The organism is Balneola sp. EhC07, from assembly GCF_001650905.1.
Taxonomy (GTDB): domain Bacteria; phylum Bacteroidota; class Rhodothermia; order Balneolales; family Balneolaceae; genus Balneola.
This window is the reverse complement of sequence record NZ_LXYG01000017.1, coordinates 1-230,686: the sequence shown is the minus strand read 5'-3', so window position 1 is coordinate 230,686 and position 230,686 is coordinate 1. Positions and strand designations below refer to the sequence as shown.

Below are 230,686 nucleotides of genomic sequence, written 5' to 3'. Positions count from 1 at the left end.
TAGCTCAGTATTCCATCAGACGGGAAATCCGTCAGATGGAATACTGAGCTACGATGAAGGTTTGATCTTATCTGTTATATTTAGCAATAGTTGTAGTAGCTGAAACTGACGGCGTAAAATATTTCTCCTTTATTTGAATGTATTTATCGTTCAGAAAAAATTCATTCTTTGCTTCTTCGCTCTCAAAATAAATAGCAAAAACCCTGTTTATTTTAGATTCAGAATCTGTTTTTAATACTTTTTCTATCAAGAAATCATATCTAAAACCTCCTCCATATTCTTTTAGAATCGGCGTCATTTCATCCCTGTACTTCTGATATAGTTCATCATCAGTTACATTCAATCCTACTAATATTTCGCAAGGCATATTTATTTCTTTTATACTGGTTAAATGAAGTTATTCAAAGTCTGAATTATTTACTTCATCAGTTCTTCATATTCTATTTATAAATTTCTCTCAAACAAATCCTACCTATCATGTTTGAGAAATATTTCGATAAAGCAGATATCCTAATTACTGAATGGATGGCTAAGTACGGATTGAGCTCGCTTAGAATTGGGCTGGGAATTATCTTCTTCTGGTTTGGTGCTCTGAAGTTCTTCCCGGGATTAAGTCCTGCCGAAGAGCTGGTTCGAAATACCGTTTATTTTGTTGATCCTGACTTGTTCATTCCGATATTGGCAACATGGGAAGTCTTGATCGGAATTGGACTGATTGCCGGAAAATTTATGAGAACAACCTTACTACTTCTGTTTCTGCAAATGCCCGGAACTGTGCTTCCTGTTTTTCTTTTACCTGATGTTGTGTGGACAAGTTTTCCTTTTGGCTTAACTCTGGAAGGCCAGTACATCTTTAAAAATCTGGTTTTGGTAAGTGCCGGTTTGGTATTAGGAGCAACAGTTCGTGGTGGTAGGTTGATCACTGAATACTCTGAACTTACAGAGTCTCGTTGATTACCATTCTCCCTTTGAAGGGAGATGATTCAATCGACAGTTCTCGATTGAATCCGAGGGATGTTGTGAAGTTTATGAGCTTTTAAACTACACACCATCCTCCGTCACGCTTTGCTCGAAATTGTAGATGTCAGGTAATTCGATGACAGTTTTTGAACAGTAAAATATAAAGGGTCATCCCGAACTTGTTTCGGGATCTTTGTAAGGAATGGCTCTTGAAACAGTCTTACTTACTATGAACAAAGGCTATGTGTACTTTCTTACTAACTATCGAAGAACTACGATTTATATCGGAGTTACCAATAACATTCATTCAAGAGTGTGGAAACATAAATTGGGAGAAGGCTCTTTATTTACTTCAAAGTATAAACTAACCGTTCTTATATATGCCGAAGAATACGATAATATAAGTGATGCTATAGCAAGGGAGAAGCAACTAAAGAATTGGCATAAACAGTGGAAATGGAATCTGGTAAAGCAAAACAATCCAAAGTTAGAAGATTGGTATGATACCTTAAGAGGATGGTAAACAAGAACATACTAAAAGTCTTTACGTAAGATCCCGATCCGCCAGCTGGCGGACGGGATGACCTGCTTGCAATATTGAGGTTGGTATAAAGAAATTTTGTCAAAGAATTATCTAACATCTACAGAAATGTCAAAACCTTGATTTTATTCTTTAGTCCACTTACTCACCAAAACTGTTACCAATCCACTTGCAATAAAGGCCGGAACCAGTTCATACATACTGCTTTTCAGAACAGGGATAAAGTACCAGACAATGGTTACCAGTGTTCCGGTAATAATTCCTGAAATTACTCCTTCTTTGGTGGTTCCCTTCCAGTAAAGTGCCAGAATTGAAGTTGGTCCGAGAGCAGCTCCCAATCCTGCCCAGGCAAAAAGTACCAGCCAGTACACCAATTCCTGAGCAACTAACCCAAAAAGAAGTGCTACTACCACAAGTGCAACGACAACTAACCTACTGTACAGCACCAATTTCTTTTGGGAAATTTCTTCGTCTCTCTTTAAGATCTTTTGATACCAATCCCGAACCACACTGGACGCGGCAACTAACAACTGCGAATCTGCTGTTGACATGATCGCTGCAAAAATGGACGCAATCACAATCCCAAATAGAACAGGATGTAAATGAAGTTGTGCTAAATACGGATATAAGTTTTCAGAATCAGCGCCGGGAAGCATTTCAATGCTTGAGAAATATGCTCTTCCTACCAAGCCTATTAATACCGCTCCTGCTGCCATCACAATATTCCAGAAGGTTCCAATCCCCGCAGCAAATCGTAAATTCTTAGCATCATCAATGGCCATGTATCTGGATAGAATGTGAGGATTACCCGGCGAACCTAAACCAATCCCCATAAAACCGATAAAAGCTCCAGCACTCAGTGCCAACGGATCGATCAGCGCAGCGTCCTGAAATTCGAGTTGCTCGATCATAACAGACCATCCGCCTAAATCCTGAATGGCTATAAAAGGAAGAAATACCAATGCAAAGATCATAAAAAACGCCTGAAAAGCATCCGTTAAACTAACCGCCAGAAATCCTCCCAGAACTGTGTAAGCCAGTATGATAATTGCAGAAAGTAAAACTCCGGTATTTTGTTCGATCCCAAAACTGGATGAAAAAGCTTTTCCTCCGGCTACAAACTGCGCGGAAACATAGCTCACCATAAAGATCAGAAAAGTAATTATAAGAATAGATCTTAATGTTCCGGTCTTATCACCAAAGCGTTCTGCAAAGAAATCAGGAACTGTGATACAATCATGTTCTTCCGAAAACTCCCTTAATTTTTTGGCATAAGTAAGAAATAGAATGAGCTCCACAACGATATAACCAACTACTGCCCAAATTGCTGAAGCGCCCTGAACATAAACCAGACCGGTTACTCCCAACAACAGCCAGGCACTTCTTCCGGAAACAACTGCGGAAAGAGCGATCACCACTTTATTCATTTTTCTTCCACCAATAAAAAACTCGCTGATCCCCGAAGAGGAAAAGCGAGCTGAATAAAGTCCGATGCCGATTAATAGAGCAAGATATCCGATAAAAGCATAAACAGCGTACCTGTCAACAGCTAATTCAAAAACCTGAGACTCTGTCATAAGGTTAATGGTTATTTGTTATTTGTTGAAAGAGGCGCATAACAGTTAACCATTAACTAATAACCAATCACGGGAAGATTCCCATTTGTTCGTACATGATTCCGATCTTATTGATCGCGCTTATAAACGAAGCTGTTCTCAGATCAGTAAGATCGTGCTCTTCTCTAAGTGCGGTAAGCTCTGCGTAGGCAGTAATCATAGTTTCTTCCAATCCGGAATCCACAAGATCATACTCGGATGCACCGTGAGCCAGTTTCTCCATTTCATTGGCAGAGAATTTCTTGCCTGAAATTTTCTCGATCTCCTGAACAATTCTGGTCAGACTTTCTTCGTCAAAACGTTTGTTCATTCTACCGTAACGAACGTGCTGAATATTTTTCAACCACTCGAAATATGAAACAACTACACCACCTGCATTCAAATAAGCATCCGGCAGAATTAAAGCTCCTCGATCTTTCAGCATTTCATGTGCATCAGCAGTAGTAGGTCCGTTGGCTGCCTCAGCAATGATCTTAGCTTTTACATTCGCAGCATTATCACCGGTTATCTGACTTTCAAGAGCTGCGGGGATCAACACATCACAATCCAACTCAAGAGCATCTTTATTTGATTTCAATTCTTTACTGCCCGGAAACCCGATAATACTTCCCGTCTCTTTTCGGAATTCCATCAATTTTTTCAGATCCATTCCATTAGGATCATAAATGGCTCCCTCCATTTCAGCGACTCCGATCATTTTTGCGCCGGCTCCGGTCATATACAAAGAAGCGTGGTAACCTACATTACCTAATCCCTGAACCACAAACGTCTTTCCATCTACACCAACGCTTAATCCAAGTTTGTCCATGTCTTTTTTCACTTTGCACGCTTCACGGATTCCAAAGAAAACTCCACGTCCTGTAGCTTCCGTTCTTCCTCTGATACCACCTTGCTGAATTGGCTTTCCGGTTACACAACCTTCAGCATTCAGATCTTCATTCATTTGGCGGTAGGTATCGAGAATCCAGCCCATTTCACGAGCGCCTGTTCCGTAATCCGGTGCAGGAACATCAACACCTGCGCCAATAAATCCTTTTTTGATCAACTCGTATGTATAACGACGAGTGATTCTTTCGAGCTCACTAACAGAGTATTCTCTGGTACTGATCTTAACACCACCTTTTGCACCACCAAAAGGCACATCAACGATCGCACACTTGTAGCTCATTAGTGCTGCAAGTGCCATTGTTTCGTCTTCATCCACTTTATGGCTGTATCTGATACCACCTTTAGTAGGTGTTTTATGATGGCTGTGCTCCACTCGCCATCCTTCTATTACTTCAATATCTCCGTTATCTCTCCGAACCGGAAAAGTAACGTGGTAAACTGTATTACAAACTTTAATCTGGTTTAGAAGGCCTTTATCGAAGCGGGTATATCTCGCCGCTTTATCAAAATTTTTATTTACCTGCTCGTAGAACTTATAGTGCGACATATCAAAAATTTGGTTTTGCTTTAAGTGCAGGATAATGGTCGCAATATTCTAGCTCATAAACAAGGAAAAGCCCTTTTTTAATGCTCAGAATATGGCAATGAAATATGGAGATGGTCCGCCGTTCCCACATGTCTCAAAGTTTTGAATCCCATCAGGCGTAATGAGTTGCTTAACATGAAGTTTCTAAACTCTGAATGTCCTTTGGTTCTCAGGTCAATGGCATGAACATATCCATCCGGCTGGGGAAAATGAAGAGAACTTTGATTTATCGGCAATCCCATTTTTGTATAGTCTTCGGTCGATCTTTTTATATCTGTGATCACCAGATCTCCTTCTGCCAGAGTAGTTGTAGCCACTGCTACTCTTAGAATTGGGTGTAAAGAACGATAAACTTCTTTTACAGAATCTGATTTAGCATTTACACTTGATACGTACAATAATCCGTACAGACAGAAACCGCCTACCAATGCTCCAACCCCTCCCAGACCATATCGAAAGATAAGTTTCTTATTTTTTACTTTGCGAAACAGCATCACAACATACACCAATAAAATAGCTACAGTTGCCCCAATTCCGCCAAAAAGAGAAACCCATCCGTTTAAACCCTGATCAATATTTAAATAAATGGATGTTTTTATCAGCAGAAAAAAGGGAAGTATGGTGAGAGTAAGAATTAATAAAGCCCACAGACCGAATCGTATCACTTTTCTCTTAAATGAAAGCTTTTGAACCTTTTCGAGACGTTCTTCTGTCTTGTAGTTGAAATCCTGATTCGGCTTTAGAAGCCATTCTATGTCTTTATCTGAAATCCGTTCCATAAAGCGGTACACGAATTTACTCCTTTCATGTTTCGTAAATCAGATTCTCTGATTCTGTCTGATAAGAAAAGGAAGACTCTGCAATACGATCACTAAGATAGCTGCCATAATTATGGCTTCGGTTGGGTTTTCGTAAATCGCTCTTCCCATATTGTTCAAATTAAAAGCAATGAGTAAACCTGAACTGAACAGGGAAAAACTAAAGGCCCAGTGTACTCTCATCCACATTACAAATCCTGAAAATAAGCATATAAGGCCGGTAAGCAGTTGAGTAATATTAGTAAAGATTGGAATGTCTTGATTCTGAAAATCAAACAGATTTTCCTGCTCGGTAGTAATAAGGCTCCAGCTTCCCGAAACGGACATATAAAGTCCTACGCCGATAAAAAAGAGAAATAGAAAAAGATTGATGTTACGGTCTTTACGATTCATTCATATAAAACATTCAGTTCATGGTACAGTGGTGTGAATGCTTATACCGGGATCAGTGATTTTGTTCCCTATTTTCTTCATCAGCAAAGATCGGCTTCTTTTTTCTGAAGGCATTTACTGTGAATAACGTCCCTGTTGATGTGATAGCAGCATAAAACCCGGAACCTTGTAAGCCAAAAAAAAGTACTATAGCTCCTCCTATTAAAGCAGCGATTGCTCCGGTTAAAATACTTGGGACCATTTTAATTCCATGCGCTCCTGAAAATGTATGGCTAAGCCAACCGATAAATGTTCCTAGTGTTAAAAATCCAAAAAATTCCATGTCATCAATGTTTTGTTGAATAAATTCCTATACACTTAAAGGAATTATAACTCATTGTAGTTCCGAATTGTATAATTTCTATCTCAATAAATTAAACTAACTTCATTAAAATGAATATTTTAAAAACTCTTCCTCTATTTTTATTTATGCTGATTTGGGCGTGCGCTCCCGATTCTTCCGTAGATCCTGAACTTGTAGCCAAAGCTGAAAAAATTCACAACAGTGTAATTACGCTAGACACTCATGTGGATATTAACACCAATAACTTCACTCAGGAAAAGAACTATACCATGAACCTGGACACTCAGGTTGATCTTCCTAAAATGGAAGCCGGTGGACTGGATGTAGCTTTCCTTATCGTTTATACCGGACAGGGAGAATTAGATCAGGAAGGGTTTGATGCTGCCTATGAAAATGCAGTTTCAAAATTTGATGCCATTCACCGATTATCCGAAGAATTAGCTCCGGATCAAATTGAATTGGCGTTGACTTCCGATGATGTTCGCAGAATTCATGCTGCAGGAAAAAAAGTTGCTATGATCGGTGTTGAAAATGCTTACCCATTAGGAATGGAACTGGACAGAGTTAAAGAATTTTATGATCGTGGTGCGCGATATATGTCGCTTTCGCATAATGGTCACAGTCAATTAAGTGATTCCAATACAGGTGAACGAGATGACGTTTGGTTACATAATGGTTTGAGTGATTTCGGAAAGGAAGTGGTCGCTGAAATGAATAAATGGGGAATTATGATTGATCTTTCTCATCCTTCAAAGAAAGCTAATATGCAAACAATGGAATTATCAAAAGCGCCGGTTATTGCTTCGCATTCCTCTGCAAGAGCGTTGGATCCTTCTGTTAGCAGAAACTTAGATGATGAAGAGCTTATGATGCTGAAAGAAAATGGTGGAGTAGTTCAAACCGTTGCTTTCCGTAGCTATGTTAATTCTGAAAAGCATGAAGCATATCGTGAAGCCGCTGCTAAAATCGAAGAAGAAGTAGCCGAAGAAATGGGCTTCGAAATGGTTTCAAGAGATTCCATCCGACAGATGAGTACAGAAACCAGAGGTGAATACTTTGCACTTTATCAGGAGATGCAGAAAAAAGCCCAACCAAGAATTGAACAGGAAACAGCTGACAACGCTCCTTCAGTTGATGTATCGGATTTTGTAGACCACATTGATTATATGGTTGATCTGATCGGAATTGAACATGTTGGAATCAGTTCTGACTTCGATGGTGGCGGTGGCGTTAACGGCTGGATGGATGCATCTGAAACATTGAACGTAACTATTGAGCTTGTGAAAAGAGGCTACACACAAGAACAAATCGAGATGGTATGGAGCGGAAACCTTTTAAGAGTTCTGGATGAAGTTCAGGAAATTGCAGCTGAAATTCAGGCGGAAGGTTAGATTTTAGATTTAGGATATAAGATTTAGGACGTAAGACTTAAGATTAAAGACTTTGATTCCGTTGCTCTGCATCGGAACCTTTTTTATTTCACCAACCCGTAGGGACAATTCATGAATTGTCCCTACGGGTTGGTTTTTTTATAAAACGGCATCATTGTAGAGTTCCTTCTGAATCAATTTATATGTATAATACATGTAATGATACATCGGGAACATATTCGCAAGATTATCCATATAGACATGGATGCTTTTTTTGCTGCTGTGGAGCAAAGGGATAATCCAGCTCTTCGTGGCAAGGCGGTTATTGTTGGAGGTTCTCCTAATGGTCGCGGTGTAGTTTCAACAGCCAGTTATGAAGCCCGAAAGTTTGGGGTACATTCAGCTATGCCTTGTTCACAGGCTGCACGACTTTGTCCCCATGGGATTTTTGTTAAAGGAAGATTCGATGCTTACAAATTAGCCTCTCAACAAATTCGTGAGATCTTTTTTGAATACACAGATCTGGTTGAACCACTTTCTCTGGATGAGGCTTTCCTGGATGTTACTGAAAATCATAAGGGAATGAGGTCAGCCACGCTTATTGCCAAAGAAATTCTGGAAAAGATCCAAGAGAAAACTCAGCTTACTGCATCGGCAGGTGTTTCATATTGCAAGTTCATTGCTAAAGTTGCTTCTGATTACAACAAGCCAAACGGACTTACTCTTATCCCTCCCGAAGAAGCAGAGGAATTTCTGGAAGGTTTAGACATCAAGAAGTTCTTTGGAGTTGGAAAAGCCACTCAAAAGAAAATGCATTCGCTTGGCATCAAAACCGGAGCTGATCTCAAAGAATGGAGCGAGATCGATCTGGTTAAAGCATTCGGAAAATCAGGTAGGTACTATTATCGAATTTGCCGAGGCATCGATAACAGAGAAGTAAAACCACATCGAATTCGAAAGTCTTATGGGAAGGAGCGCACTTTCTCCGACGACAAAGGAGACCTGAACTGGATCACCACTTTTCTGGATGAGTTATCGGAGTCTATTTCTGAAGGAATGCAGAAGATCAACGCAAAGGGGAAAACCATCACACTAAAAGTTCGTTACAAAAATTTCGATACCATCACCCGAAGCCAATCTGTACCTAATTACACTAACGACCATTATCAAATATCTACCGTTGCACGTCAACTTCTGGAAGATACGGATGTCGGAAATCGCCAGGTTCGCCTACTCGGAATTTCTCTATCAAACCTGAATCTTTCTGAAGATCATTATTATGAACAATTGGAGTTAGAGTTTAGGAGGGGCTTGGTGATAGGAGATAACTGAAAGGAGAAAGGAAATCATTTTGCTACTTTTCTTCGATCTACTATCATTACGTTCAGTAATTTTATAATTGATGTCAAAATTCTGATGCGATTCTGATAAACTTCTTCACCTAAAATGTGCCTACTTTTGAAATACCAATCCTTAGCTTCTCGTGCTGAACCAAGAGCAATTTCATAAAACCTGGCTTTTTCTTTGTTAGAAAATCTGGAATAGCCTTCAATTATATTTGCACTAATAGACCCAACAGATCTATATAATTGATCTGCTAGTGAGAAAATCCTCTTTTCAAGAATTAATGATGTGTCAACCCAGCATAGATCAGATAAATAAAGGCTTATTCTATAAACCTCCATTTTCCAGCTTGGGTCTTTAGTAAAGTTTTCGTCAATCTGACGAATCCAACTCTTGTAATCCATAATTTTTAATAGGTAAGACCATTTCGACCTCTATTCCTTACAAAATTTCTTTTTCACCTTTCACCTTTCACCTTTCACAAAAAATAAAAATCTATCCCTCCATAAAACTATATTGAAACCTCAATCGTCTTATACCCGAAAACAACTTCGGGAAAAAGGAAATTACAACACGATAAAATGGAAGATGCACGATTAGTTCAGGATTTTCTGGGAGGAAATCATCAGGCGTTCAATACGCTGGTTAGTCGGTGGCAAGGTAAGATTCATCACTTTGCTTATCGCTACTTCGCCAGCAGTGACGACGCCGCTGAGATCACTCAGAAAACGTTCATCAAAGCGTACCAAAAGCTGGACACTTTAGATGACGTAAATAAATTCAGTTCCTGGTTATATCGAATAGCAAACAACCTTTGCCTAGATGAATTAAAGAGAGTTGGCAGAAAAAGAGCTACTTCTTATGAAACACTAAAAGTGGCTCCTCAAACGGAAACTGCTTCATCAGCAGATTCAAAAGTATTGCGAAATGAAGGGCTGGTTCTCCTTCATAAAGCACTCCTTCAGTTACCTAACGACCAGCGCGTAGTGGTAATAATGAAAGAATATGAAGGATTAACTTTCCCGGAGATTGCAGAAATTTTAGATGAACCGATCAACACAGTAAAGTCAAGAATGTATTATGGATTACGGGCGCTGAAAAAAACGTTCGATTCCTGGAATATCAATAAAGAGGTGTTCAATTATGAATAAAGAACAAGCACGATTACTCTTAATGGATTACATGTATGGCGAATTGGATGAGGCAAAGAAGTCTGAGCTTCTGGATTTCATCAACCAACATGACGATCTGAAACAAGAATTTGAAGAACTCACTGAAACTCAGTCTTTTCTCCACCATCTTCCGGTGCAGGACCCCGCTGAACAGCTGGTTATTATGGAGCCGACAAAGGCTTCTTCTGAAGGATTTTGGCAAAGTATACTTTCCGCTTTAACCCCTAGAAATGCTTTTGCTCAGGCTGGTTTTGGTGTAGCCGTTTTAGCTTTTGTTTTCATCGTAACTGGGGCTTTAACAGGTTTGAATATGAGTTACTCTGATTCCGGAATTCAGTTGGGTTTTGGAGAAACTCCCTCTGCTGAAAAAACTTTCTCCGCTGCTCAGGTTGAACAAATTGTTCAGCAAATTCAGCGTGATAATGTGACTTTGGTTCAGCAAGTAGTAGCAGATGCTCAGGAACAACAGAACATTCAATTGGAAGAAACTTTTGCAAGTTTTGCTTCCTATCTGGAAAGCCAAAGAACAAACGATTTACAACTTATCAGCTCCGGCTTAGAAGATCTTAAAGAAAACACTTTTACACGTTTTCGAGAAAACGAACAGGTATTAGGCGAAATAATACAAACTGTTAGTTATGGAAATTAAACAAGGAAAAACCATGAAACGAATACAACAAATATTACCCGCACTATTAATTATACTTTTGACTTCATCGTTAGGATGGGCACAAAATTTTGATGCCAACCGAATGAACCGTGATATAAAGATCATGGAGAATATTCTTGGAGAGATGTTTAAAACCTACTCCGGAAATACCTCATCAGAACGCGTCTTTATTAGCGGCCTTTCAGACGGTTCTCGCAATGTCCGGGGAACACATCTTCCCGGCTATGGAATCATTTTTAATGTACAAACGAGCTCCTCTTTTGTCTATACCAGCTCTTCTTCAGACAATGAGAGTAGTTCAAACTCTTTCTATTACAGTTACAGTACAGGGAGCTCATCTGATGACGATGTTAAAGTAGACGAAGAAAGCGTTAAGGATCGAATAACTGAGTTTCTGAAGGACTATGCTTCAACTATAGGTCAGTTAAAACCAACAGAAAATGTGATGGTGATATATGGTTCAAACTCACGTCACTCTTTTCCGGCATTGGTTTATACTTCTTCAAATGGAAAAATAGATCGTAGAGAAAGAGAAAAACTACCTGTGATCTCCGGTTCTGTGACCAAGAAAGATCTGGACGATTATCGATCAGGAAAGATCAATGAATCAGCTTTTGCAAATAAAGTGCAAACTGCCTCAACTACTGATAAAGAGTATCTTGATCTTAAAGTAATGAGCAATATTTTTGAAACAGCATTGAAAGAACAAGGGGATGAATCATTCCGCTTAAGTGGTAACGTGAATTATCTGATGCTTGATAATTTCGGAGCTATCTTTAATCTGGATGCCAGTTACAGAACTAATAATCGTTTATTTGGAAACGTCACCGGAATTACTGTAACAGGTGCCTATATCCGATCTTCTTCAAGAGACGCGCCTGATGCCAAGGAAGATCTTGAAAAAGAAGAGATTGAGTATCTCAGAAAAGTAGCCAGTGCTTACAATAATCTGAAAACCAACATTAAAGAATATCTCGTTGACTACGGAAGAACTGTAAGCTCAGTAAAGCCTGATCAGTATATTCTTACTACTGTCAACATAAGAGGTCGGTACAAAGATACTCCTGAACGTATCGACTTCCAGCTTAAGAAGTCCGTGCTGGATCAGTTAGATCGGGGGCAGATCTCTCGTGAGAAAGCACTTGAACAAGTTGTAGTTACCGAATACTAAACATAGACCGAAATCATATCAGAGCCGTATTTGATTGAATTCAAATGCGGTTTTTTTTTGATCACTGATTTTGCTGATTGATTTACAGAGTGAATTCTGCTTCAATCTTAAGTGCTTCTTCGAGCAACTTCTCGTATTCTTTTGCTTCGATTTCTTTACAGCCAAATCTGCCTAAGTGCTCTGTATAGAATTGTGTGTCCCAAAGTGTAAATCCATTCTCTTTTAAGATCTGATGGCAATAATACAGAGCTACTTTGTCTGCTTCTTTTTCTTCTCTGAACATGCTTTCACCAAAGAAGGCACCGCCCAAAGTCACCCCGTATAATCCTCCGGCCAAGTTTCCTTCTTTGTAAACTTCTACTGAATGGGCATTCCCTGATTGGTTTAAGATGTCATAGGAGTTTAAGATCAGGTCATTGATCCATGTAGTTTCCCGATCAGCACATGCTTTTACCACTTCTCTGAAGTTTTCATCAACTCTCACTTCGAATCTACCTTGGCGAATGATCCGCATAACATTCTTTGTCATGTGAAATTCATTTAAAGGAATGACGCCTCGTTTTCGAGCAGAATACCAATCTACTTCTTCATCTTCTCCGGAGTCCGCCATCGGAAAAATGCCCTGAGCATAAGCTTCGAGTAATATTTCAGGAGGGATAATTTTCATTTTTTAGTACACAGATTTTAGTAGTTAGTATTGAGCTTCCGCGTACAATACTAACTACTAAATACTCACATCTATCAAAACTCACAATAAAACATCGGGCCGGAACCAATTGGGGAGCCTGGAGGCGCCGAAAGCGTTCTTGGTGCTTCAAATTCGCTCGGATCATCCAAATAACTATCTACCATCATAGAAGCATGTAAAGCCATTGGATCGTTTGATCGCTCAGAAAGCATTTGGGAAAGCTTTATCAACTCTGAAGCTACTATCGCCTTGGTTAGCGGGTTCGACTGTCTGGAAGCATGGAGTTCTATCAGATTTTTCGTTACTACTGAATTTACCACATCCTGAATAGAGCCTAAATATCCTCTTTCTTTTTTCTTATTCCAGCTACTTTCCATTAATTCGTCAATGGTTTCTTTAAGAGTAAGATTGTTGTCTCTTGCGCCGTATTCTACCAAGCGGTTTGCTCTTTGAGGATTTAAGATCAAACTGACAGATAATTCTGCGGCTGTTTCAGCTATTCCCAGAGCGTCTAAGCTTGGCCCTGTATTCCCACTGAATAATTCTCTGGATGACGAAATTCCCGCGGGTCTCGTAGGAATCAGATCTAACAAATTCTCAGGAACAGCCAGTACTTTTGGATCAATAGCTTTCAACATTTCTTTCAAAGCCTTTCGTTGAGTTGCTGCATCCACGATTTCCGGATTTGGTTGATTATCTCCACGAAGCTTGTAGTAATAGTCCAGACCTCCGATCAACTTAACTGTTCCTTCCAGTTGATATCTGTGGAATAAATAGATCGGAACCAATACATCTTCCAATTCAGACATCGAAGTTCCTTTTCGGATGTTAGCTTCACCGAAATTATCCAAAGCAATTTTTCTTACTTCTAAAATGTGGGAGAGCTGTGTTGCAGGGTCGTTTCCATATTCCCATAAATGCGCGTAAGGATGAGCGCCGCCTTGTGGACGGGCATCACTGTCAGAAATATATTTTAGACCGTCCAAATGAGCTGCTTCCAGGATCTTGTTCAGCGCTTCTTTTTCATTGATTCCATTTGCAAAATCCTGATAGCCAAACTTGATCGTTACAATGTCCCAGTCTCCGATACCAACATCATACGCATCACTCAGATCCAATTCTCCGTTTTTGATGTCTACCTTTGGATGCGGGTAATCCATTACAGATTCACGACCATTTACACTGGCCGCAAAATTGTGATAAATTCCCAGCGTATGACCAATTTCATGTGCTGAAAGTTGACGAATTCTTGCCAATGCCATTTCTAACATTCTCGGGTCGTCTTCATTTCCTTCTTCAAATGGAGCTAATAATCCCTGGGCGATCATATAATCCTGACGAACACGAAGCGAACCCAGCAATACATTTCCTTTAATGATCTCGCCCGTTCTTGGATCAGTAACAGAACCACCATACGACCAACCACGAGTTGAGCGATGAACCCAGTTTATCACATTGTATCGAATGTCTAATGGATGCGCATCATCTGGTAACACTTTAACCTGAAAAGCATCTTTGTATCCTGCCGCTTCAAAAGCTTGGTTCCACCATCTGGCGCCATCTAGCAGCGCCCCGCGAACCGGTTCCGGTGTTCCGTTATCTAAATAATAAACGATCGGCTCAACGGCTTCACTTACTGCTGCACCCGGATTTTTCTTTTGTAATCGGTGTCGATTGATAAATCTTTTCACCATTGGTTCGCCGATCGGTGTTGCATAATCCTGATAAGAAGTTGCATAGAATCCTCCACGAGGATCAAATTCTCTTGGTTCGTAATTATCATCCGGAAGCTGAACAAAGGAATGGTGTGTTCTTACGGTAATGGAGTTCGCATCAGGAGCTACTGACCGTAAATATCTTCCTGTCGGATTTCCTGCAAAAGTGAGCATTACTTCGAATTCGGTATTCATCGGAAAGTTGAACGTTCCTTCAGCATACAGAGCCGATCTGTTTTTATCCAGATTGTAAGAGCCTTCTCCCATGCTTCTCAGTCTTCCTGAAACGTTATGTGAATCGTCCATTAAAAAAGGAGTCAGGTCGATCAGGTAGGAACCATTTTCTTCAGCTTCAATTTTAAAGCCATGAATTACCGATGATGCAAACGCTTCTTTTACTGATTTCTTTTCCAATTCATTATCTGACTTTGCCACATAATCCAGATTTGGTTGGATCAACATTAGCTTTGGTCCGCGCTTTTCGAAGTAAACCACTCGCTGTCCGCCTTGTTGACTTCTGTCCAGCCCAATATCATTTGACCCAACACCGGCAGACAGATAATTAGCATGCAAAAACTCTTCGTTCAGCTTATCAACTTTGAGCCACATCTTGTCGTTGTCCTCATCGAAGTAATAATCGAAATAACCTTCTGTGACTTTAAGGTCTTTGGTTTTTTCTTTGATGGATGGTGTTTGAGCAGTTGCTTCGCTAAATAGTGAAATTACGAATACGGGAATTAGGAATAAGAGAAAAAGTCGCTTCATTACTTTGTAGTTAGGTTAACATCTAAACTTAAAGTAACCGCTTTTTGATGGGATTTAAAATTCGGGTTAAAGCTTTTTACAGTTTAAATAGCTGAAGCCATTGTTGTTTATGGTTGGGGCAACTCTGACAGGAATGTTAGAGCATAGGTTTAAAAAATTTTCTAAAGCTAAATCCTGTCAGAGTTTAAAAGTAAACGGGAGAGCCTTCAGGCTCGGAAAATAATCCGGATTTTAGAAATCTAGTTTCCTCAAAAGCGCCTTCCTTCTGCAAAGTAAATGATATCATCATGATGATAATAGAGGCACCATTTTAGTTTCGGGTCCAGAATGATCAAATTATCATAACTGAAAAATGTCTCCGCATATTTTACTGCCATTTTCCAGGTTGTTTGCAACATTGGCTGATCTTCAGGCGCAAATACCGGAAGTAGTAAAACTTCAGATTTGAACGGTACCCCGCAATTATACATCCATTTCTTTAACTCTTCTTCCGTTGCCCAGCTTTCTGTTTTAATGACATTTTCATAGCAACCACCGCTGAATGGCTTGTTCCCCCAACCGTCATCCCCACAAAGTATATCAAGTTCATTAGCTACATTATAGACGTGTTCCTTTGATCCTTTATCCAGATAGAATAGCTGGTCTTTATGCTCTCGCGGAAGAGCTTCGTATTTTTTGGGAGGAAAATAAAGCCAGTTGTCCCCTTCATAGGTTTTACTAACTGTTAGTTTTTCAAGATCTATCACTTTGTTGGATCGTTTGCCTTTTAGAATTCAAGCAGAATATAAATCTTTGGTACACTCTAGAAAAGAACAACTCTGACAGGATTATTAGGATATAGACTTCTATACATAAACGAATTTATAAATCCTGTCAGAGTTGGAAGCAATTTTTAATTCTTTGAAAAGTTTAAAATGTGTATAATATTCGAAATCTATACACATCGAGGTTTTACTATGAGAACAAATATTGATATTGACGATGACTTGATGGAAAAAGCACTTAAGATGAGTGACCTGAAAACGAAAAAAGATGTGGTTAATGAAGCTTTGAAGCTTTTTGTAAGAATCGAGTCTCAAAAAGACATTATTAAATTTCGCGGAAAATTAAAATGGGAAGGTGATTTAGATGACATGAGAACCAGCAAACACGTCTCATGATTCTTGCAGACAGCTCGATCTGGATTGACTTTTTTAAGGACACTAACAATGAAAAAGTTGATGCTCTGGTCGAATACTTATCTCGAGAAAGAGTAATAAGTGCAGATTTAGTAGTTACTGAGGTTCTACAAGGTTTTCGAAAAGATAGTGACTTTTTGACCGCTGTAGATATCTTTAACTCAATACCTTGTCACTCAGTTTTAGGAAAAGAAATTGCATTAAAGTCAGCGGAAAATTTCAGATCCCTAAGAAAAAAAGGAATTACTATTCGTAAAACCGCTGATATGATTTTACCAACCTATTGCATCGAAAATAACATCCCGTTATTGCAAAATGATCGTGATTTTGAAATGATTGCCTCTGAGCTGGACTTGATCTTGCTTTAGTTTCTTTAAATTGATTCTAGCTTCACTGAAGTCGTTGCTTATTTATGGCTGTGGCAACTCTTACAGGATTATTTGAGCATAGGCCTAAAACCTTTCTGAAGTTAAATCCTGTCAGAGTTTAGTTATTTTCTTTTATATACAAGGATTTTAAGCTAGGAGAGCCTTCAGGCTCGGGTAAAAGCCAAAGAACTATTTTCTTCCTTTCCAAGAGCCTATTGTAAGATGATCTTCTTCCATTGGCTTTTTATAAGAAAACCAATTTGATGTGTAATGAAGTATTTGATTGATTTTCCAAGGGTCTCCCTCCTCTAAATTAGACAAGAAAAAACCATCTTTAGGGTTATAATGTGAGCCTAAAAAACCTTCGATTAAAAAACTTACTTCCCAGATAGTTATAGCTATTTTGTATCTCTCTTCACAAGTCAAATCTAACAGACTTAACTCATAAACAGCTCTAGTATACTTATGAAATTCTTCTTTATTAAAGGTAGAACAATCATAAATACCTTCGAAAAAAATTTCATGTTTGTTAAGAAAATCAATTACATATTTGAAATTTTTATCTTTCACAATTAGCTATTTTTACCCTCTGTAAACCTACAAAATCTCTTTCTTCTCCATTCTTCCGAAGTAATCTTTTGCGGCTGCCATTACTTTTGGTGAAAGCAACAATGCTACTGTCATCGTAGGAATAGCCATTAATGCAAACATTCCATCCGTAAAGTTCAATACAGCCTGTATGGTTGCAACAGAGCCGAAGATGATCGCCGCTGCATAAAAGAAATTGAAGTATTTCTGCTTGTCTGCACCGATCAGGAAACCAAGACATTTTGTACTGTAGTACGAATAGGTAAACAGAGAACTGAATCCGAATATCAATACACAGAAGATCAACAGATAAACGCCATATGGTCCAAGCGCAGCCTCAAAAGCAGAAGCGGTAAGTGTAATTCCGTTGTCATCGCCGGAAGTCCACACTCCGGTAACCAGGATCGCTAAAGCCGTCATTGTACAAACAACCAGCGTGTCAATGAATGGTCCCATCATGGCAACCAATCCTTCACGAATAGGCTCTTTGGTTTTTGCAGCTCCGTGAGCAAGTGTTGCCGTACCAATTCCGGCTTCGTTTGAGAAAGCCGCTCTTCTAACTCCGGTTACGATCAGCGCTCCAAGCGCGCCGCCCATTGCCGAATTAGCAGTAAAAGCATCTGTAAAAATTAAAGCGAACGTACTTCCAAGCATATCGATGTTAATTCCAATGATCACCAACACACACGCTACATATATAACCACCATCGCCGGAACCATTTTGGAAGCCACTTTTCCGATTCGTTTGATTCCACCAAAAATCACCAAAGAAACAATTGCTAAAATCACTAATCCACTTGCTAAATTACTTGCAAAAATTATTGAAGACTCTTGTGCAGTCATCCCATCTATATTTTGTATCATCCAACTTGGAGTAATACTTGCTATCCAAGCAACAAAACCTGGCGTCGATTCTAACAACCCCTTTGGAATTAGCACAAAGTCTCTCACAATTTGTGTTACCTGATTTGCCTGAAAAATCGGAAGAGGACCAAACAATCCTGCCACTGCAAAAAGAACCGCAAGCGGTTTCCATTTTTTGCCAAGCCCCTCCATGATCATATACATTGTTCCGCCCTGAATATTTCCTTCGGTATCTTTTCCTCGATACATAATGGAAAGTGTGCAAGTAAAGAATTTCGTTGCCATGCCCACAATGGCACTGATCCACATCCAGAAAACAGCTCCCGGCCCACCAATCGCTATTGCTACTGCAACTCCGGATATATTCCCAAGTCCAACGGTTGCTGCAAGTGCGCTCGCAAGTGCTTCAAAGTGACTGATATCGCCCGGATCGTTCGGATCGTCGTATTTTCCACGAAGAATATTTATGGAATGGAAAAAATACCGGTATGGGATAAAACGTGAATAAATAAGGAAGAAAAGTCCGCCGCCCACTAAAAGAATTACAAGCGGAGTTCCCCACATAAAGTCAGAAAATGTTTTTAAAATATAATCTAAAGTTTCCAGAGTGCTGTGTGTTTGTTTAAATATTGAGGATGTGAAGTTAACTTAGAAATCGCAATAATGTTATTAAAGATTATATTCACCAAATCAGTATTCAAAAGATCAGCATTTGTCAGTGACATACACACTACTTGTTAATTGTAAATCAAATTCCTCCAGAGCTGAGAATTTTATTCGGCTTTCCGAGGATATTATTCGCAAAAAGCTACCCGGTTGCGAGATCAAATACATTTCTTCGCCCGACCAACTTTTAAAAGAGGCTTCACTATCAGCTCAAAACTCTTCTGCTGTAATTGCCTGTGGTGGTGATGGAACTGCTCAAAGTATTGCCAGAGGAGTTCATGGATCGAATGCATTAATGGGATTGATTCCTGTAGGAAGTGGAAATGATTTTGCAAAATCAATCGGACTAAAGACAAAAAAATCAATAGAATATTATCTGGATGTAATTCTTAAACAGCAAGTGATTTCGGTTGATGTGCCTGTGATTAATGATCAGATCTTTATTAATACGGCGGGTATAGGTTTTGATGGATTGACCAATTATTATGCTTCCGGTTTCAAATCGCTGAAAGGAACCATGAAATATACTTTTGCAGGATTAAAGGCTTTTCTGAACGCCAAACCTTTTGTTGTTTCAGGAACAATCGATGGATCGAGTTTTAATCGCAAAGTTTGGTTGATCGCAGTTGCGAACGGAGCAGTTGAGGGAGGCAAATATCTGATCTCTCCTAATTCGATAAATTCTGACAGACTTTTAGAACTGGTGATTGTACCTGCTTATAATCGACTAAAACTCGGTCTGGCTTTTATACTTCTGAGTTTAGGTAGAGCGATACCAGATACTTTTAGTGAGGTAATTACTTTTAAAGAAGCTTCTTTAAAGATTGCAGATTCACATTTCATTCATTTAGACGGAGAGATAGGGGAATCAAGTTCTGACTATGGGATAAAATTAAAAAGTGAGTACCTAAATGTACTCGGAATTAAGTCTGACGAGTGAAATATATAAAATCTGTTCCCGGAGGGGTTACTCCTTTTTGTCTTAACAATAATGCAATTTGTGCACGATGATGCTGACCATGAATGATCACATGTTGTAGAATTTCTGATACTTTAGTTTTGTGCTCGACTCCTTTTGAATTCTTATATGAACAAATTTCATCCAATATTGAAAGAAACTCCGAGAGATCAACAGCTGAGCCTTTTGACATTAAATCTACACATTCCTCATAACTGAGAGTCGGCCAAATTTCTGTGTCTTCATTCACTTTCATTACCCGGTTGTACCATTCCTTTTCAACATGAAGAAGGTGCCCGAATTGCCTCAACAAACTAGCATCCGTTCTGGTTTCAGTCGATCCACCAATGGCTTCTACAATCAACTGATTTGCCCATGAGTTATATGCTATTTGTTGTTCGAAATTCACTATCCGATCCCAAAGAATTTTGCAATTCCGTTAATAATGAACTGAACTCCAATTGAAAGAGCTATAAAACCCATCAAGCGTGTTATTACAGTCATTCCTGTTTTACCGATCAACTTGTTTAACCAAGGTGCTACTCTTAAAATAGCCCACGCAAGAAATGCTGTTAACAAAACCGCCACTCCTGTTACTATATAATCAAAAACACCCGTGGCTTGCGAACCAAAACCGATTACAACTGCAATACTACCCGGCCCTGAAAGCAAGGGCATAGCCAATGGACTAAAACTCACATCGTCTTTATCCATCGCGGCCTCTTGATCTTCTTTGGAAAGTTTGCGTCCTGTTTTTTCAGGGTTCATCATTGAAAAACCTGCTCTCATAATGATTATACCACCCGCAATTCTAATTCCGGGCAACGATATTCCAAAAAAGCTAAGGATATATGTCCCGATCAAAAGGAAGGTAATCAGTACAAAGAACATGTAAATGCTTGCCTTGCGCGCCGTTCGGGCCGTTTCCTTTTCGGTGTTTCCTTCTGTTAAAGAAAGAAATATTGGCATCGCAGTAAGCGGGTTAACTACTGAAAATAATGAGGTAAAGCTTGCTACCAGCAACGCTCCGGCTCCCATCATTTGGGTTGAAAAAGGGATAATATCCTTAAAAAATTCTTCCATAAGGCTCCAAAGATACGCACCTTTTTATCAAATTTTTAGTATTTCGGGAATGCTTTTATCAAAGCTTAACTTTATTATCACACACAATCTTATATCTTCATTGCAACAGAAATTAAATGACAACAACAGAATCAATATCACTCGAAGAAATGGTACTTCCCTTAGTTGAGAATGTGCTCTCAAAAGAAATTTCACTGGATGAAAAGCTTTTCAGCATTTGTGAACTTCTTCAGGATAATGTTGAACATTTTGACTGGGTTGGTTTTTACAAAGCAGATCCTGATGTTGAAGATCAGCTAAAGCTGGGGCCTTTTGTGGGCGAGCCAACAGATCATACCACCATCCCTTATGGAAAAGGAATTTGTGGACAAGTAGCCGTCAGTCACCAAACTTTTGTGTCTCAGGATGTTAGTGAAGAAGAAAACTATATCTCTTGCAGCAATCATGTTCAGTCTGAAATTGTTGTTCCAATCATGAAGGACGACCGTTTTGTTGCACAAATAGATATTGATTCCAACACAAAGAATTCCATTTCAAAAGAGAAAAAGGAACTTCTTGAAAAAATTTGTACGTTACTGTCAAACGAATTCTAAATAATACTATGAGTACTTACGCCCTTACTGACGAAACATCAATTGATACCCTTATTTTCTGGATCGAAAGTTCCGACGGAAGCATTTCTTATGAAGAACAAGAAGCCGTGAAAAGAATTCTTTCCAATATGAAATATGATATGGAGACATTCCAAAAAACCATGTCTCAGATTTCTGCAATGGGAACAGATGAGGTTAAACAAATGGCTAATGAAGCTGTTGACCATATTAACAGAAGTTTTTCTGATGATGGAAAGAAGCTTACTTATAGTTTATTGGAAGCAATAGCTGCTTGCGATGGCACTATTTCTAAAGCCGAACAAGAAAAATTGGATGCTATCAAAAGCGAGTTGGGCGTTTAGTGGGCAATAATCCTGTATGGGATAAAATTAGAAACTGTATAGAGCACCTCATCGTCTGAAGTGTTTTTATCATAATCTATCTCGATTCTGGTGGGGAATCCATTTTCCTCATTATACTCCACCTTCAATTTATCAGCACCTCTGGCGTCTTTTATGACTTCAAAAAGTTCATCAATGGTTTTAAAAAAGTCTTTGTAAACCTCTCCTGCATATTCATATGTGTTTTCGCCTGTTTGAACCATCACAGAATCTCTTTCGAAAGGATCCAGAATCTGATAAACCGTATCTGCATTTATTACTAATACCGCGGGCGTGAGTTGCGGACAAAAGCATCCCAGATCATATCTGTATTCGTAGTCGACTAACTTTGATTCTTCCCACTTAGCCAGAGCCACTTCATATCCATCATTTTCATTAGTAAATAATGAACACGAGATCAGAGGAAGCAGGAAGACTAAAAGGATACTTTTTTTCATTGATATTTTTTTGATTAGATCTTTATGATCTACGTATCCCACTCTAAAAAATTGTTGCTACTCCGACAGTATTAAACTGGAAATATGCAGATTTATACTGTGATTTACCCTGAACCCATAATGTCCATCCGTATTCAGTTCTCCTTTTTCCATACTGCTTAAAACTTCTCCGTTTAATGAAAAGATAATCTCATTCCCGGCCACTTTTACCTGAAAATTATTCTCGGCTGTGGATTCCGTTTCTTCTGTAAACATGGTCATTGCATCGGTTTTTGTCCAACCTTTTATGGTTGAAGTCTCAGAACCTGTTCTTTTCTTGATCAGAAATTCTCCTGTGTTCCTCAAAAGAAAATAGATGTAGCTTTGATCATCTGATTTGAGATCCTGACCACCAATAAATAATCCGAAAGCTTCTCTGTTTCTGCCTTTTGTGTCAAAAAGATAGATCTTGGAATCCAGCGTGAAGTCTCCCTCTGCCTTGTTTTCAGCGTGATAATAGATTCCTGCGGGTCCGGTGGTTATATGCCAACCCGGAGTCATATTTACAAAAAACACATCTGCGGATTCTGAATCGGAACCAACATTCACATCGGCGCCAGCTTTATCGAATCTCCATTCCCAACCATTCGGTACTTTCAGGTTTTCTCCCTGAGGTTTGCTCCCGTCTGCTGCATTTTGAGCAAGAGTAAATGATGTTGTTAAAAATACCGCTAAAATAAATCCTGTTACTTTTTTCATAGTGGTCTCCATGATTTGGTTTCCTTCAATAAAAGATTTTTTTGAATAAGATTCTTTGTTCAGTTAGTAGTGATGGTTTTAGAAAATTCGCCCTTAATATTTAGTTGCTCGGCTCTATGTACTTTTGTACCGACAAAAGTACCAAAAACTCCCGACAAGAATTATTGGCGGGGGTTATTGTAATGGCGCCTGTGGTGATGAAAATCAGTAGCGATACAAAAGTACATTAACAAAGAAACGGAATTCTGTTCACAGGTTTAACTTAACACAAGGGCACCTACTTTTGTCTTGATACAAAAGTAGCAAAAGATCAAGCCGAAGTATTTAAGACGGGTTCACTGATCCTGCGCTGAATAATCCTAAAGGTCTTCGTTCATTCTGAGGTAATTAGTACACTCTTCACCAGAAAGGATTATTCCTGCTTCGCAGACGCATCCGTATCATGTTCTCTTTTCCGTCTTAAATACTAAGGGCATGGTTTATTTCAGCAAGTAATAGTAAAAACTGTCAACAAATTAAATGGCATCTACAATGATGAACCATCCTTTGGAAATGTATTGCTATGCTAATTTAGCTTTCCTTGTTCAACATTTCTATGGCTGTGCTAACCTCAGAACTGAATGTAAAACCGTTTTTTCTGAGTGTGGCATGACTGGCGTTCATTACTTTGGTTTTAATCTGCTGCAGATCACTGTTCTTTAAAAAGGTATTGATCCAGAACTGAACTTGTATTTGAATGTAATTATCAGAGAAATTAGATAAGATTACAGCCGGAGCCGGATCTTCAAGCACACCTTCGGTTGATTTAACTGCTTCCAACAAATATTCGAGTGCCTTTTTAGGTTCATTTCCATAATCAATTCCAATGTTGAAGCTGGATCGGCGAAGCCCATCTCTCGTATAATTATTCAATGGGTTTTTAAAAATGATCGCGCTAGGAATAAAAATATCAATTCCATCGCCGGTACGCACATGCACATCTCTGATATTGATCTGTTTTACAATTCCTTGAATCCCATTGCTTTCTATCAGGTCTCCAACATCAAAAGAACGGCTGAAAGACATGAATAGCCCGGCAAGCAGGTTTTCTCCGATCTCCCGGAAAGCAAAACCAAGCACAACTGTCAGAACCCCACCGGCTGCTAACACTCCTGATGCCGCCTTGGTTAATCCCATAATGTGCAATGCAATAACTGCTCCGATCAGGTAAAATCCCCACCGGGTAAGCCTCATAACAAGACGAAGTTTTTTGGTGGATGTAGCCCTGGCACCTAAAAGTCTTTTTAATCCGCGACTGGCGAGCAAACCAAATCCTATAAAAATTATCAGCACAATTATTCCACTGATAATGGTCGGAGCTGAGTTTAGCGCCCGCTCAAAAAATTGAGAAAAACTGTCCTGAAATGTCTGCATAGTTGTTTAAATCTGTTGTGGTCTTAGTTCCGACGCAGAGCGTGCGGAACCAGGCCAATTCCTACGTCTTATGATTTAAGTATTAAGAAAACCAATCTCTTTCCTTTGAATCAATTTAAGATATATTACACCAGTTCCCGCTCCCATTAAAAACCCTGGACTCATTAATGTTACCGATATCATAAATGCACCCAGCATATATCGAAAGATGTCCGCAATCGTTTCAATTGTGAATATTTCGTGAGGCCCGAAAAAGTGATCATATATTGCAAATCCGATACCAAATAAAACTGATCCTAATAAAAAGCTTAGTAAAGTTATAATGAAACCCCAAAACGCTGCGTAAAGTACCTTCTTCTCAATAATCTTTGTCGCGAACCAAAATGAATTTATACATGCTGCTGCGACTGCTGCACCAAAACCTCCAATAGTGTATAAGTTAAATCTGAGTGTTCCTTCTGCTATAATTAAAAATACAATCCACACTATAGAAGCAGAAATAGAAAACAACATCATCGCTAAAATTCGGTCTCGATTCATATTCTTAAATCTTATGTCTCAAATCATACATCTTAGGTCTTATGTCTTACTACTACTCTACAACCAATCCACAATATCGTCTTTGCCTTCCACTTTCACATACTCCGAAAAGATCTCCTGAAGTGTTGAGTGTTCTTTCAGGCTTTTTCTACTGATGGAATCCAGATAGGCTATAATTCTTCCCTGATGTAGTATTGCAATATCATCACAAAGGTTTTCAACAACTTCCAGAATGTGGCTCGTTATGATAACGGTCACGCCTTTGTCTTTCAGCTTGCGCAGGACCGTTTTCATTCTTTCAATAGAAATTACATCCACAGCCTCAAAAGGCTCATCCAGCAACAAAACTACAGGCTCTGTTAAAACGGCCGTGACAAAAGCGAGTTTTTTACGACTACCGGAGGAAAGTTTATGGATCTTTGTCTTTGCAAAATCTTTGATCTCAAAAAAATCCATTAAAGAATAAGCTTTTTCGATCAAGCCCTTTTTCTCGATTTCATAAATTTCACATACATACTCAATGAATTCGATGCTTGTAAACTGTTCGAACAATAATGGTGGCTGAAGAACGGACGCTATTTCCTTCTTTATTGCTTCTTCGTTCTCATCTATAAAACGCATTTCATCTATGGTGATGTAGCCTTCATCAAAAGACAACAATCCTGTAAGAACTCCTATCAGCGTGCTTTTTCCTGCGCCGTTGGGTCCGATCAATCCAAAAATAGAACCTTTTGGAATACTAAGATCCAGTTCCTTCAGAACAATGTTATCATCATAGCTTTTTATCAGGCCTCTTATTGAAATGGCTTCACTCATCTATGTCCCTTTTTTAGGTCTTTTATTGAGAAAATATTTTGTGGCGTAACCGATAGTAAATAAGCCGTAAAGTAATAATGCCATTTGCAGATTACTCATTCCGAACATAGTAACTCCTTCTTTGTCCGCACGGATATATTCCAGCCCAAATCTCAGTAAAGAATATCCACCTGTATGAATAAAGAAAATAAGCGGAGATTTTTTATCCGTATCCCAGATCTTTTTAAAAACCCAAAGAACGATCAATATCAATACTACATCACCAAACATTTCATACAGCTGTGTGGGGTGTACAGGCGCGCTTAACGTTTCTGTCTGCCCGGGTAAACCTGTAGTTGATTCCCACGATGGGCTTGAAAGCCTGTATTCCGTTTCAAAGCTAGGAATGGTGGTTGCATAGCGGGGGAATTGAACTCCAAGAAACGAATTTGTCGCTGTTCCGTAAGCATCTCCGTTTAGAAAACATCCTATTCTACCAACAGCCTGTCCTAATAATACCCCCGGCGAAAGCAGAGAAAAGTATTCCCAATAATTCATGTTGTTGCGTTTCACATAGAAATAACCGCCGAGCATTCCACCTACTAATCCACCCGTAATACTGTTTCCTGCTCCGGTCGGACTAAAAATTATTCCCGGATTTTCGAAGAACACATCTGACTGCCAAAACACATAATGAGAAAGTCTGGCTCCTATTAACGCCCCAACAATAGACCAGACTACCAGACCTTCAAATTTTTCTACTTTCCCGCCGTATTTTTCAACGCGTACTTTTGCCCACCATATACCAAGTACAATGGAGATCAGGAAGTAAATTCCTTCGTAGAAATAGATCTGAGTAAAGCCAAGATCAAGATGTATAGGAAGCATAAGTAAAGTAGTGTGCTTTTAGATATATGTTATTCAGTCCAAAGTCTTTTCAATATCTGCTTTTTGAACAGATTTACAAGAAAACTCATATGTCTCCAAAGGTAAACTCCTATTACAACAATAACCACGCTCATAATTGTAATTCTGTACCATTCCAGATTTTCTAATGGCACAAAAATGAGATAGCCCATCGAAAAAATTACAAATGTGATTACAAAAGTTACTTTTTGAGGTATAATGGGATGTTTATAACTCATTGAGGAGTATGTCGCTTTTTGATATTGGTAGTAAGAACTCCAAATAAAAAGCACCATAAAACAGAGAAAAAAGAAGGTGTTTGCAACAAATATCTTATACACACCCACTATTTGAGGAATTAATAATAATTCAAAAATTGTGATTATATAAAAGACCATCAACGGAAATATGATCACGCCTAAAAATCTTTCTTTCAATTGTTTTTCCAGTTTAATAGGAAACTGTAAGTGCATAAGTAATTCCCTGTTTTCATACCCATACATGTTTGCCATCCCCATTGCGAGCAGCGCTACGGGAATTCCTGCAAGTATAGTCGGAATTAATATAGTTTGAGCGGCACTGTATTTTACCTGAAGCAGGATTGGAACATAAACAACCGGGACAACTGCCAGCGTAAGCAATTGTAATTTATTATAGGGGTGAATCATCACGTAATAATAATACTTTCCCGCATTTACCCCCATCACACGTCTCAGGAAAGTCCACAACTTGCTTGTCTGTTGCTCTGCTTTTCTGATCGTTGGATTTATTAAGCCTTCACATGTTTTCCGAAAGTGATCAACTAGAATCAGTCCTATCAATAGAATCAGAAATCCGAAAATTATTCCCGCTGTTATCCATCCATATTCAACATTTACAGTTTGTAAAAGTAATCCACCGGGACTCCAGGATAAAAAGGTATTTAGTGTTTCTACTCTTGGAACAATTTGAATGAATATCTCTTGTGAGTTTTCTGCAAAAAGTGACACAGCCTGAAACAGACCGAATATCAGAAACAAAAAGCCTACTACAACTCCGATAAACCTTCTCTCTACGATCTTAATGAATCGGTGTTTGATAGAATAAATCAGTACATAATTAAAGATAATTGCAGCCACTCCGATCAACACTTGATAAAAGTGAGAAACCTGAATCATCAAAAATACAAGCCAGGTAAAATTGTAAATGATATTCACGGGATGACAAAATCCAATAATCATCAAATATCGCGAAAGTCTTTTCAGAGGAAATCCAAAACCAAGCAGTTTTCTGTTTTCTGAAATATTTAATAGTCTCAGATTTGTGAAGGAGAAGTGCATAACCCAATAGGAGTTTGCAAAAACTAAGAGCAGAAAAGTATAGATCTCGGGGGTGAGCCAGGGAATCTGCGTTTTCATCCATGGGTCGGTGTCCAGAAGAATTACAACGATCGCTGTCCCCACCAGATTAACCGTCATGATCCCCAAAAACATGATATAACCTATCAACAGCAACAACTGGAACCTGTTGAGGTTTGAAACAAAAATTTTCCAATTTAAAGCAAGTAGCCGGCCAAACATGACGTCTTTTGATGAATTAGATAGAGTTTACGTCTTCAGTAATAACTAATCAAAATAAAAGTTGAAGCCAATTAGAAAACTAAAATAATTGTGTCTGCTGTCTTCCATTATTTTTAGAATAGATGTTTGTTGATTTAGCGGCATTTGTTCTACACTTTCATTAAAAGCCGGTGTAAATAAAGAAGTGTATCTGCTTTCAAGAGTTATGATCACAGGATTTGTTGCAAATTCTATTCCTCCTGCCATAACAAAGCCGTATAGAAAATCTTCGGTGTGTTCATTTATATCTCCACCAAAAAAGAAATTGTCCAGCGATCTGTCCGGGTCGGGTACATTTGATGTAAATATAACCTCTGAATTCGTTTTAACTTCCATGATGCCGCCGATCATGAAATTGGGATTAATTTTATTATCCGGGAAAAGATCGATTCGTGGTGATATAGAAAACCCAATATGCTCGAATTCGTAATTCGCTTTTGCAGAAGGGGCCACTCTTGGGTCAACATCATTTATTCTGAATACAGTGCCGAGATTTTTATAATCAACCTCTATCTGAAAGGATAGCAATGAATTTTTAAGCCTCCTGTTGTAAAACACTCCCGTTTGATATGAAGACCTGCCTCCCCACTCGATATTTGCTGCTCCAATTTCTGTTTGCTGATGTGACATGCTTGAAAGCGCAACTCCGGACTTCATCCCAAAGCGGTTTTGTTGGGCGTATGAAAACTCAGATGATATACCTATTAATAAGAAAACGATTAGAAATTTCTGCATAAAATAAATCACATAAAAAAAGCAGTTCCATAATTTGAAACTGCTTTATAATAGGGAATTTATCTTTTAGAATGCGAGACCTATCGTAAGAGCTAATGCTCCATTTTTAGCTGAGTCATTAAAATCATCATCAGCTACATTACTTAAACCTGCTGTATATCTCAAACCAAGTCTTATTTTACTTACATCCACTCCTGCTCCAACAACTACACCGAATTCAGTGTCTTTAGCATTATCTTCTAAGTTTAGAGATCCGTCATCATTTTCTATTTCTGCCTTTGTATTAAAACTCATGTATGGACCAAAATATACATTTGGTTTAGCTGCAGGTGTTTCAAATCCAAATTTTAATAATACCGGTACTTGCACATAATTAACTACAAAGCTTGCATCTGAGTCTTCAACATCCGCTCCATATTGGGCATATAAAACCTCCGGCTGTACTGAGACAGGACTCATTGGAATTTTAAAATTTGCATACCCACCGATCAGGAATCCGGTTTTATATTCTACGTTTTCTGTATCATTAAAGGTCGAATAGTTTAATCCTCCTTTTACACCAAACTCAGGTAAAGATTGCGCTTTAGATTGTGATGACAATCCCACCGTTAGAATTAAGATCATAAATAGAGAACAAAATCTTTGAATAGTTTTCATATCAGGTTTTTTGATTATTTGTTACCATCATTTCAACTCCATACAGCTAAGATGGTTCCATATTCTATTTTAAGGCCTGATGGAGAGTATTTTCTCTTTTTGAAACATCATGATCTTTTAAACGAAAGGGACGATAACTTTCACAGATTCTATAATGACATATTCTCTACTCTTTCTTTCTATTCTGATCTTATTCAGCAGTTGCTCTCAAGACAATATCGAGCATATTGACGGAAACACTATTACAGAAAAAGATCTTACCCAACGTATTCAAACTCTGATAGATGAGGCAGAGATCACAGGCTTAGCAGTTACTATTTTCAACGATAATGAAATAGCTTATCAAAAAGGGTTTGGTTATGCTAACTATGAAACTAAAGATACGCTAACCACAGACCAGGTCTTTTACGGAGCATCTTTCAGCAAAGCTGTTTTTGGTTATTTAGTAGCTGATCTCGTTCTTGACGGCACCATTGATCTTGACACTCCGCTTCAGGAATACTTTGATGTTCCTATTCCTGAGCTGGAATTTGAAAAGGAATGGCGCGGATTTGCTAACCTTTCCGGAGATGACCGTTATAAAGATATCACAGCGAGAATGTGTCTGAACCATTCCACGGGATTTCCGAATTGGCGCTGGTTAGATAAGTCTTTCGATTTTGACAGAGATGGGAAAATTCACTTTTTCTTTGATCCGGGTGCTCGATTCAGCTACTCGGGAGAAGGCATGATGCTTTTACAATACGCTATAGAAAAGGTAACGGGAAAAGGCTTGGAGGAACTTGCCCAAGAAAGAATCTTTGGTCCTCTCGGGATGACAATGACCAGTTATGTTTGGCAAGAGCGTTTTGAAGGAGTTTTTGTTAATGGACATAGCTCTGAACACGAAGTTATTCCCAAAGATACCGAAGATGAAGCCGGAGCAGCAGGCTCTATGGAAACCACTCCTGATGACTACGCAAAATTCTTTGGACATATATTGCGAGAAGCTTCAAGTGACTCCGAACTCGCTCAATTGATGTTCGATCCATCAGTAAGAATTAACTCAAAAGCACAATTTGGAGTAGAGGTCTGGCAGGATACGGACGAAAATGATGATATCGAATTAAGTTACGGAATGGGCTGGGGACTTCTCAAATCTCCTTATGGTTACGGCGCCTTTAAAGAAGGAAGTGATCGCGGATGGGAGCACTATTCAATTATGTTTCCCGAACAAAAAACCGGCATTATTATTATGAGCAACAGCGATAACGCAGAAGGAATCTTTAAAGAGCTTTTAGAGATAACTATTGGCGATGTGTACACTCCCTGGAAGTGGGAAAGGTATATCCCATATGATCAATAAAAGTACAGCTATATCGGAAAACCAACTTTCTACAAATATTCCTTCAAATATTGCCCTGTATAGCTCTCTTTCACTTTTGTAATGTCTTCAGGTGTACCTTCTGCTACAATTTGACCGCCTGCAAAACCGCCTTCCGGGCCAACGTCAATGATCCAGTCAGCACATTTTATTATATCCAGATTGTGCTCAATGATTATTACAGAATGACCTGAATTAACCAATTCGTTAAATGCTTCCAAAAGTTTTGCTACATCTTCAAAGTGCAATCCTGTCGTAGGTTCATCAAAAAAGTAAATGGTGTGTTCGGAACTTTGTTTGGTTAGGAATCTGGCCAATTTCACACGCTGAGCTTCTCCACCCGAAAGAGTTGTCGCGCTTTGTCCCAGGTTTAAATACCCTAATCCAACATCTTCTAACGGCTGTAATTTATTTATGATCGTGGTTTCATCCACAAAAAATTCGATAGCTTCAGAGATCGGCATTTCAAGTACGTCATGAATACTCTTACCCCGGTATTTTACAGCTAATACATCCTTTCGGAAACGAGCGCCGTTACAAACTTCGCAAACTAGTTCGATATCAGCCATAAACTGCATCTCTATTTTCTGAATCCCTTCGCCCTGACAGTTTTCGCATCTCCCGCCCGGCACGTTAAATGAGAAATGCCCCGGAGTGTAGCCCATTATTTTTGCCTGACGAGTATTCGAAAACACATCCCGAATTCCATCAAACGCTTTGGTATAGGTTGCCGGATTTGATCTGGAAGAACGACCGATCGGACTTTGGTCCACCATTTCTAAATTGTGAACGCTTGCCATTCCCGAAAGATCTTTAAACCGACCCACTTTCTGGTTATAAGAACCAATATGTTTTTGGATGCCGGCATAAACCGTATCGTGCACTAATGTAGACTTCCCTGATCCTGAAACGCCGGTTACTACTACCATCTTTCCTAAAGGAAATTCTACGTCTACATTTTTGAGATTATGCTCGCTGGCTCCTTCAACCTTTATAGATCTCCCATTTCCTTTTCTGCGCTTTTTCGGAACTTCGATCTGCTTTCTACCGCTCAGAAATTTTCCGGTAAGCGTATCCGATTTAAGAAGATTTTCAAAGTTGCCTTCAAATACTACTTCTCCACCATGAACTCCTGCAAAAGGTCCGATATCGATTACATTATCAGCTGCCTTCATCATTTCCGGATCATGTTCCACAACCAGAACTGTGTTTCCAATATCTCTCAGGGATTCCAGAATTTTGATCAACCGGTCGTTATCTCTGGGGTGCAAACCTATTGTTGGTTCATCCAAGACGTACATACTGCCGATCAACGAACTGCCCAAAGCATTCGCCAAACTTATTCTTTGCGACTCACCGCCACTCAAAGTATTTGCAAGTCGATCCAGTGTGAGATAATCCAACCCAACTTCATCCAGGTATTTCAATCTTTTTCTGATCTCGTATAGGATCTGTCCTGCTACTCCTTGCTCAAATTCTGTTAGTTCAAGTCCTTCAAAATAGTCTTTGGCATAACCAATGGTTAACTCAGACACTTCTCCGGAATGCATCCCACCAACTTTCACGTACTGTGCATCTTTTCTTACCCGATACCCCTCACATTCCGGACATCGACTATATCCACGATAACGGGAATACAACACACGCATATGGACTTTATACGCCTGATCTTTCACTGTATCGAAAAAGTTCCAGATTCCGATATAGTTTCCTTTTCCTTTCCAAATTATACTCTTCACCTCTTTCGGCAACTCTGAATAAGGAGTATCAATTGAAAACTTTTCTTCCGACGCTACCTTTATCAGATCTCTGAGATGGGTACTAAACTTCTGAGTTGTAAACGGTGCGATGGCTCCGTTTCGGATCGTCTTTTCATGATCCGGGATCACAAGATCTTCATCTATGCCTGATACTTTTCCGAAACCTTCACATTTAGGGCAAGCTCCAAACGGGTTGTTGAACGAGAACATTTGCGGAGTTGGCTCTGTAAACTCAATTCCATCCAACTCAAATCGTTCGCTGAATGGAAATTCATCTCCATTTCTTTTTTTGATGGATAACCTTCCGCTTCCGTTTTGAAAAGCTGTTTCCAGCGATCCGGCTATCCTTGTGATGGTTGCTTCATCATCTTTAAGGATCAAGCGATCCACAAGAACCCTGAACTCTTTTCTTTTGATCTTTTTTGTGTCTATGTCGCCATCGGTCAGGTCTATTATGCTTTCGTCATTGATATTCAGAAGCCTGCTAAAACCTTTTTCCTTTAAAACCTTCAGCTCTTCGTCCAGTTTCTTTTTTTCGTGCTGAGGAATCGGATAAAGAACGTAAAACCGGTCTCCTTCTTCCATCAGCTTAAGGACCTCTTCAATAACGGTTTTCGGAGTGTCTTTTTTGACCTGATTACCGGATACCGGAGAAATTGTTTTTCCAATTCGGGCAAACAGCAGTCTTAAATAATCATAGATCTCGGTTGTTGTTCCAACAGTTGAACGCGGATTGCTCGAAGTGGTTTTTTGCTGAATGGCCATTGCCGGAGAAATACCCTGCATAAAATCGACATCCGGCTTATCCATTCTTTCCAGAAACTGTCTGGCGTAGCTGGAAAGACTTTCCACGTAACGTCGCTGACCTTCCGCATAAATTGTATCAAAGGCCAGGCTCGATTTCCCTGAACCCGATACCCCTGTTATCACCGTGAGCTTATTCCTCGGAATTTCTACATCTATATTCTTGAGATTATGAGTCCTCGCGCCTTTTATTATAATTGGTCGTTCCAGCGCTTCCTCTTTTGCTTCAACAGTAGCCGTTTCTTTTGTGGACATATTCTCCGTTATTAAAATCGAACCTTCAATATAATGTTTTGATTCATTTATTTGGGCATCGTTCTCAACAAAAATTTTTGACATTAGATTTCAATCTCCGGCTTTTTATTTCTTGATCTCCCTCACTTTCAATACATTCTTTAATTCAGAAAATCTAACCCCCAATTATGTCATATATAAAATCTCTTTTCCTCTTTCTTTTGGTGCTAACCTTCTCAGCTTCAATTTCAGCTCAAGACAACATCAAGATCATTCATGCCGGCTCTCTTCTGGCTATTCCCGGTGAAAAACCTTTATCAAATCAAACGGTCGTTATTAAAAACGGAGTGATCGAAAGCGTTCATTCAGGTTTTAAGTCTTCATCAGAATTAGGTTTTGATGATGCTGAAGTAACCGATTTGAAAGACAAATTTGTGATGCCCGGCTTTATTGATATGCACACACATCTTACCGGGGAGCGCGATCCGGATGCGAATCCGCACGAATGGACAACAATGAATGAGCAGGATCTGGCTTTCAAATCTTTGCCCTATTTAGAGAGAACATTAAACGCCGGATTCACTACTGTCCGAAATCTTGGCGCTGATGCTGAACTGATCGGTGCTTTACAAAGAGCTACAGCCAAGGGCCTTATTGCCGGTCCAAGAATTATATATTCGGGAGGCGCAATTTCTGCAACCGGAGGCCATGGAGATTCACATGGTTACAGAACAGAAATACTTGAACTGGATGAAAATGTCGGCATTTGTGATGGCGCAGATGATTGCAGAAGAGCTGTTCGTGCCAGAGTAAAACAAGGCGCCGGAGTCATTAAAATTACGGCAACCGGTGGTGTTTTAAGTAATACCGCTGCAGGTCTGAATCAGCAACTTACCGATGAAGAAATGAAATCCATAGTGGAAGCTGCAAATAGCTTAGGCAGAAAAGTAGCCGCTCATGCACACGCTGCAGATGGAATAAATGCAGCTCTGCGCGCAGGCGTGAGCTCAATCGATCACGGTTCTTATTTAGATGACGAATCTGTAAAATTATTTTTAGAAAACGATGCCTGGTTAGTTCCAACGCTGTTAGCAGGAATTTCTGTTCGGGATGAATTGGTTGTAAACGATCAAATCCCTCCGGCAATAGTCGATAAAATAAATACAGTGGTTCCTGTTGTAGAAGCTTCTTTCAAGCGCGCGTTAAAAGGTGGTGTTAATATTGCTTTCGGCACAGATTCCGGCGTAAGCAAACATGGCGAAAATGCCCGCGAATTTGAGATCATGGTTGATTACGGAATGAGCGAAAGTCAAGCTATCAAAACAGCAACTTTAAATGCTGCTGAACTTTTAGGGATGCGAGATCAGATAGGATCCATTGAAGAGGGAAAATCAGCTGATATTATTGCTGTGGATAAAAGCCCACTGGAAGACATCAGCGAACTAAAGAATATTACTTTTGTAATGAAAAGTGGCGTTATCTATAAATTGAAGTAAATAAAAAAAGGTGAGGACTATCCACCCTCACCTTTTATAACTAACAATAGTATGATATAAAAAAGCTCTACTTGTAATTAAGACGAATAGAACCGCCGGAAGTTTTAGCCTTAATTCTAATTCCTCCTCCGTTTACAGATCCTTTTACTTCGTCTCTTTCATATTCTCCTGTAAAATTCTTCAACTCAGCGCGCACTCTGTTCCCATCCAAGTCCAGATCATAACCTTTTTCTTCAGGAACGGTTACGGTAATACTTCCGCCACTGGTTCTCAGATTAATAAAATCATTCGGATTTGTTACTTCCGCATTTATTGATCCACCGCTTGTGCTTGCATCAACACTTCCTGAGATTCCTTCTAATGAAATACTTCCACCTGATGTTTTTACGTCAAGGTTACCATCAACATTTTCAGCTCGTATTCTTCCGCCGCTGGTTCTGGCTTCTGTTGTTCCTACGATCTCACTAAGAGTTATAGAGCCTCCGGATGTTCTGATGTTCACTTCTCCGCGAATATCCTCTGCAACAATGGAGCCGCCGCTGGTCCTTCCTGTTTGACTTCCTTCTAAATTTATTAACTCAATGCTTCCGCCCGAGGTTCTTACATCACTCGTAGATCTAACCGGTGCATAAACCACAAATGAAATTGAAGGAGTGTTTCTGTTCCAGTTCCAGTTTCTTGAATTCTCTCTTTTGGCATGTGCTGTTACTGTATTATTTCGTTCTGAAATCTCAATCTCCCATCCTTTCAGATCTTCGTCATTAGCCTGCACATATTTGTTTCTTTTTCGAACATACATTTCAACGGTTACTTCGTCTGTGTCTTTTCCGATCACATCAATACTCCCGCCGGAAGTTTCTACATTGATCTTAACGCCATCATTTACAGCAAAGCGTTCAATTTTGTATGCATCATCTGATGATTGTGCCCAACCCATCTTAACAGCAGTAAGCATGATCACAAATGTGAACACCATCGATACTGCAACTTGTAATTTAAATCTTTTTGCTCTGTCCATTTTCAAACTCCGATTTTTGTTCTGAACTCCGTACGGTTATCATTCATTGATGTTTCAATACCGCAGATGTTAGACTCGTGATTTTGAAAAAAGTTACAGCGATGATGCTTTTGAATGAGTATCATCCATAATATTAACAAACCCGGATATTATTTCTCCATCTACCCACAACATAATAATTGGAATTCTATTTATAGCTATTGGTATTTACCATTTTGTGAATCCGGGATTCTTTTTAAGAATTATGCCTGATTACATACCAAACCACAAAGCAATGGTTTTTTGGAGTGGGGTTGCAGAAGTAATGGGAGGAATTGGAATTTTGATTCCTTATACAAGAACATATGCGGCTTGGGGATTGATCCTTTTGCTTATTGCCGTTTTTCCGGCAAATATTGATATGTTCTTAAAAGCTTATCAAAAGCAGGGCTGGACTTTATATACTTGTCTCACTTTGCTTCGTCTCCCACTTCAATTCGTACTCATTTATTGGGTGTATTGGTCAGCTGAACTCAAAATTGGTTAGGTTGTGAAACGGCGTTATCTCAAAATACTTCTTCCACTTGCTCTCGGTGCGCTTTTACTTTTATTTCCACTGTTAAGAGATCTCCATTTTGAATCTGCTTTTCTTTCCTCCATTATTGGTTGTTTCCTTTCAGCAATAGCTTTGGCAAAAACTAAAGATGAAGGACGTTCATTTCGTTTAGCGATCGGCATAATGGGCTATATTTACATCATTGCCGTTCCTTTATTTATTTCTTCGCTCATCACCGGTTGTTTAACTTTTGACGGTTTTGCATTTTGGATTCTACTTCCGGCACCTAGCGTATTCTTTGGAGCTTCCATAGGTCGGTTATGCAGAATGTTGAACGCTCCGATACCGGCGGTTCTTTCTTTTCTGATACTTTTAGTTTGCAGTCTGGGTGTTTGGATGATCGAGTTTTTCACTCTTCCTCAAGTCTATTTTTTCAATCATGTGTGGGGTGCCTGGCCGGGTCCAATTTATGATGAAGCTCTTCAGGTTAGTGAAAGTCTGCTTTTCTTTCGATGGATCACAATTCTCTGGATCATCCTGCTTTGGATCCTTCCTAACTGGTCAGAAACCACTCAAAATAAGATCGTCACTTTTTTAGCTCTGGGGTGTCTGTTATTCAGCTATCTGAATCTGGACGAGATGGGAATTATTACTCCGCGCGAAACCCTCAAAGAAGAACTTTCCGCTCATTATCAAACGACAAACTTTGATCTTTACTTTGAGGAAAACAACTTCACTGATCAGGAAATGGAATATTGGGCTCTTCGTCATGAATTTCATTTTCAACAGATCATAGACATTCTGGAAATAGATTGGCCAGAAGGTAGAAAAATAGAGAGTTATATTTATGCAAATTCCTGGCAGAAGAAAAAACTGGTTGGAGCAAAGTTCACCAGTTATGTACCAATTTGGTTAGCTCAGGATCAGCTTCACATTGCCAAACAACATCTTGATGGAGTTCTGAAACACGAACTGGTTCATGTTATATCTAAACAGTTTGGGAATTCCCTTTTTAATGGAAGCTGGAGCATCGGCATGATAGAAGGAATTGCTGAAGCCATAGCAAAAGACGCATCACCTGAGTCAACTTTAGACCAGATCATTTCTGCTGAATCTTCCTATCCTTCTCCGCAACAAATGAAAAACGCTCTTTCCAATTCAGGTTTCTATAGTTCTGCTTCTTCCATCAGCTATACCACCGCGGGTTCTTTTGTGCAATTTCTACTGAACAATTATCCTGTTGAGTATTTTAAAAAGGCGTATCCCGCCAATAATTTTGAAAGCTCTTATCCTGTATCCTTTGAAGAACTGGTTGATGGCTGGCATCAGCATTTAAATACCGTAGAAATTGACTCAGTTGATAAACAGATTTCAGAATTCATTTTCAGTAGAAGATCTTTATTTCAAAAACATTGTCCTCACGCATTTACTGAAGAACAGCAGTTATGGGATGAATATAATTTTCATGTTTCAAATCAGGATACCGCCAAAGCTTTAGAAACTATTGAACAACTTTACGAACTCAATCCCGGTAATAAGCTTATAAAAAGAGACTGGCTCAGAGAACAACTTTTGCACAGAAATTATGCCACCGCTTTGTATGCATTTGATGCTTCTGACACTCTTCTGAGTTTGCGGATCTTAAATGCAGATGCGCTATTTCTTCATGGTGATATTTCCTCGGCTCAGAAATTACTTCTAGAATTAAAACCACAAATAGACTCTTCCGATGCCCGCAATTTTAAATACTCTTACGAACTCAGATCTGACTCCCTGAATTGGGATGCTTTTTTAACAGCTCGGTATAAAAATAAGATACCTTTGGCTAACGATATGGTCAGGTTAAACACCCCCGTCAAAATGATGACAACGGCTAAAGCAATAGAGCTTGGAATTACAAATTACTATCTGCCGACTGCTACCTCTTTTATATCTAAAGAGCCGTTAAATGCCGACTGGTTTGATATTTACGAAGAAATGATTCTGCGGCTTGTACTAAATGAATCTATTGGTGATGCTGATCTAATGATAAGCTCAATCGACAAGCTCCCTCTCAGAGCAAGATATTCCGAACGACTAACCGAATTGAAAGAATGGAGAAATTTCGTTTATTCAAGAATTACCGCTAATTAAACTTCAGATCATGAAAAATTTACTTCTCTTTAGCCTCATTGCTTTCTGCTCACCGTCTTTATTTGCACAAGACTCTACAAAAACGGCCGTCCCGGAAACGTTCGAATATAATTGGGAAGGTCAGGATTTTACGATGCAAAAATACTTCATCGTGTTTCTGAAAGAAGGTCCGAACAGAAGCCAATCGGAAGAGGAAGCTTCCAAAATTCAACAGGAACATCTTGCATATTTGGCCGGTCTCTATAAAAAAGAGATCATCGTTTTGAACGGGCCGAGTCAGGGAGACGAAACCATCAAAGGATTTTCACTTTATGCCGTTGCCACGAAAGAAGAAGCTGTTGCTCTTGCAAGCAAAGACCCCGCTGTAAAAGCCGGCCGTTTGATTATTGAGGCTTTACCTTGGTGGCTGGCCAAAGGAAGTGTCGTGAAGTGAATAACTTCTGTTATTAAAACTTTACTTTCTCTGTCACCTATATTTCGTACCATCAATAAATCTTAAAATTCCGATAAGACACAATGAATAAGTACCAGTTTTTGCCTCATAAAGATTATAAAGAGTATTCAGTTGAAGAAATGAAGGAGAGGGCTATAAGTTTTTATGAAGATCTAAAGAGAAGAAGAACGGTTCGGGATTTTTCTTCACGAAGTGTTCCAAGAGAAATTATCGAAAATTGCATTTTAGCCGCCGGAACAGCTCCCAACGGCGCAAACAAACAACCTTGGCATTTTGCCGTTGTTGAATCGGCAGATATAAAGAAGCAACTCCGTGATGCCGCTGAAGATGAAGAGCATGAGTTTTACCACCGGCGTGCTCCTCAAGACTGGCTGGATGATCTTGAGCAATTTGACACTGATGAACACAAGCCCTTTTTGGAAGAAGCTCCCTATTTGATAGGAATTTTCTCAGAAAGTTATGCTTTAGATGAAGAAGGAAACAAAGAGAAAAATTATTATGTGAAAGAGTCTGTTGGTATCGCAACCGGGATGTTGATCACTGCACTGCATAATGCCGGTCTCGCCACATTAACTCATACTCCAAGTCCTATGGGCTTTCTGAATGAAGTAATGAACAGGCCTGAAAATGAAAAACCATTTTTGTTATTAGTAGTTGGCTATCCCGCTGACGATGTTAAAGTTCCTGATATCAAGAAAAAAGCTCTGAATGAAATATCCTCATTTATATAACTTTAGAAGTCTTTAATTAAAATATTTAAACGGTAAATTCGGAACTTTAACACCTACCTTTAGTGTAATCCAAAAAATTAACAAGCGGATTACAATATGAAACGAACGATACTTTTATTCCTCTTAATGATTGGAATCACTTCATTTGGGGTATATGGTCAAAACAGCGACAGCAAAACCTGGATTTCCTTAAATATTGGAACTCATCAATATGACGGAGATTTTACCAATGAAATTTTTAAACCCGAAGTCTACACAGATGTATCTGTAGGATTAGGAGTACATCGCTATTTGAATAACACCTTTGATCTAAATTACGAGTTCAATTACGGCTCTTTGGATACAGACAATATGGACCCGGGATTTCGAAAATTATTTTTGAGCAATAATCTCATGATAGATTTCAATCTTGCCAACGATATAATTTTCAAAAAGGATGCCTTTGTTCGGCCATTTATAGGTGCCGGTTATGGTGTTTCGTATTTTTTTGGAAAGAATAATTCCATAAGCGATGAACTATATCAGGAAATACCTATTCAAGCAGGTTTTGAGTTCCCGGTTTCAGAAGGAGCCGTTTTAGAAATTAAATCAACTTATAACCGAACTTTAACGGATGGCCTTGATGGTGAATCCAATGTAGATCGCAAAGATCATGACGATTTTGTTATCCATTCTATTGGTTTAAAATTTCGTCTTTCCGGTCCTAAAGACAGCGACAAAGATGGTGTAAAAGATAAAGTTGATGCTTGCCCCGAAATTCCGGGAAGCGCTGCGAGCAACGGCTGCCCTGACAATGATGGTGACGGCATTATTAATTCTCAAGATCTTTGTCCTGATGTAGCTGGTACAGCTGAAAACCGTGGTTGTGCAGATTCAGATGGAGATTCGATTGTAGACTTCGAAGATGCTTGCCCAAATATTGCAGGTTCTCTCGAGTTTCAAGGATGTGCAGATAAAGATGGCGATAAGATCCCTGATGGAGAAGACCTTTGTCCAGAAGTAAGAGGGACATCAGCTACTGATGGCTGCCCAGACGATGACGGCGATGGCATTAAAAACTCAGTAGACCTTTGCCCTGCTTTTGCCGGAACTGCTGAATTTGGCGGATGCCCTGACAGCGATGGCGACGGCATTATTGATAAGCAAGATGACTGCCCTGCTTTAAAAGGAATTAAGCCAAATAAAGGCTGCCCGGAAGTAAACGCTGAGGTAAAACGAAAGCTTGATGTTATCTTCCAAAACCTATTGTTTGCTACAAATTCCGCAAATATTGACCCTACTTCTTTGGATGATCTTGATGAACTTGTTAAAATAATGAGTGAAGATGACGATCTGAGATTGAGTATTGAAGGTCATACCGACAACCGTGGAAATAATGACTATAATTTAGAGCTTTCCAGATTACGTGCAGAAGCCGTAAAACAACATCTTGTTAACGGAGGCATAAGCGCTTCCAGAATCAAAGCTGTTGGTTATGGCGAAACAAGACCACTCACTACAAATGATACCGCCAATGGTCGTTTAAAAAATCGAAGAGTGGAACTAAACATTTCTTATAAGTAGAATTTAATTTCTACCTTTAAGCCCTGATCAATCTTTTGTTCAGGGCTTTTTTATTTTATACACCATGCAAAACAAAACTTCATCAAAAAAGCGCCGATCTTTTAAGCGAGAGCTTATTGAATGGGGCTGCATACTGGGCGTTATCGGTATATTGTACTTTTCCGGATTACACGTTCCTGTTATTGGAAATCTGCAACGCGTATTGCTATGGACCGGCTTGATGACTCCGGATACAGAGCTTCCTGAAAACCAGTATCGGGCTGCAAATTATAACCTTCCTCTCCTTTCTTTGGATGGAGACGATTCAACATTAGAAGAGTTTGAAGGCAAAACGATCTTTCTGAATTTTTGGGCCACCTGGTGCCCGCCTTGCATAGCTGAAATGCCCAATATTCAGGCCCTTTATGAATCCATAGAAAGTGATAGTATTCAGTTTGTGATGGTATCACTGGATGAAGATCATCAAAAAGCCCGAAACTACCTTGAAAGAAAAGAATATACTTTTCCGGTTTACTTCCTGAATGGCAGAAAACCAGGCACCTATAATTCCACCGTGGTCCCAACTACATACGTTATTTCACCGGATGGTAAAATTGTTACTGAAAGAAGAGGCATGGCCGACTATAACACTTCGAGGTTCAAAGAATTTCTTCGTAGTTTCTAATCAAATAAAAGCTCCTTTAAAAACATTATGAAAAAAGTAATTGCCGGAATTCAGCAAATAGGAATTGGAAACTCTGATGTAAATGAAGCCACCGAGTGGTATAAGAATTATTTTGGTATGGACATCAAAGTATTTGAAGATTCTGGAACCGCGGACCTTATGTTACCTTACACCGGCGGAGAGCCTCATGACAGAACCGCGATCCTTACCTTAAATATGCGTGGTGGTGGTGGATTTGAGATCTGGCAATACACAAGTCGCGAACCTGTTGCCGCTGATTCTGAATTACAAATTGGGGATCTTGGTATAAACTGCTGCAAGATCAAGTCATACGATGTTGCTAAATCGTACGAACAATTTACTGCTGCCGGACTGAAAGTTCTTACACCTTTAAAAGAAAACCCTTCCGGAGATCTTAATTTTTTTGTTGAAGATCTAAACGGAAACATCTTTAACGTTGTGAAAGGATTGGGATGGTTTAAAACGAAGGAGCGTCGACTTACCGGTGGTGTTTCCGGAGCGATCATTGGTTCTTCTGATATAGATAAAGCAAGAACATTATATTCTGATATTCTTGGCTATGATGAAGTTGTTTATGACGAAACGGATATTTTCGAAGATATGAATGGACTCCCTTCAGGTCAGACTAAATTTCGAAGGGTATTGCTCAGACACTCCCAACCCAGAAAAGGTGGCTTCAGCCAAATGCTTGGTCCAACTGAGATCGAGCTTGTCCAAAGTGAAGATGGGCGCCGAAATCCTAAAAAAATATTTGAAGACAGATATTGGGGAGATATTGGATTTATCCATCTTTGTTTTGATGTGCAAGGCATGGATGCTTTAAAAAGAGAATGTGTAGCCAAGGGATTCCCGTTTACTGTAGACAGCGCCGAAAGTTTTGATATGGGAGAGGCTGCCGGTCGTTTTACTTACATTGAAGATCCGGACGGAACCCTTATTGAGTTTGTGGAAACGCATAAAGTCCCCATCATGAAAAAATTAGGCTGGTTCATAGATATGACTAAACGCGATCCTGAAAAAAACCTTCCAAACTGGGTTATTTCAGGCTTAACGTTCAATCGTATGAAATAAAAAAGGATCAGATATTTCTACCCGATCCTTTTTAGCCATTGATCCCTCAATTATAAACTGTTATTTGATCAGCATCATTTTTTTAGTTTGGCTGAAAGTGCCCGATTGTAATCTGTAGATGTACATTCCACTAGAAAGATCACTTGCATCGAAGTTCACCGTTTGCGTTCCTGCTCCAAGCCTTTCGCTTACCAAAGTTGCTACTTCCTGCCCAAGCATATTATACACTTTCAAACTCACATCAGAAGCTTGAGGTAAATTGAAACTGATATTAGTACTTGGATTGAATGGGTTAGGGTAATTTTGCTTCAGCGTGAATTCTTTCGGGTTGAAATTATCTTCTTCGTTTGAAACCGGGTTGCTGTCATCATTTGCAGCTTCAACATTTGCGAAGTAAACCACGACCTCCGAGCTTCCGTTTTTATTGGTTGCAGTATATGTCATCGGTCCGGGGTTTTCCTCATCTACTACCCACCAGAATTTTCTGGTTTCAGGATCAAAAGTCGCAGTTGCCGGCATATTTGTAATTTCTACATCCGGTTTTGAAAAATCCATATTCAGCGCACTTACAAAAAAGGACAATGTATCACCTGCCATAATTGGTATGGGTCCATCGTTAAATACACCCGGATAATTTCCCCCTACGTTTATGCTCCTGGTTCCGCTGTTTGTGATCAGATCAAAATAAGTGCTTTGATTCAGGTACCCGCCTTCCCCAAAAACTGATCTTGGATACGCTCTGTAATACAGAGGAACTAGTTCATTTAAATTAAAATCCCATTGCAGAGTTAAGTAAACTCTGGTTCCATCTTCAAGAGTGAGCGATTGATTTCCTCTGCCATAAGTCGTGTCACCGGCAGCATTCAGGTTAAAAGTTCGATCGCCGGTATTTGAACCTCCTTCATCATAAAAACGCTCAAAAAATCCAGATTTATAAAGCTCACCGGTAGTAAAGTCTCTGGAATATGTATCCTGTCGGACAACTACGTAATATTCACCTATTAACTCCCAGGTTCTAACCGTTCTGCTCGTCAAGGTTAACACTCCTTCAATAAGACTATATGTTCTAACTTCTGTTTGATTCCCATTGATATCATATACAAATTCAGTACGAATGATTGCTTCATCAATTACCGGTCCATTGTTTTCATCTAAACTGTCAGGATAAACACTGTAATTTATAATGCTGTCCACAACGGTTTCATCATTTGGGTTTTGAAAAGTCTTGTATAAACCTTGGGCCACCCATAGAGAGTCTCCCCAGTAATATTGCTCTCCTTCAATCACATTATTCTCATATTTAAAATGAAGACTGTCTCTTCCAACTAACCTTTCTTCGGTACTATTCCACTGTTTTGAAACCTGATAAATATATCTGCCATCCTCTCCAAACTTAGTATAATCATAGCTCCAATACCCGATAGCGCCATCAAAATTATACGATTTATATGAGCTTAGGCTGTAGTTTTCATTAGAAATATATCTTTGCTCTGATTCAGGATAATATTCCATCGTTTCAGAATTATATCTTTCTGAGATTCTCAGTGTATCCGAACCGTTTTCGTCCTGATATCTGAGATCATGTGCATATTTTTCCCACCCAAAAAGCGGATTAAAACTATCCGAGAAGGTCTCGTAATCTGCTTCACCTGACGGCTCTTCTATAAACGCCGTTCTTATTCCGTAGTAAGGTATTCGGTTCCAGTTATTAAAATATACCGTTTCACTGGTGTCATTTCCTGCTTCATAAACCCTGCTGTAATTATGACGATCCGGAAATAAATCTAAACTATCCGGATGCCACCTAAACGATTCATTACTATATAAATAATTTCCTGATGCAACATCTCCTTCATACCAAAGCTGACCATAAGATGAAGGCCTATACATAGAATCCCCCGGTGCTTTGTGTTCTTCAAATCTCCACGTAGTATCCGGATTATTTACAAAAGCTCCTTTTCTTTTAAGCTGATTGTATTTAGCCAAAAAAGCCTTCTTTTCTTGTATTCCGGCATTTATGATCTGTTCATCTGCAAGCTTCATTTGGGGCGAAACCTGATAAACAAACGCCTGATGTGAAGTATTCAAATATTGTGATGCGATCCAGTCTTGAATCGTTTTTGTTTGTGCAAAAAGAGGCGAGGAAAAGTAAAGTACCCCTAGAAATAGTAACGTTAATTTCTTCATCTTGATCCTGATTTATTAGTAGTGAACAGCATCTAAAGACCGCTGCCCGTCAAACTTCACTATAAATCAGTTGTTAATAAATCACCCAAACGGAGTATTTTTCCGTGAAATCAGCTTATACAATATCCCTTTTCAGAGCTAGTCTTACTGCGGCAGCCCTTGAATTAACATGCATTTTTTTATAGATGTTCTTGATGTGCGTTTTCACAGTCCAGGGGCTCAGAAATACCTCTTCCGCTATTTCTTTGTTTGATTTACCATCGATAACCTGTTCCAAAATTCGAATTTCTGCCGGACTCAGATCAAATGGAACTACTTCAGGTTCAGATTTGGAAGAATTCTCTTTTTTTGGTTTAGAAACCATTCCGATCAGCTTTCTTGCTATCGAAGGTGTTATAGGCGACCCTCCCTCCCTTACTTCCTTCAAAGACGATACCACTTCGTCTATAGCAGTATCTTTCAGCAAATATCCTGTTGCTCCAACCTGAATGGATTCAAAAAGTCGCTCATCATCTTCGAAAACTGTGAACATAATGATGTCAATCTCTTCAAATTTCTCTTTAAGCTGAAAAGTAGTTTCTATACCTGATATTCCCGGAAGTTCAATATCCATTAAAATTACATCCGGCATTTTCTCCGGCTCAGATTCAAACACTTGTTTTATACACGTCTCTCCCGAATCTGCTGTAAAAACCAACTCCAGCTCATCATAGAAGCCCAACAACTCCGTCAGCCTCTTTCTGAAGATGTCATGATCTTCAACAATAGCTACCCTAATTTTTTTACCCAGCTCTTTGCTTTCCATAATCAATCTTTTTAAGAAATATCATTCATCCCGAAGTTATTAGCTATACCCCGAATTTGGTATTTATCTATATCGGTATGTTTACCTTGATCTCAGTTCCATTCTCTGTATTCACTGAGATATTACCTCCCAATTCTTTCGTTCTTTTTTCCATATTCCCGAAACCATACCCTCCGTTAAAGGTCTTTTGATCTCCTTTAAAAGAGCCGTCATCTTTTATAAATACGAATAAAGATCCGTTTTTTTGATGCAATTTTATATTAATGGTTTCAGCATTTGCATACTTTAGTGTATTCTGTGAAGCTTCCTGAATTATTCTGAATAGATTCAATGCCTGCGTGGAAGACAGCTTTGTTTCCTTGTTTCCCAAAATCTCATAGTTAAACATAAGAGACTCTTTAAAAGCCGTCTGATTATTAAAATAGCTTTGCAGATGATCTTTGAAATTCAACAGGTTAAGCTCATTTTGGTTAAGCGCCCAAATGGTGTCTCTCAGTTGTTTGATGGTTACTTCTGCATCACCCCGCAGCGAGTTCATCAGAGAGGAAGACTTCTCTTTATTGTCGATCTGATTGTACTTATCAGCCAGTGACAGCCCGGACATTATGTTTGCCAATTGCGCCCCGACGTGATCATGAAGGTCTCTGGAAATTCGTTCTCTCTCATTTCTGAGCTTGTTCTCTATCTCCATTTTTCTGATCTGCTCTCGGAGTCTTTTTTGAGAAAAATATCTTACTCCGAAAACAATCCCTGCTAACAACAGAAGTCCTGAAACCGATCTAAACCAAACTGTTTGCCACCAGGGTGGGGTGATTTCGATGTTAATGCTTGTACCGGCTTCGTTCCATAAACCATCATTATTGGCAGCCTTTACTTTGAATTTATATTTACTCGGGGCCAGATTTGGATAGCCTGCAAAATTCCGGTTCTTTGAAAATACCCAATCTTCATCCACGCCTTCCATTTTATAAGCAAACTGATTTTGTTTTGGGTTTTCAAAATCGAGCGCTGCAAATTCAAAAGAAAGAAAGTTCTCGTTATAAGCTAATTTAATATTATTGATCACTGTGGCTGAAGTATCCGTCTGAAAAGATTCGTCAAACAAATTGATCCGAGTGATATAAACCGGTGGAACCCTGTCATTCTTTTTTAATTCCGCCGGATCGATGATGTTGAATCCGTTAATTCCCCCAAAAACGAGTCTGCCATCTGTTAGCTTTAAATAGGCGCCGGTGTTAAACTCGTTATTCTGCAATCCGTCTTCTTCTGTCAGCACATCAAATTTACCCGTTCTAGTATCCAATCTGGCTAAGCCTGAATTTGTACTCGTCCATATATATTGCGTTTCATTTTCCCCGATCACGCTATACGTACTGTTGTTAGGAAGCCCGTCGTCTGTGGTGTATCTGGTGATAATATCAGTTGAAGAATTCCATTTTGCGATACCTCCGCCATAAGTTGCAAACCAATAGGTAGAATCTGTTTGCTGAAAAATGCTTCTTCCATCATTATGAGGTACAGATCTTACATTCCCGGGTTCATTTTGAAATGATCTTACCGATAAAATTTCCTGTTCCTGAATCGATATCCGGTCAAAGCCACGATCATTTGTGGCCACCCATATATTCCCAAAACTATCTTCGTAAAATTCACGGATATTTTCCGATGAAATATCAGGCTGTTCGCTTTCTGAGTTTGTTGTCAGCTCTGTGATATCTAAAACTGATCCCGTGATAAGCGCTTTCGGATTTTTAACTATTTGGATACCCTCACCTTCATATCCCAGCCATAGCCAACCCCGGGAGTCTTTAAAAACCGTATGCAGATTCTTGCTTTTAATTATGCTGTTTTGGCTTGTAAAACGATGGGCTTTTAACCCTTTTCTCTTTTTTAATTCTTCATTTCCGATAAACACCAATCCCTTTTCCACGGTAACGATCCACAGACCCGACTCCTCTCTTACAATATCCCATATCCCGTGAATCTGAGTGTTTGATAATCGTTCGTTAAGTGCCGTAAATTCTTTTTTATTGAGGTCATAGAACTGAACCTCTGCTCCTGTTCCTATCCAAAACCCATTCTCATCTTCTTCGAAACCAAGCATAAAATTTGATTCAAATGTGCCTGGAAGTGTCGTGTTATTAACGAGAGTTATACCTGTCTTTTGTTCAAGTTTATAAAACCCACTTCCCCATGTATATACCCAAAGCTCTTGATTCGGATCTTCATAAATGTACGTAGCCCCTTGTAAATTAATTCCCTGATCGAACTTTGAAATACTTTTCACTCCGTTTTCAAGATCGACAAAAAGAAGTTGGTTGCTCAGATAACCCGATATTAAAAAGCCGTCTCTTTCCACTACCAAGTTTCCGGATGAGTTACTCACTACACCTGTTTCCATGCTTTTTTTCAGAAAATCCGGAATATAAGCTGAGGACATTTTTTCCAATCCCGATGTAACCAGATTTACCCAGAGATTTCCCCGGGAATCAACCTTCATATTTACCGTATTTGGAGATGGGTTCGAATCAGAATAACGGATCGGAACTGCATAGATACTCTGATCAGATTCAGGGTTACTTAGAAATTTTTCTGTTTCTTCTGCTGGCAAATAAAACAATCCATTCAGCGAAGTAAAAAGCATACTTCCATCCCCGAATTCCAGAAAAGCATTAACAGAGGTTCTTCTTTCTCCCGTTTCTCCATCAACAATATTGGCTGGATAGTAGATCTTTGTTTCCGGATCCATCAAGCCTGTACTATGCCCAAAAAAGGCGATCCAGTAATTCTCCCTGCTATCCTTGTAAAAAAGACTAATTTCGTGTTCCGGAAAATTAGTCTGGCCCAACTCCTGTTTTGAATCACTTAAACTACTAAATGTCTCTGTAACCGGATCGAAAATATTCAGGCCGCCATCGCGGGTACTCACCCAAAGCTTTCCATCTTCATGCTGATGGATGCCGTGTATAAACCCATCATTCAGGGATAACGAATCTTCTTCATTAGGTCTGTACACTTTCATTTCCAGTCCGTCAAACCTGTTCAGACCATCCAGAGTAGCTATCCAAAGAAATCCTCTTTCATCCATGGTGATGCCCAAAACAGTATTATGCGAAAGCCCCTGTTCACCGGCATAGCGAGTCTTTTTGAACGTGGGTTGCGCCCATAATTCAATAGAAAAACACGTAATTATGATCCCTGTTATAAAAAGCCTGACAAACATTTTGTACGATTTTTCCAATAATAGTATTTAAAAGCCCTACCGAAAAATTATTACTTGTTAATTTTTTGGCTCAAATCATATAAAAAAGAGTTTTCTGCTTCATAACATCATTCCATATAAACCCATATCTTTATGAAAACTTAAAAAATCAACACCATGGATCTGCAATTAAAAGGACGAGTCGTACAAATTTTAGAAGAACAATCAGGAGAGGGCAAAAACGGTCCGTGGAGAAAACGAGATTTTATTCTGGAAATTCCCGGTAAATATCCCCGTAAAGTATGTATCACTCAATGGGGAGAGAATATAGATGCGCAGGCTGTTCAACAAAATGCTGAAGTTACGGTATCAATCGATATCCAGAGCCGTGAATACAAAGGCAATTGGTATACTGATGTAAAAGCTTGGAAAGTTGAACAAGGATCAGGAAATCAACAGGAACAAGCGCCGCCACCGCCAAGCGCTGAGGGATTTACAATAGATAAAGACTTCGACGATATGGATGATGATCTTCCGTTTTAAATGATCCCCTCATTTTTTTCAAGGTTCTTAGTCGTTATAATTCTTCTGCTGATTGGTTGTTCGGGAAAAAGAACCAAATCTCCTTCCGAACATTTTTCATGTAATGAATACACTTGGTCTGATGTTCAAACTCTTGTGGAGCCTCATATTTCGGGTGAGCTTTATACTTCCTTGGTAATGCAAGGTCAGAGCTCCGGTTATAAAGTGTCAGCGGCGGCAGATCACGCGATCGCACTAAGCGAAAGTTACCCCGACTCTGTGCTGATCCTTTTAAGAAAAATTCAGAAAGCAGATTGTTGATCGGTGTTCTGCTTTTCTGAGCAATTCTAACACCACTGCGGGATAAATCCCCGGCTGGTATACCTGATTAGATCTGATACTGCATCAACATTCAGTATCAAGTTCATCAGAGAGGACTTTAGTCCGACCGGTTACCTATTAATGAGCTTAAATATCCCGATCCACACAAACGCAGGACTGAAGCCCTTCCCTACCTGTGCTGAAGCTTCGCGCAAGCAGGCTAGCTTATGTACGAGGTTTTTTAAATCCTCCTTTGAAGGAGGATGTTGTGCTGTTTAATAACTTAGAAACCGCACAACATCCCTCTGATATCACACTAGTGTTCGATCGGTCTCCCTTCGAAGGGAGATGTAGAATATCCGCATCAATTCTCTGACCCACCCTTGTTCCCTAAAAACCCTTTGTGCCCTCAGTGGTTTAAAATGAACTTTCCCCTCACCAACCTCCCCGACTCCTACTCACATTCTTCTTCCTGATCAGCTCACCCCTCCTTCATAAGGAGGAGAATTTCGAATCATATTTAAAACAATATCAACGAGTCCTTCTCCTGATGTAGGAGAAGACAGATGAGGTCAAAACAAATAACCACAGAGAAAATTAAGCTTCTTCATCTCAAAACCTTCGTGCCCTCTGTGGTTAAAACAATTCCCAGCCTTTCCTGACCCACCCTTATTCCCTCACTAACTTTAGGGAGGGAGACTCTTAAAATAGATTAGATACCAATATCAAAGTTCCCTTCCCTCAACGAAGGGAAGGGACAGGGATGGGTTTCTTTTCAACACCGAGAACTACCAAAACCTCTGTGCCCTCTGTGGTTTACCCTTTCCGTGCTTTTGTGATTCCTTGGTGACTACCAAGTTTCATTCACCTCTCTATCAAATACGACTTTCTTTACTCGATCTCATAACGCATTACTACATCTGAAAGGCTAACTGTAGCGCGTTGGGTGATTTCTGAATTGGTAATATTATCGAATGTCATTGCTGGCCCAGATGCCGGTTGTGCTATAATTACCACTTCAGAACTGGTTGCTGATTCAATGCTATAAATTCCGTTATCATTTTGAGCCATTGATCCGGAAGCATTTATAGTGTCTGCCTGGAATACTATTGTATTAAATGTAACTCCCTCAAAAGATTTACTCCCTCCACCAAGGGCACTTGGTTTCTGATAGTATGCCTGCATTTGAGCTGCTATTACGGACAGTTCGACTCGAACCACGTCTATGTTGTTTTGTTGTAATGTATTGGACATAGTATTAATAGCCAGTATTGTTGCAATACCCACTATCACTGTCACGAGCAGAATCAACAAAACTTGTTGTTGTCCCATTTAAACTTTTGCTTTAATTGTTATTTAAAAATACAGTTTAGCCCTTTATACACACATATAGTAGTGAGATTTATTTAATTTTAATAAACGCTCATACTTAAAGCCTTTCAAATACTTCTAATTTGCTTCATTAATACTCATCATTTTATATCAAGAGGGCGACTCCCTCAACTTATTACATATTAGTATAAAACGACCATTTTTACCCTTTTAAAGACCTCATCCAATTCCTAACCCGCTGCGGATCAAGATACTGGCTGATATACCAGAGCAAATCTAAAACCTATTCAACATTCAGTATTAAGTTCACCAGTGAGGACTTTAGACCGAACAATCTTACACTTAAAATTATTCTTAATAGATACCCGTAACGCTGCGGGATGAATCCCTGGCTGGTGTACCTGATTAGATCTGATATTCTATCAACATTCAGTATCAAGTTCATCAGAGAGTACTTTAGTCCGACCGGTTACCTATTAATGCGATTAAATGTCCCGCCCACAAAAACGCAGGGCTGAAGCCCTTGCTAGCTTATGCAGAAGTTTCGCGCAAGCAAGCTAGCTTATGTTCGGGGTTTTAAAATCCTCCTTTGAAGGAGGTGTCCGCCGAATGGCGGACGGAGGATGTTGTGGGGTTTACTCGCTCAGAAACCGCACAACATCCCTCTGATCTCACACTAGTGCTCGATCGGTCTCCCTTCAAAGGGAGATTTAGAATCTTCGCATCTATTTTCTGCCCCACCCCTGTTCACCAAAGAATCCTCTGTGGTTTTAAATGAACTTTCCCCCTCACCAACCTCCCCGAAACCTACTTACACTCTTCTTCCTGAGCAGCTCACCCCTCCTGCAACAGGAGGGGAAATTCCGAATCATATTCAAAACAATATCAACGAGTCCTTCTCCTGATGTAGGAGAAGACAGATGAGGTCCAAAACTAACCACAAAGAACACAGAGACTAAATACATTCACCCCAAAAAACCTCTGTGCGCTCTGTGGTTCACTTTCCGTGGTTTACCCCTTTAATTTACTTTCGTGTTTCTGTGCTTTTGTGGCGACAAACCTTACACGTTCCTCTGTAAAATTATCAGAATGACAACTACTAAGCCAAACCCTAAGATTCCTTGTTTGACGAACCATCGGGATAGATCTCAATCAGAGCTTTTTGAATGATTCCGATGGGAGGAGTTTTGGAATCTTATTTACCTTTTGGTCACTGGCGCCTGTCCTGATGAATATCAGGATCTGACAAAAGTGACACCACTAAACCCCATTAAAAATAACCCTTGATTGTACTTTCCCCTCTCCCTAAAACTACCTACACTCCATTAAACCAATTTAAAAAACCATGCGCCAACTCGTTTATACCAAAACCGGAAGTTATGATGTCCTTCAGGTTCAGGAAGTGCCTGACCTGACTCCAAAAAAAGACGAACTCCTCATTCAGGTAAAAGCATCCGGATTGAACTTCGCAGATATACTCGCCCGAAAAGGGCAATATCCCGACGGACCAAAAACACCGTGTGTGATGGGCTATGAAGTCGCAGGAATTGTTACAGAAGTTGGCTTAGAAATTGATAAAAGCTGGGTCGGCAAAGAAGTGATCGGGTTATGCCGATTTAAAGGACAGGCGGAACAAGTAGTGCTGAAAGAAAAACAGGTGTATGAAAAACCGGATAAGTTGTCTTTTGAAGAAGCGGCTTCCATTCCGGTTACCTATTTGACCGCTTGGGCGTTGTTGGTAGCCATGGGCGGACTCCAAAAAGAAGAATCCGTTCTCATTCACAATGCCGGCGGTGGAGTTGGCTTAGCTCAATTGGATATTGCCAAACATATTGGCGCCAGAACCTACGGAACGGCCAGCGAGCGTAAACACGACTTCCTGAAAGAACGCGGATTGGATCATCCCATCGATTACAGAAACAAGGATTGGTACGATGAACTCATGAAACTCACCGATAAACGCGGGGTGGAACTGATCACCGACCCGTTAGGTGGCGACGAATGGAAAAAAAGCTACCGAGCACTACGCGCTACCGGTAGATTGGGAATGTTTGGAATATCTGTAGCCAGTATAAATTCCTCCGGTGGATTAAGAGCCAAGTTCGAACTCATAAAAACGGTGCTGAAAATGCCCACTTTTAAACCGCTTTCTCTGCTCGATAAAAATCGTGGCGTTTATGGCGTAAATCTCGGTCATTTGTGGCATGAATCCGATAAAGCCGCTTTATGGATGAACGCCATTCTGGATGGCGTAGAAACCGGCTGGGTCCGTCCGCATGTAGACAAAACCTTTACCCTCGAAGAAGCCGGCGAAGCCCACCGCTACATCGAGGAGCGGAGGAATATCGGGAAGGTTGTTTTGTTGGTTAAATAAATTATGAATTCATCACAGATCATAGATTCTTTAATAAGCCTAAATCGGGATACCAATCCTAATATTTGGGATGAAAGAACTAAGACTGGCGCTCCTCATAAACCTCTTCTGTTGCTATCTATTATGGATGGAATTGAAAATGGTTGGATTATTTCAAGCCATTTTCAATTCAGTGATTCTATAGGAGAAACTTTTTTCGATTACTGGGAAAACCTTTTTGATGAAAAAAGAGAAACCTCAATCGCTCTTCCTCTTTATCACATGAAAAGTGAGCCTTTCTGGAAACTTATATATAAGCAGGGCGAAAATGAATTCTCTTATTCACCGTCTCTTGGAGCGCTTTTAAAAAGAGTTGAATCATTTGAAATAGATCAGAATATGTTTCAAATAATGTCTGACCCTTCAGAAAATAAAAAGCTACGGTTTCTCCTTTTTGAGAACTATTTTTCAGATGAAATTGCTATACGACTTACTAAAACTCAAGAACTCATTACTAAGAGTTATTCATACTCCAACTCTCTCTTAGGTATGGTCGCCGATCCCTTTTATTTAGATCATAATGATAATCCATTAAAATTCAGCACCGTACATAAACCCGTACGAAGCAAAGGTTTCTCAAGAGTTATACGTAATAATTTTAATGATAAATGTGCGATTTGTGGTGATAGAATAATAACTCCTAATGGTAATTCACTTGTTGATGCAGCACATATTATTCCATGGAGTGATTATAAAAACGATGATCCCAGAAACGGACTTTCGCTTTGTAAATCACATCATTGGATGTTTGACAATTTCATGTTAACCATTGATGAATATTATAAGATAAAGATTTCAAAATACCTGGATATTCCGGATAATATTATTTCAGGATTGGAAGAAAGAAAAGGTAAAAAGATTTTACTACCTGATAACCCGAATTATTATCCTGCGATTGAGGCTGTTTTACTTCACAATAAAAGATTTAAAGAAGTACATGAAAAATGGTATTAATTGACTTGCGATTATACCTCCGCTAAAACTTTTACAAACTCCCCTACAACCCTCATACCAGCTGAATTTTCTTCATTTATTTTGATTTCTTTATAAGAATCATCAAATGAATTAGGTCTTAAGACAATTGAAGAGTGTTTCCAGCCTTCCTCCGAAACTACTTTTTCACTTGAATAGGTCTTGATGGTAAAAGAGGAATTAAAATCTTCGTCTTGAATATCCATATTTTCTACCAAAACAATTTTCCCGTTACGGCTTCCTCCAGTATATGCCTTAAATAAGCAGATTGAGCCATTTGGAATAACTCTATTCATTGATTCACCGACTATTTTACACGCAAAATAATCGATATTAGAATTCATATTTTCTGGGCCTTCTATTAAGGAAAAATCTTTTTCTAATTGCATTTCACTAAACGACCCTGCTGCTGCATAAAAATCATATAACGGAATTGGGTTACTCAATTCTTCTTTTAACATTGGGTCAACAGTAGCTTTTCTTTCCTTGTTTTCGGAGGGAGGCTCTTCGTCAAATGTTTTTATTTTGTCGGTCGTTATATATTGATATAGACTATCAACAACAGGTTGTTCAAGGTTAAATTTAAAATGAACAACCGGTAGATTAGAGTCCTTCATAGTACTTTGTTGAATTGAATTAGGAACTATTGAAGCATCTCCCATAAAATAAAAATCTGTTCCTTCCCCATCTTCCTTTTTTACAAATAGTAAAATGCGGCTGGAGTTCCTCACTTCCCTAATTTCTTTACTCCCAATTTTCCTATTTGATCTTGACTCCCACGCAAATGTAGATTGGTCAATAAAATGATCGTTATAATTAATAGTGTTATCTATTGAGTCTGATTTATGATAAGTAACAAAACACGGAGTGACACCATCCTTTGTTCTGTAACCATATATCGTGCTACTAATATCTTTTTCCCAATTAAGCAATCTACATACATCCTTACGGCTGTATTTATTATAGAGAATTAGACCTTTTTTATAGTTTTCTTCCCTATAAGATTTATTAAAAGCATAGATAGAATAACTAATTGAATCTAATAGAAACTCCCTAAATTTTCTGTTTTTCAAAACGCCTAAGAATTCCTCATAAAAATGAAATTTCCCTCCCTCCTCATAAAGGATTTTTTCTTCTTTTCTAATAAACTTAAAATTCAAATTAGAGATGCAAGATTCTATGGTTTCTTCAGTTATCGAATAGCCGTACTGCTGAAGGATCATATCTCTTAAATCATCTACCGATAATTCATTTAATTCAATTAATGATTTAAGGATAAGACTTTCTTCAACTCGTTTTGAATTGTTTATCTCTTTAGAAAAAAGCTCTAATAGCTTTTCGTGTTGCTTAGATAATTCTAAGCTCTCTAATCTCTCAACTTTTAAATAGAAATTGTAATAAGATTTACTGTAGTCCACGAACGAAAAAGGATCGCGTGAACCATGCTCAATAAAGTCCATCATCATTGGAGATCTACCCAACCTAAATTTCAAAAGATTGTAATCCTTTTTTAAATCGGCGAACAACTGCAAATTGGAAGAATCAATAGATTGAAAGATTCTCTCTTTGGTAATTTTATCGAAATTGATGGTAGAAGCGCCAGGAATCATCCTGCTGCCTTCAGTGATTAATTTCCGCAAAGAATCTTTGTTATATGAAGTATCGCCATACAAAGCGATGGGGATGAGGTAGTTGTTTTCATAATTACCAATAAAATCAATAACAGTTAAATAGTTCTTGCCATCAACTTTTCTTAACCCTCTTCCTAATTGCTGAATAAAAATAATCGCTGATTCTGTGGGCCTCAGCATAATGATCTGATTGATTTTTGGAATATCAATCCCTTCATTGAAAATATCCACAGTGAAAATGTAATCGAGCTTTTCAGTTAGATTTTCTGACTCTAATCTTTCAATTGAATCGGCTCTTTCATCTTCAGAATTATCACCTGTTAAAGCAATTGTTTTAAATCCATTCAAATTGAATAATGCGGACAATTCTATTGCTTCTTTTTTTCTTGAGCAAAAGATTAACCCCCTCGTAACCCCATTATCACTACCATAGAACTTTGCCTGCTCAATAATCCGTTTAACACGTTCGCTTGAGACTAAATAATTGAAGTCCGTTTTTTTATCAATTTCTATGTTGTCAATAGTTAAATCGGTAACACCATAGTAGTGAAAAGGACTAAGCATTTCCTCCTCCATTGCTCTGCTTAATCTTATTTCATAAGCAATGTTGTAATCAAAAATTTGAAATATATCATTGCCATCTGTCCGCTCTGGAGTAGCAGTCATTCCTAAAAGAAACTTAGGTTCAAAGTGCTCGATTAAGCGCAAATATGAATCCGCGCCCGATCGATGAGTTTCATCAATTATGATGTAATCAAAATGGTCTTTCGAGAAGTTATCTAAATGGTTAGTTTTCGAAATGGTTTGAATAGTCGAGAACACAAAATCACAATCCAAGTCTTTCCTGTTTCCCGAATACAAACCCATAGTTTTATCCTTGCCAAAAACACTTTGAAATGTGTTTAGTGAGTCTTTCGCAATGGTCAATCGATGAACTACAAAAAGTAATTTTTTTGGTTTAAAAGCTTTAGCATCAAATGCTGATAAATAAGTTTTTCCTGTTCCTGTTGCTGATATGATTAGCGCTTTATTTTTCCCCTCATCTCTCAATTTTTGTAGGTTTTCTAATGCTTCTATTTGCATTGAATTAGGGCTGACCAGAGGTTGAGACTCAACTATATCTTCAAGTTTACTTTTTCGATTTAGAAGAAATTGACTATGATAGATTTCCTCGTAAGACATAATATATTGTCTTGTTACGGGAGTTCCCTCTTTAAAATCAGAATGAAACTCACGAAGCACTTTCTCGACAATGCCACTTTCGTCTAGTGCAGAAACTTTAATATTCCATTCTTTATTCGTAGATAAAGCCTGTGCTGTAAGATTACTGCTACCAATAATCAGATTATAATAGTCTTTGCTCTTAAAAATGTATCCTTTGGTATGGGTGTTTCCACTTGTAGCTATTCTAAGGTCTATATTTTTAAACTTCAGAAGTCTTTTAAGAGCTTCAGGTTGTGTAAAATTCAAATATTGAGAAACAAGTATTTGACCCTTTATTCCTCGCTGTTCGAGTTCCTTTAATTTGTTGATTATTGCAGCAACTCCACTTGTTGTTACAAACGCAACTGATATAAAAAACTGATTACAGTTTTCAAGCTCATGAAGAATCGTTGAAAGCACCTTTTTGGGTGGGTTCTTTTGATTCATAAGTAATTCAGGCTGATAATTCGAATCTGATAAAATTGTTTTATCAATAAAACCGGTATGTAAGCTATGTTTGAAGCTTTGGGTCAGATCATCCATTCGAAACTAGTTTATCTACTATAGGAATATCCGCTGCTGCCCAATCAAGTGCTGTAAGATCGTTAATTTTCAACCATTTTTGATCTATGTGTTCTTTAAGAATTAACTCTTGAGACTCGACTTCACATTTAAAGCTGTGCATCGTTAATTCAAAGTCTGGGTATTTATGCTCAACTGTTAGAAAGTGGGATCTAATCCTAGAAGAAATATTCAATTCCTCAAATAATTCGCGCTTTAGTGCTTCTTCTCTTGTCTCACCCTCTTCGATTTTCCCTCCTGGAAATTCAAATTTCTCTGATATGTAATGAAGTTTATTTTTTGGCCTCTGAACACATAGTACTTTGTCTTCACAAAATATCACTCCAGCAGCAACTTCAATTTTTTTCATTTTAGCTTTTGTTTTTTGCAATGTAATAAAGTTGTGCATTAACCTTCTTTGGTTTAGAGATCTTTATATGCATACTCCTTTATTTAATAGTCTATTGGAAGAATATCACCTAAAAATTTGACGTAATCTTTCCTATTCAATGTACCCACTTCTTCTTTTTTTTTAAAGTACTAGCCTTTTTAATGTGTAACTTTGATTAGAATATCGCTTTTAAAAGTTAAAGCAAGCCACCAAAACCAAATCCTCCTGCGGGGCGATCAAATACTCTGCACCATTTTCGGTAATCACCACCATTTCTTCCACGCTGATCGTTTTTGCATTGCTTAAGTTAATCAATCCGGGGTTCTACTGATTTACAATATCAATAAGCTCCCTGAATATATATACTGCCGGTTTACGCCCGCTGGCTTCTTCTAAAATAGAGATGATTCCTTCATCTCTTAAAGTGCTTAAAATCCGTGCACTGCTTGCTTTAGGTATTCCTGTAAATCTCTTGAATTCCGAAGATGAAAAAATAGGTGCAGTAAAAATACCATCTAATGACTGAAGTGCATACTGAGAATGTGTGCTTTCAACAACCTTTTGCTTCATTTGTTCATAAAGGTTAAGAATACTTCGTGCTTTTTCTGTATTTGCCCTGGCTTGTGTATCAATGGCTTTTAAAAAGAACTGTATCCATTCTTCCCAGTTACCATCATCACTAATAGCTTTTAAGTGATCATAGTATTCATCTCTGTGCTTTTCCAGATAAGCACTTATATAAAACATTGGCTGGTGAAGAATATTTTTAGAATGAAGGTATAGTGGCACTAAAATTCTTCCAATTCTTCCGTTTCCATCTAAAAAAGGATGTATGATTTCAAACTGTGCATGTATTATTGCCACTTGTACTAAGGCATCATCATCTTCAGCATGCAGGTATTTTTCATACGCGTCAAGGTTTTCCATTAATTTTAATGGTGACGGTGGCACATATCGCGCTTCTTCTATGGCTGCACCCGGCTTTCCTATCCAGTTTTGTATGTTCCTGAATGCACCTCTGGATTTGTTTTCACCACGCACATTATCCAACAATATTGAATGCATTCTTTTCAATAAGTTCAGGCTCATTGGGCGCTCTTCAAGCTCTGCTACTGCAAACGCCATTGCCTTTCTGTAGTTTATTATTTCCCGAATATCCTGATAATGTTCTGTTTCTCTGTTTGGATCTGCTTCAAACTTTAATACTTCTTCTAAAGTAGCTTGTGTGCCTTCAATTTTGGATGATAGTACCGCTTCTTGTGTAGTTAATGGCGATAATAGAACAGCAGGATTTGGAATGGATTGTAATAAACCATCATATCTGGCAATAGCTCTGTTCGCAGGGCCTAAAATCCGTTGGAATTTTTGCCAATCCATATTTTTAATGGGTAAGTCGTGTGGAATAAATGGTTTCACGCTTTATTTCCTAAAGAAGTTTGTGTATCACTTATAAGACGTTAAACAGTTTGTGTATCAAAAACAAATAAATATGCAACACAAAAGATCTTTCGTTGCATAAGTGAGACACAAATTAACTATCTATGTGATACCTCACTCCACCAAAACCAACTCCTCCTGCGGAGCGATCAAATACTCCGCGCTGTTTTCGGTGATCACCACCATTTCTTCCACGCTGATCGTTTTAGATTAAGTACTTAATCTTTTTTCTTGGTTTTTTCTACCAACCTATCAAAATCGGATTCGAATTTTTTATCCTGAATAGGTCTGAATTTCTCATATTCTCCTTCCGCCAATTTCTTAGCCACTTTAGCCGAAATTTTTCCTGCATTTTTAAGAATCTCATAATCATTAAAGTCTAAGAAAGCATCTAACTTCTTTATCCAGTCTTGCATAGTCATTGGAATTTGTCGTTCCGCCTGATTCTCTGCATAATCTAAATACATAGACACTATTCGATTTAACCCGCTAAGCTCTTCTTCTTTCAAATAGTTTTTGGCGACCGAAACATCACTTTTAAGCACTTTTCCTTTAGGGGCTTTTTTCCATGTTTTTAAACCCATATTTGGTTTTTTAGAATCTGCTCTTTCTGTAATCAACTCTGCTGCAGTATGGCCGGTAATAGCCCAGTGTAATTTGTTTTGAACTGTTTTATAAAAAATTCGCGTTATCTCGGCACTTGGGTCGTAGTCTACACTGGCTTCCGCATAAATATCGGTGATCTTTTGATAAAACCGACGTTCCGACGCCCGAATCTCGCGAACACGCTCCAGTAATTCATCAAAGTAATCCTTGCCAAACAATGTCTTGCCTTGTTTAAGACGTTCATCATCTATCGCAAAACCTTTGATTAAAAACTCTTTTAATGTTTTTGTAGCCCACTTCCGGAATTGTGTAGCTTCAACTGAATTTACCCGGTACCCAACTGAAATAATCGCATCTAAATTATAGTATTCAATATTACGAGTTACTTCTCTATCACCTTCTTGTTGAACTGTCCGGAAATTCCGGACAGTTGTTGTTTTTTCTAACTCTAAGGTGTCGTAAATATTGATCAGGTGTTCACTAATCGTTTTTTTGGAAACCCCAAATAAGCTTGCCATTGCTTTTTGGGAAAGCCATACGGTTTCTTCCTCCAAAGCAACGTTAACTCGTACTTCTCCCTGATTTGATGTATATAGTAAAAAGCTTATTTGCTCATCTTTCCCCATTTCAATTTTCCCTTTAATCTTAGAATAATCTGATAGGATCTTCCAATAGATTTTGCATGTGCTTATTTTTGTACGTGTTGCTTTAGCACAGAAAGTAACGGTTGGCTAACTAAGTTGAAACAAAAAGAAGTACTGCTTTACAAACTCAATTCCACACCAAAACCAACTCTTCCTGCGGTGCGATCAAATACTCCGCACCGTTTTCGGTGATCACTACCATTTCTTCTACGCTGATCGTTTTGGTTCCGCCGGATTCTAAGGTCCATGCATGGAAGCCGTCGAATGCGAAGACCATTCCTTCTTTTAAGAGTTTTTGTGCCGCCGGACGTACACTCGGCGATTGCGATCCTCCCAGATTTGGTCCTACATCATGGGCTACATAACCTACCGGATGCCCTGTGCTCCACGGTACATATTCAGAATTGTTTTCTTTCATCAACACTCGTTGTGCCGCATCCACTTCCACTCCTTTAGCTCCTGGTTTCATCGCGTTAAAAGCCGCTCGGTTTCCGGCTCTGGCCGATTCCCAATAGAACTGAATATCTTCCGGCGCTTCGGTCTCACCCTCTTTCAACACATAAGCAAATCGTTGGATATCACTCACCCAGCGACCATACAATTTGATCCCAAAATCGGTCTGAATTACATCCCCGCCCATAATTACTTTATCAGTTGCATGAGAATGACCACGATCCGGTCCGGAATTCACATTCGGATTTTGGGTTGGGTTCCACGCTTCGCCAACTCCGTATTCTTCCATCTTTGCATCCAGAAAAGCGGCTACATCCGCATCGGTCGTCACGCCCGGCTCTATCATTTCGTAGGCTTCCAATTCCCATGCAGCGGTCAGTTCAGCTGCTTTTCTTAAGATCTCTACTTCCGCCGGTAATTTTACCGACAACCATTCATAGATCAGTTCATCCGAAGAAACCAATCTTTTACTCAATTCGGAACCAAGCTGGTTTTCCAGATTCATTCGTTGGGTGTAGCTCAATCCATCTGCCTGAGCGCTACCGGTGCTCGAGTTTATGGCGATCGTTTTAAAGTCTTTTTCTTTGATAAAGTCTACCGCCATACTTACTGCCGATCTCCCTCTTTCAATCGGAATCACTTCGTCGTGAATATCTAATTCATCCAACGCCGTGGATTCTCCGGATGGCGAAAATACCTTGGAATGAAAACCTTCGCTGTCTCGGTAAAACAGAAATGCCGCCGTTCCTCCTGCATTTTCTCCCCCGATGTGATCGGCGATCGGGTCGTTATTGTTTTCCCTGCAGATCACCAACCAGAGATCAACACCCGCTGCTTCCATGGCTTGTGGCAACAAGGTATTAATGCGTTCCTTTCGAATTTCCGGCCAAGGCGATTCTCCCCATTCTATGGGCGGTTTATTATCAGGAGCACAAGCGGAAACGAAGATCAGTAGGACAAATAAATATCGGATCATATAACAATGAATTTTGGAATGAAAAAGAATATCCGGTTTTGGGAACAGGAAACAAAAAGTGAGTCCGGATTTGTATACACATTTGGTATAGCCATTGCACATTTCCATGTAGGGGCGAATCGCGATTCGCCCCTACATGGAATTGAACCCAATAAATCATCCGCAAAGCATACCTGGAAAATTCTCGTGGATATTTTCTGTAAGGAATCCGTCCTCAATCTGTCTAACTGTGTATGATGAAGCAGAAGAAATTACCAAACCGACAATCCATGCGTTTACAGGGTTATGATTATTCCAGCCCGGGATATTATTTCATCACCATTTGTACCAACCAAAAAGAATGTTTATTCGGAGATGTGATCAATGGTGAAATGCATATGAATAAATGTGGTGTGGTTGCACACAATGAATGGTTTAAAACCGAATTAATTAGGGATAATGTTCGATTGGATGAATTTGTGGTTATGCCGAATCATGTTCATGGGATTATCGAAATTATTGATAAAAACCCAATCGTAGGGGCGAATCGCGATTCGCCCCTACGTAATAAAATTGGAATCAATAATTCATTTTATAAATCCAAATTTGAATCACCATCAAACAATATTGGAGCGATCATTCGGGGATACAAATCATCCGTCACCAAACAAATCAACCTAATCCGTAAAACACCGGGGACCAAAATCTGGCAGCGGGGTTATTATGATCACATCATCCGAAATGAAGAATCGTTGTTTTACATCCGGGAATACATCAAATATAATCCGATGAATTGGAATACAGATCGGTTTTACCAAAACAGGTAATTTGTGAATCCGGTTCGCCGTCGGAAATGAATATGTATTCGGGAACGTGATCAACGGGGAAATACGCATGAATGAATGCGGGTTGGTTGCGCATGATGAATGATTCAACACAAAAACCATTCGTGACAATGTAAATTTGGATGAATTTGTGGTTATACCAAATCATATCCATGGAATTATCGAAATTATTGATAAAACCCCATCGTAGGGGCGAATCGCGATTCGCCCCTACGGATCCGCATATTGATAAATGACAGCGTTTATCGCACAAAATTTGAATCACCATCAACCAATATCAGGGTTGGGATTTATTTCGTATTAATCGCTGATGAGCTCTAAATACCCCTCCAGATCAAACACATCCATCGGCGACTCTTTTCTGAGATACAGTGGGTGGTGTGGATGACCGGCTTTGGAAATGTTTCCTCTGGTAAAATATCTGCATTTATTTTGTTTGAGGACTTCTGCGATGTCTTTCATGCATCTGGATAGATATGGTCGCTTTTCGATCAGCGTTCCCCACGCGCACCAGACGTCTAACCCGCTTGGAAGCTCTGCCAAAAGATCGGCAATTGCAGCGATGTTCTTCTCGTGAATAGGCTTCTGGAAGTTCTTATGCATTTTATCCGGGTTGGTGGCTCTTTGCGGATAAAGATTGAACATCAACCAACCGTCGTAGCCTTTTTCTTTTGCATACCTGGCAACGGAGGCCACTGTCGGATCTAAATTTCCCGGAACAGCTGTACTTGGATTCACCCCGAAGCAGATCAATGGATTGTTACCTTCTTGTCCTAAAGAATAACGGCTTAGCGGTTCATCATGATCGTAGACCCAGGGTTTATTTTCGAACAAAACTTCTTATTCCTTTAATTTAAATCTATAACGTTTCTGATATTTTACATCCGCAGAATCTGCCCTTAAACCTAATAAGTCTTTTACATAGAATTCCTTATCACAAACTCTTTTACTGATATAATCTTCGAGCTTGTTCAAAGATTCTTTACTAAGGCCTCTACCAATTGTGATATGTGGTGTTGAAATAAGGCTGTAGAACTGTTTGCTGATTCTGAGTTCTTTGTTTTTGATATAAAGTTCTTTTCTTATCTCCTTAAGTTCTTCCGGGTAATCCGTTTCAAGATAAAGAGTGCCTGAGGTTTCGAATACTTTTAACCCTTTCACCCGCATTCGGAACGCCGGAATGGCAATAAAAAGACTTTGCCACTGTTCAGTAATTCTTCCCTCATTTCCAGTAGTCAGAACACTTTTGCATATTGTTATATGTGGCGTTGAGGTTCTGGATTTATAAACCCCTATTATTTTTTCAACCTCTCGCTTTATCTCCCATGCTATGCTCATTATCTCATCAGGAGGAGAGATTACGATCAGATGATCTACCTTTTGTGTGGTCGGTATTTCAAGTTGAAACTGCATTATCTTTACGCAAACCTATCCGCTAATCTGTTTATCAAATAACCACTTTCGTTTAGTGCCTGAGTTGCGAACTTTCCAAAGAAATCAGTTACTCCTTCAAATTCTCTGATGAATCCTTCCCTATCATTCTGTTTTACCAATTCCGCCAGTTTTTGGTGGTGCTCAAAGAATTTCATAAGAAGATCGCGCCGTTCTTCATTGGCAAAAACAATATCCGCATAAAGTTCTGCACTTTGTGCAAAAATACGTCCTGTCATCATCATTTCCGCCCGGTAAATGGGGCTGGAATATTCGAGCATATCGCTTGGACGAAGATCATATTCTTCCATGAAGGAACCGTGAAGCAACGCCACAAAGTGTCGAAGTCCCTGCACCATATGCATTACATGATCGTGCTTGTTTTGGTCCGCTTTAATTACGCGCATTCCCCAAAGTTCACATTGCTCCACAAACCAATCTGCTTCCTCTGCATTTCTACCGGGACAAACTACCATCAACTGTTTGCTGAGATTTTGAACGTCCGGTCCGTGCATCGGATGCAATCCGACTACTGGTCCTTCGTGACACTCCAGCATCTTTTCAATTGGCGAAGATTTGTTACTTGTGAAATCTGCCAGAATAGTTTTTTCTGATAGCCTACCTTTCAATCGCTCTATCACTTGCTCCGTAATTTTGATAGGAACAGTTACGATCACCATATCAAGTTTTGGAGCTATTTCTTCCAGCTCGTACCAATTGGATTTATCGATAGAATAAGCTTTGTGTCCTGTTTGATTCGTGATCTTTTTGTAGAGTTTTCCCATCCCTCCTTCACCACCGATGTACAAGATATGCTTTGGTTCAGCGGTAGCGATCGGAAACTTATCCTGAGATTGTTTGTCCCGGGATGAAGTCATGATCATCCTTAAAAAATCTTCCGCCCATTCAGGATCGATTCCTTTTTGTTGAGCCATTTCTTTGAACGACGCTGATTTCTCATCTTCACGTTTCGGCACAAAAACCGGCAACTGGTTTTCAACTTTAGTTTTGATGACTGCATTTACAACCTCTGCCCGTTCTGACAGAAGATCAAGGATCTGTTCATCGATTTCGTCAATCCTTTTCCGGGATCCTTCCAGTGCTTTTTGTTTGTCTGACATTCTGAATTTTTCTTGTTTTCCGCTGCTAATATAGCAGTTTGATCGTTCTACTTCTTCACTCTATTTTGGTAGCCTTAGGATTAATAATTCTATCTTTACTGCACAAATCGTAAAACCTAAGATTCTTTGTTTGACGAACCATCAGTATGGATATCTGTCAACGCTGATATGTCACTTCTGATGGGAGGAGTTTAGAATCTTATTGACCTTTTGGTTACTTTTGGGTCAAGCCAAAAGTAACATCCTCCAAAATGACGAAGTAGATTGAGTTCAAAAGTCTCTTGAATTATAAAATCTATTCCCAATCCCGGAACGAATCCTCCTTAATTTTGCGTACCTTGTGTGTTGCTTAAAGATTTAAATAACCATTGATGTCAGAGTTTAATTTACAGTCTCCTTTTAATCCGGCCGGTGATCAGCCAAATGCAATTAAAGAGCTTACGGAAGGGTTAAATGCCGGAGATAAATTTCAAACTTTATTGGGAATAACCGGTTCCGGTAAAACCAGAACCGTTGCAAGTGTTATTGAAAATGTGCAGCGCCCAACCTTGGTGATGAGTCATAACAAAACTTTGGCCGCTCAATTATACAGAGAGTTAAGTGATTTCTTCCCCGACAATCGTGTTGAGTTTTTTATCTCTTACTACGATTACTATCAGCCGGAAGCGTATATGTCGGCTCAGGACAAATACATCGAAAAAGATCTTTCCATCAACGAAGAAATTCAGCGACTGCGTTTGCGCGCTACAAGTTCTTTGCTTTCAGGTCGGCGCGATGTTGTGATCGTTTCTTCCATAAGTTGTATTTACGGTATTGGTTCTCCATCTGAATATGCTAAGCTGATCGTTTCTCTGGAAACGGGAATGAACATTCCGAGAAATACTCTTTTGTACGATTTGGTTGATCTTCATTACAATCGAAATGATAATGAATTCAAGCGTGGGACTTTCAGAGTTCGCGGTGATGTTATCGACGTTTATCCGGCTTATTCTGATGAAGGACTACGGATATCTCAGTGGGGAGATGAGATCGAATCACTTCAGTTGTTCGATGTTGATACCGGTGATATCAAAGAAACGGTAAATGAATTTAAGATCTATCCTGCTTCACATTATGTGACTACAAAATCTCGATTGGAAGAATCCATCAAACAAATTCGGGAAGAGCTTCAGTGGCGAACCAAAGTTCTTATTGATGAAGAAAAATTCCTCGAAGCAAAACGCATTGAACAGCGAACTCTTTTTGATATTGAGATGATACAGGAGATTGGTTATTGCTCCGGAATTGAAAATTATTCCCGTTACTTAAGTGCCAGAAAGCCGGGAGAACGACCTTTTTGTTTACTCGATTATTTCCCTGATGATTTTTTAACGGTTGTAGATGAAAGTCACCAAACCATCCCGCAGATCTCTGCAATGTATGGTGGCGACCGCTCCAGAAAAGTGCAGTTGGTTGATCACGGATTCCGACTTCCTTCTGCTTTAGATAACCGCCCCCTTACTTTTGACGAATGGGAAAACCTCGTTAAACAAGTGATCTTTGTAAGTGCGACTCCAAGTAAATATGAACTGGAAAAAAGTGAAGGAGCATTTACTGAGCAACTGATTCGCCCAACCGGGTTGATGGAACCCGAACTGGAAGTTCGTCCTCTTGATAATCAGGTCGATGATCTGATGGAAGAGATCCGGCAGCGCATTGAGAAGAAAGAGCGTGTTTTGGTTATTACTTTAACTAAGCGACTAAGCGAAGAGCTCAGCGAATATCTCAAAAATGTGGGTGTTTCGGCAGCATACATGCACAGTGAATTAGATGCTCTGGAAAGAATTGAAGTGCTTTATAAGTTCCGGCGCGGTGATTTTGACGTGCTTGTTGGAATCAATCTTCTTCGTGAAGGAATCGATATTCCTGAATTGAGTTTGGTTGCCATCATGGACGCTGACAAAGAAGGCTTTTTGAGGTCAGAAACTTCTCTTTTTCAAATCGTTGGTCGTGCCGCCAGAAATGTGGGCGGTAAAGCCATTATGTATGCTAACAGAATTACTGACAGCATGCAAAAGGTTCTTGACGAAACTGAGCGTCGTCGTAAAATTCAGATGGAGTACAATGAGAAGCATGGCATAACTCCACAAACGATTATCAAAGAGCTGAAACCACTTGTTGATCCTTCTTTGATCTCAAACAAAAGCATGGATTTCGGGCAAGAAGCTGAAAAAGCTGCTCAGCAAGATTATCTGGAATCCATTAAAGTTGCTGATGATGGGATTCAATACAAAGCCAGTCCTGCTATGAACGAAGTTACTTTTGAAAGCAAAGAAAAACTGATAGAGCATTTACGTAAAACAATGCTTCATGCCGCTAAAAATATGGAGTTTGAAGAAGCTGCAAGGATCAGAGATCAGATCGGACAACTGGAAGATCAGCTTTGATGAACCTTTAGAAAAAACAGATTGATAAAAAAAGGGAGCAAGCTTTTCATGACTTACTCCCTGAGGGATTTATGGAGTTTTAAAATTCTTTTGTTATAACGAAACTTATTCTTCCTTCATTCCAATTTTCTTACAAAGCCTCGCCAGTTCTTCTTTCTCTTTATCGTCAAGAACGCTGAATTCTTCAGAAATCTTATCCAGATGCTTAGGGAAAAAATCTTCAATAAAACTTTTCCCTTGTGCTGTTAACTCTACTATCAACGCTCTTCTGTCATTTTGATCTTTTTTTCTGCTTACAAAACCACTCTTTTCCAGATTGTCTATAACCAATGTTATATTCCCCCCGCTTTTCAAAAGTTTTTGCCCTAGTTCTTTCTGATTTTGAGGACCTAAATGAAGTAACGCTTCCAAAACACCGAATTGACTTATCGTAAGATTTGCTTCTGACAAATGTCTGCACAATCTTTGATTAAGACTTTCTGTTGCCCTCATCAATTTGATGAAAGTATTTAATGTATTTTTTTGCTCTTTGGTGCCTTCAAAATGAGTTGGCATAGATACACGTTAAATTGTTTAGCGTTAAGCTAATATATTCAATGTATGAACTAATAGCATCCTTATTTAGTTAAAACTTACCCACATTATAATCATCCTGACAAATTTCGATCACAAAAAGATCTTTTAAATGATACAACAATTAGTTGCTTTAAGAAGAGAATTACACAGATTTCCTGAACTAAGCGGTCTGGAATTTGAAACTGCTCAGCGTATTGTAAACTTTCTCTTACCGTTTGAGCCTGATCAGGTCATTACAGATCTTGGATGCACGGGAGTGGCTGCTGTTTATGATTTCGGAGTCCCTGAAACAACGATCATGATACGCTGCGAATTAGACGCCCTGCCTATTCAGGAGGTTAATAGTTTTGAATATCGCTCTGTTACCGATTCTGTATCTCACAAATGTGGCCATGACGGTCATATGGTAATTGTTGCAGGCCTTGCCGATTGGTTGCAAAATGCCTCACTTGAAGACGCCAGAATTGTTCTGCTTTTTCAGCCGGCTGAGGAAACAGGAGAGGGCGCTCCGGGTATTTTGGCGGACGAGAGTTTTGAACAGATCATTCCTGATTACATCTTTGCGCTTCATAACCTTCCGGGATTCCCAATGCATCAGATCGTATCGACCGGTTCAGAATTTACAGCTACTGTGCAAAGTGTTTCTATCTCTCTTCATGGCAAAGAATCTCATGCGGCCGAACCGGAAAATGGATTGAATCCTGCCTTAGCTATCGCAGAGCTTATCAATAGATATAATGATATTGTAGTCAATGATATCAATAGTGAAGATTTTGCCTTAATTACACCCGTGTATAGTTCAATGGGAACGAAAGATTATGGCGTATCTCCGGCTGATGGAGAACTTCATTTGACGATCCGAACATGGACACCTGAAGAAATGAATGCTTTAATGAAGAAAATTGAAAGCATTGCTCAGGACGTGGCGCTTAAACATTCTTTGCAACACAAACTGCTTTGGTTCGATTACTTTTCAGCAACCAAGAATGACTCTTTTTGCAACGCAATAATAAAAACAGCCGCAGAAAAGTCTGGCTTTGATCTGAATCAGAGAAAGCATCCCTTTAAATTCGGGGAGGATTTTGGTGTATTTACTCAGCGTTATCCCGGAGCCATGTTTGGATTAGGATCAGGAGAAGAAACTCCTGCATTACACAATCCAGATTACGACTTCCCCGACGAAATTATCGAAACCGGGATTGCCATGTTCAAAGAAATTATCCTAAAGACTTTAGCAAACAGATAACCGCTAACTAAATATCATACACAACAGAAACCGGTGCATGATCTGAGATATCCCATTTCATTTCAATCTCTGCTTCAACAGCTTTGGACGCCAGGCCTTTTGTCGCTAAATGATAATCGATCCTCCAGCCTTTGTTTCTCTCTTTCGAGGCCGCCCGATAACTCCACCAGCTATAGAGATCGCCTTCATTTTGATGTAGGTTTCTGAACACGTCTTCATAACCAAGTTCCAGAAAACTTGTGACCCACTTTCTTTCTTCCGGCAAAAATCCTGATGTGTTATTCTGCTTTTCAGGATTATGGATATCTATTGCTTCATGACAAATATTGAAGTCCCCGCAAAAGACAATTTCGTTACCCTTTTTTAGATAAGACTCTCCGAACTTATAAAAATCGTCCAGAAACTTATATTTCATGTCCTGTCTTATATCTCCCGTTGTTCCGCTGGGTGCATAAACTGAGCAAACATAGAAAGCGTCGAATTCGAGAACCAATACTCTCCCTTCTTTATCTATCCATTCGGTTCCAACTCCTTCAAAAATATTGAGCGGTTTTTCTTTGGATAAAATAGAAACCCCGGAGTATCCTTTTTTCTCGGCTATATGATGGTATTGATGATACCCAAGCTCTTTTACTTCTTCGGGAATCTGAGTTTCATCTGCTCTCAACTCCTGTATGCAAATAATATCAGGAGCGGATTCTTCAACCCAGTCAATAAAACCTTTTCGGTGAGCGGCTCTTATTCCGTTTACGTTGTAGGAGCTTATCTTTATCAATTATTTCCCTTTGATGATTCCGAAATTCCTTTTTCCAACTTTTAGAGCTACTTCCTGACCCGATTCCAGCGTAATAGTATGATTGATGTCTTTGATCTTTTCGTCATCCAGGCTGATTCCACCCTGTTTCATCATACGCTTTGTTTCACCGTTACTTGGAGAGAAACCGGTATCACTAATAACATCCAGAAGTCTTAATTCTTCACCGGAATTATATTCGAATTCGGGAGCGTCGTCCGGAACCTGCTTGTTGATCACCGTTTGCTCAAAGTGATCTTTAGCAGCTTTTGCACTTTCTTCACCATGATACATTCTAACAACAGTGTATGCCAGATCATGTTTAGCATTCCGCGGATCTTTTTCAGCTTTCTCTTTGATCGCAGGAAGATCTTCCGTTGCAATATCAGTAACCAGTTCGAAATAGGTGTAGATCAACTCATCAGGAACTGATAAAGTTTTACCGTACATGTCGTTTGGAGCTTCATCTATTCCGATATAGTTATCGTAAGATTTAGACATTTTAGCAGAACCATCGGTCCCAACCAACAACGGCATCATCAAGCAAACCTGCTGATCTTGCCCGTCATCTTTTTGGAGCTGTCTTCCTACCAATAAATTAAACTTCTGATCGGTTCCACCTAATTCAATATCTGACTTCAAGTAAACAGAATCCTGCCCTTGTGCTAGAGGGTATAAAAATTCGTGTAGTGAAATCGCCTCATTATTCTCAAATCGTTTTGAAAAATCATCTCTTTCGATCATTCTTGCAACAGTCAATTTCGAAGATAGACGAACCACATCCATAAAGTCCATCGGGCCTAACCAATCATTATTATTGGTCAGCGTAAGCTTGTCTTCATCCAGGATCTTTTTTGCCTGATCTATATATGTCTGCGCATTCTCATTTACTTCTTCAATAGTCAACGGTGGACGCGTTTTATTTTGCCCGGTTGGATCACCGATCATTGCGGTAAATCCACCTATGATCAGAATCACTTCGTGTCCAAGATCCTGGAATTGCCTCATTTTTCTTAAGATCACAGAATGACCTAAGTGCAGATCAGGACGAGTAGGATCAACACCTAACTTAACTCTTAGAGGTTTATTCTCTTTCTTTGATTTCTTGAGTTTTTCAATCAGCTCTTGCTCAGGAACAATTTCAACCGCTCCTCTTTTAATGATTGCTAATTGTTCTTCAACACTTGGAAATGACATTGTTAATTATCTTTTAAAATGGGCAGGTTTTCTGCCGGATTGTATTTGTTGATGTTTTCCTGAATGGTTTCTGTAAACCCTTCCGCTCCGGGATAAATGAATGCAATGGTTTCATAAGCAGCGGGCCCAACCTGAATTATATAATCGTAAAGCAGTGAATCTTCTCTTGTTTCTTCAGCAGGAACATTAAATCCTGAGATTAGCAATAGACCGGCACTTACGATCATACTGGCTTTAAGCGCTCCGAAAAGAGCACCGACAACCCTGTTTACCGCTCCGAGTTTAACAGCTTCCAGAAATTTCTTAGTGAGATACGCAATAACGGCGATTATAATAAGCGTGCCAAGAAACAAGATCACTCCCGAAGCAAATGGTATATATTCCGGGGTATCTTCAAAAAACGGTGCGATGATATTTCCGAAGGCATCCATGTAATTGAACGTCAAAAAGATCGCTAGTGTTATCCCCACAATATTGAGAATCTCCTTCACAAAACCATTAACGGCACCTTTGTATCCAAAATACAGAACGGGGATGGCAATTATTATGTCCACCGTATTCATTAGTTGCTGAGCTCCTCTTTAACAACTTTGCTTACCATACCGCCGTCAGCTTTTCCCTTCAGCATTCCCATAATTGGCCCCATAACTTTTCCCATATCCTGAGGGCCTTCTGCTCCGAGATCTGCAATCTTTTTTGAGACAACTTCACGAACTTCATCTTCAGTAAGCATTTTCGGGAGATATTCTTCAATGATCTCTAGCTCAGCCTTTTCTTTTTCAGCAAGATCTTCACGATTACCCTCTTCAAACTGGGTGATGGATTCTTTTCTTTGCTTAGCCGCTTTCATCAAAACAGCAATTGCCTGCTCTTCAGTTAAAGTAGCCTCTCCATCTTTTCGTTCAGCTATTTCTTTTTCCTGAAGTTTAGCTTTCAATGAACGCAGAACCTGTAAACGGTCTTTGTCCTTAGCTTTCATTGCTGTTTTCAGGTCTTCGAGAATTTGTTCTTTTAAAGCCATAGTATTTTTAATAATCCTTTAAAATTAAGCAAAAAAAAAGGTTACACAATTTTCTTGCGTAACCTTTTAAATCTTTTTTAACGGAATTACGCCTTATTGCTTTGGATAAAGTCTTTTACGTTATCCTGATCTACCATTGCTTCACGATAAGAGTACTTACCGTTTTCATTTTTAGTAGAAATGATAACCTTTGCCATACGGCGTTGAGCCGCTTTTGCTGCTAGTGCGTCTGAACCGAATACTTGTTTCTTAGCCATGTCTCAGATTATTTAATTTCTTTATGAACTGTATGCTTACGCAAAACAGGATTATATTTTTTTAGTTCCATGCGGTCAGTTTGCGTACGTCTGTTTTTCGTGGTCACATATCTAGATGAACCAGGTTTTTCAGTACACTCCAAAATCACTTGAACTCTGTTTCCTTTTGCCATTTTCTTATACCTCTTTTAACAGGGTTCCTTTACGACGAGCATCTTTTAAAACTTCAGTAATACCTTTCTTATTGATAGTACGTAATGTTTTAGCAGACACCTTAAGTGTTACCCACTTATCTTCTTCTGGTATGTAGAAGCGTCTTTTCTGTAAATTCAAATTAAAGCGATGCTTAGTCTTATTGTTAGACTTAGATGAACGGTAACCGTTCAGTGCTTTTTTTCCGGTAATATCGTCTCTTCGCGACATCTTATAATAATTGATTTTTCATTGAGAAATAGACGCCAAAGATAGAGCTATTCTCTCCAAACATCAACGTTTTTAGTAGTATTTTTATCAAAAAACTGAATTATTCACATTTTTCTGCAATTATCCACATTAATGGGGTTGCAAAATTTGGTTGAATTTGGCTTCAGAATTTTAATCTCTATTTTTTTTGATATAACTCTTCACTTTTTTTGATTTTGCCCGTGTAAGCACTATTTTCGACTATCAAATTACACATCTAACCAAGCTATCACCCCTTATTTATGGCGAAAAATAAACCTACCGATTACAAGGCTTCAAATATTCAAGTTTTGGAGGGTCTTGAAGCGGTAAGAAAGAGACCTGCTATGTACATTGGCGATACGGGTCAACGAGGTTTGCATCATCTTATTAACGAAGTAGTTGATAACTCCATTGATGAAGCTCTTGCAGGTCATTGCGATCACATCATAGTTCAAATTAATGAAGACGGTTCCATGACCATAGAAGATAACGGTCGTGGTATTCCTGTTGATATGCACCCTAAGCTTGGAATCCCTGCAGTTGAGGTTGTTCTGACCAAATTACATGCCGGTGGTAAATTCGACAAAGATTCTTATAAAGTTTCCGGTGGACTTCACGGAGTAGGTGTAAGTTGTGTGAATGCTCTTGCGACTGTTTTCAAGGCAGAAATTCACAGAGACGGCACGATCTACAAAATGGAATTCGAAAAAGGAATTACCACTAAGCAACTTTCGGAAGAAGGAAAGAGTGATAAAACCGGTACGATCATCAATTTCATGCCGGATCCTTCTATTTTTACCCAAACTACAGAATTTAAGTTCAATATTATTGCCGACAGGATGCGCGAACTGGCCTTCCTGAATCCTGAAGTTACCATTGAACTCATCGACGAAAGAGAAGAGGACGAAGAGCTCGGGAAAGAAGTTTATCACTTTGAAGGTGGAGTTAGTGACTTTGTTCAGTATTTGGATGAAAACCGTGAATCTCACATGGAAAAACCCATATTTATACAAGGAGAAGTTGAAGGGGTTCCGGTTGAGCTTGCCATGCAATACAACAACACTTATGCTGAAAATGTCCACTCTTATGTAAACAACATTAATACACGAGAAGGTGGTTCTCATGTTTCCGGATTCAGAAGAGCATTAACAAGATCTTTAAAAAGCTACGCTGAAAAGAATAAGATCATAAAGTCTAACAGTAAAATTTCTATTTCAGGTGAAGATTTCAGAGAAGGAATTACAGCTGTTTTAAGTGTTAAGGTTGCAGAACCTCAATTCGAAGGTCAGACTAAAACCAAGCTTGGTAATTCTGAAGTTCAAAGCGCTGTAGAAGTTACTGTTTACGATCAACTTAATGAATATTTAGAGCAGAATCCTAAAACTGCAAAAAGGATCATTGAAAAGGTTGTTCTTGCTGCAGAGGCAAGGGAAGCAGCCCGAAAGGCTCGTCAGTTAGTTCAACGAAAAAGCGTAATGAGTGGCGGTGGTCTTCCCGGTAAGTTGGCAGATTGCTCCATCAAAGATCCCGAACATTGCGAAGTTTACCTGGTGGAGGGTGACTCTGCGGGTGGTTCAGCTAAAATGGGTCGTAATCGTAGTTTTCAAGCTATTCTTCCTCTTCGTGGAAAGATCCTGAATGTGGAAAAAGCAAAGATCAACAAGATCCTGGAGAACAAGGAAATTCAAGCAATGATTACAGCGCTTGGAACAGGAGTTGGTCACGGCGATGAGGCATTCGAAGTAGAAAAACTCCGGTATCATAAGATCATTATTATGACGGATGCTGATGTTGATGGTTCCCACATTCGAACTTTATTACTGACATTTTTCTATCGATATATGCGTCCACTTATTGACAACGGGCACATGTATATAGCAACACCCCCTCTTTATAGAATTACCGTTGGTAAAACTATTGACTATGCATGGGATGAAGCCACGCGAGACAAAATGGTTAAAGAACTCAAGAAAGGTCGTCGCAAATTTGATATTTCTCGCTATAAAGGATTGGGAGAAATGAACCCAAGTCAGTTGTGGGAAACCACAATGGACCCGGAAACCAGAACTCTTCAATTGGTAACTGTTGAAAGTGCGGCAACTGCAGATAAAATGTTCTCCACATTAATGGGAGATGAAGTCGCTCCACGTAGAGAGTTCATCGAAAGAAATGCCAAGTACGCAAAAATCGATATTTAAGCCGAAACAATACAAAAAGAATTTATTATTTAAGATATGGCTAGAGAAAAAATTATACCTATTACTATAGAAGACGAAATGGAATCATCCTACATCGATTATTCGATGTCGGTGATTGTATCTCGTGCACTTCCGGATGTTCGTGACGGATTAAAGCCGGTACACAGAAGGGCTTTATTTGGAATGAGTGATCTTGGAATGCTTCACAATCGTGGCTACAAGAAAAGTGCTCGTATTGTTGGTGAGGTTTTGGGTAAGTATCACCCGCATGGTGATACTGCTGTTTATGACACTATCGTAAGAATGGTTCAGGATTTCTCTTTGAGATATCCGCTTGTTGACGGCCAAGGTAACTTTGGTTCTGTTGATGGTGATTCCGCAGCTGCAATGCGTTATACAGAAGTTCGTATGGACAGAATTGCAGAAGAACTTTTGACTGATTTAAATAAAGACACAGTAGATTTTCAATCGAACTTTGATGATACGCTCGAAGAACCTACTGTTATGCCTGCGGCTCTTCCGAACCTTCTTATAAATGGTTCATCAGGTATTGCGGTTGGGATGGCCACAAACATGGCTCCGCATAACTTGACGGAAGTTATAAATGGAATAACCGCTTACATCCAGAATCAGGATATTGAAACCAAAGAATTAATGGAGCATATTACAGCTCCGGATTTTCCAACGGCAGGCATTATCTATGGATATGAAGGAGTAAAAGAAGCTTACGAAACTGGTCGTGGAAAGATTACTCTGCGAGCAAGAGCTAGTACTGAAGAGCTTAGGGGCGGTAGAGAGCAAATTGTCATTACCGAAATTCCTTATCAGGTTAATAAGAGTACGCTGATTCAAAAAGTTGCTGAACTTGTTAATAACGAGAAAATAACTGAGATCTCAGAAATTCGTGACGAGTCCGATCGTGACGGTATGCGTGTTGTTATCATTCTTAAGAGATCTGCTAATGCAGGAGTGGTTTTAAACCAGCTTTATAAGTACACCCAAATGCAAACCACTTTTGGTGTAATTAGTTTAGCCCTCGTTAAAGGTCGACCTAAAGTAATGGGTCTTAAAGAATTAATTTTCCACTATGTAGAACACCGCGTTGACGTTGTTATTCGGAGAACGATTTATGATCTCGATCAAGCAGAAGCGCGCGCTCATATTTTAGAGGGACTTAAAATTGCGCTTGATAATCTTGATGAAGTAATTAAGACTATTCGTGCTTCAAAAAATCCACAGGAAGCAAACGTTGGGCTTCGTAAGCAATTCGCATTAACAGATATCCAGGCAAAAGCTATTCTGGAAATGCGCCTTCAAAAACTTACCGGGTTAGAGCGCGATAAGATCGATACTGAGTATCAAGAAATTGTAGACAAAATTGAACGTTTCCGTGAAATTTTAGCCAATAGAGATATCCAGTTTGATATCATCAAAGCAGAGCTACAGGATATCAAAGAGCGATATGGTGATGAACGAAGAACACAAGTTGTGTACTCCGCTGATGATTTCAATATCGAAGATATGATTGCTGATGAAGATGTAGTTGTTACTATTTCTAATAAAGGCTTTATCAAAAGAATGCCTGTTAGCGGATACAGAAGACAACGTCGCGGCGGAAAAGGAATGAAAGGAACTACCACCAGAGATGAGGAGTGGGTAGAACATTTATTCGTAGCCACCAATCATAATTACATTCTCTTCTTTACGGAAAAAGGACAATGTTACTGGTTGAAGGTTTATGAAATACCTGAAGGAGGTCGCCTTGCTCGAGGTCGTGCAATTGTGAATCTCATTGAAATTGATAAAGAAGATCACATTAAAGCCTTTGTCCCTGTTAAAACCCTGGATGATGAAGAGTATGTGAAAAAGCACTCTATCATTATGGCAACTAAAGAAGGACAGATCAAAAAGACTTCACTGGAAGCTTATTCACGTCCAAGACGTGATGGCATTATCGCGATTAACATCAAGGATGGTGATTCTCTTCTTGGAGCAGAACTTACAGATGGTGACAGCAACATTATTCTGGCCAATAAAAACGGTCGCGCCATCAGGTTCCACGAATCTGAAGCTAGAGAAATGGGTAGAAACACTTCCGGTGTTCGTGGCATGAATCTCGGCAAAGATGATGAAGTTGTGGATATGGTTGTGATTCGCAATACTCATGAAGCTACTGTTCTGGCTATCTCAGAGAATGGATTCGGAAAACGGTCCCTCGTTGATGATTACAGAGAACAATCTCGTGGCGGTAAAGGCGTGATAACACTAAAGGTTACTAAGAAAACCGGAAGTCTTATTGCCCTTAAAGAAGTCACTGATGAGGACGACCTTATGATCATTACCGAAAGAGGTAAAGTGATCAGAATGGGTTGTTCAGGAATACGAACTATGGGAAGAAATACTCAGGGTGTTCGTATTATGAGACTAGATGACGAAGGAAACATCGCTGCCGTAACTCGTGTGGCAAATGAGGAAGAAGAAGAGGTTTAGAACCTCTTTTACTTTCGAGGTTTTCAAAAGAGGTTTCATTTTATGAAACCTCTTTTTTTATGCTGAATAATTTACTGCTCCAACATTTCCTTAAGAAGCTTCTTTCTCTTGGAAATCAACTCCTGAGGAGAAAGAATTTTCACCTGTTTCCCGAACTGGAGTAACCACACATTTATAAATTCCAGATTTTCAATTTCGAAGCTCACTTTAATTTTTTCGGATTTTTCATCCAATACCTTAAAATTTTTAGTGGGGAGATTTGCCTTAAACCGCTTATATCCTTCTTTATCTAGTAACACCTCTACTTTATGCTGCGCGCCGTCAAATCTAAAAATTAAGTCCTCTATGGACATTTCCTTCTTTTCTACAAAATCTTCTTCTAAAATTTCTATATCACGCACCCTATCAAGAATAAAGTTCCTGAAATCTCCTCGAAGGTGAGAAAACCCGATCATATTCCAGTGGTCTTGATAAAAAACCAAAAGGTAAGGGTCCACTTTTCTGATTTTCTTCTCTCCGGATTTTGCCGTGTATAAAAACTGTATTCTCTTTTTCTGAGAAATCGCGCTACTTATTTTATACCAGTTGCCCCCTTCCTTTTTCTCCGAACCGAATTTCAGATAAGGATCTACAACCGTCTTTTTTTGCAAAGAAGTCATAAAATCTTTCAATTCATCCGGAAGCACATTTTTTATTTTTACCTCAACCCCCTTTGCATCCTCTACAAGTCTGGCATCGATCTGTGATTTTACAAAATTAAGCCCCACAATAATGGTTGCCAACTCATGAGACGAAAACATGAGTGGTGGTATTTTAAATCCAGGCATCACCCCATAGCCACTATATTTATCCCAGGTGATGGGTACATTGATCTCCTGTAAAGCATTGAAATCCCTGAATATAGTTCTTTTACTTACGTCGAAGTAATCCGCGAATTCCTGAACAGTCTTACGATCTCTCCCCTGTTGAAGCATCAACATTAATTTCAATCTTCTCTCAGAACTATTCATTCGCACCCCTGCTTAGCTCTACAACTCCCTTCCCCTCATAAAACGGATCCATAAACTTATCATCCAGTTTAATTATGCTTAATTTAAAAGAACCATTTAGGTTTTTCGCTTCTTCGACCGCCTCTTCATACCCCTTAAGAAAAATGATCTTGCTCCATTTTTTTTCCTTTACCATACTATAAAGCTGGTCAATCTTAAAGGCGTGTTTTGTAATAATTATCGCTTCTTTGTCCCAGCGCATCTCACGAACATCTCCCTGTCGACCCTTAACCCGATCAGAAAGATTCAAACCCAATATCATGTCATTAACCGCAAAAACCTTCTTGGAAACAATGTCATTGATCTCAATTTGCTTATTCTTAAAACATAACGAAAGCGGCAAGCCCGGCAAGCCACCCCCGGAACCGGTATCAATAAAAAAACCGCTCTCCCGATAACTTTCGAACAAAGAAGTGTACAGACTATGCTTCACGTGTTTCTTCAGAGTTTCACGTGAAACATCTCTGCTCACAAGATTTATTTTAGAATTCCACCAAAGAAGCCGCTCAACATAAGCGCTCAGCTCTTCTTTGTTTTCATCATACAAAGACTCAATTCGACCCTGCTCTTCTTTTGTTATGTAACGGATCGAATGTTCCACGTGAAACTCACCCCTTAAGGTAAACCATTAGCACAGACACATCACTTGCCGACACTCCGCTTATCCTACTCGCCTGCCCGATGGTTTCCGGTTTTATTTTTGACATTTTTTGCAAGCCCTCAGAGGACAAGCTCTTTATTTTTGAATAATCTAAAGAAGAAGGGATTGGCGTGTTTTCCTTCTGAGCCAACTCTTCTACCATTTCAAACTCTTTTTGAATATAGCCCGAGTACTTGACTTGTATTTCCGCTTGCTCAAGAACATAGTTGTTTGTAGTAACTTCTTCGATGCAACTATTCAGATCTGTGTCCGCGCTCATCATATCAAACAGAGAAACCTGAGGCCTTGCCAATACCGTTTCCGCTTTCACCGGTTGGTTCAAACCAGTAGTTCCAAGCTCTTTAAGTTTTGCGTTCAAAGCTTCCGGTCTAACCGTTTGGTTTGATAATATATCCAGCACACGATTCAGTTCTGATTTCTTTTCGAGGACTTTGTCAAGCCTCTCTTTGCTTGCGAGACCAATCTTGTAGCCAATCTCAGTTAACCTAAGGTCAGCGTTGTCTTGCCTCAATAAAATTCTATGCTCTGCCCTGGAAGTAAACATTCTGTAAGGTTCTTCAGTCCCCTTGTTGATCAGATCGTCGATCAACACTCCAATATATGCTTCAGACCTTTTGAGAATTAACGGTTCTTTGCTCTGTACTTTCAGCGCAGCATTAATCCCGGCCATCAATCCCTGACAGGCCGCTTCTTCATAACCGGTAGTTCCGTTTATTTGGCCTGCAAAATACAAACCGCTTACTCTCTTTGTTTCCAGCGTTCTTTTAATTTGATGCGGCGGGAAGTAATCGTATTCAATTGCATAGCCCGGACGTAGCATTACTACATTTTCAAAACCGGGTATTGTTTTCAACGCCTCCAGCTGAATGTCTTCAGGAAGAGAAGTTGAAAAACCATTCAGATACATTTCATAAGTATTCCATCCCTCCGGCTCCAGAAAAAGCTGATGCCTGTCACGATCTGCAAATCTATTGATCTTATCCTCAATACTAGGACAATATCGCGGTCCTGTGGACTTGATCCTTCCGTTAAACATCGGGCTTCTGTCAAATCCCTTTTTCAGAACCTCATGAACGCTATTGTTTGTATAGCCAATCCAGCAAGTTAATTGATCTTCTTGCGCAGGAAGCTTTTTTGTTAAGAAAGAAAAAGGAGTCGGATTCTCATCGCCGTCTTGAACTTCCAGCACTGAATAATCTATTGAACGACCATCCACCCGGGGCGGAGTACCTGTTTTTAAACGGCCTACAAGGAAGCCCTTGTTTTCTAGAGCGGCAGAAATACCAACAGATGCCCTCTCTCCAGATCGACCTCCCCCATAGTTACTATCGCCAATATGAATCAATCCGTTTAAGAAGGTGCCACTTGTAAGGACTACACTTTTAGAGTAAAACTTCTGCCCTGTTTGGGTGACTACTCCCTCGACCTTATTATCTTCGGTGAAAATGAGATCAACAACGTTGTCCTGACGGAAAAATAGATTCTCTTTTTGTTCGAGCAATTCTCTCATTTTCTGAGCGTAAAGCATTCGGTCGCTTTGGCATCTCGGGCTCCACATTGCCGGACCCTTACTTTTGTTGAGCATTTTAAACTGCACGCCTGAAGCGTCGCTAACTATTCCTGAAAGTCCTCCCAGAGCGTCGATCTCTCTAACAAGCTGTCCTTTTGCAACCCCACCCATTGCCGGGTTGCAAGACATTTTCGCAATGGCTTCCAGATTCATTGTTATTAATAAGGTCTTTGATCCTAATTGTGCAGCGGCGGCAGCGGCTTCGCTACCTGCGTGCCCTGCTCCAACAACAATCACATCGTAAGAAGGGTAAATAGAAGACATGAGACTCTTTCTCTTTTATTGGACTTGAAATATACAAACAAAAAAACCCCTCACATAAACTTTATGTGAGGGGTTTGCGATCCGGAAGGGACTCGAACCCTCGACCTCCTGCGTGACAGGCAGGCGTTCTAACCAACTGAACTACCGGACCTAATTGAGAGCACTAAATATACGGTTGATTATCAAAGTAAGTCAACCATTTATTGAAATCTTTTTAATATTTATTTTGAGAGCTCATTTTCGATGGCTGTCACCAACTCATCACTTTGTGGCTTTGTTTGGCTTCTGAACCTTCGGGTAAGATTTCCTTCTTTTGAGATAAGGAATTTTTCGAAGTTCCATTTTATATCTCCTTTAAAATCCGGGTTATCCAGAGCGGTAAGATAGGTAAATAGTTCAGCCTGATCATCACCCTTAACTGAAACCTTTGAGAACATTGGAAACTCAACACCATACTCGAGAGTACAGAATTGTTTTATCTCCTCATCGGTTCCCGGCTCTTGTCCTTTAAAATTGTTTGCAGGGAATCCCAATATAACAAGGCCTTCATCTTTGTACTCCTCATATAAAGATTGTAATCCTTCGTACTGAGGAGTATATCCACACTTGGATGCAACATTTACGATCAAGATCGCTTTTCCTTCATAGGAATCCAGAGAGATCATTTTACCGTCAATGTTTTCTGCTTTGAAGTCATAAATTGAGTTTGAACTGAAGTGAGCTGACCCAAACACTAATGTCAGAATAAAAATTAATCCTATTTTCATGAAATATTGCCGTTATTTATCGTTTACCTTTAAATGTATATTTAATTAAGTTAGTTCCAATGAAAAATATTCTTGTTTTATTATTTTTAATAACCGCCTATTCCCCGGCTTACGCTCAAATGTTTTCTGTAGGCGGACAAACTCAACAGCGAGAGCCCGCTTCTTCAAGCTATTTTAGAATTGGATACAGCCTGGTAGATTTTAACTACACAGGAAATAGTAGCAACCTGCCGAATCAGCAAAGACTAGACTTTGAATCACCGGCACTAACTTTTTTCTTTGAGAACACATCTCTGAGCGCTTCTTTAAGTTTTGTTAACGGGCTAACAACATCGGGCAATGAACGTTATTTGAACCTAGGTATAGACTACCTTAATCACTTCTCTTTTGTACGAACGCGTACGTTTCAGCTCGGTATTCCCTTCGGCTTAAGCTCAAGCCTTGTGAATGTTCAAAATGAACAAGAGAATAATGATTTTAGCCAAACTGTTTTTGCTTTTGGAGCCGGAGCCTTTGTTTCTGCCCAAATTCCTGAAAGACTTTCTTTCTCAGTTGAAGGGATTCCTTCTTACGGTTTCAGTAATTCGAGAGGAGGACTTTTCGGAGGGTCAAATAAAAGTCTTTTAGTTAGAGCGCGTCTTAATTTTCTGAACCTTATTAAAAGTCGGAGCATTAGTCTTGGTTATGATTATAAATTCTCTTCGTACGACCTTGATTCAGATGATTTTGATTATGACCTTTTATACCATAGAATAACACTAGGAATTTCGCTTTGAAACCCGACAAACTCCTACTGGAACTAGAACAACTTTTAGAACAGTGTAATTACACATTAAGAAAAGAGCGCGGCTCATTTAGAGGGAATAACTGCGTAATTGAAGGCGACCGCTTGGTCATCATCAATAAAAACAAACCGATTGAGTCACAAGTCGGGACTATTGCCAGAATACTTAGCGATATTGACTTGAGCGCCATCTATATAAAGCCTGCTGTCAAAAAGGAATTGAATATTTTATGGGAAAGATTAGTTCTTTCTCCCCGAAGCTCTATTGACGAACTGGATTTTTTATAATGAAATTAACTTTTCTTGGTACTGGAACTTCTATGGGCGTACCGGTTGCGGGAGGCTTCGGGGCGAACCGGTTTTCTAAGGATCCGAGAAATACTCGCACAAGGTGTTCTGCCTGGATACAAACTAAAGATACTTCCATTTTAATAGATGCGGGACCGGAGTTTCGCATTCAAAGCATCCGTTCAAGAATAAGGAAGATCGACGGCGTTCTTATAACCCATGAACATATGGATCATGTGACTGGACTAGATGACCTGAGAGCATATAATTATGTTCAGGAAAGCTCCATTCCTTTATACACTTCGGCTTCTTGCATAGAATCGATAAGATCTCGTTTTGATTACTTGTTTGGAGAGAATAAATATCTGGGTTCTACTTCATTAGACCTGATTGAAGCATCAAAAACTTTTTATTTAAATGATATCGAGATAACCCCTCTTCCTTGTTTTCACGGAGACCTGAAAATTCTGGGGTTTAGGATCAACGACTTGTGCTACCTAACTGATGTGAAAGAAATCCCCGAGTCTACTAAAGAACTGATTCGTGGATCTAAAGTAATTGTTATCAGCGGGCTAAGATGGGAGCCCGAACACCCAACTCATCTTACTATCCCTCAAGCCGCTGACCTCATCAATGAACTCGAAGTTCCACGCGGTTACCTTATTCATATGAATAGCTATGTTGATCATGAGCCATCAAACAAAAAGTTGCCTGACAATATAAATTTAGCCTATGACCAACAAGTAATTGAAGTCGATTAAAGAAACTTCTTTAGTTCTTCGTTCGTTTTGAGCTGCTCCACTATCTCCTTAACTCCTTGCGCCTGATTAAGGTCACATATAAGAATGGCGTCATCTGTTTCAACAACGGCTGTATTTTCCATTCCCACAAGTGATATCATCTTACCGGAATTAGAAACAACCAGATTTTTTTGAGAACCCGTAAATGTAACGTTAACTGCCTGGATAGAATTACCATCTTTATTCTTTTCTCCAAGATCGTAAACCGCTGTCCAGCTTCCTACATCATTCCAACCAAACTCTCCGGGAACCACAAAAACACTTTTTGCTCCCTCCATCACCCCATAATCAATTGAGATAGATTCGCAGTCCTGATAAAACTCGTTTACCGCAGCTTTGTGTAAATCTGTATATAAATCCTGTGAATTTAATTTAAGCAACTCAAACATCTCAGGAAGTTGATTCTTAACTTCATTCAGAACGGTATCCGCTCTCCAAATAAACATTCCACTGTTCCAGTAGTAATCTCCTGAGTCCAAAAACTCCTGAGCTTTAACCAGGTCAGGCTTTTCCTTAAATGCTCTTACTTTTTCGACATTATTATCAGCAATTTCTTCTGCAACAGAGCTGTCAGCGTGGATATAGCCAAACCCTGTTTCCGGTCTGTCGGGTTTTATACCTATTGTTACCAGGTCGTCTCCTGACTCCGCCTTTTCAATTGCAGTTTTTAAAACTCTTCTGAATTCCTCCGGGTTAGTAATGTGATGGTCTGCAGGAAGGACTACCATTACAGCATCCGGATCTTGTTTTATTAAAAGCTCTGCGGCTATAGCAACACAAGGAGCCGTGTTTTTTGCAACAGGCTCCCCCACTATATTTGTGTCAGGAACTTTCGGAAGTTGCTCTTTTACTATATCAACATAGTCATCGTTTGTTACTACGAGTATCCGCTCCTGCGGAATCAACTCTTTTACTCGTTCAGCGGTGTTTTGAATCATTGTTCCTTGACCAAACAAATTCAAAAACTGCTTTGGATATTTTTTGGTGCTTTTTGGCCAGAATCGTGTTCCCGAACCGCCCGCCATTATAACTGCATATACCATTTAAAGATCTCTTCTGATGTTAGTAAAACCTTAAGGTATGAATTCTTGTATTCTTAATGAACTTTACGAAGAGTAAATTTGAAAGTGGTGCCTTCATTGACCTTGCTATCAAAATATAACTGCTCTCTGTGGGCTTCTATTATATGTTTAACTATCGCCAGGCCCAGCCCTGTTCCGCCTCTTTCTCTGGACCTTGATTTATCTACTCTGAAGAATCTCTCCGTTACTCTTGGAAGATCTGCTTCGTCAATCCCAATACCTGTGTCCTTAACGATCAGCAAAACCCTGTTCTTATCTTTTTTAAAGTTTACCACATCTATTTCTACTTTACCGCCCTTTATATTGTACTTAACACCATTCTCAATTAGGTTTATGAGCACCTGTTTAATTTGGTTCTTGTCAGCCTTTACCTGAATATTCTTATCAAAGTCATTTAATATTAAGGCCACCTCATCTCTTTCCGCTTTATGGTGCAAGCTGTCTATCACATCGTGTATTACTTCGTACAGATAAAATGGCTCCATGTCAGACTTCAGCTCTCCTGTTTCAAGCTTGGATATTTCCATTAAGTCTTTTGTCAGATAGATCAACCTATTAACATTCCTCATTGTTTTTTTAAGGAATTCCCGGTTTACGTCTTCATCTTCTAGCGCACCGTTTAAAAGTGTTTCTACAAATCCCTGGATTGCAAAAATTGGCGTCTTTAATTCATGAGATATATCGCCAATAAATTCTTTCCTGTAGTTTTCAATTCTGTTCAACCGCTGGATTTCTCTTTCTATAGTTCGGCTTGATTTCACAAAATGTTTAACCAGATAATCAATCTCATCACTATAATTGGTTGTTATATCCTGATATTCCGCAAACCTTTTTTTGGAAATATTACGCGAAATTTCCTCGAGCTTGTTGAGTCTGTTATACTGTAACTTATAATTGAAGAAGTAGGAAATCAGCAATACAAGAATAGCTATACCGAAAGCTGCTAAAAAAGAGTTTAATAAGGAAAGTCCGGAAAAGATGATAAGAACTAAAAAAGAAGACGCCCCTGACGCCAGAGAAGAATACAGGGCTATCCTTAATCCCAGCTTAAAAAGCCAAACTTTTTTCTTTTTTGATGCAGTCATTCTTTAAATCTATATCCGACACCCTTTACCGTTTCAATATAATGATCCCCGAGTTTCTCTCTTATTTTTCTAACATGAACATCAACTGTACGATCAACAACATAAATATTGTCGCCCCAAACCTTGTTTAAAAGAGTTTGTCTGTCCAAAACTTTTCCCTTTCTGCTGGCCAGGAAAAAAAGCAATTCAAATTCTTTTCTTGGTAAATGAAACTCTTCTCCGTCTTTATATACGATATAACGATCTCTGTCTATTGTTATATTATGAACTTCAAGAATGTTGGTGGCCTCTTCCTTTTCATCAAATCTTCTCAACACCGCTTTGATTCTTGAAATAAGCTTCGTTGTGCTAATCGGCTTCGTTATATAGTCGTCGCTACCTTTGTTTAAGCCTTCGACCTCGGTTTTCTCGTCGCTTCTTGCTGTTAGAAGTATTATCGGAATTCTTTTAAGCTCAGCATCCTTTCTCATTACTTCGACCGCTTGCAATCCGTCCATTTTCGGCATCATAATATCGAGCAAGACCAAATCCGGACTATGCTCTTTCGCCATCGCAATACCCTCTTCTCCATTTTCGGCTTTAAGCACATTAAACCCTTCCTTTCGGAGATTATACTCAATTAAATCTAAGAGATCTTTTTCGTCGTCAACTACAAGAATGGTTTGCTTTGCCACTTCTTTAAGGTTTAGTTAAGAGGTATGGTAAGTTCTGCTACAATGGTACTAATGTCTGCCATTAATATAAAATGAAGAAATTGTTACGTGAATTAAATTAAGCGTTCAAAATGAAGAATTATACGCTCAAATCTTTTTTGTTTTCCTTTGTTTATTACGCCTGTAATCTAATCAATGAAACAAATCCGAATAATCACGCTCGTTCTACCCGCCCTGCAGTAGAATGAATTATTTGTTTAAGTAGCTAAGCGCCTTCTTAATTGCCGCTGGAACCGTTTTAACATCTTCTTCTTGTAATGCCTTTGAAGCCGCTTCTTCTGCCTGTCGTTTTTTGAAGCCTAAAGATTCCAGCGCTGACACTACTTCGTCTGTTATGTTTCCGGCCGCCGGTTTTGAAACTCCTCCTGAAGTCTTAACATCTCCAAGCTTGTCTTTTAATTCTAAAATTATTCGCTCTGCAGTTTTTTTGCCTATTCCGGGAACTCTGGACAATGAAGCAGCATCCTTTCCCGTAATAGCACCAATTAAATGATCTGCCGGCAAACCGGAAACAATTGTAATCCCCAGCTTTGGTCCCACGCCTTTTACTGTTATCAGTTTTTCAAACAGTTGCATTTCGTCTTTAGCATAAAACCCGAACAACCTCTGATCGCTGTCTGTTATATGATGATGAATAAGAAGCTTTACTTCTGTTCCTTGTTTCAGGTGAGCCAATGTTTGTGCTGAAATTTCCACTCCGTAACCTACGCCCCCGACATCAAGGTGTGCTTTATTTTCTTCCAACTCTTCTACATAACCTTTTAGAAATGTGATCATGCTCCCTTAACCCTATCCGGATTGTCCGCAACAAAACTTGCCCAATCCGACTTTTTATTATTTTGATGTGTTTTCTTTTTTGTAACTCCCGGCAAGCCTTTTCCTTTCATATAATGACACCAGGCAACTGCCAGTGCATCCGTTGCGTCGTTCTTAAGCTTTTCATCCGGCAGTGTTACCATTTTATCCAACATAAAAGCCACCTGATCCTTACTCGCATTTCCATTCCCTGTGATTGCCTTTTTTACTTCTTTGGGATAATACTCAAAAGCAGGGAGATTGTTGTTTTTGATAGCTAATATCGCGGCGGCCTGAGCTCTTCCTAATTTCAACATTGCCTGAGGATCAACTCCATAGATCGGTGTTTCAACAGCGCAAGCGGTAGGGGAGTTTGATTTAATGATTCCGGAGATCTGATCGAATATATATTTTAACCGATCGGAGTGATCTTCCATATGCGCCATTTTTAGAACATCGCAACGGAGCGCAACCAATTTTCCCTTTTCCTCGGTGAGCACAGCATACCCCGTAAAGCGGGAGCCGGGGTCAATTCCAAGGATTATTTCAGGCATGGTTTGTTGTTTAATTCTTTCAATAAGGGTCATCCTGAACTTGTTTCAGGATCTTAAGCAACGGCTAATAATCTATTATAAACTTCTTTTCTATAATTTTATACAGAAGTAGCCTTTATAAATAATCAATTAGTTTCAGCAATATACTTATCACCTTTGCTATCGTATGTAGACGTTCTTAATTCAGCTTCTCTACAAAGATCCTGAAACAAGTTCAGGATGACCTAATAATGTTTTTGTAGTATTTAAAATTATTCTTCGTCTTCTGAGTAAAGCTTCGCTAGGTCTTCCATCATTTCTTCAGAAATACCATTCGTTACAAAGCCTCCGTCGTGGAACAAATTCTGCATAGTTACCTTTCTTGTCAGGTCAGAAAACATCGCTACACAATAATCGGCGCATTCATCAGCAGAAGGATTTCCCATTGGGGCCAACTTCTCTGCAAAAGTATACATCCCGTCAAAACCTTTGATTCCTGAACCTGCTGAAGTTTTAGTCGGCGCCTGAGAAATCGTATTCACTCTGATTCCTCTGTGAGCCAATCTACTTCCGTAATTTCTGGCGATAGACTCGAGCAACGCTTTTGCATCATTCATATCAGAATACTTACTGAAAATTCGCTGAGCACCAATATAAGAAAGAGCGATCACGCTTCCTCCATCATTCAAGATTCCCGCTTCATCTGCATGATGCAGAACTCTGTGAAGAGACACCGCCGAAATATCGAGCGACTGTTGATACCATTTATAATTTATGTCCGTGTATTCCTTTTTCTTTCTGATGTTTGGAGACATCCCAATGGCATGAAGAATGAAGTCCACACTTCCGAGCTCTTCTTTCACCTTCTCCATCATCTCCTTAACCGCATCGTCGTCCGAAACATCACAAGGAATTATTGGCGCGTCTATTTCTTCAGAAAGAGCATTCAGCGCTCCCAACCTTAATGCAATCGGTGCATTTGAAAGAACCATGTTTGCTCCTTCTCTGTCACAAGCCAATGCAACGCGCCATGCAATACTTCGATCATCCAGCGCTCCAAAAATAATTCCCTTTTTTCCTTTAAGTAATCCGTTTCCTTCGCTCATTATCTAAAATTTCTTTTCTGTTTATATGATGAGTGAAAATCATCATTCTTAAGCTAAAATGATAGTGGGAATGAAAATCGAATATTGAACTCTCTATGGTTTTTACTATCATCCACATATGTCGTTAAAGTTTAAAAGAAATTATTACTTAGATAAACTCGATAAATTGATGAGCACTGAGGCTTCTTCAAAAACGCCCACGATTGCTTATCTGAATCCTGACGGTGTTGCCCGCGGATGGATTCTTATTGCCGCTGTTTCAACGCCTTATTTGCTTTGGCTTTTATTCAAGTTGAAAAAAATCGGTTGGCTGGTTTCTTTTACGCTCTTTGTTCTTGGCCCTTTCTTGATCAACTATTTTATAATAGCAGACACAAACGCAGGACTTCTGGTCTGGGCGATTACTTTAATTGATTGGGCGGTGTTTCTGTTCCTTCTTAAGAACAGCTATAATACCTGGCGAGAGCCTGATTTTAAAAATACACCGGGTTCGGATTTTGAATAATCATTCTTTAAGAACTCGTTGGCACAATTTCAATAATCTGAATTCCTAAATTTTCTTCGTCTTTAAGCATTATCAAATTACCTCTCTTCGTTGTCCCAAGGATAGCTCCCGAAACTTTAACTTCTCCAATAAAATCAAATGTGTTTTTATCATAAACCCCCACAAAGTGGCTGCTTTCATTTAGAACTCGATTTCTCTTGTAAATTCCGCTGTCGTTTCTAAATACTAAATATAAATATGAATCATTGTGAGCCAGATGTAAACTAATACTTTGTTCTTCAGATAAGTATCTAGACATTTCCTGAGGGTTAGACGCCATTGTTATAAATTTTTCAGAAACCTTAAAAGAAGGTGGGTGTATTTCTGTTGACCCAAGAAGATCTCCAGTCGCTGTTGAAAAAGCTTGTATCTTCGGGGTTTTACCCTGAACCGTGTATACAATTTCGTTCTCACAATCGAGAGAATAAGATGTCTCCTGAAGTATATCTTTCCTTCCATTAAAGAAAGGGTCGTAGCCGCCAAGCGTATCGATTAAACTTAAGTTTTTATCAAACTTTGCAATGGTCGGAGTTGATGGTCGTGGTGCGACATCAAGCATCTGACCACCCGCATACCACATATCATTACAAAAAGATATGTTTCTCGAAGTTATAGAGATTCCCGTTTTAACTTCATAGGGGTATAAGCTTACCTCCCCGGACTCTCTATTATATAATTTAAATAATGCTAAGGCTTTGTCTAAAATTAAAACCTTATTTGAATCCCGTGCTCCAAAAAATCTTGATGTTAATAGTTCTTTAGGACCCCGCCCTTTTTCGCCTATTTTTTCGATAAAGTTGCCTTGATAGTCCGTTATTACAACACCCACTACGGAACCGTAATTTGTAAAGAGTAATTCATCCTTGTCGGGATTATCTACTACTTGTGTATAAAGTCTTAGTAAATATTCTTGGGTTGTTTCGCTCAACTCAAAATCATGGATAGGAACAGCTTTAAGTTTTTCTTGTTCTTTTTTATTAACACAACCTGAAAAAAACACGCCCAAAATTATAATAGATATAAAAATGAACGTGCTTTTTTTGAAACAGTATTTCATTCTTTTAGACATACAGTATTAAGTATATTCGCAATAAACACGAGTTCTGGACTCTGGAGACGTCCAACATCCCTCAACACACATATCCCATGAAGAAGAATTTCTGCTACTTAGATAGAAAATCATAGGATTCCCAACCTTAGATTTACGCTAAAGCTCCTAAAAGATGAGAAGCTGTTTTCTTTCTTAATAGGCTCATATATAACTATGATCGAACTTTTTTCAATATTAAGGCTAACCCCAATGGCTAAGTTTAACATTTGTTTTTTATTAAATAGACTCTCCTCGCCTTCCGTTGTTGTTATATCATCTAATACCCTTGTTGTTGAAATACCATATAAAAAAATTGGGGCTGCCCCTGAGGGTGAAAGTCGTCTTCCATACAAAAACCTGAACTTTAACGCATCTACTTCAAGCCTTTTATTTCTTTGATTCTGAGAGTCTTCAATAGAATTTAACTTAGAATACATCGCTTCAATAGTAATGCTCCTTGTATTCCTATTCCTGGGTAAGACAATATGCATGGAATATCCAAAGATGGCTCCTTGTTCACCGTTAAACTCTCGAGGTCCGAAAACAGCGTCGCTTTTATTTAAGCCAATTACTACCCCATGACTTATTTTTGGCTTTTCTCTTTCAAAATAATACAGATTTTCAACACCTAAATATGAATTACAGTCCAAAATAAATTCCATTAGCGATGCAGTAGAGTAACTCTGCTTATCGATGTCCCCGATATTACTACAATTGCTAATAGTATTTGTTATTTGGTCTCTAAACTTATATTTGTTTTCCTTATTAACGTAAAGCTTGTCTTCGTATCCTCTAACCACATATTCATTTGAAATTAGCCTGATCAAACCTTTTTGATAGTGCTTTATATAGAAGTTTTGCCGTTCCTCTTCATGAAGAAATAAACTTAAAACCTCGCTATCGATTAATCTTTGTATAAATACTTTTCTTGAAACAACGTTTTCTTGGGACGCCTCTATGTCCGCGTTGATATTAGAAAGTATTATTTTGTGCGGGGTTAAATCTATTTCTAAAACTCTTGATTCAAAAAATTCATTTTGAACCTGAAAAGATTTTATTTCTTCGGGTTTATAACTGGCAATAACCTCATCACTGCCCCCTAAATTTTGAGCAAACTCTATAACTTGAGGTGTTTTTGCCCACCCTAAGTAGTTTATATGTCCATGGGTTGTATCTCCGTCATTACTGATAATGTATCCCGGCTTGTAGTTATCCTGACTTTTAACCTCAAAAGAAAATAACATCGTTAAAAATATAATAATGAAAACCGGAAGACTGATTTTAACACCTTTACGCATCATAAAAACCTATATGTTTGTTTACAACAGATTGAACTATTAAAGCTTCCAAGCTAAGCTTTTATAGATATTTATTCATTAATTATCTTGGTTTTTCCTGCTTCGTATGGGCCCCCTCAATAGCCCTTGCTTCAGATCCTGCCTTTCTGTAAATCTTTCTATTAGTATTGTCATATCTAGCACCTCCCAAAAAAGGTAATTTAAACCAGATATAAGCTCAATACTTCGCCATTCCATGTTCCTCTGTTAATTATTCAAAGTTCTAATAAACTTTATCCACATTACTGTTGATAACCCAAGAATAAACTCGTATTTTTATCGGCTCTGAACTAAGCGAATAATCCTGTTCAAATAAATGTTTGATAGTTTATCCTCAAAATTAGATAAAGCCTTTCAGAATCTGAAAGGCGAAGCTCGTATCACCGATGTAAATATCGCTGAAACTATACGAGAAATTCGTCGTGCTTTATTGGATGCGGATGTTAACTATGAGGTTGCTCGCGAGTTCACGAAAGAAATTCAGGAAAAAGCACTCGGTTCAGATGTGCTCACCAGCGTTAACCCGGGACAGCAATTCACGAAGATCGTGTTTGATGAACTGGTTGAAACTTTTGGTGGCGAAAAATCTGATATCGCAGCTGCCCACACCCCACCTACTGTAATTCTTATTGCAGGTTTACAAGGTTCCGGTAAAACGACCTTTACAGGAAAGTTAGCCCGTTACCTAAAGCAGGAGCATAAAAGGAATCCTCTTCTTGCTGCCGCCGATGTTTATCGCCCTGCCGCCGTAAATCAGCTTAAGTCTCTGGCATCCCAAATTGATGTGCCGGTTTATTCCATTGAACAACAAGATGCCGTTCGCGTAGCTAAAGAAGCTGTCGCCATGGCAAAAAGTTTGGCAATGGATACCGTTATCATTGATACTGCCGGACGTTTACATGTAGATGAGGAGATGATGAATGAGGTCGCGGAAATTAAGAAAGCCGTAAATCCTCATGAAATTTTGTTTGTTGTTGATTCGATGACCGGTCAGGACGCGGTTAACACAGCAAAAGAGTTTAATGAGCGGATCGATTATAATGGGGTAGTTCTTACCAAGTTAGATGGTGACACCAGAGGTGGTGCTGCACTTTCTATAAAAACTGTTGTAAATAAACCGATCAAATTTGTGAGTACCGGCGAAAAGCTGGATGCTCTTTCCCCATTTTACCCAGACCGTATGGCACAGCGCATACTTGGTATGGGAGATGTGGTATCGCTCGTTGAAAAAGCTCAAAAAGAATTTGATGAAGACGAAGCCAAGCGACTACAGAGCCGTATTAGTTCTGATAAGTTCGATCTTGAAGACTTCCTCGAGCAAATTCAAAAGATCAAGAAGATGGGAGATTTCTCCGATCTTGTTTCTATGATCCCCGGCGCCAGCAAAGCATTGGATAACAACGAAATCGATGAAGACGCCTTCAAACCGATTGAAGCTATTATCTATTCAATGACGCCGGAGGAGCGTCAGAATCCGGAAATTCTTAATGGAACTCGTCGTAGACGAATTGCAGCCGGTTCTGGCACTACTGTCCGTGAGATCAATGATCTCATTAAACAGTTCGAACAGATGAAAAAAATGATGAAGACCATGTCCAAAATGGGAAAGATGGGCCGGGCTCTTCAAGGATTAAAAAATTTACCGATTGGTAAGTAACATTATATATACACAACTCACTGGAGAACAACATTGATTAGAATTAGACTTCAAAAGAAAGGACGTAAAAAACGACCAATCTTTCATATTGTAGTTGCAGACAGCAAAGTTGCTCGTGATGGAAGAATCATTGAGCAAGTTGGCCGTTATGACAACGTAACTGAGAAAAAAGAAGTGGTACTCAACGAAGACCGCATTCTTTACTGGTTAGATACCGGCGCTCAACCATCCGACACTGTACGCAAGATCCTTAGAAATGAGGGAGTTCTTTACAAACGTCATTTGATGATGTGGGGAAAAAGCGAAGAAGAGATTGAAACAGCACTTGCTGAGTGGAAATCTTACCGCGACTCTAAAGGAGACGACAGCGATTCCCGTAAAGACAAGCACAAGGACGTTCTTGCTGCAGAAGAAAAAGAATTTAAAGATCAGATTCAGAAAAAGGCGGCTAAAGCAGCTGTTGAATTAGAAACTGAGTCTTCTGACGAAGAAACCGCTACAGCTGAAACTGAAGAGGCTGAAGAAGCTACAACAGAAGAAACTACTGACGAAACTCCCGCTGAAGAGGAAGTTGTTGAAGAAACAGCTCCTGAAGCAGAGGAAGAACCGGAAGTTGAGGCAAAAGAAGCCGCTGAAGAAGTAGAAGAAAATGTAGCTGAAGCTACTGAAGAGCCTGCTACCGAAGAAGCAACTGTTGAAGAAACAGAAGACGCTCCGGCTGAAGAAGAAAAAGAAGAAGTTGCTGAAGAGCCAAAAGCTGAAGCAAGTTCATCTCAAACTTCTGATGACATGACTGCTAAAGAAGCTATCGATCATATCAGAGATACTGATCTTGATGCATTAAAAGGGTTTATTTCTGACGACGAGTCAAGAAAGACCGTTATTGCAGCATGGGAAAGCAAACAATCTGAAGGATAATTTAATCCGGCTCCTATGAATCAGGAAGCCAATATACAACCATTTACTTTAGTCGGGCGCGTAGATCGCTCGCACGGACTTGACGGCGAAGTTAAAATCATTTTTGAGTTTGACGATTCCGAAATCCTGAATGAAATAACTGTTGTGTATTTGCGGAACGAAAGGGGCGACTACTTCCCTGCCCGAATTAAAGATGTTCGGACTGAGGAAAAAAGAAATGAAATTTCGTTCTTTGTACATTTTGAACATATCGCTGATCGCACAGCGGCAGAAGAATTAAAAAATTCAGGCGTATATCTGGAAACAGACCTGGCCAACACTTTAATTCCTGACGTTGAAGAAACAAACAGCTTGCTTCACTTTGATGTTTACAACACAAATGGTAAGCACATCGGAACAGTAATGGACATCATCGAGAATTCCATGCAATCTATTCTGAATGTTTCTTCAAACAATGGATCTCTTCTTATTCCTAATGTTAGCCACTATGTGGTTAAGGAAAATTTTGAAGAAGAATCTGTCATCTGCCAAAACCTGGAAGAACTCGGAGAACTTTAGAAATGAGAATTGATATCATATCTGCAGTTCCGGGATTACTTACAGGTCCGCTGGAAAACAGCATTGTGCAACGCGCCAAAGAAAAAGGACTGGTTGAGATCTTTGTTCATGATCTTCGGGATTACACCGAAGACAAACACAACAAGATTGATGACTACCCTTATGGAGGCGAACCGGGCATGGTGCTGACACCTCAACCGATCTTCAGCTGTATAGACCATCTGACTTCTGAAAGGAAATACGATGAAATCATCTTTACAGCTCCAGATGGAGAAGTGTTTAACCAGGAAGAAGCAAACAAGCTGTCACTATTAGAAAATGTGATCATTTTGTGCGGCCACTATAAAGGAATCGATCAGCGAGTTAGAGATGCATTAATTACCAAAGAATATACCATTGGTGATTACGTGCTTTCAGGAGGGGAACTTCCCGCTATGGTTATTACTGATGCTTTGGTTAGATTGATACCGAATGCCATTGGAGATGCCGGAAGCGCATTAAGCGATTCGTTTCAGGACGGATTACTTGAAGCTCCCGTTTATACCCGTCCGGCCGAGTTCAAAGGAATGAATGTTCCTGAGATCTTAAGATCCGGCGATCATAAAAAGATCGAAGCGTGGAAAAACGAGCAGTCTCTGGCAAAAACCAAAGAACGAAGAAAAGATTTGTACGAAAAATTTAAGAAAGATTATTAACGGCTGATTAGTCAGCAAAGAAACAGAATCATGGATAAGCTAAAACTTGTAGAACAAACGATAGTTAATGACGACATCGCTCAATTCACCGCCGGTGATACAGTGAATGTTCACTACCGTGTACGTGAAGGAGAAAAGGAACGTATTCAGCAGTACGAAGGTGTTGTATTGAATGAGCGTGGAAGCGGAGCTAACAAAACGTTTACTGTTCGTAAAATAAGCAGCAACGTTGGTGTTGAGCGTATTTTCCCTCTTTACTCTCCTTTTATTGCAAAGATCGAAGTTAAAAAACGCGGAAGTGTAAGACGTTCTAAACTATTTTATTTGCGTGAACTAAGAGGTAAAGCTGCTCGTATTAAAGAGCGCGGACAGGAAAGCAAGAAGAAGTAACATTCTCTTTTTAAGAACCGGATTCGGGCGGTCTATTTGAAGCCCGTTTCTTCTTTTTTAAAACTAAATTTATTTAGATGAATATTATTCTTTTTGGACCTCCCGGTGCCGGAAAAGGCACGCAAGCGAAATTACTTCAGGACAAATACTCAATACCTCACCTTTCAACCGGTGATATATTTAGAACTGCGATAAAAAACCAGACTCCTCTTGGCGTTAAGGTTAAGTCTATTCTTGACGCAGGTCAGCTGGTTCCGGATGAAACCGTGGTTGATCTTGTGGCAGATGAGCTTAAAGATCCTAAATATGATAGCGGGTTTATACTGGATGGGTTTCCGAGAACGGTTCCTCAGGCAGAAGCCTTTGATGAAATCGCGGAAAATCAAAACAAAGCTATAGACGCGTTTGTTGTTCTTACTGTACCCGAGAAGGAGTTGATCTCCAGAATTCTTTCAAGAGGACAGGGAAGAACTGACGATACCGAAGAAAAGATAAAAACTCGTTTAGAGGTTTATCACGAAGAAACAGAGCCGGTGCAAAATCACTACTCTTCAAAAGGTGTTGTTAAAGAAATCGATGGCATAGGAACCATTGATGAGATCTTTGAACGTATTGCTTCTTCGTTAAAGTAATTAATTAAAAGCCATCACTTATTGATGGCTTTTTTTATTCATCCTTAAGTTGTTTTATCATAATTCTTGTTTCAGGGACCGCTCCTTTTAATATTGTGAGCTGAAGGCCCCCTAAATAATCAGAAAGCACCTCGAGTTCTTCGGCGTACCATTTTTTAAACTCCCTTTCATTTCCCTCTCCGTAGATCAAAAACTTTCTTGTTTCCGCTTCCAGAATATCGGCTCTTTTTTCAATAACAGAGATCAGGTTCGATCCCCGGTCAAGACTTGCAAGGTAATCTTTTCCGATCGTTGTGAAGTTTTCCGACTCAAACCCCGATCTTACTATCAGCATATTATTAGTGAAGTCGATAGATCGGTTTAGCGATATCTCGTGATCCGGATTGTTGGCTAATTCACTTCTTAAACTGTCAACCTCTTCCTTTGCAGATACAGCTTTCGCATAAAGATCATTCAGATTTAGAAGAAACGTTTCGTAATAATTGACCCTGTTCCTTCTTTCCACAACCTCTTCTCTTAAAGTTGTTAAATAAAAGGCGCCGTAAACCCCTATAAATACGACAAATAGTTCCAGTAAGAGAAATTTCCAACTTCGGTTTTGAATGATTTTTTTCATAGCAATAGATTAAAATATAGACAATCCTGTTTTTGTTGTAAGCCTTTCCAGAACCTCCATTCCCAGAACAGAATTTCCCGCTTTATTTAGCTTTGGACTCCAAACCGCAACGCTGTAATGTTCAGGAAAAACGGCCACTATTCCTCCACCAACACCACTTTTTCCGGGCAGACCAACTTTGAAAGTAAACTCCCCAGCCTGATCATAAAACCCACAAGTGAGTAAAATTGCACTTAGTCTTTTTGACTGAGAAGCATTCAAAATTCGTTCACCGGTTACAAAATGTTTCCCATGATTTGCGTACAACAAAAAGGTTTGCGAGAGTTCTTTGCAGCTCATCTCAATTGAACACATATAGAAATAAAAATCCAGAACATCTTCCACAAGATTTTCAATGTTGCCGAACGATTTCATAAGACTGGCGAGTGCTACATTTCTGTATCCGGTTTCTTTCTCAGACTCAGCTACTTTTTTATTAAAACCAATGCCGGGGTTACCCGACAGCTTTTGTACAAACTCTAAAAATTCCTGTTTTGGATTCTGAAGCTTAGAGATCAGTATATCACAAATAACAAGTGCTCCTGCATTTATAAGTGGGTTTCTTGGAATTCCTGATTCATATTCTAATTGAACCAAAGAATTAAATGGGTTTCCCGAAGGCTCAACGCCTACTCTTTTCCACAATTTCTCGCCCAACATTGGGTACGCCATTGTGAGCGCAAAAACTTTGCTGATACTCTGAATAGAAAATCGCTGCTCATTTTGTCCGATCGCAAAATTTCCTTTTTCCAGACTACAAAGATGTATACCAAAACAATCTTCCTTAACATCAGCAAGTTCCGGAATATAGTCTGCAACTTTTCCCCCAAACTTCCCTTTGTCGAGCTCTGAATCTATTTCATTAAGTATCTTTTGATAATCCATTAGTTTATAACATAGTTTTTAGCCAATTCAAGAAACTCTTTCACTTCCTGTTTTTGCCATTTTTTATCTTCACCGAATTCTTCGGCCAAAATCTCTGCAACCTTTGGAGCAACTTCAATTGCAGCCTCTGCATCTAACAACAAGGCCCGGGTTCTTCGGGATAAAAGGTCCTCTATAGTTTGAGCCCATTCATTCCTAATTGCCCAAACGATCTCTGCTTTAATATACGGAAGGCCCGGATGCAGCTCTTCTTTCATAGAGTCATTTTCTTCCATTATTTTTTCAATAGCTACCCGATCTGAGCCATACACACTCAAAGGATCCTTCTTATCCACATTTTTTAACCAGCCGTGAATACGTTGATTCTTTGTTTTTGTCTTTTTGAATTCCACTCCTGCAACCATTGCCGCCCGATCGATCGTGTCTTCTGCCATCTTTCGATAGGTTGTCCACTTTCCTCCGGCAATAGTAACCAATCCGGATTCAGAAATCTGAATGTGATGGCTCCTGGATATTTCAGAAGTAGACTTTGACTCCGGCGGTTTCACAAGGGGTCTTAACCCTGCAAAAACACTCTTTACATCTTTTCTGGTCGGATCTTTGGTTAAGTACTCTTTCGCATGTTTAAGAATAAAATCTATTTCTTCATCTAATGCTATTGGCTCTAAAGCGGGCTTGTCGATTGGAGTATCTGTTGTTCCCACAAGAGCTTTCCCGTGCCACGGAACAGCAAAAAGAACTCGTCCGTCATCTGTATGAGGAACCATTATAGCCGCGTCTCCGGGCAGAAATTCTTTATCCAGCACCAGATGAATGCCTTGTGCGCACTGAATTATATTTTCGTGTTTTTGATCATCCATTTTGAGTATGGAATCAGAAAAAATTCCCGTTGCATTAACAACTGCTCTGGCTTTGATAGTAAATTCTTCTCCATGTATATGATCCCTTGCAACTACACCGTCAATAAAACCTGAATCGCCTTTTATCAACTCATTTACTTTCATGTAATTTACCGGAGTCGCCCCAAGATCCGCTGCTGTTTGAGCTAAATTGATTGCCAAACGCGAATCATCAAACTGGCCATCATAATAAATTACTCCTCCTCTCAGTCCTTCAGGCTCCAGAGTTGGGATCTTTTCCAGAACTTCTTCCTTTGAAAGTGTTTTAGACTTTTTGATGCCCAGTTTCCCGGCTAAAGCATCATACACTTTCATTCCTATTCCATAAAACGGACCATTCCACCATTCATAGCTTGGAACTATAAACGATTGGTGACTTACCAAATGAGGAGCATTCTGTATAAGCAAGCCTCGTTCATGTAAAGCTTCTATCACCAATGAAACATCTCCTTGTTGTAAATATCGAACCCCACCATGAACCAATTTTGTACTTCTGCTGGATGTACCTTTGGCAAAATCAGCCATATCCAACAACAGAGTTTTGTAGCCTCTGTTTGCTGAGTCCACAGCACAACCCAAGCCCGTTGCTCCTCCTCCAATTATCAGAATATCCCAATAATCGTTGTATTCTCTAAGATGATTAAGTGATTCGGTACGATTCATTTTGGTTATTCAAATTTTAGATATAAAATTAAATTTAGCCCTTACATAAGATCCCGATCCGCCAGCTGGCGGACGGGATGACCATCTTTCTTGAAACAATACTAATTCAAAATTCATCATTTAGAATTATTAATTATTTAAACCCAATTCTTACTCTTCTCTACCGCCTGGTTCCATTTATTTAAAAGCCTTTCTTTTTCTGACGTTTTCATTTCCGGCTCAAACCTTGCATCAATTTCCCATTTCTTTTGTAGCTCATCCGTGTTTTTCCAAAAACCAACAGCTAGTCCTGCTAAATATGCCGCCCCTAATGCGGTTGTTTCCGTTACTTTTGGTCTCACGATCGGAATTCCCAGAATATCGGACTGAAACTGCATCAGTGTTTTGTTTACCGAAGCCCCGCCATCAACCCGGAGCTCTTTAATTGAAATTCCGGAATCTGCTTCCATTGCAGTCAGTACATCTTTCACCTGAAATGCGATTCCTTCAAGCGCGGCTCTTGCTATGTGACCGGCAGTTGCTCCGCGCGTTAACCCATACATGGCTCCGCGCGCTTTCTGATCCCAATGCGGAGCGCCAAGACCTGCAAAAGCGGGAACCAGATACACTCCTCCATTATCTTTTTCTGTCAAAGCCAGTTTTTCTACATCTGCTGATGATTCAATAATTCCCAATCCGTCTCTTAGCCACTGAACCAATGCTCCTGCAATAAAGATTGAACCTTCCAAAGCATAGGTCGTCTCACCGTTCATTTGCCAACCGATCGTAGTTAACAGGTTGTTCTCAGAAGTGATCGCTTTATCACCAGTGTTGAACATGATAAAAGAACCTGTTCCATACGTATTCTTCAGCATCCCGGGCTCAAGACACATTTGTCCGAACAGTGCCGCTTGCTGATCTCCGGCTATTCCTGTAATTGGAATTCCACTTTCAAAACAGTCCAATTCTGCTGCTGCAATTTCTCCACTTGATGAACACACTTTCGGTAATATATTTTCCGGGATGTCCATTAGCTCCAAAAGTTCTGTATCCCATTCTTTATCATGGATATTGAAAAGAAGTGTACGTGAAGCATTTGTAATATCCGTAACGTGCTTTTTTCCTTTAGTAAGATTCCATATCAACCAGCAGTCAATCGTTCCGAAAGCTAGTTTCCCTTCTTCTGCTTTTTGTCGAGCTCCATCAACATTATCGAGAACCCACTTAAGTTTCGTACCTGAGAAATAGCTGTCTAAAACGAGTCCCGTTTTTCGCTGAATTTTATCTGACCATCCATCATTCCTAAGCTCATCACAGTAATCTGATGTTCTTCGGTCTTGCCAGACAATAGCGTTATAAATCGGTTCTCCGGTTTCCTTATCCCAAACTACGGTAGTTTCTCTTTGGTTGGTGATACCTATCGCTGCAATTGTTTTCCCGCCTTCTGCATATTTTGAAACAACTTCTTGAATCACTTCTTTTTGAGTGTTCCAAATCTCCTCAGGATCGTGTTCTACCCAGCCATCTTTAGGAAAATGTTGTTTGAATTCTTTTTGGGCAACATGTTCAACTTCTCCATTTTTATTGAAAAGAATTGCTCTGGAACTGGTTGTTCCCTGATCTACAGATAGGATGTATTCTTTAGCCATGAAGAAAACATAATGCTATTTTTGTTTTTCTTCTGCTTTATTTTGCAGCCACTTAAAAGCCTTCTCTTTATCCATAAAAATCTTAGAAACCAATCCATTATTACTGGCAACCGTTTCCCAGAATTTCCAATAGTCTATTTTAGAGCCTTCCACAAAAAGTGCTGTTATCACGTATTTGTGTTTAATATTTAGCTTTTCATTTTTTTGGGGGTCAAAAAACTCCATCACCTGTAGTATACCTGCGTTCAACTCTAGTTTGCTTAAATCCTTTAATAATTGATAGCCAAGGTTATGTGCTTTTTCCCTGCTTTTTGAACTGATTTCTATTGCGGATTCCAAATTCAGTTTTCCTGTTGCAACAACTTCCAGTATCTCTATTTCATCATGACTTTTGAATTCAAGTTCATACATTTCAACCCCAATTATTCATGCTTACATCAATAAACTAAATAATATCTCTACCGCAAAGCTTTTTTTCGGGTATAGCGCCTAAAAAGATTTAGCCAATGCATTTCTGAATGCTCTGGATCCAACTTCCACCAACTGCTTTGATTTATAGAACTCAAAAGTATCGCAAGTGTCTCTGGGCACTTCTACTAATATATCCGGCTTGTAATGTTCTATCATTAATTCTGTAAGTCGGTCTTGTGTAAAACTGAAAGTGCTTTCCATGAGCTCAAACAGTGAAAATGATTCCTTTTTCTTTTCTTCGTGGTTTTGTGCAAACTCTTTTATGGAATCCGGCAGGATATTTTCGAACCAGTACTTTTTACGCTGTTTCTTCTCTTCCTTGATCAATAAATCCTCTACAATGGTTCTGGAATTTATATCCACCGCTACAATGATCGCGTCGTCTCTTTTTTGAACCAGGTTTATAGGCAAAGGGTTTAAAACGCCACCATCCACCAAAACAAGATCTTCATCAACAATGGGCGTAAAAATTCCCGGAATGGAAACCGATGCTCTCAAGGCTTTAAAGAGATCTCCTTCTTTAAAATGAACCTCTTTGTGATGTTTCATATCGGTTGCAACTGCTGTAAAAGGAATTTTAAAGTCTTCTATTTTCTGTTGCCCGGTAACCTCGATATGTTTTCCGAACAGTTTTTCTCCTTTTACAAAACCCTGAGAAGTAAATGTGAAATCCAACAGATCAAACACTCCTTTTTTGGTGAGACTCAGCATCCATTTTTTGTATTCAGATAACTGGCCTGCACAGTAAATTCCCCCTACAACCGCTCCCATTGAGCAGCCAATAACTTCTATGATCTCGTATCCTTCTTTTTCGAGTTCTTCAATAACGCCTATATGCGCAACTCCTCTGGCTCCTCCGGAACCTAATACAAGATGTACTTTTTTCTTCTCTGACATTATTTCTAGTCAATAATTATACTTCTAGTTCTTACAACCCGATTCTTTCTCAGCTAATTTAACCAATTCCCAATACGGTGGTTTATATCCGTTTTCTTCGATAAATGAATCAACCGCTGTTGAGGTTTTCTCTTTCAACTCTTTATGTCTTTGTATAAAGGCATCGCTTTTCAATGCCTGGGTTGCACTCATTCCTTCAGGAATCGGTCCTTCCGATTCAAACTGATTTTTGACCCAACTGTTTCCTTTCATAATCCTTGCAAATGGAAGCATCAACGGATTGAATTCTATCTCCTCTCCTTGTTCGGCGCACACAAGCATAGCGTCTATTACCGCGTTATATAAATGATCATCGAACAAACTTTCAGCACTTCTCCACTCAGCCACTACGGAAAGTTGTGGATCGTATTCTAAGTCTGACGGCATTTGTGTTACAAAATTCTCAACCCCAAAAGTGTTCAGTAATTTCACAACTCCATTAGATGATATGGTTGATTCCGATTCCCATAGCTGAATACCATTATTTTTGTAAGCGTATGATCCCACTTCAGAACAAAACATAGCTTCCGGATCATAAAAATTCATTTTGAAATCGTAGGGAATGTGTCGTTGCTGAACTTCTTCAAACATTTCTTTAGCTGCTATATGAGGAAGCATCGGATTTTCCTTTATTTCAGGAAGATCAGCTCTGGGGCGCAAAACCATAAACCGAAGCTTTCGGTCTTTGATGTATTCCTCCAGCGTAGCGATAGCAACACCGCGTTCTATATGTGCTTCTATCAAATAAGGTATATTTGTTCCTTCTTCTACATAGATCAAAGCAACGTGCGAAAAATTACCGGGATAATCATTTCCCCTTGAAATAAGTGCTGAGACTTCCGCTCCTCCTCGTGATACCAAAAGATCTCCACTGTGAACTTTTATTCCCAGAATATTTGTAGATGGCGTTTGTGATTCCTCTTCCTTCACATACAAAACCGGATCTATAGGCTCTTCTGATTGCAATAAAACTTCTTCAACTGTTGCGCGCATTCCGTACAGCGTTTTGTAAAGAATATCTCTGTTTTCTTTTTCTGATATATCCCATTCCGCAGACAGATCTTTGATCACTCTTCGTGCTCTGTTATATACCTCAAAAAACTCAGGATTTTGTACCTCTTGTGCAGCAATAACCGGAGCCAACTCAAAGAAACTCAGGAGCAGTTCATCGAAAATAACATCATCCGGTTTGGGCTTTCTTTTTTCAATTTCATCAACAATTGAGAACAGATCAGATATAAGTGCTTCAATAACTCCGGGCGTAATTATATCTTTATCTGCTTTTGCTTCAGTAAATTTACTTTCCAGAAAATCCCAACGTTCATCCTGATCCCAAATAAAAGGTGTGGAATTACCTTCGCTTTCAATATTGATGGTGGAATTGTCGGGAATCAGTAATAATCCGTAGAGAATGATTATTCCTAAAAGACTGTAGATGAGTTTCTTTTTCATGGATAGAATTTAATGAAAGAATTTATAATTCATGAAGAAGTTTTGGTCATCTCGCGGCGAATGCCCGAGATCTGGATTTTATATAAGTTTTGTTTTCTAATCCTATCTGTGTTATTCGAATAGCGAACAAAATTTGTCTTATTTCTAACAATTGAGATTCCGGCCTTCGCTGCGGAATGACCACCATTTATTTATTTGATCACAACAAAGATTGCGGTTTACAAACTCTTCATTATCTCATCTTCCATCACCCCACTTTCAGCGAAATGATGGGTAGCTATTTGTCCGTCTGTCGGGCTTTGCACGGCTGACGGATTTTGGTTACTGAGATAAGAACAAGACCTCGGGGTTAGCTCTAATAATTCTTGTCGGCACAAAAGTACTCAGAACAAAGGAACTGAAATCCGATATGAGCTAATTCATAAATCCGGACATCCCTCGGATTCAATCGAGAACTGTCGATTGAATCATCTCCCTTCGAAGGGAGAATTACTTTATTACCTTTAGAATCCCATCCTTAACCCCAACCAAGCTCTCCACATCATTAAAGTGATCAATTCCTTCTCCCATTACAAATAGCGGGACTTCATTTCTGGTATGAGTTTTTACTGACAGATCTTCCAGATTTCCGTGATCGCTGGTTATTACCAACACATCTTCGCTTCTTTTATGTTTGATGATATGCAGCAAAAACTCATCGAGTGGTTGTAAAACTCTTCGGGCATCATCAATGCTTTTGTTATGACCGGCTTTGTCAGTGAGATAATATTCGTACAAAACCAGATCGTGATTCGGAACAACATTCATTAATCTTTTGGCCGCATCTGTTGCTGTTATCTTTGGAATATTTATATCCAATTTTTCTCTCCAGGCATTTTGGACGATCTCTGCAGTCAGTGCTTTTTCTGCCAGAATATCATCTGTTGAATTGAGCCTCATTTCTGCACTTTTCGTCATGAGCGTTGTACAGCTCCATCGATTTCTTTTGTTTGCGTGTTCAAAGAAAATAGGAGGATATGCATTCATGAAATATGGTTTCTTTCCTGCTTCTTTAACCGCATGAAAAACACTCTGCTCTTTTAGTAAATGCTTTATTCCGGAATGAGGAAACGGACCAAAATGTTTCCCAATTACTTTGGATGCATTTTCGCCGGAAAATAGAGTTGTTTGCCCCGTACCGCTTTGAGGAAGTCCTTCTACATCAAGATTTGCATCGATTGCTTTATATAATTGATTCGATGATTGAACTCCTTTTCCGTTCTTAAAAAAATTCTCTCCGGAAAGGATCTGAAAACTTTCATAAGAATCTATGAGGAAAGGATTTTCTTTTCCTTCGTTCCCTATTCCAACTCCATCAATAAAAATGAAAATTACAGCCAAATCACTTCTCCAATATCAGTGTAACAGGACCATCGTTTATTAATTCAACATCCATCATAGCACCAAATTTTCCGGTTTGAATATTTAGATCTGAATGTTCTTTAAAATAAGAGATCATTTCCTCATACATCGGCTCCGCTTTATCCGGTTTGGCTGCTTCTATAAAACTGGGTCGAGTTCCCTTTTTTGTATTTCCATATAAAGTGAATTGCGACACTACTAAAAGTCCTCCGCCCACATCACTTACCGAAAGATTCATTTTTTCGTCTTCATCTTCAAATATCCGCAGCTTCAGGATCTTCTCACACATCCATTCCAGTTGTTCTTTAGTGTCATCCTGATGGATTCCCACCAGTAATAATAAACCCTCTTCAATAGCTCCGGTAATTTCATTTCCGACGGTCACTGATGCTGATTTTACGCGCTGAATTACAACTTTCATATACTTGAATTATGTGGATTACTATGTGGAATACTTACTAACAAAAACTGGATAACTAAAATCGTTCAAAGTTCTCAACAAGTTTCCACAATTTGTTCACCTAATCAACATTCAAAAAGAATAACTTTTGGTGTTGAACAGCTTCTGCTGATTTATATGTACAAAACAGATACACTTGTTGATAACAAAAAATATCACTCTATAAATTACTGTTTTTTATAAGAAATATATCAACATTGATATCCACAAAGTTTTGTCAAGCGATGTAGAGAAAAAGAATAACTTTGTTATCCACAAATCCACACTCTCTACTACTATATATTAAATTTATAAATCTCATTTTATTTGTCTTTTAGGATGTGGATAAGAAGTGAGAAAAAGGATTCTCAAAGAGTTTTATAAGAACGTATATTTAAGCAATAAAAAATTCCTGATCTCATGGATAAAAGATACCCTATTGGAAATTTTGATTACGAGAAAGATCATGATCTAAATGATACAGAAATGTACATCAAACAGATCAAAGAACTTCCTTCAAAAGTAAGAGTTCTTGTTTCAGAATTATCAGAAGAACAATTGAATACTCCGTACAGAGAAAATGGTTGGTCTCCCGTTCAGGTTATCCATCACTTGGGAGACAGTCACCTGAATTCATTGTGCAGATTCAAACTTGCAATGACAGAAGAAAATCCTACAATTCGTCCTTACAATGAAGCTGCCTGGGCTGTTTTAGGTGATTATGAGTTGATGAGTGTTGAAGAAGGATTGAATTTTCTGGAAGCAGTTCACTTGAAATGGATCGCTATCTTTAAAACAATTAAAAAAGATGATTGGAAACGAACATTTCAACATCCGGAATCGGGAATTAATTATAAACTTATAAATGCCTTAGCGATGTATGCCTGGCATGGAAATCATCACTTAGCTCATATTGAACTTGTAAGGTAAAGATCTGTAACAACGAGCTTCCCCTCCGAAGGAGGGGATTGAGGGGTGGGTCCGAACTGATAAAATTTATTTTAAAAACTCTATCAAATGACAAAAAAGACATTTACATACAAAGATTCAGGCGTAGATATCAAAGCCGGAGAAGAGCTTGTTAATTCCATAAAAGGAGTAGTTAAAGAGACTCATGGACCTGCGGTACTTTCCAACATTGGTGGTTTTGGTGGATTTTTTAAACCGGATATGGGAGCTTTTAAAAATCCTGTATTTGTTAGTTCTGTGGATGGAGTTGGAACCAAATTAATAGTGGCGTTCAAAGCCGGAAAATATGATACTGTTGGACAGGATCTGGTAAATCATTGTGTGAATGATATTGCGGTTTGTGGGGCAACTCCTTTGTTCTTTCTGGATTATTTTTCTACCGGAAAGCTTGAGCAAAATGTTGGTTATGATGTGATCAAAGGATTTGCAACGGCCTGCAAAGAAAATAATGTAGCTTTGATTGGTGGAGAAACTGCCGAGATGCCGGACATTTACGGAGAAGGTGAATTCGATCTGGCCGGAACCATTGTCGGTATTGTGGATGAAGACAAAGTGATCAACGGTGCAGGAATTGAAAAAGGAGATGTTCTTCTTGGATTCAAAAGTTCGGGTTTACACACCAATGGATATTCACTTGCCAGAAAAGTGTTGTTCAGTGAATACGATGTAAATGATCATGTGGAAGAACTTGGATGTACTGTTGCTGAAGAATTGCTGCAAGTTCATCGATCTTATTTAGGTTTGATATCTGAATTAAAAGAAATGGATGGGGTAAACGGTTTTTCTCACATTACCGGTGGCGGAATGGTAGGAAATACCAAACGAATTTTGACGAAAGGATTGGCTTTAAATATTAATTGGGAAGGATGGGAACGTCCTGCGGTGTATAAACTAATTCAGGAAATAGGAAATGTACCGGAAGAAGATATGCAGGCAACGTTTAATCTTGGAATTGGATTAGTTTGTGTGGTTTCTGCAGATAAAGCAGCGGAAGTAAAAGCAAAAGCTGAGGAATTAGGAGAAGAGGTTTTTGAGGTAGGGAGTGTAATTAAGAATTAAGGATTAAAAATTAAGAATGAAATATCTATCTCTGTCAATATTTATTCTTTTTTGTTCTTGTTTTTTCATTCCCAAAGAAGGTCAGTTTGAAATTTATAATCCATATGAAGAAGCTTATTACTTAAAAGTTCATCAAGGCAATGAAGCTGTATTTGAACAAAGCTTGAGTGATAGTTCTTTGAATGAAGCAATATTGTTAGCTCCCGGGGAATCATATTTATTTAAATTAAAAAAGCCTTATAAGGATTCAGATGGAATAACATTCAAATGTTTTTCTACCAAAAAGAACGAATATAATGAGTATGAACTAATCGAAATCTCAAGTACTACGGTAAAATTTATGAGAAAGAGTTTTTGGACGGATTGGGAACTCTAAATCAAAAAAATTAACAGACTAACTTATCACAGATCTTGTTCTAAAGATTTCTTTTAAGATTAAAATTCAAAATCACTTCATTGGTCATCCTGTCCGCCAGCTGGCGGATCAGGATCTTTGTGAGGAATAGATTTTGAATATGTCTTACGAATAAATAGCAAAGGCTATGTCTATTTTCTTACTAACTCCGAATATTTAGAATTAGTAGATTAGTATGAGACATTAAGACATTGATTTTGGAGTCGAAAATATAGCCATTCCGTAAGATCCCGAAATAAATTCGGGATGACCTATTCTTTAAGTCATGAGAAATTTTCAACGAAATATAAATCCTACAAAAGGATGATAAATCTAAAATCAACCATACTTACAATTCTTATACTATTATTTGCTTTATCAGGGTGTGTTTCTACTAATCAAATGGCAAGTTTTAAAGGGACAGAATTCTATACAGAATCCGGATCAAAAGTTGTAGTTGGAGAGTTGTTAACCGAACAAGGATTTCCTGTTGATCATATTGAGATTAAGGTGAATAAAGAATTCATTAATTATCCACAAGTAGCACAAAGAGCCAGAATAGAAGGTGTTGTAAGGCTTTATATTGACATTTCTGAACAAAGTAAAATAGAAAAGACCAGAGTTACCAGAGGAATTGGTGGGGGTTGTGATGAAGCAGCATTGAACCTGATAAGAAACTCAGAATTCATTGTTACTTCAAATAACAATAACAAAACTACAGTTAGCGAGCGGTACTATATTTCTGTTTTGTATGTGTTGTGATAAAACCACATAAACTTGTTCAAAACGCTAATTTGAAAAGGAAAAAACTTCCTATCCCAATGGATATATCTTCTTTGAACTAGAAAAGCCAAATTAAATAAAGCAACTCCCTACAGATCCTGAAACAAGTTCAGGATGACGATTATTAAAAAGCTACACATTTTTAAGGTTAACAAGCGAGGGATTTATCCCGATGTAGCGAAAATAAGCTTTTACTTTATTCCGGTGCTATACAATCCAATCATTTGCAATGATTTGCCTTGGATATGAAAGTCTGGCTCGGAGATTTCTTTTGAGGAGATATTTTTGAACCCAACTTCAGCAAGCAAACTTTCTACTTCATTTCTTGTGTACTTGTTAAATCCATAATTTGATACTTCTAGGTTGTCCAATACTTTTTTGGGTCGGTACGCAATCAGTATTTTACCATTAGGATTCAATACTCTATATAGTTCACGGGCATTTTTTGATAGATCAGGCCAAAAATAGATGGTGTTCGTAGTTGTTATATAATCAATACTATTATCTTTAAAAGGTAGATTTTCGATCGAACCTTTAATGAAAGATACTTTTCCTGAATCGATTAATTTTTGATTTAATCGTATAGCTTCATCAACCATTGTCTGGGAAAAATCCAATCCTATATATTCTAAATTGTGATCCAAGCCCATTAAATCTTTGGTAAAGAAACCGTTTCCCATTCCAATTTCTAAAATTAAACTATTAGGTTTGGGTTTAAGCAGCTTATATGAGTTTAGACATAGATGCTGATTGCCTTTATTCATTTGTTTGGCGACTTCTTTACCATTCTTTCCTGAAGGTTTCCGTAGATGTTTTGCAATTTCTTGCATGGAAAGGTCACTCATAGCCGTTTTTATTGAAACATTAAAACTAATATGATTATAAGTGGATTAATTACCAAGGTTAGATATCAGCGGTAATCAAAAAAATTAACAAATCAGCCATCCTGATGTTAAAACCCTATAAAGCCCGGCTTCAAATTTAGTATCCCGTTTATTAATGGATAGTTTTCAACTAATTAAACTATTCACAAAGAAATTATTTTTTTAATGAACATTTTAAAGAGAGTTAAAGCACTCATTTTATCACTTATTATTTGCAGTACAGCTGTAATGGCTCAGAATATGCCTATGCAACAAATTGCTCCTGCCGATTCAGTATCAGATTCTGAATTGGAACAATTTGTAATAATAGCACAGGAACTGCAAGGAATACGAATGGAACTGGACAGTATGGTTGTTGCCAAGTTGGAAGAAGAGGGAATGTCTACAGCAAGGTTTCAGGAAATAATGCAGAGCAAGCAAAACCCTGAAGGTGAAGAAATAGAACTTACCACTAAAGAGGAAGAAACCGTAGCGAATATGCAGAGCTTTTTACAACAAGCAAGTATGAGCGCTCAAAAACAACAAATGCAATCAATTCAGGATTCTGAGATGTCTGCACAACGATTTCAAAGCATAGCTCAGGCAATGCAATCCAACAAAGACCTGGCTATGAGAATGCAAACAATGGCTATGGAGATGGAGTCGAAGTAGTAAAAACCGAAGGGTCATCCAAAGAACTTTTTTGGATGATCGCTTTCCTATAAAGGCATATTATATCTGAGTAAATCAAAAAGACCGCTGAATCAGTGATCTTTAATCAGCATACATTTGAATAAACCGCTCTTCTGCTTCTGTCTCCCCAATTAAAACTAGTTCGCTGTTTTCCGGAATAGGATCTGTGGGATCAGGATTGATTATCTGTTTCCCATCTCTGGTATAAGCAATTACATTACATCCTGTGTTGTGACGGATATCAGCTTCTATAATAGTTTTTCCTGAAATTTTAGAAGGAGTTCTTAAACTGAATACATTCAATCCTTCGGCGATCATAATAATATCGTTCTCTTCATAAATATTGAAGATGGCGTTAGCTCCCATAGTAGCGTATGACATCACAAAATCTGCTCCGGCGCGGTGTAACGAACTCACATTTCTTTCCAGAGTAGAACGAGCAACAATGTGAATATTTGGGCGAAGGTGGCGACAGTAAATAGTGAGATAAATATTAATATCATCCTGGTTGGTACTGATTATGACACTGTGAGCCTTGTCAATTCCGGCTTTTTTCAGTGTGTTGATATCGTTGGCGTCTCCAAGAATGAAATTCTTTTCATTTAGAATTCGGTCAGGATTTTTATCAACAATTTTGAATTTGATATTACGACGCTTTAAGTGATAAGCCGCAGCTCTACCCACACGTCCACCACCAATGATGATAACAGGTTCTTCACTTATAGCATAAATGCCAAACAACTCATCATATCTTCGAAGCTGATCCACAGAACCCGCCATCATGATCACACTTTGTTCACTAATTACTGTATCCGGATGAGAACCGAGAAAATGTCCCCGTTCCCAAATTCCAACAATATTGATTCCAAGTTTTTCTCTGAGTTGTGATTCACGAAGTGTTTTTCCTACAAGTGGAGTATCGTAAGCAGTGGCTTCAGCAATTACAATATTTCCAAGTCTGCCGATAGTATGAACACGAGCATCTTGTCCAAGAACTCGCCTCGATAAAGCCCTTCCCAGAAGATTTCCCATATGTAACACATGATCACATCCGGCTAGTTTCAGAATATCAATCGAATCGTGAGAGTTGGCAGTAGCAATAATTTTAATATGCTCGCTGTTTTCTCTCACAGTGTGAGCCACGTTGGTATTGAACATATCAGAGCCGTTCGCAACCACCATTGCCGCCTGATGAATTTGTAGCTTTTGATATGTTTCGGGATTGTCAGGTTCACCAACCATAACTCTGTATCCGTTATCGAACAATTCCAGAGCTTCTGTCAGGTCCTGAACCAAAAGCACATATTCCTTGTGGTACTGCTTTAATTTTTCGACGAGGGCTTTTGTAATGGGATCAAAACTGGCAATAACCACGTGGTTTTTTGTAGTTGGAGGAAGTTCTTTAGGAGCTCTTGCGCGAGATTGTGCTTCCATCCACGGAGCATAAAAGAATTCTATGAACGTAAAAGGCAACATGATCAACAGAACGATAATACCTGAACCCAGAACTACCATGGAAAAGAAACGTCCCAGATCAGAAGTAAAGGTGATATCCCCAAAGCCCAGTGTACTCATGGTTACCAGAGTCCAGTAAAACCCTGTCATCCAGCTGTGTTGCTGACCTTCTCTTTCCATAATTATATGGAAAAGGACTCCATAAATGGTTATGAGAAGAACCAGAATACCAAGAAACTTAAGAAGGCGCGCTATATTTACCTTCGTGTTCTTATTAGAAATAAAGTAAGAGATCTGTGATGAAAAAAACTTCATGTAGAAAGATAGTTTGTCTTAGGCTAATAAAGACAAAAAAATCTACAATTTTAATTCCAGCTGAAAATTAAATGAAGAAAATTAATTAGAGAGCAAAGTAATCCTAGAATCATTTTAAAACTGATCACAAAAGTAAGATTCCGAAGTCCATTCATTCTTAAAAAGATGTGGAAGTGTTTTTATTTCCATCACTACAGAAAACTCATGCGTAGAACGCTCACATAGCTTGTTAAAAAGCTGAAGATAAACTTCCTTTTCTGAGTAGAAAGGAACATTCAATTCAGAGTAACTATAGGTATGAACAGTGATTTTGTTTTCATCATCGAACTTAGAAAGGGTTTTTGAATTAAAGTTCGTTTTAAAATCCTCATCAACATATAGGTATGCTTTTGCCGTTTTTCCTGAAAACAGATTGAAAGATGGATATCCCGGCCAAAGATTAAAAAAATTGGTTGCGGGTAAGATCAGGAATATGAGAATAGCAAAGCTTTTAGAAACAGAAGGATTACTAAAAAGCTGAATAGGTTCTTTATTCCAAAATAAGAAAACCAACAGGATCATCATTGCAAGATTCCAGGATATAATGACTGTATTGAATGTAAAAAAGCCGAATAACACTTCATAAAGAATTAAAAAATGCATGCCCAGAAGCAACAAAACTGAAATTTTTCTTGTTGAAATAAAGATCAATCCAACACCGAAAAAAGCTTCAATTAGAGGAATAGAATAACTCAAAGGACCAAGATCAGGAACAACGAGTTCAGGTAAAGTATTTGTTATAAAACCTGCATTAACTTTATGAATGCCGGACCAAAAATATATCCCAATAAACGCGACACGAAATAATTTTAACAAGGTTTTTTCTGTGATCATCTTACAGCGATATGTGAAAACAAACGCCAAGAGAACATAAAATATATAAACCCAGGGCTGCCATCGATTCTGATCCTGAAGGCGTAAAACCAATATCAGTAACAGAAATAGAAATAAAGAGTGCGTAGACAATTTGAAATCAAAAACAGAAAGTAAACCGGTAACAAAAAGCAGGGCTAGTAAAGAGAAATGAAAAAATCCTCCCGTTTCAAAAAAATCAAATGCAGGGAGAACGGGAAAACTTCTTTCGTTTATCCAAAGAGGGAAACAAACGAGAATACCGGCAAGAAGAGAGACAATTAGTATTATCTGCAGCTTTTGATTCATTCCTTTTCTGTGATCGGTCAATTAAAGAAAGATAAAAGAGTTACTTAATGGCAAAAACAACATCAGTAATATTTGCATCTTCCGCTGTTTCCTTAGGATTTGTAAGGTAATGTTCCCAAGGATGAATGCCTCTTTTTTGTTTAAACTCTTTACCTCTTGCCATGCCAATCATTGTTGACCAGGCGTTACCAAGGTGATCATATTTTCCTGTATGCCGGAGTGTATAAATTCTTGTAGCAGGAATTTCTCCGGATATTAGATCATCAGATAAATCCTCAGGAATTGAAGTTACTCCAACACAGGCGGTATAGGTTGCCTTTCTTTTTACAATATCCCACTTATGGTAAATACTGTAGGCCTGTCCTGTTGCAAGGTCTTCATTTGTTTTCATGAATTGTTCCAGCTTGCCAAAGTCTCCGGGCATAGCCTCATCCATTTTATCAATGTCACAAGTTGTTTTAATGCCTACATATTTAGCTCCCGGAAAATCAGATTCTCCCATCCAGTCCAGGTTAGATTTAACTTCTCCTACTTCAATATAATCCTTAAGCATATTCAAGCCTCTTTCATAATCCATGCCTATAAATCCTTCCATCATTTTTTTCATCCAGAACATAAAAAAAGGAAGTTTACTGTCCATGGTCCAGGTAACAGCGGTACGATCGTTAATATCGGAAAGCATAAATTTTACTTTAGCCTCAGATTTCCATGGCTTTAAGAAAGTAAGATCATACTCGATGGAGTTACTTCCATCTTCCAGAGAGATGCTCATGTTGCCCTCACCAACTCTGTCACCTTTCCACTCATAATATTTAGCGTCTTCAGAAATATTGACCTTTACTCCCTTTTCCATAATTAACCATGGAGACCATTTAATCCAATGATTAAAATCATTCAATTTTGAGTAAACATTATTGATTGAGGAATCTATTGTTGCAGAACGTGTTACATTAATTTTAGGCATAATAAAACAGGTTTATGAAAAAGAAATTATAAATGAAATCAATCACACGTTTAAAAGCAAAAGCGAGATTATTCTTAACAGAAAAAGTGGATGTTGATTTGTACCTTTAATCCATGGAAAAAGTAAGTATCGAATGATAAAAATTTCGCGTTTCCGGGCTTTTATAAGAAAGCATCAAAAAAGTGCACCGGTTGTCTTTTTTATACTGGGATTTACATGGGATTCGTTAACACTGGGAAGCATTGACCGGTTGTATGATCAGATTATTATCTGTGTGTATTTATTATCCCTGAGCCTTAGTCTGTACCTTTTTAATTTAGCAGATGATAATAAATGGAAAGAAACGTTTCTGGAGCGTTATGAGGATTATTTTCCGCTCGCTATTCAGTTCTTTATCGGGGGTTTGTGCAGCGCATATGTAATATTCTTTTCGAGAAGTGTATCATTTACAAAGACCGTTTCTTTTTTCATAATTCTGGTAGTGCTTCTTTTTGCAAATGAGCTTCTGAAGAAAAGGATATCGAATAAGTACCTTCAATTCGGCACATACTTTTTTGTGAACTTTACTTTCTTCACATTTTTTATTCCGGTATTAGTAAATACGATGAATACATTTATTTTTATGATATCAGGAGGAATAAGTTTATCCAGCACACTTATTTTAGTGACCTTTATTTATGGAAAGAGCCCTTCTACAAGAAGAGAACTTAATAAGACCAAGCTTATAAATCTGATCCTTATAATTTATGCTTCTATAAATATCTTCTACTTCTTCAATCTGATACCGCCGGTTCCTTTGGCAATGGAGGAAGGATTGGTTGCTCATAACGTTGAAAAAGAAAACGGAACGTATACTGTTACTTATCAGAAAAGCGGTCTGTTTTCTCCATTTGATGACGAAACAAGCTATACTCCCGGAGATAGTTTGTTCATATTCACATCTATTTTTGCCCCGGCTGATCTGAAGAAAAGAGTAAACCATCATTGGCAATGGAAAAACTCACAAACGGGTGATTGGGAAACCTCAGATAAAATCGAATTTGAGATCACAGGGGGAAGAGACGGAGGTTATCGTGGTTATACATATAAAACCAACATTCTGGAAGGGAAATGGAAAGTAGACGTAACCACAAATGACGACATGATTCTTGGCCGTATAAACTTCACTGTTGTTTTCGACTCAACAAACACCAATAGAAACTTAGAAACAGAAGTTTTTTAAGGCTCCATTTTATATTTAAAAACCTCACCAATTGGTTTTTTAAAAGCATTAGCAATTTTAAAGGCAAGCTCAAGGGATGGTGAGTATTTAGCCGCTTCAATGGCATTGATCGTTTGTCGGGTTACCCCAACCAGATCTGCAAGCTCCTGCTGAGTCATCTCGTTCTGAGCAAAACGAAGCTTCCTGATATTGTTTACAATGATCCCGTCTTCCATACTAATACCCCTTTCTGTATTGATAGATCATAATAGTTCGGCGGGTTGCACTGGCAAAGAACAGAGAAAGTATGAGGAAATGAAAAACAGTTGAAAGTTCCAAAGAAAAAGGAAATTCAGAATTACTCATAAAACTCAGGTTTGATATGAATATTTGAACAAGGGCGATTACTATTGAAATAACTAAAATGTTATATCCGGCCTTAATGCCTTTTGCTTCAATAATAAAATCACGCTCATCTTTTTGAACTTTTTTGTTTCCCTCACTGATCTCAACAATGATCTCAATAACTACAGCAATCCAGAATAAATTGAAAAAGGTTTTTACAAATGTACCGGAGAAGCTCTCGACGGTTCCGGGCAATCCAAAATTAAAGAGTATATAAAAGAATAAAAACGAAGAAGAAGTCGCTAATGAGGTCCATGAAAGAATTTCTTGTTTAGACATAATGAATTAGGTTTAGTTAATGTCGGGTTTTCTTTACGTGATGTAAAAAATATGTTACACTGCTATTAATCTTTTTTTTCAATCCTTAAATAAAAGGGTCTTGTGATGGCGCAAAAATGTGTATTTTAAATTTACCTAACTAAAAGGTTAGCATGGTTTAAAGCCTTTCTTAAACCAGTTACCAATTACTCGATTAAAAATAGAACCCATGGTTTATTCTGAAGACAAGTGGATCTCATGGGTGGATGAGCTCGCGGAAAAAGACATTGTAATTGTAGATGATTTCATATCTGACGAACTATATAAAACGATCATGGATTTTTTCTCTGTTATTGAAGAAAATGAACGGCTCAAAAAAGCAGGAATAGGAACCAGTCTGGATTATCAGATAAAGAATGAAGTAAGGGGAGATCTTATTTACTGGTTGGATCCCAAAAGAGACGCTCTCCTTACGCCTTTTTTTAATTTGATGGAAGAGTTAAGAGAAAAACTAGGAATGTATTGCTTTATTAGCTTATCAGGGTCTGAGTTTCATCTGGCCAAATATCCAATCGGTTCAAAATATGAGAAACATATAGACCAATTTAACAAAAGAAGTAATCGGCAAATTACAGTGCTTATATATCTAAATAAAGGCTGGAAAAAAGGAGACGGAGGAGAGCTTAAAGTTAGTAATGAGGAAGGAGGCTTTACAGTAGAACCAATTGCTAAAAGAATGCTTCTTTTTAAAAGTGATGTGGTTGAACATGAGGTTTTACTTACGAATGTGCCGAGATATAGCTTGTCGGGTTGGCTATTACACCAACCGTCAACTTTGGGTAGTTTGCTTAGTTAAATTTTTTTATTGAAGACGATTCCATCGGTATTTCTTTTTTATGGGATCCAGAATATCTTCTAAACCATTGGTTTTGATCTCGTACATGGTTGAAAGCTGTTGTCCCAATTTACCGGGAGGAAACCCTTCTCGCTGAAACCATTCCAGATAATGAACAGGAAGGTCTGTTACAAAGCGGTCTTTATATTTTCCAAAAGGCATTTTAGCCTGAACCAGTTTGATCAAAAAGGAAGAATCGTACAATTTCGATAAATTATTTAAGTTAAAAACAAAACCAAACTAATAAGATACAATTGAAAATAGCGTATTTATTTATTCTTATAACTCCCTTTTTATCCTGCTCAGCATTCGAAAATGAGAATAATGAGATCGCCTACCGCTGGGAAAGTAATGAACTTGTAATAGAGAATGGAACATCAGAGACATTATACTATGCAGCATTTGAACAAGAGGTTTTAGCATATATAGATTGGTTTCCGATCTCAACAGAAGAAAATGAGCTTTTACCAAACACTGTAAAAAGGCTAAAAGCAGAAGATATTTATGAGTACGAAGCCGGAGACACCATCGTTTTGTATTATTGGTCAGGATCAGAACCACCGTATGAAATTTTTGAAAGTGTAGAAATAGAAACCTGAAAACAGAACAGATAGTCTGTCGATAAAAACGCACTTATTTTGTATTATCAGTAAACTCAAAAAAAGAAGAATGCCTCAGGTAAAATTACTTAAGATAGCTCACGGAAGAAGCGGAGATAAAGGAAACGGATCAAATGTTGGTATTATAGCACGACACCCTGATATCTATCCATTTCTCAAAAAAGAACTCACTTCAGAAAAAGTAAAAGAGCACATGAAGTATGTGTGCAAAGGAAAGGTTGAGCGTTATGAGCTTCCTAATATTGGCGCCCTGAACTTTATTCTTAATGAAAGCCTAGGTGGTGGAGGAACGGTTTCTTTAAAACTTGATGCACAAGGAAAAACTCATGCATCACAAGTTCTGAGAATGGATATAGATGTTCCTGAAGATCTGTTGGCCCTGGTTGACTAGTGTAGTAAAGAATTTCTAGTTCTTGTCTTTCAACCTGACATCGTAAAAATTCCAACAACCTGTTTCACAGCTTCCCTCGATCAAGCTTAAATTTGTTATAGAATCTGAGTTAGTTGCCGGTTCAAAGAACAATAAAAGATGTTGTTCTGTATCGGCGGGAATGACCATATTTCCATAACCATACTTGTCACTTCCCATCCATCCAAATTGTGATATTAGATCGTATCTGTTCCCGGAAGCGTCACGAATATACAGGGCAAAGTCAGAGCCCGGGGAATGTAAGTTTCCACTGTATTGCTGATCAATTTCATTAAAGAGCAAAAGCACTTCCAAAGCCTGATCAGTAAACCGGATTTCTTCAATGGATATATTAGGATTAGTAGCAGAACCGGTGAAAAGAAAATCCTCCACAACGGTTCTGTTAGAACGGCGGCGCAAATAAGAACTATAAGAGTTTAGAATACAACCACCGCCTAAAAAGCAATTTGTATCCAGGTCAGAATTGCTCTTAAGGGCTTTTACCCGAGTAGTTGAACCAAGAAGATAAAACGGGTTTCCAACACTAAATCCGGTTAAGTTAAAAGTATCAACGGTATCAGAGTTGGCACATTCGATAGCCAGAGATAAAGTAAAAGAAGAGTAATTTGAAATAGATTTTTCCGTTGGAGCGCATCCTCTGTATTGTTTTTTAAGGCGGCTTAAATAAAATCCATCAGAATGTATCCACTTGGCTTCACCTAAACCATTAATGCTGATATTTCCATTAACATTATCGGTAGAAACACCCGTATGAAATTCTGTTGAATAGGTATACCATTCGCCGGAAAAAAAATTCTTTTGTGCTTTTAAATCAGAGCTTTGAGCCTGAATTAAAAATAGAGAGAGAAGAAATAAAGTTAGTCGCATATTTATAGAGAATAGAATAATAGAAAATAAAGCTGTTTCAGAAATCTAATAAAAACGAATCGGGATATCTACTTTTACAAGATCCCATGAAAGACTCATAACAGTTGCTGAGCCTTTAAGATCTGAAAAGCTGATAGTGAAAGCCTCAACAGGAGAATCTAAATTTTGAATAGGAACAGTAAATCGATGTGCATCTAATTGTTCGTTATAATCAAATGCGCCCCATTGGCCCAGGCCATTATTTAGAATAATGGTCCAGTTTTCTTCATTTGGTATAGTAAATAAAGAATAAGTACCTGCATCTATTACTTCCATATTCATTAAAACAGGCTCTGTAATAGTTATTTCGGTAGCTTCATTTGCTCCGGTTCTCCAAACTTGACCATATGGCTCCCATTCTCCAAAAATAGTTCTTCCTTTTCTATAAGGCTGTCCATAAACAACTTTCATGTAAGTATTCTCATGCTCTATGGAAGCAATAGCGATAGGGCTTTTACGATTTCCTATTGGTGCGTCCTGAGGAGAATCAGGTTTCGATTCCCCGCAACTAACACTGAAAATAAATCCAATAACCAACAAATAAACAGTAGATCGATTAAGCATCAGAATTCACCAAAAACAAATTTTATGTTATTACGAGTGGGCTCAAAAGAAAACCCAAGACCAAAATCAAAAGTAATGTTAGAAACGTTGAATTGAAAGTGCAATCCTGCACCAAAAACACTTCGGCTTTCAGAAAGTAATCCTTCAAAATTATTTTGCTCTAAATTTGTGATGGTATGCGAAAATGTTGACAGATAGATGGCTCTTAAGTATAAAGGAAGTAACATTCCTCCATCACCCGGATATGATAGGGGAATAGTATAACGCGTGCTGAACCGGCCCAAATTATTAAAGGTTTCATTAGAGTTAGCACTTATCTGAAAGGCGTTATCTGTAAAACTTTCCGGAATAATGAGACTTTTGCTGTACAACGTATTCGGACTTTGGTTCAAAAGCTGAATATCGTATCTGAGTGAATGATTCAATTTTCGTAATGGAGCCACATAACCGATTAATCCATAATAAGCAGCCCAACGATCTCTTATATTGACCCCCCCTTGGTTACCATCGGCAAAAGTCAAAAGCACATCCTGATCGTTTAAGGCTTTGTCCAAAAATCCGAAAATCGAGAATCCAGATGAAGGTTGAATATCTCTTCTTTGTGTGAGGATGTTCCAGCTCAACTGAGCATAACCCCCTGCTTTATACTGAGTTTCAAAATCTGATAAAGGATCGGGATCCAGATTAAAATATCTGAACTGCTCGGCGCTTATTCTTGGAGAAATATAAAATGATTTACTTCTGGTAGTTGCATTAAATGTAAAGTCCACAGGAATACTTAAATCAAATCCACGCTCCTGTATCATTACAGAATAGATGTTATTGTTACCAAAATCTAAGACCCTGAATGAAGGATTACTGTATGACCTAAGCTTAAATCCCGGCCAAAAAGTTTTATTGGTATAAGAAAGATCGTACCAAAGGCGACTTTGTAGACCCGTTATTTCCGCTGTATAACTTTGGCTGCTTAATGCGTCAATACTTTGTACACTTATTCCAAATTGATCGGCCCCGGAGTTTTCTCTGACAACAGGGAGAACAACTCTGGGTTTAAGCCAGGAAATGTCAGGGCCATATTCTTCAACTTCCCATGAATCTGAATCTATGCCGGAGCCCATCAGTGGGCGAGAAAGTCGGTCTCTAAGCTCTGCTCCTGAAAGAAGAGCATCTCTGGGTACTCTTTCGTTATAAAAATCCGCCTCATTGAGGACTGCTATTTTCTGTTCCTGATTTTGCTGAACAACATAAGCAATTGAAGAGGCATCAGGAGAATAAGAAGCTTCAAAAGCATTAAAAAGTGAATTTGTTTTTTGGACTATGTCCCCGGTTGAGACATTCAACTCATAAATATTCATTGCAGGAGATTCATCCGCAGTGAACAGCAACTTTTGCTCAGACGGATGCCAATCTAAATCGAAAATGGAGGCGTTCTTAAAAGCAACACGGGGAGCTTGATTAACATCTTGAGCGATGGTTTGTGGCGTTGTTATCCAAAGACCTTGTACACCACGTTTATTCATGATCAAAGCTAACTGATCCGGACTAGCTGGGTTTGCCTTAATTGAAATGGGTGTACCTTTTTTAACAGATGTAAGCAGACGATGAGTATTGTTACCGTCAATGGATATTATATTAACATTTGCTCCATCGGTTTGCAGGGCGATAATATTTGAACCTGAAATTGTCGGGCTGAAAACACGATCTTTTTTTGTTATTTCAAACTGCTTATTAGTATCAAAATCGATCCTTTTCAGTTCTGTTTTAAAAGCAGAGGAGTATAGAAGGCTGGCATCATATTCAGAAAATAAAATAGAGTTAGCAGCACGGTCGTAATCAATATTATAATCAGACACGGCATTGGCTTCAGCAATTTTATGTGTCTTTTGTGACTCCAGATTATAGCTGTAAAATCCACGCGGTGCATTGTAATGCAAACTAAAGAAAATGATTTCATCAGGAGAAGTCCAGATAGGTTTTCGTTGCGTTACCCCATCATATGGAGAGTTTATTATCAGGTGTTTTTCTGAAGTGGATTCTCCAATCTTTCTTTGGCGAGTAGCTTCCTCATCCTTTTTATCTGACAAATATTCGGCAAACAAATCTTCCGGCCATTTTCCTGTTACATGTTTTAAAGCAAAGCCATAGCCGAGAAAAAAGAATTTGTTATGATATCGAATAGCTTCTTTGGAAACATCTTCACCATAGTTTTGATGCAGCCACTGTGTGAATGTAGACCCGGAGATATAGTGACGATTATATGGAAGACTATATCTTGAAACATTGAAGGTTTGGCCGGCGCTCCAGGGATCAATACTGCTTACTCTGGCATTATACTGGTTATTAAAATATGCATAATTTTTGCGACCTCCATCCTCTGTTACATTTTCTGTTTCATGGTGTACAGCAAGGCCTTCGTGAACCCCAACCGGAGGAAAGAAATTAAAACTACGAGCAAAATCGGGAGAGAAAATACCATATAACCAAGGAACAGAATAAGGAACAACTAAGCTTCCATGAGTGGCATGTAACAATTCATGAGGCAAAACCGCTTCAAACCAATCTCCCGAAAGTGGATTTATACTTTTTCCTTTGAAAGGAGCGGCATCAAATTCGGAACGAAAATTATTAGAAGTAACAAAACCGTTTGAGAGATCATTATAATTAGAAATAATGACCGGAAAGTTTTTGAGCTTCCCTCCTGACAGTTCAACAGCTTTGGGATATTGGTTTTCAAGAATAGCAGCAGTACGAAAAGCTAAAGAGTCTTCTGATTCAGGAAAAATAATGCGAAAGTGCTCGGTCTTTAGTTGTTGCCAGTTTAAGCCTGCGGGACGATGAATTGGGAAGTAAACATTTTGAATATTTGTTTGAGCAATAGAAACATCGGTGCTCAGTGATAAAAGAAAGAAAAACAGAACAAAGTTTTTGAGAGCTTTCATTAACTGGAAATTATATATCCGGGAAGAAATTTATAGATACCCCAAAAATGTGAAAAAGCGCCTCCTAAAACAAACAAATGCCAAATTTCATGAAAACCGAATTTTTCAGGGAAAGGATCAGGTTTTTTCAGTCCATAAATTACGGCACCAACTGTATAGAATAAGCCGCCAATAGCAACCCAATAAGAGAACATATGAGGAAGCTGCTCCCATAACTTTGGAAAAATTATAACCGATATCCATCCCATCAACAGATACAATACTGTTGAGAACCAGCGAGGCGCAGACATCCAAAATACCTTTTTGATGATACCTATCAGTGCAAAAGACCAAATACCGATAAGCATCCACAATCTCCATTCTCCATCCAGAACGATAGAACATATTGGGGTGTAAGTTCCGGCTATGACCAAATAGATCATGATGTGGTCCACCATCCGGAAGCGTTCTTCTGTTTTAAAAGAAACGTTTATTGCATGATAAAGAGCGCTCGAGGCAAACATTAGAAAAACGGTGACCCCATAAACAATAAAAGAGATTCTTGACCAACCGGGATCTCCGGAAGAATTAAGGATCAGATAAACAAGAAGTACAACAGAACCAATGGCTCCGATCAAATGTGAGTAAGCATTAAAAGGCTCGCGTGCTGGAAATAGAAAGTTTGACAAGTAAAATCTCCGGTTTATAGAAATATTTTTGAGTAAGTGTAGAAAAGAGCAAATCCTGATAAAAATACAATACCACACCAACTAAGTATTCGAAGCCAAGTTGGTGGTCGGTGTTCATCCGGAAAATGCTTCGACATAACCAGGCGATAATTTATAAAAGCAAGGACCGGCGCTGTCAGGAATGAAAGTGTTGTAGCTAAATCAACCATAAAAGTAAAACGATCACCTGCGAAGTAAAGTACTATCAAAGAAATAATGGAAATGGTAATTATAAAGTACTTATAGCTTTTAGTAGAATCAGCACTAAATTTGGTGGATATGTTTGATAGAATTTGTCTTGATACTCTGGGATAGGCGTCAGTTACTGTTAGGGTTGTACTGAACATTGTGGTGAAGGCGCAAATGATGATAATGATATATGCCCAGTCGCCAAGCGAAGAGGTATAAATACTTACTAGTTGTCTGGAAAATGCCCCTCCGCTATTCGCAAAAACCTCTCCGCTTCCAAACATGATCAAAGCGCCAAGCGTGAGAAAACAAAGGGCCAAAATTCCGGCGCCTATATAACCAATATTAAAATCAGTAAGGGAATCTTTTAAGCTGGGTTGCCTGCCGGTTTGTTTTATTCGTTCCAATGACCAAATTGAATGCCAGGCAGAACCATCAATGGGGATCGGCATCCACCCCATCAAAGCAATAAGAAAAGCGATTCCTGAACCTGTCCAAATACTGGGAGGCTGCGGTTTGGGTGCGTCGCCTGTATTAAAAACAGCCACAACAATTGCTATGAGAGTAGAGATAGTAAGTACTACCATAATTAATTTAATGGCACTATCCAGCGCAGAATATTGACCTGCGGCAAGAATAAGAATACAAATCCCCAAAATAATAGCGCTCCAGATCAATGGGCTTAAAACAAGACCGGTTAATTCAGCAGCTAAACTTGCAGTTACGATAGTGACCGCCGCCTGAACCGTGAACATGGTTCCGACAGTAAAAACAACAAAAATCCAAAAAGCCCAGGAACCAAGTTTCTTATAACCTTCTATCAGGCTTTCTTTAGCAATAATTGCATAGCGAGGACCATATTCCAAAAAAGGATATTTGAAAATATTGGCAAGTATAACGGCCCATACTAATGCAAAACCATAATCTGCACCGGCTCGGGTAGACTGAACTAAATGCGAGACACCAACCGCTGCTGCTGCCATTATTAGCCCGGGACCAAGCGCGTACTTTAAAGTAGAGAATCTGGACTGACTTTCTGTATCCATAATATTGGTTAGTAAAGTATTAAACTTTTTGAGAGTACAAATTTTTCTTTCCATCTGTAAGTCGTAAAATGAGAAAATGAAAAAAAGTGTACATATTTGTTTCTGGCTCTGCTCCCTCCTTCTCATTGGTTGTGCAAATGAGATGGATGAGAAGGCAATGTCTTTCATGGATGTTAAGCCCTATGAAAGCGTTCCGTATACCGTTTTTGAAACGACAGAAAGCAATTTAAGTATCAGCGATATTCTCTCAAAAGAGTACCAGGAGAAATTTGACAGCTTAGAGAAAACCAAAAGCATTGAGAGAGCGAAGACATATTGGTTTAAAGCAGATCTAAGTAATATTGATTTTGAAGAAGAGAACTGGGTGGTAAGATCGGGGGGGTATGCGCTCAATAACTTGTACCTGAATCAGAATGATAGCATAATAATATCTAAAGCCGGGAACTTAGATCCTGTAACAAGGGAACTGGAACTGATCACATGGCGCTATCATACAATGAATGAATCGAATTTGATTCAGGGAAAATATGTGTATTTGGAACTGAGGGAAAACTACTTTCCGGCTCAGATCTATAAACAGCAAATCCGTGTAATTCAGGAATCTGATTTTAAATCAAACTCTATAATTGGTTTTATAGATGATGCAGAGTATAATTTTAGAGCTGTATTCTTTTTAGGAGGAATTGCCTTCCTGTTGATCTATACGTTAGGAATATATTTTATCTATAAGGACCGGCTTTATTTATTATATGGAGCTTACCTTCTTTTCTTATTGATGTACTTAGGAGTCAAAATGTATCCTGCTCAATCAACAGTACTGTTTGGTGCTTATCCAATACTTAACCAAGCCTGGAATGAAGTAACACAAATACTTCTTAATTACTGGTATGTTAGATTTGTAAGGAAGTTCTTAGATGCAAAAACCCTTTACCCATTTATAGATAAGGCAGGTAAAGTTATAGAATGGATAATACTCGGGTTTGTAACAGTGGTGCTGATAAGCATTTTTTCTAACCCCTTAAGTACATCGCTTTATTATATAGTAACAACAGAAAGGCTGATGATGATTGCGTTTGCCGTAGTCACAAACATATATATACTTCTGAATCTTAAAGACAGAAGAGGGATCTATATAATGGCAGGATCAACAATGTTATTAACAGGAAGTGTTACCGCCTTAATAATGGGTGACATTCAATACTTCATGATCGGGGTGATATTAGAGATATTTATTTTTGGTATGGGTTTGGGAATTTTGATGAAGCGTCGGGAGGACGAAAAAACTATTTTAAATAAGGAAATGGAAAAAGTGAAAATGAGAGCCTTGCAAACTCAAATGAATCCTCACTTCATTTTTAACTCGCTGAATTCCATTCGTTCTTATATGATAAAAAATGAGACTAAACACGCCTCAGGTTATTTAGCAAAATTTTCCAGATTAATAAGACAGATACTGGAATATTCAACAGAAGAATTCATTACGCTGAAAGAAGAGCTGCAGGTTTTAAACTTATACGTTCAAATAGAACAATTGCGATTCCGGGATGAATTTGGTTTTATTATTGAAGTAGATGAAAGCTTAAACGAAGAAGAGTTAATAGTGCCCCCATTAATTGTACAACCATTTTTAGAAAACGCAATTTGGCATGGATTGATGCAAAAGCAGGGAGAAAAGAAAATAGAACTTTCTGTAAAAGACAAAGGAAATACAATTAAGATAATACTGCGGGATAATGGTATAGGAAGAGAAGAGGCAAGTCGAGGTTCTTCCGGAATAAAAAAAGAAAACAGATCGATGGCTATAGACCTGACAACACAAAGAATAGAGTTGCTGGAAGAAAAGGGAGTTGATGGAGATAAAGTTAAGATCATTGATCTTTATGATGATTCCAGGGCGCCAACAGGAACGGAAGTAAGGCTGGAGCTTCCAAAGATAAACAGGAAGCTAAAATGAAATTAAAAGTAGCGATAGTTGATGATGAACGGCATTGTATAGAAACATTAAAGTACGATCTGGAAGAGTCTTTTTCTGAGAAAGTAGAAGTACTTTTTGAATGCAACAATAGTGTTGAATGTGTTGAAAACCTTCGTTCTATAAAACCGGATGTACTTTTCATTGATATAGAAATGCCGGGCTTAAACGGCTTTGAGCTGATAAAAGTGATTAAACCAAAAGAAACGAAAGTAGTGTTTACAACAGCTCATGCTAAACATGCAGTTGAAGCCATAAATTTTAAACCGGAAGCGTATCTTTTAAAACCTATCGAACTTGAGGAGCTGAGCAAAGTAGTTGATGAGCTATATGCATCAAAAAAACCTGCTATTGATATTGGGCTTTCAGACAAATTGGCTATTTCAACAACAGAAGATATTGAACTGGTAAAACATTCAATGATCGTTTATGCCAAGGCAAGTAATAACTACACAGAGATCATCCTTGAAGATGGAGGCACTAAGCTTATCAGTAAAACGCTGAAGTTCGTTTCAGCACAGCTTCCTGAAAGTTCTTTTTTCAGAGTTCATAAAAGTTATTTAGTGAACCTGAATCATATTGAAAGATACAGGAAATCGGACGGTGGAATGTTGATAATGAGTAATGAAGCAGAAATTCCCGTCTCCGGAGATAAGAAAGAAGATTTACTCATACTCATTCAAAGGTGAGTTTAACTAACTCTTGTCACAATCATACTAAGAAGTTATTCATTTAAAGACTGTTATCGTCATATTTGAGTAGGGATTTATGGAAACATTATATATCACAAGATGTCCTAGTCCTCAATTCCCACTGGTTTTGATTAACTTCTACCAAAATTGAGGAACTATAGCGTAATAATTGTATGAAAGCAGTTATTGCGCTTTTTTTGTTTAAGCGCTTTTTTCAGCATTTTTCATATAGTAAAGCTACTATACAGAGATCTTAAAAAAACGAATAACTACAATACTTATGAAAAAGGCATTTCTTTTATGTGCGGCGTTAATCTTTGGGTTTAATGCACAAGCACAAATAACTCTTGATTACTATTTACCTGATGGAATTAAATACGATTCAAAGATCCCGACTCCAAAATCCGTGTTAGGTTCTGAGGTTGGAGAATGGCATGTTCGTCACGACCAATTGGTAAATTATATGTATGCAGTAGCAGAAGCATCAGACAGAGTATCAATAAGTGAATATGCAAGAACTTACGAAAGTCGTCCGCTTTTAATGCTGACCATTACCTCTCCTGAGAATCATAAAAATATTGATAAACTTAAAAGAGAGCACGTTCAGCTTACAGATGCAGCGAACTCCGGAAGTCTGGATATTTCGAATATGCCGGCGGTGATTACCTTAAGCTACAGTGTTCACGGAAATGAGCCGAGCGGTTCTAATTCGTCGTTACTAACCGTATATCATCTGGCGGCTGCCCAAGGAAAAGAAATAGAGGACGTGCTGAAGAATACTATTATTTTGGTAGACCCAAGTATAAACCCGGATGGACTGAGCCGCTTTGCACAATGGGCAAACCAACATAAGAGTTTGAATAATTTAGTAACGGATCCTGCCAGCAGAGAATATAGTGAAGTATGGCCGGGAGGCAGAACCAACCACTACTGGTTCGACCTTAATCGTGACTGGCTGTTAGTACAACACCCGGAAAGCAAAGGAAGAATAGCAAAGTTCCACGAATGGAAACCAAATATCTTAACAGATCACCATGAGATGGGAACAAATTCCACCTTCTTTTTTCAACCGGGAATCCCATCCAGAACACATCCGTTAACCCCGGAAAGAAACCAGAGATTAACAGCAAGCATTGCGGAATACCATGCCGAAGAACTGGATAAAATTCAGTCTTTGTATTACTCAAAAGAAAGCTTTGATGACTTTTACTACGGAAAAGGATCTACATATCCGGATGTGAACGGCGCTATTGGAATTCTTTTTGAACAAGCCAGCTCCCGCGGACATGCGCAGGAAAGCGTTCATGGAATTCTTAAATTTCCATTTACAATTAGGAATCAGTTTACAGCTTCCCTGTCAACAATAAAAGCAACTCAGGCTATGAGAGAAGAGTTGCTGGCGCATATGCGGGACTTTTACAAAGAAAGATCCGAAGCGGCAAAAGCAGCATCTATAAAGGCATATGTTTTTGGAGAAGAGGCGGATCAGGCAAGAACGTACCATTTGGCTGAAATGTTAAACCGCCATCAGGTCAAAATATATGAGTTGAAAAACGACCTTAATACAGACAGTAAGAATTTTAAAGCCGGTAAAGCATTTGTTGTTCCTACAAACCAACAACAATATCAGCTTATAACAGCAGTCTTTGAACGAAGAACGGAATTCACAGATAGCCTTTTCTACGATGTTTCTGCATGGACAATGCCTTACGCATTTAACCTTCCTTTCGCGGAATTAGGAAACAGAGAGTACAAGGACAATGTTTTAGGTTCTCAGTTTGACGGCGAAATGAAATCAAATGGATCCGTGATAGGAGGAAAAAGCAACTACGCGTATGTATTTGAGTGGGATGAATACTATGCGCCAAAAGCTGTTTATAAACTTCTTTCAAACGGAGTTCGGGCAAAAGTAGCCTCTCAGCCATTTACATCTGTGACCACTCAGGGAACGAAAGACTTTGATTACGGCACAATTATGGTTCCAATGGGCGTTCAGGATGATCAGCAACAAACACACAAGCTTATTCAGGAAATTGCAAAAGAAAATGGGATAAGTGTCTATTCAGTAAAAACAGGATTAACTCCAAAAGGCATGGATCTGGGAAGTAATAATTTTGAAAATCTGATAGAACCTAAAGTTGCAATGATCGGCGGTAACGGGACCAATTCTTATGAAATTGGCGAAGCATGGCATTTAATGGATCAAAGATATCATATGCCACTTAGTATTGTAGAGCAAGATGATATTAGAGGTTCCCGACTACACAGGTACAATGTTTTAATTATTTCCGGCTACGGATACAATGACCTGTCTGCAAGTGATGTTGACGAAATAAAACGCTGGGTGAGCAACGGGGGAACACTCATCGCTTACAAGTATGGAATAGGCTGGGCTAAGCAGCACGGTTTGGCAAATGTAGAATTCGTTTCAGGAAACAATAATAATGAAGACGATGAAGTAAAAACCAGACCATATGTGAATCAAAGCAATGATTCAGGAGCTGGTGTTATTGGTGGGGCTATTTTTAATACAAAAATAGATCTTACTCACCCGATGGGATATGGCTTTAATAATGAAGACTTAACTGTTTTTAGAAACAGCACTCAGTTTCTGCAGAAAGGTAAAAACCCATATTCAAATCCGGTTGTATACACTGACTCTCCTTTAGCCAGTGGATATGTTTCAGATGAAAACATTGAAAGAATGAAGAACACAGCTGCTGTTATTATTAGCAGACACGGAAGTGGAAAAGTTATTACAATGACGGACAATCCAAATTTCCGGGCATTTTGGTATGGAACAAATAAACTGTTTGCCAATGCTATATTCTTTGGACATACAATTAGTGGGAGTACAGCAAATTAAGTGAGCATTTCTTTTGATATTGATGAAGCTGTTTCAATTTTAGAAAGAACCCCGAAAGTATTGTCAGCATTGCTTTTGGGACTTTCTAAAGAATGGCTTTACAATAATGAAGAAAGTTCAACATGGAGTCCTCATCAGGTTTTAGGGCACTTGGTATATGGCGAAGAAACGGACTGGTTACCAAGAACAAAGATCATTCTTGAATTCGATGCCACAAAAGAATTTGAGCCCTACGACCGATTTGCACAGGACAGACTTTACGCAGATAAAAACTCCGAAGAGTTATTGAGTTTGTTTGCAAAAAGAAGAGCACAAAATTTGGAAGAGTTAAAAAGAATGAGCCTTTCTTCCGATGACCTTATGAGGAAAGGAAAACATCCGGAATTCGGTGAAATAACCGTAAAAGAAATGCTTTCAGCATGGGTTGTTCATGATTTAGGCCACATTGTGCAAATAAACAGAACTCTGGCCAAGAATTTCAAAGAAGAGATTGGTCCATGGGCAAAGTATCTTACAGTTGTCAGATCAAAACCGGCACCGGAGGAATAAACTAAATCACTACTCTTCTCTTGGAGGCATTCCCAAAAGGTGTCTGAAATCAAATTTATCGCTCATAGTTTTAAGATTATTAATGAGCATTATTGCCCGATCGATCTTTAACTGACTGCTTTTTACTGAGCCAACATAATGGATGATATATCTTTTCTTTCCGTCGCTCAAAGCATTAAATAACTTTGCCCCTTCAGGTTCTTGTTCAAGCAACGCCTCAAGCTCCTCCGGCATTTCCATCCCATATTTAGAATGATCATGCCTTAGTTCCAGTGTAACTTCAGCCCCTAAAGCGGTCCCAAACTTCTTAAGTCTTTTTTTGTTTATAGAGATGTATCCCTGTCCTTCACCAAAGGCAACCAATCCGCAATGAAATTCCTCAAATCCATTTACAGAACAAAGGAGCCTTGTTCCCAGCCCACCCATTTCTTCGACCATAGCTTTCGGAATAACCACAACTGTCATTTTTAGTTTTTCGAGAAGTACTACAGTGGTTTTCAAATGGAAAGTCTTCATGCGCAATGAGTTAGAAAAAGAAACTATTTAGTCTAGGGATAGTTTATAAGGTTGAAAACTAACTAAAAAGAAACAAATGAAGGGTTTAAAAATAACCGGAATTATAATAGCAATATTTTTGGGAGTAGCATTAGCTGTTGGAATGACCATTGATGGCATTGTTGAATCAGGAATAGAAGATTCAGGCAGCGAAATATTAAAAACGGAAGTGGAAGTAGACGACATTGATGTTTCTCTTTTCGGAGCCTCGGCAGATATGGACGGTTTTATAGTGTACAATCCGGAGGGTTTTTCGGATGAAGTTGCGATTTCTTTAAAAGGAATTGAGATCGAAATGGATGTTAAAAGTTTGTTATCTGATCAAATTGTGGTTAACAGGATCAGGGTAACCAATCCGGAAATACTGTTTGAACAAAAAGAGACAAAAGTAAATCTAAGAGAGCTCAGCAGTAACATTGAGATGAGTTCAGATGATAAATCAGAGAAGACAATTATCATCAAGGAATTTATTCTTGAACAGGGCAAAGTAAAGATTTCATCCGAGCTGGATCAAAAAAGATCAGCGGAAGCCACTGTTGATAGAATAGTTCTTACCGATATTGGTGAGTCAGGATCTGATACAGTAGAACAAGCCTTAAGAGAGATATTCAGACCAATTATCCGTAATGCAATATCCGAAGCAGTAAAATCAGGCTTAATGGATCAGCTGGAAGAAGGAGTTAAAGATTTAATTGATTTCTGAGAAAATACTATTTGTCTTTAGCTTTGTAGGAGGCTTCGATGGCGGCAAGCTTTTCATCGATAAAACTTCTGGACAACCATCTTCCGGCAACCATTACTCCGGAGTTCTGTTTAAGATTTGAAATATCATCTAAAGGGTTATTGTCCAGAAGAATAAGGTCGGCTCTTTGACCTGTTTCAATGGTTCCAAAATTATCTTTGTGCGAAAAATATTCTCCAACATTTTTTGTGCCTGTAACCAGTATCTCATAAGGAGACATTCCCGCTTCACTCATTACTTTAAGTTCTCTGTGAATTGAAAAACCCGGAACACTGTAAAGTTGAGGAGCATCCGTCCCCATAAGAATTTTAACTCCTGATTTATTCATTTCTGAAAGAAGTCGCTGACGAAGAGCGGCGTGCTCACGAGCATTCTCAAGATTAAAATTAGAGTTGTTTAGCAACCTTTTTGTCCAGGCATTATAACCGGACACAAGGTTTTTAGGGATATATTTTAACTCATCATATTCTCTCAGGGCATCATAATCCGCAGCGCCTAAAATAGTTTCCCATAAAGCCTGAGTAGGTACAACCCAAACATTGTTTTCTTTTGTGAGAGCTATTAATTCATGAATTTTTTGGTCAAGTTCTTTTCCGGTGTAGCTGTCAAGATATGCAACATATCCATCCATATGATCGATGGTCTCCTGCCCCATTTCAATAGCGTGTATTATTCCCACATCGGAAGGAATATGACCGCCAAAAGTAATACCGATCTCATTAGCAGTTTGCGCCATGGCATCGTACTCTTCCAAAGTCAGACCCGGATGGATCTTTAAGAGATCCCAGCCCTCTTCTTTTTGCTGACGAACTTTACTCGTAGCTTCTTCTACAGAACCGATAGAATTGCCGTTGAAACTTGGGCCGGCCAGATAAAGACTTGGACCGATTATTTCCTGAGAAGATACTTTATCTTTTAGTTCAAGCTGGTTAGCCCAACCCAACATGCCTCTTACAGTAGTAATACCGGCAGCTGTATATAAAAATAGTGTGTTTTCAACATACTCCATATTCATATATCGTGGAGCATTTGAAGGAGGATCAGTCGGCGGAACATGTCCATGCATTTCAGCTAATCCCGGAATAAGAAACTTGCCGGAGCCGTCAATAATTGTGGCTTCGCTATCAAACTCTACATTTTCGGATGGAGCAATAAGAGAAATTTCATCACCCCTGATTACAACCGTTTGATTTTCAATAACACGATTGCTTGTCATAGGAATGACGGACACATTAGTAAAAGCCGTTACATTACCTGTAACTTTCTGCTTGGTTGTTTGATTGTTCTGTGTTTGAAAAACGATATATGTTAGTACCAATATCGCAACTAAAACAGCAGGTAGAGCTACTCGTTTCATGGTCTGTTAGTTATTTGAATACAATGTAAGAACAGGTTTGTGGAAACCTAAAACAACTTTTAGTTATTATTTTGATGAATTTTTACCGGTGTGAAAACTTGTAATTACTTTTGTGAAGTCAAAAGCTCTTTGATGGTTTGGCCAATCGAAATTTCTTGCTTTCGGTAACTTATAAATGAAATATCTCCCATCATCACCGCTCCCCTGTAAAAAAGATAAGTACCGAAAGCCATTATACAATGACTAATATCCAAATGATTGAACCAGGGGCTTATAGAAGCTTTTGAAGTATAAAAGAAGGCCGCCAGTGATGTAAATAAAATGGATTGACAAATGATCTTAGCACCTTTGTTTCCGGTTTTCCAAAAAGCATAAAAACATAATGGAAAAACAACCAAACCTAATCCATAAGCAGAGTGAATCTGTACATAGAAAAAGTTTAAGGTGAGAAAAGAAAGAACAGCAAACCCAAGAAGCTCAACAACATTTGCAATGCCCAAAACTTTGCTGGTAGTTTTAGAGACTATTGGAGAAAGGAAGGAAATAATTCCCCGCTCCAGAGCCGAAACAGCCAACATACTTATCAACCAGCCGGGAAGCTTCCAGCTCAAACCTAAAGCATACTGAAAAGCGTGACCGGTTATACCTCCAAAAGCTGTAGCAATAGCCATTATCAAAAAGTATAAACGAAAGTATTGATGTGAGCTTCCCTGATGGTTAAGCTTTTTTAGCTTGATATAAGCATACAGGCAAACCGCAGTAACCAAAAGATCAGTGAGAGTAACAATGGGTTCCATTATCAGAACCCCGAAAATTTCTATAGAAGGTTGCCCGCTTGGTGAAGTCATAGTTACAGAAGGTAGAAAAATCTGTAACCAAAAAATTTAAGCGTGTTTAAATTTAACAGGAAAATCTTTTCACAATAAAAACTTACGCTTCTAAAGTCCTATCAACAATCCATCAGACGGATAGCCCGTCTGATGGCTGTGCAATTACTCTTAAGATTTAAGATGTGATAAGAACGTTCTCATTTCAAAGATTTGAGTATGTGACATAATATTACTTTGAAAAGAAAAGCTTTATAACTTACTCCGGCGACAACTCTTTCTCATTTTGATCACGCACGGCATTTCTAAAAGAAATAGCGGAAAGAGAAAACAGAACCGTAAAAAACATATTAATTGCTAATATTTGAGTAGCTGAATTATGAGGTGGTTCTTGTAGATATCCCAATAGCGCAATAACCGCGATGATCATAGGTATAGTAGCCATAACGAATAATGTATAGCACAATCCCTGCGATTTAAACCTGGACAAAAAAGCCCCGATCAAGCCCACACCCGGGATAATGAAATAAAGAAGATTAATTTGTTCTCCTTCATGCCCAACAATTCCTACAGCTCCATTTACCCAAACTAAGAATAAGGTTGAGATCAGCGCGATGCCGGCTCCAATTCGATATGAATTGTTTTCCATATTATGCAAAACAACAACAAAAACGGCTCCTGTTCCAAAAAGTAAAACTCCGGCAAAAATAAAGTCGGATAGAGTCCAAACGACTTCAGACGTGAACTGCATTGCAATTAGCGGGACGAGTAATAACACGGCCGTCCCTGTTGCTACAAACGCTAAATGTTTTTTAAGTGAGGTTTCTGATTTCATGATGTAATGATTTGGGATATTATTGTTAGCCCACTTTGAATTGCAAAGTAAGGGGGTAAATTTTTTTAAGAAGGTTTCATTTTATTTCTGAGCCGTGTTTTATAGAACCAGACAATTCCACTCAGGATCATAAATAACGGAATTGCTCCGGGTTCATCTTCAACAGTTATCATAAATATCATAAGCATGAGGCCAACCGTAATAAGCACAATTGAGAGTGTTCTTTGAACAGGGGATTTTTGTTGTGTTTCTTTGTTCATTTTTGAGCCTTAATTATAGCTTCCAATACATTTAGGTGTTTTTCGAAAGCAGTTTTACCTTCCTGAGTCATATGATATTTCGTATTTGGTTTGTTATCGATAAAGGTCTTTTTCACGCCAATAAAATCCTCTTTTTCAAGAGTTTTGATGTGACTGGCCAGATTACCGTCCGTGACATCCAAAAGTTCCTTCAGCGAATTAAAATCCAGAGTATCGTTAACGGCCAATGCGGACATAATTCCCAGCCGGGTTCGATTTTCAAAAGCCTTATGTAAGTCGTTTACTGAAACTTTCACCGTTCGTGCCTGATATGGATATAGATTCCATAAATAACATGGGCAACACCAAAACCAAGCGCCCAAAGAAGTAAACTGTGCTCAGTAAAATAAGCAGCATTCAAGCCCAATGCTATTTGAAGAAGACCCAGAACACTCAGTTCATTGAACGTAAGTCTGCCGGCGCTATACAATGCTATTCCGTAAAAGATCAAAGTTACAGAAGGTATTAAGCCAATAGATCCTTCATAAAAAAGAATTAGAGAAAAAACAGCTCCTGCAGACAAAGGAATTCCCACGATACTTAAAAGTCTTTTTGATGCAGGGTTCCAGACCTTCTCTCCTTTTTTATGAGCTTTTTTGTAAGAAAGTAAAACCGCCGATCCTACGGCCAATACCAAAACCAAAAGAGCTAATAAAATGATTTCAGTTTCTACACCGGAAGAGTTCGCAGAACCCGGATCGAAATCATATATATAATAAGCTATGTACGATCCAGTTAAGGCATAGAGCCCGGCCAGCACCCCGGATAATCCCGAAAGCGACAAAAATTTAGATGACCGCTCCATCATAGAACGGATCTCAGCCAGGTCTTGATTATAATCTTGTTTTGTATTCATTACAAAGTACTTTTTAATACAAAGTACCGTAAAATATTCTTTCCTGCAATAGGCAGCAATTTTTATTCTGTATGATTAAAAGAACCGTTTTTCAGAAAGTGGATTACTTGTTCAATAACATCATCTTTATTCATAATAAAGGTATGGGAATAGGGTACTTCAATATGATCTGCCATGCCGTTTAGCTTCGTGCTTTCTACAGATACTTTTCCGTCATCGGGATTTGGCAGCATTTGAGATAATATCGGATTCACAGTTTTGGTTCCTGCAATAATACCCAACTCAAAATTTGCGGGACCCAGTTGGTTTGGCACACTTAATGAGTCCGTTCCAAGTTGTAATCCTGCCGGTCCATTAACGGTTTTGTAGAGAACATTATCCTTCATTTCGTCGGTAATTTCACTCCCTTTGTTAGGCGGGGCTAACATGACCACTCTTCCAAGGTTGGTTACTGAGTGTTCGCTTAAATATTGACGGACAAGAATTCCCCCCAAAGAATGAGTTACAAAATGAACTTGAGATGAATCCGGGCAAGAAGCGACAGATCTTGGAATAATATCGTTTGCGAGAGTCTCAATATCGTGCTTAGTAGATGGATAGGACTTATTTATAACGAAGTACCCTTCTTCATTCAATTTCTGCTCCATTTTAGAAAAGGAGTTATCTGATCGCGCCAATCCGTGAAGAAGAATAACGCAATCAGAGGCGATGGAGTGCGTCACAAAAAAAGTACAGAGCAAACTTAAAAGTAAAAAAGCTTTCATAATTTTGAATAAAAGAAAAGTTCCCGGTACGGTTATTTCAAAAAGATGTTATCTGAGAGATCTATATGTTAATTATCTCACCTACACCAATCACCAACAAGAGTACATGTTATAGTAAGTGATCACAAATAATTGATAGAGAACAGAGTAATTTGTAAAATAAATCTTTTTAGTAGTTTAGTAATTTCATTGTTAAGATTTTAATGAGCTAGAATCAGGGAATTCATAATAATGTTTAATAATTCATTTAACTCACCTTTGATGAGAAGCTTGCACAGTCAGATTTATTGTAAAGTAAAGATCTTTTTATTTGGACTGTTGTGCGTATCCGGAATAGGGTGCGAAAACGAGTTCGATCCACTTCAGGAAAACGACAGGTATGTTTTTTCAATGTATGGCACATTTGATATACATGCCGACACTAATTGGGTAAGGGTAATGCCAATTGTGGAGACTCTGATTCCAAAAGATCCGGATTCAAACGGTACAACAGTAACTATGATCCATCAAGGAACCGGTGAAGAAACTCAACTTCAACCCAAATTAATCCGCTTTAGTGAAAATGTTTATGTATGGAATTACTGGACAACCAAAGAACTGGAGCCTCAAGAAGAATACATGATTCGCGCAGAGGCACCGGGTGGAAGTCAAAGCTTTGCCACAATCACTATGGCGTCAGAGTTAGCGATACCGGATATAATTTATTCGGGTGGGAATGAAGAAGGAGAAATCAGAGGTAATAGTGAAGACACATTAGTCACCATGGATTTCAGATATTTAATACAAGTGATCAGGGATCGTGTAGTTGAGCCGGAGGTAGAGGTTATTATTTCAAATCTGGATGATATCAACTTAAAAACGAATGGAGATTATTGCGCTGAAATAGATAACGCTGAGAAAATAGAAGAGATCTTATTAGCCAATCGGGGTGATATGATAGTTAACAGAAGAGAGTTGGTTGTAATTTCATCCAGCGAAGATTGGCCCGACATCGTTGACTTAAGTGAAGAAGAGATTGTTTTGCCGGATGCAGTTTCAAATGTAGTTAATGGTACAGGGTTTATAGCCGGAATAGCTAAGCGAAAAATAGTTATAACATCTAAAAGAGTTTCCGCAGAAAGCTACCCAAAAAGAAAATGCGAATAGACCGTTAAATGATCTACACAAAGAATATGAATATAAGCTTTCTTTTAAGACTGATACCTGTCATGTACTTTATGATCTTTGGGGTATTGACGAGCAACATCAAAGCTCAAGGCTCTTTAATTCGCGGGATAGTAACAGATTATCAGACAGGAAAAGTGCTCGATATGGCAAACATTACCCTTCAACCAATGACGGGCAAGGGAATCGTTGGAACAACTACAGACGGTAACGGGCTTTATGAATTCAATAATGTGGCCGCCGGTGATTATGTGTTTGTGGTTCGTTATGTAGGATACGAAATGCACATTGATACATTAACCATAGGGCTAAGAGCACGGAATATTTCAAATCATGTGCAGCTGAGACATTCCCGTGAAGAGCTTGAAGAAATCAATGTGCAAGGTGCAGTTGCTGAAGACATGAACCCCGGTCAGATTAGTATAAGTCCTGAAACGTTCGGAAGAGCTCCAACACCCGGCGGAAGCGCAGATCTGGCTAGTTATATTCAAACTCAACCCGGTGTGGTTGCTGTAGGAGATCGTGGAGGACAGCTTTTTGTAAGAGGCGGAACGCCATCAGAAAATATGATGCTAATGGACGGTATATTGATCTATCAGCCGTTTCATATTATTGGATTCTTTTCGGTATTTCCCGAAGATGTAGTTTCGAATGTAGATTTTTATGCCGGTGGATTTGGTCCACGTTACAGTGGAAGAACTTCTTCGGTAATGGATGTAAGGCTTAAAAACGGAAACCTTTACAATCAAAAATGGTCTGCTTCTGTGAGTCCTTTTGTGTCGGATTTCTTTTTTGAAACCCCGGTTCGTGAAGGAAAAAGCTCAATTATTGGTTCTTTGCGCGGTTCATTGATAGAAGAGACAAGTGATGTATATCTATCGGAAAAACAGCCGATGAAATTTAACAGCCAGCTGCTCAAGTATTACAACTCAAGTGGCGAAGGAGTAAATTGTTCTGCATTAATTATGCGAACATACGATCGTGGTAGTCTCGATTTTGAATCGGATGATTATTTTAAATGGAGTAATGTAGTTACAGGCGGTCGCTGTGCAGGAGCATCTGCAGAGTCGAAGGTTTCGTTTGTCGATTTCAACTTTGGTCTATCTTATTTCACGAATGAGCAAGGTGGATCTGAAGGGGGGGTGAGAAATTCTCAGATATTTAAATCGCACTTAGATATGAACTTGACCTTGTATGTTGGAGAAATACGGTTCGATTATGGTTTCTTTACTGACTACAGAACCATGTCTTATGATATTGCGAATCTCTTTGTTTCTCTTGATGAAAAAGCGGTAGCGTTTTCAAATGCCGGGGGATATTTGAAAATGGGCGTTAATATTGGGGAGAAAATTCTGATCGAGCCGGGCGTGTCTATCACAAGTTATTTAAAACGATTATCACCAAGTGTGGAGCCCAGATTGCAGATGTCATGGCAGCCGCGTGGCCGCGTGGATGAAGAAATTCATGCAGCACTGGGAATATATCGACAGCCATTTGCAGGACTCACTGATTTCAGAGACGCTGGAACATCCTTTACTACTTTTATTCTGTTACCCGAATCAGAACGAAGAATGGAAGCAAGACATGCACTGTTGGGTTGGAGACAGCCCATAGGTGACTTTTTCGACTTTTCCGTAGAAGGATACTACAAAGAAATAAAAGATACTCCGGTTGCAACCTGGGGTCCGGTTGCTCGTTTTGCAACTGCACTTGCTTATGCAGATGGAACAGTGAGAGGTATGGATCTACGGCTTAATTTAAATTACCGCAGGTTTTATATGGGATTAGGTTATGGCTACTCCATCACAGAATACACAACAAGGCAAGATCATTTTGGGACCTGGTTTGGCGAACCTGTGCAGAGCTACAATCCGCCGCATGATCGTCGCCATCAGTTAAATGCTCAGACAGGTTTCAATGTGGGGAATTTTTCAACAAATGTGAGCTGGTCGTATGGATCAGGCCTTCCTTATACACGTCCTCTAGGTTTTGACAGCTTTTTTAGTTTTGATCAGCGTCCTCCCGATGTTACTGAAGATTACGGCGAACCCAGAGTGCTGCTGGACAAGCCTTTTAAAGGACGTATGCCCGATTTTCACCGACTGGATATATCTGTATCGCAGGCTTTTAATGCCGGCACCAAAGATATAAAAGTTCAGGCCGGAGCCATTAACACCTATAACAGAGAAAACCTGTTTTATTATGATGTGTTCAATCAGAGAGGGATTAACCAGCTTCCTTTAACGCCTTATGTGTCGTTGAAAATAGAGTCTAATTAAGAATACTGTTTTAATCGGCTAGTTTGAAAGCATGGTCTTTCTGAAAACGATGAGAACGAACCCATTTCGAAGGGAGAATTATGTTGCGGGAGTTCAGGAGCTTAGTTATTCTTCACTTGTTACATCTGGTTTTAAATCAGTATAAACTTTGCTGTCCGCATATATTTTAACGACCCCACTTTTCCCATCTTTTCCATAATGTTCTGTTGCAATATCACCCTTTTGTACTATGATAGAGTCTATATGTTCAGTTTTTATACGCTTTAAAAATTCACGAGACGTAACTTTACCATTCAAAACAAAAAGAGGTTGATTATCCTTGTTTATTATTGACCCGGTCCCATCAAGCGTAAATGTATAGTCCTCTAATTGTTGTTTGGATACGTTTGTAATGTCAGAATCCGAGCACGAAGAAACATTAAAAAGGACAATAACTATAACCAGTTTAATAGATATTTTAAACAAATTTTCACGGATCATTTTGGTCATATTGAATTATCAAAAAATGTAAGTAGAATAACGACCGGGTTTAAGAATCGAGCCGAGTTAACATTAAAATTACGAACCTGCTCAAGCCCCGCTGGAAATGTTTGTTAGTTTGCTTGGTATAAGTAAGGCTTTGCTCCATCTTTAGGTATTGCTACAGTAATCTTAGAGTTGTAAGGTTCATAACCTTGAAAAACATAATTCTCAATATTGTAGTCCTTTGTTAACACTGAATCAAACTTAAAAGTCTCATTCAACGTAACAACTTGATATGGACAATAACTCGACAATAAAATATTTAATGAATCAACCCATCCCCAATGTTCCGCTGTTTTTCTTAAAACCAAGGTAGGAGTTTGATTTAATTTTGATAAACTAATGAAGTAATTATAATCTCCCTCAAAAACAGTATTTATTGATTTACCACTAACTTTTATTACTAATGAGGTTGATCGACCTGATCCATATGGATAACCAAAAGCAAAAATTAGAACTCCTGTTTGAGTAGGATATATACCGACTAATTTAGAGTCGATTAAAGAAGTAGCAGATGATGAAAAGTCATCTGGAATTACATCAAATATGTCAACTGGATCAAAAGACTTTGTCCCATTATTAGCTAGATAAACAGTTAACCTTGAGAAAGTTCCAGGATCCGCCTGATACTTAGGTGGGTTTTGAAGTATTACTAAATCTTCAAATTGGTCATTATTGAGATCAATTTTGTAATAATCTACTAATGCAAGACTATCAATTTTTAGAACAGAATATATAATTGAGTCTGAATCGATTTCCTGAAAAGAAACAATTTCTTCAGACTCGGTTGCAGTAGGTATAATTTCTTTTTGCTCTTTCGTGCATGAAATAAGTAGTAAACTGAGTAAAAAAAAGAAGTTGTTTCTGTTCATATAAGTTAAAGCAAACTAACATAATAATACACGAACTTCCGTTCGTTTAAAATCAGTTTAAGATAGCAAACCACCTTTATAAAACAAGTACTAAGACGAACCCATCCCTGTCCCTTCCCTTAAACAAGGGAAGGGGACTTTTTAACTAGATCCCAAATTTATTTAAAGAGTCTCTCTCCCTAATGTTAGGGAGAGAACAAGAGTGGGTCAGACCAATCCGGATCTCAGGCATTCGCCGCGTGATGACCATATTCTTCACTAAAATTTCAGGGCGTCGAACAACGTCCAAATACTCCGACCTTTAGAATTATTGGCGAGCATTATTGACGGCTAATACTAAAGTTCAAAAGAGCTTAAAAACCGAGTCTCATTTTCTTTGTCATTATAATAAAACACGGCAAACACATGCTGGAAGTTGGTTTTAGGCTTGTCACTATAAGGAACCATCCATTCAACCTTACTTTTTAAGAAATCTATAAACCCGGCATCAAATTCATTATCGATTCCTTTGAGTGTCTTAACGCTGTGTATCTTTAGATTTCTATCAAATGTTATTAAATATTGGTAATAGCTGTTTTGCGGCAGCTCAATTCCATCATACTTTTTCAAATAGTCAGAGATATTTGTTCCAACAGGTTGGACAGAAAAACTTCTCTTTAAATTTGATAACCGGGAAGACAAAAAATCTAACATTTCAAGTTCACGGTTAATAGATTGTTGTCTGTTCTGTTTTGCCCTTCCCTTAAACCAGGGTTTTACCATTGGCTTGGAGTTGCTACACCATCCAAAAGTTAATTTCCCTTCATTATTTTTAGTAGCATAGACAATCCAATCCTCACCCTTCTCAACATAAAGATCACACGATGTAAGGATGCCATGTCCCCGATTTCCGTATACATAAAGAGTACTAACCTCATTTCCTTTGAATACTTTTTCCGCTTTAACTTCAATTTTGAACGTCTTGGATTCTTTGGTAGGGCTATCGAAGACTTGGTTTATAGTAACTTTACCAACAAAATCAGATGTTATATAGTGGTTATTTGTTTCTTGCCATGAACTTGCACAAGAACACGCATTAGCATTAGAATAGCCAAGCAATAAAATAAATATGAGAAGGTAAAGTTTCATGAAGGTGTACGTTTCTTATAGAAGTAACTCATTTATTTTATTGTACACAAGATTACTCTTGATTAGCGAGCTCAAATGCCATTTCTCTTTTCAAATAAATAACGAAAACATAGAAACACCCGGGTTCTGCGAAGTTTTAAAATCGCTATAAATTCAATATACTAATGAACTCTATCTCGGCTTGATCCTACAAAAACACCGAGTAAAAATGTATTACACTGCAAATAAAATAAATCTCATGAAACGTATATCACTTTTAAGTTTAATAGTAATGTTATGTGTCCCTGTGACCATGATTCAAGCTCAAACCACGCCGGATGGTTCATTAGAAGCCATGCAAGGCTTTGCCCGTGCCGTTGACGTATCTGACGGCCGTGTATTTGTTGGCGAACCTTCAAATTTTCACCAACCCGGTACCGTCTATATTTTTGGTAAGAAAGGTAACAACTGGGATCAAATGGCCCGTGTTATGGCCAAAGACGGTGTAATTGGTGATAATTTTGGTTCTGCACTGTCAGCAGATGGAAACCGCGTTTTGATTGGTGCACCAAGCGCTAATGACAGGATTGGAGCCGCATATATATTTGAACGCGGTCGTGACGGAACCTGGTCACAAAAAGCTAATTTTAAACTCGGCGATGATATTACAGCCGGCGGATTAGGTGCAAGTGTAGCATTGACGGGCGATCATGCATTTGTAGGCGCTCCAAGCTATGCAGACGGAAAAGGCTCTGTAATGGTTTTCCAGCGTTCTTCGGGCGGTGTTTGGGCGTTGAAAAGCAACATCATGAATCCGGATACTTCTACAGCTAATTTTGGATCATCATTAGCTATTGATGGTGATCAACTTGTAGTAAGCGCTCCGAAACGAGAGGGCGGCACCGTGTTTGTAATGAATAATATGGACGGTGAGTGGACAATGGCTACTACCTTAAGCAGTAATCAGGCTCAGGAGCAAAGTCGTTTTGGTTCCTCTCTGGCTATAAAAGGAGATCGAATTTTGGTAGGAGCTCCCCGCAACAACAATGCGATGGGAACTGTTTTTGTATATGAAAATGTAGATGGAGAATGGAGTCCTTCCGGATTGCTGACGGCATTTGATGTTGAAAGACGTTATCAGTTTGGCGCTTCAGTAGCATTTGCTGAAAATGAAGTTTGGGTAGGAGCTCCGGGAGCTAATGGCTCAAGCGGAAATATTTATCAGTTTATGATGGATGAAAATGGTGCGTGGACAGGTTCTTCCAAGTTACCTGTTGGAGAACAAGAAGCAGGCGACGGTTTCTCCGGCTCAATGGCTATGGATGGCAATATTGCAGTAGTAGGATTGATCGGCGCAGATTATGGTGCCGGTTCTGCAGTCATAATGGAGAAGAAAGGCTCAGGTGACTGGATGGCTTCTAAAATGATTATCGGAGAAGAATCTTCTGTGCTGGAACCTGTAAAGGGGCGACGAGTACAGTGTGATGATTTGAAAGCTGAACAATTTGGTTGTAAAAATGTAGATTTGATCTCCTTCCTTCCTGTAAGTGATATTGGTGGCGGACGCGGTGTTCGTGTTAATGACATTTGGGGATGGACCGATCCTGAGACCGGCGTGGAATATGCACTCGTTGGAAGAAATGAAGGAACTTCTTTTGTTAGTCTTGCTGATCCCGGTAATCCGGTATACGTAGGTAACCTGCCTATGACAGAAGGCTCTCGTGCAAATGTTTGGAGAGATATCAAGGTATATAAAAACCATGCTTATATCGTAGCTGATGGCGCCGGAGAACATGGAATGCAGATACTGGATCTAACTAAGCTAAGGGAATTTGATGGCGAACCATTACAGTTAGAAGAAACCGCTCTGTACACAGGTATTCACAGTGCTCATAACGTAGTAATCAATGAAGAAACCGGTTACGCCTTTATCGTTGGTAGCAGCGGAGGTGGAAACACTTGTGGTGGCGGTCTTCATATGTTGAATATTCAAGACCCGGCAAATCCTGAATTTGAAGGTTGTTTTTCTGATCCATCAACAGGAAGAAGTGGTACGGGTTATTCGCATGATGCACAGTGTGTAATATACAATGGCCCGGATGAAGATCACCAGGGAAGCGAGATCTGCTTTGGTGCAAATGAAACCGCAGTAAGTATTGCTGATGTAACCGACAAACAAAATCCGGTTGCTCTTTCTACAGCTACCTATCCTAATTATGGATATGTTCATCAAGGTTGGTTGACAGAAGATCATAAGTACTTCTTTCAGAATGATGAGCTTGATGAGTTAATGGGAGCAGTAGAGCGTACTCGTACAATGGTTTGGGACGTGACCGATCTGGATGATCCTCAACTATTGAGAGAGTTTTATGTAGAGATCCCGTCATCTGATCACAACCTTTACATCAAAGACGATAAAATGTATCAGTCTAATTATGTAAGTGGGCTTCAGGTGATTGATGTTTCTGATCCTGCAAATCCTGTAAAAGTAGGAGACTTCGATACTGATCCTTTCTCTAAAGATGCACCCGGTTTTGCCGGAACCTGGAGTAACTATCCATTCTTCAAAAGTGGTTTAGTTATTATGACCAGTGGTCGTGAAGGTCTTTTCGTACTGGATACAAATGCTAAGGCAATCAGCCAGTAATTAAATCGTTTCAAAAGCAGCCTATCTTATCATACAGATGGGCTGCTTTTTTTATAAGAATAATATCATAAGCAGAGAAAATTCCAATCATGCGTAGATTTTTAGGCTCGTGTTTAGCATTAATATTCCTTTTATCGACCGGTTATGTAAAAGGCCAGATAGCTAACCCTCAATATATTTATACCTGTAATCAAGGTTCGGCCAGTATCAGCGTGATTGATAATAATACGCACGAAATCGTAGCGGTCGTTGATCTTCAAGAACTGGGTTTTAGCGCCAATGCCAAACCACATCATGTAATTGCAGAAGCGGATGGTTCGCACTGGTATGTAACTCTGATTGGGGAAAACAGAGTCCTTAAGTTTAACAGAGATAATAAACTGGTAGCTGAAACCGAAATAGAAGTACCGGGATTGATGACGATGGATCCTGACAGCGATATACTTTATGTAGGGCGATCAATGAGTGCAGTGAATCCTCCTCAAAGTTTTGGAGTAATCAATCGCAGTGATATGAGTCTGGAATCCGAGAAGGATCTGTTTTTTACCCGACCACATGCTATAACCACGTTACCGGGTAGCGATCGGATTTTTGTTGGGAGCTTGTCTTCAAATCAGTTTCTGTCTGTGAGTTCTAAAGAAGTTGATTCAGAGCTGACAAATCTGGAAGGTATGAATCACATGCTGGTAAATTTTGCGATCTCTACGGATAAAAAAACCATGGTGGGAACCGGCCAAATGACAGGCAAATTATTGATATTTGATATTACAAACCCGGTATCTCCGGCGCTGGAAGAGGCTATTGCTGTGAATGCAGCACCATGGCATCCCGTTTTTTCCCCGGATGGTCAGTTTGTATACTTTGCAAATAAAGGCACCAACACGGTAACAGTGATCGATATGAAAAAGCGTGCAATAGATGCAGTGATCAAAGGCAATGGACTAAGTCAACCACACGGCGCTGCACTATCTGCTGATGGTAAATTTTTATATGTAAGCAACAACAATCGAAACGGAGGTTATTTGCCTGAAGGAGTAACGGCAGAAGATGCTCCTGGAACAGTGGTGGTTATCGACACTCAGAGCAAAGAGATCATCAAAGTGATTGAAGTCGGCAAAAATGCCACCGGTATAGGAACCAATGTTCAATAAAGGATCCCATATTTTAAAGATGCTGAAATACTTCTTTTCAGCAGTTTTCATCATTACTCTGATAAACGCGTGTACTGCACAGAAAGAACTGATCGTGTCAGAATCTGCAGAAACCTATCAACAGCAGATCGATCCATTTTTTGTATTCGATAAAGAAGGCAATCAAATTCAGTTTCCATTTATAGGTGGATTGAATACGCCCCGTCCGCAATTTGTGGATATTGATAATGATGGCGATTCGGACCTGTTCTTGCAAGAACACTCTTCCGAATTAATGTTTTTTGAAAACCGTGAACCGGGAACTAAATCAGCTTTGAAATGGATCACCAATACTTATAAGGGTTTGGATATTGGTGAGTGGTTTCGGTTTGTAGATATGGATCAGGACGGAGATATGGATTTGTTGACTGAACAACCATATAGTTACATTCGCTATTACAGAAATGAAGGAACGGCTGAAATGGCCAGCTATACATTGGTTGCAGATTCCTTACGAGACATTAATGGAACTCCGATCTTCTCGGATCGGCAGAATATTCCCAACGTTACGGATATTGATTGTGATGGCATGCCTGACCTTTTCATTGGAAGCCTTGATGGAACACTCGCTCGTTATGAATCTCAAGGACGCGATGAGAAAGGCACACCTCTCTTTAAACTTATCACAAAACGATTTCAGGACATTGAGATCGTGAAACAATTTGGTACGCTCCACGGAGCAAATACGATGGCTTTCATCGATATCGACAACGACGGTGATCAGGATATTTTTTGGGGTGATTTCTTTGAACCCAGTATACTTCTTTTAGAAAACACAGGCAGTTGCAGCAATCCACAATTTGTTGGCGAACCACGTTCATTTCCACCATCCAGTCCGGTCATGACCAGCGGTTATAATGTGCCGGGATTGGTAGACTGGGAAGGTGATGGAGACATGGATCTGTTTCTGGGTGTACTGGGTGGCGCTTATAACACGAATGAAACCACGGCAGATAATTTCTACTTTTTCGAGCAACAGGATAATCGCTTTGAGTTACAAACCGAACAATTTCTTTCCATGATTGATACCGGAGACGAAAGCATTGTAACTACCGGTGATCTGGATGGGGACGGAGACCTGGATATGTTGGTATCCAATAAGATCGATCCCGATAACCGGAACTCTTCGGTTGTTTATCAATTTGAGAATCGTGGAACCAAACAGATTCCCGAGTTTCACTTGAGCGGCAGTCTGGAATTGCCGGCGGCTTATCATTATGCTCCTGAGTTGGGTGATCTGGATGGAGACGGAAAAGCGGATCTTATACTTGGGAACTGGAAAGGAGGAATGGATTTCTATCGAAATACCGGTTCAGGCTTTGAGTTGATTAAGGAAAATGCTGCCGATCTGCCACGAGGAAGTAATGCAGTTCCCTCTTTGGGAGATCTTGATGCGGATGGCGATCTGGATTTGATAGCCGGACAGTCGGGAGGTGGAGTTGAGTTCTTTCGAAATGAAGGGACAAACAAAGCCCCTGAATTCATCTCCGTACCGGATGTTTTTCCTGAAGTTGAAAGTTTGCAACGCAGTGCTCCGGCATTGTATGATATTGACAGTGATGGAGATCTGGATCTCTTTTTAGGCACCAAGATCGATGGCTATCTCTTTTTTAGGAATACAGGAACGTCAACAGATCCGGCATTCACCAAAGAAGCCTTCCCTTTTACCGTGCGTACAACGCAATTGGGAAGCCCACACTTCACCGATCTTGATAGCGATGGTGTTGCGGAGTTCTTATCGGGTACCCGTGGTGGTGGGGTTCTTTTTTATAAACGCTGAAAGTTAAAATTGTGGGGCTGGTATCTGAGTAATCTTAAAACGCTTTGTTATGCTCACGGTTTTAGGTTCGAGATGCCCAGTATCCGGGCTTTCGTCTTAAATTCATAACAGCAAATATGGTAATAAGCTCGTCTTCCACAGAATAGATGATTCCATATGGAAAGCGGGAAACTAAAAACCTTCGTTCTGTTTTAGTGATTTTAGTTCCGGATGTAGGTTGTTGTTCAACGACATCTAAAACTTTTACTACCTCATTAATAAATTCATCCCCAAGCCCAACAACCTGTTCCTCATAATATTCGGAAGTTTCAAAGAATTCTTTTCTGGCTTCTGAATGAAATTTAATAGTCACTTTTGAATACGTTTTCTGGCTTCTTTTAAAACGTCATTAGAAGAATGAAGGGAGGCGTCTCCTGATTTAAGTGATTCCTTTCTCTTTTGAACTTCATCAATCCAAGACTGTTCTATTTCAGGATCAATTTTACCATGGATACTTTGCAATAGTTTATCAACCAGACGGGCTTTATTCTTTTTGTCAAGGTTCAAAGCCGAAGTTTCAATTTCTTTGGGGTTGGTAATCATAATAAATAAGTTAGTTTATCAGAATGTACTTATTACTGAAGAGAACTGGAAGCGAGATGCATTATTGCAGTCGGTATAACGATCCCGCGTTTAAGCGGCGCGGGGATTATGATTTCCTTGAAGTAGCGAAATTAATTCCTCACAAACAAGTTCGATCGAACCCCATCCGCGTCCGATTTAAAACGCCTTGTTATGTTGCGGAAAGGAACTAAAGCTTATATTCGTAGTTTTCAAAATCTACTCCCATGTTTTCTAATTTAGATATTAGCTGTTCCCTTTTTTTATATCCTTCAGATCCTTCCTTATATGACATGAACCGTTTTATATAATCTTGAATATAGTAAGTGACTTCAATGTTCTCTGGTTTTCTCACAACTACTCTCATTGGTTTTAGAACATCGACATTCAATGAATCTATATAATAATTGATAATATCAAATTTGCTTGCACTTACGGAACTAGCAAATGGGATTCTTTGATCCTCAATTAACTTTGAATAAGGATTAGCACCGTGACTAACCAAAAGTTTAACAAGATCAAGATTTAAGCTAGATGCTTTAATGAGTGGAGAAGTTGCCGAAATGTAATGTCCTTTCTCATTGACAAAATCTTTATCAACTGAATAATTTGGATCTGCTCCGTATTCCAATAATGTTTTAGCATAGCGGTTATCCTTTATCCATTCTGAACTACTTCCAAAAGGCATGATTGAATTAATCAATATACTGTAATTGGTATATGGATTCGTAAAATTGGGATCAGCTCCTAGTTGGAGTAACTTTTCAAATGACTCAAACTGTTCGACGTATAAACAGAGTGCAAGAACATTAGATCCACTTATTGGATTGGTAACCTCCAATAAAGAGGGATCCTTCTTAACCAAGCGTTCAGTTTTTTTCAGATTTCCATTTTCAACTGCTTTAGCTAACTCGTAAGCTTTAGTTTCCTTAAAAAACTTAGTATTGCGACCTGTCATGAGTGAACAACTAAGCAAGGATATTCCAAAACAAAGAAATAGTACTAGAATTGGCTTTAGATGCATTGGGAATCTATTCATTTAAAGAGCAACATAACAACCCCGCGTTTAAGCGGTGCGGAGTATTTGTTTTTCTTGAAGTAACGAAATTTTGAAATAAGAACAAACTCATCAAAATTGAATAGTTGAAGTTGGAAGTTTAGATTTTTAAATCGGGGTCAACTTTCGGAAGTATCCGAAGGTCGACTTTTGGTCTCATTCAAAATCGTTCAATTACAATTGTTTGGTTATTTTTTACTGTTTAATTGGATGGCGATGACTTTTATTTGCTCATTTCCAAACAGATCAATGGATCTAATGATTAGTTTTTGAGGTGAACTTCCCTGCATTTTAATCGGACGGAAATAAGGTTTATAGTCTTGCTCGCTCAATTTATATTCTAGTGATTTTACTTCCGATTCTCTGTCAATGGATGTGATTGAAATAAGTGTTTCTGCATCTATTGTTACTTCCTTATCGTTTTGCTGATGAGGTTGCTTGCTGAAACTAATATCTATTTCAGGGGCAGTTTCATCGTATAGTACTGAAAGTACCTGAAGTTCTTCAACATTGCCTACTTGGTCTACAGCTTGAAAGCGCACAATTTTTTGGCCAGACTGTTTAAACTGAATCGACTGTGAATAACGAGTCATGGTTTCGGAGTTTATGCTGTAATTAATATACGCTACACCAGATGCCCGATCCGCAGCTGAAAAGCTTAATGTTGCTCCTGGTCCAAAAATAAATCCGTTTTTGCTTTCAATTCTGTCTCCTGAAATAACATGTTGTGTTTGTGGTGCGGTTCCATCAACTGCAACATTTAAATTATGTACCTCGCTTTGGTTACCCAGTTCATCTTCTGCTGCAAATTGTAGCACTGAAAAGCTCCCAGCCTTAAATGAAACTGGATGACTATAAGGTTGCCTATTGTTTTCACCATTAGTAGAATACCAAACAGTTCGGATTTCCATTTCTTCATCATTTGCCTTTAAGGCCAGCTCTGTAGTTGGATGAATATAAACCTGGTTTTTTGCTTCAAAATGAGGACCTTGCCAAACAGCGTTTACTACGGGGCCGGTTTTATCAATTTTGAAGTTGAATTGTTTTTTCTGCTCCCTATTACCCACCCGGTCTACCGAATAATAATAAATGGTGTTATACGCCCCTTCAAAATCACCCAATTCAGAAAGTTTTATTTCTGAATTATATATAATCGGTTTTTCATTGTTAAGTTGAATATAGGTGGTGTCTATTCCCGCCAAATTATCATCAGCTTCAAGCAATAGGGTAGTATATTCCGAAAGATTAGACCCTGAAAAATTAGACGAGAAACGATGGGAGGTAATCGGTGCTGTAGCATCCACATTAAATTGAAAAAGCTGTTCATTTTCCTCATTACCCACTTCATCAACTGAATAATATCGGATGGCATAGTTTTGCTCGGTATAATAGCCACTTAGCATTTTATCATACGGCTGGTACCGGCCGCCATTTTCAGAGGTGTACATTTCTTTCACTCCTGTAATATTATCTGAAGCCGAAAGCGCCAAATTCACACCTGGTGCAAAAATCAGTGTTTCTCCCTGTTTAAATGAAGCTGCTCCCGAAGCCTCGATTGTTGATGTCGGAGGGGTTCCGTCAATAGTAATAGGATAATGGGTAGTACTTTCATCAACCTCAACTTGTATAATATTCTCTGTATTTTTCTGCAAATTAATAGGAAATACCCTTGAGCTATCAGATGAAAAGCTTAACATAAATTTTTCGCTATCTTCTGCATCTGACGAACTTAACCATAGATACACTTCCTTATCCGGCCCCTGAATGGCTTCTTCAATTTTCATAAATGAAGAATTTTCAGGGCTTATTCGCTCAGGTTGAACATATAAATCTGTATTTTCTGTTTCTTGTATCGTCAGCTTTATGCGTTGTTCTTCTTCTTGGTTATTCACTTGGTCGATAGAGTAGTAAGACAATGAAACAGTCTCTTTTTGGGTGAAAGAAATGGGAGTAGTGTAAACTTCCCACGGCTCATCATTAACTTTATAGCGCACTTCCTTTAAACCAGACTCCAAATCTCCGGCATCGAGCGCAATCTTAGTTTCCGGATTTATAGCATACCCATCGCCCTTTTTAGAATAGTATCCCTGAAAGCGAATATTGGTACTTGGGCGTCCATTATCCAAATACAGCTTCACGCTTTCCTTATCAGAGGTGTTCCCAACCACATCTCCTGAGTAATAGGTTACGGTATATGTTCCGCTAACTGATGGGAGCCGTATAGGGTTGGAGTAGGGGCGTTCGGGGTTTTGATTAATCTGATACTTTGTTGAAGCAGCACCAGATTTATTATCACGAGGAATAAGAGTGATGTTGCTTTCGGAAGAAAGGTAGGTTGTGGCATCTTGCTTAAATACATCTCCCGAAAGCTCTACGGCTATTTCAGGGCTATTTCTGTCAAGGTAAAAACGGTAAGCCAATGTATCTCCAGCATTTTTCACATTATCTGTTGCATAGGCAAAAAGGATGTGATCTCCATCTTCAAGATCGTTTAAAGAAATAGAGGTGCTGTATTGGGAAGCCTCATTTTCATCGAACCAGAAAAATATACTGTTTACGCCAGAGGCATTATCCGTAGCTGCTAAACTTATGGTAGCTTCTGCTGCAATTACAGAAAGATTTTGTGGACCTTCAACATGTTGAAGAACTTGTGGACCTGTTACATCTACTTCAAATTCCAGCGTTTGTACCGGCTCCACATTGCCAACTCTATCAACGGCATAATAATATAACATGTAGTTTTGATTGTTTCTAAAAGCAGGGTTTTCTTCAGTAAATGGATTGAAAGCGCCATTATTTAATGCCCAATAAGTGTTTAACACACCAGCTGATTCATCAACGGCTTCATATTTAACCGACATGCTTTTTCCTACATACAACCTTCCTTCATCGTTTGTAAAAAGAGGTGCATTTACTAGTTCTATGGTTGAAACAGGTGCAGTTCCATCTACCACAAGTGGATAGCTGATAATGCTACCGTCAGCGTTTGAAATCTGTACATTTGTAGCGCCTTCGGGGAGTAATTGTGAACGTTGTTTTTCGGCATCTTCAAGCACTTGGGTTGCTTCACTTTGCATCCCCAAAAACATAAATTGGTACGACTGATGTTGGTTTATAAACACTTTGTTGTCGGGTGCGCGATACGTTTGAATTTCATGTTCAAGTGGCGGTTTAGCTGGAGGAGATTGAGCATAAAGGGCTTCCGTTATCACAAATAAAAAGCAAAGTGTTATCAATCCTATTTTCAGGATCAACCCAAATGTGAGGCGCTTTTTTAGCTCGGTTTTATTCAGATTCCAATACATAGTATTACTCCGAAATTATAAACCTAAGTGTTTTAATTGCTTCATTTCCCACACGGTCGGTTGCATAGATTTCTATCTTTTGCTCACCCGGGTTTTCAAAATTTAACGGCATAGCAAAAGGTTTTTTTGCCTCATCATTCAGGCTGTATCGGATACTTTCTGCACCGGAGGCTTCATCAGTTGCCGCTAAATACAATACCGTTCCGATGGGATATTGATCCAGTACAGAGCCATCTCCTGCATTTCCGGATCCAATTTTTGATGAGCTGTAGTTCACTGTTACCATTGGCGGGCTGTTATCAACCACCACTTCTACACGCTGTTTTTCTTCTACATTATTTACATTATCGATTGCGCCATAGGATATTACAAATTCACCCTCGTTGTTAAATGGAAGAACATCAGTATACACCTGATTGTTCGCGTCCCCTTCCACCGAATACTGTATTTTCTTTACTCCCGCTTCTTTATCGCTGGCTGTTATCTCCATTGCTGTTTGAGAGGTGATCCAGGTTTTACCGCGCTGCGTAAAGGAAGTCCCATTAAACGAATGTGTAGACGTGGGAGCCGTTTGATCTACATATAAGTCTTGTTCGTTCTTTTCTTCCTTATTGTTGACGTTATCAACCGACCAAAATGCCAACCGGTAATTCCCTTCTGTGGAGGGTAAACTAATTGTAGAATGTTCATACGTTCGATCCGGGTTGTCATTAATTTGAAAATGGGTAGAACCAACCCCTGTTTTATTATCAGAAAATGTAAGTCTATACTCCGTTCGGTTAGATACGTAGGTTCTGTCTCCTATATGCTGATCTCCCTCTATTTTTAAAATGGTTTGAGGAGAGGTGCGGTCTACATAGAATTGAAATACATTTTCGGTTTCTTCATTCTTCACATTATCTCTGGAATTGTAGTACAACATATGGGAGCCTTCATCTAGAAGTGATACCGATATAGCCTCTTTGTACTCTGTTTGTTCTTGTTGATTAAAGTGAAAGGCGGTTGTAGCTAATCCTGAATGTGCATCATTAGAAGAAAGAGTGATTTCAGCGCTTGGTGAAAGTATTGATCCTTGATGTACTCCCACAATTTGATGTTGGGTAACTGGGGCTGATAGATCCACAAAAAACAGTTCCTTTTTCACCTTTTCAGCATTACCAACATGATCTACTGCGTAATAGGCTATACTGTATTCTTTCTCCTGATTAAAATCATACACGCCAAAAGTAGGTGCAAAATCAGCTCCATTCACCGAAACGTAGATATTCTCTACACCCGCATGTTCATCATTTGCGTCAAACTCTGCTTTCAATCCCCGCCCTTTATAAGTTACTTCTTCAAATTGATGCGTTTCCGCACCGCTTAGTATAATATTAGAACTTGGGGGAAGTCCATCAGCTTGAAATTCTAACAGAAGTGTGTCCTTAGTTTCGTAGTTAATCCAACGCAAATATTGGTTGCCGGAAAGCTCTAAATTTATCTGCGATTGCTCCAAAGCTTCAACGGACTCTTGTTGTTTTATGCTGGCCGTTTCCAGTTTATGTTTTGGCGCCGTTTGCTGGGGTGAAGTTGACAACCAAACATACACCGGTAAATCTTTGGGCCAGAATAGCCGCTGCGTTTCTAGATCTTTATATACTTTTAGCTTATGCTGCATGGGATCAATGTCTATTGTTTGGGCAGCTGCCGCTAAAATTCCTGTAATCATAAAAACTATAATCAGCAAAAATCTGCGGATAGAATTTGTGTATGGTGATGATTTTTTCATGGCATTAATAATTGAAGTAATTTGACCTAAAATTTTTATTCGCTTTAATTGGTGTACATTCTATATTAAAATCTGAAGGAGACTTCACTCTCCTCCAAATGGACTATTAAAACAGCCCGTTATTTAAGCGGGCTGTTACTTCTGTATTATTTATGAGTACTTTTTTAGAGACAAAGCACTCACGTTTTCGAACGAGATTTTTTGTTTAATATGGACCAAACAGATAATTGCCTGGCGCATCTAAATCTTCACTCATATGAAATTGCTCCACGATGGTCACAAATTCATCTCTTGAAATTTCGCCATCTCCGTTTAAATCCAGATATTGAAATGACCATTCTGGGATTCCTTCAGCCACACCAAAAGAGGTCATTATATCGGTGTATTCTTTTATGGAGATATCACCACTGCCATCTGCATCAAATAAATCGAAAACAGCGCGGGTTACTTTTTTCATATAATCTTCGCGCCATTCCTCGCTCGAAAGCACTACATCTTCGTGAGCCAGCCAGTCGGCCAAGGTTACTTTATTTGGATCTTTAGTGATACCAAGATCACGTGCATTTTGCCAAATCATTCCAATGGTGGTTTCAATAGAGGCGTACTCTTCAGAGCCTTTATCCAGACCTCGTTTTGTGGTGAGGCGTTCTATTATTAAGTCCACATCGTCTTGCTCGAAAAAGCCATTAGCATCAAGATCTAGACAGTTGAAATAACGGGTTAGTTTACGTTGTTGAAAAGGTGTTAACATGATTCTGTATTTTTTTATTAAAAATTTGTGGGTTTGATTAGTAAGGTCCGAACAAATAATTGCCCGGTGCATCTAAGTCTTCACTCATATGGAATTGCTCAACAATGGTCACGAATTCTTCTCTTTCAATGACACCGCTTCCATCCAGATCCAGCTTTTTAAAGGCCCATTCCGGAATTCCTTGTTCTACCCCAAAAGCAGTCATAAGCTGGGTATATTCATCTATCGAGATTTCGCCACTACCATCCGCATCAATCAAGTCGAATACCCCACGGGTTACCGCTTTCATGTACTCTTCGCGCCATTCTTCGGTAGAAAGCACTACATCTTCGTGTTGAAGCCAATCGCCAAGGGTTACTTTATTAGGATTCTGGCTGTATCCATACACTCTGGCGTTATTCCAGATCATATCTATGCCACCCTGAATTTCTTCATAGGCTTCTGTTCCTTCGTCAATGCCGCGAGCGGAAGCAAGGCGTTCCACAATTCGGTTTACATCATCTTTTTCAAAGTACCCGTTTGCGTCTGTATCCAGACAGTTAAAGTAGCGGGTTAGTTTTCTTTTTTGGAAAGGTGTTAACATAATTTGCACCGTTGTTTTAGTTATTATTAGTTGAAATTTTCATTTCGTTATGTTCCTTTATACTGTTGGTTTCTGATTCTAATAAGCCATCTTCCACATCAGGTTCGATGTTTTCAAGCCCAGTGAGTTTTGCTACAATCTTGTGAAAAAGTTCTTCTATAAACTCCAAGCTAAAACCAAACACAATGCTGATTCCTATTTTAAAAACTGCTATTCCATCTGAGTATTCATCCAAATAAGGGTCGATATAGAAATCCACATATTGGAAAATGACAATTACTACTACAGCGATTAGTGCCTCGGAAAGAGAAATAGCTTTACCTGTTTTATTCAAAATCCCCGAAACAACCAGGGCCATTAACAATGCTGTAAATTGAAGCAGGTAGAACCACGTAGACTCATACCATGGCGGACTAATGGAAAATGAAAAAGAAGCCGATCGGCTAAGATTTCCTTCTACATCTTGAGCCCGAACAAGAAACACGTATTCTCCCCAGCTAAGGTTGGTATATTCCCGATAGGTATTATTGCTTAATTTCGACCAACTATGATCTAAGCCATCTAACCGAACCTGATATTGAAGTCCTTCTATATCTTCGTAATTATTAGTGCTGTAGCTAAAACGAAAAGCATTGAAGTCGTAATCAAATTCAAAATTTGTAGAATCAGATTGGTCCAATACTTGAACCCCACCTCTTGTTTCTGAAAAGGCTCCGCCAAAAATCACAGAATCTGTTGGCGTATATTCAACTTTCCGGACGATAGCAGCAAATACATCTGCCGTTTTATCCAGGGATGCATTGCTTTTTTCTTCTTCATTTTGCTTTTCTGAAAACCAACCACCAAGACTTTCGTTATAGGCACTTTTAATCCATGCAAAAAAACCTTTTTCGGTACTTGTGGTGTCTTCCGGTGCAAAATTTTCTGCTACAACTGTAGTTGCAACATTTACCTTTGTTAATTCCTGGGGTATTTTAATAAGGGAGGTGCCTTCATCCAGTCCCGCCCAAAGTGAGCCACTTTGCGTAAAAAAGACGTTGAACACGTAATTATTCAATAAGCCATTTTCAGCGGAATATTTTTGAACAATTTGACCTTCAAGATTTGTTAGAAAGAGACCATCTTGAAATGAACCAAGAGCAACAAGTTTGTCGTTAAATACATCTATGGAAGAAATAGATGCTTGACGGAGATTGGGATCTCTTGGCTCTCCCCATGGTACAAGCGCTAACGCGTTTTCTTCAATTTGGGCGGTAAAAAAACCAGATGAGCGTGTTGAAATAAGTAATTGTTGGGGTGATAGAGCTTTCATTTTTTGAGCTCTTATTACTCTTGCTTCTTTCGTAGAAATCGGAGTCATATTTCCAATCTCATCGATATATAAGAGCCCGTGGTCTTGATCCGAAACAATAAGTGTATTACCTAAAAACCCAGCACTTAAAAAATTTCCCCGACCAACTATTTCTACTGTTTCATCCGAATACTTAATAATGGTTTTAAAACCAATGAAGTAAACGATATCGCCAAACGTTTTTATTTCAATAATGGTATCGTTAAAAGGAGAGGATAGGCTTTCAACCAGCGACTGAAATTTAGTATTTCCAGCATCATCAACATATAGATAACCAAATATGTTTTCGCCACCGCCATAAATTCTTCCATCCGAATTTACGGCAAGCGCATTAACTTCGGCGCTATCTGGAACCGAAATCATACGCCACTCAATACCGTCAAACTCTACAATTCCATGAGCTTGAGCAAAGTAGACTAAGCCTCGGCTGTCTATAGTAATAGAATGAATCTGAATATTTTGGAAATACTCCTCAACAGGAAAGTTTCGTACCCCTTTCTGTTCTCTTAATGAGTCTTCTATAGCCCTAGAAGTTTGTGCATTCCCACTACCAATACCAAAAAAAAGTATAAGTAGTATATAACTTAGTATATTTAGTTTTTTAAAAGCCAACGTGTTTAATAGTCCCGAATTTTATTGGCTATAATCTATTGGGGGCTAGTTAAACAAACGTGTCAAAAAAGTGAAATATCGTGTCAATTCCACCAGATAAGTGTGTTTATGTCTATTTCAGTATGTTGAAACCAGAATAATGGTCTTCGGTTAAGCGGTGAACCTAAGCCTTTGAATGTAGGCAACTAAGCGCATTTGCGTCCGCTTGATTTGCTTTGTTAGGCCTACATTTCGTTTAAACTTAAACCAAATGATGCTCCCAAAGGACATGAGAGACGTTGCCATTTTACTTTCACAAGCTCTGTATTCTTGAAGTTAGTGTCTTCATTTCCTTTTCTTAGTAATTTGCAATTTGGAATATAATAATGATTATGTGAACCTGTAGTTTCTTTTGCTATTACACTTGACAATACTTGACGCAGAGGTTCGATATAAATTGTATCATCAGCAACAATTAAAAACTCATCGAAAAAATGTGAATAGCTTTCAAGATGTTCTCCTAATACAACTGAATATAAATCATCTGGAATAGTGTTTATCCTGATTTCACCCTTTTCATATTCTTTCACATTACCATTAATAGATTTTAGAATTTCATTATGTTGTGGTAAATGAAATATAAAAGACGTTATATATGACTTTTCATGCAACCACTCAACCAAATATGACAATGTATTTTCAATATTTTTGGGCACGAAGTTTCTTTCAGGGTATAAACCGGTATAAAAATCTACAGTTTTTTTAAGCTCATCGATAAAAAATTCATAATCAATATACATGGCTCTATATTTGGCCGGTTCACGTTGCATTCGTTCTGAATAGATAGTTCTGACATCATTAACGCAAGAATCTACATTTCGTACTATCTCTCTACCTGTAAATCTAATGACTGTATAGCCAGCTCTTGTCAAATAACGTTGACGTATTGCATCTTTTTCCAACTGCTCAGGTGTAGAATGATATTTATGCCCATCTAATTCAATAATTAATCGGGCATCTTTTAGAATAAAATCTACTCTATAGCGTCCATGTTTCTTTTTATCACCAAACCAATGTTCACTTTCGATCTTTCCAGCTAATTCATCTACCGCATCTGAAAACTTTTTTTCAATGTGCGATTGACCTCTATCGCTATACCAAGAAGGAGCTTCATCTTTTGGTTGTCCTGGATACTTCATTTAATATTCAAGTATTTCTTGTAGACCTAACGACCCCGCGTTTAAGCGGCGAGTCTGGTTTTAATTATTAAAGTTTCGAATCCGCCAGCTGGCGGGTCCGCATGAAACGGTTGTTAGTCCGCATGATTTATAGTTTAGATATAGAGAAATCTTGCCGAAAATGTCGAACGGTTAAAATTTCGATAGAATTCTGAAAAACTTCATAAATAACACCATAATTTTTGCGAACTACGATTTCTCGAATACTCTGATTATTTGTTTCAGGTAAAACTCTACCAACTAATGGATTCTGTCTTAATTCTTCGACCTTCTCTTCAAACTGGTCTAGAAGAGCTAACGCAGCGTCTGTATTATCTTTAGAAATGTATTCGAGAATTTGTCTGGTTTTAGATCTGGCAGTGGGTGACCAAATAATCTTCATCATGAATATTCAGCTCTCAGTTCACTGAAAAACTTTTCATGACTCACTCCTTCTCCATTATTTAATTCTTTACGCGCAGTAGTTAATTCTTCCAATAACTGAATTTTGTCGAGCATCTTTTGATAATCTTCCACATCTATTAATACCGCAGAACTTTTACCATGCTGTGTAATAACAAGAGGTCGTCTTTCTGATTTAACTTGTTCTATAAAAGACGCCGCATTTGCCCGAAAATCGGAAAGTGATCGTATATCTTGATCAAGTTGAATGTGAGACATGAGATAAAGAATTAATTAATTGTACTGATTAATGTACTAAATACAGAACAAAAAAGTTTTTTAAAATTTCTTTAGCAGGCTAACGACCTCGTGTTTAAACGGGGAGCCGAGTTTTAATTATTAAAGTTTCGAACCAGCCTGCCCCGAGCATTCGGGGAGCCCGACTTGAAACGCTTGTTATGTGCGCTAAAATTTTGCTGAGTGATAAACAAAGTGCATTACATTTTCTTCTTCAAAATCTATTTTTTCAACCTCAGGAAGAACATCATTATAAGTTATGGTTGCAATCTTAACTCCGTTAAATACACAGTCCCATTTATGACCAGATCCACGAACTCTAGGTAAATAATCTCTGGAAACTTGATTAACTAGGATATGTGTTTCGAGAAATGAATAAGTATTTACTATTTCATCATTACTGAGACAGTCGTCTGCCATGGAAACGGGATCTCTAGTTAATTTAATATTGACCTTTGGTCGACTTTTAAGAATTTTGAAAGCCTGTTTCATTCAAAAGCACATAACGACCCCGCGTTTAAGCGGCGAAGGGTTTTCGGTTTTTCTGAAAGTAACAGAAATAATAAGTTACCTGAAAGTTAAAATTGCGGAGCCACTTCCCGAGTCCGCCTTGAAGCGCTTGTTATACAACATTGCAATGTCGTCTAAGATCCAAATTTCAAGAGATTGATGTGTCAAAATAGTACAACCTTTAACTGATATGATACCTTGGGTTCCTCTTTCTTTGTGCCCGTCAACGTACCACCAATATGAATCTGCTCCTTCTGATTCGGAGATAAAATCCTTTGAAACTTGATCAGAAGTTTTAAAACTCTCGATTTCACTTATATCAAGTGGCCCTTGTAGTTTTGAAATCTTAGGAACCCAATCTAAATTTTTATGAGTTAATTGATCACAATCTAAAGCAGTTGTTTGTCTTTCACAGGATTGAAAATATTCCGAGCAACTACTTTTTAAGTGGTTGGCACAACCTCCAAGAAAGAGGAAAAAAGTAAATAAGAAATAGGGAATGATCTTCATGTTGTATAACGACCCGGCTTTTAAGCGGCGAGTCTGGTTTTAATTATTAAAGTTTCGAACCAGCCTGCCCCGAGCATTCGGGGAGCCCGACTTGAAACGCTTGTTATGCTACCGATTAATCGTAGTGCGTCCACATTCTGATCACTTTAACGACTTTCTCTTTTTCATAAACTTGATATACTAGGCGATGCTGGATATTGATTCGGCGGGAATAAGCTCCTTCCAAATTGCCAACCAACTTTTCATATGGAGGATATTCTTCAAAAGGGTTTTCTTGAATGATCTCCAATAAGTCTTTGATCTTGGGTTTTAAACCTGACGAAGCGGCTTTTTTGGCATCCTTCGTAGCTTGTTTGGTATAAACGAGTTTATAGGTACTCACCAGTCAAGTTCTTCTTCCGTTTCTTCAAGAGGGGTATTCATTCCTTCAATAATGGACTCCTGCATTCCTGGAATGGAAGAAAGATAAAGCGTTTCCTGAATAGCCCGCCAATCTTCTTCACTTACCAATACCGCATTGGAGCGTTTCCCGGTAATTTGGATGGGCTTGTGTGTCTCAGACGCTTCATCCAGCAACCTATAAATATCTTTGCGAGCTTGCGTGGCTGTTAGTGTTTTCATGACTTGATGATTTTAAATATATAATGAAACGTACGTTATTGCGTGCGTATTGTCAAATTTTATGAAAAGGTAGCATAACGGTCCTGCGTCCGACTTAAAACGCTTGTTATGTTGCAACATTACCCAATAAAGAGCTTATCTATTAAATTTTCTAACTGTTTTCCAATTTCATTCGCATTGTAATCCAAATCAAAGCCAGAAACTTGAAGCTTTTCTCCACAAAGATCTCTGAGATCATCAGCTTCATCTTCAGTTAGATCATCATTTTTCTCTAGCTTAATTCTCAATTGTTCTGGCAACTCGATTTGATCGAGGATAAACAGCGAATCGACTTTAGATAATTTGATAGACATTTTTGAAAACAACCTAACGACTCTGCGTTTAAGCGGCAAGTCGTGTTAAAATTATTAAAGTTCGGAACCAGCCTGCCTCGAGCATTCGGGGAGTTCACTTGAAACGTTTGTTATGTTGCCAATTACTGTGTGTAAATTGTGTATTCATAAAGAATGGTAAGCCTTTGACTTGGAATAACAATCAACACAAACAATAGTCATTCCATTAAACTCTTTAAAGATGTCTGTCATACCACCTTCTTCTTCGAATACTTTTTCACATCGTTCGCACCAAGCTTGAAGGTCATTGGGATGGCTAACGTTTTCAACAAATCCTACTTTATCTCCTTCATTCTTTAACAAATGACAACACACTACCGAAGAAATGCGCTTGCCATGCCTGCCACATTCTACATACATCGGTTCAATTTCTGATTCCATTTAGCAATATAACATAATATTATCCGAACAAGGGTTTTGTTAGCACGCGGTGGATAATATCCAAAAATCATACTTCAAACTCATCATTAATTGTTTTTGAGATGTTACCCGTCTCGTTAGTCGGAGAACCTCTGAGGTACATATATATGAAAGTAGCACAAATTCATCGAAACAATTATTATCCAAGATACGAACAAACCAACCCAAGGATTTTGGTTGCAGAAGTAATAATTTCTGTTACCTTTTTGAATCTTTCGGGAATATTTATCGGGAATGCAAATCAACTCAAGTAAATGAAAAAACTAACGACGTTACTTTTAGCTCTTCTGTTAACCACAGGCTTTTCTATAGCTCAAACCACAACCCCGCTAAAAGTCGGGGACGAAATTGATGATGCCTTAAAAACAGGTGAAACCGATGTGTTCACACTTACCATTGACGCTGATCAGTTTGTATTTGGCTATGCCGATCAAAAAACGGTGGACGTGGTGATTACCGTAAAAGGGCCGGATGGAACGCCTGTTGCTTCTTTTGACAGTCCTGCACGGGGCCATGAAAATTTTCAGTTTAATACAGAAGACGCGGGGCAGTACACTTTTGAAATAACCCCTTTTGAAGAGGAAGAGGGAGATTACAGTTTGCTGGTTTCACATGTTGAGCCGGTAGCAAAAGAGCCGGCCGGCAGAGTGGATCAGCTGATGATGCAATACTCCGGAAATGACGTGCCCGGCGCAGCAGCCCTGGTGATGAAAGACGGAGAGGTTATTTTCCAAAAATCGTATGGCATGGCTAACCTTACTCATAATGTGCCTATGCAGGAAAATACACTTCATAACATCGGGTCTACTTCCAAGCAGTTTCTAACTTTTGGATTGTTGCTTTTAGAAGAAGAGGGTAAGCTGGACCTGGATGATGACGTTCGTAAATATATACCTGAATTGCCTGAATTTGATCATGTTGTAACACTCAGGAATCTTGTAAACCACACCAGCGGATATCGTGAGTTTCTAAACTTGTTGGCTATGACGGGCCGCAATCCGAGTTCAAGTTTAAGTCAGGAACAGGTGATTGAAATTGTTCAGCGCCAGCCGGAATTACAAAACGTGCCCGGAGCCGAGTGGAATTACAATAATACCGGTTATGTGCTTATGACTGAAGTTATAGAGCGAATTAGCGATATGAGTTTCCCTCAATGGATGAAAGAAAATGTGTTTGAGCCTATCGGTATGAATCACACAGTTTCCCGCAGCGACCCGGGAGAGGTCATTGAAAACCGTTCCCAGGGGTATCAACCTTCCGAAGATGGTAGCGTTGCCGAAGTGAGTGATTTGGGCGGTGGTATGGGGCCCGGCGCCATTTATACTACCCTCGGTGATCTTTCAAAATGGATTAACAATCTTCAGGATCCAAAGGTGGGAACCGAAGCTATGGTTGAGGAAATGACCACCTCTTTTGAGTTAAATGAGGGCAATAAAACCGGCTACGGCCTGGGTTTTTTTGTAGCTAAATACAAAGGGCTGGATTACTTCCATCATGGAGGAGCCGATCTGGCGCACCGCTCCATGCTTATGGTGTTCCCGGGAATTGATGCAGCCGTGGTGACTCAGAGCAATCATGCTTCTTTTAATGGAAGTATTCCCAATCAAATAGCAGAGGCCTTTTTTGATGATTATATGGAAGCAGATTCAGCAGAAGCCGATGAAGAAATGGCTGCTGAAGAGAAAGAGGAATTTGAATACGACCCGACGGACTTTGATCCGCTAACCGGTCGCTATGAACTGGAAGTTATGCCCGGTTTTATCCTCAGTTTTTCCAGAGATGACGATAGGATTTACACACAGGCTACCGGTCAGCCGGAAGTTGATATTACAGCCACATCCGACTCTACCTTTAGTTTGGTTGGAGTGAATGCCTCAGTCACCTTTCACAGAAATGAAGATTATACTGCTGATTCGCTTACCCTGCACCAAAACGGAAATCATATCGCGAAGAAAATAAAATTTGAGCTGACGGTGGATGAAATGGAGGAGTTTACCGGTCGATACTTCAGTGAAGAAATAGAAACGGTGTATGATATTGTCATTGAAGACAGCAGCCTGATGCTTAAAAATTATCAGTTGGCGGATGATATTAAATTGTCGCCGGGAAGCGTCGACACATTTAGTGCAGGATACCCAATTGCCGAGGTAGATTTTGTGCGTAACGAGGCGGGAGAAATCACCGGTTTCAATGCTTCGAACGGAAGAACCAGGAATGTTTATTTTAAAAAATGGAGTGACAAATAATAGCGCTAAATAAAGCCCGGGCATGTATGTCGCTGGTTACACGCTCTTCTCCAATCTGTACGATCACATCGCTCGGCATGATTCCGCATTCGTAAGCAGGTCCACTTTTGTTGATTTCGGTTACAAATAATCCCAATACTCGGGGAATGCTGGGATATTCCATGATCAGCTGGTAGGCAAACGACCCCGCGTTTAAGCGGCGAGCCTGGTTTAATTTATTAAAGTTTCGAACCCTAACCGAGTCCGTTTGAAACGCTTGTTATGTTACTGTTTTTCTGAGTGAGTTTAACAAACTAGCTATAGAAACTGCAACAACGCCACCAATTTGCAAACCATTTTTGGAAATAAATGTAAGATCCAAAACGAACAAGAATGAAATTAGTACAGCCAGAACCGAGAGTAGAAATATAAAATCACTGAGAAAGAGCAATTCAATAGGTCTTTTTTTACTCAGTAGTTTAAAACTGTTTTTAAAAATTTGATCAAACGTCTTTCTGCGAATTAGGATCAATACTAAGGTCATTATACACATTAAGAAAAGACCGTTGTTGGCTTTGAAGTAATCATCATGCTCTTGACCAATTGAGAGAACAATAAGCATCAAACCTAAAACTGCAATCAAGACCCATGAAACAGCAACAAAATTGCTCTTCTCTTTTTCATCATGCGATTTATACCAGTCTATGATCACAGCTGTAATTTCTAAAGTAACATAACGACCCCGCGTTTAAGCGGCGAGGGTTTTCGGTTTTTCTGAAAGTAACAGAATTAATCAGTTACCTGAAAGTTAAAAATGCGGAGCCACTTCCCGAGTCCGCTTGAAACGCTTGTTAGGTGGCGAAGCGATTTTATTTCGATTTACTTTGGATAATTTCATTCATTAAGGGTTTGAGCAAGGCTTCAGTAGTATCGATGACAAATTCTTTATTGTGAAATTGGACAAGAACAACATTATCATTTTTATACATAGTAGTAATTTCTGGCAATGAAGTAGAAGGGAGTTTTTGTTGGACTTCAAATGCTTTTTCGGTTTCGATTTCAATGAAACAAAGTGAAAAATAGACGTCATTACGTTTATTGGTTGGCATATTGCAACGGATGAAATAAATCCGTTCGGTATTCCTTTCAGTAAAAACGGAATCCATCATTATAGATTTGATCTCAAATGTTCTTTTCCAATTAAGTGTACCCATCCATGGACCAGACATATGAAAGATTTCTTTGCACTGTGAAAAAGTAATATCGTTGTTTAAACCTTTCATTTTGTTAAGCCACCTAACATAATATTATCCGTACAGTTTATTTGTGTGTAATTCCTGAATACATCAAAAATACACATCTGAGAGTTCAGATAGCAGGGACTAATACATTCGGCACAAATTCTCCCTTCGAAGGGAGACGATTGTCCAAAGGGTTCTTTGGACAATCCGAGGGATGTCGATGGTAACCCCAGATACGGGCAATGAACAGGAAACAAAAAGTGAGCCCGGATTTCTATACACATTCAGTGTGGCCATTGCATATTCCATGTAGGGGCGATTCATGAATCGCCCCTACATGGAATGCAAACCCAATAAATCATCCGCAAAGCACATCTGGAAAAACCTCGGGGATATTTTTTGTAAGGAATCCGGCCTCAATCTGTCTAACTGTGTATGATGAAGCAGAAGAAATTGGCAAACCGACGATCCATGCGTTTGCAGGGTTATGATTATTCTAGCCCGGGATATTATTTCATCACCATTTGTACTCAAAATATGCAACGTATTTTTGGCGATGTAATTGATGGCAAAATGCACCTGAATGATTTCGGGGTGGTTGTAAGGAATGAATGGTTTAAAACAGAAGCCATTCGTGACAATATAAATTTGGATGCATTTGTGATTATGCCGAATCATGTTCATGAGATTATCGAAATTATTGATAAAAACCCAATCGTAGGGGCGAATCGCGATTCGCCCCTACGTAATAAAATTGGAATCAATAATTCATTTTATAAATCCAAATTTGAATCACCATCAAACAATATTGGGTAAATCATTCGGGGATACAAATCATCCGTCACCAAACGGTTCTTTGAACAATACGAGGGATGTCATTGATAACCCAATCCTGTATGGAAATCACCCCAACTTATCTACAAAATCTAGTTTCTCCCACGGGAATTCTTCTCTTCCGAAATGACCATAAGCCGCGGTTGGTTTATAGATCGGTCGTTTCAGATCAAAACGAGAGATAATTCCTTTCGGAGTACAATCAAAAGTCTGCGCAACCAAGTTAGCCAATTCAGGATCACTCATTTTTCCGGTTCCGTAACTGTTCACATTAATGGAAACAGGTTCTGCAACACCAATGGCATACGCCAATTGAACAAGGCACTCATCAGCCAAACCTGCGGCTACTACATTTTTGGCAATATGTCGGGATGCGTAGGCGGCACTTCTATCCACTTTCGAAGGATCTTTTCCGGAAAAAGCTCCACCACCGTGTGCTCCGAATCCTCCATAAGTGTCTACAATAATTTTGCGACCGGTTAATCCGGTATCTCCATGTGGTCCGCCTATTACAAACTTGCCTGTTGGATTTACATGATAAATGGTTTCATCATCAATGAGTTCGGAAGGAATCACATTCTTGATAAGAATATTCTTTATGTCTTCGTGAATTTGTGACTGCTCAACACCTTCATCATGTTGGGTGGAAAGAACGATGGTATGGATTCTTTTTGGCTTTCCGGCATCATCGTATTCAATGGTAACCTGACTTTTATTATCCGGTCCCAGATACGGCATCAGGTCTGTTTTTTTACGAATACGAGCTAATTCTCTCAAAAGATCATGAGAAAACTGAAGCGGCATCGGCATGTACTCCGGAGTTTCTTTATTGGCGTAACCAAACATCATTCCCTGATCACCGGCTCCTTCTCTGTCTACTCCCTGGGCAATATCAGGACTTTGTGTATGGATGGTGGAGAGTACTCCGCAACTTTCAGAGTCAAAACGATAGGATGCTTTCGTATACCCGATCTCTTTTATGACTTCTCTTACTATTTCCTGAACATCAACATAGGCATCAGTAGTAACTTCTCCAGAAACTACAGCTAAACCGGTGGTTACAAGGGTTTCAACAGCTACTCTTGATTCCGGATCCTGATCTAACATGGCATCCAGAATGGCGTCTGAAATTTGATCGGCAACTTTATCCGGATGCCCTTCTGATACTGACTCTGAGGTAAATAAATTCTTCATTCTTGTATTTTATTGAGTAAGGTTCTTTCGGTTACGAAGCGCAGAAAAGGTAAGAAGATTTATTCTTTAATAAAGCTTAAGAATCGAATAAATCCTTATCACTGGCCTTTCTATCAATTCCTAAATACTGATAAGCTTTTGCGGTAGCGACTCTGCCTTTCGGGGTTCGTTGTAAAAACCCTTCCTGAATTAAAAAAGGTTCGTAAACTTCTTCAATGGTTCCCTTGTCTTCACCAACGGCAACTCCAAGCGTGCCCAAACCTACGGGACCACCGCTGTAATTTTCAATTATGGCGCGTAGCATTCTAATGTCCATATCATCCAGTCCGTTTGCATCCACATCAAGCGCGTTAAGTGCTTTATCTGCGATCTTTTTGTCGATCTCTTTGAGATTTTCAACCTGCGCAAAATCACGGGTACGGCGTAAAAGCTTATTCACGATCCGTGGAGTTCCCCGACTTCTGCGGGCAATTTCGTAAGCGCCTTCATCCGTGATCCCGAAATTCAAAATACCGGCTGTGCGAAGCGCGATGTTATGTAACAGTTCCACTTCGTAATAATCCAATCGCATATCAATTCCGAAACGAGCTCGCAATGGAGCAGTAAGCATACCTTTTCTGGTGGTTGCGCCAACTAAAGTGAACCGGCTCAATTCGATTTGAATGCTTCGCGCATTGGGACCGGAATCAATTACGATATCCAGTTTAAAATCCTCCATAGCGGAATAGAGATATTCTTCAATAACCGGATTTAGTCGATGGATCTCATCTATAAATAGTACATCTCCATCTTCTAAATTTGTAAGCATTCCGGCCAGGTCGCCCGGTTTTTCGAGAACAGGCCCCGTTGTTGGTCGGATATTCACATTCATTTCCTGTGCGATAATATGTGATAATGTAGTTTTTCCTAATCCCGGAGGACCGGAAAGAATTACATGATCTAGAGCGTCGCCGCGTTGTTTGGCAGCTTTTATAAATACCTCAAGGTTGGATATTATTTTCTTCTGGCCGATAAACTCATCCAAACTGGACGGGCGTACAGAGTTTTCGAAAACGTCTTCTTTTTGCTCAGGATTTAGCAGAGGATTATGCACAGAATTTCGGTAAATATGTTTACACTAACTTAATAGAATTATACTTAGTTTATAATCGAAATGCGCATTGAATTTTGGAAGAAGCTATGAAATACAATTCTTTCTCCCCGGATAAGCTCGATTTTGATCCAATTGAGAATCAAAAAAAGAAGCGCGGTAAGAAATTGGCAAATTTAAAGAAGAATGAAATTCTGAAGGAGAAAGGATTGCACAAAGATCTGAGTTCAAGCAGTTTGAAAATTTATGGTTCGGAGTATTTCTTTAATTACGAGTTAAGTTGGTTGAAATTCAATGAAAGGGTTTTGGCAGAAGCTCTTAATCCTAAGAATAAACTGCTCGAGAGAATAAAATTCATTGGTATAGTCTGTTCTAACCTGGATGAGTTTTTTCAGAAAAGAGTTGGTGGGCTAAAGCGTCAACAGTTGGCAGGCGTTAAAACACTTTCTGTGGATGGAATGTCGGCATCTGATCAGTTAAAAGAGATTCGGCAAGAAGTACTGAAAATGATCGAAGCCTACAGAGGGTGCTTTTTCAATGATCTGGTTCCTGCAATGGCAGAAAAAGGAATTAAGATCAAAGCATATTCTGAGCTTACCAATTACCAAAAGAAGGTAAGCGATCGGTTTTTCCAGAAGCAGATATATCCAATTGTGACACCATTGGCGGTGGATGAATCACACCCATTCCCTTTTATATCAAATCAGAGTTTATCATTTGCAGTAGAGCTTGAAAATCCAAGGAATAAAGAAAAACACTTCGCCCGAATTAAAATTCCGGCAAACCGCCCGAGGTTAATACAAGTTCATCGCAGGGGAAATAAAATAATTCTGGTTCCTATTGAAGATCTGATAAGAGTAAAGATAGATCAGTTTTTCCCGGGTATGAAAGTTATTTCAGCTCATATGTTCAGGGTTACAAGAAACGCATCTGTTGAACGAGAGGAAGAAGAAGCTGATGACCTATTGGAAACTATTGAAGATGAGCTCAGAGAAAGGAAATTTTCAGAGATAGTGAGGATGGAGCTGGAAGCAGATATGCCAAAGCATATTAAAAAGTACTTGCTCAAGAATTTGAATATAAACTGGAATGATGTCTATGAAATGAAAGGCACTATTGGATTGGTGGATGCTATGCAGATATCCATGCTTTCCGGATACCCAAGATTAAAAAGTCGTTCATGGACGCCGGTTTTACATCCTGCCTTAAAGCACGAATTGGATGAAGAAGCTCCCAGCTTTTTTAAGATCATTCGGGATGGGGATTTTATGGTTCATCATCCTTACCATAGTTTTGCTCTTACTACTCAAAGGTTTATAGATGAAGCCGCAAAAGACCCAAAGGTTCTGGCAATAAAACAAACACTATACAGAACCTCCAAAGATTCACCGCTTATGCATTCGTTAATGAATGCTGCCGAAGAAGGGAAACAGGTTGCAGTGTTAGTTGAGATCAAAGCGCGGTTTGATGAAGAAAGAAATATTACGTGGGCTCAGAAACTTGAGAATTATGGAGTTCATGTTGCTTATGGAATTCCCGGTTTAAAAATACATACCAAGGTTACTATGGTAGTGCGGGAAGAAGCTGATGGATTAAGAACCTATTGTCATCTTGGAACAGGAAACTATCACCCCGATACGGCTCAGCTTTATGAAGATCTTGGTTTATTTACTTGCGATGAAGTTATAGCGTCTGATGTAACAGATATTTTTAATTTGTTGACGGGATATGCACCGGATCAAACATTCGAAAAATTGATGGTAGCGCCCAAGCATCTGAGAAAGCAGGTAACAGAACTTATTGAGTTTGAAACTAAGGAAGCAAAAGAAGGGCGCCCGGCCAGGATCATCGCAAAGATGAACAGCATGGAGGACCCGATGATCATACAGAAGCTTTATGAAGCATCTGAAGCCGGTGTACAGATCGATCTGTTAGTACGTGGAGTGTGCAGACTGATCCCGGGAAAACCCGGATTGAGTGAGAATATTAAGGTTCATTCCGTAATTGGAAGATTTCTGGAGCATTCCAGAATATTTTACTTCAGTCATGCTGAGGAGCATTTATACTATATTGGCTCAGCAGACTGGATGCACAGAAATCTTGATGCACGGGTAGAAGCTTTAACGCCTATTGAAGCACCAAAACTCAAAAAATACCTTCAATTCATTATCAGTGTATATTTGAGAGACAATATGCAACGCTGGACGTTAAATGAAGATGGAACATACGATAAGGTTCCAAGACCAAAGGGAACGCGGAAAGTATCAACGCATAAAGTGCTAATGAATCATACTCAGGATTCAGAAAGCCCGATACCAATGGTTGGTTAACAGGTTAATTAGAAGATGTTCCCTCTTCATCTTCTAGATCAACTTTGCCCAGATCGTAACTAAGCTTTCGATAGAGAACAAAGGCAGATTTTCTGAATATGCCATCACGGTTATAAGCTTCACCTACAGCTGTTAATGCTTTTTCAAACTCCCCAATGTTTACATACGCATTGCCAAGATACCAAAATGCTTTTTCAGCAATCATTCTGTTATCAGCAGCACGGGAAGCGGCTTCTTCAAAATTTTCTATGGAAGCCTGATAATTTCCATCATTGTAATGTATAATTCCACGATTTAAGAAAGCTTTTGAGGCATATGGCTCTTCATCATAGGAGGAAATCACCTTACTAAAAAGTTCTAACGCCTTTTCATCATCTCCGGAAGAAATTGCAGCAAAACCTAAATTAAGAAGAGAGTCTGCGCTACTTATACCGAACTCCTGAGAGCGAAGACCATCGGCAACTTCAATCTGGTCGGTCGGGATACTATTGACAATAAATTCATTCAGATCGGTAGGTGTTTCAATTCTGAAAAGCTGCACCATTGCTACAATTAGAATAGTTGCTGCCGCTGAAGCGTGCCATATCCAAGTTGGAAGCGGTTTAGGCGTAACGGGCTTCTTTTTGGTTTTGATCTTTTCAGCTAAAATTTTTTTTAACGAGACTTCTAGCTCTAAACGATCTAATAATTCAGGATCTTTAGCAAACTCCACCCATAATGCATCAATCTCATTATTGCTTAATGTGCCTTTCACATAAGCATCTATCTTTTTATAAATATCCTGATCTCTTGAACTTTCCATAATGAACCTAAATTATTAACCAATGTATTTCTAATACATTGGACCTTCTGAACAGTAAGACAGTTTCAGAGGGCATTCCTTACATTATTTGTTAATATTTTTTTTAAAACACTCATTAAGCACCTGAATGATACGATGTTTTTTTGTCCATGCATTATTAATGCTTATTCCAAAATGATCTGCAACAACAGAAGCTTCGCTGTCAGGGTTGTCAAACCAGTATGATATGAAGGACTTTTGTTTAGCTTTCAATTCCGTAAAGCAGCGTTCCAGTATACTCTGACGCTCTTCAGTTAAAAGGTTTTCCAATTGATCGGGCTCCTCTGAATGAGAGTCAGGAACTTGATCGTAGTTAACTTCTTTTTGTTTGTTTTGATGCTTCAAGTAGTCGTGCTTTGCTGTTGCAAAAAGATAATTAATGATCCGATCGGGATGGTTCAGCTCATCTGTTTTTATTTTTTCAACCGCAAACATAATGGCATTTTGAGCAGAATCCTTTGCATCTTCAGGCGCGGCATCCATTCTAACCAATAAGAATTTGCACAGAACTTTTGTGAGAACTTCATAGTGCTCCTTCAATGATTTTTGGTCATCATTTTGGACAGCAGTTACAAAGTTTGAATAATTCATGGGTTAGTATCAAATGGTTACTATAAAATAAGCGAGATTTGGAAAAAGAAAATGGAGAATTTTAATTTATAACCACTTAGTTTCCGACTGTGTATAGAGTACAACTAAATAACTTTGAAGGGCCATTAGATCTGTTGCTCTTTTTTATCAAGAGAGATGAGCTGGATATTTATGATATTCCGATCTCATATATCACTCAACAGTACCTTGAGTATGTTAACCTGATGGAAGAATTAGATCTTGATGTAGCGAGTGAATTCATTCTTATGGCAAGCATGTTAATGTCTATAAAGGCAAAAATGATGCTACCGAGAGAAGAGGATGAAAACGACGAGATAGACGAAACCGATCCCAGATACGAATTAGTTCAGAAACTTCTGGAATATAAGCGCTACAAAGAGATGGCGGTTAAAATGGCTGATATAGATGAAGAAACCAGAAAGCGGTATAAACGAGGATACCCTGAAGTTGATGATGTAGATCAACAAGCGTCTGGTGAAGCGCTCAAAGATGTTACATTATTCGATCTTATTTCAGCATTCAGAAAAGTTTTAACAGATCTAGAGCGCCAAAGGATCGTTCATAAAGTAAATAAGGTTGAAACAACGATTGAAGAGCAGTCAGAATTTGTACTTAATAGTCTTGCCAAGTCAGGAAGACAATCGTTTGCAACTCTTTGCAAAGTGTTAACAAATAGGGTAGTAATAGTTGTTACCTTTCTTGCAATATTAGAAATGATAAAAGAGCAACAAATAAATTTATTTATCGAAGAAGACCCCACCGACTTTTACTTAGACTTGAAGCCGGTTGATGAAATAATTAGTGCATAACAACAAAAAATAAAGATGAAGAAAATAATATACTTAGTATTGGTCGTTGCTGTAGCCGGGTGCAGCGGATCAAAAGAAACAACAACCCTTCCCTCGGCCAGCATACATGATTTTGATAAAACCATAACCGTAGATGGTTTAAAGTCAGATCTAACAATAATTGCCAGCGATGAATTTGAAGGTCGCGAGACAGGAGAAGAAGGCATTAAAAAAGCCACAAACTATATTACTGAAAGATATAAAGAAATCGGCCTTACACCTGTTGGAGATAACGGAACCTTTGAGCAGAATTACGATTTAAGCGCTCCGGTTATTGATAGTTATAATTATACAGTAACAGATAATGAAGGAAGTTTAATTAGCGAGACCGCAGTAACTAAAGAAGCTACCGGCGATTTCGTTACTATTTTTGGTGGTTCTGATGATGTAAGTGGAGAAATAATTTTCGCTGGATTTGGGATCAGTAATGAAGCAACAAACCAGCTTCCTGAAGTTGTAGCAGATAAATGGGTGATGGTATTTTTTGATCGACAACTTACCAATCAAAGAGCTCTGCAAACATTATCTGGCAAAGGGGCAGCCGGTGTGATAATGATCATGGATCAAAACAATCCGGAAGGATTTATTCAGAACGCTGAACAAGCTCAATCCAGAATAGGCTCGGCCGGTCGATTATCATTAGCATACTTGCAAAACAACAGTAGTTCAAGATCTGCTGCCTGGAACAGAGTAAACCCTGAATTAGCAGCTAAAATGTTGGGCAAAGCAAGTGTAAGTGAATTAGTGGACATGAGTGAAGAGATCAAAGCAAACGCTTCTGACTTTAAGCCAATGGAACTGGAATACACGTTATCACATGATGTGTCGATAAGTGAGAATACAGTTGTTGCATCAAATATCGCCGCTTTTTTAGAAGGAAGTGATCCATTATTGAAAGATGAAGTGGTTGTATTGAGTGCACATCATGATCACGTAGGTATCGGAAGACCGGATTCAACCGGAGATACCATTTACAACGGCGCTGATGACGACGGAAGTGGTACTGTTGGACTTTTAAGCACAGCACAAGCAATGGTTGCTGCTAAAAAAGCCGGAGCCGGTCCAAAAAGAAGCGTGCTGTTTTTACATGTTTCCGGAGAAGAAAAAGGATTACTGGGTTCACGATACTATTCAGATCATCCAATCTATCCGATCGAAAATACCGTTGCCAACATAAATGTGGATATGATCGGTCGTGTGGATAAAGAACATGAAGAAAATAAAGATTACATCTATGTAATTGGTGGCGAGATAATTTCATCAGGTTTAGATAGCTTACTCAGAAGTGCAAATGAAGCTACCGTAAATCTTGACCTGAGCAATAGATACAATGATCTTGAAGACCCGAATCAGTTTTACAGAAGAAGCGATCATTGGAATTTTGGAAGATTGGGAATTCCTTTCATTTTCTTCTTTAACGGAGTGCACGCTGATTATCACCGACCATCAGATTCGATTGAAAAAATAGAATGGGAAGCTCTTACAAAAAGAACACAACTAATCTATACTACAACCGCAATGATTGCCAATTCCAGCGAAAGACCTGCAGTTGACAATCAGGCCTTTATTGAGAAAACACAAGCTCAGGCACGCAACTAAACGGTACGTTTTTAAGCAATTTTAAAACCCTCAAACAAAAACTTTGAGGGTTTTTTATTTACCGATCATTATGAAGGGAGCCCAATATACCGGGTGATTATAATAAGGGTGATCTAGCAATTCTTTTTTAGCCATATGAAGAGCATTTTCTTTATAGCCAAACATTGGAGGCTCGTACAGATCAAAGAACAATTTAAATTTGTTCCATAACCCGATTTCTTCTTTCTCAAGGCGACTTAAATTTTTATAAAAAGACCCCATAAAAGACGCCGTGCTATTGTCATAAACACTCCATAGACTAACAACAACAGAAGAGGCACCGGCTTTGAAAAAAGACCGCTGTAATCCATGAAGACCTTCACCGCTGATAATCTTTCCAACAGCGGTATTACAAGCACTTAAAACCACCAGATCTGCATTGAAAGTTAACGAAGAAATTTCCTTACTGTTCAGATAGCCATCCTCTTGAAAAGCCCCTTCAGACTCAACTAATTCAGAAATTATTAATCCGCTTTGCTGGGGATTTAACTCATTAACATTTCCATGAGTTGCGAAATGGAGATAACGGAATTCATTTAAAGGCGAACTCTTAATTTTTGATTCGCTGACTTCCTGATCTTTTAATGTCAGAACATCAATAAATTCTTTTGAAATGGCATCTACTTCCAGAATGGTTGAAGGCAAGGAAGAGTAATTTTTAGTTTGAGATGTTGAGCCATTTAGTCCGGAACCGGCTACAGCAAAGAGCTCTCGAGAAGTTGTTCTGTGAGGAGGTTCGATGTATTTATAGATGGTAGAAGAAGGAAGATACTTGATGCTAAATTTTTCAATTAAAAAAGAATTATTGATATATAACGCATCAAACGGTAAAAGAGAAAGTGATTTTGAAGGGACGATCAGAAGGTTATTAATTCCATCCAGCTTATCTGATAGGGGTTTCAGAAGAAGATCAAAAAGAGATTGCGATCTTTTGCCGATAAGGTCTAAAGCTGACTTTTCCTGAATTGCAGTTCTAAAATCTGAAACCAATCCGGAGAGATGGTTTTTGGGAGATCCGGAATCTATTTCAACTGAAGTGTAATCTGCATCATCTTTCGTAATCCTGAATATTATTAATCGATGATCAGTAAACATATACTCAATCAAAGCGTCTTCGGCAGAGAGTGAATTTTGAATTTCTGGAATTTTGATAGTTTCAAGTTCATTAAAGGCGCGAAGCTTCGGATACTTTAAATGAAGTTCGTTTGTGAAAGACTGATACTGAAATTCCAATTCACTAAGTTCACTTTTCAGCTTTGATACTGATAGTTCATCTTTCGAATTTTCAATTTGCCGATAGAGCTTGTCTATATTTTTTTCTTTTTGTCTTAATGCAATCAGGGTAGTGTCTTCAACTACATTTTGGAGATCTGATTCAGAAAAAGAAAGCCGTTCCAGCAGCACGCGCGCCCTGCCACGTTCAGTTATTTCAAAAGCTTTATATATGTCGTTCTTTTGTTCTAAATACCAATATGCAATCTCGTCATAAAAGTCAGCATAATTACTAAAAACACCTGATTCAAGATTTTCTCCATAAACGGAACTTTGCTCCCTTTCTATTTCGGCAAAAGCTAAATCAGTATAATAAAAAGCGCTGTCACTTTGGGCTTGATAAAACGCTTTTGCTAACGAAGCGGTATAAGAAGCCAATCTGTATCCTTTAAATACAGAGGCGATTTGATAAGCTCTTTTAGAATAATCCAGAGCAAGATCGGTATTATTTAATGCAAGATGAGCTTTGGAAAGTGAAGCGTAAGACTTGGCTTTTAATTGCTTTGACTCTGTTCCTTGCGAAAGATCAGAAGCTTTTTCTGCATAGGAAAGAGCTTCTGTAAAGTTTCCTGTTTCATGCTCAAGCTCAGCAAACCTTAGATAAATTTCTATAGCATCAAAAGTATTGTCATTCTTGATTTGCTCTGATAAAATCTTGTTGTAAAGTGATCTCGCTAAATCAAGCTCCTCAAGCTTTTGATAGCAAAAGGCAATGTTTAATCTGGTTTTGACTGAAGTACCAATATTATTTAGATTGGCTAGCCTTACGCTTTCGTTGTAATACTCCAATGCATTTTCAAATTCACCAAGCGATTGATAAACGGAAGCAACAAATGTATATGCAGGAGTAATAAATGGCACATCGCCAACTTCTTTTACATAGGTAAGATATTTTGAATAATTAGCTAAGGCTTTATCATAACTTCCTGTCCTGTGATAAAATGATCCTAAATAGTAATGAACTGTTGATGTAAGATCAGCATTCTGAGTTCTTAGCGTTGTATTGTAAGATTTGATGAGGCTTTCTTCCGCCTCCTCAGTAAAGCCCAAAGCTTCATAAGCAGAAGCAAGGTTTCTGTAAGAAATAGATAATAAAAAGGGATCGTCAATTTGTTCAAAACTCTGAACGGCTACCCTGCCATATTTAATGGCATCATCATAATAGCCCAGCTGATATTGTAGCAGTGAAAGAGAATTGCTTACTTGTGCAATTCTGTATTGATCACCGGACTCCGCAGCAAAATCAAGAGCGGCTTTATAATTCAAGCTGGATTTATCAAAGTTTCTTAAACGCTTATACGCCCAGCCAACATTGCTTTTAACATAAGCTTTAAGCTCAAACGGGATTTTGTTGTTTAATACGGAGTCTGCTTTAAAAATCCATTCCGACCCTTTTCTATTATCCCCCTGATCAAGTAAGGACGCTCCATAACCAACCGCAGAAATAATCCATTCTTTATTATCCTTATTGTTTTGATATTTGTCTAATGCCTTTCTGTAAATATCTTCTGCCCCGGGGTAATTTCCCTTTCTATATACTTCATTTCCTAAAATCAACAGCGAGTCATTCTCAACATTTGCGTACTGCGAAATGGAAACAGAAGGAAAAAAAAGCACAGATATCAGGGCAATTAAAAAGCACTTCTTTTTTAGGTTATTTACAAGAGGTTGTAGCATACATCGAATATATTTTGTTGTTTCCATACAACCAAAAAATAAACGGAGTACAATGAATTACAGAATATCAACCAAAGAAAAATTCAACATGCCTGATGGTGATGGCAAACCAGAAGGACCATCTAATCCGGAGTCCGGAACCGGCGATGAAAAGTAAGTTAAATACAAATAAAGAGCCTGTTAGTTTGGCGGGCTCTTTATTCTCCAAATAGTGCATTTACGAAATTAGCCCGGTCAAAAACCTGAAGATCTTCAATTTTTTCGCCAAGCCCGATGTACTTAACAGGTACACTCAACTCATTGGAAATACCGATTACAATTCCACCCTTTGCAGTGCCATCAAGTTTTGTTAAAGCCAGTCCCGTTATATCTACTGCTTCTGTAAAAGCTTTAGCTTGTTGCATGGCATTTTGACCAGTGGAAGCATCCAGTACAAGAATTACTTCATGTGGAGCTCCATCAACAACTTTGCCCATCACCCTTTTAATTTTGGTGAGCTCATCCATTAACGCCTTTTTGTTATGCAGCCGGCCTGCGGTGTCAACCAAAACAATATCAGAGCCACGGGATTTGCCGGAGGAAACGGTATCAAAAGCAACGGAAGCAGGGTCCGCATCCTGACCTTGTTGAACTATGGGCACATCCGCTCGTTCGCTCCAAATAATGAGTTGATCTACGGCAGCAGCACGGAAAGTATCAGCTGCGCCAAGAAGAACTTTTTTGCCGGCTTTTTTATACAGATTTGCAAGTTTTCCAATGGTAGTAGTTTTACCAACACCGTTCACACCAACTACTAAAACAACATGTGGTTTAACCGGGAAGTTTGCATCGAACTCAGCAGGCTTGTCCGAATCATTGTCTTTTAGCAGGTTTACAATTTCTTCGCGGAGCATTGTCTGAAGCTCTGCCTGCGTTACAAATTTGTCTTTAGCTACGCGAGCCTCAATTCTTTTAATGATCTCCAAGGTAGTATGCACCCCGACATCAGAAGTGATCAGAATTTCTTCAAGGTCGTCGAGTGTTTCGTCATCAACTTGGTCTTTCCCAACAAAAGCACGCCCAAGTTTATTAAGAATCCCCTCCCTGCTTTTTTCAACACCTTTGTCTAAAGTTTCTTTTTTCTTAAAACCAAGTTTATCAAGTAATCCCATAGATCAGTTAAATTTTGCTCCCCGCATTATTTTGCGATAGCGATTAAAATAGTCAAAAAATGAATATATCATGATAAATGTACAGATATAAAGTAGCCAATTATGAACCTGTTCTGCATCTCTGAAAAAGAAAACAGCAAGCCAATAAAGGGCAAGAACATTAACGGCAATTTTACCGGACAAAATGGACATGGCAACTTTTCCATACTTTATCTTGATAAAAGAAGAGCCGATCATAATAAAAGAATCTCTGAACACATTCAGAATAAGAAACCAAGGCGGAACCCATCCTAACCAAACAGTATAAATAAACAGAGCAGCGGCGCATAATTTATCCGAAATAGGATCGATCATTTTGCCAACTTCAGAAACGGTATTGGTTTTACGTGCTACAAGTCCGTCTAGGTAATCAGAAATACCGGCATATAAAATTAAAACAATGATGGTAGCATCATATTGGTAATCATTTTGGATGTGCAGATAAATAACCGGAATCGCTACCAAAAAGCGGGAAAAAGAAATCAGATTCGAAAGTGTGAAAACCCTTCCGGAAACTTGAACTGTTTTGCCATCTATGTTTTTTTGATCAACCAAGTAGTACGTATTATCTGTTAATATTGAAAGGTACGCTCATTAACCACACAAAGCCAAAACAAATAAAATGAAGTAAAAAAAGGAATTCAAAACACAAGAAAAGTTATAGCTGTGTTTTCAACCACTCTTCAGCTTCTTCAATTGTTTTAAAAATTTTACCATTAACGCCAAGATTAACCGCCAGTGTTTCCCCGAATTTATTTGAACTGTAATGATCCTCAATCAAATCAACAAATGCGATAGCCTTTCCACGAAAGTCAAGCTTGATAACAGCATTAACAATATTATAGACATCCAAAACAGAGCCGGGGTTTATTTTGATGTTCTCAACAACTAGAAGCTTGGAAAGATTGCAGCTCGACATTGTCGATGAAATTTTTCCCCAGAGTTCATTTGATAGCGCAACGCTGTCTTTTTCAGCTTCATAGTAAGCGTATAGATAATCTCCTATCTGTTTTATTTCAAGTTTATATTCTTTCATAAACAGGACTTTAATTCCTCATAACCCATTATATTATAAAGAATATTAAAGACCTAATACTAATGACAGATTCTAAAGAACTAGTTGAAAAGAAAAATTTTTCCAAACAAGTTTTTAACGGCAAGCTTTTGCATGTGTACTACGATGAAGTGACACTTCCGGACAATACAACTTCTTCCAGAGAATGGATCAAACATCCGGGAGCCTCTGCTGTAGTTCCGGTTTTCGATAATGGGGATGTAATGTTGATCAATCAATACCGCTATCCGGCTAAACAAATATTCCTGGAGGTTCCGGCCGGTAAAATTGATAAAGGAGAAAACCCTCATCAAACAGCAGTTAGGGAGTTAAGAGAAGAAACAGGTATTGAAGCAAAAGAGCTTCATTATGTAGGGCATTTTTTTCCCGCCATTGGATATGCGGACGAGGTGATCCATATCTACATTGCTATGGATCTCAAGTTCAATGAAGACGCAACGGATGACGATGAGTTTGTACAGAAAGAACGGGTGCCGTTTAAAGAGGCTGTACAAATGATTCACTCAGGCGAAATCAACGACGGAAAAACGGTCTGCTGCTTATTAAGAGCAGAAGGGTATTTAAAAAAGTTGGACAGAATCTAGAGCAAGCCTTCTTGTTCTGCAAGCTCGTATAAACTCTGATGTAGTTTTTTGGGGTTCAATTCTCCCCTTCTGGCTAACTCCTCGATCTCAATTTCATTAAGCATAATAATACACCCTGCTGAAGTTAGTGCTGCATCGAAGTTTCTTGGGTCTGCGAGTCTGAGCTTATCAAGATCTATACCGTTAGGTGAAACCTGTTTGTTTACTAAAATGTGAAAGATGTCTTCTTTGGAGTCTCCGAAACTTAATTCTTCAATACCGGTTTGTTCAATTGGAATCATGATTGTCTAAAAAATCTCTGGCTTTAATAATTTCTATAATTTCTTCAGTCTCATTATCAATTTTCTGTACTTGAAATAAACTGATGATGGCTTGTTCGTTCAATGTCTGAATCACATCTTGTATAGTTTCACAATACTCTGTTTCACTAACCAGATCATTCACACCCTGAACAATATACCGATAAGAGCGTTTCTTTTTAGGCTGTGCTACGCTCTTATCCGTTTCTTCAAAATATTCCCTGATAGCATTCTCTGTAACAAACCAACTTACACCGAGCTTGCGGCCTTTCAATCGGCCTTCTCTTAGGTAAGCCCGAAGCGTCATTTTTGATATGCCAAGCATTTCATGCAGATCATCAATGGAATAAAGCGTTAAAGAACCAATTTTACGAGGCATGGGTTAGAAAAATATTTATCTATTAATGCATAATTAGTTGTCTAATATATAAGTTTAAATAATTATTAACTAACATTACTTATACATTACAAAAAAGATTTGGTCAGCGGGGTGTTCCCGTCGTATATTGGTGACAGTTGATTGAAAAACAAAGCAACCCAGCTGAAAGGCAGGGTTTTTTTATGCCCATCTGTTACGCTTTTTCCTCTGCATTCATACTCAACTTATTTCTATCTTCAGAGCATGAAAAGAGCATATACTATTTCAATTCTTACCTTAGCGCTGCTATCCTGTACCAGTTCCAAACTATATTATTCTTCTGATGCAGAAGACTGGAAGGCAAACTCGTTGGATCAAGAAGAGCTTATCTATGAAGTTTACTTAATTGGTGATGCGGGTTCTGCAACTCTGGATGTTCAGGAGCCAAATTTAAAGTTGCTTCAAAACAAACTCGAAGAAAGCTCAGAAAGAAGTGCGGTCGTTTTTCTGGGAGACAATATTTATACCAAAGGTCTGCCTGATTCAACCCATCCGGAAAGAGGTTTTTATGAGGCCAGGATCATTGAGCAAATGAAGACGGTAAAGAATTTCAAAGGGCGTGTTTTTATAATTCCGGGAAATCATGATTGGGATGATGGCGGCAAAGACGGACTAAAAGCAGTTAAGAGACAAGAAGAGTTTGTTGAGGCATATTTAAACAGAGGGAACACATTTTTACCGGATGATGGATTTCCCGGACCGGTAGATATAGAACTAATGGATGATGATGCTCATCCATTACTTAGAGACGATATCAGGTTGATCATTCTGGATACCCAATGGTGGTTGCACAAATATGATAAATCTTATGGAGATACTGGAGAATATGAGCTCGTTGACGGAGGAGATTTCCTCAATGAGTTTGAAGATATTCTTATAAAGCGACAAAAAGACTTTCTGTTGGTTGCCGCTCACCATCCATTGATAACCAAAGGTCCGCATGGTGGCTACCTTCCTCCTTCCACACATATAAGACCGCCGGTTATAGGCACATTTTATGCTTTATACAGACGGGTATTTGGTCTTGAGCAAGATGTAAATCACTATAAGTATAACAGAATGGCAACTAATTTAAGAAGCTTATTTGCCGGCAATGATCATCTTATTTACGCGTCAGGACATTCTCATAGTCTGCAGTATTTCAGAGAAAAAGGAAAAAGAGAAACCAGGCATTTTGTAGTAACCGGAGCCGGAACCAAAGACAATTATGCTGCAAGTGGCAGAGGTTCAGAATTTAGTTATCAGGGCAAGGGATTTACCAAAGTAAAGTATATGGGAGATGGCTCGGTATGGCTGGAAGCCTGGGCTCCGGTTGGAGATGGAGCTGAAGGTGAGCTTATGTATAAAACACAAATGAAGGGGCCATATAGTGATCCTGTTGAGAAAGACCCTGAAGAATTACCAAATATTGATTATTCAGATAGCACAATAGTGATGGCCGCTAATCCATCCTACGATAATAAGAACTGGCTTTTTGAGGCTATTGCGGGATCACACAACAGAAAGTATTGGTCAGTGAAATCTGAATTCCCTTATTTCGATGTTTCGGAAATAAGAGGTGGTTTGACTCCGGTTAGAATGGGAGGAAAAGGTCAGACTAACACATTACATCTAGAAGATGCAGAGGGAAATGAGTTTGTTCTCAGGTCGTTGGATAAGCAAGCCGGAAAAATTTGGGACGAAAATCTAAAAAAAACTATCGCTCTTGATGTTGCTCAGGATCAGTTCTCATTCATAAACCCATATAGTGCAGTTATAGCCACAAAATTATCTGATGCCGCAGAAGTATATCATACCAACCCAAAGATTTATTATGTACCAAAAGATCCTTTACTAGGAGATTATGCAGATCAAATCGGTGGTGAATTAGCTCTTTTTGAAGAGAAGTATGATAATGATATGAGTCATTCAGAAAGTGTTGGGCGCTCTGAAGAAGTTGTAGCATATCGCGATATGATTCGGGAAGTAAACGGAGATATTGATCACCGAGTAGATCAGGAAATGATGTTGAGAGCGCGTTTGCTGGATATGTTTCTGGGAGATTGGGACCGACACAGTGATCAGTGGCGATGGGCAACGTTTGAACCGGATGATAATCAAGGAAAAATCTATCGTCCGATTCCCCGGGATAGAGATGTTGCACTCATGGTAATGAATGGGCTGATTCCTACGCTGGCAAAGTTTGGCCCTTATTATCAGTATCAAAATTTTGGAGATAATTACGGAAATCTGATCGGACTTAACGACAATTCTTTAGATCTGACGAGGCGTTTTACCAACCAACTCACAAGAGAGCAATGGATGGAAATCACCAAAAATGTTCAGAACTCATTTACTGATAGTGTAATAGTAGCGGCGGTAAGGGAGTATCCTGACGAAGTGTTTAAGAAGTACGGCAGTGAAACTATTGGTCACCTGAAGGCAAGAAGAGACAAATTGATAGAGGTTTCTGAAACTTATTTTGAGATGTTGAACAGAGTAGTTTCTGTATCCGGAAGTGATAAAAGAGAGCGCTACGAAGTCGATTTTATTGATGATGAAAGAACGAGGGTTAGGGTATACAAACTATCAGGAAAAGGAAAATTGAGAGATAAATACTTTGACCGGGTATTTAGCGATAAAGAAACAGACGAAATTCGCTTATTCGCAATGGGAGATAATGATGAACTGCATTTCCGGGGCAATGGATCGAATTCAATGCTCATCACAGTTTCTGGCGGTTCAGGTAATGACGTATATACTTTTGAAGACCTGACCAAAAAGACAGCCAAAAACATCGAGGTTTATGATACAGAAACCCAAAATGAGTACAACAATATTCCCGCAAAAACACATCGTCATTTAACAGATGATTTTACTTTAAACGATTACAATTACGAAAAAGACTTCAGTTTTAACCGATCATTTCCGGGATATTTTTTCGCATATAATAGCTTCGATGGTGTTTTCATAGGCGGCGGGCCAAGAATTGTGCGTAACGGATTCAGAAGAGAGCCCAAAGTGAGTCATGATCTAAGGATAAACTATGCGCCCAAAACGGGAGCTTCTAACCTCAAATACGAAGGAATTTGGTACAGAAGAGCAGGAGAATGGGACATCCGCTCAAATACCGAGTTCTTATTTCCTAAAAGTTATCAGAACTTTTTTGGACTGGGAAATGAAACAGTGGAACTGGATCTGGGTAATAAATACTACCGTGCCAGATTATCCAGATACACATTCAGAGGTAGTTTATACAGGAAAATAAATCAAATATTTTCACTGGAATTCGGAAACAGCTTAAGTATTACAGAAGTAGAAGGCGACGATGACGATGGCCCTAATGTTATAACACAACCCGGAATTGGTGTAAGTGAAAGTACATTCGAAGATCAATGGTTTAATACTATTTTCACAGAAATCTCACTCAATGACGTGGATGATATGGTAAATCCTAAACAGGGATATAAATTTTCATACTCTTCAGATCTGAACATAGGACTTGTAAACACGTCACAAACGTTTTCGACGCTCAAAACACAACTGAGTATATTCTATCCGCTTCGATTCAGCCCTCAAATTGTTGTAGCAAACCGTGTGGGTGGATCTCATAACATCGGCCCCTTTCCTTTCTATGAATCTAATTCTATTGGCGGAACAACAAACCTGAGAGGGTTTAAAGGAAACAGATTCGCAGGGAGAAGTACTTTTTATAACAATACAGAGGTAAGAATAGAACTTTTAGATTTCTATAAATATCTGCTTGGCGGAAAACTTGGAGTAACAGGTTTCTTTGATATAGGCAGAGTGTGGACGGACGGTGAAACTTCTTCACTTTTACATAAAGGATATGGCGGTGGAGTTTGGTTCAATGCTTTTGATTCCGTCTTACTTAATTCCACAATTGGTATTTCTGATGAGGGAACATTAATAGAAATTAAAGCAGGATTTTTCTTCTAGTTATTCAACTGTGGCTCGATTATTGATATATTGAACATAAATGCATCAAAAAGTAATAATTAGCCAGAATGCCAGAGCCAAGTAATTATAGATCACTAGCAGCAATTATGTTTGCTGATATGGTAGGTTATACCAGGTTGATGCAGGAAGATGAATCAAGGGCAAAGCTTTTAAGAGATCGCCAAAGAAATGTAGTAGATAAGGTTATTACCACGAACAATGGCAAGGTAATGCAATATTACGGCGATGGGACATTAAGCATGTTCTCGAGTGCTATTAATGCCGTTGAGGCGGCTCAGGAAATTCAAGAGCAACTACAACAAGATCCCCCTGTTCCTCTCCGGATTGGAATTCATATTGGAGATGTAGTCCATGATTCTGAAGGAGTTTTTGGTGACGCTGTAAATGTAGCAGCAAGAGTTCAATCGCTGTCAGTTCCCGGAGGTGTAATGATGTCAGGAAAAGTCTTTGATGAGATCAAGAACCATCCGGGAATAAAAGTAGAAGCGTTTGGAGAGCATGAACTCAAAAATGTATTCAACCCGATCAGCATATTTGCCTTGGCTAACAAAGGAATTGTTGTTCCTGAGCAATCTTATATACAGGAAATTACCGGAAGTCATAAGAACAGTGTAGCAGTTTTACCGTTCGCGAATTTCAGTCCCAATCCGGAAAACGAATATTTTAGTGATGGGATTACGGAAGAGATCATCAATGCCCTTGTAAAATTAGACGGGCTTCAGGTTCCATCCAGAACGTCAGTTTTTGCTTATAAAAACACAAAAAAAGATATCCGTGAGATCGGCAAAGAGTTAAACGTTGCCACAGTTTTAGAGGGGAGTGTCAGGCAGGCGGGGAATAAAATTCGAGTAACCGCACAGTTGATAAATACCGATGATGGTTTTCATGTATGGTCAGAAAACTATGATGGTGAGCTGAAAGATATATTTAAAGTACAGGATGAGATTTCTCAAAAGATCGCTGAGAAGTTGCAAGAGAATTTTGAGTTCAGCCCGGCCAGCAATCTTTACGAAGCGTCGACAGACAGTGTTGTGGCATATAATCACTATTTACAAGGTCTGTATTATTGGAATAAACGAACTCCTGAGGCTGTCCAAAAAGCAATTAAATGCTACGAAAAAGCAATAAAGAAATGTGCTACATATACCAAAGCGTATTCCGGACTGGCAAATTGTTATAGTTTTTTAGGGGTAATAGGACACCTGAAAGGAAAGAAAGCTTTTACGAAAGCAGAAAGCTATGCATTAAAGGCGCTGGAGCTAAACGACTTCCGGGGAGGTTCTTTTGTGGCTCTGGGTTATGTACATCTTTTCTCTAGATGGGATTTCGGTAATGCTGAAGCCAATTTCAGAAAAGCAATTACTATGGAGCCAAACAATGAAGAAGCAAGATTGGCTCTCGCGATGTATTACCGGATTATTGGGGATATAGACCGGATGTTTCATCATACTAAAGCAGCAAGTAAAATAGCTCCGGTATCATTGCCGGTATTACTTCAGCATGGCTTCTCATTTTGCCTGTTGGATAACCATGAAAAAGCAATTGAAATCTTTAAAAAGATATTAGAATTAGACCCTTTATTCAGGTCGGCACTAGAAGGAATGGCTCTGGTGTATGTTACTGAAGGAAAATATGATAAAGCAATAAAAACGGTCAGGAAATATTTAGACCTTGTTGATTCGGAGTTCAAAGGAGGAACGCAGTTAGGCTATATTGCAGCTTTAAAAGGGAATAAAAAATTAGCACAAGAGAACTTAGAAATAATCAAGAAAAGAGAGGAAGCTAATCCCAATCTTAATCTTAGTTTAGATTATGCAGTCATTCATGCAGCGTTGGGAGAAAGTGATGAGGCATTCTTTTATCTGAATAAGGCGGTGGACGAAAAATTAGGCGCTATTCTGCTTATCAAAACAATGTTTCCGCTAAACAAATTAAAGACTGATAAACGATATTCTGAGTTACTTGAAAAAATTGGACTAACACCATAATCCATAACGCATCGAGTTTAGCTGTTAATTTTCTATATTCGGGCAACTTAAAAGATTGAAAATGTCATCAGATTCAGACTCAGATTCAAAAAAGAAATTAGGATCCAGAAAACGCGGGGTGTCCGATATGTTTCGGACCTCTTACCGAACACACATCGAACTAAGTGCGATTGCGGACAACAAATCCAACATCATGATCAGTATAAATGGAATTATTATTTCTATAATAATAGCTTCCATTTCTCCAAAGATCGATTCCAATCCATGGCTGTTACTGCCAACTTCGATTCTTTTAGTTACATGTTTGGTTGCGCTGATTTATGCAGTTCTTTCTGCTCGTCCAAGAGTCAGCAAAGAAAAAGTAACGTTAGAAGACGTGCGTGAAAACAAAGCCAATATCTTATTCTTTGGAAACTTCTATACACTGCCGAGAGCAGATTATGTAGAAGGCCTGGAAGAGTTGATGCAGGATAGTGAGCGACTGTATGATACCATGGCAAGAGATCTTCACGGATTAGGGCTGGTACTCGCAAAAAAGTACAAGCTGTTACGAATTGCTTACAACATCTTTATGGCAGGTCTGGCACTATCAGTGATCAGTTTTATATTTGTTTTCTTTCAGATATCAGGATAATCAGTCGCCGTCAGATTCGCCCGAAAATGCTCTTGTAATACGTTGATTCATAAGGCGGCGATAATTTTCATATTCATACTTACTAACCATAAAGTCGGATTTATACTCGCCATCAAAACACTCAACAAGTAACTTGTTTTCTTTTTCTGTTTCCGAGATGGTAACCTGGACTTTTCCAAGTTTGTATGATTCTATTTCTTTCATAAATGCATTTCGTTTTGCTAAAGATAGGCAGATCGAACTTAAATGGAGAACCTATTCTTTGCAGCCCCAGCCGGAATGTTTCTTTTGATTAGCTTTTTTGCCAAACTCAGGAGCTTTATAAAAAACAGTCATTCCATAAAAGTGAAGGGGTTCAGAATAGATATTTAGATCCTTGCAATCAGCATTATCAGTAAAAAGTGGTTTTTTAGAAGTCTTTTGGAGGTGTTCTGAATAGCTGTTTGACAACTCCTCTAAGTTATCATCAAATGCAGTTAACCAGTACACAGAAATAGTTACCATCGTAGAAAGGTTTGAACTGAGTTTATCATATGCATGATGAGCAAAAAAGTCAGCAAAAATTCCATTGGGGATAGAGTCGTTTTTCTCTAAAAGGTCAAACTTTTCCATCGACATATAAGACAGGTGTAAATTTTGAGGAGAAGCTACAGCAACATCTGTTACCGCTTTTAATTTCTCCATCATATATGGATTGCCGTTATTACAGGTTGAGAGAATAGTTACATCGAAATGTGAAGAGAATTTCTTTAAGTCGTTCGTAAATATCTCAGTATCAAAATTCATGTCAGACATTGATCGATGATAGTTTCGATCTTTGAAAGTGGGAATCTCATGACCAAAGTAGATCAAATATTCTTTAGTGTCTTTTTTTGAGGAATAGGATTGATAGATCTGAGCTTCTGTAGTAAGTCCGCCATCTATGGGGGAGTAATTTCCTTTATTTAGCAGTTTTCCGTTTCTGTAATGATAGAAAACCCGATCTTTTTTGGGGAAGAAAAGGAAAGCTTTCCGTTCAGGTTTCTGGTGAAATATAAAAACCTCACCTTTTTTAGCATTCCGGGCAGTTTCAATAGATTCCTTAAGAGCTTCTTCGTTTGCCTTTTTAGCTTCTCCCTGATCATGGTATAGGTAATTGGCATCGGCATGAATCAAAGATACGATACGATAATTAACTTCGCCGGGGTCTTGTTTTTGGGAAATCGTCTTGGAGCCGGAACATCCAATCGCGAGAAAAATCGCAATAAGTAAAAAGACCACATTATGAGAATGCGGTCTTTTTTTAAGTATAGTTTGTACTGGTTTTTTTATCAAAGCAGAAGCAAAATGATAATGATCAGTAACAAGGTGGTTACTCCGATAGTAACTGTATCAGCTTGTTCCAGATCTTGTTGAACAAAATTAGCAAAGTTATTCAGGTTGTTGTTAGGAACTTTATTAAAACCATTAATCCCATTAAGCTCACTCTTTTTATCCTGAATATCATTTTTGAATATCGCCAAGCCTTCTTTTTCAGAAGCAGGAACAGCACTCATAGACTCAACTTTCTCAATAGAAGTGATCAAATCGTCAAACGAGTCATTTAAAAGCTCTCTTTTTTTCTCCGGAGTCTCTGCTTTTTCTACACTTTCAACCATTTTGTTGATGTGTTTTTTGAACATTGTTTCTGCATCAGCGCTTGATTGCGCATTTATGGGAGACACAAGTCCAACAAAAGCTATAGTTAATACTGAGAATATGAATTTTTTCATTTTTTAATCCGTTTGTTAGTATTGATATTACTTTAATGGAATAAAACCGCTTTCAGTTCCGTATTTTAAAAAAACCAAATGAAACAGACTTTTCAAATAAGTGAATAAAAGACTAACAATTTTAATAGCCGTAGGTATTTTTTTAGGGATATTTCTTTATTCATCCTTAAAAAGTGTTGAACCGCAAAAGATCGAAAACGCTCCAAACTGGATCTCGCTGGAAGCAGCTCAAAAAGAAGCCATAGAAAATGATAAGCTTATTATGGTTGATGTTTACGAAGTAGGCTGTAAATATTGCAGAGCGATGGAAAGAGAGGTTTATCCCGACACCACAGTTAGAATTGTAATAGATCAAGGTTATATACCGGTTAAGCTTGACGGGAACTCTGAAGAGCTAATCCGATTTAATGGAGAAGAAATTGCTGCCAGAGATTTTGCACAAAGTAAAGGTGCATATGCTTTTCCTACTGTTTTGGTATTAACAGCTGATGGAAAAGTTGTTAAGAAAAGAACAGGCTTTATGAATGTTGATGAATTAAGACAATTTCTTTATAACCCGGGCTCCTGATCAAAAGAGCTCAAAATGGATATAATTATGAATAAAAAACTACAATCAGCACTAAGCATTTTAACAATAGCCTTGTTGATCATTGCTTGTGCAGAAAAACCAAATACAAACGGAACAGATGAAGGAGAAAATACTGTCGAGGTATTAAAAGTATCTCCCGAACTGTACTTTAGTGGTGTATCTATTCCCTGGGGAATGACCTGGCTTCCTGATGGAGACATGTTAATCACAGACCGTTCAGGAAAACTGCTTAGAGTGAAAAATGGAAATTTAGTAGCAGAAATTTCAGGTGTTCCGGAAGTACTTGCCCGGAGTCAGGGTGGTTTGTTGGATATAGAAATGCATCCTGACTACGAGTCTAACGGGTGGATCTACATAACCTATTCTTCAACTGAAGGCGAAGGAGATGGAGCAAACACAGCCATTATGAGGGCTAAGCTTGAAAATAATGCTCTTGTTGAATCGGAAGTACTATACAAAGCAACGCCGAATACAAGCAGAGGTCAGCATTATGGAAGTCGTATTGCTTTTGATGGTGATGGATATCTTTACTTTTCGATCGGTGATCGGGGTAACAGAGATGTTCTTCCTCAGGATCTATCTAAAGATGGCGGGAAAATTTACAGGCTGAATGATGATGGATCAGTTCCTTCTGATAATCCTTTTGTAACTGAAGATGGCGCCATTGACGCTGTATTTTCATATGGTCACAGAAATCCGCAGGGAATGAGTACTCATCCCGAAACAGGTAGAATCTGGGCTCATGAGCACGGACCACGTGGAGGTGACGAATTGAACTATATTGAAGCCGGAAAAAATTACGGATGGCCGGTAATCAGTTATGGTATAAATTATAACGGAACGTCGTTTACAGACATGACCGAAAAAGAAGGAATGGAGCAACCTAAAACTTATTGGGATCCATCTATTGCACCTTCCGGACTAGATTTTGTAACCAGTGATTTATATCCGGGGTGGCAGGGAAAAGCCATTGTTGGCTCTTTGAAATTCAATTATCTGGTTATAGTTGAATTGGATGGTACAGAAGTGAAAAATAGAACGATCGTTTTAGAAGACATCGGAAGAGTTAGAAACGTAAAACAAGGTCCGGACGGTTATATTTATGTAGCTGTGGATGGAGCAGGAATATATAAGATCGTTCCTGAGAGCTAAACCGAAAAAAGAGAGTTAAGTATTATAAAAAAGTGTCAGCTTTAATTAGTTAGACACTTTTTTTGTGTCTTTTATTTCTATTTCATCAAAACCGTCATACTCATTCTCCGGAATAGAAATAGTTTCTGATGAAGAAGCAGTACTAACTTTTTGGCGACGCTCAAGAATTTGTTGAAGGCGATCCACCAGATCTACCAGACGTTCTTTTTTAAGTCGTTTTCTTTTATTCATAAAGCGGGCATACAGAAAAGATACAAGTCCGAAAATACCGAACATGATTATTCCAACTCCTTCGTCGTTACCCATCGCGCCAAAAACGGCACCGGCAAACATCATGATCGAAGCAAATAATCCTGCCACTACAGGCAGATAAAGTTTGTTGAAGGTTTTCATACTCTGCTTTACAGAGATCTTTAAAGCGCCTCTGGATTCTTCGAACAGAACCTGAGTAGAATTTTGAGAAGACAGGAATCTTGAAAGTCCTTTGGGGCGTGCTTTCCAAAGCGTTTTATTCTTGCGATGCTTTAGTTCGCCAACCGTATTGAAATGATATTCAATTTGTCCCTTGAGTTCTTTAAGCGTTTCAGGGTTCAAACTTGAAGAAGAAAAACCTATCACTTCTGCATTAGAAAAGCCGGCATCTAAAATCATGGGTTCATCAACCGGAATTCCCTGATGCTCCAGTAAAGCCTCGCAAACAAAAGCACGGTTCAATTTAAGAGAGTCAGTAATTTCGAAAAGAGCCGGGTACTCTTCCTCCAGATCAGCTAAAGGAACTTGAGAAGATGAGCCATAGAATTTTTGGAACATCGTAGCCCGGTTTACGATCCGTCTTATCTCATCATCCTTTAGATCAGCCATAATCTATTTGTTTGTTAGCTAGTTCATTTTTGCTTTCGCGGAAGTTATTAATTCAGCGATCTCTTCTTTCGAGATTTCCTCTCTATTGTTGCAATACTGGCAGACAATTTCCTGAGACTCTCCCTTCATTTCTTTAAGGTCATCATAATTCAGCATTGACAGTGCATTCAGAAAACGATCTTTACTGCAGCGGCAAAAGAAATCAACAAGCTGGCGAGATAGTTCTTTTACCTTGATCGGCGACATTACTTTCTGCATCACGTCGTCGATGTACTGTCCGTCTTCGAAGAATTTATGAACCGCGGGAAAGGAACTAAGTCGTTCCTGAAGCATATCAATTTGCCCATCCGGTGCATCGGGTAGTTTCTGGATCAACAGACCTCCCGCTTCGGTTACCTCTCCGTTTTCATCCATCCCGACGTCCAAAATAAGTGCGGAATCAACCTGTTCAGATTGAGTTAGGTAGTGAGCGATGTCAGAAGTCACGTCACCGTTTATCGATTGAATGGTACTCGTTCTTGGCTCCGCTTCATTATATAGTGTTTTGGAAAATGTAAGTACTCCAAGTCCAAGTCCCTGCCCGAATGTTGTGGATGAATCAGTATAATCCAGTTCTGCAGAAGGGTTAGCAACGTAACCGCGTACTTCACCGAGACTATTTGCTTCGGCCACCAGAGAACCGATCGGACCATTGCCTTCCATTCGGAGTCTTATACGCTCCTCTCCTTTAAGTTCGGAAGCCATTAACATGGTGGCTGTAAGTGCTCTTCCCAGAATAACAGTATTCAAAAGCGAAAGGTCATGTCTTTCCCTTGCTTCTTTTACAAGCTCAGTTGTTTTTACTACAGAGATTTTAAAATGGACGTCTTTAGATATCCCCTTAATAAGGCGATCTTTAAACTCGAATTCCTTCTTGTTCATGAATGTAACTTCTTAATGAATAGGATCTATTGAATCCATAAAGATAAGGATATTTGAGCGAGAATAAACGAATGACCACAGAGAGAGTTTCTATCAGAGGGATAGAGAATCGTTTCTTAATAGCCGAGTCGAGTTTGAAAACTCCCCACTCAAAACTAATCACTATTAACTAAACACTAGTAACTCATCACTACTAACTCACTTCCGGTCAGTCATATACATTTCGCCCATTCTTCCGGAAAAATGACCTTTCGAAGAGTAGATCTTATGAGTTTTACCCACTTGAGCAATTCTTCTTTCGGCAAGTTTGTTAGAAGCAACATGAGTTGGAATTTCATTCTCTTCAGAGAAATTCAGAATATCTAAAATAGTGTCGTAGATTTTCCCGGCTTTTTGCAAGCAACGTTCTTCGTTATAGCCTTCCAACTCTCCTGCAACATTGATCAGGCCACCTGCATTGATCACATAATCAGGAGCATAAACGATACCTTTATTCATTAACTCCAGACCGTGTTGATCTTCAATATCGAGTACATTATTCGCGCCACCTGCAATAATATCACATTTGAACTGCCCCATGGTGTCATCGTTGATCACTCCGCCCAAAGCACAGGGAGTAAAAATATCTACATTAAGGCCGTAGATCTCGTCCGGACTAACCAAAGTACCATTTACTTCTTCGGCAAGAGCTTTTGCTTTTTCTTCATAAATATCCGAGATAAAAAGCTTAGCACCTTCTTTAGCTGCGTGGCGAGCAAAAGTGGAAGCCACATTTCCGGCGCCCTGAAGTGCGATTTTCTTTCCTTCTAATGAGTCGCTTCCATACGCTTTTTTAGCACATGCTTTAACACCCATATAAACTCCATAAGCAGTAACAGGAGATGGATTACCACTTCCGCCCATAGACTTAGGAATCCCGGTCACAAACTTGGTTTCGGAATAAACCCATTCCATATTCTCTTCTTCCATTCCAACATCTTCTGCCGTTATGTAACGGCCGCCAAGCCCATCCACAAAACGACCAAAAGCACGAAATAACATTTCTGTTTTGTCTTTATGCGGATCTCCGATGATGACAGCTTTACCGCCACCCAGATTTAAACCTGAAATAGCTGCTTTATAAGTCATGCCACGAGATAATCTAAGAACATCTTTAAGAGCGGCTGCTTCGTTTTCATAATTCCACATTCGGGTACCACCAAGAGCCGGACCAAGAGTTGTATCATGAATCGCAATAATGGCACGTAATCCGGATTCAGGATCTGAACACATTACAATTTGTTCATGCCCTTTTGTTTGAAGAGCGTTGAATATTGGAAAATTCGGATCAAGTTCTTTTTTATTCATGGTGTTTTGGATGGTTGCTTCAGTCATTCTAAAATTCTCTTACTAAGTTCTAAATTCGATTTTATGGAAACGCTTCCAAAGGCTTTGTAAATCGGCGCACTTTTTTACATTTACTTCTGATCTGCCAAATTCAATTAAGCCTCCAAATATAAGAAAACATCAACTATATATGGGGGTTTTAAAGGCATAATTTTATAAATGATGGTGCTGAAAGGGAAGTCAAGGAGTTTAATTGCATATTACAAGGGTTTAAAAAATTATTTAATCTTGTAACAGATTAAGTTTTTTAGCTACGATATTGTATTTTATAAGAAATAAGCATAGATGCTTTGGCGCTTAGGTTTGACCACCTCGCAGCCTTTTATGAATAAAAAAATAAATAAGGTAAACCATGTCATTCCGCTGGGTATTCGCGCAGCAGGACGAGGACACCCGTACGTCTGCGTTAAAGCAGAAGCTCGGAGTCCCGGCCAAAATAGCCGAATTATTGGCTATCCGCGGTATAGAAACATATGATGATGCAAAGCTCTTTTTCAGACCTACAATAGACAGAATTCATGATCCATTCCTGATGAAGGACATGGATCAGGCGGCCGACCGGCTAGCACTGGCTATTCGCGATGGCGAAAGGGTACTCGTTTATGGTGATTACGACGTAGACGGAACCACAGCTACGTCATGTCTATACATTTTTTTAAAAAAGTTTGGTGTGGATGTGGACTATTATATTCCGCACCGGTTTAAAGAAGGCTATGGTATCAATCCTGACGGAATAAAATACGCCGAAGATACGGGCTCTCATCTTATCGTATCTGTGGATTGCGGTATCACTGCTATAAAAGAGGCGCTGGTTGCCAAAGAAAAAGGAATCGATCTTATCATATGTGATCATCATAATGTTGGTGATGAGATTCCGGATGCATTAGCTGTTTTAGACCCGAAAAGACCGGATTGTACTTATCCTTTTGATGGGCTTTCAGGTGCAGGAGTCGGTTTCAAACTTATTCAGGGTACTATCTCAAGGCTTGGGTTGCCCAAAAACGTGGCATATCAGTTTTTAGATCTTGTGGCGATTTCAATCGCATCAGATATAGTTCCTATTGTGGATGAAAACCGGATCCTTATGAAGGAAGGACTCACCATGATCCGCAAGAAACCAAGAGTGGGAATTAAGGCGTTGCTGGACCTTATCAAGATGCCAAGAGAAGACATTAATACTACGAAGATTGTTTTTTCTATAGGTCCAAGGATCAATGCTGCGGGACGTATGGGCGACGCTACAACAGCTGTTAAATTGATGATTGCTGAAAGTGAAGCTAAAGGAAAGGCATTTGCCCATGAGTTGGAATCTGTAAATATGCGTCGGCGCGACAAAGACAGCAAAACAATGGAAGAAGCTTTGGCAATGATAGATGATGTAATGGATCTTGACGAAACTTCTATTATGGTTCTGTACAAAGAGGATTGGCATTTGGGTGTAATCGGGATTGTGGCTTCACGATTGGTGGATCTGTATCATCGGCCTGCAATTATGTTAAGCAGTGTTGAAGGAGTAATAAAAGGTTCAGGCAGAAGCATAAAAGGCTTTAATATTTACAACGCCATGAAAAAATGTGAAGACTTGTTAGAGCAATTCGGGGGACATGAATTTGCAGCTGGTCTTACCATAAAAGATGGAAAACTTTCAGAGTTTAAAAGACGGATGAATGAGATCGCTTATTTAGATCTTTCAGAAAGCTCTTTTGAACCAGAGCTTCAAATTGATACAGAGTTACCCCTGGAAGATATTGACATGAAATTCTGGAAGTTGCTGAATCAATTCGAACCATTCGGACCACATAATTTAAGACCAATTTTTGCCAGCCGTAAAGTAGAGGCGGTTGGTGTGCCAACTATTGTAGGAAACGGACATTTAAAGATGAAAGTTAAACAAGGTAATTCAGGAGTTTTTGATGCGATCGGGTTTAATATGCATGAGTATTTACCATTTGTCCGCAAAGAAACCTTTGATATGGCCTATGTAGTTGAAGAAAATCATTGGAATGGACGCAGAACTCTTCAGATAAGAATTAAAGATATTCATCAGAATTAACGATGAGATAAATTTCAAAACTCATTTAGGGTCATCCCGAACTTGTTTCGGGATCTTTGTGAAGGCTGTTAGTTTAATCAGATTTCTCGGCTCTGTTTTCTAACCCACCCCCGTCCCCTCCCTAAGATTAAGGAGGGGAGCTCTTTAGGAGCGACAAGAGTCAGATGAGCTAGAAATGATTTTCAAAAGTAAAGTCATCTTGATCCCGAAGTTTCGGGACGAAAGATCTGCACGATTAAAGAATTAGCTCTAGATTTAATTCATGCACACACCAACAGAACCTGAAACCATCCGCCGGGCGTGAACGTCCTACTAGCTCAAATTTTGGTGTGTGATTTTAAACCAGCGGGTCCTTCAGGGCCGGCGCGTTGTGTTTATTTTATGTCAACCAATAAATCCGGGAATCAACATTCTGTGACGTTGATCACGATAAAATTCCGCGTTTGCAATCCTTTGTAGGGGCGATTCATGAATCGCCCCTACAAAGGATTTTATATTAATAATTTGGATTATGGCATGAATATGATTCAACATTACTATGCCATCACAAATTGATTCATTTACATTTTAATCCGGTTCCGATGCTCTGCGTCGGAACCAGACCTTCCCGGCCACGAAACAGATTCTTGGGCTCTGAGTAGTTCGCCTCTCTTGTCACAGAAAGAGCGGAAGTATTTCAAGACCAACAAAAACAGAACTACTTTCAATTTGGTATTGCTGTTAGATAATAATCCTGATATCTTTGTCGCCCTTCAAGCTATCAGCTTAAAGGAAAATCTACCGGGACTGTAGCTCAGTTGGTAGAGCAACGGACTGAAAATCCGTGTGTCGGCGGTTCAATTCCGCCCGGTCCCACAGATTCTTAAGCCTTGAGCCGCAATAATTTAAAGCGGTTCAAGGCTTTTTTATTTTATCTAATTATATACCCAAAAATTCGATTTGGGACACGCCGGGGACACAGAAATATTCTATTACTATTCAAAAAAAGTTTTTAGATTCAAGAGATTTCTGAGAGTATCAGTAGTTTGAATAAGATCAAATATGCTTTCATGGAGACTATTGGATGAAGACAATTGAAAATTTATCACAGAAAGAAAAGCAGAAGATCTATTCTGAGATCATTGATTGTATGTCTGAAAGAGATTTTCCAGCTTTTAATAGGCGGCTTAATACCTTTGAAACATTAGATCAAAAACTAATCTGGCTTAAAAGATTTAAACTATTCTGTTTAAAGAATGAAGACTTAATCAATGATGAAGATATCAAAGTATTAAAAAGAAATCTTATTGAGGATTTTGGTGAGGGAGAGTGTGAAGTGATTGAGCAACCTGATTTTGACATTAAAAGGGCAAAAACATTCTCTAAAGCATTAAGTGTTTATGGTAAGTTTCTTGGGATAGAAAATTACATCAAATTTTTAGAAGCGAACGAAGAGATAGATTTTGTCCGGACAAATGAAAAATTAGAGTCTCAAAAATATCCCATAAAAAATGATGAAAATTCAACAGTCAATTATGAGGTTCCAAGTATTATTCACTCGATACCGCAAAGGTTTAGAAAGGAATACTTTGAACTCTTCTTGAATAGAAAGATGCTTCTCATTGATGCCATTATTGAGATTTTCCCTTTTAAAAGGTCGTTATATAATTTGATTGATTATGAGACTGGCTATAAAGAAAAACCAGGTAGACCTACAAAGTATCCGGTAAGAAGAGAAATAACCCGGAAATTCTATAAAGAGAAAAAAGAACATCTCCATAGTAGTATAAACGGATACCCAAGTAGAAATAAGATAATAGAAGAATTAAAAACCCAGATGGATGGATGTATCGACCATATACCATCAGACACAATAGCTGATTGGATAGAAGAAAAATAGGGGAAACACTTTAAAGCCTATCACTAATAAAATTAATTGTTAAAAAGAGATTTCGAAAACATCTGAAAGTATTTTCCCTGAGTCATAGTTGCAAGAAGTTGCATTAAACCGCAACGAAACCTATTTGTACTATGAAAATTCTTAGACCAACCCAATTAGCTAACCAACTTGGAGTATCAAAAAGCACCCTTTGGAGGCTTGAGAAATCAGGAGAGCTACCCAAACGAATTACCATATCAGAGAGAATCGTCGGATGGAAAGAGTCTGATATAGAAGAATGGCTTGAAGAAAAACAAAACTCTGGTGAGTAGGTTAAGTTATGTCATCAGGATATTTGTTGATTCCGGTAGAGCTTTGTAAGTATGCTATTACAAATCATATTGAGGATCCGTTATTTACCTTTCTCCTTCTTAAAAAGCTGAAGCCAGGCATTTTAAAGAACAACACAGACCTAAAGAATCAACTTTCAGGAATTCGAGACAATAGTACTAAAACGATTTCTAGGGACTTAAAGCGTCTAATAGATCTCAATTTTATTTCATTAGATCATAAAACGAAATTAATGTTTATAAAATCCTGGTCAGATATTTTGGATACAATCGGTGCCAAACACGAGACGGGAGTACTGATTAATCCACTAAAGATTGAGGATGCACAAGCTTTCTGTGCTGGAGCAGTCATAGGCAGGCTTGTGAATGAAAGCAGACAAAATTACAAACGACTCAGTGGCCTTACTCAAAAAAGACATGCAGGAGTATTAACCGGCCGAAATGAGTTTGTTTATAGAGAATTGTCTAACCGAGCTTTTGCTGAGATTTGTGAAATAGCAGTTTCAACTGCACACAAGTTAAAGAGTAAAGCATTTAGGCATCAGTATATCATTCTAAAGAAGAATAAAAGGCCTATAATAATTGGGAATTATCATATTGATTTGGATATAGAGTCAAAAAAGGAATTTATTGTCAATTATCCGGAATACAGTCAAATTGTAATACAGGATGGAAAAGCATATTCGGTAGAATCAGATCTGATTAAATCGAGAATGATATTTAAAAAATCATGTAATTTCATTTAGGACAAATCTCGAACAATACCCTCTTGCAGAGGGGTATGATAATTGTTGTAATTGAATTACTTGTGTGATATAGTTAGACTAGAATCAAAGAATATATGATTTAACAAATAATTAGCTAAATTTTCAATTGAAACAGCTAAGTACGATATAAATTATTTAGTCACTCTAATCTAGAGTAGAAAAAAGAACTTGTAAATAAGAATAAGGAGAACCTCCTCCTCTAAAGAGTTATTAATATATGTTATCAAAAGAATTAAAATCAAAGATTGACAACTTGTGGGATAAATTTTGGTCACGCGGTATGGCAAATCCTTTACAAGCAATAGAGCACATTTCTTACCTATTGTTTATGAGAAGGTTAGAACAAATGGATGCTGAAGAATCAAAACGATCATCTTATAAGTCAATTTTTGAAGGTACATGGGATACGGGAAAAAAAGATAGTGAGGGGGATTCTATTACCGTTGAAAAGAGGATGTTGCGATGGACAGTGTTTAAAGACTTTGAAACCGAGGAAAGGCTAACCCATGTTTCTCAATATGTATTCCCTTTTCTCAAAGATTTAAAGGAGGAAAATTCTCCGTACGCAAGACATATGCAATCTGCGAACTTTTTTATGCCCAGTGCATTGTTATTAGAAGATGCCATGCGAGCAATCGATGAAATATTTGATTACATCGAGAATGACAAAAAAGCTGGACAAGCTTTTCAGGATACACAGGGAGATGTGTATGAATATTTACTCAGCGAACTAAAGAATGCAGGAAAGAATGGTCAATTCAGAACACCAAGACATTTAATACGTTTTTTGGTAGAGATATTAGATCCGGATATTGGCGATAAAATATGTGATCCAGCTGCAGGAACGGGAGGGTTTTTGGTTGCCGCGTATCAGTATATTTTAGCTAAAAAATCTTCGGAGAAGAAAAAAATAAAAGATGATGATGGGTTTTATAATGGATTAGGGAATAAAATCAAAGATGAAAAGCACTGGAATCAACTAAAGAAAGAAACTTTTTATGGATATGATATCGATTCGGGGATGGTACGTATTGGACTTATGAACCTAATGCTTCATGGTATTTCATACCCACATATTGAAAATCAGGACACACTTTCAAAGAAGTACGATGACGATCATAAGGAAGGTGAGTTCTCTATGGTATTAGCGAATCCTCCTTTTACCGGGAAGATTTCGAAGAATGATAAAAGTGATGAATTTCGTATTTCTTCGAATTCTACGGAATTACTTTTTCTTGAACGAATTATTAAAATGCTCCAACCTGGAGGAAAAGGGGGAGTAATAATTCCTGAAGGGGTACTTTTTGGTTCATCGAAAGCAAATAGACAGCTTCGTGAAATTATGGCCAAAGACTGTCAATTGGAAGCAGTTATTTCTCTTCCAAGTGGCGTATTTAAACCATATACAGGTGTTAAAACGGCTATATTGGTCTTTACAAAAGCTCAGCAGGATTCAAATGAGTTTCATACAGAGAAGGTGTGGTTTTATGAGCTAAAAAGTGACGGTTATTCGCTTGATGATAACAGGCGAAGATTGAAAGATAGCCCATTACCTCAAGCTGTAACTGATTGGGAAGAAAGAGAAGAAAAAAGTTCGGAGAACGAAAGAAAGGGGCAACACTTTTTTGTACGATTAGAAGAAATTCAAAAGAATGATTACGACTTAAGTTTTAATCGATACAAAGAATTTGTATATGAGGAGCAAGATTATGATTCACCTAAAGAGATTTTAGAGTCGTTGATGGCTCTAGAAAATCAAATTCTAAAAGAAATGGAAGAATTAAGGAATTTGGTAGGATGAAATACCTTCTCTCAGAAATTTGTGAAATGAAAAGTGGTGGAACTCCAAGAAGAAGTGAGCCATCATTCTATGGAGGTACTATCCCTTGGGTGAAAATTGGCGATTTTGATCGAACAAAAGGGTCAATTATTCATAAAACAGAAGAATATTTGACTGAGAAGGGACTAAATTCAATAAATAATCGACTTTTTAAAAAAGGCACATTGTTGTTAGCAATGTATGGTTCTGTTGGGAAAACAGCTTTTGCGGGAACTGAATTATCTTCGAACCAAGCTATACTTGGTATAACAGCCAAAAAAGAAGACTTATTAAACTTAGAGTATCTTAGGTATTGGTTTGAGTTCAATAAAGAAAAGTTAGTTAATCAAGGAAGAGGAGTTACGCTCAATAATATTTCAGCAACTATTGTCAAAAAACAAGAGGTAGAGCTTCCAGATCTTCAAACACAACAACAAATTGTAGAAGCTTTAGATCGAGCTCAATCTCTAATTGATAAACGGAAGGAAAGTATTGAGTTGTTGAATAAGCTACTTCGAGACACTTTTTTGAATATGTTTGGGGATCCTGTATTTGAAAGTAAGGGGTGGGTAAAAGTTCCGTTGAGTTCAGTGCTTGATGAAATTGAATCTGGTTGGAGTCCTAGATGCGAAAAATATTCTCGAAATAATGAAAATGAATGGGCTGTACTTAAGCAAGGAGCTGTCTCAAAACGAAAGTTTATTGCTGAAGAAAACAAAAAATTACCAGAGGGAAAAAGTATCCAAAAAGATGTTACAGCTACTAAAGGTGATGTACTTTTTTCTAGAAAAAATACCCCAGAATTAGTTGGTACAACAGCATATGTTTTCAATGATCATAAAAAGTTAATATTGCCAGATACGATTTTTAAATTAGTTTTCAACCCATCCAAAGTCACGGGCCTCTATCTATATTATTTGTTTAATGATTCAAATTTTAGAAAAGAAGTGCAAAATCTTCGAGGAGGTGCAGCCGGTTCAATGCCAAATATCTCTAAGTCAAGACTCCGTGAACTTGAAATCCCATTACCAGAATTGAATGCTCAAAAAGAGTTTGATACTCTAGTATATAAAGTTGAGAAAACAAGATTAAAACTTAACTCTTCTTTAGCTAATGCTGAAAACCTTTTTAATTCTCTTCTTCAAAGAGCCTTTCATGGAGATCTATCTTTTCAATCCGAACTACAGCTAGACGCACTTATTGAGAATAATGATGTGGAAGCTATTAATGATGATGTATCACTCATTCAAAAATTGGTTGATCGATTTAATCAGCACAATCAGAAAGAAGAGTTTATGAATGATGAAGGAGACTCTTTCTCGTTCGGCACCTTTGAAGAATATGAAGAAGCGAAAGAAATTTTATTCAAGTTAATGAAAGCTGAAAAGGTAGAACAGAAATACGATGAGGAAAACAAACAAACGATCCTACAAATGAAATGAAACTTCTTCGACTCAAAATAAACTCAGACTTCAGAAGCTTAAAAACTGGTTTTGAATTAAACTTTCGGCCAACATTTTTAAAAGAGGAGTTTTTAAACGAAATCAGAACGTTAAAAAAGTTTGAACCATTCTGTTTTGCTGGGTTGAATGGGAGTGGAAAGTCTAATGTGTTAGAGGCCTTAGCAAATATTTTTTACCATCTGGAACTATGCGCAAATAGATTTAAACCCGATGCATTTGAATTTTTCTCTCCCGGTACGAATATAAATGGACCGCATGCTTTTGAATTAGAATATATCATCTTCAAAGAAGATTTGAAGGATGTATTAGATGGGTTAAATATTATTCGGATTGTTAAGAAAGAAGGTAAAGAACCTAAGATGTATCTTAAAAGGGACTTATTTTCTCCCGATGCTATAGATCAAGAAATTCAAATTGTAGCAACTAGTTTTGATAAAGCGGCTCCAGGTAAAATTTATTTGCCAGATGTTATTGTAGGGTACTCATCTGGAGAGAATGAAACCCTAAGTATTCCCTTTATAAAATCGAGGTTAATTCATTATGACGAATATGCACAATCAACTGTAAGAAACGAACGCTTTGAAAAGCCAGAAAGTAGTTTGGTGTATATTGATAATGAAATGAGTCAAGCGGTACTTCTTTCAAGTCTTATTTTCGAAAGTGATCAGACACTAAAAAGTCTTAAAGAAGAGCTTAATATCGTTCGACTTCGAAGCTTTCGAATAACTCTTCAAAACCACATACTTAAGGTTTTAGAGAAAAACCAAGTCAAGAAATATCCAGTAATCCATCAATTAAATAATAAAATTGAAGCTCTAAAGAAGATTTCAACAGCTCACTTCTTTCATAAATTTGAGAAAGATGAAGAGATGGAAGAATCAAGAGAGTATTACAAACTCACGCTGGACTTCTTTCTTGATAATCAAATGAAAGCTGCTTTCAGAAATGTATTTAAATCCTCATTAGATATGTTTCAGTTTTTCCAGTTGCTTTACGAGCTGAATAATAATTTTATCGAGGTAGCAAATATTAGGGGAGGAATAAAGGAAGAGGTATATAAATCGGCAGGCTATTATACTGACGGTAAATTACCTATTCCGGGGCCAGCTGATAAAGTATTCTTTTTTGAAGATTTCTACATTGAGAAAAGGAAAATTAACTCTGAGGAGACTTTTGAGCTGCTTTTAAAACAATTCTCAGATGGAGAGCACCAATTTCTCCATACGATGGGTATTTGTTTGATCCTGAAAGATAAGCGGTCTTTAATTTTATTAGATGAACCCGAAACACATTTTAATCCAGATTGGAGAAGTAGGTTTATAGATATGCTTGAGAATAGTCTAGAAGAAAGTGGTGCAGATCATTTGATGAAGGATATTCTTCTTACTTCTCATTCACCTTTTATTATATCTGACTGTTTACCTAATAATGTGATCTTCTTTGACAAAAAGGATGATTCAAAGTTCAGTGTAGCGAAATCCGCAAGCGAGTTGGGTTTAAAAACGTTTGGCTCGAGTATCAATTATATATTGAAAAATTTCTTTAATACTGACCTTATTCCTAAAAAATCAAAAGATGAGCTTATTGACCTTATAGAAAATGGAAGCTTGGAAGAACTAAGGGAAGCTGTTGAGTACTTTGGAGAATCTAGTGAGAAGCAATTTTTGTTTAGAAGAATTTATGAATTAACTGAAGAAATGGATAATGATAGTACAGCTTCAGAAAACTAAAACCCGGATTTCAGTAATAAATCAGATACCGAAGATCTTTTTTAGAAATATTGAAAATTCGGCTCAATTTGGTGATCATTTATTCCCAACATGGGCTAATACAGTTTTTGCACCTACTGATTTAAAAAATAAGTTTGAGACCGTTTATGACAAGTATAAGACCTATAAGTCTGTCACCACTAGGAAGCTAATCCGAGAAACCTTCCTATATAATAATCAGATTGAAAAATTGTGTGACAATGACCCTGCTTCAAAGATTGTTTCCATAGATGATTTGCCTAAAAGAATTCAAGAGCCAATAAAAACCCTATTTTTGTACCTTTATAAAAGTGCAATTAATTATGACCGTTTTAATGATCTAGTAGAAGAAAACGTATTTGATTTAATAAACCGCTTTAAAAAAGAAAATGGTATTGAGGTCTGTCCATTTTGCGGTATTGAAACTATCAACAATTTAAGAGGGCAAGCACGACTTCCTTTGGATCATTGGTTGTGTAAAAAGGACTTTCCAATGGCTGCCGTAAATTTTAATAACCTTGTCCCTATTTGTCCATCATGTAATAATAGTCCAGCAAAGGGGGAGAAGAATATTTTAATAGATAGTTCACAATTAAGAGTTAAGGCATTTTATCCTTTTCAAATTCATTCAGGAGTAGATATATCCTTTTCTTATGTAAATGAGCCAAACCTAAAGGTTCGGATAAAAGAAGAGGATTGGAATTTTAATGTTATTCCAAAAGATCCGACTCAAAAGGATCTTGTAATCAACTGGCTTTCAGTTCTAAATCTGAAAGTGAGGTACAAAGACTATCTAGAACAATTAATACTAAATGATTTATGGGAAGATTATTATAGAAGTTATATAGACAATGATAGGCTCCGAACTCATGCACAATCAATTACTGAATTAAGAGTAAATTTGGAAGATTGGAGGGACACAATGTTTAAATTAAAGAAAAGCCCAGGAGCCGTAGTTTATGTAGCTTTCATTAATTACTTGATCAATGATGCTTCGGATGCATATTTAACTTCATTATATCAAAACTTTTTAAGACAAAGCAATAATTAAGATCTTATTGTTTGCAATGTGAAAGCCAGATTGTGAAAAGTTTATTTCTAATTTGATCTAACTCCTTTTTTTTAGACTTACCAAGTCTAATTGATATTTTATCGATATGTTTTATTAGTTTATATGCAGTAGTAAATTCACCAGTATCTTTTAGTGCGTTGTATTGAGTTTGATCATCATCAGTAAACCAGAGAGTTGTAGACATTGACTTGGCTGTATCAACCTTTTTTAACATTAAATCGGTGATATGAAAACCATCAATTATTGCAGTGTCATTAATGCTATAGATTAAATTATCAACAGTTCTTCTCCCAAGCCCCGGCGCTTCGTAGGTGCTAGTATATACTAAAGACCGAATACGCTTCATAAAAATGGTATTCGTAAGGGAGACTAAGGAGTGAGCTCTTATATAAATAGAATCAATTATACTGAAAACCTTTAGTAATGAAAGCTTCTCTAAATCTAAAGGTTGACTAAATTGCTTTGTTAATTTCCTATTAATATGCTGTTTAATGATTTTTTTGGTTTGTTTTAAACCTGAGAAAAGTCCGATAGAGATTAATAAAAAAGATCCAATAATGAGATCAAGTGGGAGTAACAAATTTAAAATTGTTGAAGCACCTATTACAATTAGAAAATAGATTAGTACCAGAAGCCGCAATATAATTGAGAGAGTTTTTTTAAGAGTCCATTTTGGAAATTTAATAGAGTTATTTGAAGGTGCATATAACGGATATTCTTTATCCCTGTCAGTATCCGAAATAATAATCATGTCATACCAGTTTCCCCGATCAATTGAAAGTTTTATGGCTTCAAGTCCTTGGTTGTCATAAATACCCCCGTCCATAAGGTATAGTGATTCAACCTGCCATAGATTTTTATAGTCTCTATCTAAGGGTTTTGAAATCACAAAATCGTTCAAAAGGTCAATGGGTTCAAAACCTGCTGGGAAACAAGAGGATGCAGCTAATATATCGCCAAGTCTAAGTTTTTGAGCATCTGAATAATAAATTCTGAGGTGTTTATTACCGATTATTGCACCCTTGCTTTGACTCTTAGTAAAACGAAAACTATTACCACTATAAAATTCAGTAGCATTGATAGCTAATTCTTTTACATGGCAGTTTTTAAAATTGCTATTCCAAAAAACATTGAACTTTTTTGATCCTTTGCTAAATAAATATCGATGGTATAGCTCGCTAAACGCACTGATTAACGTATGCTTTTGGAGCATTCGTTTAGAAGTAGGAGTTCCTAATAATCCAATTGCATCATTCACTAAATTACGTTCAGTTAAAAACTCTTCTAATTCCTTTGAAAAGCTTTCGAAATCCAAACCTTCTGCTAAGGTACTTGCATATTTTAATGTAGTAATGCTTCCTCCAGATACAGACGATATCATTGAGACTTTATCCAATAAACCAACTTTATGAAGACAAGATAGAACACCAAAATGATAGGTGGCGGCTCTATACCCACCGCCCGAAAGGGATAATGCGATATTTTTGAAGAAAGACAAACTAGATATTATTTAAGTTTCCTTTATTTCCGTTCAATTCAAAAGATAGTGTATGTTTACCGGAAGTAAATTGAATGCCATTACCTTTCATTTTTAGGTCCTGTGGCCAATCATAAGTCCAGCCTGGAGAATAGGCGATAAAGTGCTCATCCCTCTTTTTTAGATAACCACAGAGTGGCCCTTTGAAATACCCAATCCATTCAATGTCATCATAATGTACTACTTCAGTTGGAGAGCTCCCATAAGTTGGACGGCCATCGTAAAAGCAAAGCTCTACATCGCCTTCTGTAATTGAACCATTTAATCTATGCCAATTTCGTACGGCATGTTTAGGGTTGGAGAAGTCGACGCGCATTTCTTTTAACATGTCATTCATTGAAGCATACTGCTCCAAATTTTTCAGTAGTTTTTGATCGACATCCCGTGGACTCAGTTCAATAGACGGGGTATATACTCGAGTCATATCCGACCAATCGTGATGTTCAATGATTTTAAATAATTTTTTAGTAGAAGAGCTAAAAGCGTATAGGGTCTTTGTTCCAGCGCCTGAGCCAAACGAGTTTTCTATAAACAGTATAAAATATTCTCCAGATTTTTGCAGGTCAATGACTTCAAAGTCTTCAGTAAAGCTTATTAGTTCGTGCTCCCAATCTCTTATAAATGTACTTCCAACTTTTTTAAGAAGGATTAATTTGAAAAAATACTCGCCTTTCTTCTCTTTAGCTTTTACAGCAATGTAGATATTACCAGTAGAAAAATTTCTGAATGAACTTACTTGAACTATGTTTCCGGAAATCACTGCATAGGCATATTCCAAAGCTTCATCTTTGGTGTAAGGTTCAGAGCGATTCAATAATTTATTCGAATAGAATCTAATACGATTCACAGCACCTTTTAGAAAAGAGCCAATATAATCCGAAAATATGCTAAGTATAGAATCAATCATTTAAAAATGAACATTACGAATTAATTCAAATAAAACAATTACATTAGCATGGATAATAGTAAAGAATAACTATTTATGTCAGACATAAAACTTTTTCGTATAAACGATAACAAAGTAACTGAGCTCACAGGTGGTACTGCAAACATTGAAAAAAGTCTTCAGTCTCAAATTGAATTAAATTTAGAAGATTACCTAGGTGTAAGATTTCTGGAAACAGAATATTCAACCGGTGTTAATCACGGTGGTAGAATAGATACTTTAGGGATTGATGAGAATGGCAGTCCGGTAATTATAGAGTACAAACGCCACAGAGATGAAAATGTAATCAATCAGGGGCTATTTTATTTGGATTGGCTAATGGATCATCAGGCAGAGTTTGAACTCCTTGTTTTAAAGAAATTTGGTAAGGATCACTCTGACAGTATTGACTGGAATAACCCGCGGTTGTTATGCATTGCAGGTGCGTTCACAAAATTTGATGAACATGCTGTAAAGCAAATGAACCGAAATATTGAATTAATTAGATACATCAAGTTTGAAGACAATCTGCTGCTTTTAGAACTTGTAAATATAGCTGAAGCGAAATCATCAGCCTCTCCGTCATCAACAAAAGCTAATTATAAAACAGTATCAAGTTATTTGGAAGATGCGAGCGAGGAACTAACAAATCTTTATGCAGACTTACGTAGCTACATGTTATCTCTAGGAGATGATGTTCAGGAGAAAACCCTTAAATATTACTTTGCTTTCAAGCGAATAAAAAACTTTGCCTGTGTTGAAATATATACTCAAAGCAACAAGCTTTTATTAAATGTGAAAGTAAGTCCGGATGACATTGAATTAGAAGAGGGGTTTACCAGGGATGTTCGAAATATAGGTCACTTGGGTACTGGTGATTTAGAAATAACAATTCGTTCGCACGATGATCTTCGAAAAGCTGAAGACCTGATTCTTATGAGTTATAATATGAGCTAACTTAAAACTTATTGATACATCTCATTAATTAATCCAACTACAAATTGGATCATATCAGTCGCTAAAATTCCCTGAAGATCTTCTTCCGAATTTAAATGAGCGAAGCCATTTCTACAGTCACAGATAAACTCAATTTTATTTGTATCTAAACTAACTAACTTTTTTTCTGTGGCCCATATTAACAAAGGGCGTAAATTCTGTTTGTTTTTTCCTTCTGTTTTGCGATGTAAATCTCTTAAAGACCATTCGAGAATAGTATAACAATAGAATTCTGCAACATCTTGAAGTTCATAGTTTACAGATTTAAGGAAAAGCAAACTCTCCACTCTTTTTAGGTGTCTTTTTACAGGCTTAGGAACTTTATCGTGTGTATTCGTAAGATCTCTTGAAAGCTTTTCAAAAGCTTCTTGGGTGTACTCATTTATATAACCCTCCCATCGGGGATCCATATCAAGAATTAGTTTACTCATCTCTCCCTTAGTGAAATTAATTGTTGATAAAAGTATAAGCTAATCTCTTATTTTTTCCTCTACCCTCTTAAGAATCTCATGAGGTGAAATCCCTAGTGCACCTCCTAACCGAAAAATTGAATACAAAGTAGGTTGATACACCCCCCTCTCCAGATCAGAAATAAAAGTACGCTGAAAGTCCCCTAATTCAGCAAGCATTGCCTGAGACAGGTTTTGAGACTTCCGTAATTCTTTGATTACCTGTCCAAATGCTTTTTCTATTTGTTCTTTATCTCCCAACATTGAGGAGAAGTAAAGCTTATTACCAATCCAAAACGACATGGTATGCCATACAAAATTGTGTATATTTTACTCCTACTTGATCGAGAGAACAAGGACAAACAAGATTGATAAATAATTATGACGGTTGCTCTGTGTACAAAATGTGGAAATATAAAGAAGGGACTATTAGTACCTTGTGATAATTGTGGAATTGGGTCAAGGAATAGTGATTTTGAACTCTTGTTTACAGATCACTATATAAGTGAAATAACTATTCGAGATTTTGGAGCTCTTATATCCAAATTGCAAGATTCAGCAATTGATAAAAGTGTAGCAGAGTGGGCTTTTTATTATATAATAAACACTTATTACCCAGAATTTGGTATATCAGACATACCTCCTACCTATACCGAGTCTTCAAAAGAACTTGTCAAAGAACTGGTTTTAGATAACATCATTATAGAAGATGGTCCAATACTGAGCAATATTGATGACAAGTATGCGACAATGGTTAAGCACTATAAGACCAACTGCCCTTTTTGTAAATCAAGTATGTCTTTTGCTGCTTGGCATGTTCTTAACGGAACCTCAGACGCGAACTTAAAATCAGGCCTAAACGAAGGTAGATTCTTTAGATCAAAGTGTATGAGATGTGATAAAGTTCACTCTGTATACTATGATATGATATATTTTGATATAGAGTACAACCCGGCAGTTATTCTTTTAAAGGACTCACTTTCAGATATATCCCACGAAATGAAGACAGTCACAAAAGATTATTTTGAGGAATTATTTGAAGGCTTTAACTATAGAAAAGTTAGAAGCCAGAATGAGTTAATTGAGAAGGTGAGAATTTTTAGAGATGACCTAGACGACATTGAGGTTGAGCTTGCAAAGCACATTATTCACAGTAGCAGTGAATCAAAGAAAAATAGTTCTTTAGTTTATTCACATAAACGATCGAATATTATAAAAGGTCAGAGCTTAGTATTTAAGAATTCAATTAATCAAAGTGATTCAATTTTGTATTCAATGAGGAAACATGCAGAGCAAAGGAGATATCTGATATCCCTTATGAAAAAAAGGTTAAATAAAGATAAGCATGATTGGCTAGTAATTAACCAAGATAGAGTAGAGACTCTTTTAGGAGAGATAGGAGTAAAAATACCTTAGATAGGAAGAGTTTAGTATATAGAGATTATGCTTTATGAGTTTCCGGTTTGCAATAAAACAAGAAACTGGAGTTTTTTGGAAAATCCGTATCTCTTACGATCTCAAAAAGGTCACTTTTAAAGATCACGAAAGTAAACACGTTTGCAAAAATTGAGGTTCTGGAATCCAGCCATTTATACGTCTTTCGACCTCGTAGAATAACCTTTTTGGTAAGCAAGCTGATATAACAGTATTCAATATTTCAGCCAGTACGACTGAAACCGAGTAGTAAGAACAAAACCCACAAATCCATAACTGGATTCGATGTTTTTAAGAGGTTATTTATGGCTCAAGACCTGAAATCACATAAGGTTTTTCCAGTTAAAGCATAAAGTATCCTAAAGAGCTCAAAATGGAGGTTTGAATGTAAGCTTTTAAGTAAAAGTTTACATTCGTGTAGAAATTAATAGAAACCCATAGTATTCTAAGGATTCAAAAAGGGGGCCCCATTCGGTTATTTGAAATGGGGTATAACCCAAAAAGTGGGACTCCCGGATTTGTAATCATCCAATGGTGAGGGTAAGTCCGCTTGAGGTAATTTAAAAACCCTTCAAAAAAATATAGGAGAAATCATGGCAGGTATGAGAAAGTTAACTGATGAAGAGTATGAATTGATAGAATCTTACTTCTCAAAAAGGAAGAAACTTCGAAACTTAGCAATGTTTTCCATTCAGAGGTGGGCGGGATATCGTATCAGGGAGGTGCTCAGCTTGAAGCTGTCAGATCTTTATGCGCCGAATGGCGAGGTAAATGAAAGAATTTACATCAAGCCAAAAAATATGAAGGGTGGCAAAAATCCAAGAGCAATTCCTATACATCCTAAATTGAAAGAGGTGCTTGAAAGTTATAGGGAAGTATTATTATCAAAGGGTCACTTCAATCTAACTTGTTACGCTTTTCAATCCAGGAAGGGGGTAAATAATCCTATCTCATCTGTTCAAGCTTGGAGAATTCTTAAGAATGCCTTTATCGAAAATGGAATCTATGAAAACGTTTCTACTCACTCATTGAGAAAGACATTTTGTGAAAAAGTGTATCGTTCCTCCGGAAATGATATTGTGGCTACTCAGTTTGTTATGGGACATAAAGACCCAGTGACTACCCTTCATTATTTGGCGCAGAATCAGGAGAGGTTGGATGAAGTCGTACTAAATATCATATAGAGGTATAGATTCAAAAATTAATTTGAATTTTAAATAAAAATTATTCTTTTTAAGCCTATACAAAAAAAAATTAGGGATATGAAGGGATTAAGGGTATTACTGGGCCTTACATTACTTACGAGTTTGTCTTGCAAATCAATAAGTGATAAAGATAAAATTGTAATTGCACAGTTTGGTGACTTTTATCTATACGCTCCATTATATATAGCGATTGATAAGGGATACTTTGAGAAAAATAATATTGACGTAAGTATTGTAAACACGGGAGGGGATGAGCTTACATGGTCGGCGGTCCTAAGTGGACAAGCACAATTTGGTATTGCAGACCCAACATTTATTGCTATTGCCAAGGAAAGGGGTCAAGAGGGATTAGTTGTAGCAAATATAGTAAATGGGGTTCCGTTTTGGGGTGTATCGTATTCTGACGAGATACCAGAAATACATGATCCAGCTGATTTAAAAGACTACACGATAGCTACTTTCCCGTCTCCTTCAACAGCATATACGCTTCAGAAGGATATGTTTCTTGAGTCGGGATTAGAGCCAAAAATCAGAGAGGGAACTCCAGGTACTTTATTAGCCATGCTAAATGCGAATCAGGTTGACATTGCTTTAGAGTTGGAGCCAAATGTTTCTCAAGCAACCGCAAATGGAGCTCATGTAATATATTCAATGAAAGAGTTATATGGTGAATTTGCGATTACTGGATTGACAACATTACCTAAAACAGCTTCAGATAATCCAGATTTAGTAAAAAGGATTACTTGTTCACTTCAACAGAGTATGGATTTCATATATAGTAATCCTGATAGTACCGTATTAATTTTGAACAAACGTTTCACAGAGCTTGATACTACAGTATCAAAGTTAGCATTGGCGCGCATTTTAGAAGAAGAAATTATACCTAAAACCGGTGTGATATCTGACTCTGCGTGGGTAAGTGCTATAGATCTGAGGCAAGATGTTGGTGACTTGCCGAGGGGAAAAAATTACTTAGAACTGATTGACAACTCTTTTTCAGAAGTAGCTATTTCTGAATGCAAAGAGTAATCTTTTAAAACTGAGTAAAATGAGAGAAATAGAAATCGTTCAAATGGCATCACATTTTCTGTATCTCCCTTTATATGTTTGTCAGGAATATAATTTTTTTGACCTACTTCCTCCTAATGTAAAGGTTAACGTAAGATCCTCTGTGGAAAGGACTGATGAAGGGGCGTTAGATGATTTGATGAGTAACCCTGAAAAAGTTAAGTTCGCTGTCTGTGATCCAAGCGGAGTTCTTTATGATAATAATAAGGCTTCATTCCGTCCAATTCCGATAATGGCATTAGTTAATAACACCGCTTTTTGGGCTGTTAATCATGGAAAATATAATAGTCGAACATTACAAGATTTAGCAAGGTATGATAAGATAATAGCATTTAAGAAAGGGACAACTTCTTATGAGATTGCAAATCGTATTTATACATCAGCAAATAAAAAACCTAATATAAAGTCAGTTGGCTCGAAACAAGAGTTAGTAGCATTAAGAGAACATAGTGATGATGATTCTGTATTAGTTCTTTCAAACGATATAGTATGGATTGATGCACTTGTTAAAGAAAATAAAGATCAAGAATTCAGAATTGATTTGGACATTAGTAACACTCCAGAATATCACAATATTTTGACTACAGCTCTACTAACAAGAAGTGATGTAATTGAACAAGATTTCGATATTATTGAGGCAATAGTGGCCGCACTTCAAAAAGCAATAACTCTATGTGTATTTGATGATGAAAGAGTAGTAAAGGTTGCTTCAAGAAGATTTGAAAATACTCATGAGGAGTTGGCTTCGAGTGCATTGCAAAGAGCAAATGAAAGTAGTTTATTTCCAGCCTCAGCAAAAATTACAAAAGCTCAATGGGTAAAAAAATGCATAGTAAGTTCTGACGCAAGAAATAAAAAGGTAACCAACGATCAGATTTTACAATTTGAAGCTTTTTATGAAGAGAAAATAAAGCCTATAAGCATTCGTCTGGATAATGCTTTTAAAAGAGGTGTAAATACAGATGGATCGATCATTAGTAATAAAAAAGAGAAATTATTGTTAGGCGTACTAACAGGTAGTATTGCTTTAGCATTAATTGGGCTGTTGGTATCAGTCTCAATTAACAAGGCGTATCTAAAGGTTTTCACATTTGTGCCAGCTGTTATAGGAGCTGGAATATATATATCAGAGAAGATTATAGACTATTTCGATTTAAGGCAAAACTTAACTTTTTGTTATATCCATTATAGTTTATTTAGTGTAATAGCATCTATTCTGATTATTTCACTGTTCCCGTTTTCAGAAAGTTTCAGTCAATTATTGGTAACCGTTCTTTCGATTAGCTTTGCTTCAGAATTATTTGTCTTAAATCTAAGCAGGCATGTCAATGAAAAATGAATACGATATTACAATTGCAGGGTTATCAAAATCATATAAAGGAAGAAATGAAGATATTGTAGTTTTAAACGAGTTGAACTTTCAGGTTAAGAGGGGAGAGTTTTTCTGTATTGTAGGACCAAGTGGATGTGGAAAGAGCACACTATTAAAAATTCTCGTTAACAAAATTAAGGATTACCAAGGCACTTATCACATAAATGAGGAAAGAAGGAGCTCAGGTATAGCTTATATACCTCAAGAGTCATTATTGATTCCATGGCGAACTTTGTATCAGAATATGGCATTAGGCCTCGAAATAAAAAAATCGATAACCCCCTCAACAAAAGGTTTAATCTCTGACTTGATTAGCAGCTTTAAATTAAATGGCCTTCAAGATAAACTACCTAATCAGGTATCAGGGGGAGAAGCTCAAAGAGCATCGGTAATAAGGGCTTTGGCAAGTTCACCAAGGATTTTATTATGTGATGAACCATTCTCTTCAATAGATTTTGTTACAAGGTTGGATCTTAACACAAAATTCAAAAACAAGGCTAAAGTACAAGGGGTAACTACAATTTTTGTAACTCATAATATTGAGGAAGCAATCTTTTTGGGTGATAGGGTAGCTGTAATGTCAAAAAAACCAGGTGAGATAGTAGATATAATTGATTCAAGTTTATCTGAAGGAGCAGAAGATGCAGTAAAATGTCGACAAGCTCCTGAATTTAATAAATTATTTAGCAAGATATGGGAGATACTTGAAAATGGATTTCACTAAAGGGAAAAGGGTTTTCTCGATGCAGGTTCTTTTGATAGTTCTAGTAGGTGTCTTATGGGAAATATTGGCATCTCAATTTAATCAATTTAAGTTTTTGTTAGGTTCACCATCCTCCGTGGGCCAAGAATTGGTTGCATTAATCATAAATGAAAATTTTTTCTATCATTTTTTTTTGACAGGGTCTGAGGCCCTAGTAGGGTTCCTTATAGGCACAAGTTTAGGAACAACATGTGGGCTTTTGTTGTGGTATTCCGAATTTACTTCAAAAGTGATGAAACCCTTCATAATAGTAATGGGATCAATTCCTGTTTTTGCTTTTGCACCATTATTAGTTGTATGGTTTGGTATAGGGTTTTGGATGAAGGTTGTACTTGCCTTCTTATCAACTTTCTTTATTGCATTAACAAATGCTCATAAAGGAGCTACATTAGTATCGAATCAATTCTTAGACTTATTAGAAATATATGGAGCTGACAAAAGAAGTAAATTCTTTAAAGTAGTACTTCCAGGTTCAATTGAATGGGTGTTAAATTCATTGAGATTGAATATCGGTTTTGCACTTTTAGGTGCTTTTATTGGAGAATTTATAAGTTCAGAAAATGGACTGGGAAGACTAATATTAAGGGCAACGGGATTATACAATGTTCCGAAAGCTTTAGCTGCAGCCATCGGGATAATCTTACTTGCTTTTATTTTTGATTTCATAGCTGGGAAAATTGAGTCGAAAAGACATAGTATTATACAACTGATAAGTGTACCTAAGGCTCTGAAGAATTAAGTGCCGAAAAATATTTAGTACTAATTAAAAAATAATATTTTTTGCAATCGTGGAGTTCTTGTCAAGAACTCTTTGGATTGTTAGCCTCCATCTTTCAAAAGCATTTTGCTTTTCAACCATATAATCATGACGGTCGTAAATGGATGTGATTTTACTGTCCCCGGCAAGACCTTTATGATTTATAACTTTGTCCTAATACAGTTCTATTGACTCAATCCTTTGCCATAAAATTTGCTGCGGTTCGGCGTAAATCATGGATGCGGTAGTCGGTATACTTCTGATGATTCCCGAACTCTTTTAGCGGCATGCTGAAGACACTTAATAGGTCTCCCCTTCTTAGCTGTCGATTCAAATACAAAATCAATTTCTACATTAATACTTTTCATTCGTTCAATATTCAATACTAGATAAAGTAAAAGAAGACAGCGGAACATAATGCGTACGATTGGCTTTATTTTCTTTGGCAGGGATAATCCTTAAAAAGGCTTTCAGTGAAAATGGTATTTATGAAAATGTATCTACTCATTAATTCCGGAATACATTCTGTGAAAAGGTGTGCCGATCTTAAGGAAATGATATAATTGCAACAGTTTGTAATGGGACACAAGGACCTTATTACACACTTCACTATCTGGTTTAGAATCAGTAGAAGCTGGATGAAGTAGTGCTAAGGCAATTAGCAATTATCATATCTAATGATATAATAAAGTGTACTACTAAATCAAAAAGGTTAAAGCCTCTAATCTTTAGCTATTTTTCAATCCATCGCTTTATAAGCTCGTACATTTCGTGTCGTACTTTTGGACCAAAGTTTTCACTATATCCATACGCACAAACTGCTATCGTGTAATATTCATCATTATCGATAAAAAATAAGGGACTGCCACTTAACCCAAACACAAGTTGATTAGTAAAAGAAATACTCTTGTTGTACACTTTAATAATTCTTCCTTGGCTCATAAATTGGTTGCCAAAAGGAGATTCAGAGTAGTCAGCTTCTAAATCTTTATACCCCCCTGAAAAAACACTTAACCGGCTTACATCATCATGGTCATCCAGTTCATATAGATGAAAATGACCTCGTAACCGTTGATATAAATGAGTATCAGGTAACTCTATCAGTCCAAAGTCATACTCACGACCAAAATTAGTCCCCCTATGGTCTTCCCAGGTGTCAGGAACAAAATAGTGTGTCGATGATTGGCTGCCTACATGAGCAGTTGTACCACTTAGAGCTGGGTAAACATTGATATGATTGGGATATCTATCTTCATACTGTGGCAGAATACAATGAGCAGCGGTGAGGATATGTTGTGGTGAGATCAAAACTCCACTGCCTCCAAAAGAATAGCCTGGGTAATGTATGATTAGCTTACAAATAAATCTATATGGTGCTCTTAAGATCCAGTTTGAAGGAACGGTAGATGGAATATTTCCTGATGAAGTTGCCGGAGCTAAAGTTTTTAAATCTTTAAATTTAGGAATTTCAGAGGTGTCAATTTCTGTATTCCATTGTTCTTTGTTTTGAATGTATTTTGCAAGAAATGCAGCTTCATTTTCAGCGTTCAATAGAGTAATTGATTCTTCAGAATTAAGCTTAAGTATACTCATAGGTTACTCCTTTGATAAACAAAATGTACGATTGATAGTAAAGCCTGCCCAAGTGTGAACTCTTGAGTTTTTATTCCAGAATTCTGGGGATTTCATTGCAACATATGGACTAAAAAGAAAATCTTTTCCTTTAAGCATAAATCCTATTCTCGATGAGCCATAAACAAAGCCAGTTTCTCTCCATGGCAATGTGTAGTTGGAGCTACGGAATTGACCATGAAGTGATCCGTTATATAGAAGTACAGAGGCTCTGAGGTCACCATAAAAATAAATTTCACGAATTCTCTTTCGATTGAAATATTTAATTTTTTTTCCAAATGAACCGGGTGCGACTGTTATTGCGTCAGTATTTCTGGAAGGATTGAAATGCCAATTCCGTAGATCCAGTTTTCCAAGCCGGAACTCAAGACCAAAACCACCTTGTAGAATATGGCCAACATCAAGATGGATTGTTCGGACTAATTGGCTTTTAAATTTTCCTTTATTAAGATCATTATTAAGAGCCTCTGTTTCTATAGCATTTTTAGTAATAAGCTTTTTTCTTGAATAAGATAATAGAACAGTTAATTCACCTCCATGAGAGATTTGATTATCCCATCCCTCTGGGTTGTAAGGTGGTTTGGTATTATGTTCATTCTGAGGTTTATGAATGGCGGTTTGAATGCTTTCAGCAATTTTTGGAATTCCGATTGCCCCAATGTTGAATTCCCAAGATTGTTTAGTATATAGCTTTTGATCCAGCCAGTTGAAATTCAATCCGAGCCATACCACAGAAGAGTAAGGACGGTCTCCAATGACTGGGTTCATTTTCCTAAGGTCGTCTGGTGTGAAGGCAGAGTATCTAAGAAAAATTTTTGTAGGCTCTTGAAAGGACAAAGAAGATCGATGATTATGTATTTTTGTGTGCCAATTCCATCTTTCAATAAGATTACGTATAGAGCAACCCAATCTGGGTGAGTTTAATGCGATCTCTCCTCCCTGAGTATAGTTACGATCTTCATTGAGAAAACCCAGCCCAATAAAATGAGTAAAAGTGTCATTATCCATAGTAAAGGACCAATCACTAAGTAATCTATATTGATCGGTACAGGTTTGTGCCTTAACTGTCACTGCTGTTATTGCAAAACATATAAACAGTATAATTGCTTTCATTTAACCCATCCAAATCCTTGCTTTTTAGTGAATTAAAACTAAATATCCTAGAATATCAAGTTTATTATTTTTCTATAAGATCAAATGATTTTGGTATTGAAGATTTGACTAAATAAAAAATCAGTGAATAGATTTGATATCAATGGGGAATCATTGGTATGGAAGTGTTGCGTAAATATTTTACAATGCAATATATGCCCTTGAAAGAGTATTATTTGCTTAGTTAGGTTGGATATGAGCTTTTTTCTTTGAGGAAATAAACAACTAGCAAAATAAGAATACAATTTAAGTTACTTACAGAATGCAAAGCATAAATTTTTATCTTTATATAATTATTAATTTGTAGTATAGTTCGATTCAATATTAATAACAGCTATGCAAACACAATTCTCAGGCTCAGTTATAACACAGGTAGATCAAATCATTCAAGCTGCTATTGAAGCGGGTGCAAGTGATATTCATCTGGAGCCTTTTGAAAAGAAGTATCGATTGCGATTTCGAATTGATGGTGTTCTTCAAGAGATTACAGAGCTGCAGTTATCCCAGAAAGATGCGGTTACTTCACGGCTGAAGATTATGGCTGAGTTAGATATTGCAGAAAAGCGCCGCCCTCAGGATGGACGTATTAAAATAAGAGCAAAACAAGGACAGGATATTGATCTGCGAGTGTCTACGCTTCCTACTCAATATGGAGAAAAAGTTGTGTTAAGAATTTTAGACAAAGGGACTCTGGAGTTGAGCTTGGAGTCACTTGGGTTTTCCAACGACGAATTATCCGCTTTTAGAAGTGAAATTCACAAACCTTACGGAATGATTTTGGTAACAGGTCCTACAGGATCGGGAAAGACAACTACTTTATATTCTGCGCTAAATGAAATCAATTCCGAGCAGGTAAATATTACTACCATTGAGGACCCTATTGAGTATAACCTAGAAGGCATTAACCAAACGCAGGTACATGAAGAAATTGACCTGTCCTTTGTAAACATCCTCCGATCAATACTACGGCAAGATCCAAATATAATAATGGTCGGAGAGATAAGAGACAAAGAAACAGCAGAAATTGCGATAAGAGCAGCTCTTACAGGTCACTTAGTATTTTCAACATTACATACCAATGATGCCTCTTCTGCAGTATCAAGACTCGTTGAAATGGGTATGGAGCCCTTTTTGGTTTCTTCTTCAGTACGAATGGTTATTGCTCAGCGCCTTGTTCGTAAAATTTGCCAAAATTGTAAAATTTCGTATACCCCCGTAAGTAGTATGATAAAAGATTTAGAGCTAGAAGAGGGTTTTACCTTTTACAAAGGAAAAGGGTGTGAAAAGTGTAACGGAACAGGATATAAAGGGAGAACAGCACTTATAGAATTGTTAATGATTGATGATGGGATTGCGGATAAAATTTCAAAAAACGCTGACTACTCTGATATTAAAGCAAAAGGTATTTCTTCTGGAATGAAAACATTACATGAGATGGGAATTGAAAAAATGACGAAGGGGCTTACCACAATTGAAGAAGTATATAGGGAGACTTCACTTTAAACTATATGTGTAAGTTCAATAAAAATTTTCTATTCTGTGAAAGAAAAAAGTAAATAATATGCAACAAGCGAGAAAAGGGTTAATTTTAGCTGTTCTCATAATTTTAAGTTTTGATATAAAGGCACAAGAAGTCAGAGTAGATAGTTCTGCGGTTGATTCACTAAAACAAATCGAATATTTAAAATCGATCATTGATACAAATAAAGTTCAAGTCAATTTTAACTATCTCCCTACTAACTCTTTTGAAAAAACTGAAGATATCGATACTAAAAATATTGATGCCCGAGATTTCTTAAGAGGATTCGGACGAGCTTATGGATTAAATATTATTGTAGATAACCGTCTTAGTAAGAGAATTACACTAAGCTTGAGTAACGTTGCAATAATTGAAGCATTAATAATAATTTGTCAGGATAATGATCTAAGCTTAGTTCAGTCAGGACAAATTTTTCGGGTAAGAGAGTATGTCGCATCGGAACCAGTTCCTGAAGTAAACGAACCCGAAATATCATTTGAGAACGGAATCCTGAATATCGAATTAAACAATATTGATCTTGGGGTATTTACAAAGAGATTATCGCAAGTAACTAAGCAGAATATTATTGTCCGAAATGGAGTAAGAGGAACAGTAAGTGGATATTTGCAGAATATTGAATTTGAAACTGGTTTAAATACAATTTTATCTAACAATGGATTCTCCCTGAGGGAGAAAGATGGGGTCTATATTGTCGACAGGATCGGTTTTAGGTCAAACGAAGTCGGCGGAAATACAACGTCTACTTTTTGGGTTTCAATAGATGAACAAAACAATATATCTATGGATGTAGTGGACGCCAGTATCGTAGATATTATTAGAGAAATTGGTTATCAAACAGATGCTAGTATGATTACCTATGGTTTACCGGAAAATCAAATTACTGCTAAGACAAATAACCTAACCATTGATCAGACTCTTAACTATTTATTTAGAGGAACTTCATTTACATATAGGAAAGAAGGAGAGATCTATATTATTGGTGATAAAGCTACGAGTGGAATTGCATCGAATAAATTAATTCGATTGAAGCATATCCGTTCCGATGTTGTTATTGAATTGATACCAGAATCGGTAAAACAAGGAGCATCAATACAAGTAGTTAAAGAGCAAAACGGTTTAATGGTAATCGGGACAAATGATATAATTCTTGAGCTCGAAAATTTCATAGATCAGATTGATTACCCAAGTCCTCAAATATTAATTGAAGCATTGGTTGTTGATGTTCGAACTTCTGATATGTATCAATTAGGATTATCGCTTGCACAGGGAGCGGCACCTGACTCTAGTTATATTAACAATCCATTCACCGCTTTTTTTGGTCAAGGTAGCAATCAGCAAGGTGGGTTTTCAGCACAAGGAAGTGGTGATGATGTAAACAACGCTTTTTCATCGGGGGGTAATCTTTTTGGGATAGCTAATCTTGGCAAACTACCAGGCGATTTCTTCTTTAGAATCCAAGCATTGGATCAGGATGGAATAGTAAATATTAGATCGAGACCACAAATTTCTACCCTTAATGGATATACAGCTAGTATCGAGGTGGGGACTACACAATACTTCTTACTTACAACAACTACCCCACTTCAATCTCCAAATCAAATTGTAACTCAAGAAACGCAAAGATTTGAAGAAATTGAAGCTAATGTATCTTTGGAAATTACCCCTTATGTTAGTGCTTCAGGTGAAGTAACAGCAGAAATCCATCCGGAGTTTAATACACCTGTTGGAGGATTTAATGCTGATGTTCCACCTACTATTAATAGCAGAATTCTGGATTCGACTGTAAGGCTTAAAGATGGAGAAACAATTATTTTAGGAGGATTAATACAGGAATCTGAAACTGAGAATATTAACAAAGTTCCTATTCTGGGAAGTATACCTCTTTTAGGAAGATTGTTTAGAAATAAGAGTACCAGTTTGGTTAAATCTGAACTTGTAATATTTATTACACCCCACGTGTTTTATGGTGATGGAACAGATGAAAGCAGATGGAGAGAACTAAGAAAAGATCTTGACCTGAGCATAGATAAAGATAACTAGCTATATGAACATTCCTTACCTAAACAATACAACTATAGGTATCGAAGTCTCGGATAGAACTCTCAGATGGGTTGAGGCTAGTAAAATTGGGAACTCGATAAGTATAAAGTCTTCGGGTTCTTTTACTCATAACAATTCGGATATTGGTTTAAGGGATAGTATAGAAGAAGTAAAGAGCCATCTTAGCGCTGATGTTTTTAAAATAGCAGTATCGAATACTAATTTTTTGCTACACTCAAGTTCAGAAGAGATCCCTTTTTTTGACGAAGAAGACAGAAAGAATACCTGGGTAAAAAATAGAGAAAAAGAAATCCTAATAGATTATGGAAAGCATGTAAGTATAAAATCACACATTTTTAATATTGACGAAGACTTTTCAAGATGCTTGTTTCAGGTAGTAGATACAAAAAGTATATACCGTCTTGAACAGATTTTGTTAGAAGCAGGGCTTTATCTTAACTATGTGTTTACGGGTTGTTTTGAAGCCGCGTACACTCAAATTAAGAATAAAGATTTCGTAGAAGATCTCTCTTTTGTTATCCTTCCTGAGGATAATCGTAGTTATTTGAGTTGTTTCAGTAGCGGTCTTATATGCAATTTTTTTGTACTTGAGGTAGGTTTAAATGATGGAGTTGAGAGGATTATAAAAGAAACTCAATCTTTTGCCCAAACTGAAAAAATGAATCTTAATAAAGAGGAATCCCTTCACTCCATTTGGGTTCCTGAGTATGCTAAGAAAGATTTTTTGGCACAAGGCACTGAAAGCAATGTAGTGTTCTTTAAGCCGGAATATCTAAAGAAAGAACAACTTAATGCTGAACAGATTACATCTCTAGGTATAAGTATCAAATCTTTCTATGATGGTCTGGATAGTTTTAATTTTATTTCACATGATCAACAAGAAAAGTCATTAATACAGTTCGAAAAAAAGGGGGCTGTCAAGGCATCGATTTTATTGGCTGTGCCTTTAATCTTGATCATGCTGATATTGTATTCTGTAAGTTCTTATCTGGAATATCAACTTAGGGAAACTAATCAAATTACTGAGAAGATCTCCGATAATCTAGAATTGGTAGTAGAGAAAAGAGAACAATTAATGAGTACCTATCAAGATTATAGTCAGGTAAAAAAACTTATTGAGCAAAGAATAAATTCGGCAAGAATTTTTGGAGAGATAAACAAAGTAGTTTCATCAAATAGTTGGTTAACCAGTATTGAAGTCCAAAAAGAGGGATCTGGATACGAAATAGTTATTGAAGGTGAGGCAAACCAAGCGAATGCTGTTACCGAGCTAATGCGCAAGCTGGAACTTAGTGATGTAATTAGCGATGTTCGTTTGATATCCTCCGGAAATATCGAAAACGGGGCACGGGCTCAAAATAATCAATCTGTAGGAATTCTAAGTTTTGAATTGAGAGCTTTTTTTGAATCATGAGCGAAAACATAAACATATATTTATGGAGAGTAGCAAGTATAGCAGTTTTTACTACCTGTATACTGCTGATTATATATGTAGTACTGCCTTACGTAGCTTTAACACTCGAAAAATATCAGGTTTATAGCATTCAAAAAGAAAGCTTAGAGTTAGTTGGGGACTGGGGTGATCAGCTTGAGGAGTTAAACGAAAAACAACATGTACTCAATGCAAGTATGCAAACGATCTATGTGGGTTTACCAAAAGAACAGGAATTTTCATCTGTAGTAAGTTCTTTGTTTACTACAGCAAAATCTTCCAATGTTAGCATTAGCAAGATTGAACCCTCAGAAAGTATTTCAATTGGAAATCAGTTAAAAAAGGAGTTCTCTTTAGAGCTTCGGTCAGAATACCACAATCTGGCTCGATTTATTAATCGGGTTGAGCAAGGGGATTACTTAATTAACTTACAGAGAATGAGTATAGAAAGTAATCCTGCTATGGGCTCAATGTTAGAGAGCACCATAACGTTTGAGCTAACCATGCAAAATGGAGTAGAATGAAAGAGTTTTTGGAAACAACATTAGGTAAGGGCCTACTCATAATAATAGTTCTTGGAGTTTGGGGAGTAAATTTCATTAACTTTTCTGAAATATTAAGCCCATCGAATGAAATAGTGAATAGAGATATACGTGAAGTTTCACTTGAAGATTTAGTGATGCCTACTTCAAGCACATATAAATACAAAGAAACATCCAGAGATCCTTTTAATCCAAATAGAAGAGTAGTTGAAACTCCTATCAAAAAAGAAGTAAGTAAACAAGAAGAAAAACCATTTCAATTACCGCAGTTGTCGCTAAATGGAATCATTGGTGAAACCGCAATAATTACAGATTCCGGAGGCGAAAGTTATTTTGTAGCAAAGGGAGATAGTTTATTGAGTTCATATATTATTCAAGTTACTCGCGACTCTGTGATATTATCAAGCCAAAACAGAAGATTCATTTTAACATTAAATAGTACAGATCAATGAGAAAATTCATACAACCATTTATAAGAGACGAAGACGGTTTTTCACTTACCGAGCTGCTTATTGTGCTGGCAATTATTGGGATACTTATAATGATTGCTGTACCTATTTATCAAAATGTAACTACTCGAGCAAAAACTACAGAAGCAAAAACGCAGTTGAGCTTTCTTCATACACTGCAGAGGGTATACCACTTAGAGAATGATACGTATTCGTTAGAATTTAGTGCTCTTGGTTTTGAGCAAGAAAAAATGATTACCGAAGGAGGCAAGGCAAGATATACCATAGAAGTGGAATCAGCCGGCCCCCAAAGCTATATTGCAACAGCTACTTCTATCATTGATTTTGATGGAGATGGTGTCTACAACAAGTGGCAAGTTGATGAAGAAGGTAAAGTTGAGCAAGTGGTTCCCGACTAGTCCATATTGCTACTAACAGGTTTAATAGCGGTTTTTTTAGGATTATTAGGAGGTTATCTTTGCTTTTTTAAGCCTTCATGGCTTTCAAAAAATATAAATGAACTACCTTCCGAAAAAGCAAAATGGACATGGAATATTACGTGTATCATTTTAGTTCTTGTACTCTCTTTTATTTTTACTCCCGAGTCTAGCACAGAGTGGTTGTATTTTATTTTTGTGGTAATTCTTTTCTTCGGCGCTTGTGTGGATACATACAGCTACATTATTCCAAACAAATTGCTGGTAGTAGGTTCAATAATTGCCCTTTTGAATGTTCTGATTGTAAGCGAATACGAACCAATTGTCGCTTTGCTATCTGTGCTTGTACTAGGTGGTTTGGTCTACTATTTAATGGTACAGGTTTTAGGAAAAAAGGCATTCGGTTTGGGGGATCTAAAGCTGATTTCGCTCCTCGCTTTGTTTCTGGGATGGGAATTTTTGTGGGTACTTTACATAGCGGTGGTATTAGGAGGAGTATTTGCTTTGATCGGGGTTTTATTCAAAAAATTGAATCGAAAATCGAGAATTCCTTTCGCTCCTTTTGTTTTCTTGGCATTATTTATCAATTATTTAGCGCCAGATATTTCTTTTTCTGATTTGTTTCAACTACTTTCGTTTTAGAAATTTTAAGAAAAGAGTTCTCAGTAAGATGATTTATTCTTTCTTGGTTTCCTGTAAGGAATAGGTAACAGCCTATCTTACTTTTATAGCTATTTCAAAATTAAAAACCGCCACCATGAAAAATCTAATCCAGATTATAATTGTATTTTTACTTTCCATTTTTTTGGCACTTAACATACAAGCCCAAACCGCGACGAATAAAATCGATTCCACAGGGAATGTTGGGATTGGCACTATTACTCCACTTTCCAAACTTCACATTTTTTCGGGTGGGAGTAGAAATCAAATTAGAACTTATGGTCATGGTAACGGAAGCTCTAGATACATTAATATTTGGCATGGAACTGAAGGGGGAATAATAGATGCCATTGGAGGTGGGGATTTATATTTGGGATATGATACTTCAACCAAGATTATTCTGAACCGAAATGGAGGTAACGTAGGGGTGGGCAACTCAAACCCAAGCGAAAAACTATCAGTAACAGGAAATATTTATTCAAATAGTAGATTATTACTAGGAAGTTTTACAAATAAAGGTGTGGGCAGAATACAAATAAGGCATGAGGGAGGGAATAATGGGATAGTTCTTTGGACTGAAACTGGAAATATTACCAAGAGAATTTGGATTGATGATGCAAGTAATACTCTGCAGATAACTGCTGGTGTGGGATTAAATAACGGTTTATCTGTTAATAAAGATGGTAAAATAGGGGTTGGTACTTCAACTCCAGATCAAAAACTCACCGTCAAAGGCAAAATCCATTCGGAAGAAGTAATTGTGGATTTGAATGTGCCTGGTCCGGATTATGTATTTGAAGAAGATTATGACCTCACTACTCTTAAAGATCTGGAAGCCTACATTAAAGTCAACAAACACTTGCCTGAAATTCCTTCTGCTAAGGAAATGGAAGCGAACGGAATAACTCTTGGCAAGATGAACATGCTGCTATTGAAGAAGATTGAGGAGTTGACTTTACATGCGATTGAACAGGAAAAAAAGCTAGATGAAAGACATAAGGTGTTAGAGGAAGAGAAGGAACGTAACAATATTCAACAAGGAACATTGAATATCCAACAGCAGCAATTACAATCTCAGCAGAAATTAATTGAGAGGGTGCTGCAGAAAAATAAAGAACTGATTACAAGAATCGAACAATTAGAAAAAAAAGGAGAAGTAAGATGAAGAAGATATTTGGAATAATAATTACAGCATTATTTTGTACTACGGTATTGCAAGCACAAACCAATACGTTTCCTGCTTCGGGCAACGTGGGAATTGGAACTGCTAGTCCTAGTTCGCGACTTCATCTAGTGAAAGGAGGTCAAAACCTCAAGTTTTTAACCGGCTCAAATACAAGTGGCTACAGATTAGATGTCGGTGTTAATGATGACGGAGTAAACTTTATCAATAATTCGATTTCACGTGGCTACAATTTTGGGAATGCAAGTGGGTCTCTATTAAAACTAACACATAATGGAAATGTAGGTATTGGAACCATTAGTCCGGAATCAAAGCTTCATATAGAATCTGATGGGACAGGGCTTCAAATCACTCCTATTTCATCTAACTCCAATGTAGCACAAAGCATTTCGGTCTTTAATGTAGATAACGATGC

At 38.4% G+C, this 230,686-nt stretch carries 228 protein-coding genes, 2 tRNA genes and 1 pseudogene; 98 read left to right on the top strand and 133 right to left on the bottom strand.

The genetic code is table 11. The annotated features are described in order from the left end of the window. Positions 1-67: 67 nt before the first annotated feature. Complete coding sequence (locus tag A8B79_RS10215; RefSeq protein WP_066221958.1) at positions 68-367, bottom strand: DUF1330 domain-containing protein; 300 nt, start codon at positions 365-367, stop codon at positions 68-70. A gap of 110 nt (positions 368-477) precedes the next feature. Between A8B79_RS10215 and A8B79_RS10210 the strand changes: the two genes are divergently transcribed. Together A8B79_RS10210 and A8B79_RS10205 are read left to right on the top strand one after the other, a co-directional pair. Beyond that, positions 478-954: a DoxX family membrane protein gene (locus tag A8B79_RS10210; protein ID WP_082894145.1), complete on the top strand. Its 477-nt coding sequence runs from the start codon at positions 478-480 to the stop codon at positions 952-954. 235 nt (positions 955-1,189) lie between these two features. Continuing rightward, a complete protein-coding gene (locus tag A8B79_RS10205; protein WP_066221954.1) occupies positions 1,190-1,483 on the top strand; it encodes a GIY-YIG nuclease family protein in 294 nt (97 codons plus the stop codon). 143 nt (positions 1,484-1,626) lie between these two features. On the opposite strand, the gene A8B79_RS10200 is transcribed toward A8B79_RS10205, so the two are convergent. From A8B79_RS10200 to A8B79_RS10180, 5 genes are all read right to left on the bottom strand, one after another. Further along, a complete protein-coding gene (locus A8B79_RS10200; protein ID WP_066221951.1) occupies positions 1,627-3,078 on the bottom strand; it encodes a sodium/proline symporter in 1,452 nt (483 codons plus the stop codon). Positions 3,079-3,145: 67 nt separating this feature from the next. Continuing rightward, complete coding sequence (locus A8B79_RS10195) at positions 3,146-4,552, bottom strand: Glu/Leu/Phe/Val family dehydrogenase (protein ID WP_066221949.1); 1,407 nt, start codon at positions 4,550-4,552, stop codon at positions 3,146-3,148. Positions 4,553-4,629: 77 nt separating this feature from the next. Beyond that, complete coding sequence (locus A8B79_RS10190; protein ID WP_066221947.1) at positions 4,630-5,370, bottom strand: hypothetical protein; 741 nt, start codon at positions 5,368-5,370, stop codon at positions 4,630-4,632. A gap of 39 nt (positions 5,371-5,409) precedes the next feature. Further along, positions 5,410-5,802: a hypothetical protein gene (locus A8B79_RS10185; RefSeq protein WP_066221944.1), complete on the bottom strand. Its 393-nt coding sequence runs from the start codon at positions 5,800-5,802 to the stop codon at positions 5,410-5,412. A 52-nt stretch (positions 5,803-5,854) separates the two neighbouring features. Next, positions 5,855-6,124 carry a hypothetical protein gene (locus A8B79_RS10180; RefSeq protein WP_066221935.1) on the bottom strand — a complete coding sequence of 90 codons (270 nt, stop codon included), beginning with the start codon at positions 6,122-6,124 and terminating at the stop codon, positions 5,855-5,857. Between the two features lie 110 nt (positions 6,125-6,234). On the opposite strand from A8B79_RS10180, the gene A8B79_RS10175 reads away from it, so the two are divergent. Continuing rightward, on the top strand, positions 6,235-7,536 hold the full coding sequence (locus A8B79_RS10175; RefSeq protein WP_066221933.1) for a dipeptidase: 1,302 nt from the start codon (positions 6,235-6,237) through the stop codon (positions 7,534-7,536). A gap of 198 nt (positions 7,537-7,734) precedes the next feature. Further along, positions 7,735-8,847, top strand: coding sequence for a DNA polymerase IV (dinB, locus tag A8B79_RS10170; RefSeq protein WP_066221931.1), 1,113 nt, complete (start codon positions 7,735-7,737; stop codon positions 8,845-8,847). A 14-nt stretch (positions 8,848-8,861) separates the two neighbouring features. Here the strand turns inward: dinB and A8B79_RS10165 are convergent, their stop codons facing one another. Further along, on the bottom strand, positions 8,862-9,263 hold the full coding sequence (locus tag A8B79_RS10165) for a four helix bundle protein (protein ID WP_082894144.1): 402 nt from the start codon (positions 9,261-9,263) through the stop codon (positions 8,862-8,864). 177 nt (positions 9,264-9,440) lie between these two features. On the opposite strand from A8B79_RS10165, the gene A8B79_RS10160 reads away from it, so the two are divergent. From A8B79_RS10160 to A8B79_RS10150, 3 genes are read left to right on the top strand one after another with little or no spacing between them, the layout of a single operon-like run. After that, the gene (locus A8B79_RS10160) at positions 9,441-10,010 is read left to right on the top strand and encodes an RNA polymerase sigma factor (RefSeq protein WP_066221923.1); all 570 of its coding nucleotides are present in this window, start codon (positions 9,441-9,443) and stop codon (positions 10,008-10,010) included. Beyond that, a complete protein-coding gene (locus A8B79_RS10155) occupies positions 10,003-10,680 on the top strand; it encodes an anti-sigma factor family protein (RefSeq protein ID WP_066221920.1) in 678 nt (225 codons plus the stop codon). The genes A8B79_RS10160 and A8B79_RS10155 overlap by 8 nt, the downstream gene beginning before the upstream one ends. Positions 10,681-10,693: 13 nt before the next feature. Further along, the gene (locus tag A8B79_RS10150) at positions 10,694-11,872 is read left to right on the top strand and encodes a hypothetical protein (RefSeq protein WP_153038417.1); all 1,179 of its coding nucleotides are present in this window, start codon (positions 10,694-10,696) and stop codon (positions 11,870-11,872) included. 82 nt (positions 11,873-11,954) lie between these two features. Here A8B79_RS10150 and aat read toward each other — a convergent pair whose 3' ends face one another. The 3 genes from aat to A8B79_RS10135 form a co-directional block, all read right to left on the bottom strand. Next, a complete protein-coding gene (aat, locus tag A8B79_RS10145) occupies positions 11,955-12,539 on the bottom strand; it encodes a leucyl/phenylalanyl-tRNA--protein transferase (protein WP_066221914.1) in 585 nt (194 codons plus the stop codon). Positions 12,540-12,613: 74 nt separating this feature from the next. Beyond that, positions 12,614-15,040, bottom strand: a complete 2,427-nt coding sequence (locus A8B79_RS10140; RefSeq protein WP_066221912.1) for a zinc-dependent metalloprotease — start codon at positions 15,038-15,040, stop codon at positions 12,614-12,616. A 248-nt stretch (positions 15,041-15,288) separates the two neighbouring features. Next, the gene (locus A8B79_RS10135; RefSeq protein ID WP_066221909.1) at positions 15,289-15,786 is read right to left on the bottom strand and encodes a hypothetical protein; all 498 of its coding nucleotides are present in this window, start codon (positions 15,784-15,786) and stop codon (positions 15,289-15,291) included. A 210-nt stretch (positions 15,787-15,996) separates the two neighbouring features. On the opposite strand from A8B79_RS10135, the gene A8B79_RS10130 reads away from it, so the two are divergent. Next, the gene (locus A8B79_RS10130) at positions 15,997-16,200 is read left to right on the top strand and encodes a type II toxin-antitoxin system VapB family antitoxin (RefSeq protein ID WP_066222877.1); all 204 of its coding nucleotides are present in this window, start codon (positions 15,997-15,999) and stop codon (positions 16,198-16,200) included. Then, complete coding sequence (gene vapC / locus A8B79_RS10125; RefSeq protein WP_066221904.1) at positions 16,197-16,586, top strand: type II toxin-antitoxin system VapC family toxin; 390 nt, start codon at positions 16,197-16,199, stop codon at positions 16,584-16,586. Before A8B79_RS10130 ends, vapC begins: the two co-directional genes overlap by 4 nt. A gap of 189 nt (positions 16,587-16,775) precedes the next feature. Here the strand turns inward: vapC and A8B79_RS10120 are convergent, their stop codons facing one another. Further along, on the bottom strand, positions 16,776-17,156 hold the full coding sequence (locus A8B79_RS10120; protein ID WP_066221903.1) for a hypothetical protein: 381 nt from the start codon (positions 17,154-17,156) through the stop codon (positions 16,776-16,778). A 27-nt stretch (positions 17,157-17,183) separates the two neighbouring features. Next, positions 17,184-18,602 carry an alanine/glycine:cation symporter family protein gene (locus A8B79_RS10115; RefSeq protein WP_066221900.1) on the bottom strand — a complete coding sequence of 473 codons (1,419 nt, stop codon included), beginning with the start codon at positions 18,600-18,602 and terminating at the stop codon, positions 17,184-17,186. A gap of 154 nt (positions 18,603-18,756) precedes the next feature. On the opposite strand from A8B79_RS10115, the gene A8B79_RS10110 reads away from it, so the two are divergent. Then, positions 18,757-19,644: a diacylglycerol/lipid kinase family protein gene (locus tag A8B79_RS10110; protein ID WP_235603682.1), complete on the top strand. Its 888-nt coding sequence runs from the start codon at positions 18,757-18,759 to the stop codon at positions 19,642-19,644. Here the strand turns inward: A8B79_RS10110 and A8B79_RS10105 are convergent. Both A8B79_RS10105 and A8B79_RS10100 read right to left on the bottom strand, forming a co-directional pair. Then, positions 19,628-20,071 carry a DinB family protein gene (locus tag A8B79_RS10105; protein ID WP_066221894.1) on the bottom strand — a complete coding sequence of 148 codons (444 nt, stop codon included), beginning with the start codon at positions 20,069-20,071 and terminating at the stop codon, positions 19,628-19,630. The two genes, A8B79_RS10110 and A8B79_RS10105, sit on opposite strands and share 17 nt — an antisense overlap. Next, positions 20,071-20,745 (bottom strand): MarC family NAAT transporter, encoded by a 675-nt coding sequence (locus tag A8B79_RS10100; RefSeq protein WP_082894142.1) that lies wholly within the window; start codon positions 20,743-20,745, stop codon positions 20,071-20,073. The genes A8B79_RS10105 and A8B79_RS10100 overlap by 1 nt, the downstream gene beginning before the upstream one ends. 116 nt (positions 20,746-20,861) lie before the next feature. On the opposite strand from A8B79_RS10100, the gene A8B79_RS10095 reads away from it, so the two are divergent. Then, positions 20,862-21,338 carry a GAF domain-containing protein gene (locus tag A8B79_RS10095; RefSeq protein ID WP_066221888.1) on the top strand — a complete coding sequence of 159 codons (477 nt, stop codon included), beginning with the start codon at positions 20,862-20,864 and terminating at the stop codon, positions 21,336-21,338. Between the two features lie 8 nt (positions 21,339-21,346). Beyond that, positions 21,347-21,700 carry a TerB family tellurite resistance protein gene (locus tag A8B79_RS10090; protein ID WP_066221882.1) on the top strand — a complete coding sequence of 118 codons (354 nt, stop codon included), beginning with the start codon at positions 21,347-21,349 and terminating at the stop codon, positions 21,698-21,700. Here A8B79_RS10090 and A8B79_RS10085 read toward each other — a convergent pair. The 9 genes from A8B79_RS10085 to A8B79_RS10045 form a co-directional block, all read right to left on the bottom strand. Beyond that, positions 21,697-22,176 (bottom strand): DUF6174 domain-containing protein, encoded by a 480-nt coding sequence (locus tag A8B79_RS10085; RefSeq protein ID WP_066221881.1) that lies wholly within the window; start codon positions 22,174-22,176, stop codon positions 21,697-21,699. The genes A8B79_RS10090 and A8B79_RS10085 overlap by 4 nt on opposite strands. A 57-nt stretch (positions 22,177-22,233) precedes the next feature. Beyond that, complete coding sequence (locus tag A8B79_RS10080) at positions 22,234-22,914, bottom strand: hypothetical protein (RefSeq protein ID WP_235603664.1); 681 nt, start codon at positions 22,912-22,914, stop codon at positions 22,234-22,236. A gap of 570 nt (positions 22,915-23,484) precedes the next feature. Beyond that, entirely contained in the window at positions 23,485-24,327 is an 843-nt protein-coding gene (locus A8B79_RS10075; RefSeq protein ID WP_066221879.1) for a mechanosensitive ion channel family protein, read from the bottom strand. Positions 24,328-24,402: 75 nt separating this feature from the next. Next, on the bottom strand, positions 24,403-24,867 hold the full coding sequence (locus A8B79_RS10070; RefSeq protein ID WP_066221878.1) for a hypothetical protein: 465 nt from the start codon (positions 24,865-24,867) through the stop codon (positions 24,403-24,405). 57 nt (positions 24,868-24,924) lie between these two features. Beyond that, positions 24,925-25,683: an ABC transporter ATP-binding protein gene (locus tag A8B79_RS10065; protein WP_066221876.1), complete on the bottom strand. Its 759-nt coding sequence runs from the start codon at positions 25,681-25,683 to the stop codon at positions 24,925-24,927. Then, positions 25,684-26,550: a prolipoprotein diacylglyceryl transferase gene (gene lgt / locus A8B79_RS10060; RefSeq protein WP_066221875.1), complete on the bottom strand. Its 867-nt coding sequence runs from the start codon at positions 26,548-26,550 to the stop codon at positions 25,684-25,686. It abuts the gene before it with no gap. A gap of 29 nt (positions 26,551-26,579) precedes the next feature. Further along, positions 26,580-28,025, bottom strand: a complete 1,446-nt coding sequence (locus tag A8B79_RS10055; protein WP_235603661.1) for a hypothetical protein — start codon at positions 28,023-28,025, stop codon at positions 26,580-26,582. 147 nt (positions 28,026-28,172) lie between these two features. Continuing rightward, positions 28,173-28,901 carry an outer membrane beta-barrel protein gene (locus A8B79_RS10050; protein WP_066221873.1) on the bottom strand — a complete coding sequence of 243 codons (729 nt, stop codon included), beginning with the start codon at positions 28,899-28,901 and terminating at the stop codon, positions 28,173-28,175. A 66-nt stretch (positions 28,902-28,967) separates the two neighbouring features. Further along, a complete protein-coding gene (locus A8B79_RS10045) occupies positions 28,968-29,558 on the bottom strand; it encodes an outer membrane beta-barrel protein (RefSeq protein ID WP_082894141.1) in 591 nt (196 codons plus the stop codon). A gap of 154 nt (positions 29,559-29,712) precedes the next feature. Here A8B79_RS10045 and A8B79_RS10040 point away from each other — a divergent pair, with 154 nt between their 5' ends. Next, on the top strand, positions 29,713-30,903 hold the full coding sequence (locus A8B79_RS10040) for a serine hydrolase domain-containing protein (RefSeq protein WP_066221867.1): 1,191 nt from the start codon (positions 29,713-29,715) through the stop codon (positions 30,901-30,903). A 29-nt stretch (positions 30,904-30,932) separates the two neighbouring features. Here the strand turns inward: A8B79_RS10040 and uvrA are convergent, their stop codons facing one another. Then, positions 30,933-33,740, bottom strand: a complete 2,808-nt coding sequence (gene uvrA / locus A8B79_RS10035; protein ID WP_066222870.1) for an excinuclease ABC subunit UvrA — start codon at positions 33,738-33,740, stop codon at positions 30,933-30,935. A 167-nt stretch (positions 33,741-33,907) separates the two neighbouring features. On the opposite strand from uvrA, the gene A8B79_RS10030 reads away from it, so the two are divergent. Beyond that, the gene (locus A8B79_RS10030) at positions 33,908-35,215 is read left to right on the top strand and encodes a metal-dependent hydrolase family protein (RefSeq protein ID WP_066221864.1); all 1,308 of its coding nucleotides are present in this window, start codon (positions 33,908-33,910) and stop codon (positions 35,213-35,215) included. A 67-nt stretch (positions 35,216-35,282) separates the two neighbouring features. Here the strand turns inward: A8B79_RS10030 and A8B79_RS10025 are convergent, their stop codons facing one another. Further along, positions 35,283-36,233 carry a DUF4097 family beta strand repeat-containing protein gene (locus A8B79_RS10025; RefSeq protein WP_082894140.1) on the bottom strand — a complete coding sequence of 317 codons (951 nt, stop codon included), beginning with the start codon at positions 36,231-36,233 and terminating at the stop codon, positions 35,283-35,285. A 244-nt stretch (positions 36,234-36,477) separates the two neighbouring features. Here A8B79_RS10025 and A8B79_RS10020 point away from each other — a divergent pair, with 244 nt between their 5' ends. The 7 genes from A8B79_RS10020 (at position 36,478) to A8B79_RS09990 (ending at position 43,405) form a co-directional block, all read left to right on the top strand. Beyond that, a complete protein-coding gene (locus A8B79_RS10020; protein ID WP_235603654.1) occupies positions 36,478-36,759 on the top strand; it encodes a DoxX family protein in 282 nt (93 codons plus the stop codon). A 3-nt stretch (positions 36,760-36,762) separates the two neighbouring features. Continuing rightward, the gene (locus A8B79_RS10015; protein ID WP_153038416.1) at positions 36,763-38,901 is read left to right on the top strand and encodes a hypothetical protein; all 2,139 of its coding nucleotides are present in this window, start codon (positions 36,763-36,765) and stop codon (positions 38,899-38,901) included. Between the two features lie 10 nt (positions 38,902-38,911). Continuing rightward, complete coding sequence (locus A8B79_RS10010) at positions 38,912-39,334, top strand: YciI family protein (RefSeq protein WP_082894139.1); 423 nt, start codon at positions 38,912-38,914, stop codon at positions 39,332-39,334. Positions 39,335-39,417: 83 nt separating this feature from the next. Beyond that, positions 39,418-40,086, top strand: coding sequence for a nitroreductase family protein (locus A8B79_RS10005; protein ID WP_066221847.1), 669 nt, complete (start codon positions 39,418-39,420; stop codon positions 40,084-40,086). A gap of 96 nt (positions 40,087-40,182) precedes the next feature. Beyond that, positions 40,183-41,649: an OmpA family protein gene (locus A8B79_RS10000; RefSeq protein ID WP_082894138.1), complete on the top strand. Its 1,467-nt coding sequence runs from the start codon at positions 40,183-40,185 to the stop codon at positions 41,647-41,649. A 64-nt stretch (positions 41,650-41,713) separates the two neighbouring features. Further along, positions 41,714-42,313: a TlpA family protein disulfide reductase gene (locus tag A8B79_RS09995; RefSeq protein WP_066221839.1), complete on the top strand. Its 600-nt coding sequence runs from the start codon at positions 41,714-41,716 to the stop codon at positions 42,311-42,313. 27 nt (positions 42,314-42,340) lie between these two features. Further along, positions 42,341-43,405, top strand: a complete 1,065-nt coding sequence (locus A8B79_RS09990) for a VOC family protein (protein WP_066221837.1) — start codon at positions 42,341-42,343, stop codon at positions 43,403-43,405. 60 nt (positions 43,406-43,465) lie between these two features. Here A8B79_RS09990 and A8B79_RS16305 read toward each other — a convergent pair whose 3' ends face one another. The 3 genes from A8B79_RS16305 to A8B79_RS09975 all read right to left on the bottom strand — a co-directional run bounded on the left by A8B79_RS16305 (position 43,466) and on the right by A8B79_RS09975 (position 49,620). Continuing rightward, positions 43,466-45,592 carry a T9SS type A sorting domain-containing protein gene (locus tag A8B79_RS16305; RefSeq protein ID WP_066221834.1) on the bottom strand — a complete coding sequence of 709 codons (2,127 nt, stop codon included), beginning with the start codon at positions 45,590-45,592 and terminating at the stop codon, positions 43,466-43,468. A 115-nt stretch (positions 45,593-45,707) separates the two neighbouring features. Further along, positions 45,708-46,397, bottom strand: coding sequence for a response regulator (locus A8B79_RS09980; RefSeq protein ID WP_066221832.1), 690 nt, complete (start codon positions 46,395-46,397; stop codon positions 45,708-45,710). Between the two features lie 67 nt (positions 46,398-46,464). After that, a complete protein-coding gene (locus tag A8B79_RS09975) occupies positions 46,465-49,620 on the bottom strand; it encodes a ligand-binding sensor domain-containing protein (protein ID WP_066221829.1) in 3,156 nt (1,051 codons plus the stop codon). Positions 49,621-49,776: 156 nt separating this feature from the next. Here A8B79_RS09975 and A8B79_RS09970 point away from each other — a divergent pair, with 156 nt between their 5' ends. Further along, positions 49,777-50,142, top strand: a complete 366-nt coding sequence (locus tag A8B79_RS09970) for a DUF3127 domain-containing protein (RefSeq protein ID WP_066221826.1) — start codon at positions 49,777-49,779, stop codon at positions 50,140-50,142. Next, entirely contained in the window at positions 50,143-50,442 is a 300-nt protein-coding gene (locus A8B79_RS09965; RefSeq protein WP_066221824.1) for a hypothetical protein, read from the top strand. Positions 50,443-51,333: 891 nt separating this feature from the next. Here A8B79_RS09965 and A8B79_RS09960 read toward each other — a convergent pair. After that, positions 51,334-51,774, bottom strand: coding sequence for a hypothetical protein (locus A8B79_RS09960; RefSeq protein ID WP_066221821.1), 441 nt, complete (start codon positions 51,772-51,774; stop codon positions 51,334-51,336). A 1,345-nt stretch (positions 51,775-53,119) separates the two neighbouring features. Between A8B79_RS09960 and A8B79_RS09955 the strand changes: the two genes are divergently transcribed. Together A8B79_RS09955 and A8B79_RS09950 are read left to right on the top strand one after the other, a co-directional pair. Continuing rightward, positions 53,120-54,148, top strand: a complete 1,029-nt coding sequence (locus tag A8B79_RS09955) for a synaptic vesicle VAT-1 family membrane protein (RefSeq protein WP_066221817.1) — start codon at positions 53,120-53,122, stop codon at positions 54,146-54,148. Between the two features lie 3 nt (positions 54,149-54,151). Next, complete coding sequence (locus A8B79_RS09950) at positions 54,152-55,141, top strand: HNH endonuclease (protein ID WP_066221814.1); 990 nt, start codon at positions 54,152-54,154, stop codon at positions 55,139-55,141. 11 nt (positions 55,142-55,152) lie between these two features. Here A8B79_RS09950 and A8B79_RS09945 read toward each other — a convergent pair whose 3' ends face one another. The 3 genes from A8B79_RS09945 to A8B79_RS09935 form a co-directional block, all read right to left on the bottom strand. Beyond that, positions 55,153-58,536: a DUF3427 domain-containing protein gene (locus A8B79_RS09945; protein ID WP_066221808.1), complete on the bottom strand. Its 3,384-nt coding sequence runs from the start codon at positions 58,534-58,536 to the stop codon at positions 55,153-55,155. Further along, positions 58,529-58,924 carry a (deoxy)nucleoside triphosphate pyrophosphohydrolase gene (locus A8B79_RS09940; RefSeq protein WP_066222864.1) on the bottom strand — a complete coding sequence of 132 codons (396 nt, stop codon included), beginning with the start codon at positions 58,922-58,924 and terminating at the stop codon, positions 58,529-58,531. The genes A8B79_RS09945 and A8B79_RS09940 overlap by 8 nt, the downstream gene beginning before the upstream one ends. Before the next feature lie 345 nt (positions 58,925-59,269). Then, entirely contained in the window at positions 59,270-60,322 is a 1,053-nt protein-coding gene (locus tag A8B79_RS09935) for a Fic family protein (RefSeq protein WP_201118562.1), read from the bottom strand. A gap of 142 nt (positions 60,323-60,464) precedes the next feature. Between A8B79_RS09935 and A8B79_RS16335 the strand changes: the two genes are divergently transcribed. Beyond that, positions 60,465-60,596: a hypothetical protein gene (locus A8B79_RS16335; protein WP_268872939.1), complete on the top strand. Its 132-nt coding sequence runs from the start codon at positions 60,465-60,467 to the stop codon at positions 60,594-60,596. A 4-nt stretch (positions 60,597-60,600) separates the two neighbouring features. Here the strand turns inward: A8B79_RS16335 and A8B79_RS09930 are convergent, their stop codons facing one another. Continuing rightward, entirely contained in the window at positions 60,601-61,614 is a 1,014-nt protein-coding gene (locus A8B79_RS09930; RefSeq protein WP_066221803.1) for a virulence RhuM family protein, read from the bottom strand. Positions 61,615-61,759: 145 nt separating this feature from the next. Further along, entirely contained in the window at positions 61,760-63,061 is a 1,302-nt protein-coding gene (locus tag A8B79_RS15955; protein ID WP_066221800.1) for a M24 family metallopeptidase, read from the bottom strand. An 18-nt stretch (positions 63,062-63,079) separates the two neighbouring features. Here A8B79_RS15955 and A8B79_RS09920 point away from each other — a divergent pair, with 18 nt between their 5' ends. Further along, positions 63,080-63,298 carry a hypothetical protein gene (locus tag A8B79_RS09920; protein WP_153038415.1) on the top strand — a complete coding sequence of 73 codons (219 nt, stop codon included), beginning with the start codon at positions 63,080-63,082 and terminating at the stop codon, positions 63,296-63,298. Beyond that, positions 63,295-63,867, top strand: coding sequence for a transposase (locus A8B79_RS09915; RefSeq protein WP_066221792.1), 573 nt, complete (start codon positions 63,295-63,297; stop codon positions 63,865-63,867). Before A8B79_RS09920 ends, A8B79_RS09915 begins: the two co-directional genes overlap by 4 nt. A 318-nt stretch (positions 63,868-64,185) precedes the next feature. On the opposite strand, the gene A8B79_RS09910 is transcribed toward A8B79_RS09915, so the two are convergent. The 3 genes from A8B79_RS09910 to tyrA are packed head-to-tail and all read right to left on the bottom strand — an operon-like array spanning position 64,186 to position 66,437. Further along, positions 64,186-64,719, bottom strand: a complete 534-nt coding sequence (locus tag A8B79_RS09910) for a DUF1643 domain-containing protein (protein ID WP_076782579.1) — start codon at positions 64,717-64,719, stop codon at positions 64,186-64,188. A gap of 6 nt (positions 64,720-64,725) precedes the next feature. Beyond that, on the bottom strand, positions 64,726-65,298 hold the full coding sequence (locus tag A8B79_RS09905; protein WP_066221788.1) for a 2'-5' RNA ligase family protein: 573 nt from the start codon (positions 65,296-65,298) through the stop codon (positions 64,726-64,728). A 5-nt stretch (positions 65,299-65,303) separates the two neighbouring features. Beyond that, a complete protein-coding gene (gene tyrA / locus A8B79_RS09900) occupies positions 65,304-66,437 on the bottom strand; it encodes a bifunctional chorismate mutase/prephenate dehydrogenase (protein WP_066221786.1) in 1,134 nt (377 codons plus the stop codon). Positions 66,438-66,808: 371 nt separating this feature from the next. On the opposite strand from tyrA, the gene uvrB reads away from it, so the two are divergent. Further along, a complete protein-coding gene (gene uvrB / locus A8B79_RS09895) occupies positions 66,809-68,863 on the top strand; it encodes an excinuclease ABC subunit UvrB (protein WP_066221783.1) in 2,055 nt (684 codons plus the stop codon). Positions 68,864-68,968: 105 nt separating this feature from the next. Here uvrB and A8B79_RS09890 read toward each other — a convergent pair whose 3' ends face one another. After that, entirely contained in the window at positions 68,969-69,418 is a 450-nt protein-coding gene (locus A8B79_RS09890) for a MarR family winged helix-turn-helix transcriptional regulator (RefSeq protein WP_066221780.1), read from the bottom strand. A 130-nt stretch (positions 69,419-69,548) separates the two neighbouring features. Between A8B79_RS09890 and A8B79_RS09885 the strand changes: the two genes are divergently transcribed. Beyond that, complete coding sequence (locus tag A8B79_RS09885) at positions 69,549-70,685, top strand: amidohydrolase (protein WP_066221777.1); 1,137 nt, start codon at positions 69,549-69,551, stop codon at positions 70,683-70,685. Positions 70,686-70,692: 7 nt separating this feature from the next. Here A8B79_RS09885 and A8B79_RS09880 read toward each other — a convergent pair whose 3' ends face one another. The 7 genes from A8B79_RS09880 to rpmB form a co-directional block, all read right to left on the bottom strand. After that, positions 70,693-71,457, bottom strand: a complete 765-nt coding sequence (locus tag A8B79_RS09880) for an exodeoxyribonuclease III (protein ID WP_066222861.1) — start codon at positions 71,455-71,457, stop codon at positions 70,693-70,695. 3 nt (positions 71,458-71,460) lie between these two features. After that, positions 71,461-72,675, bottom strand: a complete 1,215-nt coding sequence (tyrS, locus tag A8B79_RS09875) for a tyrosine--tRNA ligase (protein WP_066221775.1) — start codon at positions 72,673-72,675, stop codon at positions 71,461-71,463. A gap of 2 nt (positions 72,676-72,677) precedes the next feature. Next, positions 72,678-73,238: a CvpA family protein gene (locus A8B79_RS09870; protein ID WP_066221772.1), complete on the bottom strand. Its 561-nt coding sequence runs from the start codon at positions 73,236-73,238 to the stop codon at positions 72,678-72,680. Then, the gene (locus A8B79_RS09865; RefSeq protein ID WP_066221769.1) at positions 73,238-73,696 is read right to left on the bottom strand and encodes a GatB/YqeY domain-containing protein; all 459 of its coding nucleotides are present in this window, start codon (positions 73,694-73,696) and stop codon (positions 73,238-73,240) included. Before A8B79_RS09865 ends, A8B79_RS09870 begins: the two co-directional genes overlap by 1 nt. Before the next feature lie 86 nt (positions 73,697-73,782). After that, positions 73,783-73,953, bottom strand: coding sequence for a DUF4295 family protein (locus tag A8B79_RS15875; protein ID WP_076782576.1), 171 nt, complete (start codon positions 73,951-73,953; stop codon positions 73,783-73,785). A gap of 8 nt (positions 73,954-73,961) precedes the next feature. Then, the gene (gene rpmG, locus A8B79_RS09860) at positions 73,962-74,126 is read right to left on the bottom strand and encodes a 50S ribosomal protein L33 (protein WP_066221766.1); all 165 of its coding nucleotides are present in this window, start codon (positions 74,124-74,126) and stop codon (positions 73,962-73,964) included. Positions 74,127-74,130: 4 nt separating this feature from the next. Continuing rightward, positions 74,131-74,376, bottom strand: coding sequence for a 50S ribosomal protein L28 (rpmB, locus tag A8B79_RS09855; RefSeq protein WP_066221763.1), 246 nt, complete (start codon positions 74,374-74,376; stop codon positions 74,131-74,133). A gap of 281 nt (positions 74,377-74,657) precedes the next feature. Between rpmB and gyrB the strand changes: the two genes are divergently transcribed. Next, the gene (gyrB, locus tag A8B79_RS09850) at positions 74,658-76,595 is read left to right on the top strand and encodes a DNA topoisomerase (ATP-hydrolyzing) subunit B (protein ID WP_066221760.1); all 1,938 of its coding nucleotides are present in this window, start codon (positions 74,658-74,660) and stop codon (positions 76,593-76,595) included. A 36-nt stretch (positions 76,596-76,631) separates the two neighbouring features. Then, positions 76,632-79,085, top strand: coding sequence for a DNA gyrase subunit A (gyrA, locus tag A8B79_RS09845; RefSeq protein ID WP_066221757.1), 2,454 nt, complete (start codon positions 76,632-76,634; stop codon positions 79,083-79,085). Positions 79,086-79,156: 71 nt separating this feature from the next. Here gyrA and A8B79_RS09840 read toward each other — a convergent pair whose 3' ends face one another. The 5 genes from A8B79_RS09840 to A8B79_RS09820 all read right to left on the bottom strand — a co-directional run bounded on the left by A8B79_RS09840 (position 79,157) and on the right by A8B79_RS09820 (position 83,396). Continuing rightward, complete coding sequence (locus A8B79_RS09840) at positions 79,157-80,095, bottom strand: helix-turn-helix transcriptional regulator (RefSeq protein ID WP_066221754.1); 939 nt, start codon at positions 80,093-80,095, stop codon at positions 79,157-79,159. Further along, entirely contained in the window at positions 80,088-80,735 is a 648-nt protein-coding gene (locus A8B79_RS09835; protein ID WP_066221751.1) for an RsmG family class I SAM-dependent methyltransferase, read from the bottom strand. The genes A8B79_RS09840 and A8B79_RS09835 overlap by 8 nt, the downstream gene beginning before the upstream one ends. A 7-nt stretch (positions 80,736-80,742) precedes the next feature. Next, complete coding sequence (mnmG, locus tag A8B79_RS09830; RefSeq protein WP_066221748.1) at positions 80,743-82,629, bottom strand: tRNA uridine-5-carboxymethylaminomethyl(34) synthesis enzyme MnmG; 1,887 nt, start codon at positions 82,627-82,629, stop codon at positions 80,743-80,745. A gap of 77 nt (positions 82,630-82,706) precedes the next feature. Further along, positions 82,707-82,780 (bottom strand) — tRNA-Asp (locus A8B79_RS09825). A 70-nt stretch (positions 82,781-82,850) separates the two neighbouring features. Beyond that, positions 82,851-83,396 (bottom strand): glutathione peroxidase, encoded by a 546-nt coding sequence (locus A8B79_RS09820; protein ID WP_066221745.1) that lies wholly within the window; start codon positions 83,394-83,396, stop codon positions 82,851-82,853. Positions 83,397-83,455: 59 nt separating this feature from the next. On the opposite strand from A8B79_RS09820, the gene A8B79_RS09815 reads away from it, so the two are divergent. The 3 genes from A8B79_RS09815 to A8B79_RS09805 are packed head-to-tail and all read left to right on the top strand — an operon-like array spanning position 83,456 to position 85,229. Beyond that, entirely contained in the window at positions 83,456-84,172 is a 717-nt protein-coding gene (locus tag A8B79_RS09815) for a hypothetical protein (RefSeq protein WP_066221742.1), read from the top strand. Next, a complete protein-coding gene (locus A8B79_RS09810; protein WP_066221740.1) occupies positions 84,169-84,468 on the top strand; it encodes a hypothetical protein in 300 nt (99 codons plus the stop codon). Before A8B79_RS09815 ends, A8B79_RS09810 begins: the two co-directional genes overlap by 4 nt. Next, a complete protein-coding gene (locus A8B79_RS09805; RefSeq protein ID WP_066221737.1) occupies positions 84,468-85,229 on the top strand; it encodes an MBL fold metallo-hydrolase in 762 nt (253 codons plus the stop codon). The genes A8B79_RS09810 and A8B79_RS09805 overlap by 1 nt, the downstream gene beginning before the upstream one ends. Here the strand turns inward: A8B79_RS09805 and A8B79_RS09800 are convergent. The 6 genes from A8B79_RS09800 to A8B79_RS09775 form a co-directional block, all read right to left on the bottom strand. Further along, a complete protein-coding gene (locus A8B79_RS09800) occupies positions 85,226-86,311 on the bottom strand; it encodes a mannose-1-phosphate guanylyltransferase (protein WP_066221733.1) in 1,086 nt (361 codons plus the stop codon). The genes A8B79_RS09805 and A8B79_RS09800 overlap by 4 nt on opposite strands. A gap of 53 nt (positions 86,312-86,364) precedes the next feature. Beyond that, positions 86,365-87,435, bottom strand: a complete 1,071-nt coding sequence (locus tag A8B79_RS09795) for a sensor histidine kinase (RefSeq protein WP_082894136.1) — start codon at positions 87,433-87,435, stop codon at positions 86,365-86,367. Further along, positions 87,432-88,109, bottom strand: coding sequence for a response regulator (locus A8B79_RS09790; RefSeq protein WP_066221731.1), 678 nt, complete (start codon positions 88,107-88,109; stop codon positions 87,432-87,434). The genes A8B79_RS09795 and A8B79_RS09790 overlap by 4 nt, the downstream gene beginning before the upstream one ends. 228 nt (positions 88,110-88,337) lie before the next feature. After that, positions 88,338-88,925, bottom strand: a complete 588-nt coding sequence (gene ruvA / locus A8B79_RS09785; protein ID WP_066221728.1) for a Holliday junction branch migration protein RuvA — start codon at positions 88,923-88,925, stop codon at positions 88,338-88,340. Beyond that, positions 88,922-89,497 carry a crossover junction endodeoxyribonuclease RuvC gene (ruvC, locus tag A8B79_RS09780; RefSeq protein WP_066222856.1) on the bottom strand — a complete coding sequence of 192 codons (576 nt, stop codon included), beginning with the start codon at positions 89,495-89,497 and terminating at the stop codon, positions 88,922-88,924. Before ruvC ends, ruvA begins: the two co-directional genes overlap by 4 nt. A 251-nt stretch (positions 89,498-89,748) precedes the next feature. Next, a complete protein-coding gene (locus A8B79_RS09775; RefSeq protein ID WP_066221727.1) occupies positions 89,749-90,582 on the bottom strand; it encodes an enoyl-ACP reductase FabI in 834 nt (277 codons plus the stop codon). A gap of 118 nt (positions 90,583-90,700) precedes the next feature. Here A8B79_RS09775 and A8B79_RS09770 point away from each other — a divergent pair, with 118 nt between their 5' ends. Next, positions 90,701-91,087, top strand: a complete 387-nt coding sequence (locus tag A8B79_RS09770) for a hypothetical protein (RefSeq protein WP_066221723.1) — start codon at positions 90,701-90,703, stop codon at positions 91,085-91,087. Between the two features lie 7 nt (positions 91,088-91,094). On the opposite strand, the gene A8B79_RS09765 is transcribed toward A8B79_RS09770, so the two are convergent. Both A8B79_RS09765 and A8B79_RS09760 read right to left on the bottom strand, forming a co-directional pair. Continuing rightward, positions 91,095-92,195, bottom strand: coding sequence for a hypothetical protein (locus tag A8B79_RS09765; protein WP_153038413.1), 1,101 nt, complete (start codon positions 92,193-92,195; stop codon positions 91,095-91,097). A gap of 110 nt (positions 92,196-92,305) precedes the next feature. Continuing rightward, on the bottom strand, positions 92,306-93,517 hold the full coding sequence (locus tag A8B79_RS09760; protein WP_066221717.1) for a hypothetical protein: 1,212 nt from the start codon (positions 93,515-93,517) through the stop codon (positions 92,306-92,308). A 352-nt stretch (positions 93,518-93,869) separates the two neighbouring features. On the opposite strand from A8B79_RS09760, the gene ffh reads away from it, so the two are divergent. The 6 genes from ffh to A8B79_RS09730 all read left to right on the top strand — a co-directional run bounded on the left by ffh (position 93,870) and on the right by A8B79_RS09730 (position 98,403). Further along, entirely contained in the window at positions 93,870-95,210 is a 1,341-nt protein-coding gene (gene ffh / locus A8B79_RS09755; RefSeq protein ID WP_066221712.1) for a signal recognition particle protein, read from the top strand. A 33-nt stretch (positions 95,211-95,243) separates the two neighbouring features. Beyond that, on the top strand, positions 95,244-96,128 hold the full coding sequence (gene rpsP, locus A8B79_RS16330) for a 30S ribosomal protein S16 (protein WP_066221710.1): 885 nt from the start codon (positions 95,244-95,246) through the stop codon (positions 96,126-96,128). Between the two features lie 15 nt (positions 96,129-96,143). Further along, positions 96,144-96,686 carry a ribosome maturation factor RimM gene (gene rimM / locus A8B79_RS09745; RefSeq protein WP_066221707.1) on the top strand — a complete coding sequence of 181 codons (543 nt, stop codon included), beginning with the start codon at positions 96,144-96,146 and terminating at the stop codon, positions 96,684-96,686. Between the two features lie 2 nt (positions 96,687-96,688). Next, positions 96,689-97,381 (top strand): tRNA (guanosine(37)-N1)-methyltransferase TrmD, encoded by a 693-nt coding sequence (gene trmD / locus A8B79_RS09740; protein ID WP_066221702.1) that lies wholly within the window; start codon positions 96,689-96,691, stop codon positions 97,379-97,381. 30 nt (positions 97,382-97,411) lie between these two features. Continuing rightward, the gene (gene rplS / locus A8B79_RS09735; protein ID WP_066221700.1) at positions 97,412-97,771 is read left to right on the top strand and encodes a 50S ribosomal protein L19; all 360 of its coding nucleotides are present in this window, start codon (positions 97,412-97,414) and stop codon (positions 97,769-97,771) included. 77 nt (positions 97,772-97,848) lie between these two features. Continuing rightward, positions 97,849-98,403, top strand: coding sequence for an adenylate kinase (locus A8B79_RS09730; RefSeq protein WP_066221697.1), 555 nt, complete (start codon positions 97,849-97,851; stop codon positions 98,401-98,403). 34 nt (positions 98,404-98,437) lie between these two features. On the opposite strand, the gene A8B79_RS09725 is transcribed toward A8B79_RS09730, so the two are convergent. The 9 genes from A8B79_RS09725 to dtd all read right to left on the bottom strand — a co-directional run bounded on the left by A8B79_RS09725 (position 98,438) and on the right by dtd (position 107,814). Next, positions 98,438-99,019, bottom strand: coding sequence for a hypothetical protein (locus A8B79_RS09725; protein ID WP_066221695.1), 582 nt, complete (start codon positions 99,017-99,019; stop codon positions 98,438-98,440). Positions 99,020-99,028: 9 nt separating this feature from the next. After that, positions 99,029-99,943: a glutaminase gene (locus A8B79_RS09720; protein ID WP_066221692.1), complete on the bottom strand. Its 915-nt coding sequence runs from the start codon at positions 99,941-99,943 to the stop codon at positions 99,029-99,031. Then, entirely contained in the window at positions 99,943-101,505 is a 1,563-nt protein-coding gene (locus A8B79_RS09715) for a glycerol-3-phosphate dehydrogenase/oxidase (protein WP_066221689.1), read from the bottom strand. The genes A8B79_RS09720 and A8B79_RS09715 overlap by 1 nt, the downstream gene beginning before the upstream one ends. 137 nt (positions 101,506-101,642) lie before the next feature. Continuing rightward, positions 101,643-103,133, bottom strand: a complete 1,491-nt coding sequence (gene glpK, locus A8B79_RS09710) for a glycerol kinase GlpK (RefSeq protein WP_066221685.1) — start codon at positions 103,131-103,133, stop codon at positions 101,643-101,645. 15 nt (positions 103,134-103,148) lie between these two features. Further along, positions 103,149-103,544 (bottom strand): hypothetical protein, encoded by a 396-nt coding sequence (locus A8B79_RS09705; protein ID WP_066221682.1) that lies wholly within the window; start codon positions 103,542-103,544, stop codon positions 103,149-103,151. Between the two features lie 78 nt (positions 103,545-103,622). Continuing rightward, entirely contained in the window at positions 103,623-104,501 is an 879-nt protein-coding gene (locus tag A8B79_RS09700) for a patatin-like phospholipase family protein (protein ID WP_066221680.1), read from the bottom strand. Between the two features lie 24 nt (positions 104,502-104,525). Beyond that, entirely contained in the window at positions 104,526-105,992 is a 1,467-nt protein-coding gene (locus A8B79_RS09695) for a YiiX/YebB-like N1pC/P60 family cysteine hydrolase (RefSeq protein WP_066221677.1), read from the bottom strand. Between the two features lie 489 nt (positions 105,993-106,481). Then, on the bottom strand, positions 106,482-107,372 hold the full coding sequence (locus tag A8B79_RS09690) for a hypothetical protein (RefSeq protein WP_066221674.1): 891 nt from the start codon (positions 107,370-107,372) through the stop codon (positions 106,482-106,484). Between the two features lies 1 nt (position 107,373). Continuing rightward, entirely contained in the window at positions 107,374-107,814 is a 441-nt protein-coding gene (gene dtd / locus A8B79_RS09685) for a D-aminoacyl-tRNA deacylase (protein ID WP_066221671.1), read from the bottom strand. A 438-nt stretch (positions 107,815-108,252) separates the two neighbouring features. On the opposite strand from dtd, the gene A8B79_RS09680 reads away from it, so the two are divergent. The 4 genes from A8B79_RS09680 (at position 108,253) to A8B79_RS09665 (ending at position 111,016) form a co-directional block, all read left to right on the top strand. Further along, the gene (locus tag A8B79_RS09680) at positions 108,253-108,762 is read left to right on the top strand and encodes a YfiT family bacillithiol transferase (protein WP_066221668.1); all 510 of its coding nucleotides are present in this window, start codon (positions 108,253-108,255) and stop codon (positions 108,760-108,762) included. Between the two features lie 87 nt (positions 108,763-108,849). Continuing rightward, positions 108,850-109,860 carry a phosphoribosylformylglycinamidine cyclo-ligase gene (purM, locus tag A8B79_RS09675; RefSeq protein ID WP_066221665.1) on the top strand — a complete coding sequence of 337 codons (1,011 nt, stop codon included), beginning with the start codon at positions 108,850-108,852 and terminating at the stop codon, positions 109,858-109,860. Positions 109,861-109,876: 16 nt separating this feature from the next. After that, positions 109,877-110,236 carry a hypothetical protein gene (locus tag A8B79_RS09670; protein WP_066221663.1) on the top strand — a complete coding sequence of 120 codons (360 nt, stop codon included), beginning with the start codon at positions 109,877-109,879 and terminating at the stop codon, positions 110,234-110,236. 420 nt (positions 110,237-110,656) lie between these two features. After that, the gene (locus A8B79_RS09665) at positions 110,657-111,016 is read left to right on the top strand and encodes an energy transducer TonB (RefSeq protein ID WP_235603652.1); all 360 of its coding nucleotides are present in this window, start codon (positions 110,657-110,659) and stop codon (positions 111,014-111,016) included. Positions 111,017-111,228: 212 nt separating this feature from the next. Here the strand turns inward: A8B79_RS09665 and A8B79_RS09660 are convergent, their stop codons facing one another. Further along, a complete protein-coding gene (locus A8B79_RS09660) occupies positions 111,229-111,882 on the bottom strand; it encodes a class I SAM-dependent methyltransferase (RefSeq protein ID WP_066221658.1) in 654 nt (217 codons plus the stop codon). 204 nt (positions 111,883-112,086) lie between these two features. On the opposite strand from A8B79_RS09660, the gene A8B79_RS09655 reads away from it, so the two are divergent. Beyond that, positions 112,087-112,572: a DUF4168 domain-containing protein gene (locus tag A8B79_RS09655; protein ID WP_066221655.1), complete on the top strand. Its 486-nt coding sequence runs from the start codon at positions 112,087-112,089 to the stop codon at positions 112,570-112,572. A 102-nt stretch (positions 112,573-112,674) separates the two neighbouring features. On the opposite strand, the gene A8B79_RS09650 is transcribed toward A8B79_RS09655, so the two are convergent. The 3 genes from A8B79_RS09650 to A8B79_RS09640 form a co-directional block, all read right to left on the bottom strand. Continuing rightward, positions 112,675-114,363, bottom strand: a complete 1,689-nt coding sequence (locus tag A8B79_RS09650; RefSeq protein ID WP_066221652.1) for a potassium channel family protein — start codon at positions 114,361-114,363, stop codon at positions 112,675-112,677. Between the two features lie 114 nt (positions 114,364-114,477). Next, entirely contained in the window at positions 114,478-115,563 is a 1,086-nt protein-coding gene (locus A8B79_RS09645; protein WP_153038412.1) for a hypothetical protein, read from the bottom strand. A 40-nt stretch (positions 115,564-115,603) separates the two neighbouring features. Further along, the gene (locus A8B79_RS09640; protein ID WP_066221646.1) at positions 115,604-116,527 is read right to left on the bottom strand and encodes an SRPBCC family protein; all 924 of its coding nucleotides are present in this window, start codon (positions 116,525-116,527) and stop codon (positions 115,604-115,606) included. Positions 116,528-116,660: 133 nt separating this feature from the next. Here A8B79_RS09640 and A8B79_RS09635 point away from each other — a divergent pair, with 133 nt between their 5' ends. Further along, positions 116,661-117,749, top strand: a complete 1,089-nt coding sequence (locus tag A8B79_RS09635) for a DUF2914 domain-containing protein (protein WP_066221643.1) — start codon at positions 116,661-116,663, stop codon at positions 117,747-117,749. Here A8B79_RS09635 and A8B79_RS09630 read toward each other — a convergent pair. Both A8B79_RS09630 and A8B79_RS09625 read right to left on the bottom strand, forming a co-directional pair. After that, positions 117,746-117,964 carry a helix-turn-helix transcriptional regulator gene (locus A8B79_RS09630; RefSeq protein WP_066221638.1) on the bottom strand — a complete coding sequence of 73 codons (219 nt, stop codon included), beginning with the start codon at positions 117,962-117,964 and terminating at the stop codon, positions 117,746-117,748. The two genes, A8B79_RS09635 and A8B79_RS09630, sit on opposite strands and share 4 nt — an antisense overlap. A 1-nt stretch (position 117,965) precedes the next feature. Beyond that, the gene (locus tag A8B79_RS09625; RefSeq protein ID WP_066221635.1) at positions 117,966-118,412 is read right to left on the bottom strand and encodes a hypothetical protein; all 447 of its coding nucleotides are present in this window, start codon (positions 118,410-118,412) and stop codon (positions 117,966-117,968) included. 208 nt (positions 118,413-118,620) lie between these two features. Here A8B79_RS09625 and A8B79_RS09620 point away from each other — a divergent pair, with 208 nt between their 5' ends. After that, positions 118,621-119,247 carry a 2OG-Fe(II) oxygenase gene (locus tag A8B79_RS09620; RefSeq protein ID WP_066221633.1) on the top strand — a complete coding sequence of 209 codons (627 nt, stop codon included), beginning with the start codon at positions 118,621-118,623 and terminating at the stop codon, positions 119,245-119,247. Positions 119,248-119,253: 6 nt separating this feature from the next. Here the strand turns inward: A8B79_RS09620 and A8B79_RS09615 are convergent, their stop codons facing one another. Then, positions 119,254-119,490, bottom strand: a complete 237-nt coding sequence (locus tag A8B79_RS09615; RefSeq protein WP_076782573.1) for a DUF3820 family protein — start codon at positions 119,488-119,490, stop codon at positions 119,254-119,256. Positions 119,491-119,540: 50 nt separating this feature from the next. Here A8B79_RS09615 and A8B79_RS09610 point away from each other — a divergent pair, with 50 nt between their 5' ends. Beyond that, positions 119,541-119,885 carry a hypothetical protein gene (locus A8B79_RS09610; RefSeq protein WP_066221630.1) on the top strand — a complete coding sequence of 115 codons (345 nt, stop codon included), beginning with the start codon at positions 119,541-119,543 and terminating at the stop codon, positions 119,883-119,885. Between the two features lie 70 nt (positions 119,886-119,955). Next, positions 119,956-120,297 (top strand): AtuA-related protein, encoded by a 342-nt coding sequence (locus A8B79_RS09605; RefSeq protein WP_066221628.1) that lies wholly within the window; start codon positions 119,956-119,958, stop codon positions 120,295-120,297. Positions 120,298-120,312: 15 nt separating this feature from the next. Here A8B79_RS09605 and A8B79_RS09600 read toward each other — a convergent pair whose 3' ends face one another. The 5 genes from A8B79_RS09600 to A8B79_RS09580 are packed head-to-tail and all read right to left on the bottom strand — an operon-like array spanning position 120,313 to position 126,687. After that, the gene (locus A8B79_RS09600; RefSeq protein WP_066221626.1) at positions 120,313-121,203 is read right to left on the bottom strand and encodes a hypothetical protein; all 891 of its coding nucleotides are present in this window, start codon (positions 121,201-121,203) and stop codon (positions 120,313-120,315) included. Between the two features lie 45 nt (positions 121,204-121,248). Next, positions 121,249-121,806 (bottom strand): DUF2911 domain-containing protein, encoded by a 558-nt coding sequence (locus A8B79_RS09595; protein ID WP_066221621.1) that lies wholly within the window; start codon positions 121,804-121,806, stop codon positions 121,249-121,251. Next, positions 121,806-124,745 carry a TolB family protein gene (locus tag A8B79_RS09590; RefSeq protein WP_066221618.1) on the bottom strand — a complete coding sequence of 980 codons (2,940 nt, stop codon included), beginning with the start codon at positions 124,743-124,745 and terminating at the stop codon, positions 121,806-121,808. Before A8B79_RS09590 ends, A8B79_RS09595 begins: the two co-directional genes overlap by 1 nt. Next, positions 124,745-125,413 carry a PAQR family membrane homeostasis protein TrhA gene (gene trhA / locus A8B79_RS09585; RefSeq protein ID WP_066221615.1) on the bottom strand — a complete coding sequence of 223 codons (669 nt, stop codon included), beginning with the start codon at positions 125,411-125,413 and terminating at the stop codon, positions 124,745-124,747. The genes A8B79_RS09590 and trhA overlap by 1 nt, the downstream gene beginning before the upstream one ends. A 14-nt stretch (positions 125,414-125,427) precedes the next feature. Then, a complete protein-coding gene (locus A8B79_RS09580) occupies positions 125,428-126,687 on the bottom strand; it encodes an Nramp family divalent metal transporter (RefSeq protein ID WP_066221612.1) in 1,260 nt (419 codons plus the stop codon). Between the two features lie 76 nt (positions 126,688-126,763). Between A8B79_RS09580 and A8B79_RS09575 the strand changes: the two genes are divergently transcribed. From A8B79_RS09575 to A8B79_RS09560, 4 genes are all read left to right on the top strand, one after another. Beyond that, positions 126,764-128,641, top strand: coding sequence for a sensor histidine kinase (locus A8B79_RS09575; protein WP_082894134.1), 1,878 nt, complete (start codon positions 126,764-126,766; stop codon positions 128,639-128,641). Beyond that, entirely contained in the window at positions 128,638-129,348 is a 711-nt protein-coding gene (locus A8B79_RS09570) for a LytR/AlgR family response regulator transcription factor (RefSeq protein ID WP_066221603.1), read from the top strand. The genes A8B79_RS09575 and A8B79_RS09570 overlap by 4 nt, the downstream gene beginning before the upstream one ends. Positions 129,349-129,631: 283 nt before the next feature. Further along, a complete protein-coding gene (locus A8B79_RS09565; RefSeq protein WP_066221600.1) occupies positions 129,632-132,217 on the top strand; it encodes a M14 metallopeptidase family protein in 2,586 nt (861 codons plus the stop codon). Further along, the gene (locus A8B79_RS09560) at positions 132,218-132,766 is read left to right on the top strand and encodes a DinB family protein (protein ID WP_201118558.1); all 549 of its coding nucleotides are present in this window, start codon (positions 132,218-132,220) and stop codon (positions 132,764-132,766) included. Positions 132,767-132,775: 9 nt separating this feature from the next. On the opposite strand, the gene A8B79_RS09555 is transcribed toward A8B79_RS09560, so the two are convergent. After that, positions 132,776-133,282 (bottom strand): YdeI/OmpD-associated family protein, encoded by a 507-nt coding sequence (locus tag A8B79_RS09555; protein WP_066221595.1) that lies wholly within the window; start codon positions 133,280-133,282, stop codon positions 132,776-132,778. A 76-nt stretch (positions 133,283-133,358) separates the two neighbouring features. Between A8B79_RS09555 and A8B79_RS09550 the strand changes: the two genes are divergently transcribed. Continuing rightward, entirely contained in the window at positions 133,359-134,024 is a 666-nt protein-coding gene (locus tag A8B79_RS09550) for a DUF748 domain-containing protein (protein ID WP_066221589.1), read from the top strand. Positions 134,025-134,031: 7 nt separating this feature from the next. Here A8B79_RS09550 and A8B79_RS09545 read toward each other — a convergent pair whose 3' ends face one another. The 7 genes from A8B79_RS09545 to A8B79_RS09515 all read right to left on the bottom strand — a co-directional run bounded on the left by A8B79_RS09545 (position 134,032) and on the right by A8B79_RS09515 (position 139,001). Beyond that, positions 134,032-135,420, bottom strand: coding sequence for an amidohydrolase family protein (locus A8B79_RS09545; protein WP_066221587.1), 1,389 nt, complete (start codon positions 135,418-135,420; stop codon positions 134,032-134,034). A 104-nt stretch (positions 135,421-135,524) separates the two neighbouring features. Then, positions 135,525-136,268: a DUF6962 family protein gene (locus tag A8B79_RS09540; RefSeq protein ID WP_066221584.1), complete on the bottom strand. Its 744-nt coding sequence runs from the start codon at positions 136,266-136,268 to the stop codon at positions 135,525-135,527. A 238-nt stretch (positions 136,269-136,506) separates the two neighbouring features. Continuing rightward, positions 136,507-137,082 (bottom strand): hypothetical protein, encoded by a 576-nt coding sequence (locus A8B79_RS09535; RefSeq protein WP_066221582.1) that lies wholly within the window; start codon positions 137,080-137,082, stop codon positions 136,507-136,509. Between the two features lie 65 nt (positions 137,083-137,147). Next, positions 137,148-137,342: a hypothetical protein gene (locus A8B79_RS09530; protein WP_066221579.1), complete on the bottom strand. Its 195-nt coding sequence runs from the start codon at positions 137,340-137,342 to the stop codon at positions 137,148-137,150. After that, entirely contained in the window at positions 137,339-137,578 is a 240-nt protein-coding gene (locus tag A8B79_RS09525; protein ID WP_235603650.1) for a winged helix-turn-helix domain-containing protein, read from the bottom strand. Before A8B79_RS09525 ends, A8B79_RS09530 begins: the two co-directional genes overlap by 4 nt. Positions 137,579-137,634: 56 nt before the next feature. Further along, positions 137,635-138,237, bottom strand: a complete 603-nt coding sequence (locus A8B79_RS09520) for a hypothetical protein (RefSeq protein WP_066221573.1) — start codon at positions 138,235-138,237, stop codon at positions 137,635-137,637. A 62-nt stretch (positions 138,238-138,299) separates the two neighbouring features. After that, positions 138,300-139,001, bottom strand: a complete 702-nt coding sequence (locus A8B79_RS09515; protein ID WP_066221570.1) for an esterase/lipase family protein — start codon at positions 138,999-139,001, stop codon at positions 138,300-138,302. A 231-nt stretch (positions 139,002-139,232) separates the two neighbouring features. Here A8B79_RS09515 and A8B79_RS09510 point away from each other — a divergent pair, with 231 nt between their 5' ends. Both A8B79_RS09510 and A8B79_RS09505 read left to right on the top strand, forming a co-directional pair. Beyond that, positions 139,233-140,147: a hypothetical protein gene (locus A8B79_RS09510; RefSeq protein ID WP_066221567.1), complete on the top strand. Its 915-nt coding sequence runs from the start codon at positions 139,233-139,235 to the stop codon at positions 140,145-140,147. A 26-nt stretch (positions 140,148-140,173) separates the two neighbouring features. Further along, positions 140,174-142,444: a TonB-dependent receptor gene (locus A8B79_RS09505; protein ID WP_161485161.1), complete on the top strand. Its 2,271-nt coding sequence runs from the start codon at positions 140,174-140,176 to the stop codon at positions 142,442-142,444. Positions 142,445-142,549: 105 nt separating this feature from the next. Here A8B79_RS09505 and A8B79_RS09500 read toward each other — a convergent pair whose 3' ends face one another. The 3 genes from A8B79_RS09500 to A8B79_RS09490 form a co-directional block, all read right to left on the bottom strand. Then, a complete protein-coding gene (locus A8B79_RS09500) occupies positions 142,550-142,933 on the bottom strand; it encodes a hypothetical protein (RefSeq protein ID WP_066221562.1) in 384 nt (127 codons plus the stop codon). Between the two features lie 104 nt (positions 142,934-143,037). Next, a complete protein-coding gene (locus A8B79_RS09495) occupies positions 143,038-143,838 on the bottom strand; it encodes a hypothetical protein (protein ID WP_066221559.1) in 801 nt (266 codons plus the stop codon). 336 nt (positions 143,839-144,174) lie between these two features. After that, a complete protein-coding gene (locus A8B79_RS09490) occupies positions 144,175-144,966 on the bottom strand; it encodes a hypothetical protein (RefSeq protein ID WP_066221555.1) in 792 nt (263 codons plus the stop codon). 238 nt (positions 144,967-145,204) lie between these two features. On the opposite strand from A8B79_RS09490, the gene A8B79_RS09485 reads away from it, so the two are divergent. The 3 genes from A8B79_RS09485 to A8B79_RS09475 all read left to right on the top strand — a co-directional run bounded on the left by A8B79_RS09485 (position 145,205) and on the right by A8B79_RS09475 (position 150,562). After that, positions 145,205-147,592, top strand: coding sequence for a choice-of-anchor B family protein (locus A8B79_RS09485; protein ID WP_201118555.1), 2,388 nt, complete (start codon positions 145,205-145,207; stop codon positions 147,590-147,592). Positions 147,593-147,681: 89 nt separating this feature from the next. Beyond that, a complete protein-coding gene (locus A8B79_RS09480) occupies positions 147,682-148,743 on the top strand; it encodes a YncE family protein (RefSeq protein ID WP_153038411.1) in 1,062 nt (353 codons plus the stop codon). Beyond that, a complete protein-coding gene (locus tag A8B79_RS09475; protein ID WP_066221543.1) occupies positions 148,733-150,562 on the top strand; it encodes an FG-GAP repeat domain-containing protein in 1,830 nt (609 codons plus the stop codon). The genes A8B79_RS09480 and A8B79_RS09475 overlap by 11 nt, the downstream gene beginning before the upstream one ends. A gap of 61 nt (positions 150,563-150,623) precedes the next feature. Here A8B79_RS09475 and A8B79_RS09470 read toward each other — a convergent pair whose 3' ends face one another. The 17 genes from A8B79_RS09470 to A8B79_RS09390 all read right to left on the bottom strand — a co-directional run bounded on the left by A8B79_RS09470 (position 150,624) and on the right by A8B79_RS09390 (position 164,898). Continuing rightward, positions 150,624-150,914 (bottom strand): type II toxin-antitoxin system RelE/ParE family toxin, encoded by a 291-nt coding sequence (locus tag A8B79_RS09470; RefSeq protein ID WP_066221538.1) that lies wholly within the window; start codon positions 150,912-150,914, stop codon positions 150,624-150,626. After that, positions 150,911-151,144, bottom strand: coding sequence for an addiction module protein (locus tag A8B79_RS09465; protein ID WP_066221535.1), 234 nt, complete (start codon positions 151,142-151,144; stop codon positions 150,911-150,913). Before A8B79_RS09465 ends, A8B79_RS09470 begins: the two co-directional genes overlap by 4 nt. A 208-nt stretch (positions 151,145-151,352) precedes the next feature. Further along, complete coding sequence (locus A8B79_RS09460; protein ID WP_153038410.1) at positions 151,353-152,201, bottom strand: ankyrin repeat domain-containing protein; 849 nt, start codon at positions 152,199-152,201, stop codon at positions 151,353-151,355. A gap of 206 nt (positions 152,202-152,407) precedes the next feature. Continuing rightward, positions 152,408-155,524, bottom strand: a complete 3,117-nt coding sequence (locus A8B79_RS09455) for an OmpL47-type beta-barrel domain-containing protein (protein ID WP_066221528.1) — start codon at positions 155,522-155,524, stop codon at positions 152,408-152,410. Positions 155,525-155,528: 4 nt separating this feature from the next. Continuing rightward, a complete protein-coding gene (locus tag A8B79_RS09450) occupies positions 155,529-157,292 on the bottom strand; it encodes an OmpL47-type beta-barrel domain-containing protein (RefSeq protein WP_066221525.1) in 1,764 nt (587 codons plus the stop codon). A 205-nt stretch (positions 157,293-157,497) separates the two neighbouring features. After that, positions 157,498-158,043 carry an EF-hand domain-containing protein gene (locus A8B79_RS09445; RefSeq protein ID WP_066221522.1) on the bottom strand — a complete coding sequence of 182 codons (546 nt, stop codon included), beginning with the start codon at positions 158,041-158,043 and terminating at the stop codon, positions 157,498-157,500. Positions 158,044-158,080: 37 nt separating this feature from the next. After that, positions 158,081-158,626, bottom strand: coding sequence for an EF-hand domain-containing protein (locus A8B79_RS09440; protein WP_066221517.1), 546 nt, complete (start codon positions 158,624-158,626; stop codon positions 158,081-158,083). A gap of 16 nt (positions 158,627-158,642) precedes the next feature. Then, the gene (locus tag A8B79_RS09435) at positions 158,643-160,589 is read right to left on the bottom strand and encodes a triple tyrosine motif-containing protein (protein WP_066221514.1); all 1,947 of its coding nucleotides are present in this window, start codon (positions 160,587-160,589) and stop codon (positions 158,643-158,645) included. A 224-nt stretch (positions 160,590-160,813) separates the two neighbouring features. Continuing rightward, positions 160,814-161,767 carry an endonuclease domain-containing protein gene (locus A8B79_RS09430; protein ID WP_066221512.1) on the bottom strand — a complete coding sequence of 318 codons (954 nt, stop codon included), beginning with the start codon at positions 161,765-161,767 and terminating at the stop codon, positions 160,814-160,816. A 127-nt stretch (positions 161,768-161,894) separates the two neighbouring features. Beyond that, positions 161,895-162,191, bottom strand: a complete 297-nt coding sequence (locus A8B79_RS09425; RefSeq protein ID WP_082894131.1) for a type II toxin-antitoxin system RelE/ParE family toxin — start codon at positions 162,189-162,191, stop codon at positions 161,895-161,897. After that, positions 162,188-162,466, bottom strand: coding sequence for a type II toxin-antitoxin system Phd/YefM family antitoxin (locus A8B79_RS09420; protein WP_066221509.1), 279 nt, complete (start codon positions 162,464-162,466; stop codon positions 162,188-162,190). Before A8B79_RS09420 ends, A8B79_RS09425 begins: the two co-directional genes overlap by 4 nt. Positions 162,467-162,652: 186 nt before the next feature. Beyond that, positions 162,653-162,904 (bottom strand): hypothetical protein, encoded by a 252-nt coding sequence (locus tag A8B79_RS09415; RefSeq protein ID WP_153038409.1) that lies wholly within the window; start codon positions 162,902-162,904, stop codon positions 162,653-162,655. A gap of 147 nt (positions 162,905-163,051) precedes the next feature. After that, positions 163,052-163,504, bottom strand: a complete 453-nt coding sequence (locus tag A8B79_RS09410; protein WP_066221505.1) for a hypothetical protein — start codon at positions 163,502-163,504, stop codon at positions 163,052-163,054. 115 nt (positions 163,505-163,619) lie between these two features. Beyond that, a complete protein-coding gene (locus A8B79_RS09405; RefSeq protein WP_066221502.1) occupies positions 163,620-163,886 on the bottom strand; it encodes a Txe/YoeB family addiction module toxin in 267 nt (88 codons plus the stop codon). After that, entirely contained in the window at positions 163,883-164,125 is a 243-nt protein-coding gene (locus A8B79_RS09400; protein ID WP_066221499.1) for a type II toxin-antitoxin system Phd/YefM family antitoxin, read from the bottom strand. Before A8B79_RS09400 ends, A8B79_RS09405 begins: the two co-directional genes overlap by 4 nt. 119 nt (positions 164,126-164,244) lie before the next feature. Continuing rightward, positions 164,245-164,478: a hypothetical protein gene (locus A8B79_RS09395; RefSeq protein ID WP_066221495.1), complete on the bottom strand. Its 234-nt coding sequence runs from the start codon at positions 164,476-164,478 to the stop codon at positions 164,245-164,247. Between the two features lie 144 nt (positions 164,479-164,622). After that, complete coding sequence (locus A8B79_RS09390) at positions 164,623-164,898, bottom strand: hypothetical protein (protein ID WP_066221494.1); 276 nt, start codon at positions 164,896-164,898, stop codon at positions 164,623-164,625. Between the two features lie 146 nt (positions 164,899-165,044). Between A8B79_RS09390 and A8B79_RS16160 the strand changes: the two genes are divergently transcribed. Continuing rightward, on the top strand, positions 165,045-165,191 hold the full coding sequence (locus A8B79_RS16160) for a hypothetical protein (protein ID WP_161485160.1): 147 nt from the start codon (positions 165,045-165,047) through the stop codon (positions 165,189-165,191). Next, positions 165,192-167,183 carry a serine hydrolase domain-containing protein gene (locus A8B79_RS09380; RefSeq protein WP_066221488.1) on the top strand — a complete coding sequence of 664 codons (1,992 nt, stop codon included), beginning with the start codon at positions 165,192-165,194 and terminating at the stop codon, positions 167,181-167,183. On the opposite strand, the gene A8B79_RS09375 is transcribed toward A8B79_RS09380, so the two are convergent. The 3 genes from A8B79_RS09375 to A8B79_RS09365 all read right to left on the bottom strand — a co-directional run bounded on the left by A8B79_RS09375 (position 167,161) and on the right by A8B79_RS09365 (position 168,445). Continuing rightward, on the bottom strand, positions 167,161-167,346 hold the full coding sequence (locus tag A8B79_RS09375) for a PDZ domain-containing protein (protein WP_066221485.1): 186 nt from the start codon (positions 167,344-167,346) through the stop codon (positions 167,161-167,163). The two genes, A8B79_RS09380 and A8B79_RS09375, sit on opposite strands and share 23 nt — an antisense overlap. Positions 167,347-167,442: 96 nt before the next feature. Next, positions 167,443-167,874 (bottom strand): hypothetical protein, encoded by a 432-nt coding sequence (locus A8B79_RS09370; RefSeq protein ID WP_066221482.1) that lies wholly within the window; start codon positions 167,872-167,874, stop codon positions 167,443-167,445. Between the two features lie 157 nt (positions 167,875-168,031). Further along, entirely contained in the window at positions 168,032-168,445 is a 414-nt protein-coding gene (locus A8B79_RS09365) for a hypothetical protein (protein ID WP_066221479.1), read from the bottom strand. Positions 168,446-168,838: 393 nt separating this feature from the next. Here A8B79_RS09365 and A8B79_RS09360 point away from each other — a divergent pair, with 393 nt between their 5' ends. Beyond that, complete coding sequence (locus tag A8B79_RS09360; protein WP_066221475.1) at positions 168,839-169,219, top strand: transposase; 381 nt, start codon at positions 168,839-168,841, stop codon at positions 169,217-169,219. A gap of 87 nt (positions 169,220-169,306) precedes the next feature. Here the strand turns inward: A8B79_RS09360 and metK are convergent, their stop codons facing one another. Together metK and ruvB are read right to left on the bottom strand one after the other, a co-directional pair. Then, positions 169,307-170,431: a methionine adenosyltransferase gene (metK, locus tag A8B79_RS09355; RefSeq protein ID WP_066221472.1), complete on the bottom strand. Its 1,125-nt coding sequence runs from the start codon at positions 170,429-170,431 to the stop codon at positions 169,307-169,309. Positions 170,432-170,507: 76 nt separating this feature from the next. Then, positions 170,508-171,524 carry a Holliday junction branch migration DNA helicase RuvB gene (gene ruvB, locus A8B79_RS09350; RefSeq protein WP_082894130.1) on the bottom strand — a complete coding sequence of 339 codons (1,017 nt, stop codon included), beginning with the start codon at positions 171,522-171,524 and terminating at the stop codon, positions 170,508-170,510. 86 nt (positions 171,525-171,610) lie between these two features. On the opposite strand from ruvB, the gene ppk1 reads away from it, so the two are divergent. Then, entirely contained in the window at positions 171,611-173,851 is a 2,241-nt protein-coding gene (gene ppk1 / locus A8B79_RS09345) for a polyphosphate kinase 1 (RefSeq protein WP_066222841.1), read from the top strand. Between the two features lie 4 nt (positions 173,852-173,855). Here the strand turns inward: ppk1 and A8B79_RS09340 are convergent, their stop codons facing one another. Both A8B79_RS09340 and A8B79_RS09335 read right to left on the bottom strand, forming a co-directional pair. Then, positions 173,856-174,653 carry a tetratricopeptide repeat protein gene (locus A8B79_RS09340; RefSeq protein WP_066221466.1) on the bottom strand — a complete coding sequence of 266 codons (798 nt, stop codon included), beginning with the start codon at positions 174,651-174,653 and terminating at the stop codon, positions 173,856-173,858. 84 nt (positions 174,654-174,737) lie between these two features. Then, complete coding sequence (locus A8B79_RS09335; protein ID WP_066221464.1) at positions 174,738-175,283, bottom strand: RNA polymerase sigma factor; 546 nt, start codon at positions 175,281-175,283, stop codon at positions 174,738-174,740. Between the two features lie 89 nt (positions 175,284-175,372). Between A8B79_RS09335 and A8B79_RS09330 the strand changes: the two genes are divergently transcribed. Further along, positions 175,373-176,113 (top strand): segregation and condensation protein A, encoded by a 741-nt coding sequence (locus A8B79_RS09330; RefSeq protein WP_066221461.1) that lies wholly within the window; start codon positions 175,373-175,375, stop codon positions 176,111-176,113. A gap of 15 nt (positions 176,114-176,128) precedes the next feature. After that, positions 176,129-177,751: a M28 family peptidase gene (locus tag A8B79_RS09325; RefSeq protein ID WP_066221458.1), complete on the top strand. Its 1,623-nt coding sequence runs from the start codon at positions 176,129-176,131 to the stop codon at positions 177,749-177,751. Between the two features lie 54 nt (positions 177,752-177,805). Here the strand turns inward: A8B79_RS09325 and A8B79_RS09320 are convergent, their stop codons facing one another. The 4 genes from A8B79_RS09320 to A8B79_RS09300 form a co-directional block, all read right to left on the bottom strand. Beyond that, positions 177,806-180,739, bottom strand: a complete 2,934-nt coding sequence (locus tag A8B79_RS09320) for a CHAT domain-containing protein (protein WP_161485159.1) — start codon at positions 180,737-180,739, stop codon at positions 177,806-177,808. Positions 180,740-180,936: 197 nt separating this feature from the next. Further along, the gene (gene ftsY, locus A8B79_RS09310) at positions 180,937-181,890 is read right to left on the bottom strand and encodes a signal recognition particle-docking protein FtsY (RefSeq protein WP_066221450.1); all 954 of its coding nucleotides are present in this window, start codon (positions 181,888-181,890) and stop codon (positions 180,937-180,939) included. Positions 181,891-181,893: 3 nt separating this feature from the next. Then, a complete protein-coding gene (locus A8B79_RS09305) occupies positions 181,894-182,484 on the bottom strand; it encodes a CDP-alcohol phosphatidyltransferase family protein (RefSeq protein WP_066221447.1) in 591 nt (196 codons plus the stop codon). A gap of 103 nt (positions 182,485-182,587) precedes the next feature. Next, positions 182,588-182,965, bottom strand: coding sequence for a hypothetical protein (locus A8B79_RS09300; protein WP_066221444.1), 378 nt, complete (start codon positions 182,963-182,965; stop codon positions 182,588-182,590). Positions 182,966-183,027: 62 nt separating this feature from the next. Between A8B79_RS09300 and A8B79_RS09295 the strand changes: the two genes are divergently transcribed. Next, entirely contained in the window at positions 183,028-183,588 is a 561-nt protein-coding gene (locus A8B79_RS09295) for an NUDIX domain-containing protein (protein WP_066221441.1), read from the top strand. On the opposite strand, the gene A8B79_RS09290 is transcribed toward A8B79_RS09295, so the two are convergent. Together A8B79_RS09290 and A8B79_RS09285 are read right to left on the bottom strand one after the other, a co-directional pair. Next, complete coding sequence (locus A8B79_RS09290) at positions 183,585-183,869, bottom strand: hypothetical protein (protein WP_066221438.1); 285 nt, start codon at positions 183,867-183,869, stop codon at positions 183,585-183,587. The genes A8B79_RS09295 and A8B79_RS09290 overlap by 4 nt on opposite strands. Beyond that, a complete protein-coding gene (locus A8B79_RS09285; RefSeq protein WP_066221436.1) occupies positions 183,856-184,266 on the bottom strand; it encodes a helix-turn-helix domain-containing protein in 411 nt (136 codons plus the stop codon). The genes A8B79_RS09290 and A8B79_RS09285 overlap by 14 nt, the downstream gene beginning before the upstream one ends. Before the next feature lie 243 nt (positions 184,267-184,509). Here A8B79_RS09285 and A8B79_RS09280 point away from each other — a divergent pair, with 243 nt between their 5' ends. From A8B79_RS09280 to A8B79_RS09270, 3 genes are all read left to right on the top strand, one after another. Then, complete coding sequence (locus tag A8B79_RS09280) at positions 184,510-188,244, top strand: BamA/TamA family outer membrane protein (RefSeq protein ID WP_066221433.1); 3,735 nt, start codon at positions 184,510-184,512, stop codon at positions 188,242-188,244. Positions 188,245-188,312: 68 nt separating this feature from the next. Further along, positions 188,313-190,253 carry an adenylate/guanylate cyclase domain-containing protein gene (locus A8B79_RS09275; RefSeq protein WP_066221431.1) on the top strand — a complete coding sequence of 647 codons (1,941 nt, stop codon included), beginning with the start codon at positions 188,313-188,315 and terminating at the stop codon, positions 190,251-190,253. 61 nt (positions 190,254-190,314) lie between these two features. Beyond that, positions 190,315-190,887 (top strand): Pycsar system effector family protein, encoded by a 573-nt coding sequence (locus tag A8B79_RS09270; protein WP_066221425.1) that lies wholly within the window; start codon positions 190,315-190,317, stop codon positions 190,885-190,887. On the opposite strand, the gene A8B79_RS09265 is transcribed toward A8B79_RS09270, so the two are convergent. The 3 genes from A8B79_RS09265 to A8B79_RS09255 are packed head-to-tail and all read right to left on the bottom strand — an operon-like array spanning position 190,888 to position 192,638. Continuing rightward, positions 190,888-191,091 carry a hypothetical protein gene (locus A8B79_RS09265; RefSeq protein ID WP_066221422.1) on the bottom strand — a complete coding sequence of 68 codons (204 nt, stop codon included), beginning with the start codon at positions 191,089-191,091 and terminating at the stop codon, positions 190,888-190,890. It lies immediately after the preceding gene. Between the two features lie 51 nt (positions 191,092-191,142). Next, positions 191,143-192,201 carry a hypothetical protein gene (locus A8B79_RS09260; RefSeq protein ID WP_153038408.1) on the bottom strand — a complete coding sequence of 353 codons (1,059 nt, stop codon included), beginning with the start codon at positions 192,199-192,201 and terminating at the stop codon, positions 191,143-191,145. Further along, complete coding sequence (locus A8B79_RS09255) at positions 192,198-192,638, bottom strand: hypothetical protein (RefSeq protein ID WP_066221417.1); 441 nt, start codon at positions 192,636-192,638, stop codon at positions 192,198-192,200. Before A8B79_RS09255 ends, A8B79_RS09260 begins: the two co-directional genes overlap by 4 nt. Before the next feature lie 100 nt (positions 192,639-192,738). Between A8B79_RS09255 and A8B79_RS09250 the strand changes: the two genes are divergently transcribed. Both A8B79_RS09250 and A8B79_RS09245 read left to right on the top strand, forming a co-directional pair. Next, positions 192,739-193,206, top strand: coding sequence for a thioredoxin family protein (locus A8B79_RS09250; RefSeq protein WP_066221415.1), 468 nt, complete (start codon positions 192,739-192,741; stop codon positions 193,204-193,206). A gap of 27 nt (positions 193,207-193,233) precedes the next feature. After that, positions 193,234-194,379: a PQQ-dependent sugar dehydrogenase gene (locus A8B79_RS09245; RefSeq protein ID WP_066222839.1), complete on the top strand. Its 1,146-nt coding sequence runs from the start codon at positions 193,234-193,236 to the stop codon at positions 194,377-194,379. Between the two features lie 45 nt (positions 194,380-194,424). Here A8B79_RS09245 and A8B79_RS09240 read toward each other — a convergent pair whose 3' ends face one another. From A8B79_RS09240 to A8B79_RS09230, 3 genes are all read right to left on the bottom strand, one after another. Beyond that, positions 194,425-195,240 carry a SoxR reducing system RseC family protein gene (locus A8B79_RS09240; RefSeq protein ID WP_066221411.1) on the bottom strand — a complete coding sequence of 272 codons (816 nt, stop codon included), beginning with the start codon at positions 195,238-195,240 and terminating at the stop codon, positions 194,425-194,427. Positions 195,241-195,258: 18 nt separating this feature from the next. After that, positions 195,259-196,161, bottom strand: a complete 903-nt coding sequence (hslO, locus tag A8B79_RS09235; protein ID WP_066221408.1) for an Hsp33 family molecular chaperone HslO — start codon at positions 196,159-196,161, stop codon at positions 195,259-195,261. 198 nt (positions 196,162-196,359) lie between these two features. Continuing rightward, complete coding sequence (locus tag A8B79_RS09230) at positions 196,360-197,508, bottom strand: Glu/Leu/Phe/Val family dehydrogenase (protein ID WP_066222836.1); 1,149 nt, start codon at positions 197,506-197,508, stop codon at positions 196,360-196,362. A gap of 391 nt (positions 197,509-197,899) precedes the next feature. Here A8B79_RS09230 and recJ point away from each other — a divergent pair, with 391 nt between their 5' ends. From recJ to A8B79_RS09185, 9 genes are all read left to right on the top strand, one after another. Beyond that, entirely contained in the window at positions 197,900-199,600 is a 1,701-nt protein-coding gene (gene recJ / locus A8B79_RS09225; RefSeq protein WP_066221404.1) for a single-stranded-DNA-specific exonuclease RecJ, read from the top strand. Positions 199,601-200,382: 782 nt separating this feature from the next. Beyond that, positions 200,383-200,455 (top strand) — tRNA-Phe (locus tag A8B79_RS09220). Positions 200,456-200,663: 208 nt separating this feature from the next. Next, positions 200,664-201,479, top strand: a complete 816-nt coding sequence (locus A8B79_RS09215) for a hypothetical protein (protein ID WP_066221401.1) — start codon at positions 200,664-200,666, stop codon at positions 201,477-201,479. 131 nt (positions 201,480-201,610) lie between these two features. Continuing rightward, on the top strand, positions 201,611-201,790 hold the full coding sequence (locus tag A8B79_RS09210) for a helix-turn-helix transcriptional regulator (protein ID WP_066221398.1): 180 nt from the start codon (positions 201,611-201,613) through the stop codon (positions 201,788-201,790). A gap of 8 nt (positions 201,791-201,798) precedes the next feature. Continuing rightward, positions 201,799-202,554 carry a hypothetical protein gene (locus A8B79_RS09205; protein WP_066221395.1) on the top strand — a complete coding sequence of 252 codons (756 nt, stop codon included), beginning with the start codon at positions 201,799-201,801 and terminating at the stop codon, positions 202,552-202,554. Positions 202,555-202,792: 238 nt separating this feature from the next. Continuing rightward, the gene (locus tag A8B79_RS09200; RefSeq protein WP_066221392.1) at positions 202,793-204,376 is read left to right on the top strand and encodes a class I SAM-dependent DNA methyltransferase; all 1,584 of its coding nucleotides are present in this window, start codon (positions 202,793-202,795) and stop codon (positions 204,374-204,376) included. Further along, positions 204,373-205,836 (top strand): restriction endonuclease subunit S, encoded by a 1,464-nt coding sequence (locus A8B79_RS09195; RefSeq protein ID WP_066221387.1) that lies wholly within the window; start codon positions 204,373-204,375, stop codon positions 205,834-205,836. The genes A8B79_RS09200 and A8B79_RS09195 overlap by 4 nt, the downstream gene beginning before the upstream one ends. After that, the gene (locus A8B79_RS09190; protein ID WP_066221384.1) at positions 205,833-207,587 is read left to right on the top strand and encodes a restriction system-associated AAA family ATPase; all 1,755 of its coding nucleotides are present in this window, start codon (positions 205,833-205,835) and stop codon (positions 207,585-207,587) included. Before A8B79_RS09195 ends, A8B79_RS09190 begins: the two co-directional genes overlap by 4 nt. Then, the gene (locus A8B79_RS09185; protein WP_066221381.1) at positions 207,562-208,656 is read left to right on the top strand and encodes a hypothetical protein; all 1,095 of its coding nucleotides are present in this window, start codon (positions 207,562-207,564) and stop codon (positions 208,654-208,656) included. The genes A8B79_RS09190 and A8B79_RS09185 overlap by 26 nt, the downstream gene beginning before the upstream one ends. Positions 208,657-208,660: 4 nt before the next feature. On the opposite strand, the gene A8B79_RS09180 is transcribed toward A8B79_RS09185, so the two are convergent. Together A8B79_RS09180 and A8B79_RS09175 are read right to left on the bottom strand one after the other, a co-directional pair. Further along, positions 208,661-210,175 carry a patatin-like phospholipase family protein gene (locus A8B79_RS09180; protein ID WP_066221379.1) on the bottom strand — a complete coding sequence of 505 codons (1,515 nt, stop codon included), beginning with the start codon at positions 210,173-210,175 and terminating at the stop codon, positions 208,661-208,663. Position 210,176: 1 nt separating this feature from the next. Then, positions 210,177-211,121 carry a hypothetical protein gene (locus A8B79_RS09175; protein ID WP_066221377.1) on the bottom strand — a complete coding sequence of 315 codons (945 nt, stop codon included), beginning with the start codon at positions 211,119-211,121 and terminating at the stop codon, positions 210,177-210,179. Between the two features lie 75 nt (positions 211,122-211,196). On the opposite strand from A8B79_RS09175, the gene A8B79_RS09170 reads away from it, so the two are divergent. Further along, positions 211,197-212,096: a DUF5655 domain-containing protein gene (locus A8B79_RS09170; RefSeq protein WP_066221374.1), complete on the top strand. Its 900-nt coding sequence runs from the start codon at positions 211,197-211,199 to the stop codon at positions 212,094-212,096. A gap of 8 nt (positions 212,097-212,104) precedes the next feature. On the opposite strand, the gene A8B79_RS09165 is transcribed toward A8B79_RS09170, so the two are convergent. Continuing rightward, positions 212,105-212,566: a hypothetical protein gene (locus tag A8B79_RS09165; RefSeq protein ID WP_066221371.1), complete on the bottom strand. Its 462-nt coding sequence runs from the start codon at positions 212,564-212,566 to the stop codon at positions 212,105-212,107. Positions 212,567-212,605: 39 nt separating this feature from the next. Beyond that, positions 212,606-212,887 (bottom strand): helix-turn-helix domain-containing protein, encoded by a 282-nt coding sequence (locus tag A8B79_RS09160; protein ID WP_201118549.1) that lies wholly within the window; start codon positions 212,885-212,887, stop codon positions 212,606-212,608. Between the two features lie 78 nt (positions 212,888-212,965). Between A8B79_RS09160 and A8B79_RS09155 the strand changes: the two genes are divergently transcribed. Further along, complete coding sequence (locus A8B79_RS09155; protein ID WP_066221368.1) at positions 212,966-214,000, top strand: CpXC domain-containing protein; 1,035 nt, start codon at positions 212,966-212,968, stop codon at positions 213,998-214,000. A 25-nt stretch (positions 214,001-214,025) separates the two neighbouring features. Here A8B79_RS09155 and A8B79_RS16035 read toward each other — a convergent pair whose 3' ends face one another. Further along, positions 214,026-214,217: a hypothetical protein gene (locus A8B79_RS16035; RefSeq protein ID WP_153038406.1), complete on the bottom strand. Its 192-nt coding sequence runs from the start codon at positions 214,215-214,217 to the stop codon at positions 214,026-214,028. A 394-nt stretch (positions 214,218-214,611) separates the two neighbouring features. Here A8B79_RS16035 and A8B79_RS09150 point away from each other — a divergent pair, with 394 nt between their 5' ends. The 5 genes from A8B79_RS09150 to A8B79_RS09130 all read left to right on the top strand — a co-directional run bounded on the left by A8B79_RS09150 (position 214,612) and on the right by A8B79_RS09130 (position 219,165). Next, entirely contained in the window at positions 214,612-215,202 is a 591-nt protein-coding gene (locus A8B79_RS09150) for a tyrosine-type recombinase/integrase (protein WP_066221365.1), read from the top strand. Positions 215,203-215,280: 78 nt separating this feature from the next. Then, positions 215,281-216,252 (top strand): ABC transporter substrate-binding protein, encoded by a 972-nt coding sequence (locus A8B79_RS09145; protein WP_066221362.1) that lies wholly within the window; start codon positions 215,281-215,283, stop codon positions 216,250-216,252. Positions 216,253-216,271: 19 nt separating this feature from the next. Beyond that, on the top strand, positions 216,272-217,630 hold the full coding sequence (locus A8B79_RS09140; protein WP_066221359.1) for a hypothetical protein: 1,359 nt from the start codon (positions 216,272-216,274) through the stop codon (positions 217,628-217,630). Then, on the top strand, positions 217,620-218,387 hold the full coding sequence (locus tag A8B79_RS09135; protein WP_066222831.1) for an ABC transporter ATP-binding protein: 768 nt from the start codon (positions 217,620-217,622) through the stop codon (positions 218,385-218,387). The genes A8B79_RS09140 and A8B79_RS09135 overlap by 11 nt, the downstream gene beginning before the upstream one ends. Further along, positions 218,374-219,165, top strand: a complete 792-nt coding sequence (locus A8B79_RS09130) for an ABC transporter permease (RefSeq protein WP_066221356.1) — start codon at positions 218,374-218,376, stop codon at positions 219,163-219,165. The genes A8B79_RS09135 and A8B79_RS09130 overlap by 14 nt, the downstream gene beginning before the upstream one ends. A 750-nt stretch (positions 219,166-219,915) precedes the next feature. Here the strand turns inward: A8B79_RS09130 and A8B79_RS09125 are convergent. After that, complete coding sequence (locus A8B79_RS09125) at positions 219,916-220,776, bottom strand: trypsin-like serine peptidase (protein ID WP_066221352.1); 861 nt, start codon at positions 220,774-220,776, stop codon at positions 219,916-219,918. 3 nt (positions 220,777-220,779) lie between these two features. Beyond that, positions 220,780-221,928, bottom strand: a complete 1,149-nt coding sequence (locus A8B79_RS09120; RefSeq protein ID WP_082894126.1) for a lipid A-modifier LpxR family protein — start codon at positions 221,926-221,928, stop codon at positions 220,780-220,782. A gap of 375 nt (positions 221,929-222,303) precedes the next feature. Here A8B79_RS09120 and A8B79_RS09115 point away from each other — a divergent pair, with 375 nt between their 5' ends. The 9 genes and pseudogenes from A8B79_RS09115 to A8B79_RS09075 all read left to right on the top strand — a co-directional run. Next, on the top strand, positions 222,304-223,470 hold the full coding sequence (locus A8B79_RS09115) for a GspE/PulE family protein (RefSeq protein WP_066221346.1): 1,167 nt from the start codon (positions 222,304-222,306) through the stop codon (positions 223,468-223,470). A gap of 58 nt (positions 223,471-223,528) precedes the next feature. Beyond that, complete coding sequence (locus A8B79_RS09110; protein ID WP_066221343.1) at positions 223,529-225,547, top strand: type II secretion system protein GspD; 2,019 nt, start codon at positions 223,529-223,531, stop codon at positions 225,545-225,547. 4 nt (positions 225,548-225,551) lie between these two features. Then, positions 225,552-226,982 (top strand): PilN domain-containing protein, encoded by a 1,431-nt coding sequence (locus A8B79_RS09105; RefSeq protein WP_066221340.1) that lies wholly within the window; start codon positions 225,552-225,554, stop codon positions 226,980-226,982. Further along, complete coding sequence (pilO, locus tag A8B79_RS09100; protein WP_066221337.1) at positions 226,979-227,524, top strand: type 4a pilus biogenesis protein PilO; 546 nt, start codon at positions 226,979-226,981, stop codon at positions 227,522-227,524. Before A8B79_RS09105 ends, pilO begins: the two co-directional genes overlap by 4 nt. Further along, on the top strand, positions 227,521-227,994 hold the full coding sequence (locus A8B79_RS09095) for a hypothetical protein (protein WP_066221335.1): 474 nt from the start codon (positions 227,521-227,523) through the stop codon (positions 227,992-227,994). Before pilO ends, A8B79_RS09095 begins: the two co-directional genes overlap by 4 nt. Beyond that, positions 227,991-228,410 carry a type IV pilin protein gene (locus A8B79_RS09090; protein WP_066221332.1) on the top strand — a complete coding sequence of 140 codons (420 nt, stop codon included), beginning with the start codon at positions 227,991-227,993 and terminating at the stop codon, positions 228,408-228,410. The genes A8B79_RS09095 and A8B79_RS09090 overlap by 4 nt, the downstream gene beginning before the upstream one ends. Before the next feature lie 6 nt (positions 228,411-228,416). Continuing rightward, the gene (locus A8B79_RS09085; RefSeq protein WP_066221329.1) at positions 228,417-229,070 is read left to right on the top strand and encodes a prepilin peptidase; all 654 of its coding nucleotides are present in this window, start codon (positions 228,417-228,419) and stop codon (positions 229,068-229,070) included. A gap of 115 nt (positions 229,071-229,185) precedes the next feature. Beyond that, positions 229,186-230,253 (top strand): tail fiber protein, encoded by a 1,068-nt coding sequence (locus tag A8B79_RS09080; protein WP_066221326.1) that lies wholly within the window; start codon positions 229,186-229,188, stop codon positions 230,251-230,253. After that, positions 230,250-230,686, top strand: a pseudogene (locus A8B79_RS09075) (hypothetical protein); the annotation flags it as partial. The gene A8B79_RS09080 and the pseudogene A8B79_RS09075, both read left to right, overlap by 4 nt.

Coding starts and splice junctions, on each gene's coding strand:
- A8B79_RS09760 (WP_066221717.1), bottom strand. CDS start 93,517: ATGATGCGTAAAGGTGTTAAAATCAGTCTTCCGGTTTTCATTATTATA.
- A8B79_RS09195 (WP_066221387.1), top strand. CDS start 204,373: ATGAAATACCTTCTCTCAGAAATTTGTGAAATGAAAAGTGGTGGAACT.
- A8B79_RS10050 (WP_066221873.1), bottom strand. CDS start 28,901: ATGCAGAAATTTCTAATCGTTTTCTTATTAATAGGTATATCATCTGAG.
- A8B79_RS09335 (WP_066221464.1), bottom strand. CDS start 175,283: ATGAATTATTCAAACTTTGTAACTGCTGTCCAAAATGATGACCAAAAA.
- A8B79_RS10070 (WP_066221878.1), bottom strand. CDS start 24,867: ATGAATCGAGACCGAATTTTAGCGATGATGTTGTTTTCTATTTCTGCT.
- A8B79_RS09135 (WP_066222831.1), top strand. CDS start 217,620: ATGAAAAATGAATACGATATTACAATTGCAGGGTTATCAAAATCATAT.
- A8B79_RS10130 (WP_066222877.1), top strand. CDS start 15,997: ATGAGAACAAATATTGATATTGACGATGACTTGATGGAAAAAGCACTT.
- A8B79_RS09415 (WP_153038409.1), bottom strand. CDS start 162,904: ATGGCAGACGACTGTCTCAGTAATGATGAAATAGTAAATACTTATTCA.
- A8B79_RS10075 (WP_066221879.1), bottom strand. CDS start 24,327: ATGCAGACATTTCAGGACAGTTTTTCTCAATTTTTTGAGCGGGCGCTA.
- A8B79_RS09360 (WP_066221475.1), top strand. CDS start 168,839: ATGATGAAGCAGAAGAAATTGGCAAACCGACGATCCATGCGTTTGCAG.
- A8B79_RS09555 (WP_066221595.1), bottom strand. CDS start 133,282: ATGAAGACTTTCCATTTGAAAACCACTGTAGTACTTCTCGAAAAACTA.
- aat (WP_066221914.1), bottom strand. CDS start 12,539: ATGAAAATTATCCCTCCTGAAATATTACTCGAAGCTTATGCTCAGGGC.
- A8B79_RS09210 (WP_066221398.1), top strand. CDS start 201,611: ATGAAAATTCTTAGACCAACCCAATTAGCTAACCAACTTGGAGTATCA.
- A8B79_RS09865 (WP_066221769.1), bottom strand. CDS start 73,696: ATGGCTTTAAAAGAACAAATTCTCGAAGACCTGAAAACAGCAATGAAA.
- A8B79_RS10000 (WP_082894138.1), top strand. CDS start 40,183: ATGAAACGAACGATACTTTTATTCCTCTTAATGATTGGAATCACTTCA.
- rplS (WP_066221700.1), top strand. CDS start 97,412: ATGGATAAGCTAAAACTTGTAGAACAAACGATAGTTAATGACGACATC.
- A8B79_RS09280 (WP_066221433.1), top strand. CDS start 184,510: ATGAAAAGAGCATATACTATTTCAATTCTTACCTTAGCGCTGCTATCC.
- uvrA (WP_066222870.1), bottom strand. CDS start 33,740: ATGTCCACAAAAGAAACGGCTACTGTTGAAGCAAAAGAGGAAGCGCTG.
- dtd (WP_066221671.1), bottom strand. CDS start 107,814: ATGAAAGTTGTAATTCAGCGCGTAAAATCAGCATCAGTGACCGTCGGA.
- A8B79_RS09990 (WP_066221837.1), top strand. CDS start 42,341: ATGAAAAAAGTAATTGCCGGAATTCAGCAAATAGGAATTGGAAACTCT.
- A8B79_RS09365 (WP_066221479.1), bottom strand. CDS start 168,445: ATGAAAGGTTTAAACAACGATATTACTTTTTCACAGTGCAAAGAAATC.
- A8B79_RS09185 (WP_066221381.1), top strand. CDS start 207,562: ATGATAGTACAGCTTCAGAAAACTAAAACCCGGATTTCAGTAATAAAT.
- A8B79_RS10200 (WP_066221951.1), bottom strand. CDS start 3,078: ATGACAGAGTCTCAGGTTTTTGAATTAGCTGTTGACAGGTACGCTGTT.
- A8B79_RS10025 (WP_082894140.1), bottom strand. CDS start 36,233: ATGGACAGAGCAAAAAGATTTAAATTACAAGTTGCAGTATCGATGGTG.
- A8B79_RS09680 (WP_066221668.1), top strand. CDS start 108,253: ATGGATAAAAGATACCCTATTGGAAATTTTGATTACGAGAAAGATCAT.
- A8B79_RS09935 (WP_201118562.1), bottom strand. CDS start 60,322: ATGGATTGGCAAAAATTCCAACGGATTTTAGGCCCTGCGAACAGAGCT.
- A8B79_RS09420 (WP_066221509.1), bottom strand. CDS start 162,466: ATGTCTCACATTCAACTTGATCAAGATATACGATCACTTTCCGATTTT.
- A8B79_RS09535 (WP_066221582.1), bottom strand. CDS start 137,082: ATGAAATCAGAAACCTCACTTAAAAAACATTTAGCGTTTGTAGCAACA.
- A8B79_RS09490 (WP_066221555.1), bottom strand. CDS start 144,966: ATGAAACTTTACCTTCTCATATTTATTTTATTGCTTGGCTATTCTAAT.
- A8B79_RS09915 (WP_066221792.1), top strand. CDS start 63,295: ATGATGAAGCAGAAGAAATTACCAAACCGACAATCCATGCGTTTACAG.
- A8B79_RS09890 (WP_066221780.1), bottom strand. CDS start 69,418: ATGCCAACTCATTTTGAAGGCACCAAAGAGCAAAAAAATACATTAAAT.
- A8B79_RS09940 (WP_066222864.1), bottom strand. CDS start 58,924: ATGAAAAAAATTGAAGTTGCTGCTGGAGTGATATTTTGTGAAGACAAA.
- A8B79_RS09725 (WP_066221695.1), bottom strand. CDS start 99,019: ATGAAAAAAATCATTCAAAACCGAAGTTGGAAATTTCTCTTACTGGAA.
- A8B79_RS09530 (WP_066221579.1), bottom strand. CDS start 137,342: ATGAACAAAGAAACACAACAAAAATCCCCTGTTCAAAGAACACTCTCA.
- A8B79_RS15875 (WP_076782576.1), bottom strand. CDS start 73,953: ATGGCTAAGAAACAAGTATTCGGTTCAGACGCACTAGCAGCAAAAGCG.
- A8B79_RS09475 (WP_066221543.1), top strand. CDS start 148,733: ATGTTCAATAAAGGATCCCATATTTTAAAGATGCTGAAATACTTCTTT.
- vapC (WP_066221904.1), top strand. CDS start 16,197: ATGATTCTTGCAGACAGCTCGATCTGGATTGACTTTTTTAAGGACACT.
- mnmG (WP_066221748.1), bottom strand. CDS start 82,629: ATGTCTTCTATTTACCCTTCTTACGATGTGATTGTTGTTGGAGCAGGG.
- A8B79_RS09650 (WP_066221652.1), bottom strand. CDS start 114,363: ATGAAGTTTTTTTCATCACAGATCTCTTACTTTATTTCTAATAAGAAC.
- A8B79_RS09700 (WP_066221680.1), bottom strand. CDS start 104,501: ATGTCAGAGAAGAAAAAAGTACATCTTGTATTAGGTTCCGGAGGAGCC.
- A8B79_RS10210 (WP_082894145.1), top strand. CDS start 478: ATGTTTGAGAAATATTTCGATAAAGCAGATATCCTAATTACTGAATGG.
- A8B79_RS09480 (WP_153038411.1), top strand. CDS start 147,682: ATGCGTAGATTTTTAGGCTCGTGTTTAGCATTAATATTCCTTTTATCG.
- A8B79_RS09655 (WP_066221655.1), top strand. CDS start 112,087: ATGAACATTTTAAAGAGAGTTAAAGCACTCATTTTATCACTTATTATT.
- A8B79_RS16160 (WP_161485160.1), top strand. CDS start 165,045: ATGAAAGTAGCACAAATTCATCGAAACAATTATTATCCAAGATACGAA.
- A8B79_RS09705 (WP_066221682.1), bottom strand. CDS start 103,544: ATGTATGAACTTGAATTCAAAAGTCATGATGAAATAGAGATACTGGAA.
- A8B79_RS09950 (WP_066221814.1), top strand. CDS start 54,152: ATGAATTCATCACAGATCATAGATTCTTTAATAAGCCTAAATCGGGAT.
- A8B79_RS09500 (WP_066221562.1), bottom strand. CDS start 142,933: ATGACCAAAATGATCCGTGAAAATTTGTTTAAAATATCTATTAAACTG.
- gyrA (WP_066221757.1), top strand. CDS start 76,632: ATGGCTAGAGAAAAAATTATACCTATTACTATAGAAGACGAAATGGAA.
- A8B79_RS09275 (WP_066221431.1), top strand. CDS start 188,313: ATGCCAGAGCCAAGTAATTATAGATCACTAGCAGCAATTATGTTTGCT.
- A8B79_RS09565 (WP_066221600.1), top strand. CDS start 129,632: ATGAAAAAGGCATTTCTTTTATGTGCGGCGTTAATCTTTGGGTTTAAT.
- A8B79_RS09955 (WP_066221817.1), top strand. CDS start 53,120: ATGCGCCAACTCGTTTATACCAAAACCGGAAGTTATGATGTCCTTCAG.
- ruvC (WP_066222856.1), bottom strand. CDS start 89,497: ATGCCTGAAATAATCCTTGGAATTGACCCCGGCTCCCGCTTTACGGGG.
- A8B79_RS10020 (WP_235603654.1), top strand. CDS start 36,478: ATGCCTGATTACATACCAAACCACAAAGCAATGGTTTTTTGGAGTGGG.
- A8B79_RS09110 (WP_066221343.1), top strand. CDS start 223,529: ATGCAACAAGCGAGAAAAGGGTTAATTTTAGCTGTTCTCATAATTTTA.
- A8B79_RS09105 (WP_066221340.1), top strand. CDS start 225,552: ATGAACATTCCTTACCTAAACAATACAACTATAGGTATCGAAGTCTCG.
- A8B79_RS09155 (WP_066221368.1), top strand. CDS start 212,966: ATGACGGTTGCTCTGTGTACAAAATGTGGAAATATAAAGAAGGGACTA.
- trmD (WP_066221702.1), top strand. CDS start 96,689: ATGAGAATTGATATCATATCTGCAGTTCCGGGATTACTTACAGGTCCG.
- A8B79_RS09920 (WP_153038415.1), top strand. CDS start 63,080: ATGAAAAAGAATATCCGGTTTTGGGAACAGGAAACAAAAAGTGAGTCC.
- A8B79_RS09115 (WP_066221346.1), top strand. CDS start 222,304: ATGCAAACACAATTCTCAGGCTCAGTTATAACACAGGTAGATCAAATC.
- A8B79_RS09765 (WP_153038413.1), bottom strand. CDS start 92,195: ATGTCTAAAAGAATGAAATACTGTTTCAAAAAAAGCACGTTCATTTTT.
- A8B79_RS09545 (WP_066221587.1), bottom strand. CDS start 135,420: ATGAAACGAGTAGCTCTACCTGCTGTTTTAGTTGCGATATTGGTACTA.
- A8B79_RS09375 (WP_066221485.1), bottom strand. CDS start 167,346: ATGGAATATCCCAGCATTCCCCGAGTATTGGGATTATTTGTAACCGAA.
- A8B79_RS10195 (WP_066221949.1), bottom strand. CDS start 4,552: ATGTCGCACTATAAGTTCTACGAGCAGGTAAATAAAAATTTTGATAAA.
- A8B79_RS09730 (WP_066221697.1), top strand. CDS start 97,849: ATGAATATTATTCTTTTTGGACCTCCCGGTGCCGGAAAAGGCACGCAA.
- A8B79_RS10065 (WP_066221876.1), bottom strand. CDS start 25,683: ATGAGTGAAGCCATTTCAATAAGAGGCCTGATAAAAAGCTATGATGAT.
- A8B79_RS09600 (WP_066221626.1), bottom strand. CDS start 121,203: ATGCGACTAACTTTATTTCTTCTCTCTCTATTTTTAATTCAGGCTCAA.
- A8B79_RS09820 (WP_066221745.1), bottom strand. CDS start 83,396: ATGAAAATAGGATTAATTTTTATTCTGACATTAGTGTTTGGGTCAGCT.
- A8B79_RS10005 (WP_066221847.1), top strand. CDS start 39,418: ATGAATAAGTACCAGTTTTTGCCTCATAAAGATTATAAAGAGTATTCA.
- A8B79_RS09960 (WP_066221821.1), bottom strand. CDS start 51,774: ATGGGACAACAACAAGTTTTGTTGATTCTGCTCGTGACAGTGATAGTG.
- A8B79_RS10030 (WP_066221864.1), top strand. CDS start 33,908: ATGTCATATATAAAATCTCTTTTCCTCTTTCTTTTGGTGCTAACCTTC.
- A8B79_RS10215 (WP_066221958.1), bottom strand. CDS start 367: ATGCCTTGCGAAATATTAGTAGGATTGAATGTAACTGATGATGAACTA.
- rpmG (WP_066221766.1), bottom strand. CDS start 74,126: ATGGCAAAAGGAAACAGAGTTCAAGTGATTTTGGAGTGTACTGAAAAA.
- A8B79_RS09290 (WP_066221438.1), bottom strand. CDS start 183,869: ATGATTCCAATTGAACAAACCGGTATTGAAGAATTAAGTTTCGGAGAC.
- A8B79_RS09320 (WP_161485159.1), bottom strand. CDS start 180,739: ATGCTACAACCTCTTGTAAATAACCTAAAAAAGAAGTGCTTTTTAATT.
- A8B79_RS09645 (WP_153038412.1), bottom strand. CDS start 115,563: ATGAATCAAAAGCTGCAGATAATACTAATTGTCTCTCTTCTTGCCGGT.
- A8B79_RS09885 (WP_066221777.1), top strand. CDS start 69,549: ATGATACAACAATTAGTTGCTTTAAGAAGAGAATTACACAGATTTCCT.
- A8B79_RS09630 (WP_066221638.1), bottom strand. CDS start 117,964: ATGGAAGACGGGATCATTGTAAACAATATCAGGAAGCTTCGTTTTGCT.
- purM (WP_066221665.1), top strand. CDS start 108,850: ATGACAAAAAAGACATTTACATACAAAGATTCAGGCGTAGATATCAAA.
- A8B79_RS09140 (WP_066221359.1), top strand. CDS start 216,272: ATGAGAGAAATAGAAATCGTTCAAATGGCATCACATTTTCTGTATCTC.
- A8B79_RS09095 (WP_066221335.1), top strand. CDS start 227,521: ATGAAAGAGTTTTTGGAAACAACATTAGGTAAGGGCCTACTCATAATA.
- ftsY (WP_066221450.1), bottom strand. CDS start 181,890: ATGGGATTACTTGATAAACTTGGTTTTAAGAAAAAAGAAACTTTAGAC.
- A8B79_RS09590 (WP_066221618.1), bottom strand. CDS start 124,745: ATGAAAGCTCTCAAAAACTTTGTTCTGTTTTTCTTTCTTTTATCACTG.
- A8B79_RS10100 (WP_082894142.1), bottom strand. CDS start 20,745: ATGGAAGAATTTTTTAAGGATATTATCCCTTTTTCAACCCAAATGATG.
- lgt (WP_066221875.1), bottom strand. CDS start 26,550: ATGCTTCCTATACATCTTGATCTTGGCTTTACTCAGATCTATTTCTAC.
- tyrA (WP_066221786.1), bottom strand. CDS start 66,437: ATGTCAGACAAACAAAAAGCACTGGAAGGATCCCGGAAAAGGATTGAC.
- A8B79_RS09285 (WP_066221436.1), bottom strand. CDS start 184,266: ATGCCTCGTAAAATTGGTTCTTTAACGCTTTATTCCATTGATGATCTG.
- A8B79_RS09230 (WP_066222836.1), bottom strand. CDS start 197,508: ATGAATAAAAAAGAACTTGATCCGAATTTTCCAATATTCAACGCTCTT.
- A8B79_RS09965 (WP_066221824.1), top strand. CDS start 50,143: ATGATCCCCTCATTTTTTTCAAGGTTCTTAGTCGTTATAATTCTTCTG.
- A8B79_RS09455 (WP_066221528.1), bottom strand. CDS start 155,524: ATGTATTGGAATCTGAATAAAACCGAGCTAAAAAAGCGCCTCACATTT.
- A8B79_RS09240 (WP_066221411.1), bottom strand. CDS start 195,240: ATGGCTGATCTAAAGGATGATGAGATAAGACGGATCGTAAACCGGGCT.
- A8B79_RS09125 (WP_066221352.1), bottom strand. CDS start 220,776: ATGAGTATACTTAAGCTTAATTCTGAAGAATCAATTACTCTATTGAAC.
- rimM (WP_066221707.1), top strand. CDS start 96,144: ATGAATCAGGAAGCCAATATACAACCATTTACTTTAGTCGGGCGCGTA.
- A8B79_RS09580 (WP_066221612.1), bottom strand. CDS start 126,687: ATGGATACAGAAAGTCAGTCCAGATTCTCTACTTTAAAGTACGCGCTT.
- A8B79_RS09795 (WP_082894136.1), bottom strand. CDS start 87,435: ATGACTGCATCAAAAAAGAAAAAAGTTTGGCTTTTTAAGCTGGGATTA.
- dinB (WP_066221931.1), top strand. CDS start 7,735: ATGATACATCGGGAACATATTCGCAAGATTATCCATATAGACATGGAT.
- A8B79_RS09815 (WP_066221742.1), top strand. CDS start 83,456: ATGAAAAATATTCTTGTTTTATTATTTTTAATAACCGCCTATTCCCCG.
- A8B79_RS09460 (WP_153038410.1), bottom strand. CDS start 152,201: ATGAATAGATTCCCAATGCATCTAAAGCCAATTCTAGTACTATTTCTT.
- A8B79_RS09175 (WP_066221377.1), bottom strand. CDS start 211,121: ATGATTGATTCTATACTTAGCATATTTTCGGATTATATTGGCTCTTTT.
- A8B79_RS10190 (WP_066221947.1), bottom strand. CDS start 5,370: ATGGAACGGATTTCAGATAAAGACATAGAATGGCTTCTAAAGCCGAAT.
- A8B79_RS09975 (WP_066221829.1), bottom strand. CDS start 49,620: ATGTTTGTCAGGCTTTTTATAACAGGGATCATAATTACGTGTTTTTCT.
- A8B79_RS09255 (WP_066221417.1), bottom strand. CDS start 192,638: ATGAAAAAATTCATATTCTCAGTATTAACTATAGCTTTTGTTGGACTT.
- A8B79_RS09905 (WP_066221788.1), bottom strand. CDS start 65,298: ATGCAGTTTCAACTTGAAATACCGACCACACAAAAGGTAGATCATCTG.
- A8B79_RS09390 (WP_066221494.1), bottom strand. CDS start 164,898: ATGGAATCAGAAATTGAACCGATGTATGTAGAATGTGGCAGGCATGGC.
- A8B79_RS10165 (WP_082894144.1), bottom strand. CDS start 9,263: ATGGATTACAAGAGTTGGATTCGTCAGATTGACGAAAACTTTACTAAA.
- A8B79_RS09325 (WP_066221458.1), top strand. CDS start 176,129: ATGAAGAAAATAATATACTTAGTATTGGTCGTTGCTGTAGCCGGGTGC.
- A8B79_RS09515 (WP_066221570.1), bottom strand. CDS start 139,001: ATGAAAGCTTTTTTACTTTTAAGTTTGCTCTGTACTTTTTTTGTGACG.
- A8B79_RS09300 (WP_066221444.1), bottom strand. CDS start 182,965: ATGAAAGAATATAAACTTGAAATAAAACAGATAGGAGATTATCTATAC.
- A8B79_RS09340 (WP_066221466.1), bottom strand. CDS start 174,653: ATGGAAAGTTCAAGAGATCAGGATATTTATAAAAAGATAGATGCTTAT.
- A8B79_RS09970 (WP_066221826.1), top strand. CDS start 49,777: ATGGATCTGCAATTAAAAGGACGAGTCGTACAAATTTTAGAAGAACAA.
- A8B79_RS10175 (WP_066221933.1), top strand. CDS start 6,235: ATGAATATTTTAAAAACTCTTCCTCTATTTTTATTTATGCTGATTTGG.
- A8B79_RS10085 (WP_066221881.1), bottom strand. CDS start 22,176: ATGAAAAAAAGTATCCTTTTAGTCTTCCTGCTTCCTCTGATCTCGTGT.
- A8B79_RS09595 (WP_066221621.1), bottom strand. CDS start 121,806: ATGCTTAATCGATCTACTGTTTATTTGTTGGTTATTGGATTTATTTTC.
- A8B79_RS16305 (WP_066221834.1), bottom strand. CDS start 45,592: ATGAAGAAATTAACGTTACTATTTCTAGGGGTACTTTACTTTTCCTCG.
- A8B79_RS09430 (WP_066221512.1), bottom strand. CDS start 161,767: ATGAAGTATCCAGGACAACCAAAAGATGAAGCTCCTTCTTGGTATAGC.
- A8B79_RS10115 (WP_066221900.1), bottom strand. CDS start 18,602: ATGTGGGGAACTCCGCTTGTAATTCTTTTAGTGGGCGGCGGACTTTTC.
- A8B79_RS09550 (WP_066221589.1), top strand. CDS start 133,359: ATGAAGGGTTTAAAAATAACCGGAATTATAATAGCAATATTTTTGGGA.
- A8B79_RS09495 (WP_066221559.1), bottom strand. CDS start 143,838: ATGAACAGAAACAACTTCTTTTTTTTACTCAGTTTACTACTTATTTCA.
- A8B79_RS09620 (WP_066221633.1), top strand. CDS start 118,621: ATGGTTTATTCTGAAGACAAGTGGATCTCATGGGTGGATGAGCTCGCG.
- A8B79_RS09410 (WP_066221505.1), bottom strand. CDS start 163,504: ATGAAGATCATTCCCTATTTCTTATTTACTTTTTTCCTCTTTCTTGGA.
- A8B79_RS09090 (WP_066221332.1), top strand. CDS start 227,991: ATGAGAAAATTCATACAACCATTTATAAGAGACGAAGACGGTTTTTCA.
- A8B79_RS09840 (WP_066221754.1), bottom strand. CDS start 80,095: ATGAATAGTTCTGAGAGAAGATTGAAATTAATGTTGATGCTTCAACAG.
- A8B79_RS10155 (WP_066221920.1), top strand. CDS start 10,003: ATGAATAAAGAACAAGCACGATTACTCTTAATGGATTACATGTATGGC.
- glpK (WP_066221685.1), bottom strand. CDS start 103,133: ATGGCTAAAGAATACATCCTATCTGTAGATCAGGGAACAACCAGTTCC.
- A8B79_RS09215 (WP_066221401.1), top strand. CDS start 200,664: ATGAAGACAATTGAAAATTTATCACAGAAAGAAAAGCAGAAGATCTAT.
- A8B79_RS10045 (WP_082894141.1), bottom strand. CDS start 29,558: ATGAAAACTATTCAAAGATTTTGTTCTCTATTTATGATCTTAATTCTA.
- A8B79_RS09395 (WP_066221495.1), bottom strand. CDS start 164,478: ATGTCTATCAAATTATCTAAAGTCGATTCGCTGTTTATCCTCGATCAA.
- A8B79_RS09160 (WP_201118549.1), bottom strand. CDS start 212,887: ATGTCGTTTTGGATTGGTAATAAGCTTTACTTCTCCTCAATGTTGGGA.
- A8B79_RS10040 (WP_066221867.1), top strand. CDS start 29,713: ATGACATATTCTCTACTCTTTCTTTCTATTCTGATCTTATTCAGCAGT.
- A8B79_RS09540 (WP_066221584.1), bottom strand. CDS start 136,268: ATGACTTCACCAAGCGGGCAACCTTCTATAGAAATTTTCGGGGTTCTG.
- A8B79_RS09440 (WP_066221517.1), bottom strand. CDS start 158,626: ATGTTAACACCTTTCCAAAAAAGAAAACTAACCCGCTACTTTAACTGT.
- ffh (WP_066221712.1), top strand. CDS start 93,870: ATGTTTGATAGTTTATCCTCAAAATTAGATAAAGCCTTTCAGAATCTG.
- ppk1 (WP_066222841.1), top strand. CDS start 171,611: ATGAAATACAATTCTTTCTCCCCGGATAAGCTCGATTTTGATCCAATT.
- A8B79_RS09120 (WP_082894126.1), bottom strand. CDS start 221,928: ATGAAAGCAATTATACTGTTTATATGTTTTGCAATAACAGCAGTGACA.
- metK (WP_066221472.1), bottom strand. CDS start 170,431: ATGAAGAATTTATTTACCTCAGAGTCAGTATCAGAAGGGCATCCGGAT.
- A8B79_RS09995 (WP_066221839.1), top strand. CDS start 41,714: ATGCAAAACAAAACTTCATCAAAAAAGCGCCGATCTTTTAAGCGAGAG.
- A8B79_RS10180 (WP_066221935.1), bottom strand. CDS start 6,124: ATGGAATTTTTTGGATTTTTAACACTAGGAACATTTATCGGTTGGCTT.
- A8B79_RS09660 (WP_066221658.1), bottom strand. CDS start 111,882: ATGAGTGACCTTTCCATGCAAGAAATTGCAAAACATCTACGGAAACCT.
- A8B79_RS09510 (WP_066221567.1), top strand. CDS start 139,233: ATGTTTAATAATTCATTTAACTCACCTTTGATGAGAAGCTTGCACAGT.
- A8B79_RS09245 (WP_066222839.1), top strand. CDS start 193,234: ATGAATAAAAAACTACAATCAGCACTAAGCATTTTAACAATAGCCTTG.
- A8B79_RS09715 (WP_066221689.1), bottom strand. CDS start 101,505: ATGAATCGTACCGAATCACTTAATCATCTTAGAGAATACAACGATTAT.
- A8B79_RS09945 (WP_066221808.1), bottom strand. CDS start 58,536: ATGGATGATCTGACCCAAAGCTTCAAACATAGCTTACATACCGGTTTT.
- A8B79_RS09200 (WP_066221392.1), top strand. CDS start 202,793: ATGTTATCAAAAGAATTAAAATCAAAGATTGACAACTTGTGGGATAAA.
- A8B79_RS09605 (WP_066221628.1), top strand. CDS start 119,956: ATGCCTCAGGTAAAATTACTTAAGATAGCTCACGGAAGAAGCGGAGAT.
- A8B79_RS09670 (WP_066221663.1), top strand. CDS start 109,877: ATGAAATATCTATCTCTGTCAATATTTATTCTTTTTTGTTCTTGTTTT.
- A8B79_RS09145 (WP_066221362.1), top strand. CDS start 215,281: ATGAAGGGATTAAGGGTATTACTGGGCCTTACATTACTTACGAGTTTG.
- A8B79_RS09190 (WP_066221384.1), top strand. CDS start 205,833: ATGAAACTTCTTCGACTCAAAATAAACTCAGACTTCAGAAGCTTAAAA.
- A8B79_RS09980 (WP_066221832.1), bottom strand. CDS start 46,397: ATGGAAAGCAAAGAGCTGGGTAAAAAAATTAGGGTAGCTATTGTTGAA.
- A8B79_RS10185 (WP_066221944.1), bottom strand. CDS start 5,802: ATGAATCGTAAAGACCGTAACATCAATCTTTTTCTATTTCTCTTTTTT.
- hslO (WP_066221408.1), bottom strand. CDS start 196,161: ATGAACAAGAAGGAATTCGAGTTTAAAGATCGCCTTATTAAGGGGATA.
- A8B79_RS09640 (WP_066221646.1), bottom strand. CDS start 116,527: ATGCCTAAAATTAATGTAACACGTTCTGCAACAATAGATTCCTCAATC.
- A8B79_RS09635 (WP_066221643.1), top strand. CDS start 116,661: ATGATAAAAATTTCGCGTTTCCGGGCTTTTATAAGAAAGCATCAAAAA.
- A8B79_RS09575 (WP_082894134.1), top strand. CDS start 126,764: ATGAAAAAAAGTGTACATATTTGTTTCTGGCTCTGCTCCCTCCTTCTC.
- A8B79_RS10055 (WP_235603661.1), bottom strand. CDS start 28,025: ATGACGGTTAATCTGGTGGGGACAGCGATCGTTGTAATTCTTCTGGAC.
- A8B79_RS09270 (WP_066221425.1), top strand. CDS start 190,315: ATGTCATCAGATTCAGACTCAGATTCAAAAAAGAAATTAGGATCCAGA.
- recJ (WP_066221404.1), top strand. CDS start 197,900: ATGTCATTCCGCTGGGTATTCGCGCAGCAGGACGAGGACACCCGTACG.
- A8B79_RS09265 (WP_066221422.1), bottom strand. CDS start 191,091: ATGAAAGAAATAGAATCATACAAACTTGGAAAAGTCCAGGTTACCATC.
- A8B79_RS10090 (WP_066221882.1), top strand. CDS start 21,347: ATGAGTACTTACGCCCTTACTGACGAAACATCAATTGATACCCTTATT.
- A8B79_RS09695 (WP_066221677.1), bottom strand. CDS start 105,992: ATGAAAAAGAAACTCATCTACAGTCTTTTAGGAATAATCATTCTCTAC.
- A8B79_RS10205 (WP_066221954.1), top strand. CDS start 1,190: ATGAACAAAGGCTATGTGTACTTTCTTACTAACTATCGAAGAACTACG.
- A8B79_RS09770 (WP_066221723.1), top strand. CDS start 90,701: ATGTCGTTAAAGTTTAAAAGAAATTATTACTTAGATAAACTCGATAAA.
- A8B79_RS09720 (WP_066221692.1), bottom strand. CDS start 99,943: ATGGATTATCAAAAGATACTTAATGAAATAGATTCAGAGCTCGACAAA.
- A8B79_RS09930 (WP_066221803.1), bottom strand. CDS start 61,614: ATGGGGAAAGATGAGCAAATAAGCTTTTTACTATATACATCAAATCAG.
- A8B79_RS09165 (WP_066221371.1), bottom strand. CDS start 212,566: ATGAGTAAACTAATTCTTGATATGGATCCCCGATGGGAGGGTTATATA.
- A8B79_RS09080 (WP_066221326.1), top strand. CDS start 229,186: ATGAAAAATCTAATCCAGATTATAATTGTATTTTTACTTTCCATTTTT.
- gyrB (WP_066221760.1), top strand. CDS start 74,658: ATGGCGAAAAATAAACCTACCGATTACAAGGCTTCAAATATTCAAGTT.
- A8B79_RS09505 (WP_161485161.1), top strand. CDS start 140,174: ATGAATATAAGCTTTCTTTTAAGACTGATACCTGTCATGTACTTTATG.
- ruvA (WP_066221728.1), bottom strand. CDS start 88,925: ATGATCACATTTCTAAAAGGTTATGTAGAAGAGTTGGAAGAAAATAAA.
- A8B79_RS09130 (WP_066221356.1), top strand. CDS start 218,374: ATGGATTTCACTAAAGGGAAAAGGGTTTTCTCGATGCAGGTTCTTTTG.
- A8B79_RS10095 (WP_066221888.1), top strand. CDS start 20,862: ATGACAACAACAGAATCAATATCACTCGAAGAAATGGTACTTCCCTTA.
- A8B79_RS09870 (WP_066221772.1), bottom strand. CDS start 73,238: ATGAATACGGTGGACATAATAATTGCCATCCCCGTTCTGTATTTTGGA.
- A8B79_RS09665 (WP_235603652.1), top strand. CDS start 110,657: ATGGCAAGTTTTAAAGGGACAGAATTCTATACAGAATCCGGATCAAAA.
- A8B79_RS10140 (WP_066221912.1), bottom strand. CDS start 15,040: ATGAAGCGACTTTTTCTCTTATTCCTAATTCCCGTATTCGTAATTTCA.
- A8B79_RS09800 (WP_066221733.1), bottom strand. CDS start 86,311: ATGGTATATGCAGTTATAATGGCGGGCGGTTCGGGAACACGATTCTGG.
- A8B79_RS09625 (WP_066221635.1), bottom strand. CDS start 118,412: ATGTCTAAACAAGAAATTCTTTCATGGACCTCATTAGCGACTTCTTCT.
- A8B79_RS09525 (WP_235603650.1), bottom strand. CDS start 137,578: ATGTCCGCATTGGCCGTTAACGATACTCTGGATTTTAATTCGCTGAAG.
- A8B79_RS09570 (WP_066221603.1), top strand. CDS start 128,638: ATGAAATTAAAAGTAGCGATAGTTGATGATGAACGGCATTGTATAGAA.
- A8B79_RS15955 (WP_066221800.1), bottom strand. CDS start 63,061: ATGATCCGATATTTATTTGTCCTACTGATCTTCGTTTCCGCTTGTGCT.
- A8B79_RS10080 (WP_235603664.1), bottom strand. CDS start 22,914: ATGAAAAAAGTAACAGGATTTATTTTAGCGGTATTTTTAACAACATCA.
- A8B79_RS09150 (WP_066221365.1), top strand. CDS start 214,612: ATGGCAGGTATGAGAAAGTTAACTGATGAAGAGTATGAATTGATAGAA.
- A8B79_RS09805 (WP_066221737.1), top strand. CDS start 84,468: ATGAAATTAACTTTTCTTGGTACTGGAACTTCTATGGGCGTACCGGTT.
- A8B79_RS09425 (WP_082894131.1), bottom strand. CDS start 162,191: ATGATGAAGATTATTTGGTCACCCACTGCCAGATCTAAAACCAGACAA.
- A8B79_RS09170 (WP_066221374.1), top strand. CDS start 211,197: ATGTCAGACATAAAACTTTTTCGTATAAACGATAACAAAGTAACTGAG.
- A8B79_RS10150 (WP_153038417.1), top strand. CDS start 10,694: ATGAAACGAATACAACAAATATTACCCGCACTATTAATTATACTTTTG.
- A8B79_RS09205 (WP_066221395.1), top strand. CDS start 201,799: ATGTCATCAGGATATTTGTTGATTCCGGTAGAGCTTTGTAAGTATGCT.
- A8B79_RS09380 (WP_066221488.1), top strand. CDS start 165,192: ATGAAAAAACTAACGACGTTACTTTTAGCTCTTCTGTTAACCACAGGC.
- uvrB (WP_066221783.1), top strand. CDS start 66,809: ATGTCAGAGTTTAATTTACAGTCTCCTTTTAATCCGGCCGGTGATCAG.
- A8B79_RS09450 (WP_066221525.1), bottom strand. CDS start 157,292: ATGAAAAAATCATCACCATACACAAATTCTATCCGCAGATTTTTGCTG.
- A8B79_RS09445 (WP_066221522.1), bottom strand. CDS start 158,043: ATGTTAACACCTTTTCAACAACGTAAACTAACCCGTTATTTCAACTGT.
- A8B79_RS09775 (WP_066221727.1), bottom strand. CDS start 90,582: ATGAGCGAAGGAAACGGATTACTTAAAGGAAAAAAGGGAATTATTTTT.
- A8B79_RS09485 (WP_201118555.1), top strand. CDS start 145,205: ATGAAACGTATATCACTTTTAAGTTTAATAGTAATGTTATGTGTCCCT.
- A8B79_RS10160 (WP_066221923.1), top strand. CDS start 9,441: ATGGAAGATGCACGATTAGTTCAGGATTTTCTGGGAGGAAATCATCAG.
- A8B79_RS09465 (WP_066221535.1), bottom strand. CDS start 151,144: ATGATTACCAACCCCAAAGAAATTGAAACTTCGGCTTTGAACCTTGAC.
- tyrS (WP_066221775.1), bottom strand. CDS start 72,675: ATGTCATTTCCAAGTGTTGAAGAACAATTAGCAATCATTAAAAGAGGA.
- A8B79_RS09520 (WP_066221573.1), bottom strand. CDS start 138,237: ATGAATACAAAACAAGATTATAATCAAGACCTGGCTGAGATCCGTTCT.
- A8B79_RS09295 (WP_066221441.1), top strand. CDS start 183,028: ATGACAGATTCTAAAGAACTAGTTGAAAAGAAAAATTTTTCCAAACAA.
- A8B79_RS10010 (WP_082894139.1), top strand. CDS start 38,912: ATGAAAAATTTACTTCTCTTTAGCCTCATTGCTTTCTGCTCACCGTCT.
- rpmB (WP_066221763.1), bottom strand. CDS start 74,376: ATGTCGCGAAGAGACGATATTACCGGAAAAAAAGCACTGAACGGTTAC.
- pilO (WP_066221337.1), top strand. CDS start 226,979: ATGAGCGAAAACATAAACATATATTTATGGAGAGTAGCAAGTATAGCA.
- A8B79_RS09400 (WP_066221499.1), bottom strand. CDS start 164,125: ATGAAAACACTAACAGCCACGCAAGCTCGCAAAGATATTTATAGGTTG.